The 230686-nt window shown below is 63.8% G+C and carries 189 protein-coding genes and 3 pseudogenes; 95 read left to right on the forward strand and 97 right to left on the reverse strand.

The window, feature by feature from the left end; translation table 11 throughout:
- From D7S86_RS14600 to D7S86_RS14610, 3 genes and pseudogenes are all read right to left on the reverse strand, one after another.
- Positions 1-1404 (reverse strand): filamentous hemagglutinin N-terminal domain-containing protein (locus D7S86_RS14600; protein WP_147432335.1); only part of this gene is annotated, 1404 nt, incomplete at its 3' end.
- Positions 1405-1601: 197 nt separating this feature from the next.
- Positions 1602-1959, reverse strand: a pseudogene (locus D7S86_RS14605) (transposase); the annotation flags it as partial.
- Between the two features lie 106 nt (positions 1960-2065).
- Positions 2066-2836: an SDR family oxidoreductase gene (locus D7S86_RS14610; protein WP_121087595.1), complete on the reverse strand. Its 771-nt coding sequence runs from the start codon at positions 2834-2836 to the stop codon at positions 2066-2068.
- A gap of 109 nt (positions 2837-2945) precedes the next feature.
- Here D7S86_RS14610 and D7S86_RS14615 point away from each other — a divergent pair, with 109 nt between their 5' ends.
- Positions 2946-3374: a winged helix-turn-helix transcriptional regulator gene (locus tag D7S86_RS14615; RefSeq protein ID WP_121087846.1), complete on the forward strand. Its 429-nt coding sequence runs from the start codon at positions 2946-2948 to the stop codon at positions 3372-3374.
- Positions 3375-3424: 50 nt separating this feature from the next.
- Positions 3425-4975: a carboxylesterase/lipase family protein gene (locus D7S86_RS14620; protein ID WP_205962814.1), complete on the forward strand. Its 1551-nt coding sequence runs from the start codon at positions 3425-3427 to the stop codon at positions 4973-4975.
- A gap of 189 nt (positions 4976-5164) precedes the next feature.
- On the opposite strand, the gene D7S86_RS14625 is transcribed toward D7S86_RS14620, so the two are convergent.
- Together D7S86_RS14625 and D7S86_RS14630 are read right to left on the reverse strand one after the other, a co-directional pair.
- Positions 5165-6748, reverse strand: coding sequence for a GGDEF domain-containing protein (locus D7S86_RS14625; protein ID WP_205962815.1), 1584 nt, complete (start codon positions 6746-6748; stop codon positions 5165-5167).
- A gap of 2 nt (positions 6749-6750) precedes the next feature.
- Entirely contained in the window at positions 6751-7695 is a 945-nt protein-coding gene (locus D7S86_RS14630; RefSeq protein WP_121087597.1) for a LysR family transcriptional regulator, read from the reverse strand.
- A 283-nt stretch (positions 7696-7978) separates the two neighbouring features.
- On the opposite strand from D7S86_RS14630, the gene D7S86_RS14635 reads away from it, so the two are divergent.
- The 3 genes from D7S86_RS14635 to D7S86_RS14645 all read left to right on the forward strand — a co-directional run bounded on the left by D7S86_RS14635 (position 7979) and on the right by D7S86_RS14645 (position 11421).
- A complete protein-coding gene (locus D7S86_RS14635; RefSeq protein WP_121087598.1) occupies positions 7979-8905 on the forward strand; it encodes a VOC family protein in 927 nt (308 codons plus the stop codon).
- Between the two features lie 14 nt (positions 8906-8919).
- A complete protein-coding gene (locus D7S86_RS14640; RefSeq protein WP_121087599.1) occupies positions 8920-10377 on the forward strand; it encodes an aldehyde dehydrogenase family protein in 1458 nt (485 codons plus the stop codon).
- Positions 10378-10530: 153 nt separating this feature from the next.
- Complete coding sequence (locus D7S86_RS14645; protein ID WP_121087600.1) at positions 10531-11421, forward strand: alpha/beta hydrolase; 891 nt, start codon at positions 10531-10533, stop codon at positions 11419-11421.
- A 149-nt stretch (positions 11422-11570) separates the two neighbouring features.
- Here D7S86_RS14645 and D7S86_RS14650 read toward each other — a convergent pair whose 3' ends face one another.
- Together D7S86_RS14650 and D7S86_RS14655 are read right to left on the reverse strand one after the other, a co-directional pair.
- Positions 11571-11921 (reverse strand): NIPSNAP family protein, encoded by a 351-nt coding sequence (locus D7S86_RS14650; RefSeq protein ID WP_121087848.1) that lies wholly within the window; start codon positions 11919-11921, stop codon positions 11571-11573.
- Positions 11922-12116: 195 nt separating this feature from the next.
- Complete coding sequence (locus D7S86_RS14655; protein WP_121087601.1) at positions 12117-12920, reverse strand: IclR family transcriptional regulator; 804 nt, start codon at positions 12918-12920, stop codon at positions 12117-12119.
- 91 nt (positions 12921-13011) lie between these two features.
- On the opposite strand from D7S86_RS14655, the gene D7S86_RS14660 reads away from it, so the two are divergent.
- The 10 genes from D7S86_RS14660 to D7S86_RS14705 all read left to right on the forward strand — a co-directional run bounded on the left by D7S86_RS14660 (position 13012) and on the right by D7S86_RS14705 (position 25627).
- Complete coding sequence (locus D7S86_RS14660) at positions 13012-13998, forward strand: fumarylacetoacetate hydrolase family protein (RefSeq protein WP_121087602.1); 987 nt, start codon at positions 13012-13014, stop codon at positions 13996-13998.
- 95 nt (positions 13999-14093) lie between these two features.
- Entirely contained in the window at positions 14094-15398 is a 1305-nt protein-coding gene (gene hmgA, locus D7S86_RS14665; protein WP_121087849.1) for a homogentisate 1,2-dioxygenase, read from the forward strand.
- Between the two features lie 72 nt (positions 15399-15470).
- Positions 15471-17099 (forward strand): bifunctional 3-(3-hydroxy-phenyl)propionate/3-hydroxycinnamic acid hydroxylase MhpA, encoded by a 1629-nt coding sequence (mhpA, locus tag D7S86_RS14670; RefSeq protein ID WP_121087603.1) that lies wholly within the window; start codon positions 15471-15473, stop codon positions 17097-17099.
- Between the two features lie 145 nt (positions 17100-17244).
- Positions 17245-18240, forward strand: a complete 996-nt coding sequence (locus tag D7S86_RS14675; protein ID WP_121087604.1) for a SphA family protein — start codon at positions 17245-17247, stop codon at positions 18238-18240.
- Positions 18241-18269: 29 nt separating this feature from the next.
- Positions 18270-19493, forward strand: coding sequence for an MFS transporter (locus D7S86_RS14680; RefSeq protein WP_121087605.1), 1224 nt, complete (start codon positions 18270-18272; stop codon positions 19491-19493).
- Between the two features lie 143 nt (positions 19494-19636).
- The gene (locus D7S86_RS14685; protein ID WP_205962816.1) at positions 19637-20917 is read left to right on the forward strand and encodes an FAD-dependent monooxygenase; all 1281 of its coding nucleotides are present in this window, start codon (positions 19637-19639) and stop codon (positions 20915-20917) included.
- 443 nt (positions 20918-21360) lie between these two features.
- Complete coding sequence (locus tag D7S86_RS14690) at positions 21361-22422, forward strand: aromatic ring-hydroxylating oxygenase subunit alpha (RefSeq protein ID WP_158601958.1); 1062 nt, start codon at positions 21361-21363, stop codon at positions 22420-22422.
- A gap of 150 nt (positions 22423-22572) precedes the next feature.
- Positions 22573-22890, forward strand: a complete 318-nt coding sequence (locus D7S86_RS14695; RefSeq protein ID WP_121087608.1) for a 2Fe-2S iron-sulfur cluster-binding protein — start codon at positions 22573-22575, stop codon at positions 22888-22890.
- A 35-nt stretch (positions 22891-22925) separates the two neighbouring features.
- Positions 22926-24149 carry an NAD(P)/FAD-dependent oxidoreductase gene (locus D7S86_RS14700; RefSeq protein ID WP_121087609.1) on the forward strand — a complete coding sequence of 408 codons (1224 nt, stop codon included), beginning with the start codon at positions 22926-22928 and terminating at the stop codon, positions 24147-24149.
- 236 nt (positions 24150-24385) lie between these two features.
- Positions 24386-25627, forward strand: a complete 1242-nt coding sequence (locus tag D7S86_RS14705; RefSeq protein ID WP_158601959.1) for an MFS transporter — start codon at positions 24386-24388, stop codon at positions 25625-25627.
- A gap of 45 nt (positions 25628-25672) precedes the next feature.
- Here the strand turns inward: D7S86_RS14705 and D7S86_RS14710 are convergent, their stop codons facing one another.
- Positions 25673-26338 carry a TetR/AcrR family transcriptional regulator gene (locus D7S86_RS14710; protein ID WP_121087611.1) on the reverse strand — a complete coding sequence of 222 codons (666 nt, stop codon included), beginning with the start codon at positions 26336-26338 and terminating at the stop codon, positions 25673-25675.
- Positions 26339-26745: 407 nt separating this feature from the next.
- Between D7S86_RS14710 and D7S86_RS14715 the strand changes: the two genes are divergently transcribed.
- The 4 genes from D7S86_RS14715 to D7S86_RS14730 all read left to right on the forward strand — a co-directional run bounded on the left by D7S86_RS14715 (position 26746) and on the right by D7S86_RS14730 (position 30256).
- Positions 26746-28026 (forward strand): DUF3500 domain-containing protein, encoded by a 1281-nt coding sequence (locus tag D7S86_RS14715; RefSeq protein ID WP_205962817.1) that lies wholly within the window; start codon positions 26746-26748, stop codon positions 28024-28026.
- Positions 28027-28108: 82 nt separating this feature from the next.
- The gene (locus D7S86_RS14720) at positions 28109-28891 is read left to right on the forward strand and encodes an SDR family oxidoreductase (RefSeq protein WP_121087850.1); all 783 of its coding nucleotides are present in this window, start codon (positions 28109-28111) and stop codon (positions 28889-28891) included.
- Between the two features lie 3 nt (positions 28892-28894).
- Entirely contained in the window at positions 28895-29293 is a 399-nt protein-coding gene (locus D7S86_RS14725) for a nuclear transport factor 2 family protein (RefSeq protein WP_121087613.1), read from the forward strand.
- Positions 29294-29410: 117 nt separating this feature from the next.
- Entirely contained in the window at positions 29411-30256 is an 846-nt protein-coding gene (locus D7S86_RS14730; RefSeq protein ID WP_121087614.1) for a fumarylacetoacetate hydrolase family protein, read from the forward strand.
- A gap of 48 nt (positions 30257-30304) precedes the next feature.
- Here D7S86_RS14730 and D7S86_RS14735 read toward each other — a convergent pair whose 3' ends face one another.
- Positions 30305-31534 carry an MFS transporter gene (locus D7S86_RS14735; protein ID WP_205962818.1) on the reverse strand — a complete coding sequence of 410 codons (1230 nt, stop codon included), beginning with the start codon at positions 31532-31534 and terminating at the stop codon, positions 30305-30307.
- A 141-nt stretch (positions 31535-31675) separates the two neighbouring features.
- Positions 31676-32128 carry a MarR family winged helix-turn-helix transcriptional regulator gene (locus D7S86_RS14740; protein ID WP_121087615.1) on the reverse strand — a complete coding sequence of 151 codons (453 nt, stop codon included), beginning with the start codon at positions 32126-32128 and terminating at the stop codon, positions 31676-31678.
- Positions 32129-32714: 586 nt separating this feature from the next.
- Here D7S86_RS14740 and D7S86_RS14745 point away from each other — a divergent pair.
- Together D7S86_RS14745 and D7S86_RS14750 are read left to right on the forward strand one after the other, a co-directional pair.
- Positions 32715-35666, forward strand: a complete 2952-nt coding sequence (locus D7S86_RS14745; RefSeq protein WP_121087616.1) for an HD domain-containing phosphohydrolase — start codon at positions 32715-32717, stop codon at positions 35664-35666.
- A gap of 157 nt (positions 35667-35823) precedes the next feature.
- Positions 35824-36288: a YaiI/YqxD family protein gene (locus D7S86_RS14750; protein WP_121087617.1), complete on the forward strand. Its 465-nt coding sequence runs from the start codon at positions 35824-35826 to the stop codon at positions 36286-36288.
- A gap of 295 nt (positions 36289-36583) precedes the next feature.
- Here the strand turns inward: D7S86_RS14750 and D7S86_RS14755 are convergent, their stop codons facing one another.
- Positions 36584-37177: a TetR/AcrR family transcriptional regulator gene (locus tag D7S86_RS14755; protein WP_158601960.1), complete on the reverse strand. Its 594-nt coding sequence runs from the start codon at positions 37175-37177 to the stop codon at positions 36584-36586.
- 279 nt (positions 37178-37456) lie between these two features.
- On the opposite strand from D7S86_RS14755, the gene D7S86_RS14760 reads away from it, so the two are divergent.
- Positions 37457-37807, forward strand: coding sequence for a hypothetical protein (locus D7S86_RS14760; RefSeq protein WP_147432336.1), 351 nt, complete (start codon positions 37457-37459; stop codon positions 37805-37807).
- A gap of 72 nt (positions 37808-37879) precedes the next feature.
- Here D7S86_RS14760 and D7S86_RS14765 read toward each other — a convergent pair whose 3' ends face one another.
- The 4 genes and pseudogenes from D7S86_RS14765 to D7S86_RS14780 form a co-directional block, all read right to left on the reverse strand.
- Complete coding sequence (locus D7S86_RS14765; protein WP_240648166.1) at positions 37880-39280, reverse strand: alkaline phosphatase family protein; 1401 nt, start codon at positions 39278-39280, stop codon at positions 37880-37882.
- 20 nt (positions 39281-39300) lie between these two features.
- Entirely contained in the window at positions 39301-39846 is a 546-nt protein-coding gene (locus D7S86_RS14770; RefSeq protein WP_147432337.1) for a hypothetical protein, read from the reverse strand.
- Between the two features lie 189 nt (positions 39847-40035).
- Positions 40036-40146, reverse strand: a pseudogene (locus D7S86_RS30685) (hypothetical protein); the annotation flags it as partial.
- Positions 40147-40559: 413 nt separating this feature from the next.
- On the reverse strand, positions 40560-41837 hold the full coding sequence (locus D7S86_RS14780; protein WP_121087622.1) for an MFS transporter: 1278 nt from the start codon (positions 41835-41837) through the stop codon (positions 40560-40562).
- A 96-nt stretch (positions 41838-41933) separates the two neighbouring features.
- On the opposite strand from D7S86_RS14780, the gene D7S86_RS14785 reads away from it, so the two are divergent.
- Both D7S86_RS14785 and D7S86_RS14790 read left to right on the forward strand, forming a co-directional pair.
- Positions 41934-42872, forward strand: coding sequence for a LysR substrate-binding domain-containing protein (locus D7S86_RS14785; protein ID WP_121087623.1), 939 nt, complete (start codon positions 41934-41936; stop codon positions 42870-42872).
- 84 nt (positions 42873-42956) lie between these two features.
- Positions 42957-44561, forward strand: coding sequence for a methyl-accepting chemotaxis protein (locus D7S86_RS14790; RefSeq protein WP_121087624.1), 1605 nt, complete (start codon positions 42957-42959; stop codon positions 44559-44561).
- Between the two features lie 82 nt (positions 44562-44643).
- Here D7S86_RS14790 and D7S86_RS14795 read toward each other — a convergent pair whose 3' ends face one another.
- Together D7S86_RS14795 and D7S86_RS29540 are read right to left on the reverse strand one after the other, a co-directional pair.
- Positions 44644-46209, reverse strand: a complete 1566-nt coding sequence (locus tag D7S86_RS14795) for a methyl-accepting chemotaxis protein (RefSeq protein ID WP_121087625.1) — start codon at positions 46207-46209, stop codon at positions 44644-44646.
- A 374-nt stretch (positions 46210-46583) separates the two neighbouring features.
- The gene (locus D7S86_RS29540; RefSeq protein ID WP_158601961.1) at positions 46584-46760 is read right to left on the reverse strand and encodes a hypothetical protein; all 177 of its coding nucleotides are present in this window, start codon (positions 46758-46760) and stop codon (positions 46584-46586) included.
- A 211-nt stretch (positions 46761-46971) separates the two neighbouring features.
- Between D7S86_RS29540 and D7S86_RS14805 the strand changes: the two genes are divergently transcribed.
- On the forward strand, positions 46972-48219 hold the full coding sequence (locus D7S86_RS14805) for an MFS transporter (protein ID WP_121087627.1): 1248 nt from the start codon (positions 46972-46974) through the stop codon (positions 48217-48219).
- Between the two features lie 126 nt (positions 48220-48345).
- On the opposite strand, the gene D7S86_RS14810 is transcribed toward D7S86_RS14805, so the two are convergent.
- From D7S86_RS14810 to D7S86_RS14825, 4 genes are all read right to left on the reverse strand, one after another.
- Positions 48346-49113, reverse strand: a complete 768-nt coding sequence (locus D7S86_RS14810) for a Sua5/YciO/YrdC/YwlC family protein (RefSeq protein WP_240648168.1) — start codon at positions 49111-49113, stop codon at positions 48346-48348.
- 78 nt (positions 49114-49191) lie between these two features.
- Positions 49192-49839 carry a 3-isopropylmalate dehydratase small subunit gene (gene leuD / locus D7S86_RS14815; RefSeq protein WP_121087628.1) on the reverse strand — a complete coding sequence of 216 codons (648 nt, stop codon included), beginning with the start codon at positions 49837-49839 and terminating at the stop codon, positions 49192-49194.
- A gap of 6 nt (positions 49840-49845) precedes the next feature.
- On the reverse strand, positions 49846-51267 hold the full coding sequence (leuC, locus tag D7S86_RS14820; RefSeq protein WP_240648169.1) for a 3-isopropylmalate dehydratase large subunit: 1422 nt from the start codon (positions 51265-51267) through the stop codon (positions 49846-49848).
- Positions 51264-52160, reverse strand: coding sequence for an isocitrate lyase/PEP mutase family protein (locus D7S86_RS14825; RefSeq protein ID WP_121087629.1), 897 nt, complete (start codon positions 52158-52160; stop codon positions 51264-51266). The genes leuC and D7S86_RS14825 overlap by 4 nt, the downstream gene beginning before the upstream one ends.
- Before the next feature lie 281 nt (positions 52161-52441).
- Here D7S86_RS14825 and D7S86_RS14830 point away from each other — a divergent pair, with 281 nt between their 5' ends.
- Positions 52442-53233 (forward strand): GntR family transcriptional regulator, encoded by a 792-nt coding sequence (locus D7S86_RS14830; RefSeq protein ID WP_121087630.1) that lies wholly within the window; start codon positions 52442-52444, stop codon positions 53231-53233.
- 186 nt (positions 53234-53419) lie between these two features.
- On the opposite strand, the gene D7S86_RS30430 is transcribed toward D7S86_RS14830, so the two are convergent.
- Both D7S86_RS30430 and D7S86_RS14840 read right to left on the reverse strand, forming a co-directional pair.
- Positions 53420-53782 (reverse strand): BON domain-containing protein, encoded by a 363-nt coding sequence (locus D7S86_RS30430; protein WP_121087631.1) that lies wholly within the window; start codon positions 53780-53782, stop codon positions 53420-53422.
- Between the two features lie 78 nt (positions 53783-53860).
- Positions 53861-54913, reverse strand: a complete 1053-nt coding sequence (locus D7S86_RS14840; RefSeq protein ID WP_121087632.1) for a porin — start codon at positions 54911-54913, stop codon at positions 53861-53863.
- 575 nt (positions 54914-55488) lie between these two features.
- Here D7S86_RS14840 and D7S86_RS14845 point away from each other — a divergent pair.
- Complete coding sequence (locus D7S86_RS14845; RefSeq protein ID WP_158601962.1) at positions 55489-56754, forward strand: MFS transporter; 1266 nt, start codon at positions 55489-55491, stop codon at positions 56752-56754.
- On the forward strand, positions 56751-58382 hold the full coding sequence (locus D7S86_RS14850; RefSeq protein ID WP_121087634.1) for a 3-(methylthio)propionyl-CoA ligase: 1632 nt from the start codon (positions 56751-56753) through the stop codon (positions 58380-58382). The genes D7S86_RS14845 and D7S86_RS14850 overlap by 4 nt, the downstream gene beginning before the upstream one ends.
- 37 nt (positions 58383-58419) lie before the next feature.
- Here the strand turns inward: D7S86_RS14850 and D7S86_RS14855 are convergent, their stop codons facing one another.
- A complete protein-coding gene (locus D7S86_RS14855) occupies positions 58420-59199 on the reverse strand; it encodes an AraC family transcriptional regulator (RefSeq protein WP_121087635.1) in 780 nt (259 codons plus the stop codon).
- A 213-nt stretch (positions 59200-59412) separates the two neighbouring features.
- On the opposite strand from D7S86_RS14855, the gene D7S86_RS14860 reads away from it, so the two are divergent.
- The 3 genes from D7S86_RS14860 (at position 59413) to fhuB (D7S86_RS14870) (ending at position 64799) form a co-directional block, all read left to right on the forward strand.
- Positions 59413-61692 (forward strand): TonB-dependent siderophore receptor, encoded by a 2280-nt coding sequence (locus D7S86_RS14860; protein ID WP_205962819.1) that lies wholly within the window; start codon positions 59413-59415, stop codon positions 61690-61692.
- Between the two features lie 93 nt (positions 61693-61785).
- Entirely contained in the window at positions 61786-62706 is a 921-nt protein-coding gene (locus tag D7S86_RS14865) for an ABC transporter substrate-binding protein (protein WP_121087637.1), read from the forward strand.
- The gene (gene fhuB / locus D7S86_RS14870; RefSeq protein WP_147432340.1) at positions 62703-64799 is read left to right on the forward strand and encodes a Fe(3+)-hydroxamate ABC transporter permease FhuB; all 2097 of its coding nucleotides are present in this window, start codon (positions 62703-62705) and stop codon (positions 64797-64799) included. Before D7S86_RS14865 ends, fhuB (D7S86_RS14870) begins: the two co-directional genes overlap by 4 nt.
- An 87-nt stretch (positions 64800-64886) precedes the next feature.
- Here the strand turns inward: fhuB (D7S86_RS14870) and D7S86_RS14875 are convergent, their stop codons facing one another.
- Both D7S86_RS14875 and D7S86_RS14880 read right to left on the reverse strand, forming a co-directional pair.
- Positions 64887-65633 (reverse strand): hypothetical protein, encoded by a 747-nt coding sequence (locus D7S86_RS14875; protein ID WP_240648172.1) that lies wholly within the window; start codon positions 65631-65633, stop codon positions 64887-64889.
- Positions 65634-65733: 100 nt separating this feature from the next.
- Entirely contained in the window at positions 65734-66744 is a 1011-nt protein-coding gene (locus D7S86_RS14880) for an AraC family transcriptional regulator (RefSeq protein WP_240648173.1), read from the reverse strand.
- A 201-nt stretch (positions 66745-66945) separates the two neighbouring features.
- Between D7S86_RS14880 and fabF the strand changes: the two genes are divergently transcribed.
- Positions 66946-68214, forward strand: coding sequence for a beta-ketoacyl-ACP synthase II (gene fabF / locus D7S86_RS14885; protein WP_121087640.1), 1269 nt, complete (start codon positions 66946-66948; stop codon positions 68212-68214).
- A 95-nt stretch (positions 68215-68309) separates the two neighbouring features.
- Here fabF and D7S86_RS14890 read toward each other — a convergent pair whose 3' ends face one another.
- Complete coding sequence (locus D7S86_RS14890) at positions 68310-69227, reverse strand: LysR family transcriptional regulator (protein WP_158601963.1); 918 nt, start codon at positions 69225-69227, stop codon at positions 68310-68312.
- A 220-nt stretch (positions 69228-69447) separates the two neighbouring features.
- Here D7S86_RS14890 and D7S86_RS14895 point away from each other — a divergent pair, with 220 nt between their 5' ends.
- Together D7S86_RS14895 and D7S86_RS14900 are read left to right on the forward strand one after the other, a co-directional pair.
- A complete protein-coding gene (locus tag D7S86_RS14895) occupies positions 69448-70227 on the forward strand; it encodes an SDR family NAD(P)-dependent oxidoreductase (protein WP_240648174.1) in 780 nt (259 codons plus the stop codon).
- A 141-nt stretch (positions 70228-70368) separates the two neighbouring features.
- A complete protein-coding gene (locus D7S86_RS14900; protein WP_121087642.1) occupies positions 70369-71709 on the forward strand; it encodes an LLM class flavin-dependent oxidoreductase in 1341 nt (446 codons plus the stop codon).
- 225 nt (positions 71710-71934) lie between these two features.
- Here D7S86_RS14900 and D7S86_RS14905 read toward each other — a convergent pair whose 3' ends face one another.
- From D7S86_RS14905 to D7S86_RS14915, 3 genes are all read right to left on the reverse strand, one after another.
- A complete protein-coding gene (locus D7S86_RS14905; RefSeq protein WP_121087643.1) occupies positions 71935-72714 on the reverse strand; it encodes an SDR family oxidoreductase in 780 nt (259 codons plus the stop codon).
- An 81-nt stretch (positions 72715-72795) separates the two neighbouring features.
- Entirely contained in the window at positions 72796-73644 is an 849-nt protein-coding gene (locus D7S86_RS14910; RefSeq protein ID WP_121087644.1) for a fumarylacetoacetate hydrolase family protein, read from the reverse strand.
- Between the two features lie 189 nt (positions 73645-73833).
- Positions 73834-74751 carry a LysR family transcriptional regulator gene (locus D7S86_RS14915; RefSeq protein WP_121087645.1) on the reverse strand — a complete coding sequence of 306 codons (918 nt, stop codon included), beginning with the start codon at positions 74749-74751 and terminating at the stop codon, positions 73834-73836.
- Positions 74752-74860: 109 nt separating this feature from the next.
- Between D7S86_RS14915 and D7S86_RS14920 the strand changes: the two genes are divergently transcribed.
- From D7S86_RS14920 to D7S86_RS14945, 6 genes are all read left to right on the forward strand, one after another.
- A complete protein-coding gene (locus D7S86_RS14920; protein WP_121087646.1) occupies positions 74861-77794 on the forward strand; it encodes a bifunctional 3-(3-hydroxy-phenyl)propionate/3-hydroxycinnamic acid hydroxylase in 2934 nt (977 codons plus the stop codon).
- The gene (locus D7S86_RS14925; RefSeq protein ID WP_121087647.1) at positions 77787-78251 is read left to right on the forward strand and encodes a nuclear transport factor 2 family protein; all 465 of its coding nucleotides are present in this window, start codon (positions 77787-77789) and stop codon (positions 78249-78251) included. Before D7S86_RS14920 ends, D7S86_RS14925 begins: the two co-directional genes overlap by 8 nt.
- 104 nt (positions 78252-78355) lie before the next feature.
- A complete protein-coding gene (gene lhgO, locus D7S86_RS14930; protein ID WP_121087648.1) occupies positions 78356-79543 on the forward strand; it encodes an L-2-hydroxyglutarate oxidase in 1188 nt (395 codons plus the stop codon).
- 7 nt (positions 79544-79550) lie between these two features.
- Positions 79551-80048, forward strand: a complete 498-nt coding sequence (locus D7S86_RS14935; RefSeq protein WP_121087649.1) for a cupin domain-containing protein — start codon at positions 79551-79553, stop codon at positions 80046-80048.
- 62 nt (positions 80049-80110) lie between these two features.
- Positions 80111-81304 carry an MFS transporter gene (locus D7S86_RS14940; RefSeq protein ID WP_121087650.1) on the forward strand — a complete coding sequence of 398 codons (1194 nt, stop codon included), beginning with the start codon at positions 80111-80113 and terminating at the stop codon, positions 81302-81304.
- Between the two features lie 38 nt (positions 81305-81342).
- Positions 81343-82455, forward strand: a complete 1113-nt coding sequence (locus D7S86_RS14945) for an NAD(P)-dependent alcohol dehydrogenase (RefSeq protein WP_121087651.1) — start codon at positions 81343-81345, stop codon at positions 82453-82455.
- An 83-nt stretch (positions 82456-82538) separates the two neighbouring features.
- On the opposite strand, the gene D7S86_RS14950 is transcribed toward D7S86_RS14945, so the two are convergent.
- Positions 82539-83408 (reverse strand): LysR family transcriptional regulator, encoded by an 870-nt coding sequence (locus D7S86_RS14950; protein ID WP_121087857.1) that lies wholly within the window; start codon positions 83406-83408, stop codon positions 82539-82541.
- 125 nt (positions 83409-83533) lie between these two features.
- Here D7S86_RS14950 and D7S86_RS14955 point away from each other — a divergent pair, with 125 nt between their 5' ends.
- Positions 83534-84409: a DMT family transporter gene (locus D7S86_RS14955; RefSeq protein WP_121087652.1), complete on the forward strand. Its 876-nt coding sequence runs from the start codon at positions 83534-83536 to the stop codon at positions 84407-84409.
- Between the two features lie 85 nt (positions 84410-84494).
- Here D7S86_RS14955 and D7S86_RS14960 read toward each other — a convergent pair whose 3' ends face one another.
- A complete protein-coding gene (locus D7S86_RS14960) occupies positions 84495-85478 on the reverse strand; it encodes a LysR family transcriptional regulator (RefSeq protein ID WP_121087653.1) in 984 nt (327 codons plus the stop codon).
- Between the two features lie 119 nt (positions 85479-85597).
- On the opposite strand from D7S86_RS14960, the gene D7S86_RS14965 reads away from it, so the two are divergent.
- Positions 85598-86455 (forward strand): oxidoreductase, encoded by an 858-nt coding sequence (locus D7S86_RS14965; RefSeq protein WP_121087654.1) that lies wholly within the window; start codon positions 85598-85600, stop codon positions 86453-86455.
- A 16-nt stretch (positions 86456-86471) separates the two neighbouring features.
- Here D7S86_RS14965 and D7S86_RS14970 read toward each other — a convergent pair whose 3' ends face one another.
- From D7S86_RS14970 to D7S86_RS15035, 14 genes are all read right to left on the reverse strand, one after another.
- Positions 86472-87293 carry an ABC transporter permease gene (locus D7S86_RS14970; protein ID WP_240648177.1) on the reverse strand — a complete coding sequence of 274 codons (822 nt, stop codon included), beginning with the start codon at positions 87291-87293 and terminating at the stop codon, positions 86472-86474.
- Positions 87286-88476, reverse strand: a complete 1191-nt coding sequence (locus D7S86_RS14975) for an ABC transporter substrate-binding protein (protein ID WP_121087655.1) — start codon at positions 88474-88476, stop codon at positions 87286-87288. Before D7S86_RS14975 ends, D7S86_RS14970 begins: the two co-directional genes overlap by 8 nt.
- A gap of 96 nt (positions 88477-88572) precedes the next feature.
- Positions 88573-89439, reverse strand: a complete 867-nt coding sequence (locus tag D7S86_RS14980) for an ABC transporter ATP-binding protein (RefSeq protein WP_121087656.1) — start codon at positions 89437-89439, stop codon at positions 88573-88575.
- Positions 89436-90647 (reverse strand): acyl-CoA dehydrogenase family protein, encoded by a 1212-nt coding sequence (locus D7S86_RS14985; RefSeq protein WP_121087657.1) that lies wholly within the window; start codon positions 90645-90647, stop codon positions 89436-89438. Before D7S86_RS14985 ends, D7S86_RS14980 begins: the two co-directional genes overlap by 4 nt.
- Positions 90620-91186 (reverse strand): carboxymuconolactone decarboxylase family protein, encoded by a 567-nt coding sequence (locus D7S86_RS14990; RefSeq protein WP_121087658.1) that lies wholly within the window; start codon positions 91184-91186, stop codon positions 90620-90622. Before D7S86_RS14990 ends, D7S86_RS14985 begins: the two co-directional genes overlap by 28 nt.
- A 112-nt stretch (positions 91187-91298) precedes the next feature.
- Positions 91299-92228 carry an AraC family transcriptional regulator gene (locus D7S86_RS14995; RefSeq protein ID WP_121087659.1) on the reverse strand — a complete coding sequence of 310 codons (930 nt, stop codon included), beginning with the start codon at positions 92226-92228 and terminating at the stop codon, positions 91299-91301.
- Between the two features lie 176 nt (positions 92229-92404).
- Positions 92405-93352 carry a DMT family transporter gene (locus tag D7S86_RS15000; protein ID WP_276313428.1) on the reverse strand — a complete coding sequence of 316 codons (948 nt, stop codon included), beginning with the start codon at positions 93350-93352 and terminating at the stop codon, positions 92405-92407.
- 378 nt (positions 93353-93730) lie between these two features.
- Positions 93731-94360, reverse strand: coding sequence for a TetR/AcrR family transcriptional regulator (locus tag D7S86_RS15005; RefSeq protein WP_121087660.1), 630 nt, complete (start codon positions 94358-94360; stop codon positions 93731-93733).
- A gap of 142 nt (positions 94361-94502) precedes the next feature.
- The gene (locus tag D7S86_RS15010; protein ID WP_121087661.1) at positions 94503-95939 is read right to left on the reverse strand and encodes an MFS transporter; all 1437 of its coding nucleotides are present in this window, start codon (positions 95937-95939) and stop codon (positions 94503-94505) included.
- 43 nt (positions 95940-95982) lie between these two features.
- Complete coding sequence (locus D7S86_RS15015) at positions 95983-96702, reverse strand: hypothetical protein (RefSeq protein ID WP_121087662.1); 720 nt, start codon at positions 96700-96702, stop codon at positions 95983-95985.
- A 356-nt stretch (positions 96703-97058) separates the two neighbouring features.
- A complete protein-coding gene (gene arsC, locus D7S86_RS15020) occupies positions 97059-97487 on the reverse strand; it encodes an arsenate reductase (glutaredoxin) (RefSeq protein WP_121087663.1) in 429 nt (142 codons plus the stop codon).
- A 35-nt stretch (positions 97488-97522) separates the two neighbouring features.
- Positions 97523-98536, reverse strand: a complete 1014-nt coding sequence (locus D7S86_RS15025; protein ID WP_121087664.1) for an aldo/keto reductase — start codon at positions 98534-98536, stop codon at positions 97523-97525.
- Positions 98537-98674: 138 nt separating this feature from the next.
- On the reverse strand, positions 98675-99583 hold the full coding sequence (locus tag D7S86_RS15030) for a LysR family transcriptional regulator (RefSeq protein ID WP_121087665.1): 909 nt from the start codon (positions 99581-99583) through the stop codon (positions 98675-98677).
- A 174-nt stretch (positions 99584-99757) separates the two neighbouring features.
- Positions 99758-100501 (reverse strand): sulfite exporter TauE/SafE family protein, encoded by a 744-nt coding sequence (locus D7S86_RS15035; protein WP_121087666.1) that lies wholly within the window; start codon positions 100499-100501, stop codon positions 99758-99760.
- 835 nt (positions 100502-101336) lie between these two features.
- Between D7S86_RS15035 and D7S86_RS15040 the strand changes: the two genes are divergently transcribed.
- From D7S86_RS15040 to D7S86_RS15055, 4 genes are all read left to right on the forward strand, one after another.
- Positions 101337-102275, forward strand: a complete 939-nt coding sequence (locus D7S86_RS15040; RefSeq protein ID WP_240648180.1) for a glycosyltransferase family 2 protein — start codon at positions 101337-101339, stop codon at positions 102273-102275.
- Positions 102276-102302: 27 nt separating this feature from the next.
- Positions 102303-103499, forward strand: coding sequence for a glycosyltransferase family 2 protein (locus tag D7S86_RS15045; RefSeq protein WP_240648182.1), 1197 nt, complete (start codon positions 102303-102305; stop codon positions 103497-103499).
- Complete coding sequence (locus D7S86_RS15050; protein WP_205962820.1) at positions 103496-104851, forward strand: lipopolysaccharide biosynthesis protein; 1356 nt, start codon at positions 103496-103498, stop codon at positions 104849-104851. The genes D7S86_RS15045 and D7S86_RS15050 overlap by 4 nt, the downstream gene beginning before the upstream one ends.
- Positions 104852-104913: 62 nt before the next feature.
- On the forward strand, positions 104914-106062 hold the full coding sequence (locus D7S86_RS15055) for an acyltransferase family protein (protein WP_158601964.1): 1149 nt from the start codon (positions 104914-104916) through the stop codon (positions 106060-106062).
- Between the two features lie 143 nt (positions 106063-106205).
- Here D7S86_RS15055 and D7S86_RS15060 read toward each other — a convergent pair whose 3' ends face one another.
- Both D7S86_RS15060 and D7S86_RS29545 read right to left on the reverse strand, forming a co-directional pair.
- Positions 106206-107300 (reverse strand): glycosyltransferase family A protein, encoded by a 1095-nt coding sequence (locus tag D7S86_RS15060; protein WP_240648184.1) that lies wholly within the window; start codon positions 107298-107300, stop codon positions 106206-106208.
- 44 nt (positions 107301-107344) lie between these two features.
- Positions 107345-108220 (reverse strand): polysaccharide biosynthesis/export family protein, encoded by an 876-nt coding sequence (locus tag D7S86_RS29545; RefSeq protein WP_158601965.1) that lies wholly within the window; start codon positions 108218-108220, stop codon positions 107345-107347.
- A 297-nt stretch (positions 108221-108517) separates the two neighbouring features.
- Here D7S86_RS29545 and D7S86_RS29550 point away from each other — a divergent pair, with 297 nt between their 5' ends.
- From D7S86_RS29550 to D7S86_RS15085, 5 genes are all read left to right on the forward strand, one after another.
- Positions 108518-109765, forward strand: coding sequence for a hypothetical protein (locus D7S86_RS29550; protein WP_158601966.1), 1248 nt, complete (start codon positions 108518-108520; stop codon positions 109763-109765).
- Between the two features lie 452 nt (positions 109766-110217).
- Positions 110218-111609: a GumC family protein gene (locus D7S86_RS15070; protein WP_276313430.1), complete on the forward strand. Its 1392-nt coding sequence runs from the start codon at positions 110218-110220 to the stop codon at positions 111607-111609.
- Positions 111606-112541 carry a CpsD/CapB family tyrosine-protein kinase gene (locus D7S86_RS15075; RefSeq protein WP_121087672.1) on the forward strand — a complete coding sequence of 312 codons (936 nt, stop codon included), beginning with the start codon at positions 111606-111608 and terminating at the stop codon, positions 112539-112541. The genes D7S86_RS15070 and D7S86_RS15075 overlap by 4 nt, the downstream gene beginning before the upstream one ends.
- On the forward strand, positions 112499-114037 hold the full coding sequence (locus D7S86_RS15080) for an O-antigen ligase family protein (RefSeq protein WP_121087673.1): 1539 nt from the start codon (positions 112499-112501) through the stop codon (positions 114035-114037). Before D7S86_RS15075 ends, D7S86_RS15080 begins: the two co-directional genes overlap by 43 nt.
- On the forward strand, positions 114034-116358 hold the full coding sequence (locus D7S86_RS15085) for an alpha-amylase family protein (protein WP_121087674.1): 2325 nt from the start codon (positions 114034-114036) through the stop codon (positions 116356-116358). The genes D7S86_RS15080 and D7S86_RS15085 overlap by 4 nt, the downstream gene beginning before the upstream one ends.
- A 250-nt stretch (positions 116359-116608) precedes the next feature.
- On the opposite strand, the gene D7S86_RS29140 is transcribed toward D7S86_RS15085, so the two are convergent.
- The 3 genes from D7S86_RS29140 to D7S86_RS15095 form a co-directional block, all read right to left on the reverse strand.
- The gene (locus D7S86_RS29140) at positions 116609-117169 is read right to left on the reverse strand and encodes a hypothetical protein (protein ID WP_147432342.1); all 561 of its coding nucleotides are present in this window, start codon (positions 117167-117169) and stop codon (positions 116609-116611) included.
- 546 nt (positions 117170-117715) lie between these two features.
- A complete protein-coding gene (locus D7S86_RS15090) occupies positions 117716-118129 on the reverse strand; it encodes a hypothetical protein (RefSeq protein WP_121087861.1) in 414 nt (137 codons plus the stop codon).
- A 216-nt stretch (positions 118130-118345) separates the two neighbouring features.
- A complete protein-coding gene (locus D7S86_RS15095) occupies positions 118346-118600 on the reverse strand; it encodes a pentapeptide MXKDX repeat protein (RefSeq protein ID WP_121087675.1) in 255 nt (84 codons plus the stop codon).
- 296 nt (positions 118601-118896) lie between these two features.
- Here D7S86_RS15095 and D7S86_RS15100 point away from each other — a divergent pair, with 296 nt between their 5' ends.
- The 8 genes and pseudogenes from D7S86_RS15100 to D7S86_RS15135 all read left to right on the forward strand — a co-directional run bounded on the left by D7S86_RS15100 (position 118897) and on the right by D7S86_RS15135 (position 128637).
- Positions 118897-119469 (forward strand): sigma-70 family RNA polymerase sigma factor, encoded by a 573-nt coding sequence (locus D7S86_RS15100; protein ID WP_121087676.1) that lies wholly within the window; start codon positions 118897-118899, stop codon positions 119467-119469.
- Positions 119466-120107 (forward strand): DUF1109 domain-containing protein, encoded by a 642-nt coding sequence (locus D7S86_RS15105; protein ID WP_121087677.1) that lies wholly within the window; start codon positions 119466-119468, stop codon positions 120105-120107. Before D7S86_RS15100 ends, D7S86_RS15105 begins: the two co-directional genes overlap by 4 nt.
- Positions 120108-120400: 293 nt before the next feature.
- Entirely contained in the window at positions 120401-121606 is a 1206-nt protein-coding gene (locus tag D7S86_RS15110) for a lactonase family protein (protein ID WP_121087678.1), read from the forward strand.
- A gap of 161 nt (positions 121607-121767) precedes the next feature.
- Positions 121768-121965 (forward strand): annotated as a pseudogene (locus tag D7S86_RS15115) (NrsF family protein); the annotation flags it as partial.
- Between the two features lie 322 nt (positions 121966-122287).
- On the forward strand, positions 122288-123487 hold the full coding sequence (locus tag D7S86_RS15120; protein ID WP_121087679.1) for a lactonase family protein: 1200 nt from the start codon (positions 122288-122290) through the stop codon (positions 123485-123487).
- 843 nt (positions 123488-124330) lie between these two features.
- Positions 124331-126346 (forward strand): AMP-binding protein, encoded by a 2016-nt coding sequence (locus tag D7S86_RS15125; protein ID WP_121087680.1) that lies wholly within the window; start codon positions 124331-124333, stop codon positions 126344-126346.
- Positions 126343-127386 (forward strand): 3-oxoacyl-[acyl-carrier-protein] synthase III C-terminal domain-containing protein, encoded by a 1044-nt coding sequence (locus D7S86_RS15130; RefSeq protein WP_121087681.1) that lies wholly within the window; start codon positions 126343-126345, stop codon positions 127384-127386. The genes D7S86_RS15125 and D7S86_RS15130 overlap by 4 nt, the downstream gene beginning before the upstream one ends.
- Before the next feature lie 21 nt (positions 127387-127407).
- Positions 127408-128637 carry a cytochrome P450 gene (locus D7S86_RS15135; RefSeq protein WP_121087682.1) on the forward strand — a complete coding sequence of 410 codons (1230 nt, stop codon included), beginning with the start codon at positions 127408-127410 and terminating at the stop codon, positions 128635-128637.
- Here the strand turns inward: D7S86_RS15135 and D7S86_RS15140 are convergent.
- A complete protein-coding gene (locus D7S86_RS15140; RefSeq protein ID WP_121087683.1) occupies positions 128634-129581 on the reverse strand; it encodes an NAD-dependent epimerase/dehydratase family protein in 948 nt (315 codons plus the stop codon). The two genes, D7S86_RS15135 and D7S86_RS15140, sit on opposite strands and share 4 nt — an antisense overlap.
- A complete protein-coding gene (locus tag D7S86_RS15145) occupies positions 129578-131356 on the reverse strand; it encodes an FAD-dependent oxidoreductase (protein WP_121087684.1) in 1779 nt (592 codons plus the stop codon). The genes D7S86_RS15140 and D7S86_RS15145 overlap by 4 nt, the downstream gene beginning before the upstream one ends.
- 412 nt (positions 131357-131768) lie before the next feature.
- Here D7S86_RS15145 and D7S86_RS15150 point away from each other — a divergent pair, with 412 nt between their 5' ends.
- Positions 131769-132524: a WecB/TagA/CpsF family glycosyltransferase gene (locus D7S86_RS15150; RefSeq protein ID WP_240648186.1), complete on the forward strand. Its 756-nt coding sequence runs from the start codon at positions 131769-131771 to the stop codon at positions 132522-132524.
- 218 nt (positions 132525-132742) lie between these two features.
- Here D7S86_RS15150 and D7S86_RS15160 read toward each other — a convergent pair whose 3' ends face one another.
- From D7S86_RS15160 to D7S86_RS15190, 7 genes are all read right to left on the reverse strand, one after another.
- Positions 132743-134155 (reverse strand): undecaprenyl-phosphate glucose phosphotransferase, encoded by a 1413-nt coding sequence (locus tag D7S86_RS15160; protein ID WP_240648188.1) that lies wholly within the window; start codon positions 134153-134155, stop codon positions 132743-132745.
- Positions 134156-134607: 452 nt separating this feature from the next.
- Positions 134608-134967, reverse strand: a complete 360-nt coding sequence (locus D7S86_RS15165) for a hypothetical protein (RefSeq protein ID WP_121087687.1) — start codon at positions 134965-134967, stop codon at positions 134608-134610.
- A complete protein-coding gene (locus D7S86_RS15170; protein WP_121087688.1) occupies positions 134957-135775 on the reverse strand; it encodes an ABC transporter ATP-binding protein in 819 nt (272 codons plus the stop codon). The genes D7S86_RS15165 and D7S86_RS15170 overlap by 11 nt, the downstream gene beginning before the upstream one ends.
- Entirely contained in the window at positions 135772-136758 is a 987-nt protein-coding gene (locus D7S86_RS15175; protein WP_121087689.1) for an ABC transporter permease, read from the reverse strand. The genes D7S86_RS15170 and D7S86_RS15175 overlap by 4 nt, the downstream gene beginning before the upstream one ends.
- Positions 136759-136765: 7 nt before the next feature.
- Positions 136766-137833 (reverse strand): ABC transporter substrate-binding protein, encoded by a 1068-nt coding sequence (locus tag D7S86_RS15180; protein ID WP_121087690.1) that lies wholly within the window; start codon positions 137831-137833, stop codon positions 136766-136768.
- Positions 137834-138423: 590 nt separating this feature from the next.
- Entirely contained in the window at positions 138424-139905 is a 1482-nt protein-coding gene (locus tag D7S86_RS15185; protein WP_121087691.1) for a C69 family dipeptidase, read from the reverse strand.
- A 77-nt stretch (positions 139906-139982) separates the two neighbouring features.
- Positions 139983-142646 carry a TonB-dependent receptor domain-containing protein gene (locus D7S86_RS15190; RefSeq protein WP_121087692.1) on the reverse strand — a complete coding sequence of 888 codons (2664 nt, stop codon included), beginning with the start codon at positions 142644-142646 and terminating at the stop codon, positions 139983-139985.
- Between the two features lie 627 nt (positions 142647-143273).
- Between D7S86_RS15190 and D7S86_RS15195 the strand changes: the two genes are divergently transcribed.
- The 4 genes from D7S86_RS15195 to D7S86_RS15210 all read left to right on the forward strand — a co-directional run bounded on the left by D7S86_RS15195 (position 143274) and on the right by D7S86_RS15210 (position 147819).
- Positions 143274-144053: an IclR family transcriptional regulator gene (locus D7S86_RS15195; protein ID WP_121087693.1), complete on the forward strand. Its 780-nt coding sequence runs from the start codon at positions 143274-143276 to the stop codon at positions 144051-144053.
- A gap of 239 nt (positions 144054-144292) precedes the next feature.
- Complete coding sequence (locus tag D7S86_RS15200) at positions 144293-145159, forward strand: fumarylacetoacetate hydrolase family protein (RefSeq protein ID WP_121087694.1); 867 nt, start codon at positions 144293-144295, stop codon at positions 145157-145159.
- 98 nt (positions 145160-145257) lie between these two features.
- On the forward strand, positions 145258-146952 hold the full coding sequence (locus tag D7S86_RS15205) for a bifunctional 3-(3-hydroxy-phenyl)propionate/3-hydroxycinnamic acid hydroxylase (protein ID WP_121087695.1): 1695 nt from the start codon (positions 145258-145260) through the stop codon (positions 146950-146952).
- A gap of 27 nt (positions 146953-146979) precedes the next feature.
- Positions 146980-147819, forward strand: a complete 840-nt coding sequence (locus D7S86_RS15210; RefSeq protein ID WP_121087696.1) for a VOC family protein — start codon at positions 146980-146982, stop codon at positions 147817-147819.
- A gap of 64 nt (positions 147820-147883) precedes the next feature.
- Here the strand turns inward: D7S86_RS15210 and D7S86_RS15215 are convergent, their stop codons facing one another.
- The gene (locus D7S86_RS15215) at positions 147884-150784 is read right to left on the reverse strand and encodes an AMP-binding protein (RefSeq protein WP_121087697.1); all 2901 of its coding nucleotides are present in this window, start codon (positions 150782-150784) and stop codon (positions 147884-147886) included.
- 188 nt (positions 150785-150972) lie between these two features.
- Positions 150973-151194, reverse strand: a complete 222-nt coding sequence (locus tag D7S86_RS29145; protein ID WP_147432343.1) for a hypothetical protein — start codon at positions 151192-151194, stop codon at positions 150973-150975.
- 1035 nt (positions 151195-152229) lie between these two features.
- Here D7S86_RS29145 and D7S86_RS15225 point away from each other — a divergent pair.
- The 5 genes from D7S86_RS15225 (at position 152230) to D7S86_RS15245 (ending at position 156832) form a co-directional block, all read left to right on the forward strand.
- Positions 152230-153405, forward strand: coding sequence for an ABC transporter substrate-binding protein (locus tag D7S86_RS15225; RefSeq protein WP_121087699.1), 1176 nt, complete (start codon positions 152230-152232; stop codon positions 153403-153405).
- Between the two features lie 95 nt (positions 153406-153500).
- Positions 153501-154361 carry a branched-chain amino acid ABC transporter permease gene (locus D7S86_RS15230; protein WP_121087700.1) on the forward strand — a complete coding sequence of 287 codons (861 nt, stop codon included), beginning with the start codon at positions 153501-153503 and terminating at the stop codon, positions 154359-154361.
- A complete protein-coding gene (locus D7S86_RS15235; RefSeq protein ID WP_121087701.1) occupies positions 154358-155371 on the forward strand; it encodes a branched-chain amino acid ABC transporter permease in 1014 nt (337 codons plus the stop codon). Before D7S86_RS15230 ends, D7S86_RS15235 begins: the two co-directional genes overlap by 4 nt.
- Entirely contained in the window at positions 155368-156132 is a 765-nt protein-coding gene (locus D7S86_RS15240; protein WP_121087702.1) for an ABC transporter ATP-binding protein, read from the forward strand. The genes D7S86_RS15235 and D7S86_RS15240 overlap by 4 nt, the downstream gene beginning before the upstream one ends.
- Positions 156125-156832 (forward strand): ABC transporter ATP-binding protein, encoded by a 708-nt coding sequence (locus D7S86_RS15245; RefSeq protein ID WP_121087703.1) that lies wholly within the window; start codon positions 156125-156127, stop codon positions 156830-156832. The genes D7S86_RS15240 and D7S86_RS15245 overlap by 8 nt, the downstream gene beginning before the upstream one ends.
- 27 nt (positions 156833-156859) lie before the next feature.
- Here D7S86_RS15245 and D7S86_RS15250 read toward each other — a convergent pair whose 3' ends face one another.
- The 3 genes from D7S86_RS15250 to D7S86_RS15260 all read right to left on the reverse strand — a co-directional run bounded on the left by D7S86_RS15250 (position 156860) and on the right by D7S86_RS15260 (position 161547).
- Complete coding sequence (locus D7S86_RS15250; protein WP_158601968.1) at positions 156860-159487, reverse strand: autotransporter family protein; 2628 nt, start codon at positions 159485-159487, stop codon at positions 156860-156862.
- Between the two features lie 334 nt (positions 159488-159821).
- On the reverse strand, positions 159822-160250 hold the full coding sequence (locus D7S86_RS15255; RefSeq protein WP_121087705.1) for an SgcJ/EcaC family oxidoreductase: 429 nt from the start codon (positions 160248-160250) through the stop codon (positions 159822-159824).
- Between the two features lie 52 nt (positions 160251-160302).
- Positions 160303-161547, reverse strand: coding sequence for a DUF1479 domain-containing protein (locus D7S86_RS15260; protein ID WP_121087706.1), 1245 nt, complete (start codon positions 161545-161547; stop codon positions 160303-160305).
- A 237-nt stretch (positions 161548-161784) separates the two neighbouring features.
- On the opposite strand from D7S86_RS15260, the gene D7S86_RS15265 reads away from it, so the two are divergent.
- Together D7S86_RS15265 and D7S86_RS15270 are read left to right on the forward strand one after the other, a co-directional pair.
- Complete coding sequence (locus tag D7S86_RS15265; protein WP_121087707.1) at positions 161785-162831, forward strand: helix-turn-helix domain-containing protein; 1047 nt, start codon at positions 161785-161787, stop codon at positions 162829-162831.
- 162 nt (positions 162832-162993) lie between these two features.
- Positions 162994-163977, forward strand: coding sequence for an aldo/keto reductase (locus tag D7S86_RS15270; RefSeq protein WP_121087708.1), 984 nt, complete (start codon positions 162994-162996; stop codon positions 163975-163977).
- Between the two features lie 72 nt (positions 163978-164049).
- Here D7S86_RS15270 and D7S86_RS15275 read toward each other — a convergent pair whose 3' ends face one another.
- The 5 genes from D7S86_RS15275 to D7S86_RS15295 form a co-directional block, all read right to left on the reverse strand.
- Positions 164050-167019: a caspase family protein gene (locus D7S86_RS15275; protein WP_121087709.1), complete on the reverse strand. Its 2970-nt coding sequence runs from the start codon at positions 167017-167019 to the stop codon at positions 164050-164052.
- Between the two features lie 63 nt (positions 167020-167082).
- Positions 167083-167946 carry a hypothetical protein gene (locus tag D7S86_RS15280; RefSeq protein WP_121087710.1) on the reverse strand — a complete coding sequence of 288 codons (864 nt, stop codon included), beginning with the start codon at positions 167944-167946 and terminating at the stop codon, positions 167083-167085.
- A 76-nt stretch (positions 167947-168022) separates the two neighbouring features.
- Positions 168023-169591 carry a CHASE2 domain-containing protein gene (locus tag D7S86_RS15285; protein WP_158601969.1) on the reverse strand — a complete coding sequence of 523 codons (1569 nt, stop codon included), beginning with the start codon at positions 169589-169591 and terminating at the stop codon, positions 168023-168025.
- Between the two features lie 353 nt (positions 169592-169944).
- Positions 169945-170985 (reverse strand): 2-dehydropantoate 2-reductase, encoded by a 1041-nt coding sequence (locus tag D7S86_RS15290; RefSeq protein ID WP_121087712.1) that lies wholly within the window; start codon positions 170983-170985, stop codon positions 169945-169947.
- A gap of 17 nt (positions 170986-171002) precedes the next feature.
- Entirely contained in the window at positions 171003-171770 is a 768-nt protein-coding gene (locus D7S86_RS15295; RefSeq protein WP_121087713.1) for a class II aldolase/adducin family protein, read from the reverse strand.
- Between the two features lie 166 nt (positions 171771-171936).
- Here D7S86_RS15295 and D7S86_RS15300 point away from each other — a divergent pair, with 166 nt between their 5' ends.
- Positions 171937-172641, forward strand: coding sequence for a Crp/Fnr family transcriptional regulator (locus D7S86_RS15300; protein ID WP_121087714.1), 705 nt, complete (start codon positions 171937-171939; stop codon positions 172639-172641).
- 21 nt (positions 172642-172662) lie between these two features.
- On the opposite strand, the gene D7S86_RS15305 is transcribed toward D7S86_RS15300, so the two are convergent.
- Both D7S86_RS15305 and D7S86_RS15310 read right to left on the reverse strand, forming a co-directional pair.
- Positions 172663-173832, reverse strand: a complete 1170-nt coding sequence (locus D7S86_RS15305) for an MFS transporter (RefSeq protein WP_121087715.1) — start codon at positions 173830-173832, stop codon at positions 172663-172665.
- A 42-nt stretch (positions 173833-173874) separates the two neighbouring features.
- Positions 173875-174654 (reverse strand): DeoR/GlpR family DNA-binding transcription regulator, encoded by a 780-nt coding sequence (locus D7S86_RS15310; protein WP_121087862.1) that lies wholly within the window; start codon positions 174652-174654, stop codon positions 173875-173877.
- A gap of 250 nt (positions 174655-174904) precedes the next feature.
- Between D7S86_RS15310 and D7S86_RS15315 the strand changes: the two genes are divergently transcribed.
- Positions 174905-176149, forward strand: a complete 1245-nt coding sequence (locus D7S86_RS15315; RefSeq protein ID WP_121087716.1) for an MFS transporter — start codon at positions 174905-174907, stop codon at positions 176147-176149.
- 143 nt (positions 176150-176292) lie between these two features.
- Here D7S86_RS15315 and D7S86_RS29555 read toward each other — a convergent pair whose 3' ends face one another.
- The 4 genes from D7S86_RS29555 to D7S86_RS15335 form a co-directional block, all read right to left on the reverse strand.
- Entirely contained in the window at positions 176293-176472 is a 180-nt protein-coding gene (locus tag D7S86_RS29555) for a hypothetical protein (RefSeq protein WP_158601970.1), read from the reverse strand.
- 101 nt (positions 176473-176573) lie between these two features.
- A complete protein-coding gene (gene fhuB / locus D7S86_RS15325) occupies positions 176574-178589 on the reverse strand; it encodes a Fe(3+)-hydroxamate ABC transporter permease FhuB (protein WP_121087717.1) in 2016 nt (671 codons plus the stop codon).
- Complete coding sequence (locus tag D7S86_RS15330; protein ID WP_121087718.1) at positions 178582-179553, reverse strand: ABC transporter substrate-binding protein; 972 nt, start codon at positions 179551-179553, stop codon at positions 178582-178584. Before D7S86_RS15330 ends, fhuB (D7S86_RS15325) begins: the two co-directional genes overlap by 8 nt.
- 35 nt (positions 179554-179588) lie before the next feature.
- Positions 179589-181841: a TonB-dependent siderophore receptor gene (locus D7S86_RS15335; RefSeq protein ID WP_158601971.1), complete on the reverse strand. Its 2253-nt coding sequence runs from the start codon at positions 181839-181841 to the stop codon at positions 179589-179591.
- 225 nt (positions 181842-182066) lie between these two features.
- On the opposite strand from D7S86_RS15335, the gene D7S86_RS15340 reads away from it, so the two are divergent.
- Both D7S86_RS15340 and D7S86_RS15345 read left to right on the forward strand, forming a co-directional pair.
- Positions 182067-182903 (forward strand): AraC family transcriptional regulator, encoded by an 837-nt coding sequence (locus D7S86_RS15340; RefSeq protein WP_121087720.1) that lies wholly within the window; start codon positions 182067-182069, stop codon positions 182901-182903.
- Positions 182904-182968: 65 nt separating this feature from the next.
- Positions 182969-183250: a hypothetical protein gene (locus D7S86_RS15345; protein ID WP_121087721.1), complete on the forward strand. Its 282-nt coding sequence runs from the start codon at positions 182969-182971 to the stop codon at positions 183248-183250.
- An 85-nt stretch (positions 183251-183335) separates the two neighbouring features.
- Here D7S86_RS15345 and D7S86_RS15350 read toward each other — a convergent pair whose 3' ends face one another.
- Entirely contained in the window at positions 183336-184253 is a 918-nt protein-coding gene (locus tag D7S86_RS15350) for a LysR family transcriptional regulator (protein ID WP_121087722.1), read from the reverse strand.
- A 143-nt stretch (positions 184254-184396) separates the two neighbouring features.
- On the opposite strand from D7S86_RS15350, the gene D7S86_RS15355 reads away from it, so the two are divergent.
- Entirely contained in the window at positions 184397-186010 is a 1614-nt protein-coding gene (locus D7S86_RS15355; RefSeq protein ID WP_121087723.1) for an MFS transporter, read from the forward strand.
- 92 nt (positions 186011-186102) lie between these two features.
- On the opposite strand, the gene D7S86_RS15360 is transcribed toward D7S86_RS15355, so the two are convergent.
- From D7S86_RS15360 to D7S86_RS15375, 4 genes are all read right to left on the reverse strand, one after another.
- Positions 186103-187830, reverse strand: coding sequence for a Na/Pi cotransporter family protein (locus tag D7S86_RS15360; protein ID WP_121087724.1), 1728 nt, complete (start codon positions 187828-187830; stop codon positions 186103-186105).
- Between the two features lie 137 nt (positions 187831-187967).
- Positions 187968-189545, reverse strand: coding sequence for an MDR family MFS transporter (locus D7S86_RS15365; RefSeq protein WP_121087725.1), 1578 nt, complete (start codon positions 189543-189545; stop codon positions 187968-187970).
- Positions 189542-190663 carry an HlyD family secretion protein gene (locus D7S86_RS15370; protein WP_121087726.1) on the reverse strand — a complete coding sequence of 374 codons (1122 nt, stop codon included), beginning with the start codon at positions 190661-190663 and terminating at the stop codon, positions 189542-189544. The genes D7S86_RS15365 and D7S86_RS15370 overlap by 4 nt, the downstream gene beginning before the upstream one ends.
- Before the next feature lie 37 nt (positions 190664-190700).
- Positions 190701-192098: an efflux transporter outer membrane subunit gene (locus D7S86_RS15375; protein WP_240648190.1), complete on the reverse strand. Its 1398-nt coding sequence runs from the start codon at positions 192096-192098 to the stop codon at positions 190701-190703.
- Positions 192099-192289: 191 nt separating this feature from the next.
- Between D7S86_RS15375 and D7S86_RS15380 the strand changes: the two genes are divergently transcribed.
- Positions 192290-193063: an AraC family transcriptional regulator gene (locus D7S86_RS15380; RefSeq protein WP_121087864.1), complete on the forward strand. Its 774-nt coding sequence runs from the start codon at positions 192290-192292 to the stop codon at positions 193061-193063.
- Positions 193064-193083: 20 nt separating this feature from the next.
- Here D7S86_RS15380 and D7S86_RS15385 read toward each other — a convergent pair whose 3' ends face one another.
- Positions 193084-193368, reverse strand: a complete 285-nt coding sequence (locus tag D7S86_RS15385; RefSeq protein WP_121087728.1) for an ArsR/SmtB family transcription factor — start codon at positions 193366-193368, stop codon at positions 193084-193086.
- Between the two features lie 163 nt (positions 193369-193531).
- Here D7S86_RS15385 and D7S86_RS15390 point away from each other — a divergent pair, with 163 nt between their 5' ends.
- The 3 genes from D7S86_RS15390 to D7S86_RS15400 all read left to right on the forward strand — a co-directional run bounded on the left by D7S86_RS15390 (position 193532) and on the right by D7S86_RS15400 (position 195783).
- Positions 193532-194785 (forward strand): OmpP1/FadL family transporter, encoded by a 1254-nt coding sequence (locus D7S86_RS15390; protein ID WP_121087729.1) that lies wholly within the window; start codon positions 193532-193534, stop codon positions 194783-194785.
- A 108-nt stretch (positions 194786-194893) separates the two neighbouring features.
- Positions 194894-195343: a YeeE/YedE family protein gene (locus D7S86_RS15395; protein WP_121087730.1), complete on the forward strand. Its 450-nt coding sequence runs from the start codon at positions 194894-194896 to the stop codon at positions 195341-195343.
- On the forward strand, positions 195340-195783 hold the full coding sequence (locus D7S86_RS15400; RefSeq protein WP_121087731.1) for a DUF6691 family protein: 444 nt from the start codon (positions 195340-195342) through the stop codon (positions 195781-195783). The genes D7S86_RS15395 and D7S86_RS15400 overlap by 4 nt, the downstream gene beginning before the upstream one ends.
- A 201-nt stretch (positions 195784-195984) precedes the next feature.
- Here D7S86_RS15400 and D7S86_RS15405 read toward each other — a convergent pair whose 3' ends face one another.
- A complete protein-coding gene (locus tag D7S86_RS15405) occupies positions 195985-196734 on the reverse strand; it encodes an SDR family NAD(P)-dependent oxidoreductase (RefSeq protein ID WP_121087865.1) in 750 nt (249 codons plus the stop codon).
- A gap of 194 nt (positions 196735-196928) precedes the next feature.
- Here D7S86_RS15405 and D7S86_RS15410 point away from each other — a divergent pair, with 194 nt between their 5' ends.
- Complete coding sequence (locus tag D7S86_RS15410) at positions 196929-197846, forward strand: LysR family transcriptional regulator (protein ID WP_121087732.1); 918 nt, start codon at positions 196929-196931, stop codon at positions 197844-197846.
- A gap of 34 nt (positions 197847-197880) precedes the next feature.
- Here D7S86_RS15410 and D7S86_RS15415 read toward each other — a convergent pair whose 3' ends face one another.
- From D7S86_RS15415 to D7S86_RS15450, 8 genes are all read right to left on the reverse strand, one after another.
- The gene (locus D7S86_RS15415) at positions 197881-198204 is read right to left on the reverse strand and encodes a hypothetical protein (RefSeq protein WP_121087733.1); all 324 of its coding nucleotides are present in this window, start codon (positions 198202-198204) and stop codon (positions 197881-197883) included.
- A gap of 58 nt (positions 198205-198262) precedes the next feature.
- Positions 198263-198709 carry a MarR family winged helix-turn-helix transcriptional regulator gene (locus D7S86_RS15420; RefSeq protein WP_121087734.1) on the reverse strand — a complete coding sequence of 149 codons (447 nt, stop codon included), beginning with the start codon at positions 198707-198709 and terminating at the stop codon, positions 198263-198265.
- Between the two features lie 171 nt (positions 198710-198880).
- Positions 198881-201283: a TonB-dependent siderophore receptor gene (locus tag D7S86_RS15425; protein ID WP_147432346.1), complete on the reverse strand. Its 2403-nt coding sequence runs from the start codon at positions 201281-201283 to the stop codon at positions 198881-198883.
- Between the two features lie 216 nt (positions 201284-201499).
- Positions 201500-202630, reverse strand: coding sequence for a FecR family protein (locus D7S86_RS15430; RefSeq protein ID WP_158601972.1), 1131 nt, complete (start codon positions 202628-202630; stop codon positions 201500-201502).
- Positions 202631-202710: 80 nt separating this feature from the next.
- On the reverse strand, positions 202711-203229 hold the full coding sequence (locus D7S86_RS15435) for an RNA polymerase sigma factor (RefSeq protein ID WP_121087737.1): 519 nt from the start codon (positions 203227-203229) through the stop codon (positions 202711-202713).
- 127 nt (positions 203230-203356) lie between these two features.
- Positions 203357-205642: a TonB-dependent siderophore receptor gene (locus tag D7S86_RS15440; protein ID WP_121087738.1), complete on the reverse strand. Its 2286-nt coding sequence runs from the start codon at positions 205640-205642 to the stop codon at positions 203357-203359.
- 575 nt (positions 205643-206217) lie between these two features.
- A complete protein-coding gene (locus tag D7S86_RS15445; protein WP_121087739.1) occupies positions 206218-206817 on the reverse strand; it encodes a LysE family translocator in 600 nt (199 codons plus the stop codon).
- Between the two features lie 101 nt (positions 206818-206918).
- Positions 206919-208667: a CocE/NonD family hydrolase gene (locus tag D7S86_RS15450; RefSeq protein ID WP_121087740.1), complete on the reverse strand. Its 1749-nt coding sequence runs from the start codon at positions 208665-208667 to the stop codon at positions 206919-206921.
- 203 nt (positions 208668-208870) lie between these two features.
- On the opposite strand from D7S86_RS15450, the gene D7S86_RS15455 reads away from it, so the two are divergent.
- The 6 genes from D7S86_RS15455 to D7S86_RS15475 all read left to right on the forward strand — a co-directional run bounded on the left by D7S86_RS15455 (position 208871) and on the right by D7S86_RS15475 (position 214042).
- The gene (locus tag D7S86_RS15455; RefSeq protein ID WP_121087741.1) at positions 208871-209755 is read left to right on the forward strand and encodes a TetR/AcrR family transcriptional regulator; all 885 of its coding nucleotides are present in this window, start codon (positions 208871-208873) and stop codon (positions 209753-209755) included.
- Positions 209756-210176: 421 nt separating this feature from the next.
- Positions 210177-210590: a FecR domain-containing protein gene (locus D7S86_RS15460; protein WP_240648192.1), complete on the forward strand. Its 414-nt coding sequence runs from the start codon at positions 210177-210179 to the stop codon at positions 210588-210590.
- Positions 210587-211216: an OmpA family protein gene (locus D7S86_RS15465; RefSeq protein WP_121087742.1), complete on the forward strand. Its 630-nt coding sequence runs from the start codon at positions 210587-210589 to the stop codon at positions 211214-211216. The genes D7S86_RS15460 and D7S86_RS15465 overlap by 4 nt, the downstream gene beginning before the upstream one ends.
- Positions 211217-211271: 55 nt before the next feature.
- Complete coding sequence (locus D7S86_RS15470) at positions 211272-212756, forward strand: CHASE2 domain-containing protein (protein WP_121087743.1); 1485 nt, start codon at positions 211272-211274, stop codon at positions 212754-212756.
- Between the two features lie 24 nt (positions 212757-212780).
- Positions 212781-212996: a hypothetical protein gene (locus D7S86_RS29150; RefSeq protein ID WP_147432347.1), complete on the forward strand. Its 216-nt coding sequence runs from the start codon at positions 212781-212783 to the stop codon at positions 212994-212996.
- Entirely contained in the window at positions 212993-214042 is a 1050-nt protein-coding gene (locus tag D7S86_RS15475) for a helix-turn-helix domain-containing protein (protein WP_158601973.1), read from the forward strand. Before D7S86_RS29150 ends, D7S86_RS15475 begins: the two co-directional genes overlap by 4 nt.
- Here the strand turns inward: D7S86_RS15475 and D7S86_RS15480 are convergent.
- Complete coding sequence (locus D7S86_RS15480) at positions 214029-214706, reverse strand: antibiotic biosynthesis monooxygenase family protein (protein WP_121087745.1); 678 nt, start codon at positions 214704-214706, stop codon at positions 214029-214031. The two genes, D7S86_RS15475 and D7S86_RS15480, sit on opposite strands and share 14 nt — an antisense overlap.
- A gap of 676 nt (positions 214707-215382) precedes the next feature.
- Here D7S86_RS15480 and D7S86_RS15485 point away from each other — a divergent pair.
- Positions 215383-216012 (forward strand): GNAT family N-acetyltransferase, encoded by a 630-nt coding sequence (locus D7S86_RS15485; protein WP_158601974.1) that lies wholly within the window; start codon positions 215383-215385, stop codon positions 216010-216012.
- Positions 216013-216362: 350 nt separating this feature from the next.
- The gene (locus D7S86_RS15490; protein WP_147432348.1) at positions 216363-216641 is read left to right on the forward strand and encodes a hypothetical protein; all 279 of its coding nucleotides are present in this window, start codon (positions 216363-216365) and stop codon (positions 216639-216641) included.
- Positions 216642-216658: 17 nt separating this feature from the next.
- On the opposite strand, the gene D7S86_RS15495 is transcribed toward D7S86_RS15490, so the two are convergent.
- The 5 genes from D7S86_RS15495 to D7S86_RS15515 all read right to left on the reverse strand — a co-directional run bounded on the left by D7S86_RS15495 (position 216659) and on the right by D7S86_RS15515 (position 223667).
- On the reverse strand, positions 216659-217780 hold the full coding sequence (locus D7S86_RS15495) for an ABC transporter ATP-binding protein (protein WP_121087748.1): 1122 nt from the start codon (positions 217778-217780) through the stop codon (positions 216659-216661).
- Positions 217767-220436 carry a GH116 family glycosyl-hydrolase gene (locus tag D7S86_RS15500; protein WP_121087749.1) on the reverse strand — a complete coding sequence of 890 codons (2670 nt, stop codon included), beginning with the start codon at positions 220434-220436 and terminating at the stop codon, positions 217767-217769. Before D7S86_RS15500 ends, D7S86_RS15495 begins: the two co-directional genes overlap by 14 nt.
- 49 nt (positions 220437-220485) lie before the next feature.
- A complete protein-coding gene (locus D7S86_RS15505) occupies positions 220486-221325 on the reverse strand; it encodes a carbohydrate ABC transporter permease (RefSeq protein ID WP_205962822.1) in 840 nt (279 codons plus the stop codon).
- 49 nt (positions 221326-221374) lie between these two features.
- Positions 221375-222328, reverse strand: a complete 954-nt coding sequence (locus D7S86_RS15510) for a carbohydrate ABC transporter permease (protein WP_121087751.1) — start codon at positions 222326-222328, stop codon at positions 221375-221377.
- Between the two features lie 61 nt (positions 222329-222389).
- On the reverse strand, positions 222390-223667 hold the full coding sequence (locus D7S86_RS15515; RefSeq protein ID WP_121087752.1) for an ABC transporter substrate-binding protein: 1278 nt from the start codon (positions 223665-223667) through the stop codon (positions 222390-222392).
- Positions 223668-224005: 338 nt separating this feature from the next.
- Here D7S86_RS15515 and D7S86_RS15520 point away from each other — a divergent pair, with 338 nt between their 5' ends.
- The 6 genes from D7S86_RS15520 (at position 224006) to D7S86_RS15545 (ending at position 230681) form a co-directional block, all read left to right on the forward strand.
- Positions 224006-225076, forward strand: a complete 1071-nt coding sequence (locus D7S86_RS15520; protein WP_121087753.1) for a LacI family DNA-binding transcriptional regulator — start codon at positions 224006-224008, stop codon at positions 225074-225076.
- A gap of 163 nt (positions 225077-225239) precedes the next feature.
- Positions 225240-226208, forward strand: coding sequence for an ABC transporter substrate-binding protein (locus D7S86_RS15525; protein ID WP_205962823.1), 969 nt, complete (start codon positions 225240-225242; stop codon positions 226206-226208).
- A gap of 208 nt (positions 226209-226416) precedes the next feature.
- Positions 226417-227376 (forward strand): ABC transporter permease subunit, encoded by a 960-nt coding sequence (locus D7S86_RS15530; protein ID WP_240648194.1) that lies wholly within the window; start codon positions 226417-226419, stop codon positions 227374-227376.
- Positions 227373-228146, forward strand: a complete 774-nt coding sequence (locus D7S86_RS15535; protein ID WP_121087756.1) for an ATP-binding cassette domain-containing protein — start codon at positions 227373-227375, stop codon at positions 228144-228146. The genes D7S86_RS15530 and D7S86_RS15535 overlap by 4 nt, the downstream gene beginning before the upstream one ends.
- 323 nt (positions 228147-228469) lie before the next feature.
- Positions 228470-229960, forward strand: coding sequence for a xylulokinase (gene xylB / locus D7S86_RS15540; RefSeq protein ID WP_121087757.1), 1491 nt, complete (start codon positions 228470-228472; stop codon positions 229958-229960).
- Positions 229944-230681 carry a ribulose-phosphate 3-epimerase gene (locus D7S86_RS15545; protein ID WP_158601975.1) on the forward strand — a complete coding sequence of 246 codons (738 nt, stop codon included), beginning with the start codon at positions 229944-229946 and terminating at the stop codon, positions 230679-230681. Before xylB ends, D7S86_RS15545 begins: the two co-directional genes overlap by 17 nt.
- The last annotated feature ends 5 nt before the right edge of the window (positions 230682-230686 follow it).

A 230686-nucleotide genomic window follows, 5' to 3' on the forward strand; every position in this document is an offset into this window, starting at 1 on the left:
GAGTGTGAGCGGACCGCCCGCGGCGAGTGTGGCGTTGCGGTTCGAGAGGGCTTGCGATGCGTGGATGGTCAATGCGTTTGCCGCATCGACGCGACCATTGTCGAGCGCGGCGTTCGCGACGTCGAGCCTGACGTCGGTGCCTGCGTGCAACTGGCCGCTGCTCGTCAAGCGCGTCGCGTTGATGGTCAGGCTGCCCGGTTGGGTGATTTTGGCAGTGGCTCCGTTATCGGTATCGGAGTGTCCGGTTGCGTTCGGGTTTGCGACAACGCTGCCACTGCCACTGCCGTTCGGCGAAGCAGGAGCAGCCCCCGCCGTATCCAACTTGACTCCAGCCCCAATCCGCCCCGTGTTACCAATTTCCTGCGCAGCGAGGTTCACATCCGAACCCGCCGCCAACGTGCCGCTATTCGTGACACCTTGCATGGCCGTCACCCCAAGCGCACCCGCCGCCACGACATGACCCGCACTGTTCAGGTTCGTGCCTGAAACATGCACGTCACCCGCCGCCTGCATGCGCCCCGGCGCTTCAATCGTCACATCCCCGTTTGCCGACAACTGAATATCGCCCGTCAGCGAATTGATCGAGCCTGTATCACGCACACCCACGCCCGCCTCGGTGCCGATCAAACGTACGGCGCCGTTGCCGTACATCCCGCCAAGCGCATGTACGTCGATCGCGAATTGCGGTGCGGCACCTGCGCCCGCCTGCGGGGTCACACGACCACTCGCGAGATCGACCTCATTGGCACCCGCCACGGCATGGATCGACTGTGCCCAGATCTGACCGTTGATCGTCATCGCACGCGTGATCAGATCGACCGGCGAGCTTTGGGCAGACAAGCCCCCCGTGCCGACATCGATATGTCCCTGCGTGACGTTGAAGCCCGCGACCGAACCATCCGCATCGAAGCTCGGCAGACCTGTCGAGAGCGTCACACGCGGCACGTTCACAAAGCCGCAGCCCGAACAGGCGATACCCGCCGGATTGGCCACGACAAGCGGAGCCGCATGTCCCGCGATCTCGCTCGGTCCTAACAACTGCGACACATTGCCGCCCGTGACCTGAAACAAGATGCGTTGCGCAGGGTTGTTACCGATGAACGGATTGCCTTGCACCCAGCCGGCGATCTGTGTCTGCGCGGGCACGCCGTTATTGGCGATGACGACGCCCGAAGTCCCGACGTTGTAGTCGGTCAGTGGATTGTTGGAAACCCCTTTAGGACCCACCGGAGTCGTGATGTTGACCACGGGAATACCCGAGGCGCTCGTCGTCACGACGGGGTGCGGATTAGCGGATTTATCCGGTGTGATGGGCAGCGTCGCCTGTGCGCTTGAGACAGGCGCATATAAACCCAAAGCGCAAAGCGCCGCCAAAGCGGTGCCGAGATCGATCGTCGTCTTCAAGACTGGTTCCCCCGTTCACGTCGTGCAACCGCGTTGAGTGAGCAAGGACGCTATCCGACGCGAAAGGGGCAACCTATCGAACAAATTCGATTTGCTGATGCACATTGCGCTCATTTGAACGCACGCCCACTTTGGATAAAAACGTCTGCAATGACGGAGAAACGGAGCTACCGCAAATTGATCAATGACCCGATGACCTATCCGCAATTTCGTGGGCGAGGCGACTTAGAAATGAATCGCATGCGTCCGAGTGTGAACCGCTCGCCGAACAGAATCGCAATCTGATTTATGGCGGATTGCCAGTCGAAAGTCGTACACAGAGACTTGTTCAGCACGTTGCGCAGCGCCTGCCATAGCAGTTTGATCACCACCTCGTCGTTCGGGAACTGCCCCCCGCTTTTTGATGATCTTGCGCAGCTTCATGTTCAGACTTTCTATCGCGTCTGTCATACAGACGACTCGACGTATGTCCAGCGGGAACACGAAGAACGGCGCGACGCGTTCCCAAGCGCGGCGCCACGTCCGAGCGATGTTTGAATACTTCACGCCTAGGCCACGATCCCAGCGCCCAGACGTGGGCGCCGATCCAACGTCGCTACCGGAGGCGACCGCCAACGGTTGCCTCCTTAGCCACATCCGGTAGCCTCAGCCCAAAACCGTATCAACTCGCCGCGAAGTGATCGTTAAAGCCCGTGAGCTGATTCGTATAACCCTCATAGCCCTGCTCGGCCGCGAAACGCAGCGGGAGCACGCGCTTGACGAGCACTTCACGCGCGCTCGGCTGCGTCTCGAGAATCGACACGACCTCATCGATGAACTCCGCGAGCGGCATCGCGCGCGGATCGCTCGACTGCTGCTCGCCCATAAGCTCCGTCTGCACATACGGCGGCACGATCTCGACAACATCGACGCCCGTATCTTTAAGCTGATACCGCAGCGATTCGCTAAACGAATGAATCGCAGCCTTCGTCGCGCTATAAGTCGGCGTGATCGCGAGCGGCAGGAATGCGAGGCCCGACGACACCGTGAGCACGGTCGACGACGCCTGCTTGCGCAACAACGGCAGCAGCGCAGCCGTCAAACGAATCGGTGCGAGCAAGTTCGTCGCGATCGTCGCTTCGGCGATGCTCGTGTCGATCTCGGCCGCGCGCCAATCCTCGGGCTGCATGATGCCCGCATTGTTGACTATCGCATTGAGCGTCGGAAAATCACGCCCGATTTGCGCCGCGAAACGCGCGATGTCTTGCGGATCGGTTACGTCGAGCGTCGCAGTCGCAATGCCCGGATTCGCTTTGGCAACGACGTCGAGCGTAGCCTGCCGCCGCCCCGCGACGATGACCGTATTGCCGCGGCGATGCAAAGCTTCAGCCAGCGCACGGCCGATGCCCGTTCCGCCGCCCGTAATCAAAATCGTATTACCTGAGGGTTTCATGGGGGGTTCTCCCGGTTAATGTTGTGCTAGCGTAGGCCAATTACTCTCATTCAGGAAGTAGGCACCGCTTTGTGCCGTACGCACATCGGTGTAAGTAATGGATCCCATCATGGCCAACTCCCCGCAAGACCCGCGTCGCGTCGTGTTCCGATCGGAACACGGACGCGTATCCACCCCCGAACTCGATGCACTCGTGCTCGACGTGCTCGGCCGCGTCGCCGACAAATGGACGATGTGCGTGCTCGAAGTGCTCGAACAAAACGGCGTGCTGCGTTTTACGCGCGTCGGCGAACTCGTCGGCTCGATCAGTCAACGCATGTTGACCAAGACCTTGCGCCAAATGGAAGCCGACGGACTCGTCGTGCGCACCGTGCACCCCGAAGTCCCGCCACGCGTCGAATACACACTGACCGAACTCGGTTCGAGTCTGTGCGCGGCCTTTTGCAGCGTCTGGGAATGGGCGGAAAAACACGAACCCGAATTACGCGCGCTTAGGGAAAAAGCCCACGAGCGCGAGCACGAGCCAAGCTTAGAATGAGCGCTCCCGGAATGTGAACCGGGTGTACACGAATAAGAAAAGGAACCTCGATGAAGCTCAGCATGTTCTCGAAGGGCGCATTATTCGGCCTGCTTGTCGCTGCACTGTCGGCCCATGCCGATACGAACGTGGTCACGACCCAATCGGGCCGCGTCGCGGGCTCGACCGACGACGGCGTCGAATCGTTCAAAGGCATCCCTTACGCGCAACCGCCGATCGGCGCACTGCGCTGGCGCGCGCCGCAACCCGTGCATCCGTGGCAAGGCGTCAAGCAGGCGACCGCCTATGGCAAGGACTGTCTGCAGGAACCCTTTCCTGGCGATGCCGCGCCGCTTGGCGTCGGTCTTAGTGAAAATTGCCTGTTCGTCAATGTCTGGCGTCCCGCTCAAGCGCAAGCAGCCAAGCGACCCGTCATGGTCTGGATCTATGGCGGCGGCTTCGTGAATGGCGGCTCTTCGCCGGGCGTCTATTCGGGCAGCGAATTCGCCAAGCAAGGCATCGTGTTCGTGAGCTTCAACTATCGCGTCGGCCGCTTCGGATTCTTCGCGCATCCGTCGCTGACCGCGGCGAACGCCGATCATGGCCTGCTCGGCAATTACGGTCTGATGGACCAGATCGCGGCGCTCAAGTGGGTGCAGGCCAATATCGAACAATTCGGCGGCGATCCGAAAAATGTCACGATCTTCGGCGAATCCGCGGGCGGATTTTCCGTCGCGAGTTTGTTGACGTCGACGTTGACCGACGGCCTGTTCAACAGGGCGATCATCGAGTCGGGCTCGGGCCGCCACAACATCACACCGGGTCTCACGCTCAAGCAGGCCGAAGATTCGGGCGTCGCGTTCGCGACGGCGAACCATATCGACGGCACCGGCGAACAGGCGCTCGACAAGCTGCGCAAGCTGCCGGCCGCCAAGGTCGTCAATGGCCTGAACATGGCGACGATGCGCGTGCCGACTTATGCGGGACCGATGATCGACGGCACGCTCGTGACGGGCGAACCGCAAGACGTCTATCAAACCGGTGCCTTCCACAAGGTGCCGCTGATCGTCGGCGCGAACGGCGCTGACCTCGGTTTTCCGCCCAAGGCCGCGACGCTCGACGACGCGCTTGCGCCGCTCGGCGCGGCCAAGAAGGAAGCCGCGCGCGCGGCGTACGACCCGAACGGCACCGCGAAGCCCGACGACGTCGCGATGATGATCGCAAGCGATCAGTTCATGGCCGAGCCCGCGCGATTCGTCGCGCGCACCTTCAGCGCGGCCGGCGCGCCGACATGGGAATACCGCTTCGGATACGTGGCCGATTCGATGAAGAAGCAATGGCCGGGCGCGGTCCATGCGAGCGAGATCCCGTATGCGTTCAACACGCTCGAAGCGCGCTACGACGGCGACGTGACCGCCGACGATCTCGCGGTCGCGAATCAGATGCACGCGTACTGGGTCAACTTCGCGAAACATGGCGATCCGAACGGCGAAGGTCTGCCGCAATGGACACGCTATTCCGCCGAACACGACAACGTGCTCTGGTTTGCGTCGGAAGGCGCCGCGCAAACGCGTGAAGTCGCGGATCCGTGGAAAACGCGGCTCGATCTCGTGATGCCCTGAATGCTCTGACGACGCAGCGTGTCGCGTGCGCATGTTCGCGTACGCGACGCGCGATCGTGTGATCGCACGTGCGCCTTGGCGACATCGTTGGCGATCACTTGGGCCCGATCGCGGATCCTTCGGCCGATTCGCATCGATTCACATCGATTCGCTTCGATGCGAAAAGCGAATCGGCCCCGACCGACGACGCTAGGCGAGGTGGTCTTCGCCCACGGTTTCGAGTTCGACCGCGTCATCCGTTTCGACGCGGTTGCGGCCCTGATGCTTTGCGCGATACAGCGCCGCATCGGCTGCCTTGAGCAGTTCGCCGGCCGAGTCGAGCGACGAGGCGCCGCGTGCATCCTTCGCGCGCCGCCGATCGGATTCGAACGTCGCGACGCCCACGCTGACAGTCACGACACGGCCTTCACTCGCTTCGTTCGGGATCGCGAGCGCCGCGACGGCGTCGCAGATCTGTTGCGCGAGCACGCGCGCGCCGCGCCGGTCGGTTTGCGGCAAGATCATCGCGAACTCTTCGCCGCCGTAGCGCGCGGTCAGATCGCTCGGACGCTTGAGCTCGCGTTTCATCGCAAGCGCGACCGAACGCAGCACATCGTCGCCGCGCTCGTGTCCATAGCGATCGTTGAACTGCTTGAAACGATCGACGTCGACGAACAGCACCGAGAGGTTCGTGCCGTCGCGCTTCATGCGTTTCCATTCGATCTCGAGACGCTCGTCGAATCCGCGCCGATTCGCGACGGTCGTCAACGCATCGGTTCGCGAGAGCACACGCAATTCAGTCTCGACTTCCGAGCGCCGTCGAAGCTCGCTTGCGAGCAATTCGGCAAACAGCAGATAACCGATCGCGAGCACGATCATCGCACCGCCGAGGATCGACGCGCGATGACGCCACGATGCATAGATATCGCGCTCGGCCGGCGAAATGACGAGCGTCAAACCAAAGGGCTCGATTTTCGTGTGGACGAACAGACGCCGTTCGCCGTCGAACGACGAGCGGCCGAGGAACGCGCCCGATGCCTCGTTGACGAAGCGCGAGAAATTCGCGCCGCCGCGAATCGACGTCAACGGCCCGGCCTGGCTCGGCAACTGCGGCAAGCGCATCAGCAGCGTGCCGTCGTGTTCGAACAAGGCGATCGCGCCATGCGGACCGATATCGAGGCCAGCAAGCAGGTCGCGGAAGTAATTGACGCTCAGCGTAATCAACGCGATCCCCGCGAACGAGCCGTCAGGATGATTGATGCGCCGGCTCAGCCCGACGATGATCGAGGCGCCGTGCGAGAGCCGCGATGCGATGGGCTGGCTGATCAACAGACCCAGATCCGGATGCGTCTTTTGCGCCTGGAAATAATCGCGGTCCGCGTAGTTCTGCACGCGCGGCGGCACGTGCCCGGAGTCGAGCAGGATATTGCCCGACTCATCGAGAATCAGGACCGCGCCGAGATACTTGGCCGTCAGCGCCTGATCGAACATGACCGCATCGCGCTGGCGCGCGGGCAGGGCCATCGTCTCGGGATCCTCGGCGCCCGCGACCATCGCCTTGAGCGAGAGATCGATGACCTCGAGATTGCGGCGGATATCGCGCTCGGCGACCATCGACAGATTCTGGCTGACGGTCTGCGCGCGCTGCATGGCGTCGTCGCGGCTGTCGAGCAGCACGGCGGCGCAGACGCTCAGCAGCGCGATCGCGAGGCAGAGCGCGCCCGCGACGACGGCCTTTCCGCGTTGCTGACCGATCGCGCGCCATCCCGAGCGCCACCCGCGCAGGACGCCCATGATCATGGCCCCATATGCGCGGCCGGGCTCGTCCGGTTTTCGTGAGCCCATGCGCGCAGGAACTTGATGAAGGCCGTCGCGATCGGGGGAATATGCGCGTTCGCGCGATAGGCGACACCGATCGGACGGAGCTTGTAGGTGTTTTCAGGCGCGATCTGCGCGAAGCGGCCGCTGGCCGTCAACGTCGCCGCGAGCGGCGAGGGGATCATTGTCAGGAAGTCCGTGCGCGTGAGCACGTCGACGACGAGGCTCAGCGAGGCGGTTTCGAGCGCGATCGCGTCACGCGTCAGACCGAGCGCTGCCATGCCGGCCTCGACGTCGCGCCGCAGCGGGTCGAGTTCCGGACACGTGACCCATCGATATGCGCCGAGTTCGCGGACCGTGACCTTCGCGTCGCGATCGAGCGGATGGTCTTCGCGGCCGACGATCACGAGTTCGTTGTCGACAAGTGGTTCGAAGCGCAGGCCATGTTCCTCGGGCAGCATCTGCGTGCCGCCGACCACGAGATCGACCTGGCCGCCGTCAAGTTCTTCGAGCAGACGCGGCGTCGGCCCCGGCACGACGCGAATCGACGTCTTGTGACGTTCGGCGAGGAAGCGGCTGATCGGCTCCGACATCACGCCGTTCGCGAGCGAGAACGACAGCCCGAGCCGCAATTCTCCGAATGCGCCATCGTGCACGGCCGTGCTGACCTCGGCGGCCTGCTGGCTGAGTTCGAACAGCATGCGGCCGTAATTCGCGAGCGTTTTGCCTTCATCGGTCGGCGTCGCGCCATGCTTGCCGCGCACGAGCAGCCGAACGCCGATTCGCGATTCGAGCAGGCGGATATTACGGCTCACGCCGGGTTGCGTGAGTCCGAGCCGTTCCGCGGCGGAATGAAATGAACCCAGCTCGACGATCAGATGAAGCTGGATCAAGTGTCTCGGGTCGATTAGCACACTGTGCATCCTTCTCGTTTGCCGGCAATTCTATCAGTGCGCACTTCGTACCTAGCCTGTCTCTTAGGGATTCCACTAGAAGGAAATCGGCGCGCTCGGACGCGTCCGAGCGCATGGCGCGCACCCGCGCCGGCTGGGGCATTGCGGGCGGCTCGCCATCCATTGATGCCGGAAGTTATGGATCGGCGGGACGACGGCATTCTTTTGATTGGACGCTGATCGGGCGCGTTTCGTACGCTTCGCTTCCACTAGGCGGAACAGCCGGACCTTATCAGGAAGAGGGAGACGCTCCATGACAATTCGCAACATTCAGCATTTTTCGATGGCGGTGCCCGACCTCGAAGTCGCGCGCGTGTTCTATGAGGATTTCGGTCTCGAAACGTTCTATCGAGACGGCACGCTCGTGTGCCGCTGCGTCGGACGCGACCAGGATCAGGTGATCCTCACGCAAGGTCCGCGCAAGCGCCTGAGCTACGTGAGCTTCGGCACGGATGCCGCTTCGCTCGCCGCGATTCGCGCGCGGCTCGGCCAGGCGGGCGTCGCGCTGGTCGACGCGCCGCCGAACGTGCCGGCCGACGGCATCTGGTTTCGCGACTTCGACGGCATGCTCACGAATATCAAGGCCGCCGACGAGGCGCCGTGGGACACCGCGCCGCGCGTGACCTTCAACACGCTCGACAACCGGCAGGCGCGCAAGGGCCGCACCGAGCTGATGGACGAGAAGCCGATCAAGCCGCGCCGCATGGGTCACGTCGTGCTGTTCTCGACCGATCCGAACCGCAAGGTCGCGTTCTACAACGAGATGTTCGATATGCGTCTGTCGGATCGCGTCGCCGCGTTCCTGAGCTTTCTGCATTCGCCCGAGGGCAGCGACCACCATATCGTCGCGTTCGGCAAATCGACGACGTACGGCTTGCATCACGTCGGTTTCGATGTCGGCACGAGCGACGAAGTCGGCGCGGCCGCGCGCCAGATGGTCAACAAGGGCTATATCCCGGGCTGGGGGCCCGGCCGGCACTTCGTCGGCTCGAACACGTTCGCGTATATCCGCGACCCCTGGAACAGCATGCACGAGTTCTTTTCCGACATGGATTACATCGGCGCGGGCGAGTCGTGGGATGCGCAGGACTGGGTCCAACTCGGCACGCGCAGCATCTGGGGCGATGCCGAGCCGCTCGACTTCGGCAAGAACTTCGAAACCCCCGAGCTCGGGCGCTGATTGAGGAGACGACCATGGATGCCAAGACCATCGAATTCGAAAACCGGCTGTATATCGGCGGGCAGTTCGTGTCCGCGACGGGCGGCGCGACGCTGCCCGTCATCAATCCGTCGAGCGAGGACGTGCTTACGCATATCGCGTCGGCCTCCGAGGCCGACGTCGATATGGCCGTGCGTGCCGCCCATGCCGCGTTTCATGGTGTCTGGGGCGCGACCGACGGCGCGTCGCGCGCGCGTTTGCTGCATCGTCTGGCCGACCTCGTCGAGCGCGACGCCGATCTCATCGCGCGGCTCGAAAGCATCGACAACGGCAAGGTGTTCGGCATGGCGCGCTTTGCGGATGTCGCGAATCTGATCGCGACGCTGCGCTATTTCGCCGGCTATGCCGACAAACTCGACGGCCGCAGCATTCCGGTGCCGGACATGTTCGGACGGCCCGTGCTGTCGTACACGATTCGCGAACCGCTCGGCGTGATCGGCGCGATCGGCGCCTACAACGCGCCGACGATGTATATCGGCTGGAAAGCGGCCGCCGCGCTCGCGGCCGGCAACACCGTCGTGCTCAAACCGGCCGAGGAAGCGCCGCTGTCGACGCTGCACGTCGCGCGGCTGTTCGAGGAAGCGGGATTCCCCGCGGGCGTGTTCAACGTCGTGGCGGGCGCGGGGCCGGTCGCGGGCATGGCGCTCGCGCGCCATCCGCTTGTCGCGAAGCTCAGCTATACCGGCAGCGGCCTCGTCGGTCGCATCCTCGCGAACGAGGCCGCGAAGACGCTCAAGCCGCTGACGCTCGAACTCGGCGGCAAGGCCGCGCAGATCGTGTTGCCGAGTGCCGATCTCGATGAAGCGATCGGCACGCTCGCGATGGGTTTTCTCGCGAACCAGGGGCAGATTTGCGCGGCCGGCACGCGGATTCTCGTGCATCGCGCGCGCGTCGACGAAGTCGTCGCACGACTCGCCGCGATCGCGCGCGAACAAGTCATCGGCGACGCGCTCGATCCGCAATCGACGCTCGGTCCCGTGATCAGCCAGCGCGCGGTCGACCGCATTCTCGGCTATTGCCATGCGGGCGTCAGCGAAGGCGCGACGCAGGTCACGGGCGGCAAGCGGCTCGACCGTCCCGGTTACTACCTCGAACCGACGATCTTCGTCGGCGACAACACGATGAAGATCGCGCGCGAGGAAATCTTCGGACCCGTCGCGTGCGTGATTCCGTTCGACGACGCCGACGAGGCCGTCGCGATCGCGAACGATAGCGAATACGGCTTGTCCGCGGGCATTTTCACGCGCGATATCCGCGACGGTCACGGCGTCGCGCGACGTCTGCAGGCGGGCGCGGTCTGGATCAACGGCTTCGGGCTCATCGACCCGAGCATGCCGTGGGGCGGCGTCAAATCGAGCGGATACGGCCGCGAAAACGGCACGAACGCGCTCGACGACGTGACGCACGAAAAGGTCGTGACGGCGCTGCTCTAAGCGCGGTACGCCTCGCGCCAAATCCGGCGCGCCACGCGTGCCGCATGCGTGCGGCGCGCTCGAATACGTCTGCGGCCTATGCGGCCGATGCGACGTTCGAGCGCGCTTGGCATCGCTTAGTCGAATTCACTGACAGCATGAGCGGAGATCTGCATGCAAACGAAAGTATCCATTTCCTCGGACGGCCTGCAGCTCGCGGGCGTGCTTCACGTGCCCGAGCGCGCCGCGGGTCCGTTGCCCGCAGTCGTAGTCTCGCACGGCTTCGGCGGCAACAAGGACGGCGAGACGCATGTCGTCGAAGCCGATCTTTATGAAAGCCTCGGCTATATCGTGCTGCGCTTCGATTTTCGCGGCTGCGGCGAGAGCGGCGGCAAGCCGGGCCGCATCCTCTGCGAAGACCAGGTCGCCGATATGCGCAATGTCGTGACGTGGCTCACGACGCGTCCCGAGGTCCAACCCGATCGCATTCTGCTGAGCGGACAAAGCTTCGGCGCCGCGATCAGCATTTTCGCGGGCGCGGTCGATATTCGCGTGTCGGGCGTCGTGTCGATGGGCGGATGGGGCGATGGCCTCAAGAAATCGCAGGACCAGCATCCGACGCCCGAGGCATGGGCGCAATTCACGCAGACGATGCAAAAGGGTCAGCGGCACCGCGAGCAGACGGGCGAATCGTTGATGGTCAAGCGATGGGACATCGTGCCGGTGCCCGAACACCTGCGCAATCATCTGCCGCCGGGCGCGGTGATGGATTTCACGGCCGAGACGATGCAGAGCATCTGTGCGTTTCGCCCGAAAGACGTCGTCGCGCAACTCGCGCCGCGGCCGCTGCTGATGCTGCATTCGGCGAACGACAGCGTGACGCCGACGTCGCAGGCGATCAGCGTCTTCGAAAACGCGGGCAAGGGCGCCGAATTGATCTTGCTGACCGAGGTCGATCACTTCCCGTTCGCGGACGGCAACGGCCGTCTCGTCGACATCCTCAAGGGGTGGCTCGAACGCTATTTCCCGGTGGCCGCGCAGATGGCGGCGAAGAAAGTCGCGTAATGGGGGCGAGGCTCGACGATGAGCCTCGGATGGCCGGCGCGCGGCGAACGAGGCGAGGGCCGTGCGGCGACCCATTCGGTGTTGCCGCACGGCCCGTCCGCGCGAGGGCTGCCCGCGTGCCTCGCACGATGCGCGCGCCGATCGAGGTCTCAGGCGATGTGCTCGTGCGCGTGCTCGTAGTGGGCGACGCCCGGCGTATAGAACGACGCGGGCACGAGGATCTTGCTCTCCTGGTTTTGCATGAGCGGCAGGATCTTGTCGACGTAGGCGACCCAGCGCGGATCGCGCTTGAGCAAGGCGCGCCGCCGCGCGCGATCGTTGAGATCGTCGTAGCCCCACAAGTGGATGACCTGGTTCAGCGTGCCGAGCTCGGTCGTGAAATAGCCGAGCGGGCGCGGCAGATATTCGAGCTGGACGGCGAGGCCCTCCGACGTATAGAGCGCGAAATACGTCGCGGTCTTGCCCGGGTGCAGCGTGTAGGTGCGGTGTTCGATGATCATCGTGTCGAGTCGGATAAGTCGGAGGCCATGCGGTGCGCGCGGACGCCGGATACCGCGCATGCGCCCGATCGCGCGCCGTACCTTCATCGTCACCGGTCGACGCGCATCCAGGCGATCAATGTTCGACAGATGGAAACCGATTTGCAGGGGCTGCGATCCGCAACGACGGTCGAGGCGTGCGGCCTCGACGCCGCGTCAAAGCTGGCTGGAAAAGCTATGCAGCGCGTCGCGGATGCTCGACGCCGTGGTCTGCAACTGATGCGACAACAGTTCGATGCGCGTCTCCGACATGCGGCTGTCGACGGCGGCGACGCTGATGGCCGCGACGGGATTGTCGAGCGTATCGAGGATCGCGACGCCGACGGCCGTTGTGCCGAGCGTGACCTGACTGCGGATCAGCGAGTAGCCGCGCCGCTGGCAGGCCTCGATTGCGGTGCGCAGCGGCTTTTCGTGAAGCGATTTGTGCGTGCGATGGCGATCGACGAGATACGCGATCGTGTGTTCGCGCTCCTCGGCGGGAATCGCGGCGAGGATCGCGAGTCCGCCCGCGCCGAGACCGAGCGGACGACGGCTGCCGACTTCGAGCGTGATCACGCGTATCGTCGACGGACCTTCGAAGCGATCTTCGCAGACCGATTCATTGCCGCTGCGCACCGTCAGATACACGGTGTCGCCGATTTCCTCGGCGAGCCGCATGAGGATCGGACGGCACGGCTCGCGCAGATCGTAGATCTGCGACGCGGCGAGCCCGAGTTCGAAGCTCAGCGGTCCGAGCATATAGCGCTTGTTCGATTCGCGTTGCACGACCATGCGCTGCGCGATGAGCCGGTGCAGCAGCCGATGCGTCGTCGAGTGCGGCAGCTTCGCGGCTTCGGACACTTGTGTGAGCGCGAGCCCTTGACGTCCCGCCGTCGCGAGAAGACGCAGCAATTCCATCGTGCGTTCAATGGAACCTGGATCGGATGTCTCCGTATTTGTCCTAGTCGATCGCGTGTTCATAGAGTGGAAATGGAAACTTTATCGGCATGCCGAAGCGTAAATTTCACCCAGGTTCAGTGTAACCACAATTTCCAACTGGTGGAATCGAGATATGAAACTTGCATCGCTCAAGAACGGTAAGCGCGACGGCGCATTGATCGTGGTGTCGCGCGATCTGACGCGCGCGGTGGCCGCCGACGATATCGCGCCGACGTTGCAGGCCGCGATCGAGAACTGGCAACAGGTCGTGCCCGCGCTGCAGGCGCGTTCGGATGCGTTGAATGCGGGCACCGCGGCCGGCGCGTTCGCGTTCGATCAAACGAAGGTGGCGTCGCCGTTGCCGCGCGCGTATCAATGGCTCGACGGCAGCGCGTATCTGAGCCACGTCGAACTCGTGCGCAAGGCGCGCGGCGCGGATATGCCGAAGTCGTTCCTCGACGATCCGCTCATGTACCAAGGCTCGTCGGACTACTTCACAGGTCCGCACGATCCCGTGCTCGTCGAGAGCGAGGACTGGGGCGTCGATCTCGAGGCCGAACTCGCGATCATCACCGACGACGTGCCGATGCTCACCAAGCAGGACGATGCGAAGCGCCATATCAAGCTGCTGATGCTCGTCAACGACATCTCGCTGCGTCACATCATCCCGGCCGAACTCAACAAGGGTTTCGGGTTCCTGAACGGCAAGGGCGTCACGGCGTTCTCGCCTGTCGCGGTCACGCCTGACGAACTCGGCGATGCGTGGAACGGGTCGAAGGTCAGCCTGCCGCTGACGGTCAATATCAACGGCGAAAAGCTCGGCGCGCCGCTCGCGGGCGAGGACGTCTACTTCGAATTTCCGAAGCTGATCTCGCATGCGGCCAAGACGCGCACGCTCGGCGCGGGAACGGTAATCGGCTCGGGCACGATTTCGAACCATGACCGGACGCGCGGCTTTTGCTGCATCTCCGAGAAGCGCGCGCTCGAAGTCGTCGAACACGGCGAGGCGAAGACCTCGTTTTTCCGCTTCGGCGATCGCGTGCGTGTCGAGATGTTCGACACGAGCGGCGCGTCGATCTTCGGCGCGATCGACAACGAGATCCGTCCGTACGCGAGTTGATCGACGGCGTCCTCGCGGGCGCGCCCGATACGGCGCGCCCGCATGCGCAACGTCGAACCGCAGCTCCTTTTTTGAATCGATGTCGTGAGACCGATATGAATGCTTTGCCGCTGCCGCAGCGTCCGGCCTACTTGAGTGGGTTCGGCAACCAGTTCGCCACCGAAGCGTTGCCGGGCGCCTTGCCCGATGGCCGTAACTCGCCGCAGCGCGCGCCGCACGATCTCTATGCGGAGCTTCTGTCGGGCGCGGCCTTCACGGCGCCGCGTGCGGAGAACCGCCGCACATGGACGTATCGTCTGATTCCGTCGGCGATGCATGGCACGTACCGCAAGATCGAACTCCCGGGTTGGGAGACCGCGCCGTTCGATGCGGTCGATACGCCCGCGAATCGCTTTCGCTGGAATCCGTGGCCCGTGCCCGAGACGCGCACCGACTTCATCGACGGCATGGTGACGATTGCGGGCAACGGGAGCGCCGAAGCGCAATCGGGCATCGCCACGCATCTGTATCACGCGAACGTATCGATGGGCGATCGCTATCTGCTCAATGCGGACGGCGAAATGCTCATCGTGCCGCAAAGCGGCACGTTGTCGGTGCGCACCGAACTCGGCGTGCTCGAGGTCGCACCCGGCGAAATCGCCGTGATTCCGCGCGGCCTGCACTTCGCGGTCGATCTGCTCGACGCGCGGGCAAGCGGCTATGTCTGCGAGAACTACGGTGCGCCGTTCCGCTTGCCCGAGCTCGGACCGATCGGCTCGAACGGTCTTGCGAACGCGCGCGATTTTCTCGCGCCGGTCGCGGCGTACGAAGCGGGTCGGAGCAGGGCGACCGTCGTGCGCAAATTCCTCGGCGCGTTCTGGGAAGTCACGCAGGCGCATTCGCCGCTCAACGTCGTCGCGTGGCACGGCAATCTGACGCCGTACAAATACGACCTCGCGCGCTTCATGGTCATCGGCACGGTCTCGTTCGATCATCCGGACCCTTCGATCTACACCGTGTTGACCTCGCCGTCGGCCGTGCCCGGCACGGCGAACTGCGATTTCGTGATCTTTCCGCCGCGCTGGCTCGTCGCCGAAGACACGTTCCGGCCGCCATGGTTTCACCGCAACGTCATGAGCGAACTCATGGGGCTCGTGCGCGGCGTCTATGACGCGAAGGCCGAGGGCTTCGTGCCCGGCGGCGTGAGTCTGCACAACTGCATGATGCCGCACGGTCCCGACGTCGCGACCTATACGCGCGCGAGCGTCGTGGAGCTCGAGCCTCACAAGGTCGACAACACGCTCGCGTTCATGTTCGAAAGCGCCCATGTGTTCCGGCTGACGCGACGCGCGCTCGAAGCGCCGAATCGCCAGCCCGATTACGACGCGGTCTGGGACGGTTTCAAAGCGCCTCCGATCTGAGCGCGGATCCGGCCCGCAAGGCACGCACGCGCTTCCCGTTGAACCCTGTTGTCGCAAACGCAAAGAAAGACCATGGAGACATACGACGTCATCATCGCCGGGTACGGACCGACCGGCGCCACGCTCGCGAATCTGCTCGGCGTGTCAGGCTTGCGCGTGGCCGTCGTCGAACGCGAAAAAGGCATCTACGACAAGCCGCGCGCGATCACCGCCGATCATGAGGCGATGCGCGCATTCCAGGCCGCGGGCCTCGCGGAGCGCGTCGAGGTCGGCACGTGTCCGCATCCCGGCACGGATTTCGTCGGCGTCGAAGGCGAGGTCATCAAGCGTTTCTATCCGATGCCCGCGCCGGGTCCGCTCGGCTGGGAACCGACGTTCATGTTCTATCAGCCGCGGCTCGAAGCGGTCTTGCGCGAAGGCGTCGCGCGTTTCGATCGCGTCGACGTGTTGCTCGAACACAGCGTGACAGGCCTCGCGCAGGATGCGGAAGGCGTCGACGTGCATGTCGAAAGCGCGGACGGCGTCCGCCAAACCTTGCGCGGCAAGTATCTGCTTGCATGCGACGGCGCGCGCAGCGTCGTGCGGACCGAAATCGGCTCGCCGATCTATGACCTCGCATTCGACGAATGGTGGGTCGTCGTCGACGCGGATCTGCACAGCGACGTCGAATTGCCCGAGCGATGCGTCCAGTATTGCCGTCCGTCGCGGCCCGGTACTTATATCGTCGGCCCCGATCGTCTGCGCCGCTGGGAAATCAAGGTCATGCCGGGCGAATCGCCCGAAGCGTTCAACGATCCCGAGCACGTGCGGCGTGTGCTGTCGTCGTTCGTCGATACGCGCGGCCTCGAAGTCAAGCGCGTGGCGATCTATCGCTTTCATGCGGTCGTCGCCGAGAAATGGCGCGAAGGCCGGGTGTTCCTGCTCGGCGACGCGGCGCATCAGATGCCGCCGTTTCTCGGTCAAGGACTCTGCGCCGGCGTACGCGACGCGTACAACCTCGCTTGGAAGCTCGATGCGGTGCTCGCGGGCCAGGCCGACGATGCCTTGCTCGACACGTTCGGCGCCGAGCGCCGTCCGCATGTGCAGACCGTCGTCGAGCATGCGAAGTCGTTCGGGCTGATCATCGGCGAGCTCGATGAGCGCGCCGCGCGCGAACGCGATGCGCGGCTCGGCGCGGAACTCGCGGCAGGCACCGCGCCGACGATACGTCAGTCGTTTATCCCGGGTCTCGCGGCGGGCTTGCTCGCGTTCGACGCGCATGGCCAGCTTCGCCAGGGCGCGGGCGCGCTGTTTCCGCAACCGTGGGTATCGAGCGCGGCGCTCGCGCGGACACGCCTCGACGACCTCGTGCGCGGCGCGTTCCACGTCGTGACGATCGATGCGACGCTCGCGGCGCATGCAGCGGCGTACTTCGCGCGCTCGCGTCGTCTCGGCCGTGCGAAGTCGCTGCATATCGGCGACGCGAAGCCGACCGGCCTCAAGGGGGTGCTGCATCTCGAGGCGGAGCGCGATCTCGTCGCGCGCTTCCTCGCCGAACACGATGCGTGCGCGGCGCTCGTGCGGCCCGATGGCTTTACGTACGGCGTCGCGCGTACGGTCGATGAACTCACGGAGCTGATGACCGCGCTCGATCGCTCGCTGAATGGAGACGGCGAGACGACGCGTACCCCTGCGCCGCATGGCGACGCGGTTCAAGCATGACCCACGCATGACCTATGTATGACCCACGCGCAACCGGCGCGTGAGCGCCTCTTGAGGCGGACCGAGCGCTCAGCCGACATCGGCCGAGCGCGGGCGCACCGAGCATTTCATTGACGGCATTCCTATAAATACATTCGGAGACACAATGAAGGTGAAGCACTTCCCGAAGGTACCGTTGCGTACCTTGACGCGCGCGCTGACGGCCGCGTGCGCGATCGTTCCGATCGCGGCGCATGCGTCGACGTATCAACCCGCGGGCATCGATCTCGGCGCGACGACGTTCAATGACGCATTCGGCAGCACCGAGCCCGGATTCACGTCGATCCAATTGCTCCAGTACGAGAACAACACGAAGTTCTATACGAACACGGGCGATTCGAACCATCTGTTTTCCGATGCGCACGTCGATGCCTTCGTCTACCTGCCGCAGCTCGCGTACACGACGCCGTTTCATCTGTTCGGCGGCTCGCTCGGCTTTACGGCGTTGCTGCCGGTCGTCAACCTGAACGCGGGCGACAGCGCGTCGAGTTTCGTGCCGCTGACGGGCAACGAAGGGACGAATCTCGGCGACATCACGTTCGGTCCGTATCTGCAGTTCGCACCGATCATCAGCGGCGGCCGTCCGGTCTTCGTCCAACGTTTCGAATTCGACGTGATCGCGCCGACGGGCGCGTACGACCCGAACAAGCTCGTGAATCCGAGCAGCGGCTTCTGGTCGCTGAACCCGTACTGGTCGATGACGTTCCTGCCGACGCGGCAGACCGAAGTGTCGGTACGCCTCCATTACCTCTACAACATGAGCAACACGAACCCGGGCGCCAATAACGCGGACGGATTCGAAGGACCGGTATCGGAGTTCAAGGCGGGGCAGGCGGTCTGGGCGAATTTCGCCGCGTCGTACAAGGTGCTGCCGAATCTCGATGTCGGGATCAACGGTTTCTATTTCCGCCAGATCACCGATGACACGGTCAACGGCATCACGCAGCCCGATTCCCGAACGACGAACCTCTCGCTCGGTCCGGGCGCGATGTGGGCCATCGATCGCAACAACATGGTGTTCGCCAACATCTATATGCCGGTGGTCGAGCGCAATACGTATTCAGGCTTCCATATGAATCTGCGCTGGATCCATCAGTTCTGAACCCGACGTCCAATTTTTGGAGCAAGACCATGAGCATCAAAGATTCGGTTGTCTTCAGAATCGCCCTGATTTACAGCCTCGGCGTGCTGGCCGCCATGACGGTCGGCGGCGCGATTCCCGAGCTCGATTCGATCGCGCGGGAGTTTCGTCCGCGCGATCCGTCCGTGATCGGACTCGTGATGTCGTTGCCGTCCGTGATGGTCGCGCTCGGCGCGCTCGTCGCGGGGTATTTCGTCGACAAGTTCGGCGACAAGCAGGTGCTCGTCGCGGGTTGTCTCGCGATGATCGTGGGCGATGCGCTCGTCGCGGGCGCGCCGACGATGCAGAGCCTGCTCGTCGGGCGCGGCGTGTGCGGCATCGGCTATGTGCTGATGGCGGTCTCGGCGATCACGTTGCTGATTCGCGTCGTCGAAGAGCGCCGTCGCAACATGGCGATCGCGATCTGGTCGACGTTCGTGCCCGTCAGCATGATCATCCCGTTCCTGCTCGCGGGCGCGGTCGCGGCGAGCGGAAGCTGGCGCAATGCGTTCAGCGGCCATGCGGTCGTCACGGGCATTGTCATGCTTGTGATGATCGCGACGGTGCCGGCGCGCGACAAGTCGTCGCGGCAAACGTCGCGGACCGCGGGCCTCGGTGCGGTATTGCGCTCGCCGTGGCCCTATCTGCTCGGTATCTCGATCGGCGGCGATGCGTTCCTGCACGTGGGCATCATCGCGACGCTCGCACCGTATCTGCATGCGCACTACGGCGCGGATCTGATGACCGTCAATATGTGGAACGTCGGCGCCATGGCCGTCAACGCGCTCGGCTGCGTGCTGTTCGGCAAGCTGCTCGACTGGGGCGTGCCGCCGGTGCGCACGGGGATCATCGCGATTCTCGTGACGGGCGTGCCGGCCGTGATTCTCTATGCGATGCCGATCGGCGTGCCGGCATCGATCGCGCTGTCGTGGCTGCTGTTGTTTGCGAGCGGTGTGCTCACGGGCATGTGGGCGTACACGCCGGCGGTCGCGCCGTCGGCCGAAAGCATCGGCGCGACGAGCGGGCTCGTCACGCAGATCACGCTGCTCGGCGTGCTGCTCAGCGGTCCGGTCTGCTTCGCGGCGCAGGCCGCGCCGACGCCGCTGCCGATGGTCATCACGATCGTCGCGGGCATCGTTGCGTGTTCGGTGCGTTTGCCGATCCTCGCGCGCGGCACGCGGCCGAAATGGATCGGTACGCATGACGACGCGCAGATCGTGGCGGCGCACGGTTGAACGTGTCGAGGAAGGGGTAGCGAAAGGGTACATTAGGCTCGCGTCGCGATGCGTGGCGATACGTCGCGCGCGAGCCGGTCATCGGTGATTCGGCATGGGTCGGCATCTGCCGGCCAGGCCATCTTCAGAAGAGGTGCATTGTGTTGGATATTGCGATTATCGGCGCGGGTATCGGCGGCTTGACGCTGGCTTTACGGTTGCATCAGAAGGGCTTCCGCCCGCGCGTCTACGAGTCGACGGCGGAGTTGCGTCCGCTGGGCGTCGGCGTCGTGAGCCAGCCCTATGGGACGCGCGAGATGACCGAACTCGGTCTGCTCGACGAACTCAACGCCGTGTCCGTCGATGCGATCGAATCGGTCTACTACAACCAGTACGGCCAGGAGATTTACGGCGAGCGCTGCGGCACGCATATGGGTTATCCGCACGGGCAGCGCTTCATCCATCGCGGCATCTGGCAAATGCTGCTCTACAAGGCGGTCATCGAACGTCTCGGCCCCGATTCGGTCGTGCTCGGCGCGCGCGCGACGGGCTTTACCGAAGATGCGAACGGCGTCACCGTGCGTTTTCGGCCGAATCATGCGACGCAGCCGGTTCCCGCCGAAATTCGCGCCGATGTCGTGATCGGGATCGACGGCATCAAGTCGGCCATTCGCGAGCAGCTCTATCCGGAGTCGTCGAAGCCGCATTTCTCGGGTATTACGTTGTGGCGCGGCGTCACGCTCATGAAGCCCTTTAAGACGGGCGGCACGATTCTGCATATCGGCGCGCCGAGCCAGGGTAGTCTGATCGTCTATCCGATTCACGACGATTGGGAAGGCACGGGGCTGACGCTGACGAACTGGATCGTCGAGCAGAACGATCGCGCGGAGAGCATCGAGGACTGGAATCAGAAGGGCGATATCGCCGAGATCGCGCATATGTTCGACGAATGCAAGCTCGACTTCCTCGACGTCGGCGAGATGTTGCGCAACGCGCGCGAAGTCTATCTGTTTCCGTTGATCGATCACGACCCGCTCGATCGATGGGCGTTCGGCCGTGTCGCGTTGATGGGCGATGCCGCGCATGCGATGTATCCGCGCGGCGGTAACGGCGCGTGTCAGGCGCTCGTCGACGCGCGCGTGATCGCCGAGAAGCTCTCGACGATCGACGACCCCGTCGAAGCGCTTCAGCGCTATGAGCAAGAACGTCTGCCGATTGCGAACCGGATCGTACTCGCGAATCGCGGCGACGGTCCCGAGGTCGTGCGCCGCATCGTCGAAGAGCGTACGCAAGGGCAGCGTTTCGACGACATCGAAAAGGTGCTGCCGTTTGCCGAGGCCGATTCGATTTTCAAGGAATATCACCGTCTCGCGGGCATGAAACGCCCGAATGAGAACCCGAACGAACCGAGTGGCTTCCGTTCGGTGTTTTTCGCGGGGACGTAAGGACGCGATGAACGGAACGTATCGACGCGCCGTGAATGCGGCACGTCGAGCGTTCCGTCGTTAGGCGCGAATGCGCCGCGTATTCACCGCGACCCATCGCCGGGTATCGCGCTGACTTCGCGCGGCCCGATGGTCGTACCGCGCGATGCGTCGTCATCCGGCGCGATTGCGTGCATGCACGCATGCACGCATGCGTTCGCGCTCGACGCAGTGTCGTTCGTTTGCGCATGGCAGGCCCAATTACGCATTTAGGGTACTTACGAGTACCAATTTAAAAGAAGGCGCCGATAATGCATGCAAGACGCGCATGACGTGCGATGCCTAGTCGCCATGCAGCGCATGATGTCGCACCGCGCCTGATGTCGCGCAGCACACGGATTCGGACGTCGGCGATCCCCACAAACACGAGAACCCGCATTCGGGTCAAGGCAACGGAGGTGACAATGGAAGGCCTGCTGCAGAACACCTGGTATATGGCGGCATGGGAATCGGAGCTCGAAGCGGGCAAGGTGTCGCGCCGCATCGCCGACGTGCCCGTTGTCGTCTTTCGCAACGCGCAGGGAGAGATCGGCGCGCTCGTCGATCGGTGCCCGCATCGCTTCGCGCCGCTGAGCATGGGCACCGTCGAGGCCGGCGCGCTCGTCTGCCCGTACCACGGCCTCGGTTTCGATACGCACGGCAAGTGCGTCGTCAATCCGTTCGCGGACAAGGTGCCCGCGGGCAGCGCGGTTCGCGCGTTCGAGGTCGTCGTGCGCGATTCGATCGTCTGGCTCTGGTTCGGCGACGCTGACCAGGCCGATCCCTCGTTGATTCCCGATTACGCGTTCTTGAACGGCAGCGCGACGAATCGCGTCATCCGCGACTATCTGCATCTCAAGTGCCACTACGAATATCTCGTCGACAACCTCATGGACGTCACGCATATCGAGTGGGCGCATCGCAAGACCTTCGGTGGACGCGGCCTGATTCAGCACGGCAAACACGAAACCGTGCAGAACGGCAATGAAGTCTGGATCAACTGGTCGTTCGCGAACGTGCCCAAGCAGCCGATTCCGATTTATCACGATGCGGCGATTCCATGGGAACGCACGGATATGTGGATCGATACGCGCTGGAACGCGCCCGCGAGCGTATTGCTCGATATCGGCCAGACCGCACCCGGCGCGCCGCGTGAAGACGGTTTGCGCCAATTGCTCGCGCATATCGTGACGCCCGAGACCGCCACGACCTCGCACTATTTCTGGGGCGTGGCGCGTCAGCACGATGTCGACTCGGTCGAAGAGGACAACCGTATTCGCGGCATGCTCAAGTTCGCGTTCGAAATGGAAGATGTGCCCCTTGTCGAAGCGGCCGCGAAGGTCGTCGAAGGCGAGAACTTCTGGGACCTCAAGCCCGTGCATCTTGGGCCGGATATCGGTTCGACACGCGTGCGCCGCACGCTCGAAATGCTGGTGCGCAAGGAGTCGGCCGCGGCGCAGGCGCAAGATCGGCCGACACCGCGCTAAGTACGTCAATTCAACGAAGGCGCGCGTCGCGCGCGGCATGCGACACGGGCTTGTGTTCGAGCGCTGCGTCGCGGCCGCGCAGCAGGATCGCGGCGCGGTCGTCGATGCCGCGCCGCCACGCAGGATATCGATCAACAAGCAGGTGAACGGATGGCGCAGATACAACTGATTTTGCGCGACGGCAGCGAAATGACCGTCGCGGGCAGGGAGGGCGAGAACCTCATGAAGCTGATCCGCGACGGCGGCGGATATGAATTGCTGGCCTTATGCGGCGGGGGATGCTCATGCGCGACGTGCCATATCTACGTCGATGAACGCTTCGTCGACGCGCTTTCGCCGATAACCGACGAAGAAGGCGAACTGCTCGATTGCTCGATGCATCGCCAGGCGCATTCGCGTCTGTCGTGCCAGATTCCGTTTCATGCGGGACTCGACGGGATGCGCATCGAAATCGCCCCTGAAGAATGATTCCGTCGCGGTGAGCGAAACCGAATGAGGCAAGCATGACGAATGGAGACATCGTGATTGTCGGCGGCGGCCACGCGGGCGCGCAATGCGCGGCGGCGCTCCGGCAGTACGGTTATACGGGCGCGATGGCGATCCTGACGGATGAGCGCGACGCGCCTTATGAACGTCCGCCGTTGTCGAAGGATTTCTTGAACGGCGTCAAGACGTTCGATCAGATGCTGCTTCAGCCGCTCGCCTTCTGGGCGGATAAGCAGATCGATGTGCATTACGGCCAGCGTGTCGAGTCCGTCGATGCGGCGCGTCACGAGATCACGTGCGCGAACGGCGAATGCCACGGCTATCGCAAACTCATCTGGGCCACGGGCGGACGCGCGCGCCGATTGCACTGCGAAGGCTCGACACTCGAAGGTCTGCACGTCGTGCGTACGCGCGCCGACGTCGACGGCATCCGCGCCGAGCTCGGCAACGTCGAGCACGTCGTCGTGATCGGCGGCGGCTTTATCGGCCTTGAAGCCGCCGCGTCGCTGCGCAAGCTCGGCAAGCGCGTGACGATCGTCGAGGCGCTCGATCGCGTGCTCGCGCGTGTGACGGGACAGGCGTTGTCGTCGTTTATCGAGGACGCGCATCGTGCGCAGGGTACGCAGATCGTGTTGTCTGCGAAAGTGGCGTCGCTGGCGGGTGAACGCGGACGCGTGCGTGAGGTGGTGCTGCACGACGGCGCGCGCTTGCGCGCGGATCTCGTGATCGTCGGTGTCGGCATCGAGCCCGCGATCGAGCCGTTGCGGGCGGCGGGCGCGCATGCGGAGAACGGGCTTGTCGTGGATGCGTCGTGCCGGACGACGCTCGACGATATCTACGCGATCGGCGATTGCGCACGGCAGTCGCACGCATTTGCGGGCGGTGCGGCGATCCGGCTCGAAAGCGTGCAGAACGCGGTCGAGCAGGCGGCCCTCGTCGCAAGCCATATCACGGGCCGCGCGCCCGCGAAGCCTTCGGTGCCGTGGTTCTGGTCGACGCAGCACGATTTGCGCATTCAGATGGCCGGGTTGTCCGCGGGACACGATGACTTCGTCATACGCGGCAGTCGCGAAGCGAAGGCTTTCTCGATCGCGTATCTGAAGGACGGCGTGTTCGTCGCGCTCGACGCCGTCAACGCGACGAAGGATTTCGTGCAGGCGAAGGCGATCATCGCGAAGGGTATTCGTCCCGAGCGCGCCGCGTTGGCCGATCCGGGCGTCCCGCTGAACAGTTTCGTTTGATCGAGCCGCATAACTCGTGTCCGGTCGATGGAAACCCGCGCGTGACGCGTGGTGATCGAGGTCATATTCACGTCGCACACGCGCATGTCGCACACGCGCACGTCGCCCACGCGCATGTCGTACGCATGCACGACGGATTGCCCACACCACGCGCGTCTCATGCATTCCTTTCCCGGCGTGCGGACACCCGCGTGCGGCAGCGCGATCGATCACACCTAAAAAAGACTGGAGACACGATGCGTTCAGCTTCGACCCTTGCGCGGTCCGAGCCGGTGGCAGGCAATCTGCACGGCTGGCTGCTTGTCGCGACCTGCTGGCTGGCGTCCGCCGGCGCGGTATTGATCGCCCCCGTGTTGCCGTTCATGCAACGCGACTATGCGCACGAACCGCATGCGGTGTTGTTGACGATGATCGTGCTCGTCGTGCCGGGTCTCATGATCGCGCTGTTCAGCCCGCTCGTCGGCTCGCTTGTCGATCTGTTCGGACGCAAGCGGCTGTACATGGTCGCCGTCACGATCTATGCGATCGCCGGCGCGTTGCCTTTCTGGCTGACCGATCTCCACGCGATCATCGCGTCGCGGATCGTCGTCGGTTTGGCCGAGGCGACGATCAACACGATCGCGGCGGCGTTGACGGCCAACTATTTCAGCGGCGCGGAGCGGCAGAAGTGGCTCACGATGCAACATGGTTCGGCGGCCGTCGTCGCCGTCGTCATGTTTACGATCGGCGGCGCGCTCGGCAGCTTGCCGAGCGGATGGCACACGCCTTTCCTCGTCTATGGCTGCGCGATCGTGTTCTTGCCGCTGATCGCGATCTTCATCTGGGAACCCGAAAGCGACACGCACACCGAGCACGTCGCGGCGGTACAGCCTCGCTTGCCGTTTCCTTGGCGCGAAATCGGTCATCTATGCGCGATGACGTTGTTCAGCGCGATCATGTTCTTCGTGATTCCCGTGCAGATCAGTTTTGTGCTGAATGCGCGCGGCGTCGCGACGCCGGCGGTCATCGGCTTCGGCAGCGCGATTGCGAATATCGGCATCCCGGTCGGCGCGTTCGTGTTCCATCGGCTCGGCCGTTGGCCGATCAATCGGCTGCTCGTGCTCGCGTATGCGTGCTTCACCGTGGGTTTCAGTCTGATCGCATCGGTCACCGACTTGAACGTGACGATTCTCGGGGCGTTGATCGCCTGCATGGGCGGCGGCATCGCGTTGCCCTTGCTCGAGACGTGGGTCATGGCGCGCGTGCCGTTCGCGCAGAGCGGTCGGGGCGCGGGCGGATACATGGCGTCGTTCTTCCTCGGGAATTTCCTGAGCCCGCTGATCGTGGCGGCCGTCGGCGGCGTGGCGGGCGGACTGATTCCCGCAATCGGACGATTCGGCATGGTCTGCGGCGGCGTCGCTGTGATTGCCCTCGTCTTGGTGCTTGCCAAGCGTGGGCCGCGTGAATCCGTTCAAGCCGTCCATGCGGGCGCGCAATAGCGCGCGGACGACTCGACGTTCGAACGCGATCGACGCCGGCGCGTCCTAGGCGGCGCCGATCATTCTGCTGACCGTTTCATGAATCTTGGCTTCGACTTCGCGCATGTCGGGCGGCTCGCGATAGCTGATGGCCGCGATCAAATGCGTGGCGATCACCGCGCCGAACAACATATCGGCCATTTGCCCCGCATCGAGCGGCCGGATGCGGCCGAGTTTCGCGAGCGTCGTCAGTTGCGAGACGAGCAGCGCCTTGCAGCGATCGATGCCTTCGCTGTAGTAATGCTGGCGAATATGCGTGGACACGCCGGCGTCGCCGATCACGAGTCGCGTGACGGTCACATGCCGGTCGCTGAGCACGTATTTCGCGATCTCGCCGAGCGTGTGCGCGAGCACGTCGCGCGGCGACGACGCGGCATCGAGCGGATGCTCGTGGGCCGGAAACGATTCGACGTCCGTGACGAGCGCCTCGAATAACTCCTCTTTCGTCGCGAACGCTTCATAGAGCGTGCGTTTGGACATTTCGCACTGGCGCGCGATGTCGAGCATGCTCGTTGCCGTATAACCGGCCTCCCGAAACAAACGCTCGGCGACCTTGAGAATCTGATCGCGACGCGAGGCGGGCGTTGCCGAAAGCGGACGACCGCGTGTGCGCGGAGGCGTCGAGGGTGGCGTGGATTGCGCGGCGGGCAAAGGGATTTCCAGGCGAATCATCGGCACGCGCCGACTTCTTTCGAATGATGCGTGCCATCAGGTGGACAGATGCCGTTGAATTTACCGCGATCTTTAGCGTTTGGCTATGCGTGCGGATGCTAAGCGCGGGCTTTGCTTTATTGCTTAAGGCGCGTACGCCAAGCGCTTTAAGCGTGCAGCGCATGCGTGCGATTCCGCGAGCGCGCGTATGCGGGAGCGCGTGCCGATGCGATCTGGTGTCCGTTCATCGGAAAACACGCGATGTCGGCGCGTGGCTGACGCTACCTTTGAGCGTGTCTTCTAAAGATTGAATTCTGGCCCTGACGATCCGGCGACGCGCCGCATCGCGGCGAGGATTCAGACGCGCGGCGTGGTTCATCACGCAACGGCGCGCGACCCCGCCTATCGGAGAGTCCGGAGCTTCGTTCATGCCCATGAGCAACGATTATCACGATCTGCTGTTTCCGCTGGATTCGCCGCGACTGCTGAGCTGCCGTTGCAAGGATCCTTACCACTATGCGCGAGACATTCAGGGTTTCCATCCGCAAGTCGCCGAGATCGTCGCCGATTGGCGCGCGCGCTATGCGGAACCGTTCAAGGGTCTGACGACCGACGGTCACGTGATGCCCGGACTCTATCGTCTCGACGACGAAGGCGCGCCGACGCAGCGCATGGTCGAGTCCGCAAATCGGCTGCTCGATGCGCTCGACGACGCGGCGCGCGAAGCTTTGCGCTACGACGTCGACGCCAACGAATGGCGGATCTGGAGCAACCCCGAATTCCTCGTGCATCCGTGCGGCGTGCGGCTCGAAGAATTGCCGATGTCGGCGCGGCGCGCCGTCATGGATCTCGTCGCGGCGAGCCTGAGTCCCGAAGGCTATCGCAAGGCCGAAGGCTGTATGTGGACGAACGCTTTTCTCGGCGAGCTGTGCGGCCTTCCGCAGATCATGAACGAATGGAGCTATAACGTGCTGCTGTTCGGCACGCCGTCGGCGACGCAGCCGTGGGGCTGGAATCTCTATGGCCATCATCTGTGCCTCAATTGCTTCGTGCTCGGCAATCAGATGGTGATCTCGCCGACGTTCATGGGGGCCGAGCCGAACGTCATCGATCGCGGGCCGCATGCGGGCATCGCGTTGTTTACCGACGAAGAGCGTTTCGGACTTGAGCTCATGCGTTCGCTGAGCGCCGAGCAGCGCGATCGCGCGACGACGTATGCGTCGATGCACGACCCCGCGATGCCGCCGGGGCGCTGGAACATCGCCGATCAACGACACATGGGCGGCGCGTTTCAGGACAACCGGATCGTGCCGTACGAAGGCGTCCGCGCATCTGAATTCTCGAAGCCGCAGCGTGATCGGCTTCTCGAACTCGTCGAGCAGTTCATCATTTATTTACCCGATGGTCCGCGCCGCGCGCGAATGCGCGAGATCGCCCGCTCGCTCGACGACACGTGGTGGAGCTGGATCGGCGGCCAAGGCGACGACGACGCGTTCTATTACCGGATCCAGAGTCCCGTCGCGATGATCGAGTTCGATCATCACAGCGGCGTATGGCTGACGAACGACGAACCCGCGAAGTGTCATATCCATACCGTCGTGCGCACGCCGAACGGCAACGACTACGGACGCGACTTGCTGCGACAGCACTATGAAGCCATGCACCCGGGCCGGCGTCCGGGCGTGGAAGCGGCGCAATCCGCGCGATAGGCACACGACATCGGCACGACATCCGAACGTGATCGACGTGCATTCGACGCGCGATCTCGCGCGCCGGCTTAAAGGAGAGAGCATGGATTTGGGGATCAAGGGGCGCAGCGCGCTCGTCTGCGCGTCGTCGCAAGGGCTCGGTCTGGCATGCGCGGAAGCGCTCGCGCGCGAGGGTGTCGCCGTGACGCTCAACGGCCGCCGCGCGGACACGCTCGCCGCGGCGGCCGATGCATTGCGCCACCGCGTGCCGGGCGCGACGGTCGACTGCATCGCGGCGGATCTGACGACCGCCGACGGCCGCGAGACGATCGTGCGCGCCAAGCCGGAGATCGACATCCTCGTGAACAACAATGCGGGACCTGCGCCGGGCGCGCTCGATCAATGGGACGAGTCGGCGCTGCTCGGCGCGCTCAACGCGAACATGATTCCGGCCGTGCAACTCATGCGGCACTACATTCCGGGCATGCGCGCGCGGCGCTTCGGCCGCATCGTCAACATCACGTCGGCGATGGTCAAGTCACCGCATTACATCATGGGTTTGTCGACGTCCGCGCGCACCGCATTGACGGCGATCAGCAAGGCGATCAGCGTCGAGGTCGTCGTCGATAACGTGACGATCAACAATCTGTTGCCCGAGCGCATCGATACGCCGCGGCAGGACTTCATGGCGCAACGTCTGATGAGCGAGCACGGTATCGACCGCGATGAAGCGCGACGCCGTATCGCGTCGACGATCAACGCGAAGCGTCTGGGCCGGCCCGACGAATTCGGCGCGGCCTGCGCATTCCTGTGCGGCGTGCAGGCCAGCTATATCTCGGGACAGAACCTGCAGCTCGACGGCGGTTCGTATGAAGGGCTTGTCTGAACGATGGACGTCACGCTTGATTCGATCGAGCGCGAGACCGAGGCGATTCTCGCCGTCGAGCGCCGCCGTCAGCATGCGTTGATCGCCGTCGATCTCGGCGCGCTCGATGCGCTGTTTGCCGAGGACCTCGTTCATGTTCACAGTACGGGGCGGGTTCACGACAAGACAGCCTTGCTTCGTCATATCGAACGCAAGCGCGGCTTTATCGCGATCGAGCGCGGAGCGCTGACGATCCGCATCGAAGGGGCATTCGCCGTCATGACGGGTCCGATGCGCAGCTTGATGCGCGAAGCGGACGGTTCGACGGCATGGATGCCGAGCTTCGTGACGCAGGTGCTTCGGCGTGACGCGCACGGATGGCGCTTCATCAGCTTCCAGCTCACGGTCGATCGCGAAGCGTAGCGAGCGAGACACGATACGCAATACGCGAAGCTCGATACGCGGCGAAACGCTCGGACCGCATGCGCGATGACGCGACACGGTCCCGCCCCCCCTTTCTCTTGGATGTGAGGCATTTTCATGAAACTCGTACGATTCACCGAAGGCGGAGCGACGCGTATCGGTAAGCGCGTCGGCGACGAGATTGTCGACTTGTCGGCCGTCGAAGGCGTCGGCCATTCGATGCGCGCGTTGCTTGGCGCATTGCCGAGACTGCGTCCCGCGCTCGAAGCGGCGCAGGGCGCGCGCTATTCGATCGATGCGGTGCGCCTTGAAGCGCCGATCGCGGACCCGCAGAAATTTCTCGCGATCGGCCTGAACTACAAGGCCCATGCAGAAGAGGCACGCGCCGCGGGTGTACCGATGCCGACGAGTCAACTCTGGTTCAACAAGCAGGTGTCCTGCATCACGGGTCCTTACGATGCGATCGAGTTGCCGCGCGTCGTCGAAAAGCTCGATTACGAAATCGAACTTGGCGTCGTGATCGGCGCGCGTTGCCGGAACGTCAAGCCGGGCGAGGCGCGATCGGTCATCGCAGGCTACGTCGTGACGAACGACGTGACGGCGCGCGACTGGCAGAACCGTTCGCCGACGTTCACGCTCGGCAAATCGTTCGACACGCATGGGCCGATCGGCCCGTGGATCACGACCGACGACGAGATCGACGATCCGCACGCGCTCGACATGGTGCTCACGGTCAATGGCGAAACGCGTCAACGCAAGTCGACAGGCGACATGATCGACGACATCGACGCGCAGATCGTGTATCTGAGCACGGTCATGACGCTCGAACCCGGCGACATTCTCGCGACGGGCACGCCCGAGGGCGTCGGCATCGCGATCGGCAAACTGCTCAAGGCCGGCGACGTCGTGCGGGCCGAAATCGCGGGGCTGGGCTTTATCGAGAACCGCGTCCTGGCCGTCTAGCGGATCTCCGGTGCATAGCGGGCGAGCGATGCGTACGATCGGTGCGCGTCAGGGCTGCGCGTCGTGTCTCGGTTCGTGAAAATTGCGCGCAACCGCATAGACGGCGACGAGCGCCGATGCGAAACCTGCTGCCGCGCCGACCCCGAGTGCCCAGCGCGGGCCCGGGTGATCGGCGACCCAGCCGACGATCGGCGCGCCGATCGGCGTGCCGCCGAGCGCGACCCCGATGCGCAGCGCCATCACGCGGCCGCGCATCGCGGGTTCGGTCGAGAGCTGCATCAGACTGTTCGACGTGTTGGTGAACGTCAAGGCCGCCGCGCCGATCACCACGAGCGACGCGGCGAAGATCCAGTATTGCGGTGCGATGGCCGCCACCGTGCACCCGAGTCCGAAAATAAGCGAGCCGCTCGATAGCGCGGCGAAACTCGGCCGTTTGCGGCCTGCCGCAAGCAAAGCCCCCGACACGGTCCCGACGGCCATGATCGACGACAGCAGGCCGTATCCGCGCGCGTCGGCATGGAACACGCGGACCGCCATCGTCGAAATGAAGATCGGGAAATTGAGCCCGAACGTCCCGATCAGAAACAACATGACGAGAATCGTCAGAAGATCCGGGCGTGCGCCGACATAACGAAAACCTTCGAGCAGACTGCCGCGCGCGCGTCGTGCGCGCGCTTGCGCATGCAGGGCCGAGACGCGCAGGCGCGTCAGCGAGATCAGCACGGCGACAAACGACAGCCCGTTGAGCGTGAAGGCCCATCCTGTGCCCACCGATGCAATGACGAGACCCGCGACTGCGGGGCCCAGCATGCGGGCTGCGTTGAACGACGTCGAATTGAGCGCGACGGCGTTCGGCAGATCGGCTTCGTCGACGAGCTGCGTGACGAAGGTCTGACGCACGGGCGCATCGAAGGCCGCGGCGCTGCCGAACAGAAACGCGAACACGTAGACGTGCCAGAGCTGCACGGCGCCCGTGATCGTCAGCATGCCGAGCGCGAGCGCGAGCACGCCCATCGTGGCCTGCGTCGCGAAGAGCATCTTGCGCTGGTCGTAGTGGTCGGCCGCATAGCCCGAGAGCGGCAGGAACAGCATCTGCGGCCCGAATTGAAGCGCCATGACGGTTCCGACGGCCGACGCGTTGTGGTGCGTCAACTGTGTCAGCACGAGCCAGTCCTGAGCCGTGCGTTGCATCCACGTCCCGACATTCGACACGAGTGCGCCCGCGGCCCAGGTCCGGTAATTCGCGTTGCGCAGAGACCGGAAAGTCGTGTTGATCACCGCGCCCCCTTGGGGACGAGTCGCATCGCGCACGTGACGAGACCGCTGCGTTGCACGGCGGCGACGCGCGCCGGATCGGGATTCGAATATGTCATGAGCATCGGTGCTTGCAGGGAAGGCGGCGCAATGGGCTCGATCGGCTCAGTAATCGGCAAGCCGTTGCAGCAACTTGACGGCGGCCGAGAGTGTGGTGTGTTCGTCGCTTGTGAGCTGCGTCTGGAGTGCGTGAAACAGCCAGTCTTCTCTTGCCGAACGACTCGCCTTGAGCGTGCGTTTGAACGCGGGCGTCAACGTGAACACCGTCTTGCGGCCATCGTGAGGGTCGGCTTCGCCGACGACCGCGCCTTGTGCTTCAAGCAACGCGACCGTGATGCGCATCGATTGCGGTTTGACGCCTTCGGCGCGTGCAAGCGCGGAGACGGTCGCAGGACCGTCGCGTTCGAGCCGCAGGAACACCGATCGTTGCGACGAGGTGAAGTCGCCCGATTGCGCTTGCTCGCGCAGACGCCGGTTTAATTTGCCGAGCGAGATGCGCAATTCACCAGCCAGTGCGGCAAGCGGTTCGATCGTCGAGGAAGAGGGAGAGGCACGCATGCGCGGAACATAACATGAATACAGTCAAACTGTACAGTTTGACTGTAGATATCGAGGTGCCAAGCGACGAGTGCGATGAGACATCGAGCGCATCGGCGACATCTAGTAAATCCGATGCATCAATCAAACCAAGCACACCAAAAAGGCTTTGAGGTGCCATCGATATCGAAGCCGTTTTGTCTCAAACGTTTGCGCGTTCATCATGCGTTCGAAAGCATCGGCATGCGTCATTGTGTTGAGGTGCACGAAAGCGGTGCGCGATTAGTGCGACATCGCTCCGAGATCAAATCGATTGCGTACGTCAATACCAATACTTTGGTATGCCACGTTTGTCGAAGCGCATGATGGATCGGGGTTTACGCGCACGTATGCGGGCGATACGGATATCGCGCGCGAAGATCGTTGAGTCACGCTAAGGAATTAATGGATTCGCCCGTTAACCCATAGATGACCTGACAGGTCGTTTCTGGTCGGTCTTGATCCGGAACGCCATTCGAAGCGGTCGATCATGACGCGGCGATTCGTGAAGCGAGCGCCGCCGATTCATCGGCCCCAATGACCGACACCTACGTTCGCGGGTACGTTTATGACGAGATACCGGCATTTGCCGTTCCAACTGCACGTGTCGCTGCTGACGGCGGTGGTGGTGTTGTTTGTCGGCGGCCTGATCAGCGCGCTCGATTTCAATCATTTGCGCGCGCGTCTTGAGGCGGATTCGGTCAATCAGGCGCGAGGCATGAGCCGCGAGACCACGGACCGCATTCAGAAGACGCTTGGGCCGGCCGAAGTCGCGGTCAAGATGATCGCGCACAGCAAGCTGTCGGAGGCCTGGACGCTCGACGATCGCATGGCGTTCGCCGGCATGCTGCATGAAATCCTGACGTCGGCGCCCGACATCCGGTCGCTCTATGTCGGCTATGACAACGGCGACATCTTCATGGTGCTCGCGATGCGCAATGACACGCAGCGCGCGGCGATGCAAGCGCCCCCGGGTACTCAATTTGTCGTACACAACGTGTCGCATGACGAGTCGGCCGACAACAATACGCTGATCTATATCGACAAGGATTTCCATATCATCAGTACGGTCGACAATTCGGATGTCGCCGCGCATTACGATCCGCGCAAGCGCCCGTGGTATCAGCAGGCGCGACAAGCGAAGCGCTTCGTGCGCACCGAGCCTTACCGGTTCTTCTCGGTGCCCGAGATCGGCACGACGCTCGCGATTACGTCGGCCGACGGCCGTGCTGTCGCCGCATGCGACATCAGCCTCGATTCGCTGCAACAGATGCTCGTCGCGCAGCAGACCTTGCCTGGACGCGTGCTCGCGCTCGTCGACCCGAACGGCAACGTCCTCACGTCGAACCTCGCGGGCTTCGCGTCGATGGGCCGCGCGCCCGACGGCACGCCGCGCGCCATGAGCGCATCCGATATGCAGCGCGCGCCGATTCTCGAGCATTTGATCGAGACGCTGCGCTCGGCCGGCATGCGCGAGTGGATCCGCAACGTGACCGATCAGAACGGCACGGCGTGGTACACGTCGGTGAGCCGTTTGACGATCGACGAGGCCGATCCGCTTTTCATGGTGTCGGCGATTCGCAGCGGCGAACTCATGCAAGCGGCCGTTCATGCGCAGATCGTCGACGTGTTGATCACCTTGGCGATTCTCGTGCTGTCGCTGCCGGTGATCTGGGTGCTCGCGGGGTCGGTCGCCAAACCGTTGAAGGAGCTCACGGCCCAGGCCGACACGATGCGGCGTTTCGATCCGAATCCGAGTCAGCACGTGTTGCGTTCGCGGATCAGTGAACTCGACCGGCTCGCCGTGCAGATGGCGGCGATGAAGCGCACGATCCGACGATTCCTCGGCACGATCCGCGCCGTCGCCGGCGAGCCCGAGTTCGAGCCCTTGGTGCGCGTGCTGTTGACCGAAATCCTGGCCGAGGCGCACGCGGATGCGGGCGTGCTCTATCTGACCGACCATGATGGCGAACAGTTGCTGCCGACCAGCGCGCTCGATGCGCGCACCGGCGAGACCGTCGCGGGGTTGTCGTCGCTCGTGATCGCCGATGCGCCCGTGCTGATCCGCAGCGCGCTCGCGGATAACGTGCCGCGCACGGGACAATTGTCGAATGCCGATATCCTGCAGACCGGTTATGCGGAATTCATGCTCGGCGCGGGCCATGCGGCCGTCGTGCCCCTCGTCAACCGGCAGAAGCTGCTCGTGGGCGTCTTCGTGCTGCTGCATTCGAGGCCGCTCGAGCAGATGCAGATGTCCTTCATCTCGGAGCTCACGAGTTTGTTCGTGAGCGCCATCGAAACGCGCGAGTTGATCAAGTCGCAGCGCGAACTGTTCGATTCGTTCATCCAATTGATCGCGAAGGCGATTGACGCGAAGAGCCCCTATACGGGCGGCCACTGCAATCGCGTCCCCGAACTGATGCGGATGCTCGCGCAGGCCGCGTGCGATACGCACGACGGTCCGTGGAAGGACTTCAGCCTCAATGCGCTTCAATGGGAAGAACTGCATGTCGCGGCTTGGCTGCACGATTGCGGCAAGATCACGACACCCGAATACGTCGTCGACAAGGCGACCAAGCTCGAAACGCTTTATGACCGCATTCACGAGATCCGCATGCGTTTCGAGGTGCTCAAATGCCATGCCGAGATCGACTGTCTCAAGTCGATCGAAGCGGGCGTCGATCGCGCCGCGGCAGAGGCGAAGCGCGATGCATCTTTGCGCGAGCTCGACGAGGAATTCGCGTTTATCGCGCAATGCAACGAAGGCGGCGAATCGATGGATGCGGCCGATGCCGCACGGCTCGCGCGGATCGCGGAGCGCACCTGGGTGCGCACGCTCGATGACCGCCTCGGCGTGTCGTACGACGAGCGGCAGCGCAAGGAACGTGAGCCTGCCGTGCCCCTTCCCGCACGCGAGAAGCTGCTTGCCGACAAGGTCGAGCACCGGTTCGTGCGCAACGCGTCGTCGGATCTGATCGGCGCACCCGATAATCCGTGGGGGTTCCGGATCAAGATGCCGGAGCTGCTCTATAACCGCGGCGAGCTGCATAACTTGTCGGTGTCGCGCGGCACGTTGTCCGAAGAAGAGCGCTTCAAGATCAACGAGCACATTCTCCAGACGATCGTCATGCTGTCGCAGCTGCCGTTTCCGCGGCATATGCGCAATATTCCGGAGATCGCGGGCGGTCATCACGAGCGCATGGACGGCGCGGGGTATCCGATGGGACTCAAGCGCGAGCAGATGAGTCCGCTTGCGCGCATGATGGCGATCGTGGATATCTTCGAGGCGTTGACCGCGGGCGATCGGCCGTACAAGAAGGGAAAAACGCTGTCCGAGTCGATCCGGATCATGGCGCGGATGAAGGACGGGCATCATATCGATCCGGACGTCTTCGAGTTGTTCCTGCGCTCGGGCGTGTATCGCGACTATGCGTCGCGTTTCATGGATGTCGAGCAAATCGACGACGTCGATATTGCGCAATACCTCGAAGCCGCACCCGATCCGGAACTGGTGGCGTGATGGGGCGCGCCCCGCGTGCGTCGAACGCGTTAGACTCGCATGCCGCTTAGCCGCTTAGCCGCTTAGCCGCTTAGCCGCTAACGCTGCTAACGCGGACGATACGCCCCGTGTGACTAACGCGGGGCATCTGCGACGCTCGACTTAAAGGACTGGATCGATGCAGATATGGGTGGATGCCGACGCATGTCCGGCTGTCGTCAAGGAGACGTTGTATCGCGCCGCGCGTCGGCTTGAAATCAATGTGACGCTTGTGGCGAATCAATTTCTACGCACGCCGCCGTCGCCGTTCATCAAGTCGATTCAGGTGCCTGCGGGTTTCGATGTCGCGGATGCGCGCATCGTCGAGCTTGTCGTGGCCGGCGATCTCGTGATCACGGCCGATATTCCGCTGGCGGCCGCGGTGCTCGACAAGGGCGGCCATGTGCTCGACCCGCGCGGCAACTGGATGAGTCGCGAGAATATCGGCGAGCGTTTGACGATGCGCGATGCGATGGATCAACTCCGCAGCGCGGGTATCGATACGGGCGGCCCCGCGCCCTATAGCGCGCGCGACAGCAACGCATTTGCCGGTCAGCTCGACAAATTTCTGGCACGTCATGTGAAGACGCGGCCCGGCGCCTAACGATCGTCGCGCGCGACATGAAGTCGACAACCAATATCGGATAGACGGTAAAAAGCGGGGTCGTTATTGTCTGTCGTCTTTGATATCACCCGTGTTCGTCGTGGCAAAACCGATCTTGGCGACACGGCGTATCTCGGCGCGAATGACGATAGCCGGTCATCGACGCGTATCGATGCCGGACCCGCTTTAGGCTTGCATCAGGTTTAGGGGTTGGTGAGCCCACCCCAAAGGTTGCATGAGACCCAACCTTTGGGGTGTTTTTTTGCGCCGCCGCCATCGCGTTTTCACACGCGGCTTACCGGAGCGCGCAGCCGAACAGGAGTGCCTCGGTGATCGCGTAATAGCGCGCCGCCAATTCGTCGGCGGGGATCGCCGGGCGGGCCTGATTCACGCCTCGCGCGGCGTCGGAAATCATTTGCGCGGCACGTTCGGCCGTCATGCCCGGCCGCAGCCGCAAACGCTTCTGCGCGACGAGCGCCGCGATCAGCGTCTGCAGCTTGAGATTCGTCTCGCGCGCCACGTCGAGCATGATGTCCAGACCGACGGCAAAGGCCATCGTGTTCAGTTCGGCCGCGTGCGGGCTCACGAGCAGCCTGCGCCTGAATTCGCCATAGCGCGTGTCGAGCCAGTGGCCGATCACCTGTTCAATGGAATCGTCGCGTTCCAGCGCTTGCGCGGCGACGCGATCGGCGAGCGCCTGATAGTGCGCATTGCGCACGCGGAGCACCGCGCGAAACATGTCTTCCTTGCTGTGAAAGTGGTAGTAAAGCGCGCGTCGCTGCAAGCCGCACAACTCGCCCAACTGCGCCATCGTCAGCGTGGCGTAGCCGTGATCGATAAAGACTTCGGCGGCACGGTCGAGGAGTCGGGTAGTCGCGGCGCTATACAAGTTTCGGCAAGGATCTGAAGGCGTTGGCTCGGCATTGTAACGGCAGTTTCCGGACGCTCGCGAGTGTCGCAATCCCGGTCGTCCGATCAAAGGGCCTCATCGGTGACCCCTCATTTCCTCTGAAGAAATTTGCTCGTTGCAAAAGAATATGAGCAAATTATAATTTGCTCAATAAAATGCATTGTGTGCAAAGCACGTGCTGCGTGTCGCGCGTGGAATTGCGCTTGGGGTCGAAGTCGGCGCAGCGGAGCTGCGCTCAAGGCTACGGGGAATAGGGCAATGAAGAATGCGAACACGGGAGTGTCCGCGCGGCGGCATTGGGGTAGCGAGTTCGATATGCAGATCGCCCGGACCAGCGCGCATCTCTGCAGCATTCGGGACCTCGTGCGCGCCCAGGCGGAAATGTCGAGCGCAATCGAGTCCGTCGAGGTCAGCTATGGATACGCCGCGAAAATGGTTTTTCTCGCGCGGCTGATCGAGCAGCTCGAACGCCGCGGTGTGGATGCGCCGACGACGAACCCCTCCGCCGATTCGACGGTGACGGACCTGATCAACGACCTGCGCGCGTCGATCGCGAAGGGCCGGCGCGGCGCGAACCGGTCTTCGAACGCGAGACAGGCGAAGGCATAGCGCGCGACGCGTTCGACGTCTTGCGCGCGGCGTCGTGACGCAATCGCCGCCGACGTGCATTCGACGCGATGACTAGGCCCTTGGATCGCCCGATTGAACGGACCAGCCGAGGTTGGCGAAGGCCGTCGCGCTGCGATTGATCGTCGGTCCTCGCGCGGCCAATGTGACCGGCAGTGCCGACGGACACGCGTGAATATCGGCGGCCTTGCGCGGCTGGCTCAACGTCAGGACGCCCGAGAAATCCGTCGCCGAAAAGAAGCGCGCCGTGTTGAGCAAAGGCAGCGACGTACGATTCGTCACGCGCGCGAGTGTCTTGGCGATCGACAGATGATCGTAGAACGTGTGGTCGATCGTCGCTTGTTTGACATACGGCGAGACGATGATCGCCGGGACGCGCACACCGAAACGGTCGAAACGAAATCCGCGCCGGGTCAGCGACGTCGGCGCGACGGGCGATAACGGCGGCATGCCGGACACCGTACCCGGCTGCGGTATGACGTGATCGAAGAAGCCCCCGTGTTCGTCGAAGACGATCAAAAGCACACTTTCTTCCCAATACGGCGAAGACACGATCGCGCGATAAACGGCTTCGATCAATGCTTCGCCGTTGCGCACGTCTCCGCACGGGTGCATCGACTGGCCGTTGCGAAAATTTCCCAAAGGATCGTAGCTCGGCTCGATCCATATGAAGTTCGCATCGACGCGCTGACTCGCCAGCATCGAGAACAGATCTTCATGTGTGACAAAGCGCGCCGACGACGCTTGAACGCCCTTGAGCGCCCATGATTGGGGCGTATCGCCATGCGCGACGAGCCACTCGGCCGGCGTGAGACGCGTGAGCAATGAGTCGGACCCGTTGCCGAAGCGCGCGCCGTCAAAGAGTGTGGCGGCGATCGTTTCCTCATTGCTGGGTGAGTGATCGAGTCCCCACGATGTGCCGGCCAAGGCAAAGAAACGATTGGGCCACGTCGGGCCCGGCATCGAGGAAAACCATCGATCGCATACCGCGAACTGCTGCGCGAGGAAGTTGAGGACGGGGACTTGATCGGGCCCGAAGCCGCGCAGCGCCGTCGCCGTGTCGAACCCGTACGCGTCGAGGTCATAGGCGAATCCCGTTGCGTCGGGCGTGGCGGCCATGGGCGGATAGACGCCGCCGGGAAGGACGGCTGCGTCGTCGTGGATACTCCCGAGATAGGGGCGGGCCTGATCGGCACCGCACAGTTGCACGAGGGTGTCCGTGAACTCGTGGCCCGGATCGAACGCGAGCCTGAATGGCGCGCCCTGCACGACCGGGTAGGGTCTTCCATGCGTATCGGACACGTGAATGGTCGGTTTGCCGACGAGTCCGTCCGCGACCGTCGCGACGCCGGATGGTGTCCATCCACGCAAATCGGACCATCCGAGAAGATTGTCGTAGGAGCGGTTTTCCATCATCAACACGAACATCTTCTTGGTCTGCTGGATCGCTGACATGGTCGACTCCCCGCCGGACATCAGGACAGCACGCTGCTGGCTTTATTGATGCCGTAAGGCAGGAACAGCGTGGCGCCGGACGCGAAGAAGGCCCAAGCCGTGTTGGCTGTGTTGATGTCGTGTCCGGAGCACAGTTGCCAGACGACGTAAAAGCCGATGCCGATGAAGAACGTCGCCAGAATGATCGTGCCGATCAGCGCGATCAGGCGCGAGCTGCTTGGCACCAGGGGAGGGAGATCTCCCGCTGCGGGCGTCGGGGTGCCGTCCTGCAATTTGGCTTCTTCCGACAGCGCTTGCGCGAGATTCCAGTTTTGCGTGCGCAAGGCTTTGAGCACGACGAGGAGACTCGTGAACAACAGCAGCGCCATGCCGATCATGATGGCGCCTTTCAATACGGGATCGATGCACTCGGGGCCGCAGTCCGCGGGCTTGCCGGGCGTGGTGGCTTGAGCCTGGGCGAATTGCACGGCGACCAGAAGCGCCATGCCGCAGACGGTCTGGATAATCCGGGAAAACAGGCGTGTCATGCGAGCCGTTTCACGCCACTGTGTCGCGATTGCTTTCATGGTGTTCTCCTCTTCTTGTGTTGTGGGGCCGGTGCTTCAACAGATGTTGCGCGTCTGCATCGGTGACCCGTCGGGCCGTTTCCCTATCGGGCACAACGCGTCGCGCAAAGTCGCGGCCCGCGCGTTTGCATGTGCGCGACCTGCGTCGATGAGATAAGGACAGCGTTCGAGATCGAGCGCGTGCTGTCGTCAGGAGGCCGGCGGCAAACGACCGACGGCGGCCTTGAGCGCGTCGAAGGTCGCGTCATCGAGGACAGTCGTCGCCGGGAGTCCCTGTTGTGTCTGGAACGGGCTCATCGCGGCGCGCGTCGTCTTTTACCCGGTACGCAGGGCCAATCGGCGGCACGAGTGGAAGCGAGGCGATAGTCTTCGCCTTCTCGCGCCGAGCGTTACGTTGCGATCGTTTCGATGACACGGCATGACGGCCGGACGCATGGCGAATCGATCGGCGAGTTCACGCGCTGCTCCGGCGATCCGCGTGACCGTCGTGGCGATCTGGCGCCTGCGTATCGCGCGATGAACGTCCTGTTTGAATCGTCTGATTTTTGCGCGTGACGAACTGTGCGATCTCGCACTGACCACATCATGAATTCATTCGCGATCGACCCATTTGCGTACGCGATGACGGGCAGCGTTTGCGTGTCTTGAAGCGTGTCGTCAAGCCAGTCGAAGACCCTGCCGGTCAGCAGCGAACGATTGATTCGGTGCGTCGATCAAGACGCTATCCGGTCGCGCCTTTGAAGCGGGCGTGGAAACAGCGGATACGTAGCGAGCGCGACGATGCCTGCCATGAGCCAGACCCCGGCCCATGAACTCGCCGCAAGCAGATGAGGAATCAGCGTCGGCGCGACGAACAGTCCTGCATAGACGACCGTATTCGCCATGCCGAGCGCGGTGCCCGCGCGGCCGGGGCCGGCGAGCGTCGCGAGTTCGGCATAGGCGACGCCGTGCCAGGCGGAGACGCTGATCCCCGCCGCGGCGATCGTGATCACCGTGATCGCAATCGGTACATGTCGACCGAGCGCGACGGCCGAAGCGAGCGCGACGAAGCCGACCGCGGCGACGAGCGTCGAGCCTCGCAGATACGCGCGACGATTGCCGTGCCGATCCGTATGCCGGCCGCTCCAGACGCGCATGATCATCGCGCCCGTCTGGATGACGCCCATCGTTGCGCTCGTGCCGACAAGGCCGAGACGGCCGAAGTCATGCAGAAAGATCGTCGCGAACGTCAACACGGCGAATTGCGGCACGCAGAGCAGTCCGATCCCGAATGCGACGCGCCACACGGTGATATCGGCAAGCGGACCGCGCGCGGGTGTCGCGGCCTGCGTATGCGACTGCTCCGTCGCATGCGGCGGCGAGCGGAGCCAGCGCAACGCAGCGACCGCGGACAGCGCGCACATCGCCGCGAGCGCGGCAAAGACGCTGCCGAAGCCGTGCCGCGAAGCGAGCCACGGCAGCACGGCCGCGCCGAGGCCGCCGCCGAGCGGTACCGCGGTTTGCCGGATGCTCATGGCCAGCCCGCGTTCGCCTTCCTTGAACCAGCTCATGACGGCGCGTCCGCTCGACCCGTTGACGCTTCCGCCGCACAATCCGGCCACGCACATCGCGCATGCGAGCAGCGGCATCGCGGGCGCCCCATGTGCCGACGGCACGCCGAACAGCGCAATCGCAATCAACGTCAACGCGGTCGCGAGCAGACCCGTGACCAGCACGGGCCGATCGCCGAGGCGATCGGTTGCGACGCCCCACGGCAATTCGGACACCGCAAGACCCAGCCCCATTGCGCCGAGTACGAGTCCGAGTTCGGCATTGCCGAAGTGATACGACGTGCGCATCCAGACCGCGGTCGTCGGAATGCCGTTGGCGGCCGCCGAAAAACTCGCGTTCGCCGCGACGCCGGCGCCGAGCACTTTCCATCGATGCGATGCATTGAGCGATCCATTGCGCGCTTCGACGCGCCGGGGTTCGATGACGCACGGCGATTCCATTCGCTCCTCCGATTATTTCTTTGACCCGTGCAGTCTCGCATCCTATGATCATTCGGAATATTGGATTATTTAACACTAACGATCCGGAAAAACAGGATGAATGCGAGCTTTGACATTGCGGTCTTGCGGAGCTTCGTGGCGGGCATGGATCTGGGCAGTTTTGCTAAAGCAGCGGACCGTGTCGGGCGTTCGACGTCGGCGGTCAGCGCGCAGATCCGCAAGCTCGAAGAGCAGACCGGCAAACCGATTTTTCGCAAATCGGGCCGGGGTCTCGCGCTCACGGAAGCCGGACAGACGCTGCTGCAGTACGCGCGCAGGCTCGTCGAACTCAATGACGAAGCGCTCGCGGCGACACGCGGCGTCGATCTCGAAGGGTGGGTGCGGCTCGGATTGCAGGAAGACTTTGGCGAAAGCGTGTTGCCGGGTGTGCTCGGCCAGTTTTCGCGGGCCCATCCGAAAGTGCGGATCGAGGCGCGTGTCGCGCGCAACGTGGATCTGTTCGCGCGGCTCGATGCGGGCGAGCTCGATCTCGCGCTCGTCTGGGACGATCGCGACGTGCCCGCGCAACTCCGCTATACGCTCGGCACGAGCGAGATCGTGGCCGAACCCGCGATGCGCTGGATCGGGACCGATGTCTTGCAGTGGGACGCCGCGTCGGGTGAACCGTTGCCGCTGATCCTGTTCGACGGCTCGTGCATGCTGTCGAGCATGGCGACGGCGGCGCTCGATCGCGCGGGCATCGCGTGGCGCGTCGTCTTTACGAGTCCGAGCCTTGCCGGACTCTGGGCCGCGGCCGGGGCAGGCCTCGGCGTGACGGTCCGCACGCACTACGGACTGCCGTCGACGGTACGCATACTCGATGCCGCCGCGCACGGATTGCCGCCTTTACCCAGCTTGCCGCTGGCGCTCGTGCGCGCGTCGAATACGCCGACGCCGCCCGTCGATCAATTGGCCGCGCTCGTGCTCGACGCCGTGCGTTTATCGCGCACGAGCGGCAGATCGTCATGGCTTGAGCGGCTGTCTCTTTTGCTTTAGAGGAAATCTTCAGAAAATCCACGGCATACCGTAATACAGACGTAACCATTTTGTTGGTGTTGTGTACGTATTCGTGGAAGGCTTATGAAGAACATGAAACTGTCGACGCGTCTTAGCGCGGGCTTCGCGTTGTTGACACTCTTGCTGGTCGCCGTCGCGGGCCTTGCGTTCTACGGGTTGTCGCAACTGAACGAAAGGCTCGACGACATCGCACGGGTCAATGACACCGAAGCGCGTTTGGCGAATGTCCTGAAGTCATCGATTCAGGATCGTGCGATTGCCGTACGCAATCTCGCGTTCCTCGAAAATCGTCAGGATCTGCTCGCCGAAGTCGAGCGGATCCGGCAACAGGACCGGGCGTATGCCGATGCCGTCAAGCAACTTCACGACATGTTTTCGCAGGAAGCGGGGACGAGCGAGGCCGAACGCCATCTGCTGACGGAAATCGACGAGAAAGAGGCGCTCGCGGTGCCGCCGATGAACAAGGTCGTCGAGCAGGCTGTCGCCGGAGACGTGACGACCGCCACGCATACGTTGATGAACGAGGCGCGACCGCCTCAGCGTGTGTGGCTCGCCAAGGCGGTTGCGCTGGCGGATCGCGAAGACGACGAGAATGCCGAGGCGCAAAAGGATGCGGTGCTGACCTATGCGCATATCCGCTGGCTCGTCGGTTCGTTGGTTTTCCTGGCGATCGTCGTCGCGCTTGCGACGGCCGTGGTACTCACGCGGAGCGTGTTGCGGCAATTGGGTGGCGAGCCGAGCGATGCGCAACGGATCGCCGGACAGATCGCGGAGGGCAATCTGCGTGTTTCGATCGCGCTGACGCACGGTGACGACCGCAGTCTGATGGCGTCGCTCGAATCGATGCGCGTGCGATTGACCCGGATCGTGTCGGGCATCCAGTCGTCGGCGGAATCCATTTCATCGGCGGCGGGCGAGATCGCGCAGGGCAACCTCGATCTGTCGCGACGGACCGAACAGCAGGCCGCCTCGCTCGAAGAAACGGCCGCGAGCATGGAAGAGCTGACCGCGACCGTCAAGGCGAACACCGACAATGCGCGTCAAGGCAGCACGCTCGCGGGCACGGCATCGCAAACCGCGTCGATCGGCGGTGACGTCGTGCATCGCGTGGTCAGCACGATGCAGAACATCTCGACGAGTTCGTCGAAGGTGGCCGAGATCATTGCCGTCATCGAAGGCATTGCGTTCCAGACCAATATCCTTGCGTTGAATGCCGCCGTCGAAGCCGCGCGCGCGGGCGAGGAAGGACGGGGATTCGCGGTCGTCGCGGGCGAGGTGCGCACACTCGCGCAGCGTAGCGCGAATGCCGCCAAAGAGATCAAGAGTCTGATCGAGACGTCGGCGTCGCATGTCGAGGCCGGCGCGACGCTCGTGCAGGATGCCGGCCAGACGATGAGCGAGGTCGTGCGTTCGGTCCAGCGCGTGACGGACATCATCGGTGAAATCGTGTCGGCGTCGGTCGAGCAGACGACGGGCATCGATCAAGTGAATACGGCCGTGATCCAGATGGACGAAGTCACGCAACAGAACGCGGCGCTGGTCGAACAGGCGAGCGCCGCGGCGCGCGCGATGGCCGATCAGGCCGCGACACTGCGTGAGGCCGTGTCGATCTTCAAGGTCGACGAGGCGTCGGGTTTGCGCGCCGCGGGGCACGGGTTCGCGATGTAGACCCGGCGAGTGTCTCGGCACGCGTTCGGATGCCTCGTCAAAAGGCCTCGCGATGCGGGGCCTTTCAAACCTTGACCCGCCTTTAGCGGTACGCGCCGACCTTGAAGATATCGATGGCTTCCTGCAGCGCCCGGCTTTGTTCGGCGACCGATTGGGCCGCCGCGGACGCTTGCTCGACGAGGGCCGCGTTCTGCTGCGTCGTCTGGTCCATCTGACTGACGGCCTGGTTGACCTGTTCGATCCCGGTGCTTTGCTCGACCGCCGCCGTGGCGAGTTCGTTCATGAGCGTGCTGACGCGTTCGATCGCGCGGATCGTGTCCGTGATCGTCGTGCCCGACTGCTCGACCAGGTGCGAACCGGAGTTGACGCGTGACGTCGATTCGTCGATCAAGGTCTTGATTTCCTTGGCCGCGCTCGCGCTGCGCTGTGCGAGTCCGCGGACCTCGCTCGCGACCACGGCGAAACCTCGACCTTGTTCGCCCGCGCGCGCGGCTTCGACGGCCGCGTTCAGCGCAAGGATATTGGTCTGGAACGCGATGCTCTCGATGACGCTGACGATATCGGCCATCTTGTGCGAGTCCTCGACGATCTTCTGCATCGTGCCGACGACGTTCTGCGTCAACTGGCCGCCTTGCTCCGCGAGATTCGACGCATCCGACGCCAACTGGCTGGCCTGCTTCGAATTGTCCGAGGCCTGTTTGACGGTCGCGACGAGCTGCTCCATGCTGGCCGCCGTCTGTTCGAGCGCCGCGGCCTGTTCTTCCGTGCGTTGCGAGAGGCTCATATTGCCCGCGGCGATTTCGTCGACGCCCACGTTGATCGTTTCGGTCCGTTGACGCACCGTGCCGACCATGCCGATCAACGCGCCCTGCATTTTTTGCAAGGCGGCCGTGAGCCGGCCCATTTCGTTGGCGCCGGTCGATGCGATCTGGCCTGTCAGGTCGCCGCCCGCGATGCGGTCGAAGTGGACGATCGCGGCATCGACCGGCGCGACGATCACGCGCATGAGCGCATTGCGCGCGGTCCAGCCGAGCAGAAGTCCAAGCACGAGGCCGACGCCGACGACGAGACTGACGCGATTGAAGCGGTCCTGCGCGTCCTGATAGCGTTGTGCGCCATTGTCGATCTGGACTTTCTCGACGGCGGCCATGGCTTTGCCATAAGCGTTGTAAAGCGCCGGCATCGTATGCGCCTGCAGATTCAGGAATGTCGGCCGATCGCCGGCCTTGATCGCGGCGAGCGCGGGCTGCAGGCCGTCGTGGACGAAGGCATTGCGCTTGTCCTGCATGTCCTGGATGAGCTGCGCTTCGTCGCCGTTCGAACCGGCCTTGCTCAGGAAGCTGGCCAGGCGCTCGTTCGACACCTCGACGTAGTGATCGAAGCGCAAGAGGACGGCCTTGGACCCTTCCTGATCGTTGAGTTCGGTCAACGACGCGAACGTCGCCAGCGCAAGGCGCGCATTGAGCAACTGGGCGGCGGTGCCTTCGAGATCGGCGACGGCGGGTGTATCGACCGTGTACATCTGCTTGAGCGACTCATTCCCCGCGCGCATCGACAACAGACCGACAGCGGCCCCCACAATCAGCGCAAGCCCGAAAAACACGACGATCAAGCTCAGGCTTGCTCGAATGGATAGATTCTTCAACACAGTTCGACTCTCCGCGGTGCGCCCTCGTGGTTGTGGTCTAAGGCAATCATTCATCGACCCGAAATGCGTCGGGTTTTTTGTCTTTATCGAGGGCTGACTGCATCAACGGCCGTTACGCATGAAACTTGAAGGCGTTAGGCGACTATCGCGGCGGAATCGTGTCAACGCGCGCGATTTCGGTGCGGACGCTTGATCTCGATCAATGAGCGGTGGCGAAGCCGATAGGAATCGAGGGCGGTCCGCCGCGTGCGCTTGTTAGGCCGTTATGCTCAATATCTGGAACGTGGCGATGTTTACTTTTTCATTACGGTAAGCAGGCCGACCCCTAAAGCGTGGCGATCCTTAAGCATGTCGATTCTTGAGCATGCCGATCCTTAAGACGCCATCCCGCGCTTGAGCGACGGGAGAATGCGCTCAAGCGCGCCCCGCACGACAAGCACGACAAGCACGACAAGCACGACAAGCACGACAAGCACGACAAGCACGACAAGCACGACAAGCACGACAAGCACGACAAGCACGACAAGCACGACAAGCGACGCCGCGGCCAAGCCTTGTATCGGCCGATCGAGGCCCTCATTCCGAACTCATTCTTGGCTTGTAATCTGCGTCTCGACAGCGGTTAACACCCACGCGTCCGACAGGGATTTTTCGCGAGATGCGGCTCGCCGTGCATCATGACGGCGCGTTACTTGCGGTCTTTGCGCAGTGCCGACGCAGGATGCCTTGCCGTTCCGATGATGATTTGGACTCACGCTCAAGATGAACAACTCGCTTTCTCATGCAGCCGCTTCGACGTCCGATACCGCGTCGGCGACCACGCGTCGTCAGTGGCTTGCGGTGATCGCCGTCGCGATCAGCGCATTTGCGTTTGTCACGTCGGAATTCCTGCCCGTCGGTCTGTTGCCTCAAATCGCGCGGGATCTTGGCGTCACGCCGGGTACCGCGGGCCTGATGATCACGATGCCCGGCATCCTCGCGGCGATCTCCGCGCCCGCGCTGATGATCCTCGCGGGCCGCATGGATCGCCGTCATGTGTTCATGCTGCTGACGGCTGCGCTGCTCGTGTCGAATCTGATCTGCGCGACATCGACGCACTTCGCGGCGATGCTGATCGGACGCGCGATGCTCGGCGCCGCGCTCGGCGGATTCTGGACGCTCGCGACCGCGGCGGCGGGGCGTCTCGTGCAGCCCGCCGATGCGACCAAGGCGATGGGGACGATCCTCACCGGCGTCATGTGCGCGACCGTCGCGGGTGTGCCGCTCGGTACGTTCATCGCGAGTTTCGCGTCATGGCGCGCATCGTTTTACGTGACCGGCGCGCTGGTGGCGATCGCGCTTGCGTTGCAGGCCTGGCTCACGCCGTCGTTGCCGTCCGAGACCGCGTTGCGTTTCGGGGCGTTCGTCGACGTGCTGCGTCGTCCGTTCGCGCGGCTCAGCCTGTTGATGATCGCGCTGGTGTTCGGCGCGCACTTCTCGACGTACACCTATATCGCGCCCTGGCTTCAAGAGGATTTCTCGGTGCGGGCAATGACCCTGTTGCTGCTGGCATTCGGCGTCGCCGGCTTTGTGGCCAATACGGTGTTTTCGACGTTGATCGCCGGTCGCCTGAAGGGATCGATCACCGCCATGATGCTGTTGCTGCTGGGCGCGCTTGCGTCGATGGCGTGGTTCGACCATTCGCGCGTCGGCGACAGCGTCGCGATGCTTGTTTGGGGGGCGGCGTTCGGTGCGCTGCCGCTGTGCTGCAGCGTCTGGATTCAGCGCGGCATCGCCGATGCGGCCGAGGCGGGTTCGGCGCTGTTCATCTGCGTGGTCCAGATCGCGATCGCAGTCGGCTCGTGCGTCGGCGGCGGCATCGTCGATACGGCCGGCACGCGTGTCGACTTCGTATTCGGCGGCGTACTCGTGCTGTTTGCGCTTGTCATGCTCTTGCGGCTCGTCGCGCTCGAACGTCTGCGCACCAAGACGCGCGCATCGATTGCCTTGTGCCGGGATGGATGCGCCTAGGCTGAGGCGCGATCGTCGATATCGAATCGCCCGCATTCAAATCGTTCACATTCGAATCGCCCATACGCCGCGCGCGAATCGTCGGATTGCGCGCGGCATTTTTTGCTAAGCGGCGATGCGGCTGAATCAGTCGCCTTCCTTCAGCGCGAACTCCGCAAGGTGTCCCGATGCATTGACTTCACGACCCGGATCGACGGGCAGGCGCAGACCGAAATGGCGCTTGAGGATGTCCGAGACCAATTCATACGCCGAGCCGATGCGCAGCACGCGCATGTTCTCGAAGTCGATGCCGGTCGACGAGCGCTGATAGTGATGGAACGGCCGGAGTCCGTAGTCGAGGTAGATATCGGCGATCGCGCGCACTTCGGGTTGAATGTCTTCATAGCGGAATTTCGTGCCGGTCCCCGTGAGATTCGCGGACGAACCGAACACGGGCACGAGATTTTCGCGCGCGAGACGCCCCACTTCCTTGTGCACGGGACCGCCGTTGACGAGCATCCCGAGCATGCCGCGCGCGGTACTCGCCTTGAGCAGTTCCGGCGCGACCTTTTGCATCAGCGGATGGTCCTTGCGATAAGGCGCGACGACGCCGAGCGGGAGGTTGTAGTCCTGCGTGATGCAATCGATCATGTCCTGGCGACGCTGATCGAGAATGTGAATCTCGCGCTGACCCTGGGCGTCGACCGTCATCGCATGGCGCTTGTGGCCGCCGCGCTGCTTCGTGTCGAAGATTTTCTGCATCGCTTCGGGCGAGCCGCCGAAGATGCCGTAGCCGACGGTGTTCGCGCAAATCGCGATGCCGCCCGCCTTGAGCACGTCGAAAAGACGCTGGGCGTCAGCCTTGGTGTCGACGCGCGGCGCGATGGTCGGGGTGAATTCCTCGATGATGTCCAATTTCAGTCTCCGTATTTAAGTGAAATAGGTGGGTGGAGCGAGTGCCTGATAAAAGGCGGGAAAAAATGGGTGCGGTGCTTAGACGGGGTCGCCCGCGATTTGCGGGATGTCCCATATCCAGGGCCGGGCCTTGCGATCGGCGGCCTGAAAAGCGTGGATTTGAGCGCTGAGCTTGAGTGTCAGACCAATCGCGTCGAGGCCTTCGAGCATCATGGCGCGTTCGTTGGGCGGGACCGAGAACGCGATGCGCGTGCCGTCCGGTCGAACGATGTCGCATGCGTCGAGATCGACCGTGAGGACAAGTCGACCCGATTCGGCGTCGTGCGCGAGGTCCTCGACTTGATCCTTCGGCAATTCGATCGGCAACACGCCGTTGCGATAGCAGTTGTTGCGAAAGATCGCGCCGAACGAGGGGGCGATGACGCCTCGCAATCCGAACTGCCGGACCGCCCATACGGCGGGTTCACGCGAAGACCCGCTGCCGAAGTTCGCATCGGCGATCAGGAAGCGCGCTTCGCGAAACGGCTCGCGATTGAGCACGAAATCGGGATTCTCGATGCGCGACCCCGCGGGGCCCGGCAAATAGCGCCACGGCGCGAGCAGTTTGGCGCCGTATCCGTCCTTGCCGGAGCCCGTGATTTCGCGCGACGGGATCAGCAGGTCCGTATCGATGTTGGCGCGCATCAGCGGGGCCGCGATACCGGTGACTTTGACGAAGCTTTCCATGGGACCTCAGTTCAACAGGAGACGCGGGTCGGCGATGCAGCCCGCGATCGCCGATGCCGCGACGGTCGCGGGACTGGCCAGATGGGATCGGACACCGATCCCTTGGCGGCCTTCGAAATTCCGATTCGTGCTGGTGATCACGCGCCGCGCCGCCACGCCGTGCTGGTCGAAGTTGTCGCCGCCTGCGTAGAAGCACAGCGAGCAGCCGCTTTCACGCCATTCGAAGCCGGCTTCGCGGAAGATGCGATCGAGTCCCTCGGCTTCCGCTTGCCGCTTGACCTCCGTCGAGCCCGGCACGACGAGCGCCTTGACGCCGTCGGCGACTTTGCGCCCCTGAACGACCTGCGCCGCGGCGCGAAGATCGGGCAGGCGGCTGTTCGTGCATGAGCCGATGAACGCGGCATCGATCGGCTGACCCAGAATCGGTTGGCCGCGCTGCAGCGCCATATACGCGAGCGCGCGCTCGGCGCTCGCGCTCAACGAAGTCGTCACGACACCGTCGATCGCGCAGACCTGACCGGGGTCCGTTCCCCAGGTGACTTGAGGCGCGACGGTGCTGCAGTCGAGTTCGAGCTCGGCGTCCCAGCGTGCGCCTGCATCGGAGCGCAGCGTGCGCCAGTGCCGCACGGCGGCGTCCCATGCGTCGCCCGACGGCGCAAAGGGGCGGCCCGCGAGCCAGTCGAACGTGACGTCGTCGGGCGCGATCAGACCCGTCCACGCGCCGAATTCGACGGCCATATTGCAGATCGTCAGGCGTCCTTCGACGTCGAGCGCGCGAATCGCTTCGCCCGCGAATTCGATCGCATGGCCCGCGCCGCCTGTCGCACCGTATTTACCGATCAACGCAAGGATCAGATCCTTGGCCGTGACGCCCGCTTGCGCGCGTCCGTTGAAATTGATCCGCATCGTCTTGGGCCGCGTGCGCGCGAGGGTCTGCGTCGCGACGGCATGCTCGCCCTCGCTGGTCCCGATCCCCCAGGCCAGTGCGCCGATGCCGCCATTCGTGCACGTGTGGCTGTCGCAACACACGAGCGTGCTGCCGGGCAACGCAATGCCTTGCTCGGGCGCCACGACGTGCGAGATGCCTTGCCGCGTGTCGCCGATGTCGAACAGCCGCACGCCGTGTCGCAACGATGCCGCGCGAAATTCACGGATGAAATTCGTGCCGCCTTTGAGCAGGGTGTCGTCGCCGCGTCCCGGATGCGTGTCGATGATGTGGTCCATCGTTCCGAAGACGAGCTCTCGATTCGACACCGGACGCCCCGCGGCCTGAAGTCCGGCATAGACCGTGGGTCCGGCGCGGTCGTGCAGGAATACACGGTCGATATGTAACAGCGTCTGACCGCTATTGATATCGGCGACGGCGTGCGCGTCCCAGATCTTTTCAATGATGGTTCGGGCTTGGTCGTGCATCGTGCCGTCCATCATGCGTGCTCGGTCGAGCTTGCCCGCAGATCGGCGAGCAATTGTTTTTCGAGCGCGAAGACTTCGTCGAATCCGGCGAGCTTGCGGACTTCGTTGAACGAGGTCTGGCGCGTCCCGGGGCCGCCCGCATATCCATTCGATTTGACGGATTCGAGTACGTCGCGCATTCCGGCGATCGCCGCGAACACGAGCGTGCCGGGCAGGCTCACGCGCGCGATGCCGATCGCCTGCATCTCGGCGAACGTGAAATGTTCGGGCGATTTGCCGCCCTCCACGACATTGATGGCGACGGGACCGTCGATGCGTTTGACGGCTTGTTCGGCCAGCGCTTTGTCCGTCATGCCTTCGACGAAGATCATCGTGGCGCCGGCCGCCAGATACGCGTTGCCGCGCCGCACGACCTCGTCGATGCCGCCGATGGCAAGCGCATCCGTGCGCGCATTGATGACGAAATCGCTGTCGGTGCGGGCCTGCGCGCATGCGCGGATCTTTGCCACGGCTTCGTCGATCGGCACGATCGTCTTGCCGTCGAGATGTCCGCACCGCTTGGGCATGACCTGGTCCTCGATATTGACGCCCGCGCAGCCGATACGTTCGAACGCGCGCACGGCGTACCACGCGTTGACGGCGTTGCCGAAGCCCGTATCGCCGTCGGCCATGACGGGCAGATCGACCGCATCGACGATGACCCGCGTGGCGGCGACCATGTCCGACATCGACAGGAAACTGTAATCGGGGAGCCCGAGCCGGCTCACGGAAATGCCGTAGCCTGAGCATTGCACCGCGTGGAATCCCGCTTGTTCGATGATCCGCGCGGACAGCGGATCGAATGCGCCCGGCATCACGAGCAGATCCGGCGATTCGATAAGGTGCTTGAGGCGAGTGGTTTTGCGCATGGTGTCTCCTTTGCTGGCGCTACTGTGCGGCCAGGCTCAGGCTCGATCAATGCAACCACTGGTCCTATTCGCGCAGCGGGCGCGTCGTCGTCAAACGCCGATGGACGCTTGATGTGTCGACGCAGGAGACATGGATGCAGACCGAAATGACACGTCGTCGGTCACGCATCGACGGCGGGTGACGTTGTGAGGGCGCGGGCCGCATACGTCATCGGCGCGGGCTCGGCGCATGCTTAAAGTAAATTTCGTGACGGAACACGCGCGGACGTACAATTTCGCGCATGGACGAATCGGCACCGTCATCCCCGCGCTACCACCAACTGCGCCTTATTCTGGCCCAACGTATCCGCGAGGGCCGGTACAGCGACGCGTTCAGCATGCCGGGCGAACGGGAACTCGCGCTCGAATTCGGGGTGGCGCGCGTGACGGTTCGCGCGGCGCTCAAGCGGCTTGAGGAAGAAGGTCTCGTCGTGCGGCTGCGCGGTCGCGGGACGCTGGCCGTCGAGCGGCCCGAAAACCAGCCCGCGACGGCGCTGCGCGGCGGCCCGCTCGACAATCTCGCCTCGATGAGCCGCCGCACGAAGGCCAAGGTGCTCGACATGGCATGGATTGCCGCGCCGCCGAACGTCGCGCGCGCCTTACGCACGCAAGAAGGCGAGCGCACCTTGAAGGTCACGCGGGTCCGGACGTTCAAGCGGCAACCGATTTCCTATTCCGAAGTCTTCGTACCGCCCGCGCTCGCGCGCGACATGACCCGTCAGGCGCTCAACGACGATCCCGTGTTTGTCTTGCTCGAAAACCAGGGCGTCAGGATCGCGAGCGCGGAACAGACGATTCATGCCGTGAACGCCTCGCCCGAGGCGGCCGACGCGCTGGGCTTACCGGAAGGCACCGCGCTGCTGAAGATCGCGCGGATCTACCTCGATGAAGCGGGAACGCCGACCCACTATCTGATGGCCTTGTTTCATCCGACGCGTTATGAGCAACACATGCGCTTGTCGAGGACCGGTCATGAAACACGGCTTTGGATCAGCAACGACGAGCATGGCGAAATCGTCGATACGCCGGATTGAGGCGGGGATCTTTCGCTGAGTCGAAGCGCCGCGGATGCATCGATCCCCTGCGTCGCCGAGGCATCCCGATGAAGACCCGGGTCGTTTGATCCCGACCGGTTCGTCGAATGACTTCGACAACGTCGTCGTAAAGCCAAGCGGATACGCGCGACCGAGACATCCGCTTGGCTTGGACGGCGCGCTACGTCACTGAGTCGGTTGTTTCGCCAGGCGAAGATTCTCTTGAACGGATTTCACGCCGTCGACATCCGTCGCGGCCTGGACCGCGAGCGGAATCTGCCCCGATGTCTGGACGACGCCGGACAGCATGATGTTGCCATCCGACGCCTTGACGAAGATCCCCGTCGCATCGAGTCCCTTGATACGCGCAAGGGTCTTCAGCACTTTTGCCGCCAAGGCGCGGTTTGCCGCGCGGATCGCTTTGGGCGACGCCGGGGTCGACGCCGGCGCGTCCGAAGCGCCGCCGGCCGATTGTCCCGTTTGAGCGACGGCATTCAATGCAAAGAGCACGCACACGAGTGCGATGCCTCGAACTGTATTCCTATGCATAACGTCTCCGATCCTTGTATGTTGTGCGAGCGCGCGGTCGGCGAGCCGACCGCACGAATTTCTTAGGGTTCGCCTGCCTTAGAACCGCGTCGCCAAGCCGATCGACATGCCCGTGAGACCCGATGTCCCCGGGCTCATGTTCAGGACAAGCAGATTGAGCGGATCGTCCGTATACGCTCCCGAAAAATGATTGCGGTCGACTTCGAAATACAACTCGGTTCGTCGCGAGATAAAGTATTCGCCGATCAGATAGGCGGTCTGCTTGTGACCGCTCGCGCCGCTTTGATTGCCGAGATTGTTGGCGATGTCGTCGTAATAGGCGGCCGTCAGCGTGATTTGCGGCGTGATCTGCCAGACGACGCCGCCTTGCGGCACATCGTCGCGGCGTTGCGCGGGGGCCAATGCGGTACCGCTGACCCGCAGTCCCATATAACTCAGATATGTGCGTACGGGTCCGAGCTGCAAGGACGCGCCGGCGTCATAGTTTTGCGCGAACTGGCTTGCATCCGCGTTGTACATGCGCTGATATGCGACGCCGGCCAACAAGCGGCCCGTGCTATAGCTTGCCGCAGCGGAATAGGTGGTCCCGGCGCGCTCGTTCCCCGCGACGCCGCCGAGCGAATAGCTGCCGCTCAATTTGAAGCCGGCCAGGGTCGTCGTGTATTTGACCGTGTTGTTGAACCAGCTGTCGAGCGTGAAAAAGTTCGAGCCCAGCAGCACATCGGGAGCGATCGCGATATCGGCTCCGCCGATGCCCGAGGGATCGAGGTGGATCGCGAGATCCTCGAACGGCGTGAATTGGCGTCCGAGCGTGAGACGTCCATAAGGTCCGTCGAGGCCGACATAGGCGTCCCGTCCGAACAGGACGTTGCTCGTTTGGAGCGCGCCGCTCGATTCGAATTGGCTCTCCAGCCGGAAAATGACCTTGGTTCCGTCACCGAGGTCTTCGGAGCCCTGTAGACCGAAGCGGTCGGGCGTCAAGGCGCCCGAGTATTCGATCGTGGGACCGCCTTTCGTGCCGTTCACCCATCGGATGCCGCCGTCGACGAGTCCATACAGGGATACGCTTGACTGCGCATGGGCGAGACTCGCGGACAGCGCGAGCATCGCCGTGATCGATATTCTTTTCATCAGGATATCTATTTATAAAGGTTGGGTTCATGCGGAATCGTCGTCGACGATCGACGCGGGATCGGAAGGATCCAAGCGAAAATCGCCGCTGACGGTCTCCTTGGCGTGTGTCTCCTTCACGCCGTGTCTTGCTGCCGACTTCGGTTTGATGCGGGGCATGCAGACTGCGAGGCAGTGTGTGACCACGTCCAGTCGCTATCAATGCGACCAGATGGTCCTATTGCGGGGCGGGATGGCGATTTATTCGCTGCAACACGCGTGCGCGCGTTGCAGCGAATAAATCGCTGAATTAGACATACGAATCAGGGCCCGGAATATGGGCCAAAAATCGGGCCTAAGAATTCGGCATACGAATTCAATCCAATAATCCGGTCTGCGAATTCGGCGTATGAATCGTGCCCTTGCATCCGCGGCGAGATCGGCATGCGGATCCGTCGCGGCGCGCGCGTCATCGGCTCGATGAGACCACCTGGTTTCATTGACGCTAAGCGGCACGCCATGCGGAAATCGACGCACCAAAAATGCGTCGACCGTGTTCGAAGACATGTCCTCGGCGCAACGCGTCCGGAGACAACGTGAAAGAGCAGACGAAAATACTGGCGGCCCTCTGGCTGTTCCAAGCAGTCAACAATATGGACCGCGTCGCCTTGAGCTTCGCCGGCCCGTCCATCATGAAATCGCTCTCGATGGATACGAAGACGTTCGGCGTGGTCCTCTCGTCGTTCACGATGGGCTACTTCGTCGCGCAGATTCCGGGAGGACTGCTTGCCGATCGCGTCGGGAGCAAGATCCTTCTCGTGATTTCACCGATTTTCTGGGCCTTTTTCACGGGTGCGACGGGCCTCGTCTCGGGACTCGCGGGATTCGTTCTCGTGCGCGTCTCGCTCGGGCTTGCCGAAGGCCTGTCGAATACGTCGGGCTACAAGGTGTTCGGCGCGCATTTCAATTCGCAGGAGCGAACCCGCGCCATCGCGATCTGGTGCACGGCGATGGCGCTCGGGCCCGCGTGCACGGGTCCGTTGATCGGGGTGCTGCTGACGCATTTCACCTGGCAGACGATTTTCCAGATGCTCGCGATTCCGTCGCTGATCGTGGCCGTCACGATGTATTGCTTCATTCCGAACGACCGCGCCCGTACCGAATCGCGCACGATCACCGGCATCGGCGCCGAACCCGCGCATGTCGAACGCGGGGCGCTTCGCCGCGTGCTTCGCGACCGCAATCTGTGGCTCATCACGGGCGCGTATTTCCTCTACAACATCGCATTCGGCGGCTACCTCGGCTGGATGCCCACGTATCTCGCGTCGGCGCATGGCGTCGACATGAAGTCGCTCGGCACGCTCGGCGCGGTTGCGTATGCACTCGCGTTTCTCGGGCTGCTCGTGCATGGATGGCTCGGCGGCCGCGTGCTGTATCGCTATCGCCCGCAGTTGCTCGCGAGCTCGTACATCCTGACTGCTGCGGGGCTGATCGGCGCGTGCCGCGCCACGTCGGTGTGGGGCGCGCTGTGCGGTTTGTCCGTCACGGCGTTTTTCCTTTATGGCGGACTCAGTTGTTTCGGCGCGATTCTGATCGAACTCTCGCCGCCGCAGTCGCGTGCGACGTATTCGGGCTTCTGCAGCACGCTTGGTCAGATCGGCGGCGTCATCGCGCCGTTTGCGATCGGCTGGATGGTCAGCGAAACGGGCCACTTCGATAACGGATTCACGTTGATGGCGTTGTCGCTGTGTCTTGCCGCGTGCTGCGTGCTTGCGCTGATTCCCGCGATGCTCGCGAAGGCGCGCGCCGCATCGGGGCTGGTCGATCTGGACGTCGGCGCGATCCATCGAGGACATGTATGAAAGGCCTGATGCAAGACAGTCCGTTGTTGATTTCCTCGCTGATTGAACATGCCGAGCGCCATCACGGCGATACGGAGGTCGTGTCGAGACGCGTGGAAGGCGATATCCACCGGTATCACTGGCGCGACGTCGCACGCCGCGCGCGTCAGCTCGCGAACGCGCTCGACGCGCTTGAACTCGCGTTCTCCGATCGCGTCGCGACGCTGGCCTGGAACGGTTACCGTCATCTCGAACTGTATTTCGGCGTCAGCGGGTCCGGTCGCGTATTGCATACGATCAATCCGCGCCTGCATCCCGATCAGGTCGCATGGATCGCGAACCATGCCGACGATCAGGTGCTCTGCTTCGATCTGACGTTTTTGCCGCTCGTTCAGACGCTCCATGCGAAGTGTCCCGGCATCCGGCATTACGTCGCGCTATGCGATGCGCATGCGCTGCCTGTCGACAGCGGCATCCCGAACTTGATCGCCTACGAGGACTGGATCGGTGCGCAGCCGGGTGAACATGCGTGGCGGTCCTTCGATGAGGATTCGGCGTCGAGCCTCTGTTACACGAGCGGCACCACGGGCAATCCGAAAGGCGTGGTGTATAGCCACAAGTCGACGATCCTGCACGCGTTCGCGGGCGCATTGCCGGATGTCATGGCGCTGTCGGCGCGTGATTCGGTCTTGCCCGTCGTGCCGATGTTCCATGTGAACGCGTGGGGTCTGCCCTATGGCGCGGCGTTGACCGGCTGCAAACTCGTGTTGCCGGGCAGCGCGCTCGATGGCAAGTCGGTCTATGAACTCATCGAGGCGGAGGCCGTCACGTTCGCGGCAGGTGTGCCGACCGTATGGCAGATGTTGCTCGATCATCTGCATGCGGGCGGGTTACGCTTTTCGACGTTCAGCCGGACCGTGATCGGCGGCGCCGCGTGCTCGACGGCGATGATCGAAGCGTTTCAGCGGCGATATGGCGTCGAGGTGCTGCATGCCTGGGGGATGACGGAGTTGAGCCCTTTGGGCACGCTGTGTTCGCTCAAGCGCAAACATCTTGCGCTGCCGCTCGATGCGCAAATGAATCTACGCCTCAAGCAAGGGCGCGCCGTATTCGGCGTGGACACGAAGATCGTCGGCGACGGCGGCGAAGCGCTGCCGTGGGATGGACGCACGCGCGGCAATCTGCTCGTCAAGGGACCGTGGGTCGTGCGCGACTACTTCAAGAATGAGGGCGGATCGCCCCTCGTGGACGGCTGGTTTCCGACCGGCGACGTGGCGACGATCGACGCCGACGGGTTCGTCCAGATCACGGATCGCGTCAAGGACGTCATCAAGTCGGGCGGCGAATGGATCAGCTCGATCGACATCGAGAACATCGCGATGGCTCATCCGGCGGTCCGGATGGCCGCATGTATCGGCATCCCGCATCCGAAATGGGATGAACGGCCCGTCGTCGCGGTCGTCAAGAAGGTCGACGCATCGCTCACGCGCGACGAACTGCTTGCGTTTTACGAAGGCAAGATCGCGAAGTGGCAGGTGCCGGACGATGTGATCTTCGTCGATGCGATTCCGCTCGGCGCGACGGGCAAGATGCTCAAGACGCGACTGCGCGAACAACTGGCGGGCCTCGGCGGCGGCCTCGGCGCTTGATTCAGCGCTTGATTCAGCGCTTGTCCCCGTTCTCGCCTCAGCTCTTGATATAGCGCTGAGGCGTTTGCCCCGTCGCCTTTCTGAACATCGCGATAAAGGCGCTCGAATTGCCGTATCCGAGTTCGGACGCGACAGTGGCGACCGAGGTGCCTTTCGCGAGACGCGACATCGATTCGACGAGCCGCAACTGCTGGCGCCATTGCATGAAGGTCAATCCCGTTTCCTCGCGATAGAGGCGCGCGAGCGTGCGCTCGCTCGCGCCGACGCGCTCGCCCCAGCGTCCGAGCGAGTCGTTGTTCGACGGATCCATGATCAACGATTCGCAGACGAGCCGCAGCCGGCGGTCGAGCGGCAGCGCGAGACTCGCGGCGGGCGCGTTGCGCGCGCCCTGCATTTCCTTGAGCAGCAGCGGGACGACGAGGTCGTAGCGCTCGTCGTCCTTGCCGAGACCGCTTTCCATCGTCGAGCCGACGAGCTCCTGCAACAGTGCCGACACCTCGAGCACGCGGCAATCGTCGCCGGACCACGGCGACACCTCGGGCTCGAAGTAGACGCTTCGCATCGACACCTCGCCGACCGCATGGAGCTCGTGCGCGACACCCGGTGCGATCCAGAGCCCCCGCCGCGGCCCGTTCGTCCAGACCGCCACGGGCGTCACGACGCGCAAGACTCCCCGCAAGCTGAACACGAACTGCGCCTGCTCATGCGTATGCCAGCTTTGCCGGTCGCCGTCCAGGTATTCGTAGGCATGCGCGACCACCGGCCGCGGCATTTTTTGATAGCGGAAGCCGAAGCGCCGCCGCCAGATCTCGTCCATCGTCGCCTTCTCCGTAAAGCGGACCGTCAGAGTTTGTCTGTGTAGCGATATTTCTTGGCAAATATCGCAGCGTCGAGTTCGCTATCTTAACGCCTGGCCGCCGTCAAACGAATACGGGTAATAATAATAACGATTCCCAATTGCGTTTAGAAATGACGGCACATAGACGAAGCGAATCAACACGCGCGGGAACAGATGAATCACGAACGGCACATGATGGGGTTCAAAAAAAGGGCGATTTCTTTGGGGGTGGCGCTTGCGACAGCCGGGGTCGCGCATGTGACGGCGGCGCAGCAGGTGGCGCAGTCGGACGCACAGGCGAGCGCGCAAACGGCCGACCAGGCGACGGGCCAGACGACGGGGCAGGCGAGCGACGCGTCTGCGGCGCAGCCGGCCGCCGGGACCGGTGCGGCGCAAACGCAGAACGGCGCGGCGCCGGTCGAGACGCTGCCGGCCGTGACGGTGTCGGCGACGCGTCCGGCGGGCACGCTCGCGCCCGCGTATGCGGGCGGACAGGTGGCGACCGGGGCGCGCGTCGGCTTTCTGGGCCAGCGCGACGTGATGGACACGCCGTTCAGCGTCACGAGTTATACGTCCGATACGATCGCCAATCAGCAGGCGCGCGATTTGTCGGACGTGCTCGATAACGATGCGTCCGTGCGCAATGTGTGGGGCCAGGGCAGCTACACGAACGTCTTCAAGATCCGCGGCTTCACGGTCTGGAGCACCGACGTGTCGTGGGACGGGCTCTATGGCGTGCTGCCCTTGGCGCTGATCGGCCCCGATACGGCCGAGCGCGTCGAGATCATTCACGGCCTGACCGGCTTGTTGAGCGGTATTTCTCCGACCGGCGGCATCGGCGCTTCGATCAACGTCGAACCGAAGCGCGCGACCGACGCGCCGATCACGAGCGTCACGCTCGACTATATGTCGGACAGCACCTTCGGCACGCACGTCGACGTGGGCCGTCGATTCGGAGACGAGAACCAGTGGGGCATCCGGTTCAACGGCACGTTCCGCGACGGCGATACGTCGACGACTGATCAATCGCAACGCCTCGGTGATGCGGTGCTCGGTCTCGACTACCGCGGCAACGGATTCCGCGCGTCGCTCGACGCCGGCTATCAGAACGACAAGTTCGACGCACCGGTCCAGCCCGTCTACGCGGACGCCGGTATCTCGATTCCCGCCGCGCCGAAGGCGACGGACAACTTCTACCCGTCGTGGTCGTATTACAAGGCGCAGGACACGTTCGCCGCGGCCCATGCCGAATACGATCTGAGTTCGAACTGGACCGCGTTCGCGGCCGTCGGCGAACGCACGACGCAGGTTCAGCAACTCGCGACGCAACCGACGCTGACGAGTTCGACCGGCGACACGGCGATCAATCCGTACTTCTGGGCGCAACGCCAGGACACGTATACGGCCACCACGGGTATTCGAGGCAACTTCGACACGGGGCCCGTCAATCACCAGTTCACCGTGTCGGGGTCGTACTACCACCAGGAAGGCGGCAGTTCGATTGCGTTCCCGGGCGCGGTGTCGTCGAACATCTATAACCCGGCGTCGCTTCCGGCGCCGAATTCCGATACGTTCGCCTTCTCCACGCCGACGACGAGCATCCTGCGCGACTCGAGTCTTGCGGTGGCGGACACGGCGTCGATTCTCGACGATCGCATCCAGTTCACGGCGGGCGTGCGCGATCAACGCGTGAATTCCGACGGCTTCAGCGCGACGACCGGCGCGCCGACCACGCACTACAACGAGACGCGCTGGACGCCCGCGTTCGCGCTGCTCGTCAAGCCGATCGAGAACGTCTCGGTCTACGCGAACTATATCGAAGGGCTTCAGCAAGGTCCGACGGCGCCGGCCGGGACGGTCAACGCGGGCGAGGTGTTCGCGCCGTACGTATCGAAGCAGGTCGAGGTCGGCACGAAGGTCGACTTCGGCCGCATCATGGCGACGCTCGCGGTGTTCCAGATCGAACAGCCGAGCGGATTGACGAACCCGACGACCTTGGTCTACTCGGTCGACGGCGACCAGCGCAACCGCGGGATCGAACTGAACGTCGTGGGCGAAGCGGCGAAGGGCGTGCGTGTGCTCAGCGGCATCACGTTCATGAACGGCGAGCTCACGAACACGGGCAACGCGAAGACGCAAGGCAACACCGCGCCGGGCGTGCCGCACACGATGGCCAATCTCGGCGGCGAATGGGACGTGCCGTTCGTGCCTCAACTGACGCTGTCCGGTCAGATGGTCTACACGTCGGCCGAATACCTCGACAATGCGAATACCCAGCAGATTCCGAGCTGGACGCGTTTCGACGTCGGCGCCCGCTACGTGTTCTATCGGGCGAACGGCAAGCCCGTTACGATTCGTGCGAATGTCGAGAACGTATTCAACCGCGCCTATTGGGGGAATGCGGATGCGACGTACGGGCTGGCCCTCGGCGCGCCGAGAACGTTCCTGCTCTCGGCACAGTTCGATTTCTGACCGACGCAACGCCGCCGCGTGCGGCGCTACGGGCTTCGCGCGCGATCGGGGTCGGCTCGCGCCGCGCGGAGCCCGTGCTTGAAGGGTGAATGGATGACGATGGCGTCTGCCGCGCGACGGCGGTATCTGATCGGCCTCGGCGCGCTGGGCGCGGGATGTGTCACGCGCGGCGCGTTCGCGGCGGCGCGCGCGCGTCCGCGTGTGGCGTCGATCGGCTGGACGGCCGCCGACGTGCTGCTGTCGATCGGCGTGATTCCGGTCGCCGCGGCGGAGAAAGACAACGTCAACGTGCTCAACGTCGATCCGCGTCTGCGCCTGCCGCCCGAGTGCATCGAGCTCGGACTCACGAACGAGCCGAATCTCGAACTGCTGCATGCGCTGCGTCCGGATCTGATCGTCGTCGATAGCCGTCACGCGGACATCGGCGACCGGCTCGACGCGATTGCGCCGGTTTTCGTGCTCGATCTCTACGGCCTGCCGGGCCCTGATCCGTACGACCGCGCGCGCGATCGCCTCGCCGATCTGGCGCGCCTGCTCGACATCCTGCCCGACACGGCACGCTGGATCGATGCGGTCGACGCCGCGCTGCGCGCGCGACGGCGCACGGTCGCTTCGCTCGCGGAGATCCCGCCTGTTCTCGCCGCGCAATTCTTCATGGACGGTCTGCATTGGAATGCATACGGCCGCGACACGATGCTGCAAGCGGTCCTCGATCGGCTCGGCGTGCGCAATGTGTGGAACGGATCCACACCGCCGGGGCATGTGCCCACGCTCGGCATCGAGGCCCTGGCCGCGATGCCGGACATGCTGCTCGTCTATCAGGCCGATGACCGCTATACGCCGCTGACGTTTCGGAATCTGGCCGGCAACGCGATCTGGCGGCGCTTGCCGGTCGTGCGACGCGGCCATCTCGCGCCGATCCCGCGCCTCTATCCGTTCGGCGGCCTCGATGCGGCGCTGCATTTCGCGGACGAACTGACTGCCGCGCTCGTCGCGTGGCGGCGTGCCGCATGAAGGCGCTGACGAAGGTGCAGACGAAGGGACCAACGAAGGAACCAACGAAGGGACCGACACTCGGCCGGCTCGATCGCGCGGCGTCCGCGCGTCCCATGCGCGTGCTGGCGCTCCTCGCGCTCGGGGCGCTTGCGCTGACGCTGCTGCGGATCGACCAGATGGATCCGATGGGCCGGATCGCGCCGTTCGCCCTGTGGCGCGACGCGATTCTGCATCGCGATGCCGACGATATCCGTTGGCTCGTCATCGAGGCGAGCTTCTTGCCGCGCGTCGCGATCAGTGTCTTGTGCGGGGCGCTGCTTGCGCTGTCCGGCGTGTTGTTCCAGCAGATCCTGCGCAATCCGATTGCCGAGCCCGCGACGCTCGGTGTGTCGGCCGGCGCATCGCTTGCGATGACGCTCGTGCTCGCACTCGCGCCGGCGTGGCTCGCCGTCGGACAGACCGCGATTGCAGCCGCGGGCGCGGGCATCGCGCTGCTGCTCGCGATGGGACTCGCGTGGCGCCAGCGTTTGTCGCCGACGGCGCTCGTGCTCGGCGGCCTGATCATCAGTTTCTATAGCGGGGCAATCGGCTCGGTGCTCACGCTGTTTCATCACAACGCGATGCAGGCGATTTTCATCTGGGGCGCGGGATCGATGAATCAGGGCAGTTGGCATGGCGCGCGCGTGTTGACGGGATACCTGTCGATGGGGCTCGCGCTGACGTTCGCGCTCGCGCGCCCGCTCGAACTCATGTCGCTCGGCGACGCGACCGCGCGCGGACTGGGGCTGCCGCCCGCGGGGATCCGGACCGTCGGACTCGCGCTGGCGGTCTTGCTGAGCGCGGCCGTCGTCTCGACGGTCGGCGTGGTCGGTTTCGTCGGTCTCGTCGCGCCCGCGATCGTGCGGCTGCTTGGCGTGCACACGTTCCGCGCACGCGCGACGTGGGCGACGGTGTTCGGCGCGGTGCTCGTCTGGCTGACGGACCAGACGGTCCAGTCGCTCGGCGGTGCGCTCGCGCGCTTGCCGACCGGCGCGGTCATCGCGCTGCTTGCAAGTCCGGTGCTGCTATGGCTTTTGCCGCGTTTTCGATCGTGGTCGGTCGTGCATGAAGCCGGCGAGCGCGACCGTGATCGCGTGCGTGCGCCGCTCGGCGAACGCACCGTGTATGTCGCGTTCGCGGTGCTCGGCGTGGCGCTTGCCGCGCTGATCGTGATCAGTCTCATGCTCGGACGCGATCTCGACGGCTGGCACTGGCTGTCGCGCAACGAGTTCGACGTGCTCGTCGACTATCGGCTCGCGCGTATGCTCGCCGCCGTCGCGGGCGGCGCGATGCTCGCGATGGCCGGCGTCATCGTGCAGCGGTTGACCGGCAATCCGATGGCGAGTCCTGAAGTGCTGGGCATTTCATCGGGCGCCTCGCTCGGTGTGTTCGCGCTTGCGTTGTGCGCGCCGGCCGCCGGTGCGGTGTCGCAATCCGTCGCGGCGTGCGTGGGCGCGTGCGGCGCGTTCGCGGTGCTGCTCGCGCTGGCGCGCCGAAGCGCGTTCGCGCCGTCGCAGATGATCCTCGCGGGCGTTGCGATCGGAACCGCGTTCAGTGCGCTCGCGACGATCGTGCTGCTCAGCGGCACGCCGCGCGCCGCGCAATTGCTCGCGTGGATGGCCGGCTCGACCTATCGCGTCGGGGCAGGCGACGCGGCGTTCGCGGTCGGCGCGCTCGCGTTGGCTGTCGCCGCGGCGCCGTTGTTGTACGGCTGGCTTCAGATCCTGCCGCTTGGCGAGAGCGTCGCGCGCGGACGCGGCGTCGATCCGCGCGCGAGCCGTCTGATGCTGTTGATCGTCGCCTCGCTGTTGACGGCGAGCGGCACGCAAGTGGTCGGGCCGCTGAGTTTCGTCGGACTCATGGCGCCGCACGCGGCGCGCATGCTCGGCTTCGTGAACGTCCGGAGCCAGATGCCGGCCGCGACGCTGATCGGTGCGCTGATCCTGTGCGCGGCCGATTGGCTCGGCAGGAATATCGCGTTTCCGTTTCAAGTGCCGGCGGGACTGTTGGCGACGCTGCTCGGCGGCCTCTACTTCATGGGGCTCATGATGCGCGGCAATGGACGCGCATGACGTTGCACGGCCGCGCGCATGGGCAGGCTTGCCCCGGACTTCCGAAAGGGGCGGCTCGCATTGCGATCGCGCCCGACAGAACGCACATCAGTCTTTCGGATACCACTGTCCCGATGCCGGATCCACGGTGACGCGTACGTCGTCGAGCCGGACCTGTTCTTCATCGAGCGTCGCGGCCGTCGAAGGAGCGACATCGAAGCGCACCTTGAGCGCATGGCCGACATGCGCATCTTCGATCGGCAATTCCCAGGTCAGGAAGATCTGGGTCCAATCGCGTTCGGCGACGAAGTCGGCCGCGTCAAACCCGCGACAGTGACGCGGAATGACGGCGTGGGGTTGAGCGGTGTCGAACAGCACGGCGGTGCCGCGGGTCAGTGCAACGCGATCGCCCGTGCCGGGGAAATGCAGATCGAGACCTTGATCCTCGCTGAGAAAGAGATTGCAAAAGGCCGCGCCGCCGTATTGTTCGCCGTCATGGTGGTAGCGCGCGCCTCGACAGGCCATCAATGCGATGTCGCTCGACGCGAGTGCGTCGCCAAGGCCGAGCGTGCGCGTCCAGTCGGACATCGCCTGCACGCAGCGTGGGTAATCCGGCCAGCGCATGCGCGTTCGCGCCAGGGGCATGACTTCGACATCGCCGGGTTCGAGCGCGAGCTGCGTCGTGGTTTCTCGTTGCCAGTCCGCGAGCACGCGCGCGGAAGGCGCGGGCACGTCGAGCGATGCCGTTATCACGACATCGCTGACATGACGGCTGCGGATCGCGTCACCGCTCCAGAAATACGACGTCAGCATCGTGTGCGCGGGGCGGACTTCGGGAAACGATCGTGTTGCCATGGCAATCTGGCGCGCAATGCGCCCTTCGGATGAATATGAAACTGTGGATATAACACTTGATGCGTGCAGACATGACAATCAGCATGCGCACGATACTTCATCACGTCTCGACCTGACGCGTGCCCTTTCGATAGTCTGAAGGGCTGCTGCCGGTCCAATGCTTGAATGCGCGGCAAAAGCCGGTCGCGTCCGCAAAGCCGAGGTCGAAGGCGAGCACGGCCACGCTCGTGTTCGAGTTGGCGAGCCGATGCACGGCGATATCGCGCCGCAGTCCGTCTTTAACGAGCTGGAAGTGCGTGCCCTCGTCGGCGAAACGCCGGTTGAGCGTGCGCACGGAAACGTGCAGCGCCTGCGCAAGTTCCTGGATCGTGACAGGCTGCGCAAGATGACGTTCGAGATACTCGCGCGTTTTGGCCACCGTGGAGCCGCGATGCGATGCGCTGAACGTCCAGTCTCCGGGTGCGCGTTTGAGAAATGCCCATAGCTCGTGTTTTTCGCGTCTGAACGGTTCCGCGCAATCTGCATACAAGAACGCGATGCACGTCGTTGCCGCGCTGAAGCGCACCGCGCCGGGAAACAGAAACGCATAGTCGTCGACATGTCTGGGCCTCGCGAAACTGAACTCGACGCTGTGCAACGTGATCTCTCGGCCGAGCAGCCAGGACGCGATGCCGTGGGCGAGCTTCATCATGAGCTCATGTCCAAGCGGCGTGACGCGGGTGCCCGGCGTTCTTTCCACGAGCGCCAGCCGCACGCGGTCATGAGTCGTCGAAAGCTGCAGTCGGTAGTCGTCGAGCAACAGATTCCAGAAGCGAACAAAGCGATTGAACGCGACCAGCACGGTCGGTGCGTCGAGCAAGCTGAGCATCAGGTATTTCAACGTGCCGGTCCGTATCGGCCTCGACCAGAGTCCCAGCATTTCATCGTCGATTTTCGCCGCGACCGTCTTGTACAGCGCGACATATTGCTCGCGTGTCATGCGCGCGTCGGGCTGATCGAGCAGCGACTGCGGGATACGCGCATTGGCGAGGGCTTGTGCTGCGACGTCCTTGCCGTGACGCTTGCGAATGAAGCGCAGCATCCCGTTCAGGAAGTGCGAGGACAACGTCAAAGGGCTTGGGCCGGAGCGATTCATCGTCGAACAAGTGTGGCGTACTTTGCATATTCATTGGCGCGATGCGTCAACACTGTACTCCTTGAATGCCTATACTGGCCGGCAATTTCTGCGGTCCTTGAAATTCGAGGCGATCGTCGCGTGGCGCTTTACGCCAATTGTCGGCCGTCTGTTTTCATCCATCAAAAGGGGCAGGGTTTGAGTACGAGACGCGTTGTCGTGACCGGCATGGGGATCGTGTCGCCGTTGGGAACCGAGGTCGAAGCCGTATGGCATCGTCTTTTGGCGGGGCATTCGGGCATCTCGAGTTTGCCCGACGACGTCACGGAAGGGATCGCCTCGAAGGTCGGCGGCGTCGTGCGTATGCGGACACCGGAGTACCCCTGGGGATTCGATCCGGCATCCGCGGTCGAACCCAAGGATCAGAAGAAGATGGACCGCTTCAGCCTGTTTGCGCTGGCCGCGGCGCAAGCGGCTTTGCATCAGGCGCGCTGGCAACCTCAAACGGACCACGATCGCGAACGGACGGCCACGATCGTGGGGTCGGGCGTCGGCGGCTTCGGCACGATCGTCGATGCGGTCAGAGTCACCGACGATCGTGGACCACGACGGCTTTCGCCTTTCACCGTGCCGAGTTTCCTCGCGAATATGGCCGCGGGCCAGATTTCGATTCGCCATGGTCTTCAGGGTCCGTTGGGCGCACCGGTCACGGCATGCGCCGCGAGCGCCCAGGCCATCGGCGACGCCGCGCGCCTGATTCGCGCGGGCGAGGCGGAGATTGCCGTGTGCGGCGGCGCCGAGGCGTGCATCGATCGCGTGAGTCTGGGGTCGTTCGCCGCGGCGCGAACGCTGTCCTCCGGCTTCAATGACGATCCCGCGCAGGCGTCGCGGCCGTTCGATGCGCGCCGCGACGGCTTTGTCATCGGAGAAGGCGCGGGCATGCTCGTGATCGAAGATCTCGAACACGCGTTGCGGCGCGGCGCCGTTCCGATTGCGGAAGTGCTCGGCTATGGCACGAGCGCCGATGCCCACCATATGACGTCGCCGCCCGACGACGGCGCGGGCGGACGACGTGCGATGGAACGCGCGATTCGACAGGCTCAACTCGATCCGGATCAGATCGGACACTTGAATGCGCATGCGACATCGACGCAAGTCGGCGACAGCAGCGAATTGGCCGCGATTCGCGCGATATTCGGCGCGGGTCGAGGTCCCGCGGTTTCCGCCACCAAATCATCGACGGGACATTTGCTCGGCGCGGCGGGGGGTGTCGAAGCAATCTTCACCGTGCTCGCGTTGCGCGATCAGCTCGCGCCGCCCACGCTGAATCTGACCGAACCGGATGCGGCGGCCGAGGGCGTCGATCTCGTCAGCGGATCGGCTCGCGCGTTGTCGACCGACTATGCGATATCCAACGGCTTCGGTTTTGGCGGCGTCAACGCGAGTTTGGTGTTCCGCCGACTTTGATCGATGTGACGGGCGATGAGGGACGCGTTCGCACGACGCGCTTCGTGTCGTGCGCATCGTCGTCGTGCGTATATCGTCGTGCTTCACGGACCTGATTACGCCGTGCCTCGATCGTTCCAAATCCGTGCGCACATCTGAATGACGAGTCCGCGCAGCCACCGTTGCGCGGGATCGCGTTCATGGCGCGTATGCCAGGCCATGCGGCACGCGAACGGAGGAAGGTCGAGCGGGACGTCGCATGCATGAATGCGTCTTCGCAGCGCGTGAGTGCGAATGACGCCGGCCGGCAGCACGCTGATCAGGTCGGACGCGAGCAAGAGTGGCACGACGCCTGAAAAATGGTTGAGCGTCATCGCGACGCGGCGACGCATCCCATGACGTTCGAGCACGTCGTCGGCCACGCCGACGGGGTGGCCCGACAGCGATACGAGCAGATGGTCGGCGTCGAGAAAGTCGTCCCGCGTGAGCGCGGTGCGTGCAAGCGGATGGTCCGCGCGCATCGCGCAGACCCAGTGTTCGACAAAGAGCGACTGGAGCCGAATGTCCTCGCCCATGGCCTGGAGCCCGCCGATGCTGATGTCGATATCGTTGTTGCGCAGCTGCGGTCCCGTCCCCTGGCTCGTGTACGGCACCGCGAGAATGCGGATACCGGGGGCTTCGTGTTCGATGTGCTTGCGCAGCATCGGCCACAGGGCGCTCGACAGGTAGTCGGTTACGGCGACTCTGAAGGCGCGTGTCGATGTCGCCGGATCGAATTTCTCGGGCGAGGCTGCGGTACGGATCTGAGCGAGCGGCGCCTGAAGTTCGCGCCATAGCGCGTGCGCTTTTGCAGAGGGTTGAATGCCGCGTCCGGACCGTGTGAAGAGCGGATCGTTCCAGACGACGCGCATGCGCGCCACGGCATTGCTGACGGCTGATTGCGTCATCGCCAACCGTTCGGCGGCCTTGGTGACGGACCCTTCGGTCATGACGGCATCGAAGATCGAAATCAAATGGAGGTCGATGTCTTTCATCGCTGGGCCTAAGCGCCATTCATCATTTTGCGTGATGTTACTCCGACAAAGCATTGATTGGACGACCGCAGCGGCGCGCCGTTAATCTGTCCTCGGATCGCGGTAGAGCTTGTCTCGACCCGACGAAATCGGCGGATTGCATGCGCTCCGGCGTTTTGCATGTCGCGCACGGCCATGCCGCGCATATCGGCGCGGGAGCCGTTCAGGTTCGACGTGATGCATGCAAGCCCAATCTCTCTGGATGGAAATCAACATGTCAAACACGCTCAAAGGAAAAATCGCGCTGATTACCGGCGGCTCGCGCGGCATCGGCGCCGCAACCGCGCGCCAACTCGCGTCCGAAGGCGCGACCGTCGTCATCAGCTATTCGAACAGCGAAGGCCAGGCGAACGACGTCGTCGCGGCGATCGAGGCATCGGGCGGAAAGGCCGTCGCATTGAAGGCCGATCAGGCGAACGCGGCCGAAGTCAAAGCGCTCATCGCCGACGTCGTCAAGCGCTACGGCAAGCTCGACATCCTGGTCAACAACGCCGGTGTCTTTGAAACGGGGACCGTGGCCGAGACCGTCGATGATGCGGGCTTCGACCGACAGCTGCGCGTCAACTACGAAGCCGTGGTGACCGCGATTCGCGAGGCGTCGCGTGTCATGGGCGACGGCGGCCGAATCATTTCCGTGTCGTCGGCGCTCGCGCTGCGTTCGACCTGGCCCGGGGTGGCCGACTACAGTGCGACCAAGCGTGCGATCGAAGGCTATACGAAGGGCGTGGCGCGCGATCTCGGCGCCAAGGGCATCACGGTCAATGCGATCGGCGCCGGGTCGACGAACACCGAGATGAATCCGGACACGAGTCCATTCGCCGAGGCACAGGCCGCTGCCACGGCGCTCGGCCGCTTTGGCCGTCCCGAGGAAATCGCGTCGGTGATCGGATTTATCGCGAGCCCTGCCGCGAGTTTCGTGACGGGGGCCATTATTCCCGTCGATGGCGGCTATAGCGCGTGATGGCTGATGCATCGCGGAGCGTCCCGGCGCATCGCGATGCATCGGGACGCGCGACTCGTGCGCGTCGCGTGGCCGGCGCAAGCACGCTTTTGTCGACTGAGCTAACGTAGCGGCGTTGACCACTCGACGTCATCCAGTCCGATGCCCCAATCTCGACAGCTTCATCTTGGCGCGTTCATGCGGCCCGTCAGTCTGCATACCGGCGCGTGGCGTTATCCGGGCGCGTGGCCCGACGCCAACTTCAATTTCGCGCATCTGAAGTACTTCGTGCAGCGGCTCGAAAGCGCGTGCTTCGACGCGTTTTTCATGGCCGACCACCTCGCGGTGCTCAATATGCCGATCAATGCGCTCAAACGGAGCCAGACGCCGACGTCGTTCGAGCCTTTCACCTTGCTATCCGCGCTATCGGTCGTGACCGAACGCATCGGCTTGGTCGCGACCGCATCGACCACCTTCGACGAGCCCTACCATATCGCGCGACGCTTCGCTTCGCTCGATCATCTGAGCGGCGGCCGTGCGGGCTGGAATCTCGTCACGACGTCGAATCCCGATGCCGCGCTCAATTTCGGCCGCGACGATCATATGGAGCACGATGAACGCTATCGGCGCGCGCGCGAGTTCTACGACGTCGTGCGCGGACTCTGGGATAGCTGGGATGACGATGCGTTCGTGCGCGATACGCAGAGCGGTTTGTTCTTCGATCCCGACAAGCTGCACGTGCTCGATCACAAGGGGCCGTATCTATCCGTGCGCGGGCCCTTGAATATCGCGCGACCGATTCAGGGCCGGCCCGTCGTCGTGCAGGCGGGCTCGTCGGAAGCGGGCAAGCAGATCGCGGCGGAGACGGCGGATGCGGTATTCACCGCGCAATCGACGCTCGCGGCGGGCAAGCGCTTCTATGCCGACGTCAAGGGCCGCCTCGATCGGCTCGGCCGCCCGCGCGATCATTTGAAAATCCTGCCCGGCGCATTCATCGTCGTGGGCGATTCGCGCGAGCAAGCGCAGGAAAAGCGCGCATTTCTCGATACGTTCGTGCACGACGACAGCGGGATCGCGTCGTTGTCGATCGCGCTCGGTCACGATGTATCGGGCTTCGATCTCGATGGTCCGCTGCCCGAGATTCCCGAAACGAATGCGAGCCAAAGCGCGCGGCAGCGCGTGCTCGAACTCGCGCGCGACAAGGGGTTGACGATTCGGCAGCTTGCGCAGCGCGTCGGCGGCTACTCGGGGCTCGAAATGGTCGGCACGCCGGCCGATATCGCGGATCAGATGGAGCAATGGCTCGTCGAGGAAGGCTCCGACGGTTTCAACGTCATGTTTCCGTATTTGCCCGCGGGGCTCGATGACGTCGTCGACAAGGTCGTGCCCGAACTCCAGCGTCGCGGCCTGTTCCGCCGCGCATACACGGGTACGACGCTGCGCGATCATCTCGGCCTGCCGCGTCCGGACAATCCCTTTTTCAGCAAGGCCGTCCGCGCATGATCGAGCTGGGCGCGCAAGCGTGACGTCGTGCCGCGGACGAACGAACACGCGCCGGACATCGCCGTGCTCGACAAGCGCACCGCCCTCGATGACCGCCACGCGATCGCAGACTCGCCGATCACGGACATCGCGCGCGTGACGAGGGCAATCTCGACGCGCGGATGCCGGACGCATCGCCGATGCCGCCGTGTCACCTCATCGATCGGCCCCATTTTGCATGGCGGCTCAAATCAAGCCCGGATAGCTGCCGCCGTCGAGCTGGAGATTTTGACCGGATATGAATCCCGCTTGGGCGCTGCAGAGATAGGCGCACGCGTCGCCGAACTCCGCGGGTGTTCCGAAGCGCTTCGCGGCGACGGTGTTGACGATACGTCGGCGCGCCTCTTCCATATCGATGTTCTGCGCCTTCATCATGCGTTCCGCCATGAATCGCTGGCGTCCCGTGTCGATGCGCTCGGGCAGCAGATTATTGATCGTCACATTGTCGACGGCCGACTCCAGGGCCATCGCTTTTGAAAAGGCCGTGAGGCCCGTGCGCGCGGTTGTCGAGAGCGCCATATGCGGACGCGGACTCTTGACCATCGCCGACGTGATGTTGACGATCCGGCCGAATTTCCTTTCGCGCATGCCGGGCAACAGCGCACGGATCAGAAGAATCGGAGCGAGCATATTCGCTTCGAGCGCGCTGATCCACGCGGCGTGGTGCCATTCGGACAGCGACCCGGGCGGCGGCCCTGCATTGTTGTTGACGAGAATATCCGCGTCGGGGCACGCCTGAATCAGCGTGTCGCGTCCGGCTTCCGTATTGATGTCCGCGACGACGGTCGCGACGTCGCGGCCCGTTTGGGCGGCGATCGCGGCGCGTGCGCTTTCAAGCCGAGCCGCGTCACGACCGTTGATCGTGACGATGCAGCCCTCACGCACGAGCGCTGTCGCGCAGGCGAGCCCGAGCCCCGATGAGGATGCGGCGACAAGCGCCTTGCGTGAACTGATTCCCAGATCCATGGGTGTCCTTGAAATGTGAAAGGGCGACGCGATGCGGCGCGACCGGTCGATCGACGCGGAAGCCGTCGCGGCCCGCGCCGCTTATTCGGCGACGATCGTGTTGCGGAGTACGCCGATCGCATCGACCTCGACTTCGACGCAGTCGCCGGGTTGCATCCAGACAGGCGGCGTGCGCCGCGAGCCGACCCCGCCGGGCGTGCCCGTGACGATGACGTCGCCGGGCGCAAGCGGCGTAAATGTCGAGACATGCGCGATGAGGCGCGGCACGCTGTGAATGAGCTTGTCCGTCGTCGAATGCTGGAGCACTTCGCCGTTCAAGCGCGTGGTCAATGTCATGACGTGATCGTCGGCGATCGCATCGCGCGTGACCATCCAAGGACCGAAGCTGCCGGTGCGCCAGAAGTTCTTGCCGGCCGTCCATTGCGACGTCGCGAGCTGCCAGTCGCGCACACTCGCGTCGTTGTAGCACGCATAGCCCGCGATATGGTCGTAGGCGTCGTCTTCACGGATGCGACGCCCGCCTTTGCCGATCACGAGCGCGATTTCGCCTTCATAGTCGAGCTTCAGCGATTCGCGCGGTCGCACGATGCTCTCACCGTGCGCAAGCTGCGAGTCGGCGACGCGCACGAAAATCGTCGGTTGTTCGGTGAGCTCGCGTCCGCTTTCGCGCACATGCTCGCCGTAGTTCAAGCCGACGCAAAGAATCTTGCCCGGATTCGGAATGACGGGCAGCAGCGCGACATCGTCGAACCCAAGCGTATCGGTCGCGGTCGATGCATATGCCGCGGCTTCGCCGAGCAGATCGAATTCGATAAGACGCTTGAGGTCGGGCGCCAGCGTGCCGAATTGATGGCCCAGATCGACGATGCGGTCGTGTTGAACAGCGCCGTACGTTTCGCGGTGCTGATGGCGGAAGCTCAGAAATCTCATGTGCGCGGTCGGGGTCGATCGATGCGTGACGCATCGCCATGTTGAGGACAAGGCTTGTCACGTTAGTCGACGTCCCGGCCGCGGACAATTCACAAATATTGACGAGAGCGTTGCGACGCATTGAACGATGGCCGAGCGACGCGCGCTCGCTGTTGCAATGCCGTTACGCCGTGGCCGGCCGCCGCATCGCTAGAAAAAGAGCGGCGCGTCAAATCCAGGCGCGGTCAATCGATCGATCCACCAGCGCAGCGCCTTGCCGTCTTCGTCCCTGCGCCACGCGATGCGGCTTTCGGCGGGCGGATGCGGAATGGGGACCTCGAGGATGCGCAGCGCGCCGCGCTTGACCTGAACCTCGGCGAGCCGCGTCGGCAGAAACCCGCAGGCCGTGCCTTGCAAAATGGCTTGCAGCTTCGACATCGTGTTCGGCACGTAGAGCACGTCGCGGTTATGCAGGAGACCGCGCCTGAGGCGCGGCAATCCAATCGTCGTGTCCGAGATGACGACGGAGCGATGCGCCTCGATCATCTCGGCCGTGATGGCCTCCTTGACCTGCGCGAGCGGATGATTCGCGGCCACGGCGAACACGAACCGCATCTCGTGCATGACGATCGATTCGTAACCGCCGTCGGGCGGCCCTTCGCCGGGCGCGCCCACGATCAAGTCCGCGCGGCCCGACATCAACGCGTCCCAGACGCCCGAGCCGGCTTCCTGCGTGAGATGCAGCGCGGTCCCCGACGTCGCGGCATAAAACTCGTCGATGACCGACATCAACGTTTCCATTCTGACGACCTGGTCTGCCGCGATGCGCAGCCGCGGTTCCCATCCGGTCGCGAGCGATTGCAGGCTGTCGTTGAATTCGCCGACTTGCGCGAGCAGCAAGCGGCCGCGTTCGAGAATGGCGCGGCCTTCGGCCGTGAAATGCGCGCGTCGTCCCGATCGGTCGAATAGGGTAATCCCGAGTATTTCTTCGAGGCTCTTGACCGAATGCGTGATCGACGACGTCACGACGCACAGGTGTTGCGCCGCGCCCGCAAACGAACCGTATCGATCGATCGCGTCGAGCACGTTCAGACCTTCGAGCGGGATTTTGAATAGGCGGCGACTCATTGTTCAATCCAGTGCAACTCAGGCGTCAAATTAAGTCAATTGTGCCGCAGTGTACGCGTCTATAGCCTTGCGCTCATTCAATCTCCGCCCTATTTGAAAAGACGCAAGCATGAGCGTAAGTCAGGACTTTCCCTTGTACGACGTTGCCGTTCTCGGTTGCGGCCCTATCGGTGCCACGCTGGCGGGTTTGCTGAACAGACGCGGCTTGAGCGTGCTCGTCATCGAGAAGACGACGACGGTGTATCCGCAACCGCGCGCGGTCGGTTTCGATCACGATGCGATGCGGCTGTTCCAGCGCATCGGCGTGGCCGAGAAACTGATCCCGCATATCGATTCGTTCAGAGATACCGAATATACGGGCGTCGACGGTCAATTGATCCAGATCCTGCGGCGCGAGCAACAGCCGTTCGCCTTGACGTGGGAACCGAACTACACCTGCGATCAGCCGGGTGTCGAAACGGTGCTGCGCGACCATTTGCGCGATGCGGCAAACGTGGATCTGCGTTTCGGCCATGAAGTCACGGCGATATCGCAGGACAGCGCGCACGTGCGCATCGACACGCGATCGGCGAGCGGCGACGTCATGTCGTGGTCGGCGCGCTACGCGGTCGGTTGCGACGGTGCGTGGAGTCCGACGCGCGAAAGCCTCGGGCTCAAACTCGAAACCTACGACTACGACGTGTCGTGGATGGTCGTCGACGTGAAGGTCGATGACGCCTATCTGCATGTGCTGCCCGACTCGAACCGTCAATACTGCGAACCCGCGCGGCCGTGTTCGTACATCGTGTGTCCGGGCAATCATCGCCGCTGGGAATTCATGGTGCTCGAAGGCGAGGATCGCGAGACGTTGCTGTCCGAGCCCTATCTGTGGTCGTTGCTCGGTCGCTGGCTCAAGCCCGGACAAGCGGAAATCCTGCGTGCGGCGCCGTATCAATTCCACGCGCTCGTCGCGACCGAATGGCATAAGGCGCGCGTGTTCATCGCGGGCGACAGTGCGCATCAGACGCCGCCGTTTCTCGGACAAGGCATGTGTCAGGGTTTGCGCGATGCGGGGAATCTCGAATGGAAGCTCGCAGCGGTCCTGCGTGATCAAGCATCGAGCGCATTGCTCGACAGTTATGTCGAGGAGCGGCGCCCGAACGTCATCGAAACGACGCTGATCGCCAAGGAGCGCGGGCGCTTGATTTCCGAGCGCGATGAAGCGTCGGCGCGCGTGCGCGACGCGGAGCTGCTGCGCTCGGGCACGCCCGTGACGCTTGTGAGGCAAGACATGATTCCGCCGCTCGTCGGGGGATGCATCGAGCATGACGCGCCGCTCGCCGGCCGTGTGTTTCCGCAACCGCGCGTGACGGATGCGGGAGGACGCGCGATGCTGCTCGATGAATCGTGCGAGGGGCAGTTTCATATTGTCTTCTCCGCGCTCGCCGATGGATCCTCGATCCGGGAACTGGGCGATGCGGCCCGCGCGCTCGATATCGTGTCGATCGCCGTCGCAAGCCTCTCCGAACTCGACGGAGCGCGCGACAACGCGGGCTCGGATACCGGGGCGCGCGCAACGCCGAATACGACCGTCGCGCATGTCGTCGAATCGGGCACGCTGGTGCGCGCGTTTCTCGAACGGCACGGCTGCATCGGCGCCATCGTGCGTCCCGATCACTATGTGTTCGCGGGCTTTCGCGACGTTGATGAAGGACGCGCCATGCTGGCGTCGCTCAAGGACCGTCTCGCGGGCACGCATGAGGCGCGGTCTCAGGTGCCGTCTCAGGTGCGAGCCGAGGCGCAACGCGCCGAACCGTTCCGAGCGTATTTGCGCGCATCGGACGACCCGAAGGTCGAGGGTATCGAACAGCACGATGCCTATTCTTGGGCCGATCGCTGCCTCGCGAACCCGCGTAGCGGTCCGATGTTCGCCGCATGGCGCGCGCGTCTCGTCGACGAGACGTTCAAAGGGATCACATCGGACGGCATGATCGTCGAGGGCCTCTATACGATGCGCGACGAGTCCGCGCCGGTCGACAGGATGCGGATCGCGGTCGCCGCGTTGCTGCGTCTCGTATCGCCCGCCGAACACGACGCGGTGATGCACGCGATCGACGATCGCGCGCGTCATGCGTGGATGAATCCCGAGGTCTACATGAATCGCTTCGGTCTGCGCCTCGACGAGATCGATGCGTCCAAGCGCGATGCGATTCTCGACGTCCTGCGGGCAAGCCTGAGCGCGCGCGGTTATGAAAAGGCGCGCAATCTCATGCGCGTCAACGCGTTCCTCGGAGCGCTCACGCGCGCGCCGCGGATCATGAACGAATACAGCTACAACTTCAATCTCTTCGGTACGCCGTCGTCCGATGAGCCCTGGGGTTGGAACTTCTACGGTCATCATCTGTGCCTGAACTGCACCGTCGTCGGGCGGCAGATGGTGTTCACGCCGCTGTTCATGGGCGCCGAGCCGAACGTGATCGATGCGGGACCCGACATCGGCGTGGCCGAACTCAACGAAGAGGAAGTGGTCGGCCTCGAATTGATGCGCGCCTTGCCCGACGACGTTCGCGCGAAAGCGCAGGTCTATGCGCTCAAACGCGATCCGTCGATGCCGGACGGACGTGTCGCGATTGGCGATGAATTATTGCTGTCCGGCGCGTTCCAGGACAACCGCGTCATTCCCTACGAAGGGGTCGAGGTCAAACACTTCCCCGCGGACTGCCGGGACCTGCTGCTCGAACTCATCGGGATCTATCACGCCTATCTGCCGAGCGGTCCCTTCGAAGCGCGGATGGACGAGATCCGACGCCATCTGGATTCGACGCATTTCTGCTGGATCGGCGGATACGGCGACACCGATCCGTTTTACTACCGGATCCAGAGCCCCGTGCTCATCATCGAATTCGATCATCACGCCGGCGTGTTTCTGTCGAACACCGAGCCCGAGAAATTCCATATCCACACGCTCGTCAGAACGCCGAACGGCAACGACTACGGCATGGCGCTCGTCAAGGCGTGTTGCGAAGCCTCGCGCTTCAAGCTCGCGGGAGTCGAACGTGAATGACATCCGGAATGACGCCGTTGCGCGCGGACGGGAGAATGCGTCCGAAATCGGATCGGACGATCGCGATCGCGCGGCCGTGTGGGTCGAGCGCGCCGAATCGCTCGAACGCCTGCGCGAAAGCGCGATGCTGCGCGCCGACGTCGCGGCGCTCGACGCGATGCTCGAAGACGATGTCGTGTACGTCCACTCGAACGGCGTCGCGGATACGAAGGCCCGTTATCTCGAGAGCCTCGCCAGCGGCGCGAACGTGTATCGCGCGCTGTCGCTCGAAGACGTGCGGGTGAGCGCGGCGTCCGACGACGTGCTCGTGGTGACGGGACGGATGATCGCGTCGATTCGCAAGGCGACGGGAGATATCGCCTTGAGCAGTCGATATGCGGCCGTCTGGGTTCGGCGCGGCGCGGTGTGGCGTCTCGCGCTGTTTCAGGGGACCAAGACGCCGATGGAATCCGCGTGAGGTCGAGCGCGCGGACCGATGGCGTCCGCCGAATCGACCTGCACGCGCGAACACGACAACAGCTTGACTCGAAAGCATGGAGACGGCATCGCCGGCAAGTTTCAATGAAATATGACGTATGCGTGATCGGCGGCGGCATCGTCGGGCTCGCGACTGCACTGGCCGTGCAGGCGCGCCGCCCGCATGCGAGCGTGCTCGTGCTCGAAAAGGAGCCGCGCCTCGCCGCGCATCAGACCGGACACAACAGCGGCGTGATTCACTCGGGCATTTACTACAAGCCGGGGAGTTTGAAGGCGCGGCTGTGTCTCGAAGGCGCCTCGGCGGTCAAACGCTTTTGCGACGAGAACGGTGTGCCCTACGACACGTGCGGCAAGCTCATCGTGGCGACGAATGCGCGCGAATCGAGCCGCATGGACGACCTGCTCGAACGCGCGCGCATCAACGGTGTCCACGCCGATCGGCTCACGAAGGCGGAACTCGCTGCCGAAGAGCCGGCGGTCGACGGGGAAGGCGCGATCCTCGTGCACGACACGGCGATCGTCGACTACAAGCGGGTTTGCACGGCCATCGGCGAGAAGCTCCAACGCAACGGCGCGACGATCGAAATGGGCGTGTCCGTGACGGGCATTCGAGAAAAGGGCACGCACGTCGAGGTCGACACGCCGGGCGCGGCGTTCACGGCCGACAAGCTCATCGCCTGCGCGGGGCTTCAGTCGGACCGCATCGCACGGCTTGCGGGACTTGAGATCGAGCATCGGATCATTCCGTTTCGCGGCGAGTACTTCAAGTTGCCGGCGTCGAAGAACGACATCGTCAAGCGCCTCGTCTATCCGGTGCCCGATCCCGCGTTGCCGTTTCTCGGCATTCACGTGACGAAGACGATGGGCGGCGGTCAGACGGTCGGTCCGAACGCGGTATTGGGCACGGCGCGCGAAGGCTATGCGAAGCATGCCGTCAACCTGCGCGACCTGTTCGATTTGTCGGTGTTTCCGGGCTTTTGGCGATTGCTTGTCCGCTATCGGGCCTCGGCCTTTCACGAGCTCGTGAATTCGCTTTGGAAACGCGGCTATCTCGACGAATGCCGCAAATATTGCCCGTCGTTGTCGCTCGACGATCTGCTGCCGATGGGAGCCGGCATCCGCGCGCAGGCCGTCAGACGCGATGGATCGATGATCGACGATTTCCTTTTTCTGCAAACGCCGCGAATGCTTCACGTCTGCAACGCACCGTCGCCGGCCGCGACGTCGTCGCTGCCGATCGGACGCATGATCGCCGAGCAATGTCTGGGTTGAGCCGAACATGACACGACAGATTCGTATCGTCGACCTCGTCGCGGACACGGCGAACGGTCCGGCGCAACGACGCGAGGACCTTGTACCGATGACGCCCGGCGTCGATATCGAACTTTGGCAAAGCTTCGTATCGCGCGCCGCGAGTGTGCGCGGCGACGTGCCGTTCCATCCGCCGAGCGGGCAGAGCCTCTTGCGTTTTTTCGTGCTACCGGCGCCGCCCGCTGCGCACGAGGACGTCGATTGGCGTGTGATAGCGGATGCATTTTTCCGGAGCAACGACATCGAGGCGTGCCGGGTCGACGGCGCGCGTCATCCGTTGATGCACCGGACGCCGACGAGCGACTGCGTGATCCTGCTCGAAGGCCGCGTGAAGCTCGTGCTCGACGAAGGCGAGCCGATCGATATCGAGCCGTTCGACGTCGTGCGTCAACGGGCAACGCCGCATGCGTGGGTGAATCTCGGGCCGGGCCCCGCGCTGCTGATTTCGCTGATGCACGGCACCTAGCACGCCGGCTCGCAAACGTCCGGAGCCTCAGGCGACGGATATCATTAAAAGGAGGAGACACCATGAAAGCAGAAACATCATCCGCATCGGGCGCCGCGCTGACGCGGTTCAATATCTTCGTCGTCTTGCTGATCCCGCTCGTCTGGACGTTCGAGGCGTCGTCCATCGGACCCGCGCTCGGGCGCATCGCCGAAACCTTCTCGTTGGCGTCGGATCTGCAGATCAAGCTCGTGATGACGATGCCGTTCATCACCGCGATCATTTTCAGCGCCGTGTCGGGCATGCTCGCGCGCTATATCGACCGCAAGACGATCCTGATCATCGGGCTCGTGATTTACGGCGTGACGGGCATGATGCCGGCCTGGCTCAACGACATCAATTCGATCCTCGTCGTGCGTCTGCTCACGGGCATCGGCGTCGGGCTCGTGTCGCCGATTCCGAACGCGATCATCACCGAGCGGTTCGAGGGCGAGAAGATGCGCCGCCTGCTGGGCATGACGTCGTCGATCTCGATGGTCGCGAACGTCATCGCGAGTCTCGTGAGCGGCATGCTGCTCGCGTACGGCTGGCAGTATCCGTTCTATACGTTCGCGATCGTATTCGTGATCGCCTTGCTCGCCTTGGCCGGCACGCCGGCCGCGCTGCCGCAACGCGCCGCGAGCACGGGGGGGATCCGCAATCTGCCGCCCGCGGTGTTCGCGCTGTTTGCGTTCATGACGCTGAACTTCGCGATTCAGGCCATCATCACGACGTCGGTCGCGATGTTCATGACGGCCGATCATATCGGCGAACCGTGGATGATCGGCATCGTGATTTCGTTTCCGGGCCTCGCGTGCTTCGTGTTGAGTCCCTTCTATCCCGAAGCGTTGCGCGTGCTCAAAAGCCTGCTGATTCCCGTTTCGTTTTTGCTTTACGCGCTCGGCTATTACGTGCTTGCCGGTGCGCATACACCGACGATCGTTTCGCTCGGCGCGTTTATCGTCGGCGCCGGCAACGCGATGCTGACGCCGCATATTCTCGCCATGGCGTCGGGACGCATCACCTTGGATCAGCATGACGCCGCCTACGGCGTCATCACAGCGGGGATCGGCGCGGGCGTGGTCGCGTCGCCGTTCTTCCAGTCGCTCGCGAGCGCGATCGGAGGCTCGGGCGCGCCGCGCTTTCTGTATCTTGTCGCGACGGGCACGGCGATCGTCATCGCGGTCGTGTCGTTCGCCGTGTCGCGCAGCACGCATCGCGTCGTCGCGCACGACTGAAACGCTTGGCCAATTATCGGCACTCGCCGGAGAACACTATGAAAATCGACGCAGCAGTCGCACGCGGTATCGGCCAGGCATTTTCGGTCGAGCGACTCGATATGGAGATGCCGCGCGACGACGAGATCCTCGTTCGCGTGCGTGCATCGGGCATTTGTCACACCGACATCGCGATGCGCGATCACGAGATCTATCCGATTCCGCATCCGTGCGTGTTCGGCCACGAGGGCGCGGGCGTCGTCGAACAGATCGGCGCCGCGGTCACGAAGGTCCGGCCCGGCGACCATGTCGCGCTTTCGTTCAGCTATTGCGGCGAATGCGCGGCGTGCCGGATGTCGCGGCCGAGCTATTGCGCGCATTTCGATGCGCTCAACTTCGAAGGCGGACGCATCGACAAGAGCAGCCCGTTGTCGCAATCGGGATGTCTGATCCACACGTTCCATGGCCAGTCGTCGTTCGCGACGCATGCCGTCGTGCATCAGAACGCGGCCGTCAAGGTGCGTCGCGACGTGCCGTTCGAAGTACTGGGACCGATGGGATGCGCCGTGCAGACAGGCGCGGGGTCCGTGATCAACGTGATGGGACTCCGGCCCGGCCAGTCGATCGCGATCTTCGGAACCGGCTCGGTCGGCCTGTGCGCATTGATGGCCGCGCGTCTCGCGGGCGCCGGACACATCATCGCGGTCGATCAGTCGGAAGCGCGGCTCGACAAGGCGCTCGAACTCGGCGCGACGCTCGCGATTCACGCGTCGCGCGACGATGCGCGCGCACGCATTCTCGAAGCGACGGGCGGGCGCGGCGTCGATTTCACGTTCGACACGACGGCGAACATGAATGTGTTGAGAACGGCGATGGCGGTGCTCGCGCGGCTCGGGACCTGCGTGTTCGTCGGCGGCGCGCCCAAGGGCATGGAGCTCGTCGTCGACGTCGAGCACATGATGACGGGCGGCCGCACGCTGCGCGGCGCGATCCTCGGCGACTGCCATCCCGAGGTGTTCATTCCGCGTATGGCCGACCTCTACAGCCAGGGCAAGTTTCCGATCGATCGGATCTTGACGTCGTATGGCCTCGATGAGGTCAATGCCGCGGTCGACGATGCGCTCAGCGGCCGCTCGATCAAATCGGTGCTGTGCATGCATGACGAGGCGTGATGTCGGCGACGCGATGTCAGCGTCGTGTACATCGGATTGTGATGGTCTTAGGCGTGTCGCGCGCGGTGGGCACGCGACACGTCTTACGTGAACGTCGCTTGACGAAGCGTCTTGACCAGTAACGCGTGGAGGCTGTCGACGGCCTTCGCGCCGCGCGAATCGCGGCTGCGATACGCCGCGACTTCCATCGGTTCGAGCGGGCCCAGATTTTCGTCGGCGCCCAGCATCCGCAGATGCGCGGGCGTACTGCATTGCGTGAGGGCCGCCACGGCCAGCCCGCTCTCGACCGCCGCGATCTGTCCCGCCAGGCTCGAACTGTGGTAGACCACTTTGTATCGACGTCCCTGCTGCGCGAGCGAATGGATCGCGCTGCGCCGCGCGAGGCTCGTGCTTTCGTAAACGGCGATCGGTATCGGATCGCGCCGCCAGAGTTCGAATTGCGCGGCGCCGACCCAGACCATCGGTTCGTGAAACAGTAAGGTGCCGCGCCGCGCGTGATCGCGCGAGACGAGCGCGATGTCGAGTTCGCCGCTCGCCACGCGCGGAATCAGCGACGTCGATTGCTCGCAGATCAGCTCGATCTCGACACCGCTATGGCGGGGCGCGAAGCGTTTGAGCACGGGTGTCAGATATTTCGCGGCATAGTCGTCGGGTACGCCGAGCCGTACGCGTCCGGTCAGCGGTTCGTCGTGCAGCGCCATCTGCGCTTCCGCGTGCAGATCGAGAATGCGGCGCGCGTAGCCAAGCAGCGTCTGACCGTCCTGTGTGAGTTCGAGCGTGCGCGAACCGCGTTCGATGAGGCGCAAGCCGAGCGCGCTTTCGAGTTTCTTGAGCTGCATGCTGACGGCCGACTGCGACCGATGGACTTCGGCCGCCGCGCTCGACAGCGAGCCCGCATCGACCACGGCGACAAAGCAGCGGAGCCAGTCGGTCTGCAACGCGTGGTGTGGCATCGCATGCCTCCTTTCGAAATTCGAATAGATGACGTTCGAATTATGCGCTTTTCGTTCGAATGACAGCGGCACACACTGGCCGCATGCAGACACCTTCAGACATCGACCCTAGGAACAGCGCCTGGATGGCGGCCCGATCGTCGTCGGGCGTCAGGCCTTTTGTCCTCGGTTGCGCGTTGCTCGGCACGATCGGTATCTTCGTTCGCGAGGCGCATGCCGATCCGTTGACGGCCGCGTGGTTTCGCTGCGCGTTCGGCCTCGCCGGCTTGACGCTGTGGTTCGTGGTGCGACGACAGGCATACGGTTTGCGGCTGACGCGGACGAGCGGACCCTGGGTACTCGTCGCGGGTGCGTTGATGGTGCTGAGCTGGTGCCTGTTCTTCAACGCGATCGAGCGGATCTCGACAGGCGTGGCGATCGTGCTGTTCCAATTCCAGCCGATGTGGATGGTGGTGCTGGGCGTGCTGTGTCTCAAGGAGTCGGTCGGCAGGCGGCGCGTGGGCGCGGTCTCGGCGGCGATGATCGGCCTCGTGTTCGCGACGGGTCTTGTCGAACATGCCGCGGACAGCGGGGTTCGGCAAGGCGACGGGCTCGGTGTCGTCTTGTGTCTCGTGGGGGCCCTTTGCACGGCATGCGCGGCGATCATCGCGAGGCGTCTGCGCGACTTGCCCATGGGCGTGCTCGCGTGGTGGCAATGCGCGATCGGGACCTTGACGCTATGGGTCTGGCCGATGCGTCACGGTTGGCCCGCGTTGGGTGCATCGTGGCTCTGGCTCGCGGGGCTCGGCATCGTTCATACGGCGCTCGCCTATACGCTGATGTATAGCGGCATGGCGCGCCTGAATACGGGGCGTATCGCGCTGCTTCAGTTCGTCTATCCGGCGGTCGCGATCGTGATCGACCGGCTCGTCTTCGGTCAGCATCTGAGCGGACTGCAGTTGGCCGGCATCGCGGTGATCTCGATCGCGGTGGGATATGCGGAGCGCGCGCCACGGCGATAGGGCGTGGGTTCTTGCACGCTACGTCGCACGGCAAGCCGGATCTGTCGGCCACGCTGCTGCGAGGATCGAGATCGAGTGCCGCGCGTCAAGGCCGCGACGCGCCGCGTCGCTTCGGCACGCGTTTTTGCGGCACGTGTTGCGCGGCGCGAAGCTCGGACGCATCGAGAAAAAAATCCCGGTTGCCGGATAGGCGTTCGACCATGAAGTCGATGAACGTCCTCACGCGCAGCGACTGTTCGGTTCGATGCCTGTAGTAGATATAGACCGCGCCGTATTCGGTGACGTGTTCCGTCAGCAAAGGAATCAGTCGACCGCTCCGAATATGCGCCGTGGCGTTGAAGCTTCCCAATTGCCCGATGCCGAGACCCGACAGCACGGCCTGCGTTTCCATTTCCGTATCGTTGACGCAGATCGCGGGGGGGACATCGCGATAGGCGATCTCGTCGCCGATACGAAACTGCCACTGCGCGAGCTTGCCTGTATTGGCGCGTCGATACCCGGTGCAGCGATGCTGGGCGAGTTCGTCCACGGTGCGCGGCGCGCCGTGACGCTCGATATAGCCGGGCGATGCGCAGACGATCAGTTGAATCGGCAGCAGCCGGCGCGCGATCGAGCCGCCCGAGGGCGGCGGTCCGCCGCGGAAGCCCACGTCGGCGCGGTCGGTCACGAGATCCGTGAATTGATCGTCGAATTGCACTTCGAGCTGCACGTCGGGATAGTGCGCTTGAAATGCCTCGAAGAACGGCCAGAGCACCGGCAGTCCGAGCGAGCGCGGCGCACTCACGCGCAGCATGCCGGCCACGTCGTGTTTCGCGCGTCGAGCATCGTCGAGCGCGGACGATAGCGTGGCGAGCGCCGGTTCGACGCTATCGAGCAGCCGCTGGCCCTCCTCGGTCAGACTCAGCTTGCGCGTCGTGCGATGAAACAGCCGCACGCCCAAGGTCTTTTCCAATTGCATCACCGCATGGCTCGCGGCCTGCGGCGAAATGCCTTGATCGACTGCCGCGCCGCGCAGGCTCCCGAGTGCCGCGGCACGGACGAACGTGGTGATCGCGCGGATTTCGTTCATGTCGAGGTCTCCGGATTCGCAAACAAACGTTGATTATCACGCCATCAATATGCGGCTAGTTTATGCCAATTGCCGGGCCTACCATGGCGTCACTTCATCCCACTCGTCGGAGAGACAACATGGCAAACGCTCAACAAGGTGGCTTCAAGCGTGTCTGGTTCATTACGGGTGCGTCGCGCGGTATCGGCGCATTGATGGCTGAAGCGGCGCTCGCCGACGGAAACGCGGTCGTCGCGGCGGGACGGAACGTGTCCGCGATCGTCGAGCGGCTCGGCACGTCCGCGATGCTGCTGCCGGTCGCGCTCGATGTGACCGACGAGGCCCAGGCTAAAGCGGCCGTGCAGTCGGCGATCGACACGTTCGGGCGCATCGACGTGCTCGTCAACAACGCCGGTTTCGGTCTGCTGGGTGCGGTCGAGGAAGCGGCCGACAAGGACGTGCGCCGCATGTACGACACGAATGTATTCGGCTTGCTCAACGTCACGCGCGCCGTGTTGCCGACGATGCGTGCGCACCGTTCAGGCCATGTGATCAATATTTCGTCGGTCGGCGGCTATCGCGCGGGACCGGGATTCGGCGTGTATTCGTCGACGAAGTTCGCCGTCGAGGGCCTGACGGAAGCGTTGCATGCGGAGCTCAAGCCGCTCGGCATCCATGCGACCGTGGTCGAGCCCGGGTACTTCCGTACGGACTTTCTGGATGCGTCGTCGCTCGTTGTTTCACCCAACGTGATTGACGACTATGACGCCACCTCGGGCGCCGTACGTCGCAGGGCCGTGCAGATGAACCACAACCAGCCCGGCGACCCGACGAAGCTCGCGGCGGCGCTGGTCACGCTCGTCGATGCGTCGAATCCGCCGCTGCGTCTGCCGTTGGGTACGGATACCTTGGCCGCGATTGCCGCGAAAAACGCGTACGTGACGGAGGAAACGGAAACGTGGAGAGTGCTGTCCGCATCGACGGATTTCGCGGTCTGATGCATGGACGAAACCGCTATCGCACGAATCGTCGATAGAGCGCGCGCAGTCCCGTGTCGATCGCAAAGCCGATCGCGCCGATCACGAGGATCGTCGCCGACAGCTCGGAATAGGCGAGGCGATCGCGTGTATCGAGGATCAGATAACCGAGCCCCGCGCTGACGCCGAGCATTTCCGCCGGCACGAGCACGATCCAGAGAATCCCGACGGCGAGCCTCAGACCGGTGAGCAAGTGCGCGGCGATACCGGGCAGATACACGTGAAGCAGCATCTCGGCGCGCGATGCGGCGAGGCTGCGTCCGAGCTGAATCCAGCGCGCATCGAGGTGCGCGATGCCCGCGGCGGTGTTCATGATGATCGGCCAGACCGCGGCGAAGGCGAGCAGAAAACACACGGAGCGATTGCCGACCCCGAGCGACATCACCGCGATCGGCATCCACGACAGCGGCGAGATCATGCGAAGGAACTGAAACGCCGGCGTCAGCATCCGGTCGATCGTGCGGAACCGGCCGATCACGAGCCCGATCGGCACGCCGAGCGCCATGGCCCAGCCGAGTCCGATCGCGACGCGGCCCAAGCTCACGATCGCATGCTCGACGAGATGGTCGTCGCGCACGAGCGGGACCAGCGCTGCGAGCGCCGCATCGGGTGAGAACGCGCGCGCGAGACTGTCTTGGCCGCCGACGTGCGTCGCCAGCCACCAGATCAGCACGACGGCGATGCCGCCGATCAGGCCATAGGGGAAGGATACGGGCCGGCGCGTGCGCGCGGCGCGATCCGGCGTCGAACGCGATGGCATCGGAACGGACGCGCTCGGCGTCGAGACGGGCTCAGACAACGACGACCTCCTTGCGCTCGAAGCCGTCCGGCGCGCCGAACGCCTGCAGACCGCCGTACTTCGCGATGCTGTTGCGGACGAACCGGTCGTCGACGAGATCGCGCGCCGTCGCCACGGGGTCGAGCGCGCCGAGAAACGCCGTGTTGCCGTCGACCTGCGTGAGCTTGAGCCGACGCACGAGTTCTTCCGTATAGCTCGGATACGGGTAGGGCTGGAAGTCGATGCGCTTCGGATGCCAGTCGGCATGACGGATCGCGCCGTCCGCGAGATAACGGCCTTCGTCGGACGCCGCGGGCGCGAGCACGCGCGTCAGGACTTGCGTCGTATGCGGCGTGTAGCGATCGGGGCCGTCTTTCGACAGCAGGCGCGCGAGATCTTCGGGATGCGTGCGGCTCCAGAGTTGGGCGCGGACGATCGCATCGACGACTTTCTGCGACCATGCGGGCCGTGTATCGAGATCGGCCTGATGCATGAACACCGTGCAGCACGCGTGATTTTTCCAGACGTCGCCCGTAAAGCGCAGCACCTTGCCGACGTTGAGCGCTTCGGCGGCCGCATTGAACGGCTCCGCGACGATGTATCCGGCGATCTGTTTCGAGGCGAGCGCGGGCGGCATATCGGCAGGCGCCATCACGATGAGGTTCACCTCGTCGGCGGCCGGCGCATCCGCGCGCTTGAGCACGGGCTTGAGACCCGCGTCGCGCATCATCTGCTGGACCACGACGTTGTGAATCGAATACCAGAACGGCACGGCGACCGTCTTGCCGCCGAGATCGCGCACCGATTGAATGTCGGGCGTGACCGTCAGCGCCGATCCGTTCACGTGATTCCATGCGACGACCTTCGCGGGCGCGCGGCTGCCGTAGCGTGCCCAGATCGCCATCGGCGAAAGCAGATGCACGACGTTGACCTGGCCCGACAGAAACGCTTCGACGAGTTGCGCCCAGCTCCGCAGCAAGGTCGGCTTCTCGACCGACAAGCCTGCCTCGGCAAAATATCCGTTGTGATGCGCGGCGAGCAACGGCGCGGCATCCGTAATCGGCAGATAGCCGATCCGCACGGGGGCGTCGGGTTCGGCGGCAGCCCGCGCATTGCGCATGCCGAGCAAGGGCGTCGCGGTCGCGGCGCTGAACAACGCGGCGAGCTTGAGCCATTCCCGGCGATTCATCGGAACGTCGCACATAAGGTATCGATATCAGAACAGTCAGTCGGATCCATCCAAGAGCGCCGCGTGTCGATGCAAGCGCCCGTCCAAGTCCATCACGCCTCGCGATGCGAGTCAGATCCCGATGCGGTCCTCCGTCGCCAGGATCGGTCGAGGCGGCGCATGATCGACCGCGCGTGCCGGCGCATGCCGCGCGCCGTGCAGGGCGCGACGGATCGTGTCGTGCAGCACCGTATAGCCGGGGTCGGCGGGATCGCGCGGCGTCGATGCGTCGAGCGTCCAGCGTCCGGCCTCGCGTCCGTGCATGCCGAGCAGCACGATCTGATCCGAGACGCGAAGCGCTTCGTCGAGATCGTGCGTGACGAGCACGGTGGCCGTTCGCGCGCGTCGGACGATCTGCATCAGTAACTGTTGCATATCGTCGCGCGTCGATTCGTCGAGCGCGCCGAACGGTTCGTCGAGCAACAGCACGCGAGGCTCGCGCGCGAGACATCGTGCGAGCGCCACGCGTTGCGCCATCCCGCCCGACAGTTGCGACGGCGACGCCTGTTTCGCATGCGGCAGACCGACGTGTTCGAGCACGGCTTCGACGCGCGCACGTTTTTGCGCGCGCGACAGGCGCGTCCGGTTCCCGAAATCGAGCCCGAAACCGACATTGCGCGCGACATCGAGCCAGGGCAGCAGACACGGATCCTGGAACGCGACCGCGATGTCCGCCTGCGGCGTGTCGAACGGCCGGCCCGCGAGCGAGACCGTGCCCGAGTCCGGGCGCTGCAGGCCCGCGAGCACACGCAGCAACGTCGATTTGCCGCAGCCGCTTGGACCGATCAACGACACGATCTGCGCATCGGCGACGCGCAGATCGACGCCGGATAACACGGTATGCGCGGGGGACGCGAGCGCTTCGCGCTCGGCTCGATGCCGATCGTCGCGCCGATACCGCACGTGGATGTCGCGGGCTTCGAGCCGATGCGCGCTCATGCGGCGGTACTCGTCGCGCGGCGTGCGAGTTCGAGCTTGAGTTGCGTGAGGCTCGGCGTGACGACCGGAATGAACGCGGCTTCGCGCCAGCGGCGTGCGACGCCGCCGTCACGCGTCGCCGGGGGCGCGGACATCGGCGCAGGCGCGGCAACTTGGGCAACGGCATGCGTGGACGCACGGAGGGGGGCGGCATTGCCGAGATCCTCGCGATCCTCACGTTTGGGACGAAGGTAGCCGCGACCGCCCGCGCTCTGGATTTCGAGCGCGGCGGCGGCCGAGGCGATCGCCGCGAGTTCGATGCGGATTTCAAACAAGGGCGCGGCGTGGGCGCGAAAGACGCCTGATGCGACGCCATCGAGCAAGCGCTGCGTGACCGTCGCGAGACGATGGTCGAGCGTGTCGATTTCGGCGGACAATGCGTCGGCGGCGCGGCGTGCCTCGTCGAGGCAACGCTGGGCGAGCCCGATCGACAAGCCGCATTGGAGACCGAGAAACGCGGGTCGCACGCGAGCGAGGAACGGCATCGCCTCGACGGCGATGATCCATGAATCGTCGAGCGCCACGCGCGCGAGATCGATCGCGGCGGTGTTGCTGGATCGCATCGCGACGAGATCGAGATCGTCGCTGCGCGATACGCCGGGCGCGTCGTGCGGAATGGCGACGATCACGGGCGTCTGACCGTTCGCGCGACCGGCGACCGCGGCGACGACGAACCCTTCCTTGCGCAGATTCGTGACCCACGGCAAGGTGCCCTCGATATCGAGCGCGTGGCCTGTCTCGACCGCGCGTATCTGCAACGACTCGATGCCGCCGAGGTATTTCATCGCGTTCGAGAGCCCGGTCGCGCCCGCGTGGCGACCGTCGAGCAAGGCCGGCAGCAAGCGGTCGCGCAAGCCCGTATTCGGGCTCTGCAGCAGATATTCGATAAACGTGCGCTGCCCCCAGAAGACGAACGCCGCCGTCAACGATCGCGCGGCGACGCTCGCGACCGCGAGGATCGCATCCGTGATCGCGCCGCCCGTGCCGCCGAGCGAATCGGGCACGCCGATCGAGAACTGCCCCGCTTGCGCGAGCGCCGGCATCACGGATTCAGGCGCGGCGCTGCCGTCGTCGAGCGCGTCCGCGTATGCGTCGAGCCAGTCACGCAGACGCGCGTCGAGCGGCGGCAACGAGCGCGTCGTCATGCCGCTTGCGCCGCCGGCGTCCATTCGAAAGCCTTGAGTTCGGGATTCAGCGGATGCTTCGAAAGGTTATTGGCGAAGTTGCAGAGTGTCGCGAGGCTCACGCCGAGCACGACTTCGAGCGCGGCGGCTTCGGTGAAGCCGGCGCTCCGGAAGCGTGCGAATTCGCTGTCGCTGACGGCGCCGCGCGATGCGATGACGGCCTCCGTGAAGCGAGCGATCGCGTCAAGACGCGCATCGTCGAGCGTGCCGCGTGCGCGGATGCCTTCGACGAGTTCGGGCGGGAGCTTGGCTTTCTTGAGGGCCACCGCCGTATGGCCGGCGACGCAAAACCCGCATCCATGAATGGCCGCGGCCGTGATCTGGACGACTTCGCGCTCCGCGAGCGTGAGGCTGCTGCGCGCGTTGATTTCGCCGACCGTCAGATACGTTTCGAGCGCGGTCGGCGCGTTCGCGAGGGCGGCGACGAGATTCGGCAGGAAGCCGTTGTTCGCGAGCGAGCGTTCGAGAAAGGGGCGGCTCGCTTCGGGGGCGGATTCGACGGTTTGCAGCGGAAGGCGGCTCATGGGCGGCTCGGAAGGGCAAGTGGATCAGGCCACATTCTTGTCGAGGCCCGCGCGACGGACAATGCGCGGCCGTCTTCGTTTGCTGCGAATTCGTCTCGGCGCCGTCGCGCGCTCAGTGCACGAGGGACGACGAAGGCATGCGCCGCAAGGCGCCCGGCTGCGCACCCGTCACGCGCTTGAAGGCCTGGGCGAACGCGGACTCGGATTGGTATCCGACGCGTTCGGCCGCACGTGAAATGCTGACGCCTTCGCGCAGCATGCCGGCCGCCATTTTCATGCGGATCAGCGTCAGAAACTGCGCGGGCGGCTGGCCGCACGCTTCGACGAAGCGCTTGAAGAATCGCGCGCGCGACATATGCGCGTGCGCGGCCATCGCATCGGTCGACCACGCATGACCGGGCTCCGCGATGATCGCTTCGACGAGGCTCGAAAATTCGCTGCCCTTGAGCAGCGACCATAATCCGGCGGCCGTATCGTCGCGTTCGGCGATTTCGCGCAAGGCATAGAAGAACAGCAGTTCGGTCAAACGGGCGATCAGCGCCGACGGCGTTTCCGAATCGCGAAGCGCTTCGGCGCGGATCAAATCGAAGACGGCGCGCGCGCTTTCGGACGACGGTGAGCTTGAACGCACGATCAGCGTATCGGGCAGCATCGACAGCAGCAGTTCGCCCGGCATCGCGTCAAACGCGAAGAAGCCGCACGCGAGCCCGGTGCCCACGACCGTCGATGCGGTCAGCGGCGTCATCGTGCCGATGCGCTGGATCGGCGCGTCGGCGGCCGGCATCTCGGCATCGGGCGACAGCACGTGCGGCACGTCGCGCAGCAGAAATACCGTATCGCCCGCTTCGAGCCGCGTGCATTCGCCCGTGTCAGGGCGCTTGAACCAGCAGTGTCCGTGCAGCACCACGTGAAAGCTCGCGAGACCCTTGTCCGATGTCGATGCCTGCCAGCGGCCGCAATATTGGCCGACATGGAACACCGTGCTCTGGAGTTCGAGTCCCGAGAGCAGCCAATGCACGATCCGTTCGATCTGCGGCTTCATCGCGCGAATTGCCTATCCGAAAACCTATTTGACGCGCGAGTGTCGCGTGTCCGGGCGTCGATTTGAACGATTAGAAATTCATTTGCTTATGCAGCAGGGCGGATTTCAATGCGTCAAATGCTTCGTCGGCCTTGACCGGGAGGGTTTCGATGCGTTTGGCTCGACGCGGTGTTTTCTCAAGGACGGCCACTGGATGGGGCGTGAGCAGTCCGGTTCGTTGGCGGTCGCCGATTCCGCCGGCGTAAGTAGAGATTGTTGAAAATCAGCGCCGCGCCCGTCATGCAGGCCCCGACGATCTGCGCGCGCGCGGGCACGGTGCCCGTCAGCGACGATACGATGAATGTCGTCACGGGCAGGACATCCATGAACAGCACGCCGTTGAGCGGCGTCAGAATCCGGTTGCCGACGTTCCAGAACAGGATCGCGACAAACCCCGCGACGGGTCCCATATAGAGCAGATGCGGCGCGACCGCACGCAATTCCGCCATGTTCGGAACGGGAACGACGCGCCATGCGCACAGCAGCGCATTGAGTCCGAGAATCGTGGTCAGTCCCAGCCACGTCGTCAGCGTCGTGTATTTGAGCGCGGACCAGGTCTTGAAACGCAAGGCGCCGAATGTGTAGATGACCCAGCACAACGCGCCGACGACGATAAGCGCGTTCGCCGAATAGTGCTGCGGCTCGCGCAGTGCCGCTGCGATGTCCCCTTTAGTGACGACGAGCGCCACGCCCGCGAACGACATCACGATGAACAGCAGGGAAATGACGGGCGGCTTGCTTCTGCGGACCAGTGCGTTGACGAGTAGCCCCATCATCGGCTGGGTCGCCATCATGATCGATGCGGTGAGCGCGCCGTCCGGACCCGCGAGTTGCTGCCCGAGAAACACAAATGAGCCGAATCCGCAGAAGCCGATCGAGCCCAGTAGCCACGCCAGCGCGATCGGTTCCTTGTTCGGCCGAAACGCGCGAGGTCCCTCCTTGATCCGGAGCAGCGCGAGAAATGCCGTGCCCGCGACGAGGTAGCGCAGCGAAGTAAAGGTGAAGGGATCGATATGCGTGAGCGCATCCGTCATCACGGGAAACATGATGCCCATCAGGACCGTTGCCACCACGCAGAAAAGCACGCCTTTGCCGTATGCGCCGTGGTTTGATGTGGCGGTCGAGGTCGAGGTCGAGGTCGAGGTCGAGGTCGAGGTTGCGGTTGCGGTCGCTGTCGCTGTCGCCGTTGCAGTCGCCGTTGCCGCTCGGGCTCCTGGTGTAGGCCCAGGTCCGGATTCGGATCCCGGTCCCGTTGCGGGTCCAAGTCCAGGTGAGGTTGCCGGGACGCCAGTCATGGCGGGTGTCTCCATTTTGATCGGCGTGTTCATGACGGATCCTTGCGGTCGCCGCATTGGGCGGCTACGAACTCGCCGGTGAAGCACCCGACGCCACGTCCGATTGCCGCACGGGTCGATTCGATCGTCTTTTTCATGAATGATCGTTCAATAAATTGTGAAAAAATTTTAGACCAGCGCGCGCAAGGTCAAATCGACGACCGCGACGAGGTCTTGCTCACGCGTATTGACTTTGCCGAGCACGCGTAAGCCCTGGATCATGCACAGCAGATACGTGCTCACGGCCTGTTCGTCGAGCGAGGGATTGAATTCGCCGGCTTGCTGACCTCGAACGACCGCCGCGGCCAGTTGCGTTGCGATCCGATGCAGCGTCGCTTCAACATGCGAGCGCACGGTTTCGTCGGCCGGCAGCATCTCGATCGCGGCATTCGTGATGAAGCATCCGTGCCGTTCCGATAGTTTTGCGGCGACGCGTGTGTAGTGAAGCAGCGCTTCGCGCAACGTTTCTTGAGGCGACCCTTCCGCGCTCAGCCGTTCTTTCAGACGCGCGACGGCACCCTCTGCATATTGACTAAAGGCCGCGACGAGCAGGCCATGCTTGTCGCCGAACGCGCTATAGAGGCTGCCGCGAAACAGCCCCGTCGATTGGCAAAGCGTCTCGATCGATGTCGCGTGATAGCCCTGTTCCCAGAAGATGCGGCCCGCGGCCTGCGTGACTTCGTCGATATCGAATCCGCGCGGTCGCCCGCGTTCGGATGCGGGCGAGGAGGAGGCGTCGGTGTTGGATGGTCGTTTCATGACGGCAGATATTAAGACTGAACGTTCTTTAAATCAACCCTCGATCGCCATCGGAACGTCGGCACGCGTCTTCCCCGCGGCGCGCGTTCGTGCGCTGCCCGATATGAACCGCTTCGCATAGCCGACGCGTCGCGGGTCCGCCTTATGTCGACCGCGAGACGAAATGATCGGCCGCTCCGCGCGGCAGCTTGACCGCGTCGATGAGCCCGATCAACGAGAAGAGGGCGACCAGCACGAAGGCGAACCGGTACTCGCTGCCCACGCTCGTGAAGCCCAGATGCGTGACCGCGTAGTGCCCGACACGGACCGCCAGCGCGCCCATTGTGATGCCCGCGGCCATCGCCAGTTGCGACACGGTATTGAACAATCCATTCGCATGCGACATCTGCGGCTTGGGCACGTCGGCGAACGCAAGCGAGCCCAGCACCGTGAATTGCATCGAGCGCGTCATGCCGCCGATGATCAGGATGATGACGGTCGCAAGCGTCGGCGTGGTCGGTTCGAGCCATGCGCATGCCGCCAGCATGAACGCGCAAAGCACACCGTTCCAGATCATGATCGGACGGAAGCCGAAGCGTCGCAGCATCGGCGTCGTGATCGATTTCATGCCGAGGTTGCCCGCGAACACGGCGAGTACAAGCAAGCCCGAATGGAAGGCGTCGTAGCCGAAACCGACCTGGAACATCAGCGGCAACAAAAACGGCGCGCTGCCGATGGCCATGCGCGACAGCGACCCACCGCGCAGCGACGCGCGAAACGTCGGAATCGAATAGGGCTTGAGATCCACGAGCGGGGCATCGCTTCGGCGCAGATGCGCGATCGCGGCCATCACGATCGCGATACCGCCGACGAGCAAGCCGATGCTCCACGCGTCGATATGCGCGTCGATGCGTTCAAGACCCGACAGCGACGCGAAGGTCCCCGCGCCGCACAGCACGAAACCCAGCAGATCGAAGCGGCGATCGGCCTCGCCGCGCGCATCGGGAATCACGAACCACGCGGCGATCAAGGCGGCGATGCCGAGCGGCACGTTCAGATAGAAAATCCATCGCCAGCCGAAATGCGTCGTGATGAAACCGCCGATCGGCGGCCCGAGCACGGGCGCCACGAGCGCGGGCCAGATCAGCGTCGCCATCGCCGACATCAATTGATCCTTGGGCGTGTATCGCATGACGACGAGCCGTCCGACCGGGACCATCATCGCGCCCGCGATCCCTTGCAGGATCCGCAACGCGACGAACGTGCCCATGCCGGTCGATGCCCCGCACAGTGCGCTCGTCAGCGTGAACAGCGCGATCGCGATGCCGAATACGCGGCGCGCGCCGTAACGGTCCGCGACCCAGCCGCTCGCCGGAATGAACACGCCGAGCGCAAGCAGATAAGCGCTGACGCCGACGTTCAGCGCGACGGCCGAGACCCCGAACGAGCGCGCCATCGCGGGCAAGGCCGTCGCGATGATGGTGCCGTCGAGAATCTCCATGAAAAGCGCGCCCGTCACGAGAATCATCACGAGATTCAAGTGGACGGGCGGTGCGGCCGGAGCGCTGTGCTGCGCGCTTCCGTGATCAACAGGTTTCATCCGATTCCTTGTTCCATGTCTTGTTTCATGCGGTATTTCACGTCTAACGCGCGCTCGTCCATCCGAACGCATACACGCTCGAAACGGGCTGCGTGCTCGCGATCGACGCCGTGACGGCACCCCACATCGGGATGTCCATGACGTGCAGCGCCGACACTGCGTGCTGCAGATACCGCTGTTGTTCGATCGCGCGGGTCTGTGCCGTGTCGCGGCAGCGATTCTGTGGCGGCGTCGCGACCGGTGCATGCGCGTGCGGCGAAGCATCGAGCGCCGCGCCGAGGCCGAACGGCGCGAGACTGGCCGCGATCACGAGCCACATGCCGACCATCGCCGAATCGATCAACATGGGCGCGGCACGATCGCCGAACGCGTACATCCGGCCTGCCGGATCGAGGTCGATCCGCAACGCATCCGGCGCGCAGGCGAATGCGTGTCCGAACAAGGCGGCCACGCAGGCGCGCGTGAGCACATACTGCCGATGCGACGAGGTGCCGTATCGATGCGTCAGGCCCTTGGCTTTCGTGCCGATCCCTGCGGACACGGCCATTTCCATCAGCGGCTTCGAACCTGTATGAAAGCGCCACAGTAACAATTCGCCCGGACCGGGCAAGACCGCTTGCGAGAGCGCGTCGTCGCATTCGATGCCGCGGAACACGGGATCGGAACGCATGGGTGGCGTCGATACGCCGCCATCGAGCGAATCGTGCGCATCGGACGATTCAGACGGCCGCATCGGAAGAACCACCTCGGCATGCAGATTCATGGGAGCCTCCAGCGACAGGCATGCGGATGCCGATCGCTTCATCCCCGCGCGCGATGCGCACGACGAACGCGCGTGTGCGTCGTGCGTGCTCGGGTGGGATGAATCGATTGACTCGGCAATAAGATATATCGAAAGATATATCTGAGAAGGCGCCGAGTCAAGCTCGGTCGGCCTTGAGCGGGCCGGAGACCCTGTGTTCGAGCCGTGGCGCGCCGATCCGATGCGTGGAGACGGCGGTCAGGGTGCCACGTCTTTCGGCGCCGAACCGGACTCGCCCTGATGCGCGAAGGGGCAATCTCTCAAAGGGGGGCGGGGTTCAAAGGCGCAATAAGCGACGCGGACGGCGGACGCGTGCGTCATGGCTTGCGCACGCGCTGCCCCGCTTTGTCGATGACGACTTCACCGTCCTCTTTGGAGAACGCGCCCTGTTGCGGGGCGTCGAGAATCTCGAGGACGACCTCGGACGGCCGGCACAGCCGCACGCCGCGATCGGTCGCGACAATCGGCCGATTCAGGAGGATCGGATGCGCTTCGATGGCGTCGAGCAGTTGCGCGTCCGATAGCGTGGGATCCGACAGGCCGAGTTCGTCGTAGGGCGTGCCCTTTTCGCGGAGGATGTCGCGCACGCTGAGCCCGGCACGGCTCAACAGCGCCTTGAGCGTGGCGCGATCCGGGGGCGATTTCAGATACTCGACGATCGTCGGTTCGATGCCTGCGTTGCGAATCAGCGCGAGCGTATTGCGCGACGTGCCGCATTTCGGGTTGTGATAGATCGTGACTGTCATGATGTGTGAGCCTGATTGAAAAGTCGCGCGTCGTCTCAAACGCGCATGCGACGACCCTCGACCGGATAGTTCGGATCCGTGTATCCGGGTGTCGACGCGTGGCCGGGCGGAACCAGGCCGTCGACGAATGCCTCGTCGTCGGCGCCGAGCTGCAGCGTCAACGCATCGACGTAACTGTCCCAATGCGCTTCGGTGCGCGGGCCCGCGATCGCGGCGCTGACGAGCGTATTCCTGAGGACCCATGCGATCGCGAACGCGACCGAGGTCGTGCCGCGTTCGGCGGCATGCGCCGCGAGCTTTTGCGCGATCGCGAGCGATTCGGGCCGCCATTCGGTCTGCTGGATGCGCCTGTCGCCGCGACCCGCGCGCGAATCCGCGGGCGGTGCGCCGTCGAGCGCATATTTGCCTGTCAATACGCCACGTGCGAGCGGGCTATAAGGCACGACGCCGATGCCATAGTGCCCGGCGGCGGGCATGAGTTCGACCTCGGCCGTGCGGTCCACCATGCTATAGACCGGCTCGATCGCGACCGGGCGATCGATGCCGAGCTGATCGGCGAGGCGAACGACTTCCGCGACGCGCCACGCGCGGAAGTTCGACAGACCGAAGTACCGGACTTTGCCCTGGCGAATCAGGTCGCCGACTGCACGCACGCCTTCCTCGAGCGGCGCGTCGTTCAGCGACCGGTGGAAATAGAGCACGTCGATGTAATCGGTGCCGAGACGCCGCAGGCTGGCCTCGACCGTTTGATAAATCCACTTGCGCGACTGTCCCTGTTCGTTGGGGCGGGCGGCGGCCGACGCGGGGAAGCCGAACTTCGTCGCGACGATCCAGTCGTCGCGTCGTGCCGCGATCGCGCGGCCCACGATCTCTTCGGATCGGCCGCCTTGATAGACATCGGCGACATCGAGGAAATTCACGCCCTGGTCGTAGGCTTTGTCGATGATCCGGCACGACGTGGCCTCGTCGGTTTCGCCGCCGAACATCATCGTACCCAGACACAGGGGCGAAACCTTGAGGGCGCTGCGTCCCAGATAGCGATAGTCCATCATGATCTCCGTGCGGGCCGCGCCCGCGGTGGCATACGCGCGGCATGCGCGCCGAACGGCAAATGATAGGGAGATCGGCGCGAGCGATAAAGTTCCGGGTGCCGCAAGCGATCATGAGCCGTGTTCATCAATCGCGGCTCACAATTTCGCGGCCGGCTTTCGATAGCGGATTGCGTCGATCACGACGCTCATGGCGCGCGAGGATGCGCGACGATGCGCGTAACACGCGTGCCAGCCCGGGAAGGTCGGGCACCAGTCGTCGAGGAGTTCGACGAGACGTCCTGCCGCGACATGCGGCTGTGCAAGATCCGCCGGCACGTAGGCCAGCCCGTATCCCGACAGCGCGGCCGCAAGCATCGGATAGGTGCCGTTGAACGCGAGTTGCCCGTCGACGCGGACCTGCACCTCGCGTTTGCCTTTCTTGAGCTCCCACGGATAGAAGCCGCCCAACGTCGGCAAGCGGAGGTTGATGCACGCGTGTTCGGTCAGATCGCGCGGGATCTTCGGCGGCGTATGCCGCTTCAGATACTTCGGCGCGCCGACGATGGCCATGCGCATCGGGGGCGCGAGCCGCACGGCGATCATGTCCTTCGCGACCTGATCGCCTTGACGGATGCCGATGTCATAGCGATCGGCCACGAGATCCGAAAGACCGTAGTCCGTGATGATTTCGACCTTGAGATCCGGGTAGTCGTGCAGGATGGGCGAGAGTCGGGGCCACAGGACGGTCTCGGTCGCATAGTCCGTGGCCGTGATGCGGATCGTGCCCGCGGGTTTGTCGCGGAACTCCGCGATGGCGGTCAGCTCGGTATCGATTTCTTCGAAGCGCGGCGCGATCGTGCGAATGAGGCGCTCGCCGGCCTCGGTGGGCGCGACGCTGCGCGTCGTGCGTGTCAGCAGCCGCACGCCGAGTCGCGTTTCGAGTGAGCGGATCGTATGGCTCAGCGCGGACTGCGATACGCCGAGCTGCGCGGCGGCACGCGTGAAACTGCGCTCGCGCGCAACGGCGATCAGGGCCAGCAGGTCGGTGTAGTTTTCGCGGCGCATTCATGAACTCGCTTCATCGCTGATGGCGGATTCTAGCGTCCGTTCGCATGAGCGCGCAGGCGGTGAGATACGCCATGCTCCGTTATTGCGAGGCCTTATGCATCGATCGTCCAAGCGGATGTGCGGATGACCGGCGGCCGCGCGTATCGCGCACCGTCGTCGCGCCGCGCGCGATCAAACCGGCCTGACGAACAGCCCGATCGTCAGCGCGACACCGATGCAGACCACGATCATGCGCAAGACGCGTTCGTTGATCCGCTTGATGGCCCAGGCGCCCACGAGGCCGCCGACGATCGCGCCGCAGCCCAGCGCGACGGCGGACCGCCAATGCAGGTCCGGCGACATCACGAACAGCGCGACCGCCGCCGCGTTCATGATGCCGGCCAGCACGTTCTTCGACGCCGCGGCATTGCGCGTCGGCACGCCCGCCATCGACAGCGCGGCCATCATCAGGAAGCCGATGCCGCCGCCGAAATAGCCGCCGTAGATCGCGATCGCGAACTGGGCGATCGCGGTACGCAGCGGACCGAGATGCACGGTCGCGCCTTCGGATTTTCTAAAGAAGCTGCCCCACGCGAACACGACCGTCGCAAACAGCACGAGCCACGGCACGAGACGCGCAAAGAAATTCGAAGGGGTGTTCAGCAGCAAAAGACCGCCGACGGCTCCGCCGATCAGACTGAGGACCAGCAATGCCCAGAACGGCAGCTTCCCCGCGCCCGTCACGAACTTTCGCGATGCGTAGCCCGTGGTCAATTGACCCGGGAACAGTGCGACGGTCGACGTGATATTCGCCGCCAACGGCGACATGCCGGACACGATCAACGCAGGCAGCGTGACGAACGAGCCGCCGCCGGCGAGCGCGTTTTGCGTGCCCGCCCAAAGGCCGGCCGCGATAAGAAGCAGGTAAGAGGTCATTAAATAGCGTCTGCGCAAGAACTGCGGAATGGTCGATGTTCGCCTCTGTTTGGTCAATACACATGCGTCCGATACGTGGGCGGCGATATGACTGTTCGTGACGAGGCGAGCGCGCCGGCGCGCCGGCAAGCGAGCGCCGCTTGGCTTCGGACGGTATCCAGATCGATTTACCGCGATCCATGGGGGCGCCCATGGCGACGCGCGGCAGCGAGCAGCGACGATAACGGGCGTCGACGAACGCGTGACGCGCGCGGGGGGACGAAACGTCACGCTCAAACATGAAGAAAGAATTAATTTTCGTCTGCGGCTATTTTGGCGTGTCGGTTTTTGCGGAATCGCACGCTCAATCATTTAGACGGCGATAAAAGTGGTATCACTTTCTATCGACAAGCCGGGCCTTTTAAAAATAACTGTTTAGCAGGGCATTGCGCGCGTTTCGTTTTGTTTATAGGTGAATCGCGCTTTACCATCCCACAGTGTGCGAAGGCGCACATACGCTCGAAGGCGCAGTTGTTAGCACAGCGGGCCAAGGCGCGGCGCGGCCGTGTTTCGAATCGATCGCGCAGGCCCCGTTTTGTTACGCAGGAAATAATTGCGCGATTAACGGCCGTCGATTGATGCGTCTAGTCGCCTGAAAATCCGCGGCGTTCCAATACTCTTGTACTAGAATGCGCGCTGGCCGTGAATGGGCCAGCCGTGCCGCGGGACCTCTCACGTTCAAGAATGCGTGCGCGGCTGCCGTTAAGCCGATTACTACTCTTCCGTGAGCCCTTTTCATGTCTGATCCCGATCGCGACATTTCGCACACGATGCCCGCCGCAAACCGGCGAGGCGCGTGAACGGGGACTCGATCATGGATGCGCCGCGGCTCAGTGTCTGTATCTCCACCTACCATCGGGTCGCATTGCTCGACACGCTGCTCGGCGAACTCGTCGCTCAGACGCGTCGGCCGCAGCAGGTCGTCGTCGTCGACAACGATCCGCTCGGCAGCGCGCGCGATGTCGTGACAGCCTGGCGGCAACGGTATGCGGAGATCGATTGGGTCTATGACGTTCAGCCCGAGAAAAACATCTCGCTGACGCGCAATCGGACCATCGCGCTCGCCGACGGCGCGTGGCTCGCGTTTATCGATGACGATGAGCGCGCGCATCCGCAATGGCTCGAAGCACTCGAAACGGCGCGCGTGCGTCATGAAGCCGACGGCGTGCTCGCGCCCATCGTACCTGTCGTGCCGCCCGATGCGCCTGACTGGGTCCGGCGCGGCCGTTTCTATGACGATCCGCACATGCCGAGCGGCACGATCGTGCCGCACAACGTCATGCGTATCGGCAATGCGCTGCTGTCGGCCGCCTGGCTCAAGCGTATCGATCCGGTGTTTGACCCGGCATTCGGTTTGACCGGCGGTGAGGACGGCGATATGTTGATGCGCCTCGCGAACCTCGGCGCGCGTCTCGTCTGGTCGGAAGAAGCGGGCGTGACCGAACCCGTCGTCGCGGCGCGCATGCGGCTCGATTGGATACTCAAGCGCGCGTTGCGCGGCGGACAGGATTTCGGCTGGCATTTCCGCGGCGGCAAGCTCGGCGGGCGGCCCGGTTTCGCGCGCAGCCTGCTGTTCTTTGCGCGCGCCGCCGCGCAGGCCGCGATCGCGGGAATCCTCGCCGTGCTCATGCTGGTGCGCGGCCGGCATCACGCGGTCTATTGGGCCGCGCGCTGCAGCGCCAATCTCGGCAAGCTGTCCGTGCTCGGCGGCCTCCACTATCGCGAGTATGCCTAGCATGGCCCGTGTTTTTCGTCGTCCATCATGACCTTGACGCTCCTTCTTCATGGCGTGCTCGCATGCGTGGCCTTGCCGGTGACGCTCGCGACGCTCTATCTGAGCGTGCTGACGCTGTTGTCGGCGCGGCTCGAGCGTCCGTCGCCGCGGCAGCGCACGCTGCGTTTCGACGTGCTCGTGCCCGCGCATGACGAAGCCGCCGTCATCGAGCGCACGGTGCGCAGTCTGCGCGCGATCGATTGGCCGAGCGATCGCATGCGCGTCGTCGTGATCGCGGACAACTGCACCGATCGCACCGCGCAGATCGCGCGCGACGCGGGGGCGACCGTCATCGAACGCACCGACGCCACGCGACGCGGCAAAGGCTACGCCCTTGAATTCGGCATTGCCTATAGCGCGAACCAGGGCGCGGCGGATGCCGTCGCCGTCGTCGATGCGGACACCATCGTGACGCCTAATTTGCTGTCGGGTTATGCGGCACGCATCGAGCGCGGCGCGCAAGCGCTGCAGGCACGCTACGGCGTGCTCAATCCGAACGATTCGGTGCGCACGCGGCTCATCACGATCGGCTACGCAGCGTTTCACGACGTCCGTTCGCGCGCGCGCGAACGGTTGCGCGCATCGTGCGGCTTGCGCGGCAACGGCATGTGCTTCACGCATGCGCTGTTGCGCGCGCATCCGTTCAATGTGTACTCGTTGACGGAAGATCTCGAATACGGGATTCGGCTCGGCATCGCCGGCGTGCCGGTCCATTACGTCGACGAAGCGAGCGCGGATGCCGAGCTCGTCAGCGGCGGGCGCAGCGCGACGACGCAGCGCCAGCGCTGGGAAGGCGGGCGCATGGCGATCGTGCGCGCGTACACGGGTCGTCTGCTTGCGCACGCGTTGCGGCGGCGCAGTTGGATCAGCTTCGAACTCGCGCTCGATTTGCTGACGTTGCCGCTCGGCTATGTGGGTCTGCAGATCGTCGTGCTGCTGTTCGCGAGCGTCGTGCTGCAGCTGCTGCTGCCGGGCGCCGGTTTCTATGGTTGGAGCGTGCTTGCGCTGGCGTTGCTCGCGGCGCTTACGTTGCACGTGCTGCGCGGCTGGCAATTGTCGGGGCTGAGCGCGCGGGCTTTACTCGATCTGCTGCGCGCACCGGCGTTCATCGTCTGGAAGCTGGTTGCGCTGCTCAGGCATCGTGCGAATGCGCACTGGACGAAGACCGATCGGGAGTCCCGGTGAAATCTGCGCGCGCAGCGATGCTGCCCTTCGCCAAACTCTTCGGCAGCTCGGTCGTCGACCAGGCGCTGCTTTCCGCCGCGAATTTCGCCGCGGGCCTGACGCTGATCCGGTACTCGTCCGAGACGCAGTACGGCTACTACATCCTCGCGTTCAACACGATGATGCTGTTGACGACGTTACAGGGCACGTTCATCGGCACACCGCTCGTGATTCGTCTGCCGTTGTTGAGCGCGCTCGAACGCCGCGAATGGATCGGCAGCCTGTGGCGCGATCAGCGCCGCATCGGTATCGGTGCCGGCCTGCTGGCGCTCGTCGTGGTCGGCGGGCTGTCCATCTTCAACTGCCGCACGCATGCGGTCGTGATGTTCGCGGCGATTCCGTTCGTGCTCGCCGCGCTCTATCGCGAGTACTTCCGTGGTGTGCTGCTCATGCTGCATCGGCCTCAGGCCGTGTTGCTGGCCGATGCGTTCTATGTGCTCGTGCTGTTGTCGGGCTGCGGGCTCGCGCTGCATTCGCCGATCGCGGCCGCGATCGTGCTGGTCGCCTCGTCGATCGGTTCCGTGCTCAGCGGTCGTGCGATGGGCCGGCATCTCGGCGACGAGATCGATTGGCGCAGCGCGGGCGGCCATATGCGGCAGATTGCGCGTGTGGGTTTCTGGGCGGCGTCGGGCGGCATTATTTACTGGTGCTTCAATCAGGGCTACAACATGGTCGCGGCGGCCACGTTGAATCTCGCGGCGGTCGCATCGCTCGCGGCGTCGCGGCTGATCTTGATGCCGGTCAATCTGCTGTCGGCCGGCGTGCAGAAACAATTGACGCCGCTGGCCTCGACTTGGGTCCATACGCTCGGTGCACGCCGCGCGTTGTATCGGCTGGTGGGGTTTTCGGCGGGGATGGCGTGTCTGACGTTGATCTACGCGGGCGTCGTCTGGATGCTGCGCGACTGGATCTTCCTGCGCCTCATGCACAAGAATTTCCCTCAGCGCGACATGTTGCTGCTGCTCTGGTGCCTGCTGTTCGTGCTCATGGTCATGCGCGAGCCGCCGATGTTGCTGATCATGCTGCGTCAGCGCTTCCGGATGCTGACGTCGACGACGCTGATCTGCGCGGTCCTGTCGCTGGTCTGTAGCTTCATCGGCATGCGGCACCTGGGCGCGATGGGGGCCATCATCGGCATCATCGTCGGCGAAATCGGATGCTGTCTCCAGATCGTGATCCTCGCGTGGATCGAGGTGCGCGTCAGCGAGCGCGAGGCGGCGCAGCCTGCGCACGCGGGCGTCGACGGGGCAGCGGTCCGGCATGCGGGGCATTCGGCGCACGCGAACGCCGAAGCCCTCGAAGACCATCCATAAGCGCGAGCGCGGCACGCAGCGGAGCGGGCCGACCAGGCGAGCGAACGGGGAATCGAAAGAGCATGGACGCATCACAAGTCGGGGCGGATCGAAACGGTCATCGCGTGCAAGGTGAAGCGATGGGTGCGCATCGCGCCCGCGAGCGGCAGGACGCCCATGCCGCGCTCTCGCTGCATTCGATCCAATATCTGCGTGCCGTCGCCGCGCTGATGGTCGTCATGCTGCACCTGGGCCTGCAATGGCAGCGTCTCGGCTATGCGGGACCTTGGCCCGGCTGGCTCGCGGGCGGCGTCGATATTTTCTTCGTCATCAGCGGCCTGATCATGTGGATCACGACGGCCGATCGGCCCATGACCGCGACCGATTTCTACGCGCGCCGCCTGATCCGGATTGCTCCGCTCTATTGGCTGCTGACCGCCGCAACCGTCGCGATCATGCTCGTCGCGCCGCATGCGATCCAGAGCTCGCATTTCGATGTTTGGCATGTGGTCGCGTCGTTCCTGTTTCTACCGTCGATCAATACGGTGACGGGACAAATCGAGCCCGTGCTGATCCCGGGCTGGACGCTCAACTACGAGATGCTGTTCTACGTCGTGTTCGGTCTGAGCCTGCGTTGGCGCGCGCCGTGGCGTCTCGCGAGTTGCGCGCTGCTGCTCGGCGCGCCGATCGTCTGGCATGCATGGACGGGACAGGGACACGGCGTCTGGTTGTTCTATACGTCCGACGCGATGCTCGAGTTCGTGCTCGGGATGATGCTTGGCTGGATGTATCTGCGCGGCGGTTTGCGGTGGGGAAGGCTCGCGGGCTGGGGCTTGATCGTCTGCGGGGTGATCGCGCTCGCGTATTTCGGCGGCCTGGGCTATGCACGTTTGCCGTCGATGGGCGTGCCCGCGTTCGCGATCGTGGCAGGCGCGCTCACGCTCGAACGCGCGCGTGCCGTGCCGCGTTGGCGCGCGTTGCATGCGCTCGGCGACGCGTCGTATTCGCTCTACCTGTCGCATCCGATCGTGCTGTCTGCATCGGAACAGCTCTGGCGACATGGCGTCGTGCAGAACGGCACGCTCGCGCGTCTGGCGTTCTCGGTTTTCGCGCTGACGTTGACGATCGCGGCCGCGTGGATCTGCTATCGCGGACTCGAACAACCGCTGACGCGTTTTCTGAATCGGCGCCTTCGGCCGCTGATCGTGTCGCGTTCCGTAGCAAGTTCCTGAGTACGAACCTCGGATACAGATGACCCGGCGTGCGTGGGCCGCCGGGATTCGTCTTCGATCGACAAACGCATAGCGAGCCAACGCGGCACGCGCCGATGACGTCGCGTACGCGGACCGCGTACGCACGCGGCCGAAGAGCGCGCCTAACGCGCCCCGACGAGCAACCGGTCCTTGAGCAGACGCAACAGGCGTTTGTGCCGCCGCGTGCGCAGACGTTCGGACGACCAGTCGATGAGGCTGTCGTGAACGTCGTAGTGGCCGCGCTGCGCGTCGGGGATGCGGTTCGATTCGACCGCCTCGACAAGCTGCGCCAGTTGCGCGTAGAAACGCGGGCCGCGATACGGCGGATGCAGCGACCACAGTCCGTTCCCCGTGCCCAGCATGTCGATCCGATGGAGTCCATGCCGCCGCAACACGATGCCGAGCAGTTGTTCGGCTTCGATGACGTCGGGCGGGTTGCCGAGGAGCTTGGCCTTGATCCGGCTCGACGCCTTGGGCCGTTCGAGCGGCAGCGGACCGACGCGGTCGCGCAGGCGCGCCATGTCGATCATGAATATGCGCGTGCTCGCGCTTTCGAAACGATAGGCCGGATACGCGAGGTCGGGCACGCGACGCAGCAGCGGATCGTCGTGGCCGAGGATCGCATGGTCGGCGCGCGGCGGGCCCGGAAACGGACTCGTCATCAGCACGTCGGGATCCGCCTCCATACAGGCGATCGCCTCGTTCATCCAGGTCGGGCTCGCGCCGCCGAACAGCATGTCGCCGTCGAAATGCGCGATGTAACGCGCTTGCGCGTGATGAAGCCCGTAAAAATAGGCATAGAACGGTCCGCCGTCCCAGGCCTTGACGGGCATGTCGTCGCTGCCGAACAGCGCGCGCGCGACTTCACGGCGCGCTTGCGGGCTGTAGTCGACCTCGACGACCTCGACTTCGGGATGGACCTTGGCCAGACCCAGCGCGAGCTCGCGCAGCGCATGCAGGTTCTTGTCGTAGTCTTCGCCGCGATACCGGCCCGAGCGGCTCCGAAACGTATCGATCGTGACGACAATTCGCTCGACCATCGGCGACCAGACGCGAATCTGGTGCGCGAGCAGATGGGCCATATGCGGAAAGTCGAGCGGGTAGGTGCTGATCTGCGCCGCCGTCCGATAGCGGTATGGCGTACCCGTTGACTCAACGGACGCAGCGGGCGCCGCGGACATCGAGGGCGCCGCCGCCTGAGGGGTGTCGTCGATCATGTCGCGGGCTGCGTCGCGTGACGCGGTTTGTCGGCCGCGGCCATTCAGAAAATCCGCTCGCCGACGCGCACGACGTCGCCCGGCTGAACGGGGTCTTCGAGATGGACGTGCCCGCTCTCGACCTTGTCGGTCGTCTTGTCCATGCGTTCGAGTCCGATGCGCGAATCCGACCCGCGCGACGTGAGGCCGCCCGCGACGGCGATCGCGCGCATGACGTTGAGCCGGTCCTCGATCGGATAGGCGCCCGGCTTGTTGACTTCGCCGTAGACATAGAACTTCTGGACTTCAGGCACGAAGACGATGTCGTTGGCCTGCAGTTCGGTGTCCTGGATTGCGCGGCTCGGGCTCTGGCTGTTGTCTAGATAGAGCGCGATGCGTTGCTGCTGGTCGTCGCCGTGGCGGATCAGCACGGCCGTGTCGCCGGCGCCGCCCGTCGCGCCGCCCGCGAGGGCGAGCAGTTCGAGCAGGCTCAGATGGCTGACGAGCGCATAGCGGCCGGGCCGCGCAACCTGACCGAGGATCGAGACGACGCGGCTGCGCACGGCCAGCACTTCGACGCCGACCTGGGCGTTCGCGAGGTAGTCCTTGGCGCGCAGCGACGCGGCGATGTCCTCGCCGATCGCGGCCGGCGTCTTGCCCGCGGCTTGTATCGATCCGATGAACGGCACGACGATCTTGCCGTCCGCATCGACCGTCACGTTCGCATTGGTGCCGCCCGGGCCCATGATCGCGATCGCGAGCGTATCGCCGGGGCCGACGTTGGCGATGCTGCCGGTCGAGTCAGCCTGCGCACCCGGCGTCAGAACGAACTGGCCGATGTCGGTCGGAAGTCCCTGCGCCTGTGCGTGAGCCGTGCCGACGACGAGCAGCGCGCTGAGCAGGAAGAGACGCCGCTTGAGTTGCCATCCAAATGCCAACATGTTAGGTTTCAGCCCTCGTGGGTTGCCGGTTGCGAAACGTAATCTTATCAGGCGAACGGGCTTGTTCCGCGGCCCGTATCGGCAAAATACATTCCTTCTTATTGCCGCTCCTAGACCCTGGAAGCCATGCGTTTCGAGTCGTTTGCACGCCGTCTCGCGTTGTCGGCCGATCCGCTGTGCCTGTGGGGCGGTAGATGGATCGGGGCACTGGCCTCTCTGAATTTCTTCCCATCGTCGTCGAAGACATCGCGAATGCGACCGCGCCGGATACCTATGTGTTGCGCGCACGCCGCACTCGTGGGTTTGCTGGTCGCGCCCGCGGCGGGCTGGAGCGAACCGCCCGAATACGCGATTCAGTACGACGGCTCGGTGCAGTACGCGAACAACCCGGCCGGCTTGCCCGAGTCGCTCGCGAACCAGATCGAAGGGGCCACGGCGATCGTCAACACGCTGGGCGTCGGTCTGCGCTGGCCGTTTGCCTCGGACGCGACGCGCCTCGATCTGTCGGGCAGCGCATCGAACGTGCGTTATAGCAACAACACGCAGCTCGACCACAACCCCGACAGCGTCAATGCGACGTTCTACTGGCGCGCGACGCCGCTGTTCGTCGGCAATCTGCATTACGACCGTACGGACGAGCTGAGTCCTTATATCAACCAGGTCTGGCCCGAGAGCGATATCCAGCGTACCCAGAACGCGAGCGCCCAGTTCGGGCTGCGCGTGACCGACGCCTGGGAACTGCCGATCGTTCAAGTGTTCCATGGCACGGTCAACTACGACGCGTTCGCGAACCACGAGCTTTACGCCTACGACCAGAACGGCTGGCAGATTTCCGCGCGCTACGCGCCCGACCCGAGCGGCATCGACAACTCGGCGCTCGAATTCGGCGTGCGGCATACGGCCGTCGACTATCCGTGGCGGCTGCCCGATCAGGTCTCGATCCTCGACAACGCGTATGCGGATAGCGAGGTGTTTTCGCGGGTCCAGTGGGATATCAGCTCGAAGACGTGGGTTGAGCTACGGACCGGTTTTCTGCGGCGCGACTACGCGAACCTGACCGGGCGCGACATCAATCTCTTCACGGTCGATCTGCACACGATCTATCACTTTTCACCGAAGGTGCTCGTCGATCTGGATGCCTGGCGCCGGCCGTACGCCGATGCGACCGATCCGACGATCATCTATTCGGTGCAGACAGGCGGTCTTGTGACGGTCGCCTGGCAGGCCACGCCGAAGACCTCGCTTGCGGTGTTCTATACGAACACGCTGCAGAAAAACACGAGCGCGGCCGGCGTTTCGAACGACGATTTGACGCTGCCCGGCTATGGCGTGCGCTTCCAATGGCAGCCGAGCGACAACCAGCGCTGGGTGCTCGATTTCGTCAGTTCGCGCCAGCAAGGGCTCTACGCGTTCGACAACTATTACCAGCGCTATGTGCGGCTCGGTTTCGAGTACGCGTTCGGCAGCCACGACCAGCAAGGCGTGCGCGAGATGATGAAGCCGAACGTCTGCGACGAGCAGCACCCGGCGTTGTTGATCTGCTGATGTATCGATGTGTTGACGCGTTGATTTGTCGGGCCACCCACGCCAAGGGACCGGCGGGCGGGCACGAGCCGGACGCGCCGTCCGTTGTGCGCGGACCACATCGGCTCGCGTGTTTGCGGTGCGTGTCGATGCAGCGAACCCGCGCGGCGCGCTCCGGTGCATGATTGCGAGACCCGAAATCGATCGATCCGGCGCCCGGACGGCTGAATTTCGACGCGGGGTTCGATGGGGGCCATCGGGTGCTATGATCGCGCATCAAAAAAATTAGACCGGCGGTTCATTCCACGGCGAGATCCGACGTCAGACCGCGCGGATCGAGTGTTGCAAAGCGGTATCAGTCTGCTTCGACGGGGTGTTCGAGGGATTGACGCGCACATGCATGGGATAGAATCGGGCCCCGGTCGCTTGGGTAATTGAGATGGGGTTCCAGCGTGGATACAAGGCCGTCTGATGTGGGTCTGTTGTCGGTAAATTTGAATCAGCTGGGGGCGATTCTCTTCGCGCGCCGCCGTGTCATCACGGGCGTGGCCTTGGCGACCCTGGCCGCCACCGCGCTGATCCTCGCGATCGTGCCGCGGGCCTGGACGGCTTCTTCCGACGTCTACGTCGACTTCAAGGCCAATAATCCGCTCGACAGCAGTGCGTATTCGTCGTTGTCGCCGAACTCGGACGACGACTATATCCACACGCAGATCGACATGATCCAGAGCCCGGCGGTCATCGAGCGCATGCTCAAGATCCAGGGCTTGCTGCCGGCGGGCGGCGACGGCACCGATACGAAGGCGCGCAGCGACATCATGCAGAGCGTGGCGCGCAAGCTCGTCGTGGGCGGCGGGCACGGCACGCGGATTCTCCAGGTCTCGTTTTCCGATAAATCGCCGACGCGCGCGCGCGACGGCGCCAACGCGATCGTCGACGCGTATCTCGCCTTGAGCCAGGAAGTCTCGGCGGCGGCGGCGCGTTCGGTCAGCGACCAGTACACGGCGCGGCTCGAACAACTGCGCCACGAAGTCAATACGGTCCAGGCCGAACTCACGAACTACCGCGAGCAGAACGGCATTACCGACGCGCAGTCCGACAACAACATGGAAGAGTCGCGCCGTCTGCAGGACATGCTGACCGAGCAGCAGACGCTGCAGGCGCAGACGCGCGATGCGCATGCGCGCGAGCAGATGACCGACGCGATGCTGAAGTCGGGCGTGCGCCCCGAGGATCTGCCGCAAATGGCGACCGTCGCGACGCTCAACGATCTGCACGAGAACCTCAACCAGCTCAATCGCGAGATCGGCGCGGTCGACGGCGCGCTCGGACGCAACCATCCGACCGTGCAGGGTCTCTACGCCGAGCGTCAGCGTCTGCAGTCGCGCATGGCGACCACGGCGCAGGCCAACCTCGTCGCGCAGCGTGACGACCTCAAGCGTCTCGATGCTCAGCAGGCCTCGCTCGACGACGCGATCGCGCAGCAGCGCAAGCGCGTGCTCCAGCAGATGGCGCAGCACGATCGCCTCGCCGCGTACCAGCGTCAGCTCGACAGCGCCGAACAGGTCTACAACGATGCCGTCCAGAAATACGGCAGCGTGTTGATGGCGAGCAGCATCTCGCTGCCGCATGCGGTCGTGCTCCATCGCGCCGACGTGCCGGTCAAGCCGTCGAGCCCGCGGGTCACGCGCGGCCTCCTGGCGGGGCTGCTCGTGGGCCTGCTCGGCGGGATTGCACTCGCTTTGCTGCTTGAATTCCGCAATCGTCATGTGCGCTGCGCGGACGACCTGCTTCATAACCCTGCCCTCGGCATGATCGGCCGCATCGGCAGTCCCTTGGGCGCTTCGGCGCTGGCACGCGCATGAACGACGTTCTCGAACACCGCCAGTTGGGCGAACAAGACGGCCAGAGCATCGAGCGCATGGGCGACCGCTTCGTGCGCGCGGGGTTGCTCACGCGCGAGCAAGTGCAACGCGTGATCGAGCTTCAGAACAGCCGCAATCTGCGTTTCGGACAGGCCGCCGTTCAGCTTGGCTTCGTCTCGGAGCAGATGGTGTCGGCCGTGCTCGCCGAGCAGTATCAGTACGACGTGTCGACGCTTACGCGGCCCGTCGAATTGCCGCTCGCGATCGCGTCGGAGCCGTTCGGTCAGGAAGCCGAAGCCGTGCGCCAGTTGCGCACGATGGTTTCGATGCGCATGGCCGAGCAGCGTCATTTCTCGCTCGCGGTCATCAGTCCGGGCGCGGGCGCGGGTTCGACGTATCTTGCGTCGAGTCTGGCTGTCGCATTCGCGCAAGTCGGCCGCAAGACCTTGCTCGTCAATGCCGATCTGCATAAGGGCGGTCAGCGCGAATTGATGGGGAAACCGCTCGCGAACGGGTTGTCGGGCATGCTGGCGGGCCGTCACGAAGTCGGCGCGGTCCGCACGGTGCCGGGCATCGCCTCGCTCGGCATTCTCGACGCGGGCCCGCAGCCGCCGAATCCGGCCGAACTGCTGCGCGATGCGTCGTTGCAGCGGGTGCTCGGCGGCTATATGGATCAGTTCGAAATCTTCATCGTGAAGACGCCGCCCACGAACGAATCGGGCGACGCGCTGCTGATCGCACGGCAGGTCGATGCGTGCCTGCTCGTCGCGCGCAAGGATCGCACGCGGACGTCGGAGCTCGAACAGACGGCAGCCCTGCTCGGGGGCGCCAACGTCAAGCTGCTTGGCACGGTGTACAACGAGTACGAGCCGCCCGAAGCGCGTACGGGTTGGTTGCGCGGCTGGTTGCCGACGCGGCAGCGCAAGCGCTGACCGTCATGGCCGTGTGGTCGACGCCCCGCTCGGGGCCGCCCGATGCCGCCGAGCTGCAGTTGGCACGCGAGGCCTTGCAGGCGCGTCGTCGTCGCTGGCTCATGAACGGCGTGATCGGCCTGTGTTTCGTCGGCGCGCTCGTGCCGGACACGCTGTCGATGAGCGATATCGGCCCGGCGGCGTCGCATACGATTACGGGCGGTTCGACCGTGCGGCAGCTCGAATTCGGCCCGATCTTCGCGATCTGCGCGTGGCTTATCTGGCGACATCCGCGTGATTCCATCCAGCGCTTGCGCGGGATCAATCTGGGCCTCGTCGCGCTCATGATCTATTGCCTGGTGACCGCGCTCTGGTCGCCGTATCCCGTCCTGACCGTCAAGCGCGCGGCGATGTTCGCGGGGATCATGCTGACCGGCTTCGCGCTTGCGGCGCCGTCCGGTTCGCCACGGCAGATCTGGCGCGCGACGACGGGCGTGCTGACGGTCCTGCTCGGCATCTCGTGCCTCGTCGCGGTGTTCTGGCCGCAGGTCGGCGTCGACTATCTGCTCGGCGGCGCGTGGCGCGGGATCATGTGGCAAAAGAACGTGCTCGGCAGCGTCGCGGCGGTCGCGTCGCTGCTCTGGCTGCGCGAGTGTCTGATGCCGTGCGATAGCCGCAGCGTCGCGCGCGCGCGCGCGGCAGCGCTGTTGTTCAGTCTGTTCATGCTCGTCATGGCCGACAGCGCAACCTCGAAGCTCGTGACGGGCATTTCGTTCGCGATCTATCTCGCGACGCGCCGCAAACTCACGGATGACCGTACGGGTTCGATCTTGCTGCTCGTCGGCGCGCTGCTCGGGATGTATGTGTTGCTGGCGTTCTATCTGGTCGCCGGACGGCTGCCCGACATCGAGGACGTGCGCGGCTTCGTCACGGGGCTGTTCAACAAGAGCAGTGATCTGACCGGGCGTGATCAGATCTGGGAAATGGTTTGGTTGTCGATTCGCCAGCACCCGATTTGGGGCGGCGGGTACGGCGCGTTCTGGGTCGGGGACGATGGGCCGGCGGCCTATGTCAAGCAGGCGCTCGGCTGGATGCCGCCGCATGCGCACAATGGCTATCTCGACATCCTCAACGAACTCGGTGAGGTCGGGCTCGGGCTGTTCTTCGTTGCACTGCTCTGGCATACGGTGAGCCTGATTTGGCTGTATTTCCGCGACCGCGACGAGGCCGCGTTCCATATGGCCTTGTTCGTGTCGATCGTCATCAGCAATTACTCCGAGACGCAATTGCTTGCGGACACGGCCCTGCAGAATCTGTTGTTTCTGTTTTCCGCAATGTCGGTGGGTACCACGGTCGCGCTGACGCGGCAGGCGCGGCGCGAGGCGTCGCGCGCGGCCGCGGTCGCTGCGAGGGCGGATAGCGCGAACGTCGGCGCCGGCGCAAGCGGCGGGGCCGGGGCGGGGGCAGCCGTACGTGACTCCGCTTCTCCCGCGTCCGCCGGTTCGTTCAAGGTATGAAGCGCCCTCTGGCCGTCGCGTGTCGTCACGCCACGCGCTGGTTATTGCCGCTGGTGTTGCTTGTGCCGCTCGTGCTGCCGGCATCGAGTCAGGTGCCTTCGCCGAGCTGGAGCGAACTCGCGCTCGCGCAGTTCTTCGCGTTCGGTATCGACGAGGACGCGCTCGAAGGCGCGCCCGATCAATCCGCATTGAATCGTCCGCTCGATGACGGATCGCGTGTCATCGCACGCGACGGGCATTTCTATCGCGTCGGTGCCGATGGACGCGCGACCGAACGGGTTCGGCTGTTCGGTGCCAATCTGACGTTCGGCGCGAATTTCCCCGACGCGGCGCAGGCAAAGGCTCTCGCGCGGCGGCTTAGCAAGCTCGGCGTTAACGCGGTACGTCTCCATCATCTTGATTCCCTGCCGAGCGACGACACTGACGCGCCGTTGAGCGTGCTCACGACCGGTCCCTATCCGAGCTTCAATCCGGTGGCGGTGGCGCGGTTACGCACGCTGATCGCTGCGCTGAGCGACGCGGGCATCTATGTCGATCTGAACCTGCATGTCGGTTATCGCTTCCGGCCTGCGGTCGATCATCTGCCGGCACTCGACGATGGCTCGCCGGCGCCGCCGATCGATGCGCCGATCCATGTCTACGACGAGCGCTTGATCGCGCGGCAGATCGACTATGCGCGTGGTCTGATCGATAGGCTTGGATTGCGGCATAACCCGGCGTTGGCGATCGTCGAGATCGACAACGAGTCGTCGTTATTGAATGCGTGGCACGACGGCAAGTGGAACGAAGCGATTCCGTCGGCTTATGAACCCGAGTTGCGGCAGCGTTGGCGTACGTGGCTGATCAATCGCTACACGACGCTTGCGGCGGCGTGCGATGCATGGGGCGGATGCGACGACGGCGACGAAGGCGCGTTGTATCTGCCGAAGCCCGGGGCCGCGTTCGGCTCCGGCGAGACGCGGCACAAGCGCGATTTCGTGCAATTTCTCGCGGCGACGGACAAGGCGTATTTCGATCGTCTGCGCACGGTGGTACGCGAAGCAGTCGATGAACCCGTGCCCGTTTCGGGGACGCAGATGACGTTCGGCGGCGTGCTGAACTTCGACTCGCAGTCGGCGATGGATTATGTCGATGACCACATATACGTCGCGCATCCGACTTATCCGGGTGGGCAGGGCGACGATGGACATTGGCGGATTCCGCTGTTGTCGGCGAGCGGCGACGAGATGAATCGACTGCTCGCGCTGGGGCTACGACGGGACCGTCGGCGGCCGTTTATCGTGAGTGAGTTCGGTGAACCGTTTCCGAATCCGCGCGGCAGCGAAATGATCCCGATCATGAGCATCCTGGGCGCGCAACAGGACTGGGACGGACTGTTCTTCTTCGAATACAGCGATCGCGCGCAGGCGCCGATCGCGCCGACGGAGTTCGATCTCGCGGGGGATTGGGGCCGCTACGTGACGACGGGAAGCAGCGCGCGCTTGTTCCGGACATTCGGGATTGCGCCGTTACAGCGTCGGATCGATGTGCCGTTGCCGGCAGCGGAGCGGCTCGATATCGGCATGAGCGATCGGGACGATGCGCTTGAACACGATCTCGATGCGCACGTAGGCGCGAAGCCGGAATGGGCGTGGTCGGGGCAGGTGGCCGAGGATCTGACGGCGGCGTCTGCGACATCGGCGAGCCCTTCACCGTCGCCGGAGACGGCGCCGTATCGGACGCCTGACGGCGTGGTCCAATACGACCCGGTGGCCGGCCGTCTGATACTCGACGGCCCGCGCGCATGGGGCGTGTTCGGTGCGGCGGGGGCAGAGCGAATCGATCTGCATCACATGTCGATACAGTTCGGCGGGCCGGGTCGGCATAGCGCGAGCGTGTGGCTCGATGCGCTCGACGGCGCGGAGTTGAGTCGATCGCGGCATATGCTGTTGTCGATCGGATCGCTGACCTTGGGCGCTGCGCCGGGCGAACGCGCGGATCGTCCAGCGCGGATCGTGCCGTACGAGGACGATCCGCGATGGATGACGCTGGCGTCGGGCGATGGCGATGCGCCGTCGAATCAACGTGCGACGGTGCCGCCGACGTGGATGATGCGCGTGCCGTTCACATTGATGTTGTCGGCGCGTTCGGGCGCGGCCCACGTATATCCGCTCGATGGCGCGGGGCACAGACGCGCGGAGCTGCCATCGACGGACGTGCGTTCAGGGACACAGGGTTTGACGATCGCGGTTCAGCAGCGCGCCGAGACGGCGAGTCCGTGGTACGAAATTGTGTTCGATGCGCCGTCGCCGAATGTTGGGTCTCCACACGCGGCAAACTAGGCGCATGCTTGGACCGGTTTTTAGCGAGCTAGATGATACGAATGGCGATCGTGATCGGTGGCTTTAATGTCCTTCGTCGAGGATCGACATCCCCAATTGCTGCTTGACTTCGTCGAGCGTATTGCATTGCTATTCCGTTTTCGCTTCAGCATCTGGAATTTGGTGGGTTTGAATGAAGTCCTCGAAAAACGGAATCGTGAGTTGAAAATCCAGGTGCCACGGCTCGGCTAGTCGCGCTTACCCTTAGGTTCTAAGGGATCGATCTAATTGCAACCCACAGTGGGCATACGATAATAAAAGGAGATGCAGTGACCATTGTGACATTAAACATCAGCGCGCCAGCGGTTTTTACACAGACTACATCGGGTATTGCAGAGGATGCAAATATATAAATGCCGGATGCGCTAAAAAATATGCACAAAAAAAGATACCGTAACCATTGGGGCGGCACAGCGTCGACATTTTTTTTATCTAATAATTTTGCCCGGTATAAATCAATTGCTGAGCGTGTCTCCGGTGTTCCGCCGGATAGAAAAATAACCAAAAAAGTGCGAAGCCAACGATTGCCAAAGCTCCCGCTAGCGACCCGGCAAAATTCAGCGTATTTTGATAGGGGGCACACGCATACTTTATCAATGGCGCACGTCCGCCAAAATTGAGCAATCGGATCAACCAAGTTTCCCGGCCAAACCAGAGGTCGAATTTTTCCGGAAACACGGATATTGATATCAAGATTGTGACGATTGCCATTGTCGCCACCCATCGCCAAACGGCAAGACACCTTCTCTTCCAATGCATAGTTAGCGCTCAATAACACATGATCGGGGAGGTATTGGTTTTTTGCGCACCGTGATGTATTTCATAATGCGCGGCGCAACTTAAGCTACCACGGGTTGCTAAGTCCGGCAAATTGTACGATCAATAACTCGGCTCGTAACACATTCGGCGCGCTTATTGATTGCATTTTATTACATTGGAATTTTTTTTCTAAACCGAGGTCGATCGTTGTCTTGACGTCGGCCGGTGCCGGGTATTGTTGCAATGCCGCGGACCGCTAAACGAGAGTTCCCTTTCTTGGCAGCATGTTTTCGCCGAGGAGAAGCCGACAATCAACGCATTGCTGTATCCGTGTTCACAGAGTCGAACCGCCGGCGCGAACGTCAGCGGCACCCCCAGAAGTCAGGTCAGGAGACCCGCGTGCAACGCGATCATCCAGTGCCCGATGTTCGCGATATGGCTTCAGCTTCCCGGCATGTCGTTCATGCACGCGGAGGTCGGCTGCCAGCAGCGCTGGATAATTTGTCGCGATCCAATCCAAAGCGAGCGCGCGATCGAAGCTCTCCAAACAAAGCGATGCTTACCCGACTTTCCTACGAAACGCGCGAGCCCACGCCGTTCGAAAATCCCATGCGGGGTTGTTGAGCCAATACGACGCCGCCAACGTCAATACGCCGGAAACGATGCCCGTCGCGATGTGCTCGACGTAAGCGATGGGGTAGTGACTCGTATGAGCGTAAGCATCGCCGACGGTCGTCAGCACGCCGACGATCAACGCATTGCCGTATCGGTGCTCATAGAATCGAACCGCCGGCGTGAACGTCAATAGCACCGCCAGAAGTCCGGTCAACAGACCCGTGTGCAACGCGATCGTCCAGTGTCCGATGCTCGCGATATGGCTCCAGCTTCCCGGCATGCAGGTCATGCACGCAGTGGTCGGCTGCCAGAACCGCTGGATAAACAGCTTCGCTCGATGCGTCCATGTGCTCGACATGATCGATGTCCTCATCGGTACCGACGCCGCTGCGCACCGCTGAATCGTGCGCGTCGTGCGCGATAGCAGATCGAGAATTCGCATGCGCGCGAATCCCCATGAAAACGCGGCTTTCGCACGCACACGAGTCCCCGCGACGAGGCGGATCTCGCGCGCATCCGAGCCGGTCTTTCCACGTGCATTCACAGCGGCATGCCGTGAATGCACGTGCCGGTCTTACTTGCTCATCGTGTCGTCTTTTTTCATGGCGTCCGACTTCATTTTGTCGCCGCCGTTCTTCATCGAATCTTTCGACATCGCGTCGGTCTTGCCCATCGCGTCCTTCGACATCGAGCCCTTGCTCATCGAATCCTTGGCCATCGAGTCCTTAGCCATTGAATCGTTGGACATGGCGCCGCTTGCTTGAGCGAACGCCGTGCCGCCCGTGACGAGCATGGCGACGGCAACTGCTGCGATTCCAATGCGTTTCATAAACACTCCTTAGGTCATGTGGGTCGAGCCGTTGCACTGCATCGCTGCGGTTCGCGAACGGTCCGTATGGCTGAGAAAAAGCGACTAGCGCACAACGATCGATGCGTCGTCATCTCGCATCTGAGGGGTAGTTCGTCATGGGTCAGCGCGTGGTTACACTCGCGCAAAGTTTTTTCTCGGCACCTAAAGAACGACGAACGAAAGACGAACGAAAGACGAACACGCGAGACCGTCTCGAAAGCCGACGCGCACATCGATGTGGAATAAACTCGCGTTTTCTGTAACGAGTCGCCCCGATGTCCCGAAATACCGATATCGACGCCGCGAAAGCACGCGAGACGCATTTGCGTGTCTTGTTCCTGCGCGGCCTGGATGGTGATAGCGCCGGATATCGGCAATTTTTGACGGAACTGGGGGCGCACTTGCGAGGCTTTTTGCGTCGACGGCTTCATGATCGCGCGGCCGATGTCGAGGACCTCGTGCAGGAGATACTGCTGGCGGTTCACAACGCACGACATACCTATCGCGCAGACGAGCCGCTGACCGCGTGGATCCACGCGATCGCACGCTACAAGCTGTCGGACTATTTCCGCGCCCGCTCGCGTCACGAAGCGCTGAACGATCCGCTCGACGATGTCTTTGAATGGCTCGCCGCGCCCGATCTCGAAGCGGCTCACGCGAAGCGCGACGTTGCAAGCTTGCTTGAGCAGTTGCCCGACCGTCAGCGCCTGCCCATCGTGCATGTCAAACTCGAAGGGCGCTCCGTGACGGAGACCGCGAAGTTGACCGGCATGTCGGAGTCGGCGGTCAAGGTCGGCGTGCATCGTGGGCTTAAGGCGTTAGCGGCAAGGATTCGAGGAACGCGATGAAGACGGATGATTTCATTTCCCTGCTTGCGACCGGCGCCGCGCCGGTGGACCGCCACGTATCGGCCCAGCGCTTTTCGATCGCGGTATTGATCGGCGCCGCGAGCGCGACGCTGATCGCGGCGGCATGTCTCGGCGTGCGGCGCGATCTCGCCGATGTCGCGCTGACACCGCTTTTCTGGGCCAAAATCGCACTGCCCCTGTGTCTGATGATCGGCTCGCTATGGATGTCGATGCGGCTTGCGCGGCCAGGCGTGCGCGCGGGCGGCAGCCGCGCGTTGATTGCCGCGCCGATTGCGGCCGTATGGCTGGCCGCGGCCTGGGTGTTGATCGCCGCGCCGAGCGGCACGCGCCTCGCACTCGTGCTCGGCGCCACGTGGCGCGTTTGCCCGCTGCTGATCGCGATGCTGTCCGTGCCGGGCTTTGTCGCCGTGTTCTGGGCGCTGAGAGGCTTGGCGCCGACACGGCTTGCGGTGTCGGGCGCGGCGGGCGGTTTGCTCGCGGGCTCGACGGCGACGCTCGCGTATTGCCTGCATTGCCCCGAAATGGGCATCCCGTTCTGGGGCGCGTGGTACATGCTCGGCATGCTGGTGCCGACGGCGATCGGCGCGCTGCTCGGTCCGCAGTTGCTGCGGTGGTAAACGGCGGATAACGACGGGTATCGGCGGCGCACGTCCCACATGGCCGCGACACGGTTCGAAGGCGCCGAATCCATGTCACTTTCAATGAACCTTCATTGATCAAGCTCACAATCCAATCGCCGACGCGTCGCGGAGACGCGTTTGCCGTGCATTCGAAGAACTGTATCCATAAGTGTTCGCTTTTCGACGATTGCGTGTCGCAATAAGCCTTTAAGCTTCCCGGTACGCGCACGCTGGTCTCCGTTTGGGTGCCCGATTCATCACGCACGAATTAAAAACGAAAGGAAAAGTGTATGAAGATGTCGGAATTCATGACGATCGGCACGCACCGCGTCAAGCGCGCGTCTGCCGTATCGCGAGAACGGGCCGCCGGCGCCGTTCGTCTGTTGGCCGCGACATCCATCGCGTTCGCGCTTGCGGCCTGCGGTGGCGAGGACAGCGCAGGCACGCAAACCGCGACGACCTCAACCGTGCCGCCTGCCTCCGCCAAGCAGTTTGCCTATGTCGCAAACTTCAACGACGACGACCTTTCGGCCTACAGCGTCGACGCGACCACGGGCGCGCTGACGCCGATCAGCGGCAGTCCGTTTGCGACGCAGACCTACCCGGAGGCCGTGACGGTGAACGCGGCGGGTACCTTCGCATTTGCGGCGAACGATGGTTCCAACAACATCTCTGTCTTCAGCATCGACGCGGCCACGGGGGCGTTGACACCGGTGAGCGGCAGTCCGTTTGCGGCCGGACTGAACCCGAAAACCGTGACGTTGAACCCGGCAGGCACCTTGGCGTTCGTCGCGAACGGGGGCGACGACAACATCGCTGTGTACCACATCGACACGACCACGGGGGCGCTGACACCCGTGAGCGGCAGTCCGTTTGCGGCGGGAAACGGCCCCAATAGCGTCGCAGTGAATCCGGCGGGCACCTTCGCATTCGTGGCGAACGTCAGCGGGAGCAACGTCTCGGTCTTTAGCATCGACTCGACGACGGGCGCCCTGACCGAGGTGAGCGGGAGTCCGTTTAGCGCGGAGGGCAACCCGTATACCGTGACGTTGAACCCGACGGGTACCTTGGCGTTCGTGGCGAACGGAGGCCCCGGCAATATTTCCGTCTATAGCATCAACGCGAGCACAGGTGTATTGACGCAAGTGAGCGGCAGTCCATTTGCGGCGGGTGCGGGGGCCAGTTGGGTGTCGATCAACTCGGCGGGCACCTTGGCGATAACGGCGAACTCAGGCGACGACACCTTGTCCGTCTTCAGCATCGACGCGACCACGGGGGCGCTGACGCAGGTGAGCGGTAGTCCGTTTACAGCGGGCGATGCGCCGGGTACCGTGACCATCAATGCGGCAGGTAACGTGGCGTACGTGACAAACTTCTACGGCAGCAACGTCTCCGCCTTTGGCATCGACGCGACCACGGGCGCGCTGACGCCGATCAGCGGCAGTCCGTTCGCGACAGGAGTGCTTCCGAATTCGATGGCCATTGTTCAGCCCTGAGCGCGGAAGCACGGGCGTCGAACCGTCGGCGTCCGTGACCCGTGTTCGACCCGAGCGCATGGACCGAACGACGCCGCGTTCGATTGAGGGACTTCCGTATCGCGACCGGCGCCGCGCCGGTGGACCGCCACGTGTCGGCCCAACGCTTTTCGATCGCGGTCCTGATAGGCTTGGCGCCGACGCGGCTTGCGATGTCGGGCGCGGCGGGCGGTTTGCTCGCGAGCTCGACGGCGACGCTCGCGTATTGCCTGCATTGCCCCGAAATGGGCATCCCGTTCTGGGGCGCGTGGTACATGCTCGGCATGCTGGTGCCGACGGCGATCGGCGCGCTGCTCGGTCCGCGGTTGCTGCGGTGGTAAGTGGCGCGTATCGGTGCGTGTCGGCGGGTTCCGGCGGCGGTCGCCGCGCCTGGACGGAGCACGGTTCGAAGACACCGAATCGCACGGACGTTTAATGAGCGCTCGTGAGTGAGGCGTTCAAGCCGATCACCCAAGTCACCCACGCCATCCGCGCTTCTCAGAGACGCGTTCGCCACGCAATCCCAAGAACTGTATCCATAAGTGTTCGCTTTTCGAAGATTGCGCCGCGCAATAAGCCTTTAAGCTTCCCGGTATGCGCACGCTAGTCGCTGTTCGGGTGCCCGATTCATCACGCAAAAATTAAAAACTAAAGGAAAAGTGTATGAAGATGTCGGAATTCGTGGCGATCGGCACGCACCGCGTCAAGCGTGTCTCAGCCGTATCGCGCGAACGGGCCGCCGGCGCCATTCGTCTGTTCGCCACGGCATCTGTCGCGCTCGCGCTTGCCGCATGTGGTGGCGACGGTACGCACGCGACAGCGGTCTCGCCCGCTACCCCCAACGGGTCGTTCGCCTATGTCGCAAACTTTAACGAAAGCGATATTTCCGGCTATAGCGTCGACAAGGACACAGGCGCACTGACGCCGATCAGCGGGAGTCCGTTTTCGACGGGATCCAGTCCAGTGAGTGTGGCAGTGAACCCCAAAGGCACGTTGGCGTTCGTGACGAACTTCGGCGCGGGCACCGTTTCCGTATTCCACATCAATGCCACCACGGGTGTGCTGACTCCTGTGAGCGGCAGTCCGTTTGCCACGGAGTCCGGCCCGGAATACGTCGCGCTCAACCCGGCGGGTACGTTCGCGTTCGTGACGAACGCAAGCGGTTCGCTCGCCGTCTTCAGCATCGACGCGAGCACGGGCGTGTTGACGCCGGTGAGCGGCAGCCCGTTTCAGACGGGCAACGGTTCGCAGGGTGTGGCGGTGAACCCTGCGGGCACTTTGGTGTTCGTGGCGAACGGGGACGACGGTACCCTCTCGGTGTTTCACATCGACGCGAGCACAGGCACATTGACGCCCGTGAGCGGTAGTCCGTTTGCGTCGGATGCCGGGGCGTTGTCCGATCCGCATGCCGTGACGGTGAACGCGACCGGGACCCTGGCATACGTAGCAAACGCCAGTAGCAGCACGATCTCTGTGTTCAGCATCGACGCGAGCACGGGCGCGTTGACGGCGGTGAGCGGCAGTCCGTTCACGGCGGGGAACACGCCGGAGGGCATGGCGATTGACCCGACGGGCACGTTGGCGTTCGTGCCGGACGCCGTCGCGGACACGATCTTGGCCTACAGCGTCGACGCGAGCTCGGGTGCATTGACGCCGTTGAGCGGCAGCCCGGCTTCGACGGGGCTCAACCCGAGTTTCATGGCGATCAACCCGGCTGGCACTTTTGCGTACGTGACGAACTACGGCGACAGCACTGTCTCTGTATTCAGTATCAACGCAACGTCGGGAGCGCTGACGCCCGTGATCGGAAGCCCGATCGCGACGGGCAGGAATCCCTACTCGATCGCCCTCGCTCAGCCTTGAGTGTCGTGCGCGCGGCGTCGAACCTGCGACGCTCGCGCGCCGCGTTTGGCCCGATCTCATGGATCGTAAGAACGACGCGCTCGATTGAGGGGCTGCCGCATCGCCACGCCTTCTTGCCGGGTTCGTGAACGCCGCGCGGCGTCGATGATGCATCGTCGAATGCCGGCGTCGGCGTTTCACTCGGATCGCGATAAATATCGAGCCGTGCATCATTGCCCGCCGCGTACCGATACATCCCGATCGAATTCCATGCGCATTAATCTCCGCACAATAATCTTTTCATTTCGTTTTCTGTCCCTTGTATTAATTTCATTAACTGATTTTTCATATGAAAAATAGTGTTTTATCATTTGTCATATGAAATTCCTTGATGAAATAATTTTCGTGAATTAGACTCCCATTCGATTATTTTCAGAAAGGAGAATGTTGACGCTCTTTTTGATTTCAAAGCCCGTTCTCGTATATCAACGGCAAATAAGTGCCGCATCGGAAGTTTATCTCGGTTGCAGAACGATTCGTGTGTGTCGACGCGCTGCGGCCCGTTGCGCCATGCTGTGCCTCGTCGTGCGCGTGCTTGTTGGCCGATTTGTTTCCGCGCTATTGATATCGACAAGTCCCATTTAATGCGCTTTCGGTATTTTGTACGTGCCGGTATGTCTGCCTGTTTTATTTCACGGCCGGATCGTGTTGAACTGTCCCGATTTTGAATTCATGCGAGGCCGTATGGGGAATTTATTCTTGGTGGAATAAATTTTGACTCAATATGTGAGCTGACCTCCTATTGAAGGCCGGTTCCTGCGTGAATTGAGGAAGAACGTGACAAACGCATTCCGCACAGAAGGCATGAGCCGATCGCGGTCGCTTATCGAGGCCGTCCGCCGACATTCGGAAAGCAAGCCGAATGCTGTCGCGTATGGTTCGATATCGCCCACGGGCGATATCGACATATCGCTCACGTATCGCGAGTTGGTCGAGCGATCCGGCGCGATCGCATCCCGTCTCTCGAAGGTATGCCGCCCCGGGGACCGCGCCATTTTGCTGTTTCACGGCGGTCCCGATTTCGTCGTTGCGTTTCTGGGTTGCCTGATGGCCGGTGTGATCGCCGTGCCCGGTTATCCCGTGCGGGAATCGGGCGCGACGGCGCGCGTCTCGCGCAATTTCGATCGCCTGGTGTCGATCATCGACGACGCGCAGCCCGTCGTCGCGCTGACCCATCAACGTGTCGTCGAACGTCGCGCTGAATTGGCCGAGGTATCGCCGGCATTTTCCGGCCTCGCATGGCTTGCCGTCGAGCCGATCGCGGCCGCGCAGACGCCGCCCGAGTTCGCGGGCGCGCCCGCCGATATTGCGTTCCTCCAATACACGTCCGGCTCGACCGCGAACCCCAAAGGGGTCATGGTGAGCCATGCCAACCTGTGCTCGCTGTTCGAGGACATGAACACGAGCTGCGGGCACGACGATGCGTCGGTCATGGTGACGTGGATTCCCGTCTATCACGACATGGGCCTCATTTACGGAACGCTGTTGCCCCTGTATTTCGGTTTCCCCGTCTATTCGCTGCTGCCCGCGGCCGTGTTGCAGCAGCCGGTGCGTTGGCTTCAGGCCATCAGCCGATTTCGCGGCACGCATTCCGCCGCCCCGAATTTCGCATTCGAGCTGTGCGTCGAACGCGTGACGCAAGCCGCCAAGGCGGCACTTGATCTTTCGAGCTGGAAAGTCTGCATCAACGGAGCCGAAACGGTGCGGCCGCGCACGCTGGAGCGCTTTGCCCAGGCGTTCGCGCAATGCGGCGTCAAGCACGATGTGATTCGCGCGGGCTATGGCTTGGCGGAATGCACGTTGAAGGTCACGAGCGTCGCGGCCGGAGAGCCTGCGCAAAGCATCTGGCTCGATGCCGCTGCGTATGAGCAGGGCCGTGTCGTCGCGGTTCGCGAGATGACGGGCACGACCTCCGCGCGGACGTTCCAGAGCTGCGGGTGGACGCATATCGGCGCGGATATCCGCATCGTCGACCCTTCGACACGCGTGGCGTGCGACGAAGATTCGACAGGCGAGATCTGGGTGAGCAGCACGAGCGTGGCGCAGGGCTACTGGAACCAGCCCGAAGCGACGATGGCCACGATGCAGGCGCGCCTCGCGAACGGCGAGGGCCCGTTCCTGCGCACGGGCGACATCGGTTTCGTGATCGATCGCGCGTTGTTCGTGGCGGGCCGCGTGAAGGACCTGATCATTATCCGAGGCCGCAATCTGCATCCCCAGGATGTCGAATCGACCGCCGAGGCGGCGCATCCCTCGGTGCGCCTGGGACGCTGCGGTGCGTTCGCTGTCGATACGGACGACGGTGAAGGGCTCGTGCTCGTCGCTGAAGTCGAACGCACGGAACGCCACGGCTTCGACGCCGACGCCGCGTTCCGCGCGCTGCGCGAAGCGATTGCGCGCGAGCACGAGGTGCAATTGCATGACGCGGTGTTCGTGCGTACCGGCACGTTTCCGCTGACGTCGAGCGGCAAGGTGCAAAGACAGACGGTGCGTCGCGAATATCGCGCGGGCGCGCTCGACATCGTGGCTCGCGCAGCGGCGGCATCGGACGCGGATCGCGTCGCCGCCGAACGTTTTCAGGAACACTTGAGTACGGTGCGCGGATGGCTGACCGATTTCGTCGCTGACCGGCTGCGGATTCCCGCGACGCAGGTTTCCAGCGGGCATTCGTTCGCTTCGCTCGGTCTCGATTCTCTCGACCTCTTCGAACTGACGGGGACGCTCGAAGAACGGCTTTCGAGAGTATTGCCCGCCACCGTCGTACTCGACTATCCCGACATCGACCGGCTCAGCCGCTATCTCGCGGAGCACACATCATGAAAATCGCAGGGATCAAGGCGGCGGTTCCTTCCAGGACCGTGACCAACCGCCATATCGAAGACATGGTGTGCGAACACAGCCCCGAACTCGACGAGCGCGCGTTGCGCGATGCGCTGCGGCGCATCGGATTCTTTCTGACTTACTCGGGCTCGAAGGCACGTCGCTGGCTCGCCGACGGCGAAACCCCGTTCGGACTGCTGTCGCAAGCTGTCGGCGAAGCCATCGCCGATGCCCAGTTGCGCCGCGCGGAGATCGACTTGATCGTCTATACCGGCGTCGACCGTGGGTTTCTCGAACCCGCGATGGCGTATTTGATCGGCGCATCGTTGGGCATGCCCCAAGCGCATTGCTTCGATATCGTCGACGCTTGCATGAGCTGGACGCGGGCGGCCTTCATCGTATCGAGCCTGCTGTCGAGCGGCGCCTATCGCAACGCGCTGATCGTGAACTGCGAGTTCAATATGCGTGCGGACGGCCGGGTCAATCCGCGTTGCTTCCGGCTCGAACAGGTCGATGCGGTGGAGTGGAATCTTGCGGCTTACACGCTCGGCGAGGCCGCGAGCGCGACGGTATTGGTCAGAGACGACGCGCAGCCGTGGGAATTCCATTTCGGCAGCGAGGCGCAGTACAGCGATTTGTGCAGCGTGCCGTTAGACGCATGGACGGCGTACTGCGAGCCGCAGCCGCGTCTGGGTTGCAATGGGCCCAATCATTTTCACTCGTTCGCCAGCGAGATGTTTCGCGTCGGCAAGCCTCATGCAATCGAGGTATTCAATCGACTTTCGGTCCCTCACGAAAGCCTCAAGGCCATTTTCCCGCACGCGGCTTCGATGCAGGCATGGTGGGAAATGGGCACGAAACTGGGGGTGCAGGACAAGATCCAGTTCATCTATCCCGATCTCGGCAACATCGTGTCCGCATCGGTGCCGGTTGCGCTGGCGCGCGCCCGCGATACCGGGACCGTGCGCGAAGGCGATCGGATCGCGGGTTGGGTCGGCAGCGCCGGGATGTCGTTTGCCTCGTTTGCATCGCAGCTCTAGCCGACCGGACGGAGAGAGGACATGGACTTTATCGACTTCACGACGCCGTCCTTTTACGACGATCCGTATCCGTTCTACAAGACGTTGCGAGACGAGGCGCCGTTTGTCAGCCTGATGCCGAACATCTGGGTGACAGGTCGATACGGCGTGGCCGACACCGTGCTGCGCGATCGCCGCTTTGGTCACTGGCACCAGGATTTCGTTCGACAGCGGTATGGCGAGGATCGCGAGAATGATCCGGTCTTTCGCCTCTTCTATCAAATGCTTCTGATGATCAACCCGCCGCAGCATACGCACGTGCGCGCGATGCTGATGAAGACCTTTAATGCCAAGCACACGGAAGAATTCGCGCGACATGCCCGATCGGTCGCCGATGAGCTGATCGACTCGTTTATCGATCAAGGCTCGGTCGATCTGGTCGAAGCGTTTGCGTGGCGCCTGCCCACGATGGTGATCGTCAAGCTCCTCGGGCTCGACGAAGCAGAAACCGGAGTGTCCGCCGATCAGTTGCGGATACTTTCGACGCCGTTCGTTCGCGCATTCGAAGCATCCGGCATGTCGAATCGCGAGGTCGATGAAGCCAATGCTTCGACGTTCGAGATGCAGGCATTTTTTCAACAGGAGATCGACAGACGTCGGCGACAGCCAAGACACGATCTGATTTCCCAGTTCATTGCGGCCGAAGAAAACGGCCTGCGCATGAGCGACGAGGAAATCATCGCGAACATCGTGCTCTTGTTCCTCGCCGGTCACGAAACGACGGCCAACATGATCGGCAATGCGCTCGTGACGTTGTACCGGCATTCGGGCGAGCTGGCGCGTCTGCGGCGCGACCTCTCATTGATCCGCGCGTGCGTGATCGAATGCCTGCGCTTCGAATCATCGATACAGATGGCGATGCGCGACGTCCTCGAAGACATGGAATTCGAGGGCTATCGTTTCAAGCGCGGCGACTCGATCTTTTTGTGTTTGGGCGCGGCGAATCGCGATCCCGCGCATTTTTCCGAACCGGACACGTTCCGCATCGATCGGCCCGATGTCGATGCCCGGCAATTGATCAACTTCGGCGGCGGGGCGCATTACTGCCTGGGCGCGCGACTGTCGACGATCGAACTCGAAGTCGCGATCGGTGCATTGTTCGAGCGGCTCCCGGATTTGCGGATCGACAATTTCGACCAGGTCACGTGGCGTGCGTCGAACACGCTACGCGGCGTCGAGTCGCTCCACGGGGCGTGGAGTCGGCACCCTTAGCCCGGATGGCGCGACGAAGGCGTCGTTGCTTCGGACTGAAGCGCGTCCTTCCACGGCCGCCACGCGATCCCCAGCGCCGCCTCGACGCGTCGCACATCGAGCCGGATATCCTGCTGCCACAAGCGCGCGAGCGCGGGCGACAGCGGGGGCGGCAAATCCTTCACACCGACCTTGCGGCCCGCGATTTCCGCGATCTTCAACATCGGTGCGAGCACCTTCGTTTCAAGCTTCAATCGGCGCGCACCGATGCGTGCGACCGGCGTCGCGCCGAGCGCGCGTCCATACGCGACGAAGTAGTCGTTCCAGCGCGGCGCATCGGGCATCGCGAGGTTATAGGCGCGGCCGGCGGCATCGGGCGTGCGCAGCGCTGCAAGCACGGCCTGCACGACGTCGTCGATATGGACGAGATTGCTGCACCCGTCTCCCGCCGCGCCCAGATCGCCGAGACGATGCGCGCGCAAGAGCCGCGCGATCCGGACCGACCATTGCGGACTGCCGCCGCCGTAGATGCATCCGGGCCGCAGGATGGTCACCGTCGGCACCGGACCCAGCAAGCGCTCGGCCTCGATTTTCGCGAGCCCGTACGCACTATTGCCGTCGAACGCCGCGTCTTCGTCGATGCGCCCTTCGGCCCCGCCATAGACAGCCATCGAACTGAAATACACGACCGGCAGCGGCGTCGCGCGCGCATCGAGCGCCGCGCGCAGCGCGCGCGCGTTTGCCGCGATCGTCTCGGGCGAGCCCGCCACGCAATTGACGAGACCGTCGACATTCGCGAGCGCCGCGCTCAACGACGCCGTATCCGCCGCATCCACGCCGATCGCACCTTCGCGCGCGCGACGCGCCGCCGCGACGGGTTCGGCCCAATCGGTCCGCGCGAGCGCGTCGACAATACGGCGACCGACAAAGCCGGTCGCGCCGAGAACGAGAATGCGTGATGTCATCGTGCGGGTTCGTGAATGCCTGGGTGAGCGTTATCGTTCGTGTTGTTGTGCGCGTTGTCGTGAGCGTTCTCGTGCGTGTTCTCGCGGGCGCGCTCGGAAGGAATGACCGATGCGGCCACGTTCGCCGTTTCGCGAAGATGATCGGCGAGCCGCAGCGCGAGCGCCACGATCGTCAGCGTCGGGTTCGCTTGACCCGACGTCGGAAACACCGCCGAGCTCATCACATACACGTTGTCGATCTCATGCAGGCGGCAGTCGGCATTGACGACGCTCGTGCGCGGATCGGCGCCCATGCGGGCCGTGCCGATATGGTGGCCGCCATAGGCGCCGTATCGCGTCATCTCGGCCTCGACCTGTTCGGGGTCGTACGTGAACCGGCCGACCCCGCTGCGCGCGATTTCGGACGCGAGCGCGGCCAACGCGCGGCTCACGGTCGCGACATCCTGCTCCGTATAACGCCAATCGACATGAATACGGCGCATGCCGAGCGCATCGGTCTGCTCGCCGAGCATGACGCGGCTGTCGCGATTGGGCTCCTGTTCCGCATGGAAATCGAGGCTGAAGCGCAGATTCGCGGGCCGCACGATCACGGAAGGAAATTTGCGCTCGGCGAGCGTGCGGCGACGCAGCCAATTCCAGACGAAACGCGTCGTGTCGGGCGCGCCCGTGAGCACGTTTTTCACGTGCGCGAGCGTCGAGCTTTTTTCCGCCCCCGGAACGCCTTCCTCATAGAGGCGCTTTGCATACTCATAAGGCACGATGCCGCGCGCGAGATACAACGCCGACAAGATCCCGATGCCGTGCCCCGCATCCGGAATGCGCGGATGGTGAAGTCGCGCGACGAAGTTGCCCGCGCGCAGCGCGTGCTGCGCATCGGCGCGCAGCGCGAGCCGGCGGCGGCAATAGACGCTTTCTTCGGAGACGTCGTAGTCGTGCCAGACCGACTCGGCCGCCGCGAGGTCGATCGTGCCGATCGTGCCCGCGAGATGGCTCATGTAAAAACGACCGACGACGTCGTGGGCATTGCCGAGTCCGCGTCCGCTCGGACCGGGATTCGACAGCAGCAGGCGCGGCACTTCGAGTCCGCCCGTCGCGAGCACGTACGCGCGCGCGGCCACCGTGAACGCCGCGCCGCCCACGACGCGCACGTCGGCGGCGCCGACTTGTCGCGTCGAGTCTATCTGCATCGGCAATCCGCACACATTCGCATGCTGGAGCACGCGCACGCGGCCCTTGGCGAGGCGCGCGCGATAGCGTCGGCCGAAATCGGTCGGGCAACTAAAACGTTCGAGCGTGTTCGTTTGAAACACATCGCTCGCAAAGCCGCCGATCATCGGGCGCAAGGGCTGTTTAAACGCGTGTTCGGCCGTGTAGGCGAACTCGCCCGCTTCGCAGAGCGCGTTCGCATGCGGGTAATACGGCGTAAGGTCGGCAAGCGAGATGGGCCAGCCGCTCTGCGCGATGTAGTCGCGCGTTTCGAAGTCGATCGGGTCGAGCGGCATGCAGCGGCCGCCCCAGAGCGTCGTCGAGCCGCCTAAGCGGCGCACGCGATAGCTGTCCGGCGGCGGATGAAGCCGCGTGTCGGCGACCGTGCCCGCATAGAGCTGCTGCGTCTGCGGCTCGGGCGCATCGCCGCCGCTTTCGAGGACGATGACATCGAGACCGCTGTCTTCGAGCGCGAGCGCGAGCGTGATACCGGCCGCACCCGCGCCCACGATGCAGAGGTCCGCGCTGAGTCGCGTCCCGGCAGGGATCTCACGGGCGTCGACAATCATTCGAGGAAACCTGCGGACATCGATGAAAGGAGAAGAGTGCGTGTGGCAAGGGTTGGCGTCATTTCGGCCAGCAGCGATCATAGCTGCTCAAGGGCGTGCGCATGATGAATTCTCATGCGCGTCAAAGGTTTGTGTTAAAAAAAGCACGACCCGAGTAGTCGCCAATTTGATCGCACGGTAAGATCGCTTCCGAAGTCAGTAGCGCTTTCGGCATTGCCGGGGACGATAAAAGCAACAGAAACAACAACACGTCCGACGCGCGACGGGGACATCGGCACCGCCGATGTCGAGCGCTTACGCGTGACCCCCGTCTCGTTAGGGCGGCGGGGTTAAAAATAGAATGAGCAGCAGACCAATTATCGAGTCGCCAACGCCGGCGGCCGAACGGGTTGTCTTTAAACCGAGTATTCCGTTGTTCGGGCTGGATATCGCCGCGGTGTCGTTCAATACCGCGGTCGACGTGCTATGCGCGGCCGCGTTGAAGCGCGACGGCCGCGCGCGCGTCGCGGTCACGCCGAACGTCGACCACGTCGTGCGGCTCGACAAGCTGCCCGAATTCCAGCGTCTTTACCGCACCGCCGATTACCTGTTCGCGGACGGCATGCCCGTCGTCTGGGCGAGTCGCCTGTTCGGCTTGCCGCTGCCGGGCCGCGTGACCGGCGCGGACCTGCTGCCGGCCATGTGCGAACGCGCGCGCGCGGGCGGCTGGAAGGTGGTCGTGGTCGGCGGGCAACCGGGCAAGGAAGCGGCGCTGATCGACGGTTTCGCCGCGAAATACCCGGGTCTCGACGTCGAGGTCATCGCGCCGTCGATGTCGTTCGATCCGACCGGTCCCGAAGGCGAGGCCGTGGCCGAGCGCGTGCGCGCGATCGAGCCCGACGTCGTGTTCGTCTGCGTCGGCATGCCCAAGCAGGAGCGCTGGGCGCTGCATTTCGCCGATCGGCTGCCGGGCGGCATCATGCTTTGCGCGGGTGCGGCGATGGAATTCGCCACGGGGCTGCGGCAACGCGCGCCGGTCTGGATGCAGCGCACCGGACTCGAATGGTGCTGGCGATTCATGCAGGATCCCGCGCGCATGTGGCATCGCTATCTGGTCGCCGACAGCCGTTTCTTCGGCATTTGCTGGCGGCACTGGCGTATGTCCCGCACGCAGCGCCGCACAGCCTGACGGCGTGCCCTTGAGGCGCGGGCGCTGAAGTCGTGACCGCTTTAGCGACTGCCTTTAGGCAGTCGCTAAACGGACCGCCGCTAAACGGACCGCCGCTAAACGGACCGCCGCTAAACGGACCGCCGCTAAACGGACCGCCGCTAAACGGACCGCCGCTAAACCGATCGCCGCTAAACCGATCGCCGCTAAACCGATCGCCGCTAAACCGATCGCGCGCCTTACACCGCGTTACGGCCCAGGATGATCGACGGGATCGTCTTGACGAGAATTTCGAGGTCGAGCCAGAGCGACCAATTCGTGATGTAGTACCGGTCGTATTCGACGCGACGCTCCATCTTGTCGGGCGTGTCCGTGATGCCGCGCAGGCCGTTGATCTGCGCCCAGCCCGTGATGCCGGGCTTCACGCTATGACGCAGCATGTACCCCGGAATCAGGCGCCGATACAGTTCGTTGTGCTCGGCAGCATGCGGCCGGGGGCCGATAAGGCTCATCGAGCCGCCGACGACGTTGAACAATTGCGGCAATTCATCGAGCGAACTCCGTCGGAGGAAACGACCGACCGTCGTGATCCGGCCATCGCCGACGCGGGCCTGACGGACTTCCCCTTCGGCCTCCTCATCCTCCTTGCGAGGCGTGAAGCGCATCGACCGGAATTTACGCACGTTGATCGGCTCGCCGCGCTCGCCGTAGCGAACCTGGCGGAACAGAATCGGCCCGGCCGAATCGAGGCGAACCGCGATCGCGATCAAGACCATCAGTGGCGACAGCATCAACAGCATCAGACTCGCGCCGGCGATGTCGACAAGGCGCTTGACCATGCGCGACAAACCGAGAATCCGGATATCGTGCAACGCCAGCAAAGGCACGCCCGCAAGCGATGCGCTGCTCGTCGTCGGACCGTCGAAAAAGCGCAACTCGGGCACAAGGTAGATCGCGGCCGTCGAATCGTAGAGACGATCCATGATCTCGGTGGTCAGGTTCTCGCGATTGAATTCCCCCATCGCGATGAACACCATCTGAAAGTCGTTGGCCTGCACGCGCGCCGCGGCGTCCGCATAGCGGCCGAGATAGGGCGGCAGCGTCTCGCCGGGTTCCGGCACGACGGGCATCTCGTTGTAATAGCCGTCGATCCGGATGCCCAGCAGCGGCGAACGCTGTAAACGCAGGTTCAGTCTGCGCGCTTCGCTGCAAAAACCGAAGAACACCGCATGACGCTGATTGCCGGGTGCGTTGTTGATCGCGTGCGCGGCGGCGCGCAGCAGGGCGAGACCGATGAGCTGAAGCGGCAGCGCGAGCGCCGTCCATTCAATCAGCAGGGTCCGCAATTCGCCGCTGCCGTCGTGCGTGAAGAACAGCAGCACGACGAGCACGATCAATAGACGGAACCAGCGCAGCGCGCCCTGGCTCAGCATCCACCAAAGATTGCGCGCGCTCGACACGAGATGAAAACGCACGAAAATCACGAAGGCCGCGACGGCCAACGTACCGGTCAACGCGCGCGCATATGGCGTACCGGCAATCTGTCCATTAGTTGGGAGCAGTACGAAAAACGCAGCCGTGTTCAGCACAGCGCTGATGACCCCGACCAAAGCCATAAACAGGCGGTGATGGGGAGGCGTTTGAGAGGACATGGCAAATCCGTACGGCTGACCGACACGACAGCGTTGATCTGGGCCGGCACCGCAAGGGCATCCGGGTTCCGGTTGGCTCGTAGGAAATCCGTCTAGACACGACGCAACTCATGCATGCTGCGTCGACGATGCGTCGCGCGGTCATGCTTGCGATCGGAGGCACGCTGCAAATAGGCGCACTGGTTTTCTATTTCGCGCGCAACTCGCAGGACATGCGTTTAAACGGCCGTCCCCGTCGGCCTCGGCGCTTGATCCGGCGGCGCGAAGGGTCTATTTTCGAGCCGTTCTAGCAGAACTGCGAGCCGTTATTCAAGCGTTGTGCGTATCTTAGCAGCCCGTTTTGAATCTGCGTATAGCGATGCGGCGGATATGACACATGTCGTAAGGCAGCGCTGCGCGCGCCCCGATCGTTCAAACCCGCGTTTAATGCGGATTTGCGCGGTGCAGCGCCTTCAGGAGCGGCCGCGCTCGACGACCGATACGCGTGCATGCTGCGAACGCCAGCCCGAAGCCAATGCGCCGGCGCCGAGCAAGGCGGTCGCCATCCAGAACACGGACGTCGAATAGCGCGTGATGCCGAGAAAATGCTGATTCAGGCACAGTGCCTGCGCGAGCGCGCAGAGGTCCGTGGTCGTCGCGACGCAGGTCAAGGCGTCGGAGTACTTCAGATACGTCGCGTTGAGGACCGGTCGAAACACGATGTACCACCACGCAAGCCCGACCGCGACGCTGAGACCGCCCGCGCCGAGCAGCAGCGTATCGAGCCGGACGTGTGCGATGCGTCGTGCGGTAAGCCTTACCTTAGACGTCATGCGATACCCCGAGCGTTTCGAGAAGCTGGCGCCGCAATTCAACGAGATCCGCATCGTCACGACGGCGCGGATGCAGTTTGTCGACGACGATTTCCGACACGATGCGCGCGGGCCGGTCGCTGAAGACGATGACGCGGTCCGCGAGCAACAGCGCTTCCTCGACGTCGTGCGTCACGAGCAGGGCCGTGAATCCCTGGCTGCGCCAAAGCCCGAGCAATTCGTTTTGCATATTGAGTCGCGTCAGCGAATCGAGCTTGCCGAACGGTTCGTCGAGCAACAGCAAACGCGGATGATTGACGAGCGCGCGTGCAATCGCGGCACGCTGCGCCATTCCGCCCGAGAGCTGATGCGGATAGGCCTGTGCAAACGAATCGAGTTTGACGAGCCGCAGGATGTCGTCGACGCGCGAGGTCTGCGCAGGCAACAGGCCGCGCGCATCGAGACCAGCCGCGACGTTCTGCCAGACCGTCAGCCAGGGAAACAAGGTCGCTTCCTGAAACACGAGCAAACGCGAGGGGCCCGGACCCGTGACGCGCAGTCCGTCTTCGAGAATCTGGCCCGAGCGCGGCACGTCGAGTCCCGCGGCCAGACGCAGCAGCGTGGATTTGCCGCTGCCCGAGGGGCCGAGCAAGGCGACGAATTCGCCCGCGTCGACATGCAGGCTCACATCGTCGAGCACGCGAAACGTCTGCCCCTTGATTTCGAATGCGTGCGATACGCGCTCGATATCGAGCCTCAAAGCCCGCGCGGCGAGTGCGTCGAAGTCGTCGTCGACGGATTCGGACGATGCAATCGGCGTATGACTCATAGAATCCCCTTCTGCCAGATAAGCAGCCGTTCGCGGACCACGGACTGAAGCTTGACGAGACCGGCGCAGATCAGCGCCATGATCAGCAGCGCGGCATACACATTGGCATACGCCGAATACGACGTATTGAACTGCAGATACCAGCCGAGCCCGTATTTGGCGCCGAGCATCTCGGCGATCACGAGCACGGCGAACGAGTAATACAGACCCATGAACAAGCCGACGAACACATTCGGCAGGGCCGCCGGGATCGCGATCTTGCGGATGCGCCAACGCGAGCTTGCGCCGAACGTTAGCGCGACATCGTAGTAAGCGCGATTGACCTGGCTGACGCCCGCCGCCGTCAGGATGGCGACCGGAATGCCGGATGCCAGCGCGACGAGGAAAATGCTCGCGTAGAACGTGCTGGGGAAAATAAAGAACGTGCACGGAATCCACGCGCTCGCGGGCACGGGGCCGATCAGCTTGAGCAGCGGCGTGCCCCAATACGAGAAGCGCGCCGACCATCCGAGTGCGACGCCTGCCGCGAATCCGGCCGCCACGCCCGAGAAAAAGCCCAATATCCAGAGCCGTCCGGTATAGCCGATGCAGATCAACAAGCGCGACCAGTCGTTCACGTAGACATAGAGGAGCCCTTGAGGCGGCGAAAAAAACGGCTTGGGCAACCAGCCGAGCTTCGCCGTCAACAACTCCCACACGGCAAGCCACACGCCGATCGCGACAAACCACGGCCCATAATGGACGACGGTTTTCGGATGCCATGCCGGTACGACGGCAAGCACGACGAAGACGGCCGCGCCGATCGCGAGCAGCAGCGCGAACAGGCCGGTTTGGTCGCCCCAGACGATCTTGTCGGGCAAGACCCAGGTGATCGCTGCGGCAACGAGCCAGCTTGCCGCGGCGACCCATCCGAGCTTCCACGCGCCCGCTAGAAAACCCGGACGCTGCGCCTGCGCGGCGCTTTCCACGTGAACGGTCGTCATATCGGGCTCAGGTCTTGAAGATGTCGACCGTGACGCGCTGGGCGATTTCCTCGGGATTCGTCTTCGCATCGATGACGCCGGTCGTCTTGAGCTGCTCGTAACCGATGCGCACTTCCTTCTCGAGTTCCTTGCCGAACCAGTTCTGGTGATACGTCAGCGAACTGAGCACCGTCGTGAGGTCTTCGACCGAGAGGCCCGGCTTGAGCGTATCGAAGTACCACTTCGCGACTTCGTCGGGGTGCGCGGCCGTGTATTGATGCGTTTCGAGATTCGCGGCGGCGACGCGGCGAATCGTGTCCTGGTTCTGCGCCCAGTAATCGCCGTTGACGCCGAGCACGCAGCACACGCGATCCTGGAACACGCCCGTTTGCGTGTCGTAGATCTTGCGCAGCTTGTATTTCTTCTCGTACGAATAGGCCCACGGATCCATGTGTGCGACCGCGTCGGCTTCGCCGCGCTCGACGCCTTCCGCGACGAGATCGAACGGGAAGACCTTCCACGTCACGTCGCGGTTCGGATCGATGCCGTTCGCGGCCAACGCGACGGAGAACGCCACGCGCGAGGGCGAGCCCGCGTCGAACGTGCCGATCGTCTTGCCTTTGAGGTCCTTGATCGTCTTGATGCCCGAATCTTCCTTGACGAGCAGACGCTGGCATCCACCGTGCGATCCGGCGAACAGCTTGACGTCGAAGCCCTGTTCGATGGGTTTGAGCCAGTCGTGCAGCAGGCCCGGGCCCGCTTCGGCTTTCTTCGTCGCGAGCGATTGAATCAGCGTCTGGCCGCTAGCGCCCTGATAGAACAAATCGACGTCGAGTCCGTGCTTCGAATAGATACCCTTCGCCACGCCGAATCCGACGGGCGAATGGCAGGCCGCGACTTCGGTCCACTCGATGCTGATTTTGGTCGGTTTGGCCTGCACGGCGAAACTGTTGACCTGAAAGGCCCCGAGACCGAGCGCGCTGACCGCGCCCAATCCGCCGACGCCCTTGAGCAGCGTGCGCCGCGGCGTCGATACCTGGGACGTTGAATTCACCCTGTCATGGGCCGGCGTCGCGCCGGACGTATTTTTTTTCATGCTTTTTTCCTGGACGTTGATGTCGTTCGATACCGGAACCGCAGAAGCTCGGAAAGCAAGAACAGATGCGCATTGCGTCAACGGGAAGACCGCGCGCCGATCCCCTCGACGATCTTTGTTACGACTGCTGGTCACGCGCCCGCGGAAGGGTTCCGCGGATCGACATCGACGCGCTTGCGCAAGGCAACGGACGCGAGCGCGCGATCTGCTTCGATGCCGGATGGACGGCCCTTGCCAGAACAGGCCATCTGCCTAGGTGGATTCGCCGCACCCTGAGGTGCTCGGGATCACCGATCGCGCGCATGCGTTCCCGGACGAGCGCGTCGAGCGATGCACACGCGCGGATAGGATGTTTCCGCGCATCGTTGCCGACACGTCGCCAAGTTGGCTGTGATGCGGAAAAGGTTACAAGGTCCCCGGCACGTCACTCAAGCGATAAAAACTCAGATGCTTATCCGGGGGGTGAATTAGCAGCCCAAAGCGTGATTGATGGCGATAGGCTGCAGCGTGCCGATCGAATCCGTCGGCGATGGATGGGTTGTTTTGGGGGTCGCTTGCGCCCCCTTTTGCGCGCCTATTGACGCACCGATTTATGCGCCTTCGAAGTGATACTTCTTCTCGACGTCCTTGGCGATATCCGTGACGATTTCGTTCGACAGATCGCGTGCGACCTGCACACCTTGCGCGACCGTCTCGTTCGTGAACGCATCGAGCAACTGCTTGGCCTTGGCCGGATCCTGCGCGTAAGTGTCCGCGTACTGCTTTTCGAACGCATGCTGTCGCGTTGCGATGTCGGCCGCTAAGGCATCGAAGCGTTGTCGCACCAGCGGACCGTATTTCGGATAGTTCTGCAGCGCGAGCGCTTGCACGCGACGGAATGCCCAATACGCCGAGAGATCGTCGGCCTTGTTCGTCGCGCCTTGCAGCGATGCGGGAATCGCGGCACCTTCGTAGAGCGGCAAATAGACGCCGAGCGCGGCCATCCCGAAGCTCAGATACTCGACATTCGCGATCGCCGGCGGCAAGTCCGTGCGTGTTTGCAGCACATGCGACTGCACGGTGCGGAACACCGAAACGGGACGCTCGGTCACGCTCGGATCGGCGAGCGTATAGGGATCGTGCGGCGTGCCTTGATAGTGACTTTCGAGCGCCGCTTCGACATCGGCGAGGCTGATCTTGCGATCGGGTTTGGCGAAAGTCGGAAAATTATTGCTCTTGGGCCAATCGCCGACGAGCGCCTTGGTGAAGCTTCCCTGCAGATACGACACGCGCGCGTAGTTATAGCCGACGTCGAGCTTCGGATCGTCGCGGCTGAACACTTCGCGGAAGTTGAAGGCCTTGCCGTTTTTCGGATCGAACAAGCCGTGATCGGCCGCCCATTGTTCGAGGTTCGGTGACGACAGGACATTGGCCGTGTCGTTGAAATCGACCGAGCCGAGACGCGACTGGTTGGCCGATACGAAATAGCTGTCGTCAGGGATGCGTTGCGCGAGCCACTCGTGTCCGCCTGCATTTTCGAGGTACCACGCTTCGTTCTTGTCGACGATCGCGACGCCGACGCCTTCGGCCGCGCCGAGTTGTTCGATCAGATGGCCGAGCAGCAGCACGCCTTCGCGCGCGGTCTTGACCTGCGGCAGGATGACGGTCGGAATGACTTCTTCGACCACGCCGCCTTCCTTTTTATAGGGGTCGACCTTCAATGTCGCGTCGTTGCTGAAAATGGTTTCCGTGGCCGATACGCCGACGCCCACGTCATTGAAGCCGGACTCTTCGAACACCGTGTCCGAATGCACCAGCGTCGGGAACACGGGGTCGCCCGTATAGCCGAGCAGATGATCGGGCAGCTTGTACGTGAAGTGCCCTTCGATCGTGCTCTTCACGACAGAGCCCTTGTCGCGCGGCGGATGGTAGACGTGGTCGATCGACGTCACGCCGTCGATCCCGTCGACGCTGCGCGCGACGAGGATCGAGCCGTCCGCGCTGACGTTCTTGCCGACGATGATCGTCGTGCATGCCACGCTCGCTTGCGCGATGAGCGTGAGGACCAGAGATAGCGCCGTAATTTTCTTCATGAGACGTGCTCACCGTGATGGAAAATGCTGACCGTTGCAAATGAGGCGCGCGATGCCGCGCGCCCCGTGCTCCGTGCTTAGAACGTGTAGGTCGCGCCGACTTGCCCGTAGATCCCCACGTCGCTATACAGCGAACCGTCATAGAACGAACCGTTGTAGGTCCATACCGAGTCGTACGGCGGCTTGCGGTTAAAGAGGTTGTTGATGCCGGCGTACAGGGTCCAGTGCTTGATGCCCGTATAGGACGCGTACAGATTGAACTGGCTATACGAACCGACGCTGCCGGGACCGTCCGTGGTCAGGTTGTACGGGCCCGTGAATTGCCAGGTCAACGTGGCGTTCCACTTGCCGTCGGGCGCGACCCAATTCACGCTCGTATTGCCTTTCCAGCGCGGAAACGCGGCGCCGAACGTCGTGTCGATCCCGTTGTTGTTGCCGGCCAGATCGACCGTCGATTGACCCGCGCCGTTCGCGATCGTGTAGTGCCAGACCCATGCCCAATCGGCATTGAATGTGAACGCGCCGAGCGCGGTCGGCACGATCTGACGGAACGTGCCCTCGAAGCCGTCGGTGGTCATGTCGCCGAGATTCATGAGCGGATCGACGACATAGGCGGGCGGCTCGCCGGTCGAGGCGATGACGCTGGCGACCGTCGACGCGAGATCCTGCTGACCGATCACGTTCGTGACATGGATGCGGTACCAGTCGAACCCGAAGTCCGTATTGCGCGTGGGCGACAGTTCGAAGCCGATGTTGTAGTTCTTCGTGTGTTCGGGCTGCAGCTTGCTGTTGCCTTCGGTCAGCTCGGGAATGATGTAGCCGTCGATGTCCTGCGCCGTGTAATTGACTGTCTGGTGCGATTCGATCAAGGTCGGCGCGCGGAAGCCGCGATCGAACGACGCATAGGCCGTCAGCGCCTGAATCGGCTGATAGCGCAGCGCGAAGCGCGGCGAAAACGCGTTACCGACGTCGCTGTAGTGGTCGTACCGGCCCGACTGGCTGAAGGTCAAATGCGGCAGCAGCGGAATATCGAACTGATAGTAGGCGGCCGCGATATTGCGCTCGCCGTCGACCGACTGGATGTACGGGTCGAGGTACTGATCGTTGGCCGCGCTCGATCCGATGTATTCGGACTGGTGCTGGAACTGGACACCGAAGCCGACGCCGACGTCGCCGGCCGGCAAGTGGAACAGATCCGGCGTCGAAATCGACGCATCGGCGGTTTCAAGCTTCGAGATCGCGAGCTGCGAGGCCGTGCCGAGAATGCCCGGAATGCTTTCGAGCTGCGCCATATTGAACGTCGTGGACGATACCGTGCTCAGGTATTGCGAGAGCAGATTCGCATTGACCTGACCCGACAGCTCGTTCGTGACGGTGCTTTGCGAATGGCCGACCGAGGCTTGCCAATTCCATGTGCCCGCGGATGCCGTATCGATCTCGCCCTTCACGCCGCCCGACACGCGATAGAAATTCGAGTCGGTGCGATCGACCGATTGCGTCGGGAAAATGAGGTTCGGCGAATAGCCGTCGGTTGTCGTCGCGGTGAACAGACCGAAACCCGAATACGGATTGCCCGGCGTCGGCGAATACGCGACCGGCGCGCCCGCGCCGAGATTCGTGCTGCCCGCATACGCATAGCCCTTGCCGGCCTGCGTCGTATCGTAGCTTTCCCAGACGTCGCCCCAGGCCGTCGTGTTGTCGTCGATCTTGAAGTCGGCGTGGATCTTGATGTTCGCGCGGTCGACTTGCGGAATCAGGCTGGTCTGCGCCGATGCGTTCGGCGCTTCGCAGACTGAGCCCGGCGCGCCATACGTAAAGAGGCTCGTCGAACTCGACGTGACGGTGCCGAAGCAATTGCGCGGCGCGAGCAAGGTGCCGGTCGGCGAGGTCAGATACGAGACTGGCGTCACGTTGGCGCCGCCGAAGCTCGTATAGTCGAGATTCTGCGTGGTCGAGCGTTGATCGAGCGACACGCCGCTTTGCCGATAGACGCTGCCCGCGACCGTCACGTTGAAGCCGTCGGAGGTCAGGTTGCCGAATCCGCCGAGCGCGTTCAGCGTGACGGTTCCTTGACCGCCCTGGCCGGCCGCGCCGAGATTGCCGCCGAGCTGCAGGCCCTGATAGTCGTGCTTGGTGACGATATTGACGACACCGGCGACGGCATCCGAACCGTATTGCGACACGCCTCCCGTTTTGACGATATCGATATGGTCGACGACGTTCGTTGGAATCGTGTCGATGTCGAAAAACGAATCCGTGCTGTTCGAACCGAATGCGTAGGGCGCGACGCGTTGACCGTCGACGAGCACGAGCGTGTATTTCTCGCTCATGCCGTGGAGCGCGATACCCGCGGCGCCGGGCGCTTGAAACGAGCCGGTTTCGTTCCAGCTGCTTGCGGAATTGGCCGTCAGCGACTCGAGATAACTCGCGAGCGTGGTCGCGCCGCTTTGCTGGATGTCCTTTTGCGTGACGGTTTGAACCGCATTGAAGCCGGTCTTGTCGGTTTGACGAATCAGCGAACCGGTGACTTCGAATGTCTGGAGCTTGGCGTTGCCATCGGTCGTGGTCGAAACGGCCGCGTTATCGGCTGCATTGGCCGCGGCGGTATCGGACGCGGCGGCAGGGGCCGCTGCGGTCGTGGGTGCGCTTTGCGCGAAGGCGGGCACGGCGATCACAACGGGAAGACTCAAGGCAGTCGCTACGGCTTTGCGCACGGCCACCGTCAATATCTTCTGCTTCATTTTTCTTGTTCTCACTCGTCGATAAGACAATCAGGCGAGCGTCGCGTCCCCTGGACACGCGCTCATCGGTATGGACGCCGGCGCGTTCCCCTTTCAATGCGCTTTTGCGTCGGGCATGGCATCCGCCGGCGATCCGTCGATGACGGAGGCCAGCAACAACTTGGATGGACGGAAATTCGTGTATCGATCGATACACGAGGCGATCGATGTATCAGGCCCGAGGCGCGACGCACTGTCCTAAGGCAAAGAAACTGTAACAGTGCATGTTTCGCTGATTAACCAAGTATTTCGTCCTAAGTTCGACGCGATTCGGTCAAAAGGATTTCGGTTCCTTGAATAACGAAATGAAACCGTGGCGAGAACCTTTCACGAGAAGTTCAAGCGCGTCACGTGCGTGTTGCGATACACGCTTGTCGATCATGCGGAACGGCACATCGATGCGTGCGATCAGTCCCGCGGCGATATCGCGTGTATATCGCTGCATGACGCTTTCTGAGCGCCTATACAGGAATGTCCTTATCAAAATACGAGAAAATTTCTTCGATCTATTAAGAGGATAGGTGGATTTTCGAGAGCCAAGGAAGTCGGTAGTAAACTCCGCGCATCGCATCGAACACGGAATCCGTCGTGGCCACGTCAGACCGCGCCTTTGGCGTTCTCAAGCTTTTCACGCTGCAAAAGCCTTCTTGGACCGCCGAGGAGATGGCCGCCGAAATGGGCGTGTCGCAGGCGACGATCTACCGCTTTATCGGCGCGCTCGAAGACGTCGGCCTGATCGCGCCGTCGCGCCTCGGGCAGTACACGCTCGGACCCGCGATCATCCAGCTCGACCGGCAATTGCAGATCACCGATCCGCTGCTGCATGCGGCGGCGCCCGTCATGGACGATCTGCGCACGTATGCGCCTGCCGGGACCGCCGTGCTGCTGTGCCGCTCGTACGGCGACACGGTCCTCTGCGTGCGGCAGGTATTTACACAAGGCCCCCAACCGCTCGTGAGCTACGAGCGCGGCCGGCCCATGCCGCTCTTCGCGGGGGCCACGTCGAAGGTCATCCTCGCGAATCAACCGGCCCGCTGGCTGCGCATGCTGTACGCGAACCACGCGGCCGATGCGGCGGCGGGCGGACTCGGCGAAACCTTCGAGACCTTCAAGCTCGCGCTGACGCAGATCCGCAAGGCCGGCTTCCTGATTACACGGGGCGAGATCGACAAGGGCCGCGTCGGCATTGCCGCGCCGATTCTCGACGAGGATCGGCGCGCCGTCGGAAGTCTGAGCTATGTCGTCGGCGACGACGTCGAGGCGCGCGCATGCGAGCGTCTCGCGACGATCGCGCAAAGCGGTGCGCGTGAAATCGAGGCCGCGTTGGGCGCGGGCCCGTCCGATGCGCCGGCGCGCCGGCTCGCGTGAGCGGCAAGAGGGCTCCCGACGTCGCCGCGCCGCGCGCCTTCCGGGTCGGTTCCGATCGCTTTGGGCCGCTTTCGGCTGCTTGCGTGGAGAAGTTTTGTTGCGTTGAACAAAAATCTAAATAAGAGACTTTGTGGTGATTGAATAAGTAAAAATTATCAAAATAAGAGAATCGTTGTTGACTGATGTCGTAAACGCGCTATCCTACGTCCATTCACGGGTGACGTTCAGGAGACACGCGCATGAAGCTGGCCAGTTTTCGACATGCAGGGAAAGACACCTTCGGCATCGCGACCGATGCGGGTGTGAAGAGTCTCGCGCCGTATGCGGCGGAGGTCGGAGGCTCGTTGCGCGAGGCGCTCGCGCGCAATGCGCTCGGCGCGATCCGGGACCTCGACGCGCGTATCGCCGACACGCTGCCGTGGGACGCCGTCGAACGGCTGCCTGTCGTGCCCGATCCCCGCAAGATCCTCTGCGTCGGCATCAACTACCTGACCCACGTCAAGGAAACGGGCCGCGATATTCCGACGAAGCCGATGTTCTTTACGCGCTTCGCCGATTCGCAGACCGCGCACGGCGCACCGATCATTCGGCCGGCCGCGTCGGAGAAGCTCGATTTCGAAGGTGAACTCGCCGTCGTGATCGGCCGGCCCGCGCGGCACGTCAAGGCGGCCGACGCGTTCGACTATGTCGCCGGCTATGCCTGCTACAACGACGGCAGCGTGCGCGACTGGCAACGTCACACGATCCAGTTCACGCCGGGCAAGAACTTTCCGTCGACGGGCGGCTTCGGTCCGTGGCTCGTCACGGCCGACGAGGTCGGCGATCCGTCGACGCTCACGCTGACGACGCGTCTGAACGGCCAGGTCGTCCAGCACGCGACGACCGACGATCTGATCTTCGACGTGCCGACCCTGATCGAATACTGCAGCACGTTCACCGAGCTCGGGCCGGGCGACGTCATCATCACGGGCACGACGGGCGGCGTCGGCGCGTTTCGCGAACCCCCGCTCTGGATGAAGCCCGGCGATACGGTCGAGGTCGAGATTTCGAACATCGGCACGCTGCGCAACACGGTGGCCGACGAAGTCGTGCATGCCGCCGCTTGAACAGCCGCACCGAGTAGGCCGACCCCGTGCGCCGAATGAATGCGCACACTGAATGCACGCTTGAAACGCAAGACGCCGCGTCGCGCAGGAGACCGCATATGCAGCACGATCAAACCGATGTCCGCACGGGTGTGCTGATCGTCGGCGGCGGGCCCACGGGGCTCACGCTCGCGAATGTGTTGGGACAGGGCGGCGTCCCGTTCGTGCTCGTCGATCAGAAGCCGGCCACGATCGCCGAGCCGCGCGCGGTATCGATCGACGACGAATCGCTGCGCACGATGCAGTCGTTCGCGCTCGAAGGCGAGGTCATGCAGGATGTCGTGCCCGGTTATGGCGTGCATTACTTCAGCAAGCCGGGCGGCGTGTGCTTCGGAAAGGTCGAACCGACCGCGAGCGAATACGGCTACCCGCGCCGCAACGCGTTTCGCCAGCCGCTGTTCGAAGCCACGCTCAAACGCGGCGCGGAGCGTTTCGACGAAGGTCAGGTCCGTTTCGGCCACACGCTCGATACGTTCGAGCAGGACGCCTCGGGCGTGACCGCGATCGTCCGAGCGCCCGACGGCCAACGCGTGACCGTACGCGCGGCATTCATGGTCGCGTGCGACGGCGGGCGCAGCCCGGTTCGAGAATCGCTCGGCATCAAGATGGTCGGCTCGACGTTCAAGTCGCGCTGGCTCGTCGTCGATACCGAACGCGACACCGACGCGTTTTCGCAGATGCGCGTCTATTGCGATGCGCGGCGGCCCATCGTCGACGTGCCCGGACCGCATCGGACGCGCCGCTATGAAGTCTTGATTCATCCGCACGAATCGGCGGACGCCGCGCTCGACCCCGCACAGATCGCCGCGTGGTTGCGTCCGCTGCGCGGCGATACGCCGATGCATGTCGTGCGCAAGACCGTCTACACGTTTCATGCGCGCGTCGCCGAGCGCTGGCAGACGGGCAGGGTGTTTCTCGCGGGCGACGCCGCGCATTTGACGCCGCCGTACGCGGGTCAGGGCATGAACAGCGGGGTGCGCGACGCGCACAACCTCGGATGGAAGTTCGCGTATGTGCTCAAGGGCATCCTGCCCGAGGCGATTCTCGATTCGTACGAGACCGAACGTCGGACCCATGCGTGGTCGTTGATCCGGCTCGCATTGAATCTCGGCATCGTGATGGCGCCGCGTTCACGGTTCAGCGCGCTCGCCTGGCAATCGTTCTTCCGGGCGACGCGCGGGATTGCGCCGATTCGCGATTTCTTCGTTCAGATGAAGTTCAAGCCGAAGCCGAGATTCGACGCGGGACTGCTCGGTCCGCGCGGATCGGAAGGCGGCGCCGGGGTGCGCGGCCGCATGATGCCGCAGCCGCTCGTCGAGACGACGCATGCGGATCGGCGCGTGCACGAACGACTCGACAACGTGATCGGCAACCGATTCGCGCTCGTTTATTGCGGGCCCGCCGACGACGCGACCTTGAGTCGCATCGAGCACCCGCTGTGGGATCTGCTTGGCGCTGTTCGCGTGCAGGTGCTGCCGTCGGACGCGCATGCACGTGCCAACGGCGACATCGATGACGAACGATGTGTACGCGTCGTCGATACGCATGACGCGCTCCGTACTTGGCTCGGCGATGCACGGCATCGCGTGCTGCTCGTGCGGCCCGATCGATACGTCGCGGGGACGTTCGATCCATCGGGCGCGCAGCGCTTCGCCGACGACTACGCGGCCACGCTCGGCGCAACCCTCGGCACGCGCGCGCGAACCGATTCGAAGCGGCCCGCGGCCGCCTCGACCGAGCCCGCGCAAGCCTGAGTCCCTTGCCGTATCCGGAGACATCGCATGACCACTCTACAAAAGACCTCGCCGGCGCGTTTCCATCACATCCGTGTGCTTAGCGATCAACCCGAGCGGCTCGTCGCGTTCTATGAACGCATGCTCGATTTGCGCGTCGTCGGCCGCGATGCGTCAGGCATTGTGATGACAGGTCCCGCGCGGGGCATCATCGTCGGCAACGCGGGTTCCGACGACGCGCCCTATTACGCATATGCCGTGCGCGATCGCGCCGCGCTCGATCGGCTCGCGCAGCGTCTGGGCGCGCATGCCGTCGACGTATCGACGCTCGACGATCCGCTGTTCGAGGCGGGCGCCGTGCGCTTCGCCGACCCTCAGGGCCGCCGCTTCGTCTTCGGCGTCGCGAAAGCCGCGCCTGGGCTCGAAGGCGCGCCGGCCCGGCTTCAACATACGGTTTTCCAATCGACGGATCTCGAGAACGTCGTGCGATTCTTCGTCGACGCGGTCGGCTTCACCTTGTCGGACGAAGTCGTCGACGACGACGGCCGGCTCATGGTCGCGTTTCTGCGCTCGGACGACGAGCATCACACGCTCGCCTTCTTTCGCGGCAGCCGCGACGAGTGGGACCACCATTGCTACGAAACGAACGAATGGAACGACATCCGCGACTGGGGCGATCGTTTTGCCCAGGCGGAGATTCCGATCTTCTTCGGACCGGGGCGTCACGGTCCGGGCAACAACCTGTTCTTCATGGTGACCGACCCGGACGGCAACCGCCTCGAATTTTCCGCCGAGCTCGAACGCGTCGACGCGGACAAGGCCCCGGGCGTCTGGCCGCAATCGGAACGCACGTTGAATTCGTGGGGCCGAGCCTGGATCCGCACCTGAACGTGTTTCGGCGTCGGACGTGCGCGGTCCGCCGTCTCGCGTGACGCGACGAACCGGGACCGCGTCAACGAGACGCGCGCGCCGGCGATCGCGGATCGCGTTGCCGGCGATCCGCGCCGTGCACGAGCGTGCCGAGTGCTTTGATGCGGCGTCGTGACAAGGACAACACCGCGTTGAACGCGCGTCCGACCCGGCGGCCGATCTTGCTGATGACGATGCCGCCGCCCAGCGCAAGCGCGGCTTCGACCACGGGAGTGCGGCCGCCCAGCGCATGGAGGGCAATGCTCGCGAAGACGAACTGCGCGAGATAGATGTAGAGCGCCGCGTTCGAGATCTCCCGGATGACACCGACCGTGAATCGCGGCACGGGGAGACGCGGCAGATACACGACACACAGCGTCGCCACGACGATCGATACGCCGTTCGACGGACCGTAGAGTTTCGCGTCGAGCACCCCGAACATCACCGTCAGCACCGTGGGCCATATGCGGCCCGCGCGACGCGTCCACGCGGCGATGCCCATGCCCAGCGCAAAGGTCGCCAGATTACTCAGCGCGTTGATCTGATGGAGGTGCATGTCGTCGATGCCCGTATCGAGCACGCTTGGCGAGACGATCAAGGGCACCGCGAATCGGAAGATCGATCCGATGATCCAGAGCGCGAACGCGAACTCCGCGATCGACACGGCGCGTCGCGCGACACGCCGCACGAGCAGCGCGGCGACGGTCGTGAGCGCGAGCATCTGAAGCAGGCAGTCCGCGTACCAGAACAGCGAATCGGTCCACCGCATATGGAAGTACCCGTGCGGCGCGGCGTAATAGTCGACCCAATTGGCCGAGAACAGCAGCGCGGCCAGCGGCATATACCCCCATCCCTTGACGTCATGCGCGCCGACGAGCAGCGTGAAGAACAGCGTGGGCAGAAAGATGCGCTTCATCGAGGCGAACGACGCGCGGCCGTCGAAGTCGCGCAGATCGGCGGGAAGCTTGAGCGTGCCGAACATGACGCCCGAGATCAGAAAGAGCGCGCCCGTCAGCCCTTTGCCGATCGGCGCCATGCCGAAGTGATAGAGCACGATCAGCACGATGGCGGCGCAGCGGATGACGATCGTCGAATCGAGCGACGCCCAGATCCGATCGGGACGCGCGACGTGCTTCGAATCGGTGCGCGCAAGGTCGGCGATCGGGCGATCGGCCCAATTCGTCGGCAAGGGGCCGAGCACTTCCTCTGCTGCCAGATACGCATGCACCATGCTCAGGCTGTCGCCGCCGAGCGATGTGAAGCTGCTGCGCGGCGAGATCCGTGACTGCGGAAAAACGTCCGCCCATTTTTCGATCAGACTCGCTTCGGTCCTCGAATACGCGCTTGCGGGATGCGGCGCGTCGTCGAGCGCAGGCGTGCGCGCGATCGCGATGAGCGCGCGCCGGTCGACTTTTCCGCTCGGCAGAAGCGGCGGCCCGTCGGGCAGCATGTGGTAACGCGCGGGGATCATGTACGCAGGCACGCGCGCGGCGAGCGTAGCCTGAACCGCGTCCTCGCGCCACGCATCTCCCTGCGCGAGCGTGACGAAACTCTCGAGACGCGCACCGCTCGCGTCGTCAATGGCCAGCGTCGCGCACCATGCGATGCCGTCGATTCGGCTCAACTGTGTCGTGACCTCGTTGAGATCGATTCGATAGCCGCGAATCTTGACCTGGTCGTCATGCCGTCCCGTCACGATCAGCTTGCCTGCCTCATCGCATTCGCCGAAATCGCCGGTCCGATAAACGCCGTTCACGCGCTCCGAGACAATCTCGCCGTCCTTTACATAGCCCAGCGACAGAAACGGCGATCGGACGCAGAGTTCGCCTTGCCGCCGCGCGGGCAACGCGATGCCGTTTTCGTCGGCGATATAGACGTCGAAGCCCTCGACGGGACGCCCGATAGGCAACGGTGTCGTGGCCGACGCAAAGTCGATATCGTGACAGCAGATCGCCTGCGGTGTTTCGGTCGAACCGTAGAAATTCGATTGCATGACATGCGGTGCGATCGCGTCGAGCTGCTTGACGATGTCGAGCGTGAGCGGTTCGCCGCCCCAGAAAACGCGCCGCAGGGCCGGCAGTTCGCTCGCCTGGCGTCCTTGGGCGACGAGCAGGCGGCCCATCGACGGCGTCAGATGCGCGACCCGGATCTGCTTGTCGAAGAACCATGCGCGCAGGTGTCCGGGCGCGCGCAGCGTGTGTTCGGACGGAATATCGAGCCGCGCGCCGCACGACAACGGCGTGAAGATGTCTCTGAGTACGGGGTCGTGCGAGAGGCCCGACACGAGACTGAAGCGGTCGTCGCGTGTGATGCCCGCACGCGCGATATGCCATGCGACGAAATGGACGAGCGGCGCGTGCGATACCGCGACGCACTTGGGCGCGCCCGTCGATCCCGACGTAAACAGGTAATAGGCGACCTCCCGGACCGCGCGTTCGGGCGCTGCCCGGTCGTCCGCCGCGTCACGGACTTCGCGCGCGGCCTGATCGGAGGCGTGCCGGTTGAACGCGAATCGGCCGTACAGGATGTCGTCGGCCACGAGCACGGGGAGGCCGGCGGCCTGCGCGAGCGCACGGCCTCGACGCGCGCACTCGGCACCGCCCGCGACAAGGATCTGGTCGGGCCGGCATCGGCCGAGCAGGTCCGCGAGCCGTTCGTCGGGATAGCCGCTGTCGAGCACGACGAACGTCGCGCCGCCGAGCGTGACGCCGATCAACGAAATGACGAAGTCCGCGCAGCGTTCGGCGAGAATCGCGACACACGGCGTGCGGCGCGCATATTGAAATGCATATTCAAGCGCGAATGCGACTTTGCGCGACTGGGTATGCAATTGCGCATAGGTGAGTTCGCCGTTTTCAGAAGAGAGCGCGATCGCATCGGCTGACCGAATGGCGTGATCGATAAACGCATCGGCGATGCGTGTTTTATCCGTCAAGGGTTCCATCGTGCAATCCTTAAAAACGCCGCTTGCATAAGAGCGTGTCGATACGCGCGTGTCGTCGCGATATCGAATCAAGCAAAAATCCGGATGGTGTCATCGCAGGCCGGGCGTGCGATGCGGAATGCGTCGACGTGACGCATCGCGCGGTGATGGCGTGCGCGCCACCCGCGAATAGGTGTGTCCTCGGATCGTTAAGCGTTTGAATGGCGGGCGCGCGAAGGCGCATTGCCGTGCGCATCGCTCACCCGTGCTGTCTCGCCACGTGCGCTGCGTTGCACACGGGCCGGCTTGGCCGACTCCATCGATTCGTTTTCCCTTACGCCCATGATCACCACATTCGGCGGGCGTGTACGTGTGAAATCGAACAGATAGGTGAATTTATGTCTTTCGAAAGGATTGAACGGCGATGCCATGGCGAGATCGCGAGATATTGTCGTTTGAATACGTGTCGCGATAAGCAATGTTCGATATCTGGCGAATATCAAATCGGAGTGACACGAATAAGGCAATTCAGTGAGTCTTAATCGAGCGGTCGCTAAAGAGGAGCGCGAGCGGCGCATGCGAGTCGCTCAAGGACAGGGGCCGAGGGCCCGATCTTCATGAATCGAACGGGGCGGACATCGCTGAAACGCGAAGCGGCGGCGGCGATGATCTTTCCGCGCCTTGGATGTCGATGGCGCGCGCGCCGGCTTGCAAATCCTTTAAGGGGGCATCGATTCTAGTTATCGAGGGTCTTCCGATTCGGTCTCGATCGAGCGCGCATACGTTGCGCGCGCGCGATGTGTGGCCGATGCCGAGCCCTTATGGGACGGGGCTTGCGGGGCGCTTATCGCACCCGGCGTGACGCGAACTTCGGCACGTTCGCGACGTGTGTCGTATCGCTTATGTGGTTAACCCTCACTTTCAAGGCGTGCCGCGCGTGCTTATCGTGCGGGGTGCGGCGACCGGCGGCGCTTTAGCCGGCGTGCGGGTCGCCGCCGCAATGGACCACAAGCGAGAGCCCCCCGCAGAGGGGACGAAAGATGTTCGGATGCAAAAGAATCGATCTCGATGCGCATACGCCCGGATCCGGCTCATCACCGGACGCGGCGACAGCGCGCCGATCACGCGACCCCGGGGGGCTCTCCATACATGAAGCACCCGAATGCCAGGCGGGGCACGGCCGACGTCGCCGACGACGCGTCGACGATTGAACGCGCGACGCATCCCATGACGGCGACGTCGATCCTGGCTTGGCCACGGCGCGACGACATGGCGCGTCGCCGGGTCCATCGCAGGCTGACGAGACGCGCGTCGCGAGACGATCCCGACACCGCGCCGGCTCGTGCGTAGCCCGAGTCGGCTTGGCAAACCCTGACGCACGATCCCGCTCCCCGCGCGTCTTCCAGGAAAGAAAGCGGGTCCGATTTTTAACGTTGTTACGTGGTTTATTGGCAAGGAACCTTCTAATGCAAAACACCAAGCGCACTTTGCTTAAGGCCGCGGCCGCACTCGTGCTGGCAGGTTCGAGCGTGTTCGCCCATGCGGAAGACGTGGTCAAGATCGGCCTGATCGTTCCGATGAGCGGCCCCTTCGCGTCGACGGGCCGCCAGATCGACGCGGCGGTCAAGCTCTATATCGCCCAGCATGGCGACACCGTGGCCGGCAAGAAAATCGAGGTCATTCTCAAGGACGACACGAACGTCCCCGATACGACCAAGCGCTTGGCGCAGGAACTCATCGTCAACGATCACGTTGCCGTGCTGGCCGGCTTCGGCTTGACGCCGCTCGCGCTGGCCGCCGCGCCGCTCGCGACGCAGGCCAAGGTGCCGATGGTCGTGATGGCCGCGGCCACGGCGATGATCACCGAGCAGTCGCCGTATATCGTGCGCACGGGCTTCACGCTGCCGCAGAACACGCTGGGCATCGCGCGCTGGGCGCCGAAGAACGGCATCAAGAAGGTCGTGACGATGGTGGCCGACTACGGTCCCGGCATCGATGCGCAGAACTCGTTCAAGAAGGTCTTCGAAGCCGAAGGCGGCACGGTCGTCGAGCAATTGCGCGTGCCGGTCGCGAACCCCGACTTCTCGCCGTTCCTGCAGAAGGTCGCCGACGACAAGCCGGATGCGCTGTTCATCTTCGTGCCGTCGGGTCCGGGCGCGGTCTTCATGAAGCAGTTCGCCGAACGCGGCCTCACGAAGCAGGGCATCAAGCTCATCGGGACGGGCGACGTCGTCGACGACGACATCCTGAACAGCATGGGCGACGTCGCGCTCGGCACGGTCACGTCGATGCATTACACGGCGGCGCTCGACAACCCCGACAACAAGGCCTATGTCGCCGCGTTCGAGAAGGCCAACCCCGGCATGCGTCCGAATTTCCATAGCCTCGGCGGCTATGACGGCATGCATCTGATTTACGCCGCGCTCGAAGCGACGAAGGGCGACACCGACGGCGAGAAGCTGCTGGCCGCGATGAAGGGGCAGAAATGGAACAGCCCGCGCGGACCGGTCCAGCTCGATCCGCAAACGCGTGAAATGATCCAGAACGTCTACATCACGAAGACGGAGCGCGTGAACGGCGAACTGTACAACGTGCCGTTCGACAAGATCGAAGCCGTCAAGGATCCGGCCAAGATCAAGTAAGCGCGTTCGAGCGAGATCTGTTTTAGCCGGATAAGCCGGCTTGCCCACCGCACCCCTCGCATTCGGAGGGGTGCGGCGTTTCGGTGCTTAAAGTCATGTTAACGATTCTGTTCGACGGCATTGCCTACGGCATGCTTTTGTTCGTGCTGGCCAGCGGTCTGGCCATCACGCTCGGATTGATGAACTTCGTCAATCTCGCGCACGGCGCGTTCGCGATGGTCGGCGGATACGCGACCGTGCTCGTCATGTCGCGGCTCGGCGTGCCGTTCTTCGGCGCGCTGCCGATCGCATTCATCGTGTCGGCCGTGCTCGGCGGGATCCTTGAACGCACGCTGTACAAGCGTGTCTACGGGCAGTCCGAACTCAATCAGGTCTTGTTCACGATCGGCCTCACGTTCATGGCGATCGCGACGGTCGATTACTTCATGGGATCGACCCAGCAATTCCTGACCTTGCCGGCCTGGCTGCAAGGCCGTACGGAAATCGCGGGCATCGGCATCGGTTATTACCGCTTGTTCGTGATTGTCGTTTGCGTGGCGCTCGTCGTCGCGCTCCAGTTGATCCTGAGCAAGACACGCTTCGGCAGCCGTCTGCGCGCATCGGTCGACGATCCGCGCGCGGCGAGCGGCCTCGGCATCAACATCAACTTCATGTTCCTGACGACGTTCGCGTTCGGCTCGGGGCTCGCCGGTCTCGGCGGCGCGCTCGGCGCGGACATGCTCGGCCTCGATCCGATCTTTCCGCTCAAGTTCATGATCTATTTCCTCGTCGTGGTCGCGGTCGGCGGCACGAGTTCGCTGACGGGGCCGTTGCTCGCTTCGCTGCTGCTCGGCATTGCCGACGTCGCGGGCAAGTACTACATCCCCGATCTGGGGGCGTTCATCATCTATGGCGTCATGATCATCACCCTGATGTGGCGGCCTCAAGGTCTTTTCGTCAGGGCGGGGGGCAAATGAAGTCTGCAACTTCCATCGAAACGGGCGCATCGTCGGTCGCGCTCGATGTCCGCGCCGTCGGCAAACGCTGGTCGCGCTGGCGTCCCGCGGAAATCGTCTTCTGGATCGTCGCGCTCGGCGTGTGTTTCGCGCCCGTGAACAATTTCCTGCTGCTCAACGAAATCGCGATCCTCGCGTTGTTCGCGGTGTCGCTCGATCTGATCCTCGGCTATACGGGCATCGTTTCGCTCGGCCATGCCGCTTTCTTCGGTCTCGGTGCGTACACGGCGGCGTTGCTCGCCAAGCACTTCAATATGGATCCGATCCTCGGCATGGTGGTCTCGTGCGGCGTCGCGACGCTCGCGGGCCTCTTGACGAGCGTGCTCGTCATGCGCGGCTCCGATCTCACGCGGCTCATGGTGACGCTCGGCGTCGCGTCGATCTTGCATGAACTCGCGAACAAGCTCAGCTGGCTCACGGGCGGCGCGGACGGCATGACGGGCGTGCCCATGGTGCCGTTGTTCGGGCACATCGATTTCGACATCTTCGGACGCGTCGCGTACTCGTATTCGATCGTCACGGTGTTCGTGCTGTTCGTCATCGCGCGGGCCATCGTGAAGTCGCCGTTCGGCATGTCGCTGCGCGTGATCCATCAGAATCCGCTGCGCGCCGCGGCGATGGGCGTGCCCGTCAACGCGCGCCGCACGGCAGCCTATACGCTGAGCGCCGCCTATGCGGGCGTGGCCGGCGCCTTGCTCGCGCAGACTACGGGCTTCGCCTCGCTCGACGTGCTTGATTTCCATCGTTCGGCCGATGTGCTGCTCATGCTGATGATCGGCGGCGCGGGTTATCTGTACGGCGGCATCATCGGCGCGGCCGTGTTCCGGTTCATGCAGAACTGGCTGGCCGACCTGACGCCGCAGTACTGGGAGTTCTGGATCGGTCTGCTGCTCGTCGTCATCGTGATCGTCGGCCACGACCGGCTCGTGCGTCCGTGGACGTGGTTCCGCCGCAGCGGAGGCAAGGCATGACGATCGCATTGCAGACCTTCAATCTCGTCAAGCGCTTCGGCGGCCTCGTCGCGACGAACGATGTCTCGATCACGGTCGAGAAGGGCGCGCGGCAGGCGCTGATCGGTCCGAACGGCGCGGGCAAGACCACGTTGATCAACCAATTGACGGGCGTGCTGGCGCCGACGTCGGGCCGTATCGAACTCGAAGGCCGCGACATCACGTCGCTGTCGGTGCATGAGCGCGCGCGCGCGGGGATGGTCCGGACGTTTCAGATCAATCAGCTCTTCAAGGAGCTGACGCCCGTCGAATCGCTGGCCGCGGCGATCTCCGAGCGCGACGGGCTCGGCGCGCGCTTCTGGCGCGCGCTCGGGCATCGCGGCGAACTCATGGACGAGGTCGCGGCGCTGCTCGAACAGTGCAATCTCGTCGATGCGATGCATCGCGAGACGCGCGTGCTGCCCTATGGCAAGCAGCGTTTGCTCGAAATCGCGCTCGCGCTCGCGGCCAGGCCGCGTGTGTTGCTGCTCGACGAACCCGTGGCCGGCGTGCCCGACGGCGAGCGCCGCGAGATTCTGAATACGGTGGCCGCGTTGCCCGACGACGTGACCATCGTGCTGATCGAGCATGACATGGACCTCGTGTTCAGCTTCGCGAGCCGCATTTCGGTGCTCGTGAGCGGCGGTTTGCTGACCGAGGGAAGCTGCGCCGACATCGCGCGCGATCCGAGCGTCAAGGCCGTGTATTTGGGCGAAGAGCTCGTGGGGAGCGACCATGTCTGAGATGTTGAAGCTGGAGGGCGTCGTCGCCGGCTATGGCGAGGCCAAGGTGCTCGCGGGCGTCGATCTGTCGCTGGGGCAAGGGCAGGCGCTCGCGCTGCTCGGCCGTAACGGCACGGGCAAGACCACGTTGATCAATACGATCGTCGGTCACACGCGACGTTTCAAAGGGCGGCTCTGGCTCGACGGCAAGGAGATCACGGCGCTCAAGCCGCATCAGCGCGCGCTGGCGGGCATCGGCTGGGTGCCGCAGGAACGCAATATCTTCAAGTCGCTGACGGTCGAGGAGAATCTGACCGCGATCGCCGTCCCGGGGCCGTGGGATCTCGCGCGTATCTACGCGATGTTTCCGCGTCTGCAGGAACGCCGCGCGAACATGGGTAATCAACTGTCGGGCGGCGAGCAGCAGATGCTCGCGATCGCCCGAGCATTGCTGCTCAATCCGAAGGTCCTGCTGCTCGACGAACCGCTCGAAGGTCTCGCGCCGATCATCGTGCAGGAGCTGATGCGCATTCTGTCCGAGATCATCGAACGCGAAGGGCTCTCGGTGATCCTCGTCGAACAGAATGCGCGCAAGGCGCTGAGCATTACGCACCACGCGATCGTGCTCGAACGCGGCGCGGTCATCCATGCGAGCACGGCGGCCGAACTGCTCGCGCAGGACGACAAGATCGACACGCTGCTCGCGGTGTCGCAGCGCTGAAGAAAAGCAATTGAACGGTGTCGCCGATCAGAACGCGTGCTGCAAGCGCAGGCTGCCGGTCTGCGACACGAATCCGCCGCCGGCCTGAAGCTCGTACCGCGCGCTGATGTCGAGCAGCCGCGCATGCAGCAGCGTGACGCCGACCGACACATCGGCGAGGTCCGACACAGGGCGCTGTCCGAAAGTCGTGAACGCCGTTGCACCCGTCGGGTCGCCGGCGAAGCTCGACGTCGTCTGGAAGCGCGAGTGGTCGTACTCGTGGATCCAGCGCACCTCGATCGACGGCAGCAGGTCGTTGTGACCGATGCTGACGGGCTTCGCGATATCGACGCCGATCGCGCTGCGTACGGTCGTGCCGTGCGTCGCATCGACGGCGAGCGCCGCACCGTTGCCGCCGCTCTCCGTGTAGTTGTCCTGATGCAGATAGCTGTAGGTCAGACTCGCACGCGGCGTGACGTCGAAACCGGCGAGCGCGAGCGGATAGCCGAACTCGGCGCGAGCCGCGTATTGCTGACCGCCGAATACGCCGAACGCCGTGCCGTTGAATCCCGGGAAATCGATCAGACGCGTCGTGTCGTAGTGTTGACTCATCGCGCCCGCGGAGACGTTCACATACCACGGTGAACCGCGATACGACGCATAGCCGAGCAAACCGTATGCATTGATATGCGTCGACGTGCCCGCCGCGTCGTCATTGCCGTTGACGATGGTGTTGTTGAACGTCAACGCGCCGCCCGCGGTCCATTGGTCGTCGATCTTGCGATCGGCGCCGATGATCATGCCGCCGTAGTTCGCGTCGTAACCGTCGAGGCCGTCGCGCGCGCCCTGCGATGCATGACCGCCGTAGGCCTGACCCCAGACGCCGTACGCAGGCGCGACGTCACCCGTCGAGATGCCCGAGCCGCCTGCGCCGCTTGAGCCGCTTGAGCTGTCCGATAGCGACGAGACCGCCGTATTGCCCGCGTCGGACTCGCGCATCGCATCGACGCGATTGAACAGGATGCCCATCGTGTCGAACGTCGGCGCTTCGGCACTCGTGGCGAGCGTGAGCGGCTGCACGGGCCCGAGCTGTTTGCCCGCGCGATTGGAGGCGGCCGTGCTGTCGAGCGCCATCGACGCGTTGTAGAGATTCAGCAGCGCGGCATCGCTGACGCCCGCGTATCGCGCCAGACCGTCGAGCGAGGCGATCGCGTTCGGCAGCGTCGCCCTTGTGCTCGGGATCGACGTCGACGTGCCCGAACCCAGCGATACGACGAGATCGTCATGGCCCGCCGAGTCGGATTCGCTGCCCGTGATCGTCCCGGTGAAACCGGTCGCCGAGTAATTGAGTGCGTCGACGTTATAGTCGGCCGTCGCCGCATCGACGACGACGTAGCGCTGTCCGGACGCAAACGCGTAGCTCGTGCCGGTGCGCGTGAGCGTGACGTTCGAACCTGGATCGAGTTCCGCGTTGCCGGACACGACGAGTCGTCCGTAACCCGTATCCGAGAGCGTTCCTCCCGCGTTCGCGGAATCGGACACGCCGATCTGCAATGTCGTGCCGGCGAGCTGCGTGTAGTCGCCGGTGATCGAAATCGCTTGATTGACCTGAAGGACGGCGCCCGAGTTGACGACGCCGTAGCCGGAGCTGACCTGGATCGTGTCGTTCAGGAGCAGGTTGCCGCCGGTGAAGTCGACGTTGCCCGCCGCGGTGACGATCCGGCCGATGGTCCCGGTGCCGTAGCCGGTCAAGGTTCCGAACGTCGTACCCGTGCCGCCCTCGATCGTGAGGTCGCCGGTGTCGATCGTCACGTTCCCTTCGATCGATCCGGTATTCGTGATCGTGCCGATCGTCGAGCCGACGCCGCCCACGATCGCGGATCCCGATCCCCGGATGACGCCCGCGTTGTGAATCGCGCCGATCGTCGCGCCGTCGTTGGCGCTCACCGCTTCCTGAGCGCTGATCACGCCGCCCGTGAGGTTGTTGAGCGTGCCGATCGAACCGTTGGAGTCCGCGATCACGCCGTTGTATGTCGCGCTGATCGTGCCGCTGTTGTTCAATGTCGTGAGCGTCGACCCCTGGATGACGCCGATCCCGTCGTTCGTGCCCGAGATCGTGGCGCCCGCCGCATTCGTCAGGGTGCCGACCGTGCTGCCGGCCGTCGCGCCGTTATCGTTGTCGAGCATGATCCCGAAGGCGCCGCCGATCGTCCCGGCGTTAGAGATCGTTCCGACACTCACGCCGTAGAGGTAGAGCCCGGCGCCCGCGGCATCGGGTCCGGCCGCACCGGTCAGCGTGCCGTTGTTCGTGAACGAGGTGAGGCTGTCGAAGATATCGACGGCGTCGGCATCGGTCGGCGCGATGGTGCTCCCCGTGTTGATCGTCAGGTCTGTCGTTGTCCAGGTGTAGTCCGTCGTCGTGCTTGGGGTTGCCGAATCGAGCGACGTGCCGCCGTTGAGGATGACCGCGGTATCCGCGAACGCGGGTGCGCCGATCGACATCAACGCGGCGGCCAGCGCGATGGGGTGCACGCGAAGGACGCGATCGGCCCGCACGCCGGTGCCGCCGGCGGCCGTGCGCGTCGATGCGGTACCCGCACGCGCGACGCCGACTTCGGCCGCGACTTGAAAGAGATGGCGGGCCGTATTCCAGACGACGCGATAGACATGATTCACAGCGTTTCCCCGTTGTTGCTCTGGTGCGTATGAAGACGCCGAACGTCCGGGCACCAGTTTTTCCGGAGACGCGTTTGAACGGGCTGAACGCGGAGAACAGGCGATTCGATCAGGCTCGGCGCGTGCGCATACGCGCTCGGCATCGGGATGCCGAGCGGTCATGGCGAGGCGCGCGATCAGGCGTGCGAAGTCGCGAGGGGCCGTTTCCAACTGTTACCGCGGAGATTACTTGCGCGCAAATTTCGGCGTCTATCCGAAATTAGTTCGGATGCGCGTTCATGCGCGGAGGCGAGAGGGAGGCTGCGCGGCTTGCAACGAGTCGGCGATCGCGACGTCAGGAACGGTCGCGCAAGACGGGCTCGCCCGTGCGGGGATTCGTCAAGGTGACGTTTTCGAGGGCTTTGAAGCGCCACGCATTGCGATGTCGCGTGAGGACGGCGAGTATCAACGTGTCGACGGCGTGCGGGCCGGCCGGGTGCGCGACGCCCGACGAGAGGCGGCTCCAGAAATGGACGATCGCCGCGTCGTCGCCGATCGCGACGACGTCGATCAGCGTGTTGTCGAGGGTCGAGTCGCTGTAGATCGTCGCGTGAATCGGGGCATGCAGCTTGACGATCTCATCGGCACCGCGCACGTAGTGTCCGAATCGGTTCACGAATGTCGCGTCTTCATGGAACAGTGCGCCGAGCGCGTACATATCGTGCGCGTTCCAGGCCGCCTGGAACGCGTGCGGTGCGTCTTGCGGTTCGATGATGTCGGTCATGGGCGATCCGTCGGCACGAGGACGATCCCGTATCTTATCGCCCGAAGCGTATTTAAAGTCCGAAGCCCATTTGCGTGCGGCCCATGTCGCTGAGATCGGCCGCCGTCGCGCGCCCGATAAAGTCGACCTCGAAGTTGTCGGGCGCGAAGTCGGGCGGGCTCGTGCCTTCAAGGAAACTCGGCAATTGACGACGCAGATAGGCATCGTTCTTCGCGCAGCTCGGCACCGAGCCGATATACATCACGTTGCTGTATCCGGCGCCCTTGTGCTCGTCTTCGACGGCGTGGATCACGTCCGAATGCCAGAACACCGTATCGCCCGCGTTCATCTTCGGAATCGACGATAGCGCGTCGAACAGCGGCGCGTGATATTCGGGCTTGATCGACAGCGCGCGACCCGGCATCGCCCCGCACAGATCGTCTTCGGGCACGTCGTCCTGCAACGCGCGCAGCAGGATATACGCCATCGAATTCGCGATCGGCACGAGTTGAAGCGTGCCGTCCCCGGGGCCTTGCGGCGTGAGCGCGGTCCAGCCCTGGAATGTGCGGAACATCGAACACACGGCCGGCGAGGCGATTTCCTCGACTTCGGTTCGATAGGCGGCGTCGAACGGATCGTAGGCGCGCCAGTCGCCGTTGAACACATGGCGATAGACATTGCGGAAATTCGTCTCGATCCAGCGCTCGACCGAGCCGCCGTCGCAATGCGCGGAAAGTCCCAGCGATTCCGAACCCGGCGGCCGGCGACGCATGCGGTCCGCATAGACGGGCACGTGATCGGGATCGAAGTGAACGCGGCCTTCGCTTTGCGTTTTCCAGAGGCGATTCAGAAACACACGGGCCGTCGTGAGCTCGGCCGACTCGCGCGCGAGCACTTGCGGGCGGGACCAATAGACGCCGAAGATCTGCGGCTTGCTCGATTTGAGCTGGCCGAAATATTTGTCCTCGGCGCGATGTTCGAGCCGCTTGTCGAGATTGTTTTTGTCGACGTATTCGGCGATTTCGGCATCCCAGCCTTCGACGATCGTGCGATCGAAGACGTTTCGGATCACGCACGCGCCGCGCGTTTTGACAAGCGCGATCGTGTCCTGCGACACGCGGCCTTGCGCGATATCGGCGAACTGAATTTCGGGGATCACGGATGCGCCGCGGTCGCGCAGCGCGGCAATGGCGTTCGCTTCGTCGACGATGGCCTTTTCGACGTCGAGGAACACCTCGCGGTAATTGGGCAGACGCTTGCGAAGGTCTTGCTTGGCTTGCCGGATCGCGGCCGGCAGATCATGGATGACGAGTGCCATTGTCTCTCTCTCTCAAACACCGATGTGGGTGATGCGAAGCATAGGCCGGGCTCGAATCGCGCGGTGATACTATTGCGCCATTATTGATGCAGATTCGGCCATGATGTCCACGGACCCGGTTCGCATGTTCGGCACGCTTGTTCCGTCCGCTCGTTTAGCGCGCTTATTGAGTCCGCTTATTGGGTCCGCTTAGTGAGTCTACTTATTTAGCCCGCGCATTCAGACGATTCGCCGCTTATGAAGCCCGCATACGAACATGTCGAATTCGGCGACCACTGCTCGGTCAGGGTTTACCATCGGCGCTTGCCGCGCATTCCGTTCGAATGGCATCACCACCCCGAATACGAATTGACGCTGACGCTCAATAGTCAGGGCAAGCGCTATATCGGCGATTCGATCGGCGAGTATCACGCGAACGATCTCGTGCTCGTGCCGCCCGATTTGCCGCATACATGGGCGTCGAATCGGTCGATCGATCCCTCGGCGCAGCAAGTGGCGATCGTGATCTGGTTTCAAGGGGAGTGGGCGCGGCGTCTCGCGGATTGCTGTCCCGAGTATGCGGCGCTGCGCAAGCTGCTGCGCCGCGCGGCGTGCGGGCTCGCGTTCGATGCGAGCGCGAGCGCGCTCGTGCAAAGCCGGCTCGATCGTTTGTTGTCGGACGACGCGCGACGGCGTCTCGCGGCGGCGCTCGATATTCTCTGCGATCTCGCGGATGCGCCGGGCGATCCGCTCGCCTCGCCGTCATCGTTCCGGCAAGAGGATCGCGGCCCGACGGGGCACGAACCCGAGCGCTTCGCGCGCGTGCTCGCGACGATCGAGACGCGGTTCGCCGAAGCGTTGCGCGTGTCCGATCTATGCGATGCGGCAAACGTGTCGGAGCGCTCGCTGTCGCGATACTTCGAGCATCACATCGGGGAAAGCGTCGGGCGCTATATCGCGCGCATCCGGATCGGGCATGCGTGTCGTTTGCTATCCAATACCGTATTGCCGGTTTCCGTGATTGCCGCGCGCTCGGGATTTCCGAACGTGGCGAATTTCAATCGGCAATTCAAGGCGCTTCGCAAGATGACGCCGTCGCAGTTCCGCGCGCAGTTTCCGCGCGGCGCGCGACAGGATGAAGCCGTCCCCGAACTGACGCAGCGCCCGCGCTCGCTCGAGCACGCATCCGCGCCGAAGCCCGCGCGTTCGCGCGCGCCGAAGCCTGCAAGTCCATCCGGGTCGGCGGCTCGGGTCCGATCCGCGAGCGCGCTCAAAACGCGAGCCGCCGCGCAGAAGCCGCGCTGATGCGCGATCTCGACGAAGACCGTGCACTCGGACTCCTCGGCCTTTTTTGCATTGTTGAACGGCGCTCATAAGTGCATCTCATTTCATGCGCATTGTTGAATGGCGCGCGGCACACTAGATTGAAGGTTTCACATGCCGCACGGTGATCGAAGGAGTGATGCAATGCAAAAGCGCACGTTGGGAAAGGGCGGACTTGAGGTATCGGCGATCGGCCTCGGTTGCATGGGGCTCAGTTTCGGCTTCGGCCCGGCTGTCGAGAAGGAGGCCGGTATCGCGCTGATCCGCTCGGCGTTCGAAGCGGGGGTCACGTTCTTCGACACCGCGGAGTGCTATGGCCCGTTCGCGAATGAAACTCTCGTGGGCGAAGCTGTCGCGCCGTTTCGCGACGAGATCGTCATTGCGACGAAGTTCGGTTTCGAGGACGGCGATGCGAGGAAGCCGATGGACAGTCGGCCCGAACGGATCCGCGCGGTCGTGGATGCCTCGTTGAAGCGGCTCGGGACCGATCGCATCGATCTGCTCTACCAGCATCGCGTCGATCCGAACGTGCCGATCGAAGAGGTCGCGGGCACCGTCAAGGATCTGATCCACGCAGGCAAGGTCAAGCATTTCGGCTTGTCGGAAGCGGGCGAGCGGACGATACGCCGCGCGCATGCGGTGCAGCCCGTCGCGGCGCTGCAAAGCGAATATTCGCTATGGTGGCGCGAGCCGGAGCAGTCGGTGCTGCCGACGCTCAAGGAGCTCGGTATCGGTTTCGTGCCGTTCAGTCCGCTCGGCAAGGGCTTTCTGACGGGCGCGATCGATGCGAGCACGTCGTTCGGCGCGAGCGATTTTCGCAGCATCGTGCCGCGCTTCAGCGAAGCGAATCGCAAGGCGAACGCGGCGCTCGTCGACGTGCTCGGCGAGATTGCCGACGGTCATGGCGTGACGCGCGCGCAAATCGCGCTGGCCTGGCTGCTTGCGCAGCACCCTTCGATCGTGCCGATTCCGGGGACGACGAAATTGCATCGTCTTAAAGAAAACGTCGGGGCGGCCGCGGTCGCGTTGTCGTCCGACGATCTGAGCGCGATCGAGTCCGCGTTGCGCGAGATCCGGATCGTCGGCGATCGCTATCCGGCGCAGATGCAGCAACGCGTCGATCGTTAGTCCGAACGCGGGGCCGCATGGCCTGCGCGAGCCGACGTGTCGGCGCGCATGCCATGCGCCGGAATCGGGGCCTTACTTCGAGACCAGCACGAAGTCATCGACGCCGCCCGGCGGCACCAGGAGCCGCGGCGTTTGCCTGCCTTGCGTCAACAGCGGCACCTGATACGAGATCCACGCGTCGAGATTCTTGTAGGTCACGTGCCCGGTCTTGCGCGGATCCGCGTCCCACTTGTCGCCCAGTCCCTCGATGATGGCTTCGGTGAAGGCGCCGTGATGCGAGTCCGGATCTTCCCATGACGGCTGGCTTCCCTTGCTGCTCGCGAAGACGAGCACTTGGTTGTCGGTGCGCGTCAATTGACCGGCGAGGTCGTCGCCGTTGCTCGCCTTGATCGACGCGTCGATCGACACGCCCGTCGCGTCGCCCGCATGGCACGTGTCGATGAAAAAGACCGCATGGGTGCCGTCCCCTCGACCGTTGAAGTCCGTGAGCGCTTGCTGGATCGCGGAATAGGGGACGCCCGTATCGGTGAGTTTGTCGGGTTGCACGTCGACGGATGCGTAGTAGTACCGGTGGTCGGTCGCCATCGTGAATCCGTGGCCCGAGAGAAACACGATGCCGATATCGCCCGCGCCGACATTGCTTCTCAGCCAGTCGAGGCCCGCGAGCACGCTCGCGCGCGTGGCCTGGTCATCGGTCAGCACACGCGCGTCGACCGCGCGATACGCCTTGCCTTGCTGGGCCTCCAGGATCTGCGCAAAGGCTTTTGCGTCGTCGCTCGCATAGTGGAGCTGAGGGATGTGAGGATTGCGGTATGCGGAGACCCCGACGGCGAGCAGCCATAACTTCGGTTTATCGACTTTGCGGCTGCCTTGTTGGCCCGGATCAAATGCCTTGTTGCCGCCGGCCCATCGCAAGCTGAACGGTGCAGGGGCGCTGCGTCCGTTCTTGTTGTCCGCATAGATGACGACGTCGCTGTCCTTCGGCGGCAAGGCGAGCGTCAACGTCTGAGAACCGTCTTGCTGCATGGCTTCGCCTGAACGCGGCGTCGCCATGATCTCGCCGTTGACGAGCACGCGCGTGCCGGTCACGGGCGCATCTTGCGGGGTATGGATTTTGATTTGCACGTCGAGCGTCAGGCTCGCGAACTGCTGCGGCGCGGAGACGACCTCGACCACGGGCGGCAAAACCTGCGTGACGGGCACGGTGGGCTCGCGCCGGCTTGCCGCGTTGTTGGCCTCTTTGACCGCTTCGGATTCGTCGGTCGTTTCGATGACCTTGGCGATGACGTCGGGACGATAGAACAGCTCGCGGAACTGACCGATCGGAAAGAAATCCGCAGGCTGATCGACGCTGCGATTGACATGCCAGCCGATCAAATCCTCGGCGCCCGGACTCGACGTGTAGTAGCCCGCCGGGGTCCACGCGACCCATCGTTTTCCGTCTGGGTGTGCATAGAACGCCAATTCCTCGACGCCGTCCGATGCGCGATGCCAACGGATCGTCCCGTCACCGTACGCGGCGATGACCCATCGGCCGTCTTGCGAGACGTTGACGGCAAATGTGCCGCTATACGACGGGCGCTTCCAACGCTCGGTCCCTTTGCGGTCGAACATCCGGATCCAAAGCTCGGCGCCGAGCGCGAAGCCGTCGCCGTTCGGCGTGATCGCGAGACTGGTCGAATAGTCCTGGCCTGAGTAGAGCGGCGATCCGTTCAGCGTGGCCGGATCGTAAGACGTGTTGAGCCCGGCGACGGCGATGCCCGGCGCGCTCGTGCGCGGCGGCATGAGGCCGGCGGTATCGGCGGCTTTGAGCTCAGCGCTCAGGACACTGAACGACGCGAGCGTGGCGCACGAAGGCGCGGGGCAGAATCCGATCCGCGTGCCGTCCGCGGAGACGGTCAAATGATCCTGCGTGCCGCGAAAGTTGACGATCGGCGGCGTATGAAAGTACTGCATGCTGCCGTTGCCGTTGAGCATGCCCCACGACGCCTCTCCGCTTGAGAACGCGAGCCGGCGGTCCGGCAGCGTCGCGAGATAGGTGATATTGCCGGCGGGCACGACGAGGTCTTGTCCGGGCCCGGTGCCGCCCGCACCCCATCGACGAATGACATGGACTTCCTTGCCGTTGACGATCTTCTTGGCGTCTGCGGCCGCATACAACGTCGATCCGTCGCGCGACCACGCAACGGCAAACAGTCCGACGTGATTGTTCGGGATGATGCCCGAGGTGTCCGCCGAGCCTCGCGACGCCAGCGTGTGGCCATCGAGCAGGCTGACGGCCAGCGTGTCGAGATAGCCGAATGCGATGCGCGAACCGTCGGGCGAGAAATGCGTGATGCCCGGCTTCTTGCCGCCCGGCGCGGCTTGCTTGGCGACGAGCGTGAAGTGTGCGCCGTCGAAGCCATAGAGACGGATCGAACCGTCCCAACTGCTCGTGACCATACGGTCGTCGCGGCTGAAGTCCACGGAATAGCTCGGACCGCCGTAGTCCAGATCGCGTGCGATCAGCGTCCCGTCGGCCACCGAGAACACATAGACGCCTTTGCCCGTCACGGCAGCGAGCAGGCGTCCATCGGGCGAGAAAGCCGCGTCGATGATCGTGTGCGGGATATCGGTCAGACGGCGCACCAGTCTTCCGCTCGCGCGATCGAACAGGTAGAGGGTCATGTCCGCGGAGCCGATTCCGAACAGCGACGTCGTGAATTGCGTCGTGATCCCGCCGACCGCGATCGTATTTCCATCCGGAGATACGGCGAGCGCGTCGAGTTGCCCCTCGTAGCCCTCGCCGATGGGGATGCGCAAGGTCCGCACGAGATGTCCGTCGCTTGCGTCCCAGATGCGCGCGGTCTTGTCTTGCGAGGCCGTGACGATCCAGCGCCCTTGGGCGTCTGTCGCGATGTTGCGGACATTGCCCGTATGCTCGCCGGGTTCGAGCCGCAAGAGGGGCGAAGTGGGCAGCGCCGCCGCCGAAGCGAGGCATGCGCCAAGCAGCGAAGCCCATATCAGTGCTGCCGAAACGATCCAACGCGAAGCAAGCCGCATCACATCCTCCGTGGATGGTGTCCGATCGAGACGATGCGATGTGCGCGCATCGCCGCGATCGGTCTAATCGCCGCCGTATTGAGCAAGCCAGTCTTTCGATCCGGAGGACGGCGGCATGATCGCCGTCGCGCGCTGCATCGCTTCAAATGCCCAGCGCCCGTCGCCGAAACCTTCGAGGTAGTACACGTAAAGCAGCGCTTTGTCGGTCTCGTCGAGTTTCGCGTCCGCGAGCGCTCGGGGCGGAGGTGGCAACTGATCGGACGGGACGACGAACAAGTTGTTCTCCCGGATCTCGGCGACCGCGCCATCGGCCGGCGTGTTGAACACCGACAAGCTGTATTGGCCCGGCGCCAGATCGACGGGCGGCGTGCGCGCGGCATGTTCGGTCACGTTGTCGACCGATGTGATGATCGCGCCCGTATTCGAATTCCTGAGGACCACGCGATACGGCGGCGTTCCCCCCGACCATTCGATAAAAATCGAACGCTTCGGCGCGGCTACGAGATTCGATTGCTCGCTGGTCAAAATGGGGACGCTCAATTGATCGCCGCGCGACATGGCCGCGATCGAGTAGGTCGCGCGGTCGCCGCCCGAGATGTCTTTCCACGAACGCCCAGGAAGATCGCCGATGCCGGGCTCGACACACGAGATGTCGACGAACGGATGGCTCGCATCGAGCTTGAAGTTCTTGCCGCCTCTTAGCGTGGTCACATAGACGACGCCATATTGCGTTTGCGTCGTGACGAAGCGAATGCGATCGCATGCCTGGATGGGCTGCCGCGAATCGACGGCGCTGTCCTTGCGCGCGATCGTGACGGCCTCATAGGGGATTTTCGACGTCGCGGGGTCCGGTTGGATGAATGCCGCGAACGTGGCGGCCTGGCACAGGACGGGACAGAGCGCGAGCAAGCCCGTCCAAGCGCGCATAGTGTCGAGCGACCTGTTTCGTGCCGTGCGAGGGTTCATGGTGCCTCCCCAAGGGATGTCTTTGCCCGTGCGATCTTCAATGGTGCTCGCCTGACTCGGCATGAAGTTTCTCGAAGCGGTGAAGCTCGATGCGCTCCTTGATCGATTCGATCCATCGCTCGACCTGAATGCCGATGATCGGCGCCGAAAAATCGAGCCAGACGCCGTGCGAAAACAGCACGAAACTGCCGATGCCCGAGGTCGCGATCACGAAGAGCGTCGCCGCAGTCGTCGTCAGCGCCCATTGCGTTCGAGCCGAAATGAAACCCACCGCGACGACCGTCAAGAAGGTCGCCAGGAAGACCAGCCATCGAGACGGCGGACTCAAAAAACGCTGCTGCGCCATGGAATCGATGGCATTCACGAGGACGACGGCTCCCGGCATGCGTCCGAGCGGCGTCGGGTAGACATCGCCGGCTTCGGCAAACGTCTGACCGATGACGACGATACGACCGTCGACGACATCCTTGAGCAGCGCATTGTCTTCCGGCGGCGCGCCGAGTACCGTGCGCGCCGGTATCGTGTCGACGCGGTCCGGTGTGTACCGAAAGATGATTCGATTGCTGACGCCTTCCTCATGAGGCAGACCGCCGAGCCGAACTTGGCGTTGCGCGAACGCCGCTTGAACGTCGCTCCAGTAGCGTCGTTCAATACCCTCGCACTCGTGCTCGGTGTGCGATGACGCACACGCTTGAATGGCGTGCTCGTCGCGGCCCAACTGGGCTTGGAGATAGTGGGTGCGGCCTTCGAGTTCGTAGGTATCGAAGCCGCTTTCGCCTTGCGCGGGAAACGGCAGGCACGACCCGACGGCGCCGGGATCGACGGCAGCCTGATCGACGTTGAAGAACGTGGCCGCGGTCAGCAGTTGCACGGATGGCACCACACGCGCTTGGCCTTCGGCGCCTGTTCCGGCGGGTCGATCGCATACGACTCGGAAGAGATCCCAATCGCGCAGAATCCGGTCGCTTGCCACCTCGAAGTAAGGCGCCGCCGCGACGATCCTGCCGCCTGATTGCCGAATGACCTTGTCGACCTCGCGGGCCTGCTTCTGTTCCGGCAAGAACGCCGCGTCATCGCCCGGTAGCGGCGTGCGCTCGCCTCGAACCAGGATGAGTCTCTTGCCGTGCTCGAAGTAGGGCTTGGCGAGCAGTGTTTCCAATGCGTTCGCAAAGTCGTTGTCGTCGGCGGCGTTGATGCGCCGCCGGTCTGCGGATGCGCCCGGTGCATCGTCTCTGATGTTTCGATCTTCGATCGCGACGTCGAGCACGACTTGCGCCGCGCCGGCCGCGAAAGCGCGGTCGATCAGCGTGAAAAGGGGGCGACGCGGCGCGCGATCGGGCTCGCCGCCGTCCCACGCCGCGCTGCGCCACGTTTGTTCATCGATGTCGATGAGCACGGGCGGTTTGAATTCGGGCACGCGCGTCGAACACGCGCGGGTCGAGTCGCAGAGGCTCACGGTCATTCTGTTGATCGTGTCGAGTCCCCAGTTTTCGAACGCGACGATGGGACCGAATTCGAGCGTATGACCCGCGAAGTGAATGAGCAATTCGATCAGGCCGCCGATCACGATGTTGATCAGCCATCGGCGGACCCATCTGGGACGCACCCGCCACTGCGCGGCGAGGGGGTTCCACGTTTTCCGGAGCGCGTCGACGGAGTATTTTCGAACGTGGATCATCGAGTTGCGAGCGCGATTGTCGATGCTGCGAGCGGCGTTATCGGTCACTTCCGACTCGAGCGTCCATCGCGTTACGCGCGCACCGCGCGGATCAAGGACCAGGCCTGAATGTCACGGATGAGTCTGGAAGGGCGAGGGAACTGAATTGCGGCTTGCGTACGGCACGGCAAATCATCCACATCCGGGCCGCGCTCCGTCCGTACGGCAGCACACAATTCGAGGGTTCGGCGACGAGAATCGTGCCGATGGGCATCTGACGCGAGCGGCGCGCGCTCGGTATGTCAGTGCTTGCCCGGCGCCACGCGACGACGCGTCGCCGCTTGCAACTCCGCCAGTAACGCATCGCCCGCCCATGCGGGTCGCCCCGCGCTGCGTTCGGCATCGTGGACCAGTTCGCACAAGCGTGCGTTCACCGGCGCCGCTTGCCCGAGCCGTTGCGCGAGGCGCACGACTTCGCCGTTGATCCAGTCGACTTCCGTGGCGCGTCCCGCGGCCAGATCGTCCGACATCGACGAGCGCGCAAGCGGATCGATCGTCAGCATCGTGCGGCCCAGCCGTTCGAACCAGGCATCGGGCACGCTCAGCACATGCGGGATCCATGTCGCCGGGAGCGGCGTCACTTTCGCGGGGCGGATGCCGGCGCGCTTGAGCAGCGCCAGCGCTTCCTTTTGCGCCATCGCGAGGCAGAGACGGTAGGCGCGTTGCGAGAGCTCTTCCTTGAGCGGCCGATTCGCGAGCGCATTGATCGCATTGTTGAGATTGAGCAGCAGCTTCGCCCATTGCACGCGCACCATGTCGGCGTGCTCGACGAGCGGCAGTCCGGCCTTTCTGAACGCGTCGACGAACGGTTGCATGGCGACCGAATGCTTGATCTCGAGCTCGCCCGCCGATCCTTGATGAAACGCGCCCGGACCGCGCTCGATGACGTTGAACGGCACCATGCCTTCGAGCACGGTCTGATGCGGCATCGCGGCGCGCAGCACGTCGGCGTTGCCCACGCCGTTCTGGAAACTCACGACGACCGTGCCCGGGCGCAATACCGTATCGAGTTCTTGCGCGGCGGTCGCCGTCGCGGCGGACTTCACCGTCACGAGGACGAGATCGGCCTCGGCGACGCGCGCGATATCCGTCGTGACGTCGATGCGCTCGGACGGCACATGCCAGAGGCTATTGTCGAATCGCGACAGCGTGATGCCTTCATTGCGCAAGGCGTCGGCCATGCGCGCGCGTCCCACGAAACCGACGTCGCCGCCCGCCGCAAGCAGGCGTCCGCCGACATAGCAGCCGATCGAGCCCGCGCCGTAGATAAAGATCTTTGCCATAGTGCTTCTCTTGTGTCTTAGTCTGCGTATCCGGGATTGCGCCGGTCAAGCCTGCGCAACAGCCCGGGCCATACGAGCGCGCCTGGCGTCACGCCGCGCGTGACTTGTCCGATCTGCTGCTTGATGCCGTCGAGAATCGGCTGCGGGATCGGCCTCAGTGTTCCGCCGCCCGATTGGGCACGGACCTGAATCATGCAGGCAGCTTCGAAAAAATACATGGCGACAAACGCGTCGGCGGGTGTCGCGCCGACCGTCAACAAGCCGTGATTGCGCAACATCAGATACGTGTGGTGGCCGAGGTCGCGCACCAGCCGCGGCTTTTCGTCCGCGTTGAGCGCGATGCCCTCGTAGTCGTGCTGGCCGAGCGAGGCGAGTACGCCGAGCGATTGTTGCGAGAGCGGCAGCAAGCCCGCTTCCTGCGCGGAGACCGCGACGCCGTTGACCGAGTGCGTATGCATGACGCAATGCGCATCCTCGCGCGCCGCATGAATGGCGCTGTGGATCGTGAAACCCGCGGGATTCACGTCGTAGGGCGAGTCGTCGACCTTGCGGCCGTCGCGGTCGATCTTGACCAGGGACGATGCCGTGATTTCGTCGAACATCATGCCGTACGGATTGATGAGGAAATGGTGCTCGGGACCGGGCACGCGCGCCGAGATGTGCGTAAACACGAGGTCGTCCCAGCCGAACAGCGCGGTGAGGCGGTAAGCGGCCGCGAGATTGACCCGCGCGTCCCATTCGGCGGCGGAGATGCCGCCGGTCAGGCTCGATGCAGATGAGGCCACGTCGATACTCCCTATTCAAGGATGCAAACGAAGGAACATCCGGTTCGGCGTGACCGTATCTGCGGTCGAGGCGCGTTGAAGAGGCGGGGCCGCGTCGGATGCGAGACCCCATCATGTCCGCGAACGCGCCTAGAATCTGTCGCGTACCCGACAGCTCGACACGACCATGGATTCCAGCCTGCACCGCTATCGCATGCAACTCGAAACGACGTCCTGGTTTCGGGGCCTCCCTGAAGCGTTGCGCGACGCACTGATCGCCCACGCGGGCTTGCTGACGCTGGAAAAAGGCCAAGCGCTCTATCGGCGCGGCGATCCTGCCGATGGTTTGTACGCGGTGCTCGGCGGCGCGGTCGCGATCGGCACGGTCGGCGTCGACGGCAAAGAGGCCTTGCTCGCGGTGCTCGGGCCGACCGCCTGGCTTGGGGAGATTTCGCTCTTCGACGGATTGCCGCGCCCGAACGACGTGACCGCCGTCAGCAAGACGCTGTTGCTCCATGTGCCTGAAGCCGCCTTACGCGGCCTGCTCGACGCGACGCCCGGCTATTGGCGCGATGTCGCGATGCTGATGGCGCAAAGGCTGCGGATCTCGTTCGAGAACGCCGAAGCGGCCACGCTGCTATCCGCGGCGCAACGCGTGGCCCGCCGGCTGCTGACGATTGCGGAAGGCTATGGGGGGCTCAATGCGTCGCAGACCCGGATCCGCGTTTCGCAAGAGAGTCTGGCGTCGATGGTGTCACTGTCGCGGCAAACCACGAACCAACTCCTGAGACAACTTGAAGACCAACGGATTCTGAGCTTGAAATCAGGGGAAATCGCGATTCTGGACTTCGACCGGTTGCGCGCGGCGAGTGTCGGCGACGCTGCGATGTGACACCGCGCGTTGCTGTCGTTGTCATTGTCGCTGCCGTGCAGCATCCATCGTCGTTCGGGGCCGGGCCGTCGTCGCCATCCGCGCGCAGCACGGTACGAGGCACAGCAACGCGGCGAGAATCCAGAATGCGCCCGGCAGGCCGATTCGATGGGCGACGAAGCCCACGCCCGCCGGCCCCACGAGGTTACCCGCATAGCCCGTCATCGTAATGGCCGCGACGGCGAGCGCGGACGGCATCGCGCGTTGCGCACCGGCCTTGCGGAACAACACGGGTACGACGTTGGACGCTCCGAGTCCGACGAGCAGGAAGCCCGACATCGCCAACACGGCATTCGGCGCGATCAGCACGAGCACGAACCCTGCCGTCGCGAGCACGCCGCCCCAGAACATCACCGTCCGATCGCCGAATCGTGCCGTGATCGCATCGCCGCTCAAGCGGCCGGCGGTCATCGCGATCGAGAACAGCATATAGCCCGCGCCACCGCGCGCAGCGTCGACGAGTCCCTTTCCGGTAATGAGCAAGGCGCTCCAGTCGAGCAGCGCGCCTTCGACAAGAAACGTGATCGCCGTCAGCGCGGCGAGCAACAGCACCACGCCGCGCGGTAAGACGAACAGCGGCGCATCGCTCTTTTGCGCGGTATCGAGCAAGCGCGGCCGCGCAAGCAAGGTCGCGGCCAGCATGAGGATCGCGCAGATCGCCGTGCTCGTCAGCGTGTCGACATGCATCGAGAGGAGAAACGTCATCAACGTCGAACCCGCAAATCCGCCGACGCTGAACAACGCGTGAAAGCCGGATATCAGAGGACGCGCCTCGATGCGTTCGACTTCGATCGCGTGGATATTCATCGCGACATCGAGTGAGCCGAGCGACGCGCCGAACGCCAGCAGCGCGATCGCGAGCGCCGCCGGCGTACTGACGACGGTCAGCACCGGCAGCATGATCGACAACCCGATTCCGCCCGCGACGATGACGCGTTTGCTGCCGTAGCGCGCGCTGATCGCACCCGTGAGCAGCATCGACGCCACGGAGCCGAGACCGATGCAGAGCAGCAGCATGCCGAGCACGCCGTCATCGGCGCCGATCCGTTGCTTGGCGAACGGGACGAGCGGCGCCCAGCATGCGACGCCGAATCCGGCCACGAGAAATGCGAGACGTGTGGCAAGCCGGGCTGCCGGCTGATCTGAATGCATGTCGATCCTGAATGGGGAAAGCAGAGGGGATGTGCGGCGCGCTTAGCGCTCGGCGGGCTCGGCGACGATGACCTTCGCGCCCGCTTTCGATACGGAGGCGCGCTGTACGCGCGGCAGATCGTGTTCGACGACGATGTATTCGATCGCCGCGAGCGCCGCGACGCGATGCTGGGCTCGCGCGGCGAACTTGTCCGTCGTCGCGAGCACCGCGTTGTGCGTGCTCGCGGCGAGGACCGCGCGTTTGAAGGTCGCGTCCGCGAGACTGAACGCGCTGATGCCGCCTTTGGGCGACACCGCGCATGCGCCGATCCAGCACCGGTCGATGTTCATCTGCGCGACGCTGTGCACCGCATTCGCATCGATACATCCGCCGACGTCCGGATCGACCGCCCCGCCGATCATGATGAGCTTCAGATCGGCGCGGCGCAGCACGGCCGCGGCGATATCGACGGAATTCGTGGCCACGACGAGATCGCTGTCTTCGGGCAGGAACTCGACGAGCGCGAGATGCGTGCTGCCGCTGTCGAGAAACAGGAGCTCACCGGGCTCGATCAGCGACGCGGCCGCGCGCGCCAATGCCGCTTTTCTTTCGCGCGCCGCATCCATGCGCGCCGACATCGGCGCGGACGCGGCCGTGATCGGCAATGCGCCGCCATAGACGCGGCGGCACAGCCCCGCGGCCGCGAGCGCGCGGAGATCGCGGCGGATCGCGTCTTCCGAAACGGCGAATTCGAGTGCGAGCGTCGCGGCCACGACGGGTTGGCCTTGCGCGAGCCGAAGCGCAATCTCGTCGCGCCGCGCGAGGGGGATATTGTCGTTCATGGGCGCATGATATCGTGCATGATCAAGAATGTAAACGTGCACAATCGTGCATGAATGGGCGATGTCCTCGGCAACGCAAGTAGGGTCGTCGCACGTGCGCGCGCGCATTTCGAGCACGAGGATCTGACCAGTTTGAATGGACCATAGCCATGACGTACGGGGCACGATAGGCTTCGCGTGCGTGACCGAGCTCACGTCTATCGAACATATTCAAGAACGCGTGATCGCGCACAGGGAAGGGGACTGAACGATGTCTGATCCAATCGGCGGTGAATCCGTCACGACAACCGACTCGACCGGCAATCGGTCCGCACTGCAACAGATCGCCGCATCGAGGCTGTTACTCGGCGCGACGATCGCGATGTTTCTGTCGGGACTCGGCACGTCGGCCGCCGCGCCGCAGATCGTGCTGTTTCTGGTGAAGGAACTCGGCGCTTCGTTGCCGTTGGCCGGGTTCTATTACTTGACGAGCCTCGGCGCGCCGATCGCGGGCTATGTCGTGGGCCGCTATTCCGACCGGACGGGCAATCGCCTCGGTCTGTTCCGGTTGTGCGCGGTGGCGGGCTTCTTGGGTTGGGCCGGGCTCGCGCTTTCGACGGCGGTCTGGATGCCGTTCGTCGCCGCCATCGTCTTGCTGTCCGTCGCGGGCGCCACGGCGTCGCAGGTGTTCGCCGCCGTCCACGACGAACTGAGCCGCAAGCCCGACGATGCGAACGAAAGCGTCGTCGCGATCATCCGGATGGCGCTGACGGGGGGCTGGATCGTCGGTCCCGTGCTGGGCGCGTGGGTCGCCGCGACGTATGGACTGCGCCCGATGCTATGGATGACGGCAATCTGCACGCTGTTGCAGCTCGCGCCGCTCGTCGCGCTGAACCCGAGCGTGCGGCCCAAGCCGAAATCGGCGCATGAAGCGCATGGCCATGCGAGCGTGCGGGCGATGCTTCCGCTGCTCGCGTTTACAGGGCTTTTCGTACTGGTCTATGCGGGCGAGCCGATCAAATACGGCTTCCTGCTGCTGTATATGGAAGAGCATCTCAAGCTGAGTCCCGCCGTTCGTGGCGCGGTCATCGGCATTCAGCCCTTCATCGAGCTTCTGATCATGCCGTTCAGCATCGGCCTCGGTCGTCGCTTGGGACAGGTGTGGCTGATGTCTATCGCAGCCGCCTTGAGCGTGGGGGCGAATCTTTGTTTCGCGTTCTGGCCGTCCGCGACGGGTATGTTCGCGGGGCAGATTCTGATGGGCGCGGTCTGGGGCGTCTTCATGGTGCTCGGCATTCTGGTCGCGCAGCGCTTGCTGCCCGATGCGGTCGCGACGGCATCGGCGATCTTCATGAGTTCGACGGCGCTCGCATCGGCGCTCGGCGGCATGGCCGGCGGTCTCGGCGTCGCCACGCTGGGCCTTCCCGGTGTTTTCATCTTGCCGGCGCTTTTCTCGGGCCTGGCCGTGATCGGGTTCGCAACGATGGCGCGTGGCGCACGTTTCAAAGGGCCCTGATCGCGGACCGTTGTCGTCCCTGTTGTCGCCCTCGCTGTAGTTCTCGTCCTGGCCGGCGTCGTTGACGGCGCCGAGCGTCCTTCTTCCCGCATTCTTGCCGGGCTCCAGCAATGCGCCGAGACGTTTATCATCGGCGCTATCGTTCAAGCGGCATTGCTGGAGTTCACCTTCATGAAGCCCTTCTGCTTCGCGGTCGCAACGGCCCTCGTCATCCAGATCTCCGGTTGCGCGTCATCGGGGACGGCCTCGAATGCGCCGCCGCCGCCCGGTTCTTCGGCAGCCAGTTCGACGGACGCCGCGGCGAAACCCCCGAGACTCAGCATCGGTGTCAGGGATCCCGATACCGAATTGATTCTCCCGTGGTTCCTCGACGATATCGTCAATCGCGTGAACAATCCCTGACGCACCGGCTCGGATGGCTTGTTCAGATCGCCGCCTTGCCGCGAATCATGAGCCCCATGAAATACAGGCCGCCGAGCAAGGTCGCGACCAGTCCGACCGGAATCTGCAGCGGGAAGAGCGCGTTACGGCCCAGCCAGTCCGCGAGCACCATGATCGAAGCGCCGAGCATCGCGGCGGCCGCGAGGTGCGCTCCCGCGCGCCGGAACCCGAGCATGCGGGCCAGATGAGGGGCCATGAGACCGATGAAGCTGAACGGTCCCATGAGGATCGTCGCGACGCCTGTCATCAGCGCCGCGAGTAACAGCAGCGCGAGTTGACTCGACTGCGTCCCCACGCCGAGACTCGCGGCCGCGCGTTCGCCGAGCGGCAGGATGTCGAGCCAGCGCACGCAGAGGGCCGTCGCGCCGATGAGCCCGATCGCCGCGATCGAGAACACGGCCGCATCGCGCGCGCTGACGTCATAGGTCGAACCCGCCATCCACGCAAGCAGGCCGCTCATGCGCGGATCGTCGCTCGCGAGCAGCACGGTCACGAGCGCGCTGAGCGCGGTGCCGAGCGTCACGCCGACGAGCAGCACGCGTTCGGGTGCGAAGTCATGGCGTCGGCCAAGCGCGAGCAAGACGAGCAGCGTCGCAAACGCGCCCGCGCCGGCCGCGCCGATCTGCAGGAGGTCGCCGGCCTCGCGCGTCATGAAAAGCAGGCCGATCAGACCGAGCGATGCGCCCGTCGAAATGCCGAGCACCTCGGGGCTTGCCATGGCATTGCGCGTCACGCGCTGCAGGATCGCGCCCGCGATCGCGAGCATGAGGCCCGCCACGAGCGCCGCCGCGACGCGCGGTCCGCGCCAGTGCAGCATCGCCGCATCGTGGCCGAGCGAGGCATGCCATCCGTGCGCGGAAGCGCCCAACGCGAGCGCCATCACGACAGCCGTCGCAAGCACGAGCGCGCCGCATGCGATCGAGAAGGACATCTTGGGTGATTTGCCCGGCGTCATGCTTGACGGTGTATCGGGGACGACCGGGCGCGCGGGCAAACGCGGCAGCAGCCAGAACAGAAACGGCGCGCCGAGCAGCGACAGCGCCGCGCCGGTCGGAATGCCCGCCCATGCGCCCGTCAACGATTGCATGATTTCGTCGGCGCTCCAGAGCAAGGCGGCGCCGAACAGCGGCGCCCAGATCAGCCGGTCCTTGAAGCGGCGCGCGCCGGTCAGTCTGACGATCGTCGGCGCGAGCATGCCGAGAAAACCGATGACCCCGACCGACGCGACGACGGATGCCGCGAGATAGACCGCCAACGCGAGCGCGCCGAGCTTCACGAAACGAAGCGGGACACCGAGACCCCGCGCGCGTTCGTCGGACAGCGACAACGTCGTGAGCGGGCGCGCGAGTATCGCGGCGAGCACCGCGCCGATGACGAGGCACGGAAACAGCGTCGTCGGCGCATCCCAGTTGTTCTGGTTCAGCGCGCCCGCGTCCCAGATGAACAACGACTGCAGTGCGTCGTGATGCAGCACGATCAGAACGGCATTGATCGAGCCGCAATAGAAATTCAACAACAGGCCCGCGAGAATCAGCGAGACCGGCGCGAGGCGGCGGCGCCATGCGAGCGCGACGACGCACAGCATGCCGAGCGCCGCGCCTGCGAACGCGATCCACGATTGCCCGGCGAAGAGCCATTGCGGCGCGAACAGCAAGGCGATCGACAGCGCGAGCGAAGCCCCGGCCGATACGCCGAGCGTCGTCGGCTCCGCGAGCGGATTGCGCAGCACTTGCTGGAAGATCGTGCCGGCCAAAGACAGCAGTGCGCCTGCAAGCACGCAGACGACGAGCCGCGGCAGATCGCTGCCGTATATGACGAGTTGGCGGATGTCGTCGAGGTCGGGCGACCGTATCGCTTGCCCCCAGAGCCGCATCGGCAACTGCATGTCGATCCGATGCGCGAACAGCGCCAGCGCGACACACGCGAGCGCGCCGGTCAGCCAGGCCGGATGCATCGAAAACGCGGGGCGTATCGCGCGCGCCGCGATGCGTTCATCCATGGGCGCGTTCCGTTTGTGAGCCGAGCGCGACGAGTCCCGCCGTCAGCGCCTGTGCGAACTGGACCGCGCTCGAGAGCGCGCCGTACGCGAAGAAGCCGGGCAACGGTTCGACGCGCCGGTCGCGCACGAAAGGCAGGTGCTGCCAGAGCAGACTGCGGCTCAGGTTGTGGAGCGCGATCCGGTCGGAGGCGCCATGGCTGATATAGAACATCGACGCGTCTCGGTAAGCCGCGAGTGCTTCGATGCCCTGCAGCAGATAGCCGGAGTCGGTCGAGCCCGGCCATGCATTGCGCACGCCGAGCTGATCCATGACATCCTGCATCAGACTGTTGGGGCCGTACAGATAGAGATGCCGTCCATCGTCATAGAGATCGACGACGAGAATCGGAGGAAGTGTGCCGAGCATCGATACGGTTCGCGCGCATGCCGCGAGCGCATCGCCGACCGCGTCGAGATACCGCTGCGCATCGCGTTCGCAGCCGACGCGCGTCGCGAGCCGACGCGTCTCGGCGACGGCGCGCGCATACGGCCGACCGTGCTGCGCATCGTAGATGTCGACCGTGAAAGTCGGGGCCAGCGTGGCGAGACGTGAGGCGAGATGCGTCTGGTTCGTGTCGATGACGATGAGTTCGGGCGCGAGCTGTTCGAGCAGTTCGAGATTCGGTTCGTCGTGGCTGCCGAGATCGAGGGTCGGCTCGGGCATCGGGGGCAGCGCGCCCGCGCGCGGATAGTCGAAGCGCTCGGTCACGGCGATCGGCGCGATGCCGATCGACAGCAGCATCTGCGCACCGGCCCAACTCAACGAGACGATGCGCGGCGATGCGTCGACGCGCATCGGACGCGCGGGCGCGGCCCATGCAACGTGGCCCGATGCGCCGAAGGCGGACAGCGCGGCCGTCGATCCGAGCGCGCCGATCGTCTTCAGAAGGGCGCGCCGGTCATGATGTCTGATGCGTAGGGGCATACCTCGATCTATCCGTGCGCATCAAACGACGTCGATCACCATTGATACGTCGCGCGGCCGACCACGGTCAGGCGCTGATCATACGTGCAGTAGTCGGCGGCCTGGCAGTTCACATACACGCGGTCGAACAGATTCTGCGCGTTGACCGAGAAGCGCCAGTGGCGAATGTCGTAATGCACGGCCGCATCGACGAGCGTCATCGACGGCATCAGCAGCGTATTGGCCTCGTCGCCGAACTGCGGGCTCAGATAGCGCACGCCGCCGCCGACGCCGAAGCCCGTGAGCAAGCCGCCCGAGAACGTCTTGTCGAGCCACGCGCTCGCCATATTGTGCGGGACGTTGACGGCGCGATTACCCGCATAGCCTTGATCGCTTTGCGTGATCACGCCGTTCATATACGTGTACGCGGCCGTCAGACTCACGCCCGATCCAAGATCGGCGACGCCCGATAGTTCGACGCCCTGCACGCGCTGGCCGCCCATCTGCACGACGAAGTTGCCGTCGGGATGCTCGTAGTCGGGCTCGGTCACGTTCTTCTGCAGGATGTTGTAGAGCGACAGCATCGCGAAGCTTTTCTGGCCCGCGGGCTGGTACTTGACCCCGACTTCGAAGCTTTGGCCCGTCGTGGGCTTGAGCGCCGCTCCGTTATACGTGTTGCCGAGACCCGGCGTGAACGATGTCGAATAACTCATGTACGGCGCGAGACCGGTGTCGGACAGATAGACGAGACCCGCGCGCCACGTGAAGCGATTTTCGGCGTTGCTTTGGTCGGTTTCGCCCGCGAGCCGGTCGTATTCGTCCGTATGCGCGGAGTCTTCGCGTACCCCGAGCGTGCCGATCAGATTGCCGAAGCGGATCTGGTCCTGCGCGTAGACGCCGGTCTGTTCGACATGATGCTCGACGCTGTAGTCGACGCCGCCGAGCACGATCGGACCGCCGTAGATCGGGTTGTAGAGATTGAGCGACGGCACCGACGTCGCGTCGTTTTCGGCCCAGCGGTCGACCGCATGCAGATAGTCGATGCCGACGAGCGCCGTATGTTGAAGCGGGCCCGTGTCGAACTTGAATTGCGCCTGATTGTCGACGGTGAAGCTGTCGGAGCTCGCTTGCGCGGCGAACGCATAGCGGTCGAGCGTTTCGAGATCGTCTTCGAGTCCGGCGCTGCCGACGGTCTCTTCATCGAAGTTGACGTGCGTGTAGCGGAAATTCTGGCGCAAGGTCAGCCAGTCGTTGACGCGGTGTTCGAGCTCGTATCCGATGCCGACCTCGGTGCGCCGGATCTGATTGAAGTCGGGTTCGCCTTCGAACAGGTTCGTGCCGATCGTCGCGCCGAGCGGACCCGGATACAGCGTGCCGACGGCGGGCAGATCGACCGTGGGGATGCTTGTGTTCCGGTAGTCGAAGTGCGAGAGCAGCGTGAACGTCGTGTCCGCGCTCGGTTTCCACGTGAGCGCGGGGGCGATGTAGAAGCGCTTGTCCGTCTGATAGTCCTGCTGCGAACCGTCGACGTGCGCATCGCCGGTCACGCGGTAAAGCAGCGAGCCGTCTTGCGTGACGGGACCGCTGAGATCGAAGCGGCCGCCCACGCTGCCGAAGCTGCCGACGTCGAACGACACTTCGTGAAGCGGATCGTCGGTCGGGCGCTTCGTGACGAGATTGATCATGCCGCCCGGGATGTTCTGGCCGTAGAGCACCGAGGCCGGTCCGCGCAGCACGTCGATGCGTTCGAGCGCGTAGGGATCGACCGTCGGCGCGAGCAGCGTGAAATAGGTTTCGGTCGACAGGCCGTCGACGAACGGAAACTGGTTCGGGAAGCCCCGCACCATGAAGTAGTCGACCGTATTGTTGAGCGCGCCGTATTCCTCGCCGATGACGCCGGCCGTGTAACGCAGTGCCTGCCCCACCGTTTGCGCGCCCTGCGCCTGGATCTGATCGGCCGTGATGACGGAGATCGACTGCGGCGTTTCGACGAGCGGCGTATCGGTCTTCGTGCCCGTCGCGCTTCGCGTTGCGACAAAGCCGCTCACGGGGCCCGTCGCCGTCTCGGTTTCGCGCTTGTCGGACACGATGACGGCCGGCAGCGATTCCGTCGGCGGCGACGCATCTCCGCCTTGCACGGCCGGCGCGGGCGCCGCCGTCGAGTCGTCCTGGCCCGCGGCCTGCGCATGGACCGAGCACGCGAGCATGCAGGCCGCCGCGATGATCGATGCGCGCAGCGGGTGTCGCTCGCGCGGGTGGGTCGTTCGGTCCGAGCCGGCCGCTGCCGGATGGAAATCTGTCTGCTGCATCCCCGTTGTGCTCGTTGTCATGTCAGAAAGCGTTCGTGTGGCGCGGCGCATCGTGTGCCTGCGCCGCCAAGGCTGCCGCGACGGATCGTGAGAGAATGAGAATCATTACTGACTCAATCGGGACGATCTTACGTGCGCGGCGAAGTGCATGAAGGATACGGTCGACCGTTTCGCTGTGTATTGCCAATCGATGTTGCAAACAGGTCAATTACTTGCCCGAATTCGATGAAATCAGCCGAAATCGAGAATCTCCATACGGCCTGGCCCTGGCGCGCGATCCATACGGCGGGATCGGCGGCGCCGCTCGTGGTCAGCGCATGGGAATACGGGAGCGGCGAGCGCGAGATCTGGCATGCGCACCAAGAGGCGCAAATGATCTATGTGACGCGTGGCGTGTTGCGCGTGTCGACGCCGGCGGGCATCTGGACGCTGCCGCCGTTTCACGGGATCTGGCTGCCGCCGACGGTGCTTCACGAGCTTCAGGCGGTCGGCGCGGTCGCGGTCCGCAGCGCGTTGATCGCGCCGGAGGCCTCGCTCGCGGTCCAAGAATGGAAGCAATGCCGCGTGTTGCGCGTCGGTCCCTTGCTCGACGCGCTCGTCGGCACGCTCACGGGACCGATCGACGAGGCGGATCCGCGCTCGGAACTCGTTGTCTCGCTGTTTCTGCTCGAACTGTCGAAAGCACAGACCGCATTGACGAGCGGCGCGCTTCCGCTGCCGCATGATCGGCGCTTGCGCATGATCTGCGAGCAGTTGCTGGCCGATCCGCAGAACAACGACACGATCGAGCTCTGGAGCGAGCGCGTCGGCGCGAGTGTGCGCACGCTCGCGCGTCTGTTCAGGGAGGAGACGGGGCTGAGCTTCGGTCAGTGGCGACAGCAGCTTCGGCTCGTCGAAGCGATGACGCGGCTCGCGCTCGGCATCCCCGTGTCGACGATCGCCGTCGAACTCGGTTATCAAAGTTCGAGCGCATTTATTTCGATGTTCCGGAAAGTGCTTGGCGATACGCCGCAGCGCTATCTAAGACGGTTTGAAGACACAAGGGACGCGTTAGCGACCTGACGTATGCTCACGGCTTCGAGGATCGCGCCGATTGCGTTCGATCCGGACTTGAAAACGAGGTGGGGATGCAGATCGCTAGGCGCAATGGTGTAGTGTCGGTCGATGTCAGCGGTATCCGAACAATCGGAGAGTCCGCGACGCAACGAGTCGATTTCGAGTCGGGCGGCGGCGCCGGGTTCTCCACGATCCCGCTCGTCTCCGCGATAGCTCTGGGTGACGTGCCGTATGCGATCAATTTGTCCGGCGTCGGCCTGGAAGGCTTTACGTTAACGTTGACTGCGCTGCAGCCGCCGCAGAGCGGGATCCCAAGCGTTGAAGTCGATTGGTTGGCTCTCCCGGGTTCTTGAACCGACGCGCGTTGGCGAACGTATCGCGACATCGGCTCGATGCACTCGGTGAACGGCTCGGAAAGCGCAATCCGTCATGATGCGTTCAAAGCACGTCGGTCGGTTCGATCATCGCGGGAATCTGTGCTTTTAGCGCGTCGATCGCGACGCGCGTTTTCGCGCGCAGATGACGCACGTTGGGCCAGACCGCATAGACGTTTTGCGAACGCACGCGATACCGGTTGAGCACGGGCACGAGCGCGCCGCTCTTGACGTAACGCGTGAGCAGCCAGCATGGCAGCCACGCGAGCCCATGTCCGTCGATGGCCGCTGCCGCAATCGCCTGGATGTCGTCCATGCTGACCTGCGATCGAATCCGGATCGGCTGTGGTTTGCCGCTCGAATCCGGTACGTCCCACGGCGCAATGGCGCCGGCGCGCGAATACGCGATCGCCACGTGATCGTCGAGTTCCTCGATGCGCGTCGGCGTGCCGTGCTTCGCCAGGTAGTCGGGCGAGGCCGCGATCATGATGTGCTGCGCGCCGAGATGCCGCGCCGCGAGTACGCTGCTGTCGCGCAACTCGCCGATGCGTACGACGAGATCGAGTCCCTCTTCGATCAGGTCCGTAAAGCGATCGGTAAACGAGATGTCGATCTGCAGTTTCGGATATTGATGCGCGAGGCCGAGCAACACCGGCGCGACGCACAAATGGCCGAACGCCTCGGGCACGCTGACGCGCAAGCGTCCTTCGGGTTCGACGCGGCTCGTATCGAATGCGGCTTCGACGCTTTCGAGTTCCGCGAGCGCGCGCACGCAACGCGCGTAATACGCGTGGCCTTCGGTCGTGAGCGTTTGTGTGCGCGTCGTGCGATGAAGCAGTCGCACACCGAGCCGCGTTTCAAGCCGCGTGATGGCCTTGCCGACCGCCGAACGCGTCAGATGCATGCGTTCGGCCGCCTGCGCAAAACTCCCGGCCTCGACGACCTGTACGAAAGTCACGACCCCATCGAGCTTTTCTCTCATCGGACGTTTTATTGGTTCCTGGTGGGAATCTATTATGGGATTGAATTGAGCCAATAGGGGAATCTCGTTCCCGTAGACTGATTTCGACCTATTCGCCGATCGTCTCCGCTCAGGAGCCGCGGCGTATTTTTTCGGAGTCAGCCATGCAGGTCTGCGAGATCGAACACGATGCTTGCCTCAACGAAAGCGCCGCGACGCGCGCGCGCCGCAATACCCTCGCATTGCTCGCCGTGTGTCTGGCGGCCATGATGTTCAGCCTTGAAATATCGAGTGTGCCCGTGATCCTGCCGACGCTCGAGGTCGTATTGCACGGCGACTTCAAGCAGATCGAATGGATCATGAATGCCTATACGCTCGCATGCACGACGGTGCTGATGGCGACGGGCACGCTGGCCGATCGCTTCGGCCGCAAGCGCGTCTTTGTCGTCGCCACGCTGCTGTTCGGCGTGGCGTCGCTTGCGTGCGGTCTGGCATCGAGCATGTCGATGCTGATCGCAAGCCGCTTTCTTCAGGGCGCGAGCGGCGGCGCGATGCTGATTTGTCTCGTCGCCGTGCTTTCGCATCAATTTCCCCAAGGCGCCGAGCGCGCGCGAGCGTTTAGCGTATGGGGCATCGTGCTGGGCATCGGGCTCGGGTTCGGCCCCTTGGTCGGCGGCGCGATCGTCGCTTTGTCGAACTGGAAGTGGGTCTTCTGGGTTCATGTGCTCATCACGGTCGTCGTGCTGGGTCTGGCCAGGCTCGGTGTGCGTGAGTCGCGCGATCCGCAAGCGCGCAAGCTCGACGTCGCCGGCATGGTCACGTTGTCGGCCGCCGTGTTCGGCTTCGTCTGGTTCATCACGCATGGCGCCGACGAAGGCGTGACATCGTCGTCGGCGTTGACGGCGCTGGCATTCAGCGCCGTGTGCTTGATCGCGTTTCTTAGGGTCGAAAAGCGCAGCCCGCATCCGTTGTTCGATTTTTCGGTCTTGAAGGTGCGCGCATTTTCAGGTGCTTTAGCAGGGTCGGCCGGCATGAATTGCAGCTTCTGGCCGTTCATTATTTATTTGCCGATTTATTTCCAAAGCGCATTGGGCGACACGCCGTTGACCGCGGGCATTTCGCTGCTTGCCTATACCTTGCCGACACTCGTGTTCCCGCCGATCGGCGAGCGTCTCGCGGTCCGCTATGCGCCGGCCTATGTGATCCCCGGCGGACTGTTGACGATCGGCATCGGTTTCTTTCTGATGCGGCTCGGTATCGCGGCCGATCATGCGAACGGCACGCTCATGGTGCTCGGCTGCCTGATCGCGGGCGCGGGGCTCGGTTTGACCAACACGCCTGTGACGAACACGACGACGGGCTCGGTGTCGGCGGCGCGCGCGGGCATGGCGTCGGGCATCGACATGAGTGCGCGATTCATCACGCTCGCGATCCATATCGCATTGATGGGTGCGCTGCTCGTCAAGGGCGTGTCACGGCATCTCGAACAAGCCTTGAGCGCGACGCCGCTAGCCGGCGCGCACGCCGGATCGTGGCAGCAGCTCGCGAGTCGTGTCGCATCGGGCGATCTGGCTTCGCTCGACGTCGGCGCGTCGGCGTCGCTGTCCGCGGTGCAACTCGATGCGGTCGGCCGGGCCGCGCTCGTCAATGGATTCGGTTGGGTCACGCTGTATGGCGGGATCGCGGTCTGCGTGCTCGCGTTGATCAGCTACGCGCTGTTCTCGGGCGGACTGCGCGGCGTGCGTCGATCCGCCGAGCGTGCGCTCGACAACGCATGAAGTCGCGACGCCGAGGCGACGCCTGCGAAGCGATACCCGTTAAGCGATACCGACTAAGCGGCGCCGATGAAGCGACGTCTATGAACGGGTTCCTATGACGCAGGTCGCGCGAGCGGCAGCGTGGCCGGCGCGTCGGAGAGCTGCACGTCATGCAAGCGCACGCTCGCCTTCGCGACCGCGCGCGACAGCCGCGCAATCTCGTTCAGATGCTCGATCATGTCGTTCGCGAGGCGGAACTGGAGCGCATCGTCCTGACTGCGCAATTGGAGCGCCGACAGGATCGCCTGTCGCGCCGCGTCGGCTTGCGCTTCCATTTCGGGTTTCGCGTTGACGATGCGCGCGACGACCTCGGCTTCCGGGTGCGCGATCGTCTGCACGGCCAGCGTGTAATGCTCGATGACGTTCGTCGCGAACCGGACGATCTCGGCGCCGCGCAAGCGCTCGATGTCCGCATGCTGCGCAAGCCTGCGCTGGCTCAGCGCGAGCATGCTCGTCGTCGCGACTTCACGGATCGCATCGAGACATGTCGCGATACGCGCGAGATCGACGAGCTGCCGTCCCTCGTCGTCGCTCTGGGCAGCGTCCGATAGCGTGCCGATATACGTGAGGATCGCGGTGCTCAGCGTATCGGCGGCCTTGTCTTCCTGCGTCAGCGCGGTGAGCGCCTGCGTGCTGCTTTCGCGGACCAGCGCCGCGCTATGTTCGACGAGTTGCTGGACCTGCTGACCGAGCCCGACCAGTTCGAGCTGCACGCGGCTGATCGCAAGCGAGGGCATGTCGACGAGCGTGTCGTCGAGATAGCGCGGCACGCTCGGGTCCTGCCAGCTCGGCTGCTTGGGCCGCGCAAGACGTTCGGCGAGCTTGCCGATCGGTCCCGTGAACCAGATCAGCACGACGGTGTTGAATACGCTGAACACGGTATGCGCATTGGCGACCTGTCGCGGCGTCTCGGCCGCGAGACGCGCCGCGCCGGTCAAATCGGGCGCGGACGGCGAGATCTGACGCACGACGTCGGCGAACTGCGGAATCACGAACGCGAAAAACACGACGCCGAGCAGATTGAACAGCAGATGCACGATGCCGACCTGCGCGGCTTGCGCCGACTTGCCGATCGAGGCGAGCAAGGCCGTTCCGCAGGTGCCGACATTGGCGCCGAGGATCAGTGCGATACCCGATTCGAGCGGAATCAAGCCCTGGCTGCCGAGCGCGATGACGATCGCGAGCGTCGCGGCCGAACTTTGCACGATCGCCGTGAACAGCGCGCCGACGACGATGCCGAGCACGGGGCTGCGCATGTCCTGCATCGCGGCGATGAACGGCGCGTAATTGCGCAAGGGCCGCGTCGCGTCGCCCATGAGTTCGATGCCGAGAAACAGCAGCCCGAGACCCAGGAACACGCCGCCGAGTTCGCGCAGCAATTCGCGTTTCGAGAAACCGTATAGCAGGAATCCGCCGGCGAGCAGGAACGGCGTCACGGCGGAGATATTGAACGCGATGATCTGCGCGGTCAGCGTCGAGCCGATATTCGCGCCCATGATGACCGGGATCGACTGCTGGAGCGTCATGAGTCCCGCGGAGACAAAGCCCACGAGCAGGACCGTCGTGATCGTCGAGGAGTTCAGCAGCGCGGTGATGGCGGCACCCGCGAGCACGCCGCGAAAGCGGCTCGCGGTCAGCGTGCCGAGCAGCGCCTGCAGACGCGAGCCGGCAATAGCCTTGAGCCCGTCGGTCATGAGCTGCAGCCCGAACAGGAACAGTGCGAGCCCGCCGACGAGCAGGCCTACGATTTCGATCAGGTTCAGGCTCGCTTCAGGCTGCATGTCCGTCCGCCCCGTCAAACCAACGATCGTCGGATTGTACGGGCATTCGCCGATCTTCCGCGCACCGCGCCGGCCGCTTCGGATAGGCCGCTTTCCGCGGGGTTTCGCGCGGCGATCGTCAGCGTGCCGCGCCTCGTCTACCGCTTGCCGCCGCGCAGCGCGAACGCACCCGCGACGCATGCGAGCATCGCGACGCCCGCGATCAGAAACGCGTCGCTGTACGCCATCAGCAGCGCTTCGCGCATGACCTGGCGATCGACGATCGCGAGCGCGGCCTCGCGCACGCCCTCGATGCGACCATGCGGCCAAGCCTCCGCGCGGACCCGATGGGCATGCGCGAGCATGCGGCCGAGATCCGCGACACGCGCCTGGAACGCCTGCGCGTACGGACTCACGGCCTCGCCGATGCGCGCGGCGTGAAGCTTCTGCCGCTCGACGACGATCTGGCTCGCGACGGCGATGCCGATCGCCCCGCCGACATTGCGGACCATGTTGAACACGCCCGATGCCGAGCCGAGCTGCGCCGTATCAATCCCGCGCACGGCCATGACCGACAGCGCGATGACCACGAGCGATTGACCGATGCCGCGCACGATCAGCGACGGCACGATGGTGTTCGCCGCGGAGTCCGCGTCGAGATGGATGTTCATCAGACAGCCCGCGGCCACCAGCAGAAAACCCGCGGCGATCGCGATGCGCGGCCCCGTGCGGCGCATGAGCGGCGGCGTCAGAAACGACATCGCGAATTGCACGAGGCCGTACGGGATCATCGTCATGCCGATGTCGCGCGCGCTATAGGCCTGCACTTCGGCGAGGTAGTTCGGCACGAGGAAGACGACACCGAACGCGACCGCGCCGAACAGAAACTGCATGAGGCTCGCGATGCCGAAGTTGTATCCCGCGAGCAGGCGCAGATTGATGAACGGCTGTGCGCGCCGTACCTCGATCGCGACGAAGGCCGTGAGACCCGCGATCGCCACGCACGTCAGCATGACGATGCCGCTCGACGCGAACCAGTCCTTGCGGCCGCCTTCTTCGAGCACGATCTGCAGCGTGCTGAGTCCGGCCGCCATCGTGAGGATGCCGAGCCAGTCCGCGTTGCGCAGCTTCCGGATATCGACGACGACGGGCTGGATCGCCCAGGCGATCGCGGCGATCAGCGCGATCGCGGGCGGAATCTGAAGATAGAAGATCCAGCGCCACGAATACGTATCGGTGAGCCAGCCGCCGAGCGAGGGGCCCGCCGCCTGCGCGACGTTGTTCGCGACGGCGAACAGCGCCATGCCGAGCGGATGCCGCGACTTCGGCAATTCGGTGGCGATAAGCTGGAACGACAAGGGGATCAGCACGCCGCCGAACGCGCCCTGCAAGGTGCGCGCGACGATCATCGAGCCGATCGTGGGCGCGATCGAGCAGGCGAGCGAGAACGCGAGAAACCCCGACGCGCCCACGAGCAGCACGCGGCGCGCCGAGAACACGCTGACGAGCCAGCCCGTCAGCGGAATCACGACGATCTCGGCGACGAGATAGGCCGTCGTGATCCATGAGCCTTCCTCGAAGCTCGCGCCGAGCGAGCCGCGGATATCGGGCAACGACGCGTTCGTCACGTGGACGTTCATGCCGGCCATGAAGCATCCGAACACGCCGCCGAGCACGGCGACCCACGCACGCAGCGAGACCGCGTCGTCGTTCGTGCGCGTCGCATGCGGGCTCATGGTTGCGCCTCGCGCGTATCGACATGCGCGATCACCGACATGCCGGGCCGCAGCACGACGTCTTGCGGCGGCGTGTCGAGCGCGATCTTGACCGGCACGCGCTGCACGATCTTCGTGAAGTTGCCGGTCGCGTTGTCGGGCGGCAGCAAGGCGAACTCGGCGCCTGAACCCGGCGCGATGCCGATGACGCGGCCGTGCAGCGTATGCGCCGCGAACGTATCGACGCCGAGCGTGACGGGCGCGCCGATGCGCATCGACGCGACCTGCGTTTCCTTGAAGTTCGCGATCACATAGACCTCGCGCAACGGCACGACGGCGAGCAGCGGCGTGCCCGCGTCGACGACTTGTCCCGCGCGCGCGGCGAGTTCGCCGACGACGCCGTCGCGTGTCGCGACGATGCGCGTGTGTTCGAGATCGAGTTGCGCGAGCGTGCGCTGCGCAAGCGCGGTCGACAGATGGGCCTGCGCGGCGTCGATTGCCGCGGTGTTCTGCGCGCGCCGCTGGTGCAGGACGTCGCGCTGATCGCGTTGCGCTTGCACCGTGGCTTGCGCGCGCACGAGCAGCGCGCGCGCCTTGAGCGCTTCCGCATGGGCTTCTTCGGTGCGCTGGCCGCTCGCGGCTTCGTCGGCGAGCAACGACGCGTAGCGGTTCGCGTCGGCGTCGCGTCGCCCGACGTCCGCGTGCGCGGCGTCGACATCGGCCTGCGCCTGCGCGATCGCGCTCGTTTGCTGGGCGAGTTGGGCGTCGAGCGTGCGCGAGGCCGCCTGGGCTTCTTCCAAGGCCGCTTGCGCGCCGAGGACGGCGGCCTGTGCCGCGTCGACTTTCGCGCGGTAGTCGCGGTCGTCGAGCGTGACGAGGATGTCGCCTCGATGCACGGCTTGATCGTCGCCGACGGCGACGTGCGTCACGGCGCCCGGCACGCGCGCGCTGACGGTGACGACGTCGGCGCGCACGTAGGCGTCGTCGGTCGATTCGATGAAGCGCGACGTGCGCCACCAATGGGCGCCGTAAACCGCGAGCGCGACGGCTGCGAGCGCGACGCCCGCGACGATCCAGGGTCGCTTGGCGCGGCGGGCAAGGGAGGCGTTTGGAACTTCGGTATCTACGGTCGTACTCATGCGAGCCACTTTTTCGATGTCGAGGAAGGGAACGCGCTCACGGCTGCCATCCGCCGCCGAGCGCCTTGAATACGGTGACCTGGTCGAGCGCGATCTGTTGCGCCGATTGCGCGAGTTCGGCATCGATGCCGACAAGGCCGCGTTCGGCGTCGAGCACGCCGAGCGAATCGAGCGCGCCCGCGCGGTACGCGCGCTCGGCGAGCGTGAAGGCGCGCGCATGGTCGGCGCGCGCGGTATCGAGCGCATCGCGCTCGCGCCAGGCCGCGCCGTAGCGCGCGAGGGCCTGCTCGGTCTCCTGCAACGCATGCAGCACGTGGGCGTCGAATGCGGCGCGTGCGCCGTTGTCGTCGGCCCGCGCGGCGCGTAGTTGCGCGCGGTCCGCGGCCAGGTTCGGAAAGCGCCAACTGATCAACGGCCCGATGCCCCAGGCAGCGGCATAGCGGTCGCCGAGCGTCGACGGATCGCCGGTCGTCGACAGGATGTTCACGGAACCGCCGAGCACGATCGACGGATAGAGCGCGGCCTGGGCCGCACCCGCGCGCGCATGCGCGGCCGCGATCCGGCGTTCGGCTTCGCGCAGGTCCGGACGCCGCCTCAGCAGCGCGGCGCCGTCGCCGACGGGAAACGGCTGCGCGAGCGTCGGCGGTGTGCGGCATTGCGCGGCGGCCGGCGGGATATCGGCAGGCGTGCGGCCCATGAGCGCCGCCAGTTCATAGAGCGCCGCGCGATGCTCGCCTTCGAGCGCGGGCAGGGCGGCGCGTGTGTCGTCGGCGAACGCGCGGGCGCGCGCGAGCTCGACCGGCGCGACGAGACCGGCTTCTTGCTGACGCGCCGTGAGCGCGGCGACGCGTTCGGCGATATCGAGCGAATGCTGCTCGACGTCGATGCGCTGCGCGTACGCGCATGCGCGGACATACGCGCTCGCGGTCTCGGCGGCGACGGTGACGCGCATCGCATCGGCGGCGGCTTGTTCGGCATCGGCATCGGCGTGGGCGGCGTCGACGAGATCGCGCACGCGGCCCCAAAGATCGACTTCCCACGAGAGTGTGAATCCGGGCGACCAGCCGAACCGCGTCGCGGCGCTGCCGCTATCGCGCGCGGCCGCGACGATCTGGTCGTTCGTGTGCTTGCCGTAGTCGACGCCAAACGAGGCCTCGGTCGACGGCAGACGCGCCGCGTCGGCTTCGCCGAGCAGCGCGCGCGCACGTTCGACGCGTGCGGCGGCCACGGCCAGATCGCGATTCTGTTCGAGCGCCTCGCGAATCAGCGCATCGAGCGCGGGATCGGTATAGAGCTGCCACCAGCGGTCGGGCGGCGCGGCCGTCGTCGCGCCGGGTACGGAGGCCGTTGCGTCGAAGGGCGCGTTGCGTGCGGCGTTCGACTCGGGCGCGCGATAGGGTTCGGTACTCGAACAGGACGCGAGCGCGACGCTCACGGCGAGCGTCGCGGCAGCTTGGGCGAATCGCGTGGCGTGCGGCGGGGAACGTCGTCCGGTAGCGGACGGGAACATCGGAGCGGCGGGCATCGGCAGTCTGGGAGCCATTCGGTGACGGTGATCCCATGTTAGGGTCGAGCCTGTGGGTCAATCTCGCGCGTCATGCGCATTCATCGTCGCGATATGGACATATGAACGATTTTTTCGAAGTGCTCGATGCGACTGACAAGGCACGCCAGATCGGTGTGCTCGCGACCGATTCGCCCGCGGGTGCGGCGTTCGCCTCCCACTCGCATGCCCAGGCCCAACTGATTCTCGCGATCGATGGCGTCGTGATCGTGCGCGCCGACGACGGCAACTGGATCGTGCCGCCTGGACGCGCGGTCTGGGTCCCCGGCGGCACGCCGCACGCGATCGAGATGGCGGCCGATGTCAGCATGTGTTCGCTGTTCGTCGCGCATGAGGTGCGGCAGACTTTGCCGCGCGAATGTCGTGTGATCGGCGTGAGCGCCTTGCTGCGCGAATTGATCCTCACGGCGCGCGGCTTGCCGGCCGACTACGACCTCACGCATCGCGCGGGCCGCGTGCTCGCGTTGATTCTCGACGAGATCGAGATCGCGCCGTCGCTGGCCTTGCATGTGCCGATGCCGCGTCATCCCGCGTTATCGGCGCTCTGCGCTCAGCTCATCCGCGAGCCGTCGGCGCCCGTGACGCTCGAGTCATGGGCACACGCGGCGCATATGAACGCGCGCACGCTCGCGCGCGCGTTCAAGCGCGAAACCGGTATGACGCCCGGCGCATGGTGGCGGCACGCGCGCTTGCTGCTGAGCTTGCCGCGGCTCGCGGCAGGCATGTCGGTGCTGGAGCTTGCACTGGAGCATGGCTACGAGAGCCCGAGCGCGTTCGCCGCGATGTTCCGCAAGGTGCTCGGCGTGCCGCCGACCGAATACTTGCGCAAGGGGTGAGCCCCGCGTGCGCGCGACCTTCAGTCGTGTGCGCAGAACTGCTCGTAGAGCACGCCCATGACGGCGATCGCTTCGGGGCTCGCGACCGAATAGAAGATGTTTTTGCCGTCGCGGCGCGCGGTGACGAGACCGTGTTCGCGAAGCACGGCCAATTGTTGCGAGAGCGTCGGCTGACGGATGCCGAGTTGCGCCTCGAGTTCGCCCACGGACAATTCGTCCTGGGCCAAGCGACACATGACGAGCAAGCGATCCGGATTGGCCAGCACCTTGAGCAGCGCGCACGCTTTAGCCGCGGATGCCTGCATGCTGTGAAGGTCGAGAGAAGGTTCGGAGGACGGCATTGGAATGAAATACTTTACCTTTTGATAATCTATAAAAAGCTTATGTGAAAAACTTGGTTTGAGCGCAAAGGTCCGATAAATAGACTCTGTTTCCGCTAGGCATTTCAAACATTATTCGGGGAAACGCATGAGGCTACAAGAGACCACCCGCGCGCTCGTCGCTGTCGCGATCGCGGCGCCGAGCTTGGCATGGGCCACCAACGGGTACTTTTCGAACGGTTACGGCGTCGCGTCGCAAGGCATGGCCGGCGTGGGCATCGGCTTGCCGCAAGACGCGCTTGCCGCCGCGGCGAATCCCGCGGGTATTGCGTTCGTCGGCGATCGCTTCGATGGCGACGTGAGTCTTTTCCTGCCGCAGCGCGGTGCGAGCGTGACGGGTAACGGCTATGGCGTGAACGGGAATTACGAGGGCAACAATCGCTCGATTTTCGCCTTGCCCGAATTCGGCGTCGCGTATCAGATCCTGCCCAACACATATGCAGGTCTTGCGCTCTATGCAAATGGCGGCCTCGATACGGGCTATGCGCAGAACCCGTATCGCGCGTTCGGCGCGACGGGATCGGCGGGCGTCGATCTTGAACAAGTCTTTCTCTCGCCGACGATCGCCTACAAGCTGTTCGACAAGCATGCGTTCGGCATCGGTCTCAACATCGCTTTTCAACGCTTCACGGCAAGCGGTCTGCAGCCGTTCGAAGGCATGTCGGTCGCGCCGGACAACGTGAGCAACCAGGGCGCGGATACGACCGTCGGCGTCGGCGTGCATCTCGGCTATACGGGGCAAATCACGCCGACGCTCACGGTCGGCGTCACATGGGCCTCGAAGATTCACGGCCGGTTCGACGACTACAAGGGCCTCTTCGCCGATGGCGGTTCGTTCGATATTCCGGAGAACTACGGCGTCGGTTTCTCATGGAAGGTCACGCCCGCGTGGACGATCGCGGCCGATTTCCAGCGCATTCTGTACGGCGATGTGAGTTCGATCGCGAATCCGCTGTCGAACCTGACGTCCGGCAATGCGCTATTGGGGTCGTCCGACGGCCCGGGCTTCGGCTGGCGCAATACGAACGTCATCAAGTTCGGTACGAGCTACGACGTGTCGAGCCACTTGACCGTGCGCGCAGGGTATAGTCATTCGAGCCAGCCGGTCGCGAGCAGCGAAACGTTCCTGAATATCCTTGCCCCGGGCGTCATCCAGGATCAGGCGACGGTCGGTGCGACATGGACGACCGACTCGAAAATTGCGCTCGGTGTGTTCTATGGACATGGATTCAAGAAGACGCTCGACGGCGACAATTCGATCCCGGCAGCGTTCGGCGGCGGGAACGCGAACGTGCATCTGGCCGAAGACGTCGTGGGCATTTCGTTCGGCAAGCAGTTCTGATTTCTGGTTCTTGAGGTCGAGTCGGATGCCACGCAGGCGCATGTCGCTTGCGTGGCATTGTGTCGTTGGTCGAATCATTCGCATCGCGCATCGGAGACCCTTGCAACGATGATCCCTTCGTTCACCCCCTGGAGCGCGCTCGTCGGCGGCGTGTTGATCGGGCTGTCCGCTTCGTTGCTGTTATGGTCGAGCGGCAAGATCGCCGGCATCAGCGGCATTGCTCGCCGGCTGATCTGGGGGCCGTGGCTCGGCGCGTCGTGGCGCGCGGCATTCGTGCTCGGACTCGTCGCGGGCGCCGCGGCGTGGTATGCGATCGCGCGTGCGACCGGACATATCGAGTGGCTGCCGCACGCGCGTTCCGGCTTTCCGCCGCTGCTGCTCGTGGCGGCCGGTTTGCTGACGGGCTTCGGCACGGCGCTCGCGAACGGCTGCACGAGCGGACACGGCGTCTGCGGGCTCGGCCGCTTGTCGAGCCGCTCCGCCGTCGCGACGTTGACGTTTCTCGTGACGGCCATCGTGTCGACGTATGTCGTGCGTCACGTGATGGGGATTCAATGAGCGCATCGAAACAGCTGGCGACATTCGGCTGCGGGCTGTTGTTCGGCGCGGGCCTTGCGATCTCGGGCATGACGCGGCCCGAAAAGGTGTTGGGTTTTCTCGATGTGACGGGACACTGGGACGGCAGCCTCCTGTTCGTGCTCGGCGGCGCCGTCGCGTGCACGATCGTTGCGTTTCGTTGGATCCTCAAGCGGCGCGCGCCGTTATTCGGCGGCGAATTCGATGTGCCGAAGCAGACCGCGATCGATCGCAAGCTCGTGATCGGCTCGATTGTTTTCGGACTCGGATGGGGCGCGGCCGGTTATTGTCCGGGGCCCGCGATTGCGTTGCTCGCGCAGCCGAATCGCGAAGCGCTCTATTTCCTGCCCTCGTTGTTCATCGGCTGGGGGCTGTATCGGTTCCTGTTTTCGAGGGCGGGGGCATCCGCAGGCAAGCGATAGCAGTGCGGTGCGTCGCCGGCTCCGCGAGGTGCGCGTCGAGCGCCGTCACGCGATTCGAGCGACGCCGCTCGCGCGTCTTGATTGACGCGAACGCGTCTATCGTCCGCGAAGCCCGGTCTTGCGAACCGCGCCTCGGCGCGCGGATTTGCATCCCGCGTCCGAGGCGCCGTTCAACGTGCCGGGTTTCGCTGCGGTCAGACTTCAGACCTGCGCCATGCCGCCATCGACGAACAGTTCGATGCCGTTGATGTAGCTCGCCGAGTCGGAAGCGAGGAACGCGACGGCCTTGCCGATTTCCTCGGGTTCGCCGACGCGGCCCAGCGGCACTTGCGAGGCGAGCGCATCGTAGAGGCCTTGACGCGCTTCATCGGGCACGAGTCCGTCGAGGCCCGGCGTACGGATCGGACCCGGGCTCACCACATTGACGCGGATGCGACGATCCTTGAGATCCAGCGCCCATGACCGCACGAAATTCCGGACCGCGGCCTTGCTCGCGCTGTAGACGCTGAAGTTCGCCGTGCCCAGAACCGACGTGGTCGATGAGGTCAGGATCACCGATGCGCCGTCGACGAGCAGCGGCAGCGCCTTCTGCACCGTGAACAACACGCCGCGCACATTGGTGCCGAAGATCCGGTCGAAGTGTTCCTCGGTGATCGCGCCGAGCGGCAACATGTCGCCGCCGCCTGCGTTGGCGAACAGGATGTCGAGCTTGCCGGCCTTCTCGGCGATCTGCGCATAGACCGCATCGAGGTCCGACAGCACGGCCGCGTCCGCGCGGATCCCTGTGGTGCCCGCGCCGATCGACGCGACAGCCGCATCGAGTTCCGCTTGGCGGCGTCCGGTGATGAACACGCGTGCGCCTTGCGCTGCAAGTTCCTGTGCCGTCGCGAGACCGATGCCCGTGGTGCCGCCGGTGACGAGGGCGATCTTTCCATTCAGTGCTTTGCTCATGATGTGCTCCATTGCGTGACGTTAAGTGAGGAAGAACATGCGCTTCGACGGTGGGCCTCGCTGTCCGGCGGGGCCGTCGTGCAGTGCATGGAACGTACTGTAGAGATCGGGCGTTTATGAATAAATAGTGGATAAACAAAATGACTATCCACGCATATGTATAATCGGGCGACCGATTTCGAGGAGCAGGTCGAATGGATCAGTTAGTGGCCATGCGCGCATTTGCGCGCGTCGTGGAGGCGGGGAGTTTTACGCGTGCCGCCGATTCGCTGGACATGCCGAACGCGACGATGAGCAAGCTCGTGCAGGAACTCGAAAGCCATCTCGGCGTGAGGTTGCTGCAGCGAACGACGCGCAAGGTCAGCGTGACGCCCGAGGGCCAGGACTACTACGCGAAGGCCACACGGATCCTGAGGGACATCGAGGACGTGGATGCCTCGTTCAATCTCGCTCGCGGCAACCCGCGCGGCAGTCTGCGCATCGACGTCGGCGGATTGACCGCGCGCGACGTGCTGATTCCGCTGCTGCCCGATTTCATGACGCGTTATCCGGACGTGAGAATCGATCTCGGCGTGGCCGATCGCGCGGTGGATCTGATCGGCGACAACGTCGACTGCGTGATCCGGGGCGGCGCGCTCGACGACTCGTCACTCGTCGCGCGCCCGATCGGAGACGCCGTGATGGTGACCTGCGCGACGCCCGCGTATCTGAAGCACTATGGCGTGCCCGCGTATCCGGAAGAACTCAAGAACGGGCATCGATTGATCGGTTACGTATCGGCGCAGAACGGCAGGGCGATGCCGTTCCGGTTCGAGAGCAAGGGCGAACGGATCGAGATCAAGATCGAGCCCCGTCTCGGCGTCAACGAAAGCAACGCGCATCTGGCGGCCGGTCTCGCGGGGCTCGGCATCGTGCAAACGTTCGCGCATGCGGCCCAGGCGGCGCTCGCCGAGGGCACGCTCGTCGAGATCCTCAAGAAATGGCGGCCGCCGTCGTATCCGTTTCACGTCGTCTATCCGCAGAACCGGTATGTCACGCATCGGCTCCGCGTATTTATCGACTGGCTGCTCGATGTGTTTCCCGACAAGGTTCGCGGGACACGCACGCGTTAAGACGTCTTGACGTGTCGCTCACGCGTGCCGCGTCTCACGACGACGCGCGTCCGCCGTGGAATCGCCCGAAGTGATGTGCCGCGAAGAGCGACATCAGCAGTCCGCCGACGAGCGCGCTGCCGACGTCGAGCGAGTCATGCAGATCGAAGTCTCCGACGCGGCACACCAGGATGTAGCCGACGACGAGATTGAACGTGCCCCAGAGGACGTTGACGGTCGACGACGACAAGCCTTCGCCCGGCGGTTTCGCGAACGGACTCTGGAATGCGCGGCCCATCGAGCCGCTGACGAGATGCGGGACGGCATTGGCGAGAACGGCCCCGCCGAAGAAGTACGAAACGCAATGGGCCCATGTCATATCGAAGACACCTCGTTGAGTGTTGAGGGGGACGCGGATTCAGAACCGGTTCGCGCGATCAATCGCGTTCGTCCTCGACCATTCGCGCGATCAACGCGCCGGCCTTGAACAACAGTGCTTGTTCTTGCTTGTTGAGCCGCGTGATCGCTTGCGCGAGCCACGCATGCTTGGCCTCGCGCGTGGTCCGTCGCAGCTTCGTGCCTTTGGCGGACAGCTTGATCAGCATTTGCCGTCCATCGGTCGGATGCGCATGACGCTCGATCAAGCCCATCGTGACGAGCGATGCGATCGCCGAGCTCATCGATTGCGGCTTGATGCGCTCGGCGCGCGCGAGATCCGCCGACGTCATGGCCCCTTCTTTTTCGAGCCGTGTGAGAACCGCCTTCTGCGTCCACGAGAATTCGCGGAGTTCGGGCGGTGCATCGGCGCGGATCCGCCGTACGAGCAGGCTGATCGCGAGCGCGAAGTCTTCGAGCGTGGGTTCGTGAGTCGATTCGTCGTCCATGGGGCGACTGTATAACTTATCAGTCTATCTGACAAGTTTACCTGTCGATGAGGAGAAGGACGGCGAGGCCGCGAGCGGATACGGTGCGTATGCGTATCAACACGCCGTTCCCCTCGTGACGCCTCTCGCGATATGAATGCGATGCCTGGGCGCGTGATGCCCGTGTTCGCCTCAATACCGCCAGGCGAGATTCACGCTGCCGTTGATCGGCTCCGCATAGAGTGCGCGATCGTATTCCATCGTCGCGAAGTGTTTCTTGTCGAGCGCGTTGTTGAGCGTGCCCGTGATGCTGAAATGCCGGTTCACGTCGTAGCGCACCATGAAATCGAGGTCCGCATACGCGCCCTGCGTCGCCGTGCCTTCGCCTTCGGCCGAGAAGCTCGTCTCGCTTTGCCAGCGCAGGCTGCTGCCGACGGTCAGCTTGTGATCGAAGACGGGAAGCTGATATGTCGTCGAGAGATGGAACGACTTGCGCGGAATAAACGTCTGCGCGGGCGCTCCGTCTTCGCTGACGATGCGCAGGATCGTCGCGCCCGCGCTGACGTTCCAACCCGGCGTGATGCGTCCCGCGACCTCGGCTTCGATGCCTTCCGACGTGGCATTGCCCGGCTCGTAGATTTCCTGCAGCGTCACCGGGTTCGGACCGACGTCCACGGCGATATTGCTCTGCTTGACGTGGAAGACCGACAGCGACGTATTGAGCCGGTTATCGAGGAAAGCCCCCTTGAAGCCCGTTTCGAAGCTTTCGCCTCGCGCCGGGCCCAGCAACTGCGAATTGGCGTTGAGCTCGTATTGCGGATTGAAGATCTTCGAATAGCTCGCGTACGCCGTGATGTCCTTCGTCAGATCGACCGTGAAGCCGACATAGGGTGCCGAGCCCGACGACTGCTGCGCGTAGCTCGTGCCGCTCGCGTCGCCGCTGCTGCCCGCCTGCGTGTAGTTGATGCCGAGCAGCAGATGCGCGCGATCGGTCAGGCTCCAGCGCGACGACGCATACACGGAACGCCGGATGTCGAGATATTCCGTGCTATAGGTCTCGCCATCCCAGTTCGGCTCGGGAAAGCTGCCCGCGAGCAAGACCGAGTAGGGCACGTCCACGCCGTCCGTATCGCCTTCCCCCGACGGATTGCTCAGCGACGAGCGCGAGTAGCTCGCGCCGACCACGATGTCGTGCGTGCGTCCGAACAGATCGATCTTGCCCGTCACGTTCGTATCGAGCGCGACCTGCTGATTCGATTCCTGCCACCATGACGTGTACGAGCTAAACCCGCTCGTGCCGTCGGAATTGAGCGCGCCGAGCGGATAGAAGATGTTCGCGTGGCTTGTGATGTCGTTCCACGCGACCGTGGTTTTCCAGGTCCACCGATCGCCGAGCTGTTGGGATAACTCCGCGAACGCGCGCTGTTCTTCGGTATTGAAGTAGGCCCAGTCCGGCGCCATGCTCGCGCTCGTGCTGTAACTCATCTGATTGCCGTTCGCATCGAGCAGCGGCAGGCCGCCCCACTCTGCGCCGCGCGAGCGGTTCGATTCGTAGCTGTACCCGATCGTCGCGACGGTGGTCGGCGTCAGGTTCGCTTCGACCACGCCGTAGACGATGTCCTTGCTCGGCTCATAGCGGTCGATATAGGAATTGCCGTCCTGATGCACGGCGACGAGGCGGCCCGCGACGGTGCCGGCCGAGTTCAGCGGTCCGGACAGATCGACGTCGATGCGCTTTGTGTCCCACGATCCGTACGAGACGTCGCCCGACGCCTCGAAATCATAGGTCGGCCGCTTGCGAATCAGATTGACCGTCGCCGACGGATTGCCGGTTTCGGCATTCAGTCCGTCCGCGCCGCGCAGGACTTCGACGCGGTCGTAGAGCGCCATGTCGATATCGCCGTACTGCGACTGGTAGATCAACGGCAGGCCCATGCCGTCGAACTGGAAGTTCGTGATCTGGAAGCCCCGCGACGTGAAGTCGGTCCGATCCGTTTCGTATTGGTCGACGGTCACGCCGGTCACATGCTGAAGCGCATCGTTGACGCCGTTGAGCTGGAAGTCGTCCATTTCCTGGCGCGTCAGCACCGAGACCGATTGCGGCGTGTCCTTGGGCGACAGCGCGATCTTCGTGGCGGCCGTCGTCGATTGAATCGTATAGGCGCGCGTCTGTTCCGTCGGCAGTTGCGTATCGCCGGCGGCGGTGACCGTGACCGACGGCAGCGTGATTTCAGCCGGCTGGCCGCTCGTCGTCCCGGCCGGCTCGATCGTGACCGTTCCGCCCTTGATCTCGGGCTTGAGGCCGCTGCCCGCGAGCACGCGGTCGAGCGCTTCGGCCGTCGTCATGCGGCCGTTGACCGCGGGCGCGGTCTTGCCCGCCACGAGCGACGGCTCGACGAGCAATTGCAGATTGGCTTCGCGCGCGAGCGTATTCAGCGCGCTGCCGAGCGGCTGAGCCGGGATCGAGAACGCGGCCGTCTGCGCGGGCGCCGGCGACGCGGCGGTCTGTGCGCGGGCGCTCGGCGCGCCGAGCGCGGTGACGGCCAGAATGACGGCCGCGCTCATGGCGGCCAGCGGAAGGCGAGGGTGCGACATCGACGACGTCTCCAACAGGTAGCGTAATAAGAACCATTACTGAAGAAGACGCACGACGTTCGCGGACCCTGACGTCGTTTGAAAAATTATTTCGCGTGCATGTTGGGCGGCTATGCCGGACGTGAGCCGGGGTATGAGTCCCGGCGCGAATTCGGGTGTGAATTCGAGTGTGCGTATGGACGCGCGTTCGGGCGCGCGTTCAGGCGTGAAGCGGCGCTAGCTCGCTCGCACGATTTCGATGACGCCGCCGCGCTGCCGCAGACGCACGGGAAGGACGCGCGGCAACGCACGGGCGAATCGGGTCGCCTCGTGAATATCGAAGCTGCCCGTCACGCGCATTGCGCCGATGGCCGGATCGCCGATGACGATAGGCGTCGCCGCGTAGCGTTCGAACTCCTGCAAGGCGCGCTGCAAGGTCGTGTTGTCGAACGAGACGCGCCCTTGACGCCATTCGGCGACTTCGGCGGGCGTGATCGCGGCGACAGGCCCCAGTGCGCCGCTCGCCAACGTGGCGACCGATTGTCCGGCCGTCAGATCGACGACGCGCGACGAGCCGTCGGCCGGCGAACCGTCGTCGCGCGAGCCGTCTTCCCGCCATGCGGACGCGACCCGCACGTGGCCTTCTTCGACATCGACGCGTACGTTGTCATGCTCGAGACCCGTATCCGTGCATCGAACGGCGAAGCGCGTGCCGACGACCGTGACCGTCACGGCGCGGGCCATCACCTTGAACGGACAATCCGGATTCGATGCGACGGCGAACATCGCCTGGCCGCGGATCAGATGCACTTCGCGGCGATCGTGAAACAGGCGGGCTTCGACGTGCGTTTCCGTATCGAGGTCCATCGTGCTGCCGTCGGGCAGCGAGACGGTCTTGACTTCGCCGCGCCGCGTTTCGTAGACCGCTGTGAACGTCGGGTTAGCTCGCCAGTATTGCCATGCGACGACACCCGCGCCCGTCATTGCGAAGGCGGCGCCGGCGGCCGCGAAGCGCGGGAAGAACGCGCGTCGGGCCGGTGACGCGGGCGATGCGCTCGATGCGTTTGATGCGCTCGATCGCCACGAGCGCGCGTGCACAGCGGGGTCGGTATGTGCGAATTCGGACCGCAGTCGCGCGATATCGTCCGCGGGCATCGCGTCGAGCACGCGCCAGACCTCGGACACCTGGTCGTAGGCTGCGCGATGCGCGGGATGCGCCGCGAGCCACGCGCGAAACGCCGCTTCGTCCTCGCGCGCGAGCCCGTCCCGACGTTGGACGAACCATGCCGCGGCGCGCGCGTCGATGTCGGTGCGTTCATCCGCGCGCGGTTCCGCACGGGCATCGTTGGGGAGGGGGGATCGATCCATCGTCATCTCGTCAGCGCGTCTTTCTATGAAGACGCGCGACGCAGCATAACCCTGACATTGAACTTGACCGGCATCGTGGGCTATTCGACGCCGTCCGACGGCTCGCGCGTCACGCCGTCGAACGCCGAGAGCTGCTGCTTGCATGCAAGCACGCCGCGAATGATATGTTTTTCGACCATATTGAGCGAGATGCCCATGCGCGCGGCGACTTCGCGCTGGCTGAGTCCTTCGAACTTGTGGAGCACGAAGGCCTCGCGGCACCGCGCGGGCAGCGCATCGACCGCGGCGACGAGCGCATGGGCGCGCGCCGACGATTCCCACGCGTGCTCGGGTTGATGTGATACGTCCGCGACGGGCTCGTCGATCTCCTCGAGTGCGTCGACGTGTTGCGTGCGCACGGTTGCGCGACGATACGTATCGATGACGAGATTGCGCGCCGTGCGGTACAGCAGCGCCCGCGGATCGGCGATAGGCGTGCCCGCGTCCCGCAGCGACAGGACGCGCACATAGCTTTCCTGCGTGATGTCCGACGCCATCTCGCCGTCCTTCACGAGACGCGACAGAAAACGCAGCAGTTCGCGGTGATAGCGTTCGACCACGGGATGTATGTGTGCGGAGGCCCGATTTTCCGGCGCGCGAGGCGTGCGCCGGGGCGGGCGTGTCTGTTCAACATGCCGGATCCGCGAGGCCGTCCGGTGTGCCGGGCGGCGCATCGCGGTCCCGTCGTCACCACTTGTAGTTCACGCCTGCCATGACCTGACGGCCGTATCCGTACGCGCACCACGAACCGTAGTAGCACGACGCGACGTATTCCTTGTTCAAGAGGTTCTGCGCGTTGACGTAGAGCGTCGAACCCTTGAGGTGCGACGACGCGCGGCCGAGGTCGTAGCGCAGCGTCGCGTCAACGAGGAAATAGCTCTGGACCTCGAACGAGTTGTCCGTGCTGTACGTCGTGCCCGTATAGCGTCCGCCCGCGCCGAACGACAGACCGGCGAGCGGTCCGCGATTCAAGGTGTAGTAGGCCCATGCCGACGCCTGGTTCTGCGGGATGGCGGCCACGTACTTGCCCGCGAGCCCGCTGTTGTCCTGGATGTACTTCGTGTCGAGATACGTATAGGCCGCCGTGACGTTCAACGAATCCGTGAGGCTGACCTTGGCTTCGAGTTCGAGACCGCGCGAACGGGCTTCACCGGTCTGCGTCTGGAAGTTCGGATTCACGAGATCGGTCGTCAGCAGGTTCGTGCGCGTCAGATCGAAGAGCGCGGCCGTGAACAGCATGTCGTACTTCGGCGGCGCGAACTTGATCCCGATTTCATACTGGTGTGCGCGTTCGGGATCGAACGCCTTGCCGGTGCGGCTCGTGCCGGCCTGCGGCGAGAACGACTCCGTATAGCTGACGTACGGCGCGAGACCGTTCGCGAACAGATACGTGAGGCCCGCGCGCTTCGTGAAGGCGCGGTCGGACTGGTTTTGCGCCGTGCCGTACGTATCGCTCAGCGTGTCGGTGTGCGACCAGTCTTGCCGGCCGCTCAACGTCAGCAGCCAGTTGTTCCAGCGCGCCTGGTCCTGCAGATACAGGCCATATTGCGTCGACGAGATGTGATTCATCGAGCCTTCGGGCGGCACGATCGGCAGGTTGTAATCCGGCGCATACATGTCGATCGACGGCGCCGAGCCGAAGCCCCACAGGTAGCCCGAATTCAGATGCTGGTAGTCGAAGCCCGCGAGCACCGTGTGCGTGATCGAACCCGTCGCGAAGTTGCCTTCGAGCTGGTTGTCGAGCGACACGGTGTTCAACGTGTCCGACGACATCGCGGTGCCGCGGTCGAGCGTGGTCAGATCGGATTCGAGCGCGCTCGCGTAGACGCTCTTGTAGTCCTGACTCAGGTGCAGATAGCGCGCGTTCGAGCGGAAGGTCCACGTGTCGTTGAGCAGACGCTGGAATTTGTAGCCGATCGATTCTTCAACGCGATCGAAGTTCTCGAAGTTCGGATCGCCGTCGTAGAAGTCGTAGGGCAGCTTGCCGTTCGGGTTCGGCAGTGTCGTGCCTTGCGGCGGCACGCTGCCGTACGACGTGCTGCGCGGATCGTGGTCGTATTTCGCGAGCAGCGTCAGCGACGTCTTGTCGTCGGGCCGCCATGTAAAGGCGGGAGCGATCGCGATGCGCTCGTTTTCGGTCGATTCGACCTGACCGTCTTCCTTGCGCACGAGGGCCGTGAAGCGATAGAGGTAATGATCGTCGCCCGCGATCGGACCCGAGAGATCGACCGTCGCCTGCTTGTGCGCGTAGTTGCCGAACTCGATGCCGATTTCATGCAGCGGCTGCGCGGTCGGCATCTTGCTTTGCTGGTCGAGCACGCCGCCTGCCTGGGCCGAACCGTAGAGCACGGAGACCGGGCCCTTGAGCACGTCGATCGTGTCCATGAAGTACGGATCGAACTGCGGCACGGCGTACTCGTTGTTGTTGAGCACCTTGAGGCCGTCGAGATACGTATCGGCGCTGAAGCCGCGGATCGTCAGCAGGTCGTAGCGCGTCGCGATCCCGCCGCGCGTTTCAGGCGTGACGCCCGAGACATATCGGACGGCCGCGTTGAGCGTCTGCGCATCTTGCTGGTCCATCTGGTCGCGCGTCACGACCGAAACCGATTGCGGCGTTTCGAGGATCGACGTGTTCGTCTTCGTCGCGCTCGTCGTGGTCTTGGCGACGTAGCCGTGCGTCGTGTCGTTTTGGGCGGTCACGTTGACGGTCGGCAGCGTGCCTTCGTTCGCATTCGCGCCGTTCGTCGTGGTGGAGGTCGACGTCGCGGAGGGCGTGGCCGCGGCGGCTGAGCTGGCGGGTGTCGCGTTGTCCGCGGCGTGTGTCGCGGGCGAAAGCGTCGCGCCGCCGAGCAGCAAGCCGATCGGGATGCTGCGCAGCGCGCGCGCGATGGCGGTCGGCCGCGGCCTCTGGATGTTTTCTGCCGCCTCGAGAGTCGAGTCGGGCGAGAAAGGACGGGACCGGCGGTCGGACATGAGGGCTCCTGCGTGTGCGTGATCGGTGAATGAACGGCATCGCGACCCGTGCGGCGCACGCTATGCCGGGCACGCATGCGTGCCGCGAAAAACGCGAGTCGCCGGGTCGTCAGTCGAACGCCGAGTGAAAGCGGGCAAGGGCGGGAAAGATCTCCCAACCCTCATGCGGTCTCAGTCGGCGATCTTATAAATGCGAATGAGTTGCGTTTATATTCCAAAATGAGAGGATTCTCAATAATGAAGTTGAAAGTTGCGTGTATTTGGGAGGAAAGGTGTGGGTTTTTCGCGTCAGCCTGTCCGGCGCGGCCTCGAACGGCCGATCACGTGGGGCGGGCGGACGCACCGGCGGCGCTGGGCTTTGCGCTCGACGACGCCCGTGGGCGGCCGTATTTCACGGCTCGGACGGGCGGTCGGAGTGGGGTGCCGGGGAGAGGCGGGACGGATTTCGGAGCGTGCCGAGTCGAACGAGACAGGCGTCGTTCACCGCGCCTGAGAGGCGGCTCAGGCCGTGCGCAGCCGACTCGGTGTGGGTCGCGAAGCGCTGCGCGGGCTTCCGCGCAGCGTTCGCATCTCGCCTAGCGAATCGCCGACCACGCGACCGTGACGGAAAACGCGGCGAGCACGACTGAAGCGCCGCGCAGCACATAGATCGGCTTGAGCCATGCAAGCCGGCCCTTGCCGAGTTGCGCGCCGAACGCGACCCAGAGCAGCCCGATCGGGAACAGCAGCACGAGAAAGCATCCCATGATCTCGACGTATCCCGAGACGCTGGCGAACGCCGCTTTCGGAAACAAGGTGCCGCCGAACAGAATCGCCTTCGGATTGAGCAGCGTCGCGACGAACAGCGTGCGCATCTCGACGACGCGTTCCTTGCCGTCTGCGAGATCGAGCGTCGCGCTCCACATGCGCACGGCGAGATACGCGATGTAGACCGCGCTGAGCAGACGCACGGTCCACGGCAGCCACGGCGTCGCACGCGCCAGTTCGAACAGGAACAAGCCCCAGAACGAGATCGCGATCACATAGCCGGCGCACTCCGCCAACGTGAGCCGGGCCGAACGCCTGAACCCGCGCGCAAGACCCGCGGCGGCCAGCAGCGTGTTCGTCGGACCCGGCATCGCCAGCACAAGGACGACGCCCAGCAGAAACAAACCGACTTCGTTCAGGGAAACCATAGCGTCTCGTTGTTCGAAGAAGCCGCATTGTCGCATCGGTCTTCTGACAGATTCGCGGCAGCACGCGCGAGATCGAGCAAGGTACGTTCCCGGCGCCGTGCTTATCGTGGCGTCATGACGGGCAGGATCAGGCGCGACGACGACAGGATCGTGTTGAGGCTGCTCGTGCCGACGCTCGCATGCCGGAAATTCAGCATCGCTGGGATCTCGGGGGCCTGATCGTCGCTCGTGAGCATCAGTCGTATGCGATGGCCGGCTTGGAATCGCCGGGCCGTGACGACGAACGGCAAGCGATATCGAACCGTGACGCCGACAGGTACAGATTCGAACTGCGTACACGGAAGCACGGGTGCGCCGATCGTGCTCGCGGCTTCGTCGACCTTGCGCAGGCTCGCGCGCATGAATCCGGCCGTGACTTCGGTGATCGCGCCCGACGGATCGATATCCTGGATGAGCGCGATCCAGGCCGTGTCGGGCGCGGTGCTGATCGCGTCGAAGGCCAGTTCGGCGTAGCCGACGACATCGAGATCGCTGTCGAGCGGCGCGCTGGTCCAGACGAGATGTGTCGCGGGATCGGCGACGCTCGGCCGTTCGCGATTGAGGCCGGTGCCCCAGGCCATCGATCGGCGCGAACCCGGTATGCCTTCGTCTCGATCGAGCGTGCCGTCCGCGCGCAGCGCGAGCGCCCGATGCTCGGTCTGCCTCGGCGGCCACGTATCGGTCGTGCGCCACTGCGCTTCGCCCGGCATCCAGTAGCGGATCGGATCGCCTTCGAGAATACCGGTGTCGCGCCCCTTCAGCCATTGATCGAACCAGGCGAGCGCCTCGATATGCAGACTCTCCCACGGCCACGCGAGGCCGTGTTCGCCGAGCATCGCCACGCGCACGTGCGGGCTGTTGACGAGGGCGTGCCAGGCCCGGAACGTCGAAGGAAGATGCATCGGCACGTTGTCCCAATCGCAGCCGAGATAGACGGGCACGCGTACACGGTCGAGCAACGGCAGCAGGTCGCGTTCGTCCCACCATGCGTCGCGCGCCTGATGCTCGACCACGCAGGCGCGCCAAAGATCGTCCCACGGATGCGGATCGTGATGGAGCTTGAGCAAGACCTTGAGGCCGGCGATGGCGGCCTCGCCGTTCATCGTTTCGAATCGCTTGTGGATCGCGGGCAGATGGAGGACGCGGCGGGCCGCGTCGATGAGCCGGTTGCGAAAGAAGCCGCTGCCGTGCGCCGACGTCATGCCGATCATCGACAGATAGGGCGTCAGAAAGCTCGTGCTCGCGAGCCCGTGATGCATGGCGGCTTCATAGAGATCGATCGTCGTCGCGACGGGAAAGAGGGCCTTCAGATGCGGCGGTTGTTCGACGGCCGCTTCGAGTTGCGTCATCGCGAAGTAGCTGATGCCGACCATGCCGACCTGCCCGTCGGACCATGCCTGCGTGCCCGCCCATTCGACGAGGTCGTGCATGTCGCGCCGTTCTTGCGCGTCGAAGAAATTGAAGGTGCCGCCCGAACCGCCCGTGCCTCGTACATTCGCGATGACGTGGACGTAGCCGCGCGGCACGAAGAAATCGCTCGCGCCGGCTTCGATAAAACCCAGCGGCGCGCCGAGATTCTGGATCTGGCGTGGATACGGCGACGCGGCCACGAGCACGGGATAGCGTCCCGGCGTGACGGGCCGGAAAACGTCGACGCGCAGTTCGACACCGTCGCGCATCGTGACGGCGACGTCGTGCTCGGACGTCATCTCGTACCGCGGCGTCGAGAGATTTCGATAGAGACGGCCCGTCGTTTGAGGGCCGTTGAGTTGACGCTGGCCGGGTTCGGTTCCGGCGATTGCTGCTGACATGTGCTGCTCCATCGAAGCGGTCCGGTCGAGACCGTCGTCATTGATGACCGTCGCGAAACAGAGCGGTGCATGTGCGTCTTGCGCGCATGCACCGGGCGTCCGTTCGCGGGCCGGACGCGGATGAAGTAGAATGAATCCTATATGAATTTGAATTCAAATTCAAATTTATCGTCGAGATATTTCTCCGGGACACGATCCACACCATGGCCACGCATGTTCAGAAGACCCCAGCCGCGCGCACGCAGCGCGCATCGCGGCCCGACGGCGCCGCGACGCGTCAGCATCTGCTCGATATCGCAGGACAGGTGTTCGCCGAACGCGGCTTCGCCGACGCGACGAGCAAGGAGATCTGCGAGCGGGCGGGCACGCCGATGGCATCCGTGAATTACCACTTCGGAAGTCGCGAGGGGTTATACGAAGCGGCGTTGATCGAGGCGCACACGCATATCGTCGGCCTCGAAGAGCTTGCTGCGCTCGCCGAGGAATCGGCGGATCCGCGCGCGAGATTGCGCGCCGTGCTGGAGCGGCTCGCGAAATTGTCCGCTAACGGCCCGGGTTCGTGGACCTATTTGTTGGTCCTGCGCGAGGTGTTGTCGCCGTCGGGAGCCATTACGGCGCTTATCGAAAAAGCCGTGCGGCCGAAGGCCGCGTTCATGCTCGAACGCGTCGCGGACGTCATGGGGTTGAAGCCGGACGACGCGGCCGTGCAGCGCGCGGTCCTGCTGACCGTTCTGCCGTGCATCGCGATGATGATCGCGCCGCGCAAGATTCAGGCGGCCGTGCTGCCCGCCGTCAGTCAGGATCGCGGCGCGCTGGCCGACGATTTCGTGCGTTTCGCGATGGCGGGCATCGACGCGCTGGCGGCAGCGCATCGCGACGAAAAATCCGATGCAGAAGAGGGACGGCCCGTTAAGGGACGACCCGTAAAGGGGCGAGTTGCTAAAGGGCGAGCTGTTGAAGCGCCACTTGCTAAAGAGCGATCGGCAAAGGGAGGGGCCGCCAAGGTGCATGCAGATCAAGCGCCGGCGGCCAATACGCGTCCGGGCAAGCCAGCCGTCGAGCAGCTCCGCAAAAAGCCGCTCAAATAGCCGTTCAAATCGCCCTAAGCAAGTGTATTGCTCGTCGATTTATGTCTTATTTGTGACGCATATATAACGTGTCACCGACAATGTGCTAACAAATCCGCTAACAAATGGATGTCATATCTCTAACTAAAGAGCAGGCTTCCTAAAGGCGGTGTCAAAGGCCTCGAAAAAACACGCGCGAGATCCGACTAATTCCGGATAGACGCGCGAAATCCGATCGAATAGAAATCTGCACCTTGCAAAAAAATGTGTGAATGCGTGCGTGTGATGCGCACTTATTGACCGTGCACAATCGCCGCTGGCGGCGAGCGGCTTGCATGGTCGATCATTTCACGCGCTGACTTTCTACGCACTCATGGGGCGGATTCTGATGCGAAGCGGTGCTCTTCACTATGCGGTGTGTGTCCTGTGCGGGCTGCAAACGATGTCCGACGCGTGGGCGTCCGATTCGATCGGCGTCGTCAAGACGGTCAAGGGCGTCGTCCAGATCGAACGCGCCGGCAAAAACCTTGATGCGGCGATCGGCAGCGATGTCTTCAACGGGGACCGTATCGTGACGGGCGCGGCTTCGTCGGTCGGCGTGACCTTGCGCGACGATACCTTGCTGACCGAGGGCGCGAATTCGACCTTGTTGCTCAATCATTTCGCGTTCAACACGACGACGTACGACGGCGCGCTCGACGCGACGATCAAGCGCGGTTCGCTGGCCGTCGTCGACGGCCGGCTCGCGAAGGCGAATCCCGATTCGGTCCGTTACAGCACGCCGACGACGACGCTCGGTGTGCGCGGGACCGAATTCATCATCGAAGTCGGCGGTGACGCGGAGCACGCGCAATGAGCCCACGTCTGCACGGTTATCGGATCCTCGCGGGCGCGACCGCCTGCACGCTGATGCTCCTCGGTGCATGCAGCACGCCGCCTGACAAGATCACGTTGTTGCCGAATCCCGACGGCAGCGTCGGCGCCGTGATCGTCAAGACCGGCAACGGCACGAAAACGCTCGACAAGGCGTACACGCAGGTCGCCGTCGACAAAGGCGGCGCGATCGAGCAGACCGCCGATACGCAGGCCGGCGTGCAGGCCGGTGTGCAAAGCCGCTATCACGACTTGCTGGCCGCGCAGCCGCCGCGCCCGAAGACTTATACGATCAATTTCGTCTTCGACTCGGCGACGCAGCTTGCGCCCGAGTCCGAGGCCACGGTGCAGAAGCTCAAGGCCGATCTCGCGAGCTGGCCGGCGCCGCATCTGACCGTGGTCGGGCATACGGATCTTGCCGGTTCGCAGGAATTCAACGACCGGCTTTCGCTGCAAAGAGCGAAGACGGTGGCCGCGTTTTTGATCAAGGCCGGCATTCCCGCGCAGCAGATCGAAACGGCGGGGCGCGGCAAGCGGGAGCCGGTGCTGCATACGGCCGACGGCGTGCCCAATCAGGCGAACCGGCGCGTGGTCATCACGATTCAATGAACACCGTCGCGCACGACCGCAAGACGCCAACCCGCACGAACCCGGTTCCGCCGACATGAAGCGTTATCTCGCCGAGACGTTGTTGTTCATCAAGCGGATGCTCGGGGCGCGCAAGGGACGCCCGGCCGCGCTCGTGATTCTGCTGCTTCTGAGTCTGATCAATCTGTGCAGCGAGTGGCCGCGCGACGTGTGGCGGCCCGCATTCGTCGATGCATTCGAAAAGCTGATTCCCGACTCGTTCGGCGCGCCGCGCGAATTGTTGTTCGATCACTATCAGCGGCGCTTTCCGCGCATTCCGACGTCGGAGCCCGTCACGATCGTCGAGATCGACGACAAGACGCTCGCCGCGACCGGTCAATGGCCGTGGCCGCGCAACCGGCTTGCGGCGCTCGTCGATGCGATCGCGGCGATGCAGCCCGTGGCGATCGGTCTCGACATCTATATGCCCGAGCCCGATCAGACCTCGCCCGACAAGGTGGCCGACAATCTTCCGCCGGCCGAAGCCGAACTCGCCGCGCGGTTGCGCAAGCTGCCGAGCCATGAAGCGATGCTCGCGAAGTCGCTCGCCGCGGTGCCGACGATTCTTGGCGCGGCCGCGTACGATCACGCGGCGTTCGCGACGAGCACGGATATGCGCAGCGTCCCTGTACTTGTGCATGGCACGGACCCGCTCGACAAGGTTCAGCGCTTCGATCACGTGCTCGCGAGCCTGCCCGAGTTGCAGGCCGCGGCGCAAGGACAGGCCATGCTCAACGTCGCGCTCGAACAAGGGACGGTCCGGCGCGTGCCGATGGTCATGGCGCTCGGCGACAAACTCGTGCCGAGTCTCTCGATCGAAATGCTGCGCGTGGCCACGGGGTCGCCCGTGCTGGACGTCTATGCGGATGCCTATGGCGTGCAATCCGTGGGCGTCGCCGACGTACGCGTGCCGACGCAGCCCGACGGCGATTTCTGGCTTCATTTCGCATCGATCCGTACGACGCAAAACCGCTACGTCTCGGCGCGCGACGTGCTGCAAGGCCATGTATCGCCCGAGCGCATACACAACAAGCTTGTGCTGATCGGGCTTACGGGCTCGGGCTTGACCGATATGCGGACCACGGTACTCAATGAACTGGTGCCGGGCATCGAGATTCAGGCGCAGATCATCGAGTCGATTTTCGAGGGTCGTTATCTGCGGCGTCCCGCGTGGCTCAAATGGGCCGAGTGCGCGTTCACGCTGACATTCGGTTTGTTGATGATCTGGTACGTGCCGCGCGCGGATTCGCATCTTGCGCGCTTCATGCGCACGGTGCCCAAGGCGTCGGCCGTCGTCGGCGTGGGTCTGAATCTGCTGATTCTCTGGAGCTGTATGGTGTTGTTCCGCGCATTCGGGTTGCTGGTCGATGCCGCGTCGATTTTTATTATTCTGTCGGCCGTCATGGGCAGCTTCTTTTCGACGGCGCTCGCAGACGGCGACGCGCGCCATAAGACGGCGCCTGCGCCGACCGCTTCCGATGATCATGGGCGTATCGGTCGGACGCCGGAGTCGCCGGTCTGACACGCGCCGGCGAACGGATACGCAATGCATAGGCTGGCGCGCGTGCCGCGCGATCATCGTGTCGCCGCGTTTTTCAATGCGGGCTTCGTGGTTTTTGCTTTACTTCCTTTTTCTGGCCGGTTACTTGTTTTATTTGCTTGCGCTTATTCGCTTGCAGCCGCGATTGCACGCATGATCGCCCCCGCATTTGCATACACGATTGCATCCGCGCTCCGCTACGCATGTCCGATATCCCGATGAATGCAACGGCTCGACCTTCCTTGCTTGCGCCCGCGCCGACGAGTCGATCGGCTGGGCATGTCGATGAGCGTCTCACGTGGCTCGACGTCGAGACTCGGGATGCCGACGATGCCGCCGGCATCCAGCGCGGATGGATGCCGATCGAATACGACCAGATCGATGCGGGCGCGTTTTCGGGGCGGTTCCGGCAACTCGGATTTCAGGACATGCTGGTCGCGGCGGAACGGCAGAACCGGACGGTGCTCAAGCAACAGTATTTCCCGTCCGAATACTGTACGGTCAGCTTGATTCGCTCGGTCTCGGGGCAGGGACGGTGCGGCCTCGACGCGCTGACGCCGGGCAGTATCGGTTATATGCCGGGCGACAAGGACTATGAGGTGCTGTTGCCGCCGAGCGAGATCGTGTTCTTTCGCATTGAACAGGAGCGCTTGCTGAGCGCGGCCGATACGCTCGGCTATGCATTGCCCGGCGCGGGGCGTCAGATGTTGTTTCTGACCGACCTCGATTCGAGCGGCATCGACGACATGGCCGAGACGTTGATGTCGATCCAGCGTTCGGATGCCGCGGCGCCGTTCGCGCAGGTCGATCATGCCTATCTGAACAAGGTCATGCTCGATCGGATCGTCGGCATGCTCGTCGATTCGACGGCGCGTTCGGCGCGCATGCCGTGGATCAATGCGCATCGTGTGACGCGGTCGGCGCAGGCGCTGATCGACAGTCAGAGCGACGAACCGGTGACCGTCATGACGTTGTGCGAAGCGCTCGGTGTGAGCCGCACGTTGCTGCAACGCAGTTTTCTGCAGATTTACGGCGTGTCGCCGCTCGCGTACTTGCGGGCGCGGCGGCTCAACGGCGCGCGCCGCGCACTGAAGGCCGCACGCGGCACGGATGCGACCGTGGCGGCGATCGCGATGCATTGGGGCTTTTTCCATTTCGCGCGTTTCTCGCAGGACTATTTCCAGCAGTTCGGTGAATTTCCGTCGGCCACGCTCGGCCGTGGGGTCCGGCCGAAGCGCGACGTGCGAGCGGAGCCTAAGCGGGGTTGAGGCGCGCCGGGGCGAAATACTGCGGCGCCTCGCGACGATCGAACATGCCGTATTCGCGGATGATCCGGATGCGACGCGTGCGTCTGTCATCGGACGCCGTCGCGCGGCGCTCGTCGGCGTCGGCCGCCGCCTGGTCGCGCCACGTCGCGACGGCGACGATATCGCCCGGCGACTGCAAGGCATCGAAGACGTCCCATGCGACGAGGCCCGCCGCTTGCGTATCGAGCCCCAGCGATTGCGCGACCGTGTCGGTCCCGACCTCATGGACCCATTCGGGCACGCGATGCCCTTCGATCAACGTCACTGCCGTTCCCGCGCCCGTCTCGGTGACGTCAAGTCGTTGTTCGAGCAGCGCGTGTCCGGTGGGCACATGCGTGTCCGCGACGACCTGGCCGATACGCAGTCGATAGTCCGCGAATACGCGGTCACGCGCGGCTTGTTGAATCTTGTGATGTTGGGGTGTCGTGCGCCAGCGGATCAGCGACTTCTCGTCACGCCATGTCGACAACGACAAGAGCCATCCGTTGCGAGTCAGACTCGCGTAGCGCGCGTTGTCGACAAAGCCGTCGATCTTTTCCAGTTCGGTTCTCAGCATCTTCGCCATGCCGAGATACGTGTCGAACTGTTCGGGAATCGGGTTCACTTCAAGCATGGCCGAGAACATGACAGCCTCCTTCGTTTCGATTAGGGATGCGATGTAGTCCCGCGATCGAATGTACGGTGCACATCGCTGTCTTCATTCGCGCATCGCCAACGCGCTGCGAATGAGTTGATTCTCGGAGCGCGGGTCGATTTATCAAAGCGCAAACAGGCGGCGTATACCGCCAAAAAGCGAACGTTTATTGCCAAGACGGAGGTGTGGAAATCGATAGGTATCAAAGACCGAAAAAGTGCTTTTTCGGACTGTGAACGGAGATGACGTGGGCATCACGCAGTTGTTGTCATACCAGGCCTTGCCCGAGCAGACGTAAGCCGATTGGAAGTCGCGATGCCGCACATGCGCCGGCAAGGTGCTCATGCGCTAACGAGTCGTGCCGACGACTTTTCTTTAACGCAGCTTGCACAACATCAGTACTATTTGCTGACTGTGCGCTCTGCCTCATTCGAAAAACAGTCGGGAATTCGCAACGCCGTCGACGCTGCGTACAGTCAACCTACTAAATTCGGATAGACCCTCCGACACGCCGCAGCGTACAGTTTTCTCATTCGTAAGCCGATTTAGGGAGATCGAGTCGTTATTAAAAACGACGCTTGACGATTGCACTAACGGTATGCGCGCGCCACATCGCATCACACGGATATCGGCCGCGCTTCGACGACTGTTGATCAACGAGGGCGTCGTGAATCTCTCCACCTATACGATTCGGCACTACCCGACGCATTTGATCGATGTCTGGTCGATGCGTAACGGGACAAAGATTATTGCGCGTCCGGTTCTGCCGCAAGACGGCCCGATGCTGAGCGACATGATCGAGCGCGCGTCGCAGGCATCCCGCATCCATCGATTTCATTCACCGATCAACGGGCTGACGCTCGCGCGCCAGCGCGACATGACCGAAGTCGACTATCAAACGCATCTTGCGCTGGTATTGACGGTCGCCACGTCGGAAGGCAATCGGATTATCGGCGAGGGACGCTATGTCGTCGACGACACGCCGGATCGGCATTGCGCCACGTTCGCGCTATCGATCGTCGACGACTGGCAGCAACGCGGCCTCGGCACGCGAACGATGACTTTGCTCATGGACGCCGCGCGCGGTGCCGGCGTGCGCTGGCTGCATGGCGACGTGATGCAGGACAATCTCGCGATGTTGAAGCTCATGCGTCGCGTCGGTTTTTCATGCACGCCCAATCGAAACAGAGAGCGGCTGATTGACGCCGAGGCCTTGCTCGATAATGCGGGCGGCCGCGCGATCCAACCGACCCTCAAACGACGCTTTCGCTCGCTACGGCATTTCGCGCGCGCTTAGGTTCTAATCCGCATACATATACCGCATTTTCGGTATTTTCATCCGCCCCTCGGACAGACTATCGTTACGCGCGGGGCCGACGTCCCCGCGCGCGTGTTCGATCCGCGCATGGCGAGGCCTCTTGCTCGAGGTCCACGCACCTTCCGGATCGATGTAATGCACGGAAAGGGGGACGTTACCCCCTGCTTGAGCAGACGCGAGACAATCGCGTCCGCGTCACCGAGCAGGGTTGCGATGCGCGATGTGCCTGCGAAAACGGGCCCGTCGTACGCCCACAAAAGCATCGTGCAAGACCGCTGCGTTCGGTAAACCAATAAAAACTGGGAACTATGGCGAAGAGGAAATCGACCGTGCCTACGGTTGCACGGTTTTCATGGGGTAGCGACTTCAATATGCGGGTCGCGCGAGCGGGCGCGCATGTCAGCAGCATCCGCGATAACGCGCTGGCCGTGGCTGAAATGACGTCCGCCATCGATGCGATCGAAGACAGTTACGGTCCGGCCGCCAAGGTCTCGTTCGTGCTGCAACTGATCGAACAATTCGAGGCGCGCGGCGCCATGCATCTCGCCGAGGAACTGCACGCGCTGATGGCGCCAGGTTCGGCACCGTTGCAGATCGCTGCGCGCTAAGACGGCTTCGCCCCGTCTCAGACGCGTCGCATCCCCGCATGAATGACCGGCTGCTCGGCGATTTCAAGCGCGACGCCGTCCTGATCGAAGACATGCATATGCGTGGGGTCCGCGTCGAACGCGATCGATTGTCCGACGCGAACATCGATCGCGCCGCGTAACGACGCACGCAGCGCTTCGCCCGATTCGAGCGTACCCGCGACGATCGTTTCAGAGCCGAGAAACTCGCGCGCCGTGACCGTGATGCGCAGCGCGCCGCCTTCCGCGAGTTCGAGATGTTCGGGTCGGATGCCGAGCGTGCAGCGCAAGTCGCCCGTCGTCGCATCGGCGAGCCGCGGCAGCTGAAGCCGCAACCGCCCGCCGTCGGCCGACACGGAAAAGCGGTTCTCTCCCGACTGAAGCCCGAGCGCGGACAGCATATTCATCTGCGGCGAGCCCAAAAAACCCGCGACGAATTGATTCTTCGGCCTCGCATAGAGCTCGGCCGGCGTCCCCGATTGCTCGATGCGGCCGTTGCGAAGCACGACGATCGTATCGGCCATCGTCATCGCTTCGACCTGATCATGCGTGACATAGATCATCGTCGACCCGAGCCGCCGATGGAGCGCGACGATTTCGCCGCGCATCTTCACGCGCAACTCGGCATCGAGATTCGACAGCGGTTCGTCGAACAAAAAGGCTTTCGGCTCCTTGACGATCGCGCGGCCGATCGCGACGCGCTGGCTTTGTCCGCCCGACAACTGCGCGGGCTTGCGATCGAGCAGATGCGCGATCTGCAGAATATCGGCGGCGCGCTCGATGCGCGGCTTGATCTCGGCCTTCGGCGTCTTCTGGCAGACGAGACCGAAACGCAGGTTCTCGTAAATGCTCATATGCGGGTATAGCGCATACGACTGAAACACCATCGCCATGCCGCGCGCCGACGGCAGCAGATGGTCGCAGCGCGCGCCGTCGATATGAATCTCGCCCGCGCTGACCTCCTCGAGACCCGCAATCATGCGCAGCAGCGTCGATTTTCCGCATCCCGACGGGCCGACGAATACCGTGAACGACCCTTCGTCGATCGCGAGGTCGATGTCGTGAATGACGGGCGTGCCGCCGAAGCTTTTGCGTACGCCCTTGAGTTCAAGCCTTGCCATCGTCGATCTCCGAGACTGTCGTGACACGACGCGCGGCCCATGCTTCGTCGCGTGCGATGTCGAGCGTGTCGCCGGCACGCAGCGTGCGCAGGCCCCCAAGATCGGCATCCCCGATGCGCGCGACATGGAGTTCACCGCCGAGCACGCGAATCTCGACGCGATCGTCGCCGATCGAGACCGTGCCCCATCCGACGCCCGCCGACCAAGGAAAGACGCCGCGCGCATCGCGCGCGGGCGCGAAACCGATCTCATGCGTGCGCGCATCGAACGACAAGCCCGTATACGCATTCAGCAGCGCATAACTCGACAGCGAGCGCGCGTAATAGCTGCCGCATTCGATATCGTTCCAAGGATTGCGATTCGAACCGTCATGCCGGGCGCGCGCGGCACGCACGATCGTCAGGCCTTCGTCCACGAGGCCGCGCTGGATCAGATGCGACGCCATCATGTATTCGAGGCCCGTCCAGACTTCCTCGGCATACGGCACGGGTACCGCGGGTTTGTGCGAGCCGGCGGGCCATGTCGCAAGCAGCAGCCCCGCCTCGTTTTCATAGGCATAGACGCGGCACGGGTTGAAGTGATCGCGCAATGTCGGGCGGAAATTCTCGCGATAGACGGATTCGAGCGCCGTGCGAATGTGATCGGGGTCGAACAGATCGCCGAGACCCGCGAGATCCGCATGCCATTGTCCGAGCAACTGGTCCGTCAGGCAGCCGTCGCCGATCTGATATTTGATCTCGCCGTATTCGTCGGACCAGTACGCATGCATGAAGTCCTCGGCGAGCACGCCCGCCGCGCGATCGCCGCCGAACGGCTCGATCAGCGCGCGGGCATGCAGATCGATCTTCTGCTGGAACCATCGCCCGTTGAACAGCTCGCAATCGACGAACTCGCGTCCGTTGTGCGCCATCTGCGCGAGCGTGTCGGCGAATGCGTGTTCGTGCATCGCCGCGGCCATCTGCGCGGCGGCCTTCAACGCGGCGAGGTAGAGGCTCGTGAGCCAGGAATTCGGTCCGAACAGCTCCATGTCGAGCGTATGGTGCTGGCGGCCCCATAGCACGCCCGTACGGCGCGGATCCCACTGGTCCGGATTGTCGGGCGACCAAGCGTAGTCGAGCGCGCGGCGGATCGCGGGCCATTGCGCGCGCAGCCATGCGTCGTCGCCCGTGTTTTTCCATTCGCGATAGGTCTTGATGATCGCGCCGAAATGACCGTCCGCGCACGGACCGATCACGTCGAATCCCGAGCCGAGCGGCAAGCGCTGGCGAAACGTGAGACCGCCGTTCGCTTGCTGGTTATAGCGAAACTCGGTTTCGCGCAGCGACCGTTCGAGCGCGGGAAAGAGCCAGGGCAGCGCCTGCTGATAATTCCAGACATGCGTGCAACTGCCTTCGCACGACCCTTCGTGTTCGTGCTGGCCTTCCCAGCCCCAGAGGGCACCGTCTTCGAGCCGGATCACGGTGGCCGAGCGCAGCACGCCGAGCGTCGATGACACGGCGTCGATGATCTCGCCGGGCAGCGACGAGGCGAAGAGCGCATCGCGAAACGCGATCGTGGGCGAAGCGAGCGCATCCCAGCGACGCAGCGCATCGAACCCCGTCGCGAGCGCATTCGCCCATTGCGTCGCGTAGTAGTTCGTCCAGGTCGGCGGCACGCCCTCGTAGAACGGACTGCCCGGGCCGTGTCGATTGAACCAGTAGATGCTGCCGACCGGATAATTCCACGCGATCGCGAAACGCACCGTGCGACGCTCGCCGGGCGCGACGCGAATCCGCGCGGCGAGCGTGCCGTGCTCGGGCTGGTTGAACATATTGCGGCTCGCGCGCGGCGCGTCGTAATGACGCTCGCGCAACGGGCCGGCGCTCGCGAACTCGCGCCAATAGAGACTCAGGCTGTCGAACCATTGGCCGCGAAAGTGATAGTCGACGTGCTCGACCTGTTCGGCGTCGGTCACGATCGCGAGATCGCCGCGTTGCTCGGCGGGGCGGTCCGTGTCAGCCGATTCGAAATGCAGCGCACGCAGCCCCTCGGCGTCGACGAAGCGGTGCACGCCGCTGTCGCAGCCGAGATTGCCGAGCGTGCCGCCGATCGTGTAGTCGATCGGCGCGTGCGTCGTGTTTTCGACTTCGATCGCAAACATCGCGACGGGCATCGACGTGTTGCGCGCGTCATGCGGGATGAACGGACTCAGCGCGGTCAGCGTCACATGCCCCGGAAAACGCGCATCATCGAACGCGATCTCGGCGACCGGAAAGCGGCCGATCATCGTCGCATCGTCGAAATGCGGGACGCCCGCGAGCGTGTCGCGATTCGCGCCGAAGCCGAAGCCGTCGAATTTGCGCGTGGCGGGCGAGCCGGTCGGATTGCCTTCGTATGGACCGTGGAGCACGCGCGCGTCGAGCAGCGCGCCGTCGCGTTCGGCCTTGATCGCGAAGTGGCTGTACCCGTTGAACTGATGGATGTCGGGCTTGTTCCGGATGCTCCAGTCGATCAGCCGGCCGCTGCCTGTCAGCGAGACGCTGCCGGTGCCGATCCCGCCGAGCGGAAAGGCGGCATACGTGCGGCGCGCGCCGCGATAGACGAAACGGTCGTCGACGCGCGCGATGCGATCCGCGGTGCGCTTCGAGAGTCGATTCGTTTCAGAGTCGGTTGCCATGGCCATGCATCCTCGTTCGGGGACGTCAACATATGTGCGCGTCGTGCGCTCAGTTCTTGATGCCGCTCATCGCCATGCCTTCGATGACGAGCCGCTGCGCAAGCAGGAAGATCAGCACGGCGGGCAGGATGGCCATGCTCATCGCGGCCATCACGAGCGACAGATTGCCTTCGCTCATATAGCCGCGCAGCAGGTCCATTGCGACGGGCAGCGTCATTGCGTCCTGAGGTTCGAGCAGAACGCGCGCCTGGAAGTAGTAATTCCAGGTCTGCGTGAACGTAATGATGCCGAGCGCGGACAGCGCGGGCCGCAGTTGAGGCAGGGAAATGCGCAGAAAGATCTTCAGATGCCCCGCGCCGTCCATGAGTGCGGCTTCTTCGAGCGCCTTCGGCTGCGAGAGCATGAATTGCCGCACGAGGAACACGCCGAAGCTCGACGTCAGATACATGAGCGCAAGCCCGATCGGATGATTGAGCAGGCCTGTCTGCGCAAAGCCGAGATAGATCGGAATGATCGTGACCTGCGCGGGAAACATGATGCCGACGAGCATGACGAAGAACAGGCTGTCGCGGCCCTTGAATTCGAGCCGCGCGAATGCGAATGCCGCGAGCGAGCATGTGATCAATTGCCCGCACGTCACGATGACGGCGACGTATAGCGAATTCCAGTAGATCTTGAGAAACGGCACGGACGAATCGAGTACGGCGCGATAGTTCGTCAGATGCAGATTCGGCGGCAGGAAGCTCGGCGGCATCCGGTACGCTTCGGCGACGGGGCGGAACGACATGCTGAAGAGCCAGGCGAACGGCAGCAGCATCGCGACGCCGAGGACGAGCATGACCGCGATGATGATCCGGTCGATCCATTTGACGCTGGCGCGGGTCTGCATACGGGTCTGCATACGGGTCGGCATAGGGGTCGACATAGACGGCATCGAATCAGTGATGCACGAAGCGTCGCGACGCCGCGAGCTGGATGGCCGTGATGACGAGGATCACGAGCGTCATGACGACCGCGATCGACGCCGCATAGCCGATCTCGAAGCTGCCGAACGCTTCTTCGACGATGAGGATCGACATCGAACGCGTCGCATCGCCGGGGCCGCCTTGCGTGAGGATCATGATCGACTCGTAGACTTGCAAGGCGCCGATCGATGCATAGACGACGTTGAAGAAAACGACCGGCGAGATATAGGGCAGCACGATCCGGAAGAAGCGCCGCCAGTAGCGCGCGCCGTCCATGATCGCCGCGTCCATGATCGTGCGCGGCACGCCCTGGAGTGCGGCGATGAAAATGATCATGAAGAAGCCTGTGTTCTTCCAGACGTCCATGATGATGATGGACATCATGGCCGTGCGGCTCGACGTGAGCCAGTGCACGGGCGCGAAGCCGAGCCGGATCAGGTAGTAGTTGATGATGCCGAGATCGTCGCCGTAGAAATAGCCCCAGACGATCGAGACGAACGCCGCCGCGATGATCACGGGCAGGAAGAACGCCAGGCGGAACAGATAGAGCAGAAACGCGGGCATCGCGCGATGGAGCGCCAGCGCAAGCAACAGGCCGATGCCGACATTGCCGCAGACCGCGAAGATCGTGAAGCGCAGCGTGTTCCAGAAGATCTGCAGCGTGCGGTCGTCGGTCAGGAAACGGTGATAGTTGTCGAGCCCGATCCATGTCGCACCCGCGAGCGGATCGTATTGCGTGAAGCTCAGATAGACCGTCACGAGCACGGGCGCGAGCACGAACGCGACGTAGAGCGCAAACGACGGGAACACGAAGGCATAGCCGACGCGCGCTTGCGCGCGGCTCAGGTCCGATCGCACGCGTTCGCTCGCGCTTGCCGCGCCGCCGCTCGACAGCGGCGGCGGGTGGCCGGGGTCATAGGTGCTCATCGCGAATACCGATCACGAGACGGCGCGAACGACGCGCGGGATAGCCGAGTCATCGACGCCTTCATTCCTTTTTGGCCGCCAGGCGCTTGAACGAGGCTTCGAGTTCTTCATGACACCGTTTGACGCCTTCGGCGATCGGCATCTCGTCGGCCATCATCGCGTCGTAATAGCGGATGAAGATCTTCTCGACTTCCTGGAAATTCGCGGGCGCCGGCACGGGCTTCGTATGCGGCAGCGTCTGATAGTAGAGAAAGGCGCTCGGCGGAAACTTGAGGAATGCCGGCGAATCGGCGGCCGATTTGCGGCCCGGCACGCCGCCGCCGAGTTCGCCTTCTTCCTTCTGCGTTTCGGCGCTCGTCAGATCCGTGATCAGGGCCTCGGCGAGTTCCTTGTGCTGCGACGTCGCGGCGACGCCGTAGCCGCCGAAGCCGATGACGGTCGTGTCGTCGACTTTCGCGGGTGGAATCGCGACGTCCATATCGAGCTTCGCCTTGATCGCGTTCTCGATGATCCAGTGACCGCGCGAGATCATCGCGATCTGGCCCGCGAAGTATTGATTGTCGAGCATGTCCTTGCCCGGAATCGGCGACACCTTGTCGACGTGGATCAGGTCATGCAGAAACTGCAGCGACTCGGTGACTTTCGGATCGAGCATGTTCGATCCGGTCCAGTCGGCGTTCAGGATCGACGTGCCGTTCGAATAGAACCACGGCTGCACGAAGAAGAACTGATTCGGCACTTCATAGCCGTACTGCTTGATGTTGCCCGCCGGATCGCGCACGGTCAGCTTCTTCGCGGTCTCGCGGAAGTCGTTCCACGTCCAGCCCTGCTTCGGATACTCGACACCCGCGGCTTTGAACAGCGCGCGGTTGTAATTGATCATGATGTTGTTCCAGCCGATCGGGATGAAATACGTCTGTCCCTGGTTCGACGCCTGCTGGAACAGGCTCGGCGCGAAATCGGAGAAGCCCGGATTCTTCTGGATGTAGTCGTTGAGCGGCACGAACAGCTTGCGCGTCTCGAACGTACGGAACGTTTCGATCGCCGTGCCATAGACGTCGTAGGCGTTGTGCGCGTTGAACTGGCTCAGCACCTTCGTCACGTAGTCGCCCCAGCCGTTCGAGATTGGATCGATCGCGACCTCGACCTTGACGTTCGGGTACTTCTGGTTGAAGCGCGCGATCGCGTGCTTGATCGCGGTCAATTGCGCATCGCTGCCGAACGCCATGAGCCTGAGCGACGCGCTTTCCTGAGATTGCGCGAACGACGCGCCCGAGAAAGCGAGCCCCGCGGCGAGCGCGAGCGAAAGCAACAGCGGCGAACGAAACCGTCTCCTCATGGCTGCTCCTTGATGTCGGGAGACGTTGGCCTATGAAGTCGGCGCTTGCCTCCGATGGAATCGATCGCGGATCGTCCGATGCGTGCGTCAGGGTGACGAAATCGCGCCGGAGTCGATGCCGCTCGAAACGTTTCGAATCACTATAGTCAAGAAATCGCGGGACGCAAGGGCGGGGAAATCCCTTAAAAAAGGCATCAAATGCGCAAAACGGTCGCTTTGTGCGGCAGATACGGCAAGTCTGTCGTGATGCAGTGCGGCATGCGCATGCGACTTGTACGAATCGTTTCGATGGGCTATACCGGTGACGTTCCCTCGCACGCACGACGACGCATACCGACATGCCTTCAGTTCGCGATGTGGCCAAACGGGCCGGCGTTTCGATTTCGACGGTCTCCGTCGCGCTCAACGATGCATCGCGCGTGTCGGCCGAGACCCATCGCCGCGTGATGGAAGCCGTCGAAGCCATCGGCTATGCGCCGAACAGCATCGCGCGCAGCCTGCGACTCGGACGCACGAATCTGATCGGGCTCATCGTGTCCGAGATCACGAATCCTTTTTTTGCGGCGCTTGCGAAGGTCATCCAGAGCGAAGCGCTCAAGGCCGGCTACAACCTCATCGTCTGCAATTCCGACGAGAATCCGGCGCGCGAGCTCGAACTGCTCGATATCCTGCGCGCGCAGCGTGTCGCGGGCATCATCGTCTCGCCGTGCGGTCGCGACGAAACTTATCGTCACGCGCTCGCGGGCATCGTCGACGTGCCGCTGCTGACGGTCGACCGCTACGTCGAGGGACTCGATCGCGGTTTTGTCGGGCTCGACAGCCGGCATGCGGGACGCATGGTCACCGAGTATCTGTTGCGCCTCGGGCATCGCCGCATCGCGTTCGTCGGCGGCCCCGAAGGGATTTCGTCGGCCGAGTTGCGCCTCGCGGGCTTTCGCGACGCGTTCGACGCCGCGGGGATCGACGTGCCGAACGAACTCGTCTGGCATACGGATTTTCGCGCGGAGACCGCGTATTCGATCGTGCGCGAGTGGATGCTCAAGCCCGTGCGGCCGACGGCGTTCATCGGCGTCAACAACGTCGCGATGATCGGCGCGCTGCAGGCGATCGAGGACCTCGGTTTCCAATGCCCATTCGATGTCTCGCTCGCGGGCATGGACGCGTTTCCGATGAACAGCGTCATCCGGCCCAAGCTCACGGTCGCCGCGCAACCGATCGAGGATATCGGCCGGCAAGCGGTCGCGTCGCTGCTCGCCGACGTCATGCGGCCGAAGGACGCGCCGGCCGAGCATCGCGCGCTGTTCCTGTCTCCGACGCTGCATGTCGGCGGATCGTGCCGCGATCTGCGCGATGCGGCGGGCGACCACGCGCCGTCACGACGCGGCCATGCGGATACGCCGTCGGGATAACTCGGGTTGTGTTCGCGTGCATCCAGTGGTTCTGTTATGCGTGCGCGACGTATGGGCGGAATGCGATCGAGGCATGACCCACGATCTGGGATGGTCGCTCCACGCGATGGCGCGTCGCCGCGATAACACTTGAAAACTGGAGGAAGACGCAATGAAGAAGTGCGTGGCACGTAGTCTTGCGGTCATTTCCGCGGTGATGGCCTGCGCGTTCGCGCAGCAGGCGCTCGCCGACGCGGCGCACCCCGTGGTCGCGCTGCTGCCGGGTGTCACGGATCCGTTCTACTTCACGATGCATCGCGGCGCGGAAAAAGCGGCGAAGGAAGAGAACGTCGAATTGCTGTTCCAGGTGCCGAAGGCCTGGAACACGACCGAGCAAGTGCCGATTCTCAAGGCGATCATCGCCAAGCATCCGGACGTGCTGCTCGTCTCGCCCGTCGACAAGCAGCAACTGATCGGTCCGCTCAAGGAAGCCTATGACGCGGGCATCAAGGTCATCACGGTCGATACGTATATCGGCGACGGCAAGTATCAGACGGGCAAGGGCGATGCGGATTTCCCGCTGTCATATATCGCATCGGACAACCTCGAAGGCGGCCGTGTCGCGGCGCGTGCGCTCGCGAAGGCGGTCGGCGACAAGGGCACCGTCTATGTCGAGAACACGAAGCCCGGCATTTCGAGCACCGATGCGCGCGCGGACGGCTTTATCGACGAGATGAAGAAGCATCCGAACGTCAAGGTGCTCGAAACGCAATACAACGAGGACGACGCGAACAAGGCGGCCGCGCATGTCGCCGCCGTGCTCGCGCGCAATCCGGATCTGGCGGGCATCTTCGCCGTCAATACGTTCTCGGGGACCGGCGTGGCGCAGGGCGTCAAATCGGCGGGCAAGACGGGCGCGGTCAAGGTCGTCGTCTTCGATGCGGTGCCGGGGATCGACCGCGATCTGAAGGCCGGCGTCGTCGATATCGCGATCGCGCAGCGGCCCGACGATATCGGCTACTACGGCGTCAAGTTCGCGGCCGATGCGATTCGCGGCAAGAAGATCCCGACGTACAAGGGCACGGACTTCGTGATTCTCGACAAGAACAACGTCGATCAGCCCGATATCCACGCGCATATCTATTCGAATTGATCGCGTGTCGTGATGCGCGCGCGGAGGCCGAGGACGGCGTCCGCGCGAGGCACGAGGCGTCGCGTGCCTCGCGATGTGCGGCACGCGGCCATGCATGCCTGTTCGCGTGTCGGCGACACGCGGCGTGTGTACGCCTCTCGCGCACATTTCCCCAGCGTGTATTCAAGCGGTATTCCCGAGCGACTGTTCCGATATGGATGACTCACGTATGGCGAGGCTTGCCTGGATCAGCAAGTTCTGGCCTTGGCTGTTTCTGCTGGCCTTGCTCGTCTTCTTCGAGATCTATGCGCAGGTGGCCGTGCATCGATCGTTTGTCCTCAACGCGTACAACCTTCAATCGATCTGTCTCGCCGCGTCGGCGCCGCTGTTGCTCGCGATCGGCCAGACGTTCGTCATCGTGACCGCGGGCATCGACTTGTCGGTCGGCTTCGTCATGGGCCTGGCGGCCGTCTGCGTCGCGCAGTTCACGGTGCTCGACGAAGACGCCGGCGCGATCCTGCTGCTGTCGATCCCGCTTTCGATCGTCGTGTGTCTGATCCCGGGTCTCGTCAACGGCCTGCTGATCGCGCGGCTGAGAGTGCCGGCCTTTATCGGCACGCTCGGCATGTACGGCGTCGCGCGCGGCGCGGGTTTTCTCGCGGCGGGCAGCGGCATGACGGTCTCGGTCAACAACGCGGCGCTCGCGTGGATCGGCGCCGGATGGCGGCCCGTGATCCTGACCGCCGTGCTGCTCGCGATCATGCATTTCATCTTGTCGAGAACGCGTTTCGGCCAATACACGTACGCGATCGGCGGCAACGAGCAGTCGGCCGTGCGCGCGGGCATCAACGTGCGCCGGCATCTGATTGCGATCTACGTGATTTCGGCCGCGTTCGCCGCGATCGGCGGCATCGTCTATACGGCGCGTTTCGCGGCGGGTGTCGCGAACGCCGGCGAGCCGATGCTACTCGACTCGATCGCGGCGGTCGTCATCGGCGGCGCGAGCCTGTTCGGCGGGACCGGCAATGTGATCGGCACGCTGATCGGTTCGCTGATCATCGCGGTCATCGAATTCGGGCTCGTGTTCATCGACGTCAACGCGTTCTGGCAATTCATCGTGGTCGGCATCGTGATCATCGTGTCGGTGTTGATCGACCAGTACAAGGAACGACTCGGAGGGGGCGCATGAGCACGCCGATACTTGAAGTCCGCGGCGTTTCGATTCGTTTCGGCGGGGTCGAGGCGCTCAAGCGCGTGTCGCTGCATGTCGAGCCCGGCGAGGTGCTCGCGCTCGCGGGCGACAACGGCGCGGGCAAGTCGACGCTGATCAAGATCATCTCGGGCGTCTACCACCCGAGCGAGGGCGCGCTGCTGTTCGACGGCAAGCCGCTGACGTTGCGCGATCCGCAGGACGCGCGGGCCGAGGGCATCGAGACGATCTACCAGGATCTCGCGCTCGCCGACAATCTCGACGTCGGCAGCAATATCTTTCTCGGGCGCGAGCCGATGCGGCGGCAATTCGGCTTGCCCGTCATCGATCGCGATCATATGGCGGCGGCCGCGCGCGACGTGCTCGAACGGCTCGATATCACGATTCCCGAACACAAGCTGCGCGGCCCCGTGAAGATGCTGTCGGGCGGACAGCGTCAGGCGATCGCGATCGGTCGCGCGATCTACTGGAATGCGCGCCTGCTGATCATGGACGAACCGACGGCCGCGCTCGGCGTGCCCGAACAGCGCAAGGTCATGGAGCTCATCACGACGCTCAAGGCGCAGGGCGTGTCGGTGCTGCTGATCTCGCACAATCTGCACGACATCTTCGCCGTGGCCGATCGTATCGCCGTGCTGCGGCGCGGCGAGATGGCGGGGGAGCGGCGCGTCGGCGACACGAACGGCGACGAGATCGTTCATCTGATGGTCGGCGATACCTATGCGGGGACGGGACGCGCGTCGCATTGAGGCGCGCGATGTCGCGGGACCGGACTGCCGTTCGTGCGCGTGCGTTCGTAATTGGTAAAGCTGCACCATTTTATGGTGAATCGATCCGAGAAAGCGGCGCCTTAAAGGATGTCGCTCTATCTAGCGCGCGCCCCATTGACACCTAAATCGTCGATAAATACGGCATGAAACACGGCGAACGGCCATCGGTGTCGCTTATATTCATTTGGTAAAAATAGAACATTGTATGTTGTAGTATGAACGTTTTTGGGGTAATGTGTCCGCACTCGCGTCATCAACGTTCAGGACATGGAAACGGCTTCAACGCCGCGTAGGGGCAAGGCATGTATTTAGGCATCGACTGCGGTACGCAAGGTACCAAGGTAGTTTTGCTGGACCCGGCGAGCGGCGTCATCGTGGCCCGTGGTCATGCCGGCCATCCGATCATCGCCGAGGCGAACGGCCGGCGCGAGCAGAAGGCCGTATGGTGGATCGCGGCGTTGCGCGAGGCGATCCGCGATCTGTTCTCGAAGACCGCGTATCGTCCCGCCGATGTCGCGGCGATCGCGGTGTCGGGTCAGCAGCATGGGCTCGTGGTGCTCGACGAGCACGGCGAGGTCCTGCGCAACGTCAAGCTCTGGAACGATACCGAAACGACCGCGGAAAACGAGGCGCTATGCGAGGCTGCGGGCGGCGAGCGGCGTATCCGGAGCCTCATCAACACGACGATTCCCGTCGGTTTCACGGCGTCGAAGCTTGCATGGGTCCGGCGGCACGAACCCGAGACCTATGCGCGGATCCGGCATGTGCTGTTGCCGCACGACTATGTGAATTTCTGGCTCACGGGCGAATATGCGACCGATTCGGGCGAGGCTTCCGGAACGGGATATTTCGATGTCGCCACGCGGACCTGGTCGCGTCCGATGACCGATTTGATCGACCCGAGCGGCGTGCTCGAACGCGCGTTGCCGCGTATCGCGTCGCCGCTCGAACCGATCGGCACCGTGCGCCCCGAGGTTGCCGCGGAGTTCGGTTTCGCGCCGACCACGCGCGTCGCATGCGGGTCGGGCGACAACGTCATGGGCGCGGTCGGAACGGGCAATGTCGCGGCGGGGCGCGCGACGCTCGGACTCGGAACGTCGGGCGTGTTGAATCTGCATGCGGACACGATCGCGGATGCCGTCGATCCGAGTGTCTATGTGTTTTGCGGACTCGACGGCGGATGGTTGCCGACCGTCGCAACGATGAACGCGACGTCGACGACGACGCTGCTGCAGAAGCTGTTCGACGTCGAGCTCGACGAGGTCGAGCGTCTGATGAGCGCGGCCGCGCCTGGCGCGGGCGGGTTGCGCATGTATCCGTTCTTCAGCGGCGAGCGCATTCCGGCGCTGCCGCGTGCGCGCGGCGTCATGAAGGGCATGTCGGCCGACAACATGACGCGCGAGAACCTCATGCGCGCGGGCGCCGAGGCGGTGGCGTTCGGCTTGAAGTGGGGCTACGAGTTGCTCGCGCGGAGTTTCGGGCGCGCCGGCCAGTTCCGCTTGACCGGCGGTGGCGCGAACAGCGCGGCATGGCGTCAGATTCTCGCCGACGTGTTCGATACGAACGTGATGCGCGTCAAATGCGACGAAGGCGGTGCATTCGCCGCGGCCTTGCTCGCGTTGACGGTCGATCAGCGCGCGCGTGGCACATCGGTCACGCTTTACGACGTCTGCGAACGTTACGTCGAACTCGACGAGACGATGGCGGCCGAGCCGCGTCGCGAGGTCGTCGAGCAGTATCGCGAGGCGTTCGGCGAGTATGCCGATACGGTCGCTCATGAAGACTTCGAGTGACTCGATCGTGAATACCGTCTGGCGAAAGTCTTGCCTGATCGTACCGTCGCTGATCACGTTCGATCTGAGCAATCTCGAACTGCAGACGCGGCGCATTGCCGAGTCGGAGTGTGATGCCGTGCATCTCGACGTCATCGATGGGCAATTCAGTCCGAGCATGCCGTTGGGCATCGAGACGATCGCGCATCTGCGCAAGAAGACGGATCTCGCGTTCGATGTGCACGTCATGGCGGTCAAGCACGATTACTTCGTCGATGCGTTGCTCGATATCGGCGTGGCGCAGTTGACGTTTCATGTCGAGACCGAGGCGCATATCGATCGGATGCTCAATCGGATCCGTTCGGCGGGGGTGCGGGCGGGTGTCGCGCTGAAGCCGGCCACGCCGCTGACGACGCTCGAGTATGTGATCGAGACCTGCGACACGGTATTGCTGATGCTCACGAATCCCGGGTATTCGGGCACGGGCAATGAGTTTCCGGTGCCGTATGCGGAGCGCAAGATCGCGGCGTTGCGCGAGATGATCGATGCGCGCGGGCTCGATACGTCGATCGAAATCGATGGCCGCGTATCGAAGGCGATGATTGCAAAGTTCGCGCCTGCGATGGTCGATCAGTTTGTCGCGGGCAGTGTCTGTATTTCACGTGTCGAGCCGACTACAGGCCTTGGCGAACTCGCCGATCTCCGTCGCGCGATCCTCGGGGCACAATCCTCGGGCGTTTGAACGTA

The sequence above is a fragment of the Pararobbsia silviterrae genome (assembly GCF_003628125.1).
Taxonomy (GTDB): Bacteria; Pseudomonadota; Gammaproteobacteria; order Burkholderiales; family Burkholderiaceae; genus Pararobbsia; species Pararobbsia silviterrae.

Coding starts and splice junctions, on each gene's coding strand:
- D7S86_RS14610 (WP_121087595.1), bottom strand. CDS start 2,836: ATGAAACCCTCAGGTAATACGATTTTGATTACGGGCGGCGGAACGGGC.
- D7S86_RS14615 (WP_121087846.1), top strand. CDS start 2,946: ATGGCCAACTCCCCGCAAGACCCGCGTCGCGTCGTGTTCCGATCGGAA.
- D7S86_RS14620 (WP_205962814.1), top strand. CDS start 3,425: ATGAAGCTCAGCATGTTCTCGAAGGGCGCATTATTCGGCCTGCTTGTC.
- D7S86_RS14625 (WP_205962815.1), bottom strand. CDS start 6,748: ATGGGCGTCCTGCGCGGGTGGCGCTCGGGATGGCGCGCGATCGGTCAG.
- D7S86_RS14630 (WP_121087597.1), bottom strand. CDS start 7,695: ATGCACAGTGTGCTAATCGACCCGAGACACTTGATCCAGCTTCATCTG.
- D7S86_RS14635 (WP_121087598.1), top strand. CDS start 7,979: ATGACAATTCGCAACATTCAGCATTTTTCGATGGCGGTGCCCGACCTC.
- D7S86_RS14640 (WP_121087599.1), top strand. CDS start 8,920: ATGGATGCCAAGACCATCGAATTCGAAAACCGGCTGTATATCGGCGGG.
- D7S86_RS14645 (WP_121087600.1), top strand. CDS start 10,531: ATGCAAACGAAAGTATCCATTTCCTCGGACGGCCTGCAGCTCGCGGGC.
- D7S86_RS14650 (WP_121087848.1), bottom strand. CDS start 11,921: ATGATCATCGAACACCGCACCTACACGCTGCACCCGGGCAAGACCGCG.
- D7S86_RS14655 (WP_121087601.1), bottom strand. CDS start 12,920: ATGAACACGCGATCGACTAGGACAAATACGGAGACATCCGATCCAGGT.
- D7S86_RS14660 (WP_121087602.1), top strand. CDS start 13,012: ATGAAACTTGCATCGCTCAAGAACGGTAAGCGCGACGGCGCATTGATC.
- hmgA (WP_121087849.1), top strand. CDS start 14,094: ATGAATGCTTTGCCGCTGCCGCAGCGTCCGGCCTACTTGAGTGGGTTC.
- mhpA (WP_121087603.1), top strand. CDS start 15,471: ATGGAGACATACGACGTCATCATCGCCGGGTACGGACCGACCGGCGCC.
- D7S86_RS14675 (WP_121087604.1), top strand. CDS start 17,245: ATGAAGGTGAAGCACTTCCCGAAGGTACCGTTGCGTACCTTGACGCGC.
- D7S86_RS14680 (WP_121087605.1), top strand. CDS start 18,270: ATGAGCATCAAAGATTCGGTTGTCTTCAGAATCGCCCTGATTTACAGC.
- D7S86_RS14690 (WP_158601958.1), top strand. CDS start 21,361: ATGGAAGGCCTGCTGCAGAACACCTGGTATATGGCGGCATGGGAATCG.
- D7S86_RS14695 (WP_121087608.1), top strand. CDS start 22,573: ATGGCGCAGATACAACTGATTTTGCGCGACGGCAGCGAAATGACCGTC.
- D7S86_RS14700 (WP_121087609.1), top strand. CDS start 22,926: ATGACGAATGGAGACATCGTGATTGTCGGCGGCGGCCACGCGGGCGCG.
- D7S86_RS14705 (WP_158601959.1), top strand. CDS start 24,386: ATGCGTTCAGCTTCGACCCTTGCGCGGTCCGAGCCGGTGGCAGGCAAT.
- D7S86_RS14710 (WP_121087611.1), bottom strand. CDS start 26,338: ATGATTCGCCTGGAAATCCCTTTGCCCGCCGCGCAATCCACGCCACCC.
- D7S86_RS14715 (WP_205962817.1), top strand. CDS start 26,746: ATGCCCATGAGCAACGATTATCACGATCTGCTGTTTCCGCTGGATTCG.
- D7S86_RS14720 (WP_121087850.1), top strand. CDS start 28,109: ATGGATTTGGGGATCAAGGGGCGCAGCGCGCTCGTCTGCGCGTCGTCG.
- D7S86_RS14725 (WP_121087613.1), top strand. CDS start 28,895: ATGGACGTCACGCTTGATTCGATCGAGCGCGAGACCGAGGCGATTCTC.
- D7S86_RS14730 (WP_121087614.1), top strand. CDS start 29,411: ATGAAACTCGTACGATTCACCGAAGGCGGAGCGACGCGTATCGGTAAG.
- D7S86_RS14740 (WP_121087615.1), bottom strand. CDS start 32,128: ATGCGTGCCTCTCCCTCTTCCTCGACGATCGAACCGCTTGCCGCACTG.
- D7S86_RS14745 (WP_121087616.1), top strand. CDS start 32,715: ATGACGAGATACCGGCATTTGCCGTTCCAACTGCACGTGTCGCTGCTG.
- D7S86_RS14750 (WP_121087617.1), top strand. CDS start 35,824: ATGCAGATATGGGTGGATGCCGACGCATGTCCGGCTGTCGTCAAGGAG.
- D7S86_RS14760 (WP_147432336.1), top strand. CDS start 37,457: ATGAAGAATGCGAACACGGGAGTGTCCGCGCGGCGGCATTGGGGTAGC.
- D7S86_RS14765 (WP_240648166.1), bottom strand. CDS start 39,280: ATGTCAGCGATCCAGCAGACCAAGAAGATGTTCGTGTTGATGATGGAA.
- D7S86_RS14770 (WP_147432337.1), bottom strand. CDS start 39,846: ATGAAAGCAATCGCGACACAGTGGCGTGAAACGGCTCGCATGACACGC.
- D7S86_RS14780 (WP_121087622.1), bottom strand. CDS start 41,837: ATGGAATCGCCGTGCGTCATCGAACCCCGGCGCGTCGAAGCGCGCAAT.
- D7S86_RS14785 (WP_121087623.1), top strand. CDS start 41,934: ATGAATGCGAGCTTTGACATTGCGGTCTTGCGGAGCTTCGTGGCGGGC.
- D7S86_RS14790 (WP_121087624.1), top strand. CDS start 42,957: ATGAAGAACATGAAACTGTCGACGCGTCTTAGCGCGGGCTTCGCGTTG.
- D7S86_RS14805 (WP_121087627.1), top strand. CDS start 46,972: ATGAACAACTCGCTTTCTCATGCAGCCGCTTCGACGTCCGATACCGCG.
- leuD (WP_121087628.1), bottom strand. CDS start 49,839: ATGGAAAGCTTCGTCAAAGTCACCGGTATCGCGGCCCCGCTGATGCGC.
- leuC (WP_240648169.1), bottom strand. CDS start 51,267: ATGATGGACGGCACGATGCACGACCAAGCCCGAACCATCATTGAAAAG.
- D7S86_RS14825 (WP_121087629.1), bottom strand. CDS start 52,160: ATGCGCAAAACCACTCGCCTCAAGCACCTTATCGAATCGCCGGATCTG.
- D7S86_RS14830 (WP_121087630.1), top strand. CDS start 52,442: ATGGACGAATCGGCACCGTCATCCCCGCGCTACCACCAACTGCGCCTT.
- D7S86_RS30430 (WP_121087631.1), bottom strand. CDS start 53,782: ATGCATAGGAATACAGTTCGAGGCATCGCACTCGTGTGCGTGCTCTTT.
- D7S86_RS14840 (WP_121087632.1), bottom strand. CDS start 54,913: ATGAAAAGAATATCGATCACGGCGATGCTCGCGCTGTCCGCGAGTCTC.
- D7S86_RS14850 (WP_121087634.1), top strand. CDS start 56,751: ATGAAAGGCCTGATGCAAGACAGTCCGTTGTTGATTTCCTCGCTGATT.
- D7S86_RS14855 (WP_121087635.1), bottom strand. CDS start 59,199: ATGGACGAGATCTGGCGGCGGCGCTTCGGCTTCCGCTATCAAAAAATG.
- D7S86_RS14860 (WP_205962819.1), top strand. CDS start 59,413: ATGATGGGGTTCAAAAAAAGGGCGATTTCTTTGGGGGTGGCGCTTGCG.
- D7S86_RS14865 (WP_121087637.1), top strand. CDS start 61,786: ATGACGATGGCGTCTGCCGCGCGACGGCGGTATCTGATCGGCCTCGGC.
- fhuB (WP_147432340.1), top strand. CDS start 62,703: ATGAAGGCGCTGACGAAGGTGCAGACGAAGGGACCAACGAAGGAACCA.
- D7S86_RS14875 (WP_240648172.1), bottom strand. CDS start 65,633: ATGGCAACACGATCGTTTCCCGAAGTCCGCCCCGCGCACACGATGCTG.
- D7S86_RS14890 (WP_158601963.1), bottom strand. CDS start 69,227: ATGAAAGACATCGACCTCCATTTGATTTCGATCTTCGATGCCGTCATG.
- D7S86_RS14895 (WP_240648174.1), top strand. CDS start 69,448: ATGCAAGCCCAATCTCTCTGGATGGAAATCAACATGTCAAACACGCTC.
- D7S86_RS14900 (WP_121087642.1), top strand. CDS start 70,369: ATGCCCCAATCTCGACAGCTTCATCTTGGCGCGTTCATGCGGCCCGTC.
- D7S86_RS14905 (WP_121087643.1), bottom strand. CDS start 72,714: ATGGATCTGGGAATCAGTTCACGCAAGGCGCTTGTCGCCGCATCCTCA.
- D7S86_RS14910 (WP_121087644.1), bottom strand. CDS start 73,644: ATGAGATTTCTGAGCTTCCGCCATCAGCACCGCGAAACGTACGGCGCT.
- D7S86_RS14915 (WP_121087645.1), bottom strand. CDS start 74,751: ATGAGTCGCCGCCTATTCAAAATCCCGCTCGAAGGTCTGAACGTGCTC.
- D7S86_RS14920 (WP_121087646.1), top strand. CDS start 74,861: ATGAGCGTAAGTCAGGACTTTCCCTTGTACGACGTTGCCGTTCTCGGT.
- lhgO (WP_121087648.1), top strand. CDS start 78,356: ATGAAATATGACGTATGCGTGATCGGCGGCGGCATCGTCGGGCTCGCG.
- D7S86_RS14935 (WP_121087649.1), top strand. CDS start 79,551: ATGACACGACAGATTCGTATCGTCGACCTCGTCGCGGACACGGCGAAC.
- D7S86_RS14940 (WP_121087650.1), top strand. CDS start 80,111: ATGAAAGCAGAAACATCATCCGCATCGGGCGCCGCGCTGACGCGGTTC.
- D7S86_RS14945 (WP_121087651.1), top strand. CDS start 81,343: ATGAAAATCGACGCAGCAGTCGCACGCGGTATCGGCCAGGCATTTTCG.
- D7S86_RS14950 (WP_121087857.1), bottom strand. CDS start 83,408: ATGCCACACCACGCGTTGCAGACCGACTGGCTCCGCTGCTTTGTCGCC.
- D7S86_RS14955 (WP_121087652.1), top strand. CDS start 83,534: ATGGCGGCCCGATCGTCGTCGGGCGTCAGGCCTTTTGTCCTCGGTTGC.
- D7S86_RS14960 (WP_121087653.1), bottom strand. CDS start 85,478: ATGAACGAAATCCGCGCGATCACCACGTTCGTCCGTGCCGCGGCACTC.
- D7S86_RS14965 (WP_121087654.1), top strand. CDS start 85,598: ATGGCAAACGCTCAACAAGGTGGCTTCAAGCGTGTCTGGTTCATTACG.
- D7S86_RS14975 (WP_121087655.1), bottom strand. CDS start 88,476: ATGTGCGACGTTCCGATGAATCGCCGGGAATGGCTCAAGCTCGCCGCG.
- D7S86_RS14980 (WP_121087656.1), bottom strand. CDS start 89,439: ATGAGCGCGCATCGGCTCGAAGCCCGCGACATCCACGTGCGGTATCGG.
- D7S86_RS14985 (WP_121087657.1), bottom strand. CDS start 90,647: ATGGACGCCGGCGGCGCAAGCGGCATGACGACGCGCTCGTTGCCGCCG.
- D7S86_RS14990 (WP_121087658.1), bottom strand. CDS start 91,186: ATGAGCCGCCTTCCGCTGCAAACCGTCGAATCCGCCCCCGAAGCGAGC.
- D7S86_RS14995 (WP_121087659.1), bottom strand. CDS start 92,228: ATGAAGCCGCAGATCGAACGGATCGTGCATTGGCTGCTCTCGGGACTC.
- D7S86_RS15005 (WP_121087660.1), bottom strand. CDS start 94,360: ATGAAACGACCATCCAACACCGACGCCTCCTCCTCGCCCGCATCCGAA.
- D7S86_RS15010 (WP_121087661.1), bottom strand. CDS start 95,939: ATGAAACCTGTTGATCACGGAAGCGCGCAGCACAGCGCTCCGGCCGCA.
- D7S86_RS15015 (WP_121087662.1), bottom strand. CDS start 96,702: ATGAATCTGCATGCCGAGGTGGTTCTTCCGATGCGGCCGTCTGAATCG.
- arsC (WP_121087663.1), bottom strand. CDS start 97,487: ATGACAGTCACGATCTATCACAACCCGAAATGCGGCACGTCGCGCAAT.
- D7S86_RS15025 (WP_121087664.1), bottom strand. CDS start 98,536: ATGGACTATCGCTATCTGGGACGCAGCGCCCTCAAGGTTTCGCCCCTG.
- D7S86_RS15030 (WP_121087665.1), bottom strand. CDS start 99,583: ATGCGCCGCGAAAACTACACCGACCTGCTGGCCCTGATCGCCGTTGCG.
- D7S86_RS15035 (WP_121087666.1), bottom strand. CDS start 100,501: ATGACCTCTTACCTGCTTCTTATCGCGGCCGGCCTTTGGGCGGGCACG.
- D7S86_RS15045 (WP_240648182.1), top strand. CDS start 102,303: ATGACCTTGACGCTCCTTCTTCATGGCGTGCTCGCATGCGTGGCCTTG.
- D7S86_RS15055 (WP_158601964.1), top strand. CDS start 104,914: ATGGACGCATCACAAGTCGGGGCGGATCGAAACGGTCATCGCGTGCAA.
- D7S86_RS15060 (WP_240648184.1), bottom strand. CDS start 107,300: ATGATCGACGACACCCCTCAGGCGGCGGCGCCCTCGATGTCCGCGGCG.
- D7S86_RS29545 (WP_158601965.1), bottom strand. CDS start 108,220: ATGTTGGCATTTGGATGGCAACTCAAGCGGCGTCTCTTCCTGCTCAGC.
- D7S86_RS15075 (WP_121087672.1), top strand. CDS start 111,606: ATGAACGACGTTCTCGAACACCGCCAGTTGGGCGAACAAGACGGCCAG.
- D7S86_RS15085 (WP_121087674.1), top strand. CDS start 114,034: ATGAAGCGCCCTCTGGCCGTCGCGTGTCGTCACGCCACGCGCTGGTTA.
- D7S86_RS15090 (WP_121087861.1), bottom strand. CDS start 118,129: ATGTCGAGCACATGGACGCATCGAGCGAAGCTGTTTATCCAGCGGTTC.
- D7S86_RS15095 (WP_121087675.1), bottom strand. CDS start 118,600: ATGAAACGCATTGGAATCGCAGCAGTTGCCGTCGCCATGCTCGTCACG.
- D7S86_RS15100 (WP_121087676.1), top strand. CDS start 118,897: ATGTCCCGAAATACCGATATCGACGCCGCGAAAGCACGCGAGACGCAT.
- D7S86_RS15105 (WP_121087677.1), top strand. CDS start 119,466: ATGAAGACGGATGATTTCATTTCCCTGCTTGCGACCGGCGCCGCGCCG.
- D7S86_RS15110 (WP_121087678.1), top strand. CDS start 120,401: ATGAAGATGTCGGAATTCATGACGATCGGCACGCACCGCGTCAAGCGC.
- D7S86_RS15120 (WP_121087679.1), top strand. CDS start 122,288: ATGAAGATGTCGGAATTCGTGGCGATCGGCACGCACCGCGTCAAGCGT.
- D7S86_RS15125 (WP_121087680.1), top strand. CDS start 124,331: ATGAGCCGATCGCGGTCGCTTATCGAGGCCGTCCGCCGACATTCGGAA.
- D7S86_RS15130 (WP_121087681.1), top strand. CDS start 126,343: ATGAAAATCGCAGGGATCAAGGCGGCGGTTCCTTCCAGGACCGTGACC.
- D7S86_RS15135 (WP_121087682.1), top strand. CDS start 127,408: ATGGACTTTATCGACTTCACGACGCCGTCCTTTTACGACGATCCGTAT.
- D7S86_RS15140 (WP_121087683.1), bottom strand. CDS start 129,581: ATGACATCACGCATTCTCGTTCTCGGCGCGACCGGCTTTGTCGGTCGC.
- D7S86_RS15145 (WP_121087684.1), bottom strand. CDS start 131,356: ATGATTGTCGACGCCCGTGAGATCCCTGCCGGGACGCGACTCAGCGCG.
- D7S86_RS15160 (WP_240648188.1), bottom strand. CDS start 134,155: ATGTCCTCTCAAACGCCTCCCCATCACCGCCTGTTTATGGCTTTGGTC.
- D7S86_RS15165 (WP_121087687.1), bottom strand. CDS start 134,967: ATGACGTCTAAGGTAAGGCTTACCGCACGACGCATCGCACACGTCCGG.
- D7S86_RS15170 (WP_121087688.1), bottom strand. CDS start 135,775: ATGAGTCATACGCCGATTGCATCGTCCGAATCCGTCGACGACGACTTC.
- D7S86_RS15175 (WP_121087689.1), bottom strand. CDS start 136,758: ATGACGACCGTTCACGTGGAAAGCGCCGCGCAGGCGCAGCGTCCGGGT.
- D7S86_RS15180 (WP_121087690.1), bottom strand. CDS start 137,833: ATGAAAAAAAATACGTCCGGCGCGACGCCGGCCCATGACAGGGTGAAT.
- D7S86_RS15185 (WP_121087691.1), bottom strand. CDS start 139,905: ATGAAGAAAATTACGGCGCTATCTCTGGTCCTCACGCTCATCGCGCAA.
- D7S86_RS15190 (WP_121087692.1), bottom strand. CDS start 142,646: ATGAAGCAGAAGATATTGACGGTGGCCGTGCGCAAAGCCGTAGCGACT.
- D7S86_RS15200 (WP_121087694.1), top strand. CDS start 144,293: ATGAAGCTGGCCAGTTTTCGACATGCAGGGAAAGACACCTTCGGCATC.
- D7S86_RS15205 (WP_121087695.1), top strand. CDS start 145,258: ATGCAGCACGATCAAACCGATGTCCGCACGGGTGTGCTGATCGTCGGC.
- D7S86_RS15210 (WP_121087696.1), top strand. CDS start 146,980: ATGACCACTCTACAAAAGACCTCGCCGGCGCGTTTCCATCACATCCGT.
- D7S86_RS15215 (WP_121087697.1), bottom strand. CDS start 150,784: ATGGAACCCTTGACGGATAAAACACGCATCGCCGATGCGTTTATCGAT.
- D7S86_RS29145 (WP_147432343.1), bottom strand. CDS start 151,194: ATGGCATCGCCGTTCAATCCTTTCGAAAGACATAAATTCACCTATCTG.
- D7S86_RS15225 (WP_121087699.1), top strand. CDS start 152,230: ATGCAAAACACCAAGCGCACTTTGCTTAAGGCCGCGGCCGCACTCGTG.
- D7S86_RS15230 (WP_121087700.1), top strand. CDS start 153,501: ATGTTAACGATTCTGTTCGACGGCATTGCCTACGGCATGCTTTTGTTC.
- D7S86_RS15235 (WP_121087701.1), top strand. CDS start 154,358: ATGAAGTCTGCAACTTCCATCGAAACGGGCGCATCGTCGGTCGCGCTC.
- D7S86_RS15240 (WP_121087702.1), top strand. CDS start 155,368: ATGACGATCGCATTGCAGACCTTCAATCTCGTCAAGCGCTTCGGCGGC.
- D7S86_RS15245 (WP_121087703.1), top strand. CDS start 156,125: ATGTCTGAGATGTTGAAGCTGGAGGGCGTCGTCGCCGGCTATGGCGAG.
- D7S86_RS15255 (WP_121087705.1), bottom strand. CDS start 160,250: ATGACCGACATCATCGAACCGCAAGACGCACCGCACGCGTTCCAGGCG.
- D7S86_RS15260 (WP_121087706.1), bottom strand. CDS start 161,547: ATGGCACTCGTCATCCATGATCTGCCGGCCGCGATCCGGCAAGCCAAG.
- D7S86_RS15265 (WP_121087707.1), top strand. CDS start 161,785: ATGAAGCCCGCATACGAACATGTCGAATTCGGCGACCACTGCTCGGTC.
- D7S86_RS15270 (WP_121087708.1), top strand. CDS start 162,994: ATGCAAAAGCGCACGTTGGGAAAGGGCGGACTTGAGGTATCGGCGATC.
- D7S86_RS15275 (WP_121087709.1), bottom strand. CDS start 167,019: ATGCGGCTTGCTTCGCGTTGGATCGTTTCGGCAGCACTGATATGGGCT.
- D7S86_RS15280 (WP_121087710.1), bottom strand. CDS start 167,946: ATGCGCGCTTGGACGGGCTTGCTCGCGCTCTGTCCCGTCCTGTGCCAG.
- D7S86_RS15290 (WP_121087712.1), bottom strand. CDS start 170,985: ATGGCAAAGATCTTTATCTACGGCGCGGGCTCGATCGGCTGCTATGTC.
- D7S86_RS15300 (WP_121087714.1), top strand. CDS start 171,937: ATGGATTCCAGCCTGCACCGCTATCGCATGCAACTCGAAACGACGTCC.
- D7S86_RS15305 (WP_121087715.1), bottom strand. CDS start 173,832: ATGCATTCAGATCAGCCGGCAGCCCGGCTTGCCACACGTCTCGCATTT.
- D7S86_RS15310 (WP_121087862.1), bottom strand. CDS start 174,654: ATGAACGACAATATCCCCCTCGCGCGGCGCGACGAGATTGCGCTTCGG.
- D7S86_RS15315 (WP_121087716.1), top strand. CDS start 174,905: ATGTCTGATCCAATCGGCGGTGAATCCGTCACGACAACCGACTCGACC.
- D7S86_RS29555 (WP_158601970.1), bottom strand. CDS start 176,472: ATGCTGAGTCTCGGGGGTTTCGCCGCGGCGTCCGTCGAACTGGCTGCC.
- fhuB (WP_121087717.1), bottom strand. CDS start 178,589: ATGGATGAACGCATCGCGGCGCGCGCGATACGCCCCGCGTTTTCGATG.
- D7S86_RS15330 (WP_121087718.1), bottom strand. CDS start 179,553: ATGCCCCTACGCATCAGACATCATGACCGGCGCGCCCTTCTGAAGACG.
- D7S86_RS15335 (WP_158601971.1), bottom strand. CDS start 181,841: ATGCAGCAGACAGATTTCCATCCGGCAGCGGCCGGCTCGGACCGAACG.
- D7S86_RS15340 (WP_121087720.1), top strand. CDS start 182,067: ATGAAATCAGCCGAAATCGAGAATCTCCATACGGCCTGGCCCTGGCGC.
- D7S86_RS15345 (WP_121087721.1), top strand. CDS start 182,969: ATGCAGATCGCTAGGCGCAATGGTGTAGTGTCGGTCGATGTCAGCGGT.
- D7S86_RS15350 (WP_121087722.1), bottom strand. CDS start 184,253: ATGAGAGAAAAGCTCGATGGGGTCGTGACTTTCGTACAGGTCGTCGAG.
- D7S86_RS15355 (WP_121087723.1), top strand. CDS start 184,397: ATGCAGGTCTGCGAGATCGAACACGATGCTTGCCTCAACGAAAGCGCC.
- D7S86_RS15360 (WP_121087724.1), bottom strand. CDS start 187,830: ATGCAGCCTGAAGCGAGCCTGAACCTGATCGAAATCGTAGGCCTGCTC.
- D7S86_RS15365 (WP_121087725.1), bottom strand. CDS start 189,545: ATGAGCCCGCATGCGACGCGCACGAACGACGACGCGGTCTCGCTGCGT.
- D7S86_RS15370 (WP_121087726.1), bottom strand. CDS start 190,663: ATGAGTACGACCGTAGATACCGAAGTTCCAAACGCCTCCCTTGCCCGC.
- D7S86_RS15380 (WP_121087864.1), top strand. CDS start 192,290: ATGAACGATTTTTTCGAAGTGCTCGATGCGACTGACAAGGCACGCCAG.
- D7S86_RS15385 (WP_121087728.1), bottom strand. CDS start 193,368: ATGCAGGCATCCGCGGCTAAAGCGTGCGCGCTGCTCAAGGTGCTGGCC.
- D7S86_RS15390 (WP_121087729.1), top strand. CDS start 193,532: ATGAGGCTACAAGAGACCACCCGCGCGCTCGTCGCTGTCGCGATCGCG.
- D7S86_RS15395 (WP_121087730.1), top strand. CDS start 194,894: ATGATCCCTTCGTTCACCCCCTGGAGCGCGCTCGTCGGCGGCGTGTTG.
- D7S86_RS15400 (WP_121087731.1), top strand. CDS start 195,340: ATGAGCGCATCGAAACAGCTGGCGACATTCGGCTGCGGGCTGTTGTTC.
- D7S86_RS15405 (WP_121087865.1), bottom strand. CDS start 196,734: ATGAGCAAAGCACTGAATGGAAAGATCGCCCTCGTCACCGGCGGCACC.
- D7S86_RS15410 (WP_121087732.1), top strand. CDS start 196,929: ATGGATCAGTTAGTGGCCATGCGCGCATTTGCGCGCGTCGTGGAGGCG.
- D7S86_RS15415 (WP_121087733.1), bottom strand. CDS start 198,204: ATGACATGGGCCCATTGCGTTTCGTACTTCTTCGGCGGGGCCGTTCTC.
- D7S86_RS15420 (WP_121087734.1), bottom strand. CDS start 198,709: ATGGACGACGAATCGACTCACGAACCCACGCTCGAAGACTTCGCGCTC.
- D7S86_RS15425 (WP_147432346.1), bottom strand. CDS start 201,283: ATGTCGCACCCTCGCCTTCCGCTGGCCGCCATGAGCGCGGCCGTCATT.
- D7S86_RS15430 (WP_158601972.1), bottom strand. CDS start 202,630: ATGGATCGATCCCCCCTCCCCAACGATGCCCGTGCGGAACCGCGCGCG.
- D7S86_RS15440 (WP_121087738.1), bottom strand. CDS start 205,642: ATGTCCGACCGCCGGTCCCGTCCTTTCTCGCCCGACTCGACTCTCGAG.
- D7S86_RS15445 (WP_121087739.1), bottom strand. CDS start 206,817: ATGGTTTCCCTGAACGAAGTCGGTTTGTTTCTGCTGGGCGTCGTCCTT.
- D7S86_RS15450 (WP_121087740.1), bottom strand. CDS start 208,667: ATGTCAGCAGCAATCGCCGGAACCGAACCCGGCCAGCGTCAACTCAAC.
- D7S86_RS15455 (WP_121087741.1), top strand. CDS start 208,871: ATGGCCACGCATGTTCAGAAGACCCCAGCCGCGCGCACGCAGCGCGCA.
- D7S86_RS15460 (WP_240648192.1), top strand. CDS start 210,177: ATGTCCGACGCGTGGGCGTCCGATTCGATCGGCGTCGTCAAGACGGTC.
- D7S86_RS15465 (WP_121087742.1), top strand. CDS start 210,587: ATGAGCCCACGTCTGCACGGTTATCGGATCCTCGCGGGCGCGACCGCC.
- D7S86_RS15470 (WP_121087743.1), top strand. CDS start 211,272: ATGAAGCGTTATCTCGCCGAGACGTTGTTGTTCATCAAGCGGATGCTC.
- D7S86_RS29150 (WP_147432347.1), top strand. CDS start 212,781: ATGCATAGGCTGGCGCGCGTGCCGCGCGATCATCGTGTCGCCGCGTTT.
- D7S86_RS15475 (WP_158601973.1), top strand. CDS start 212,993: ATGAATGCAACGGCTCGACCTTCCTTGCTTGCGCCCGCGCCGACGAGT.
- D7S86_RS15480 (WP_121087745.1), bottom strand. CDS start 214,706: ATGTTCTCGGCCATGCTTGAAGTGAACCCGATTCCCGAACAGTTCGAC.
- D7S86_RS15495 (WP_121087748.1), bottom strand. CDS start 217,780: ATGGCAAGGCTTGAACTCAAGGGCGTACGCAAAAGCTTCGGCGGCACG.
- D7S86_RS15500 (WP_121087749.1), bottom strand. CDS start 220,436: ATGGCAACCGACTCTGAAACGAATCGACTCTCGAAGCGCACCGCGGAT.
- D7S86_RS15505 (WP_205962822.1), bottom strand. CDS start 221,325: ATGCAGACCCGCGCCAGCGTCAAATGGATCGACCGGATCATCATCGCG.
- D7S86_RS15510 (WP_121087751.1), bottom strand. CDS start 222,328: ATGAGCACCTATGACCCCGGCCACCCGCCGCCGCTGTCGAGCGGCGGC.
- D7S86_RS15515 (WP_121087752.1), bottom strand. CDS start 223,667: ATGAGGAGACGGTTTCGTTCGCCGCTGTTGCTTTCGCTCGCGCTCGCC.
- D7S86_RS15520 (WP_121087753.1), top strand. CDS start 224,006: ATGCCTTCAGTTCGCGATGTGGCCAAACGGGCCGGCGTTTCGATTTCG.
- D7S86_RS15530 (WP_240648194.1), top strand. CDS start 226,417: ATGGCGAGGCTTGCCTGGATCAGCAAGTTCTGGCCTTGGCTGTTTCTG.
- D7S86_RS15535 (WP_121087756.1), top strand. CDS start 227,373: ATGAGCACGCCGATACTTGAAGTCCGCGGCGTTTCGATTCGTTTCGGC.
- xylB (WP_121087757.1), top strand. CDS start 228,470: ATGTATTTAGGCATCGACTGCGGTACGCAAGGTACCAAGGTAGTTTTG.
- D7S86_RS15545 (WP_158601975.1), top strand. CDS start 229,944: ATGAAGACTTCGAGTGACTCGATCGTGAATACCGTCTGGCGAAAGTCT.